Genomic DNA, 224638 nt, shown 5'->3' on the forward strand with positions numbered 1-224638 from the left:
GCCGACGCTGACGATCCACCCCGGCACGTCGAAGCGGTACGGGTCGAGCCGCGGCTCGAACGCGCCCGGGTCGTCCGCGCGGTCGTGTTCCACGAGCCGGACGAGGTTGTCGGCGACGGTCTTCGCCTCGCGGATGGCGGCCGACGCGCTGGCGGGCACGGGCTGGCCGTCGGCGTCTATCGCCCGTGCTGCGTCGCCGACGGCGAACGTCTCCCGGCTCACTCGGAGGTCGCTCCGCACGTCGAGTCGGTCCCCGTCGGTCGCGTCGGAGCCGCGGATGCCGCCGGTCCACACCAACTGGTCGTAGCCGAGGCGAGCGTCGCCGTCGTTCAGGACGACCTCGTCGTCGGTCGCCTCGGTGACGGCGGCGTCGGTCCGAATCTCGACGCCGCGCTCCTCCAGTTGGTCGCGGACGGCCTCCCGGAAGTTCGCCGGGAAGTTCGAGGCGATTTCGGGGAGCTGTTCGACGAGGGTGACGTCGACCGCGTCGCGGGCACCCTCCTCGACGGCGAGGGCGTGGAGCTCGCCGGCGACCTGCACGCCGGAGAGCCCGGCGCCGCCGACGACGGCGTGACCGCCGTCCTCGCACACGCCGAGAAAGTCCTCTCGGATGCGCTCGGCGTGGGGGACTCGCTTCAGGGGGGTGCCCCGCTCCTCCAGGCCGGGGATGTCGTAGAAGGCCGTCTCCGAGCCGAGACAGATCGCGGCGTAGTCGTAGTCGAGGGTGCCGTCGGCGAGTTCGACGCGCCTCGCGCCGGGGTCGACGTCCTCGACGCGGGTCGTCCGGACGGTCGCGCGGTCGAGCACCTCCTCGAGCGGGACGGTAATCGCCTCCAGCACGCTCGGCCGCCGGATGGCCCGGTGGAGTTCGTGTAGCAGGAGGTGCGCCGGGTCGTCGTCGACGACGACGACCTCGACGTCGTCGGGGAGGTCGTCTTCGAGCGTTCGGGCCAGCGTCAGTCCGGCGTATCCGGCACCGAGTACGGCGACGCGCATGGTCGGGAGGTAGGACCGGGCGGGCTTGAGGGTGTGGGCTTCGGAAGGAGTGACGGAACGGGGCGAGCAGGCGACACGGCGACGGTCGAGACGTCGCGAGGGGACGAATCTCGGCGACACGTCTCGCCAAGTGAGGAACCGCGGAGGGGTGTGTCGCGCAGTCGCGGACGCCTCCGAGGTCGCGGTCAGGTCAAGTCACGGACCGGAGTGGTCTCGCCCTCGTATAAGAGGGTTCGCGGCGCGGTGGCCGACGCTCAGAACAGATCTTCGGACTCGTCGAGCGTGCGGGCCGGGCCGCCGACCTTCCACACCTCGGTGTCGACGCCGCAGTCGGCGACGGCGGCCTCCACCTCGTCGACGTACTCGGCGCGGGTGTTGACGTAGACGCTGGCGCCGGTGTCGGTCGAGAAGTAGACGGGGACGCCCTCCTGGCGGAGTTCGCGGACCGTGTTGAAGATGGAAATCGTCTCGGGCTGCCAGTACACCCAGCCGGCGGGACCGGTCATCGTCGTCGCCGCGAGCGACAGCGAGTCGTGCTCGGCGCACTCGAACACGCGGTCGAAGTCGTCCGCGCGGAGCGCGTCGCGCATCTCGACGAGCTGGTCGTGGATGTGCGCGAGACGGGCCTCGAACATGTGGCTGTCCGCGGCCTCCTCGTGGGCCTGCTCGGTCTCCTTGTACGACGGGACGAGTCCGGCGACGATGCGCACGTCCTCGTGGAGCGAGTCGCCGGCGTCGAGCGCCTCGGAGCGACAGTCCTCGTCGTTGAGCCCCGTCGTGAGAACCGAGTACGCCCCCGTGACGGAGCGGGCCGCGGAGGAGGAACCCAGCCGGGCGATGGTGGACATCTCGGGACGGGTGAGTCCGAGGTCGGCGGCCGAACAGAGCGCGACGGCGGCGGCGGCGAACCCCGAGGAGGAGGAGCCGAAGCCGACGTTCGTCGGGAAGGAGTTCTCGCTCTCGAGCCGGACGCGGTGGTCGAAGTCGGCGACCTCCCGGACGCGGTCGACGACCGCTCGGATGCGCTCGGCACCGCGACCGTCGACCTCCTCGCCGTCGACGACGTACGCGTCCTCGCCCGCGTCGGGCCGGAACTCGACGGTCGTCGTCGTGTTCGACGGCGCGGTGCAGAGGCTGATGCTGTCGTGGTACGGGTAGCGGCGCTGCTCGTCGCGCATCCCGTGGTACTTCACGAGCCCCTGGATGGGGTGGGCCCGCGCGGTCGCCTTCATGGACTCGGTCATGCGTTACCCCGCGCGGTGGTGGGGGTTAAGCGTCCCGGAAGCGTGTACCGAAAGCGTTACCGGAAACAGGAGGTGCGTCTCGACGAGCGGTCGGTTCGCTTCGACCCGTGCCGAGCGTCTCTCACGCCGAAATCGGGCTGCCGAGCCGACGACGTGCGACCCGAAAGACGAGAACCCCACAGAGCAGAGCACCGAGGCCGAACCACGCCAGCAGAGCGAGGGGACCGGGCTCGAGATGGCCACCCATCAGGAGAACCGCCGGAAAGAGGTTCGACACGAGCACGACCACTATCCCGAAGTCGACCCACCCCGCTCTCGTCTCCGGAAGAAGCGACATTCGATGACCAGAAACCTGAATGTAGATACCACCAGCCCACAGCGCAGCCGACGCGGCGAGGAGAGCCGAGCCGAGACCGCGCAAGTCCAAGAACCCCACTGCCGAGAACAGGAGTCCGATGGAGAGGTAGAACGCGACACCGTAGAGGGTCCTCACCGTCTTCGCTCCGGTCGACTCGGAACCGCGTCTCCAGAGAGAGACGAGAAGAACGGCGTACAGTCCGCCCAATCCGAGCATTCCGTACCGCACGCTCAGGACGGCGACGTCCCGTGAAATCATCTCAGAAACCCCCCGTTCATGATATTCATAAGCCAACACATAGATGATAAATCTTCCCGGGTGGTGATTCTACGACTAGTACGGGTGTGTACCGAACGGAGACGAACGGTTTTGCGCCGAGCGTACCTACCGACCGAGCATGGAACCAGGAGACGTCCTCGGCCGCGTGGAGACGATTTTCACCGCGCCGGAGGACTCGGCGCCGATGGAGTCCCACGACCGCGTCCGCGCCGTCGACGGCGGCATCGATGGCGACCGCTACTGTACGGGTCGGGGGTACTACTCACCCTTCGACGTCTGTGAGGTGACGCTCGTCGAGGGTGAGGCCATCGACCACATCCGCGACGAGTACGACATCGACATCACCGACGGCCGCCACCGACGCAACGTCGTCACCCGCGGCGTCGACGTTCACGACCTGCTCGGGGCGACGTTCCGCGTCGGCGACGCGGTCCTGCGCGGGACGCGACCGCGACCCCCCTGCGCGCACGTCGAGCAGGTCGCCGGCGAGGACGGCGTCGCCCGGGCGCTGAAAGGTGGTCGCGGCGGCGTCTGTGCGGAGGTCGTCGACCCCGGCGAGATGGCCGTCGGCGACGACGTGGTGCTCGTCGAACCCGACAGCCGGTCGATGGGGAAGAAAATCGTGGACCGACTGCGCGGGTGACCAGGGGGGCCGCCCGCGTCTGGTGTCTCCCTACGGGAAGATACTCTCGGGCAGGTACGCCGACACCGTCCAGTTCGGCGCGTCGACGACCTCGCTTATCTTCAGGTCGACGGCGGCCGAACAGAGGATGTACGCCTCCCCGCGGGAGAGCCCCCGCTCCGATTCGAGGTGGTCTATCATGTGCAACACGGCGAGCTTCGTCGCCTCCATCAGGTCGTCGGCGATGCCGGTCGTCCCGTACATCGGCTCGTCGCGGCCCGTCGGCGTGAACGGGCCTTCCGTCTCGAACTGCGGCTGGTCGATGTCGGCGTCCTTTCGCACGTCGAAGCGCGCCGTGACGAACATGGGCGCCTCGATTCCCGTGACACACACCTCGCCGTCGCCCTGTGCCGCGTGGCAGTCACCGGTCGAGAACAGCGCCCCCTCGACCTCGACGGGGAGGTACACCGTCGAGCCGGCGGTCATGTGCTTCACGTCCATGTTGCCGCCGACGTTCCGGGGCGGCAGGGTGTCGTGCTCGCCCGGTTCGCCGGGTGCGACGCCGATGGTACCCGGGAACATCTCGATAGGGACCTCGATACCGTCGACGAACGTCGCGACGCCGTCCTCGAACTCCCAGGCGTGATAGCCGGCGTCCTCGAACTCCTCGGGGAGCAGGCCGAGCCCCATCTCGCCGGGCATGAACCCGGTGTACCCCCACCCTTTGTGCTCGAAGTCGAGCAGTTCGACGACGAGCGCGTCTCCCGGTTCCGCCCCTTCGACCGCCACCGGGCCGGTGAGCGGGTGGACCGGGTCGAAGCTCGCGTTCGCGAACTCCTCGACCGTGGAGTCGGGGCCGACCTGCCCGTTCAGCGCGTCGCGACACTCGAAGCGGACGACCTCGCCCGGTTCGACGGTCAGGACCGGGTCGAGCGAGTTGTCCCAGGCGTGGTGGACGTTCGCGTCGTCGTCGGTGAGTTCGTGGTCGTGGTTCGATGACATACGTTCGAGTAGTGTCACCACAGTTCGTGATAAATCCGGAGAAACCGGCGAAGGCGTGTCCCTCGGTCGCCACCGACGTGTCCCTGCCGGAGCCGGGCGTTCGAGGCGCACGGCCGCTTCGGGGTTATGTGGCGGGCGGCCCTCGCCCGTGATATGGACTACCGTGTCACGAGGCGGCGCGTCGTCGCGGGCGGTGCCGGGCTCGCGACTTCCCTCGCCGGGTGTCTCGGTCTCAGGTCCGGGGGCGGAGGCGGGTCGTCGGGGAACACCGAGGCGGCCACGACGGGCTCCGGGAGGGGACGAACGGCGACACCGACCACGGACGCCACTGCGACGTCTCCCCGAGCGAGTGGACCGCCGACCGCCGACCACGCCCTCCCCGTCTCCTACGAGTTCGCCCGACTCGGAGACGAGGTCCGCTCCGGCGGCCCCGGGAAGGACGGTATCCCCGCGGTCGACGACCCGCGCTTCGAGTCCCGGGAGGCGGCCGCGGACCGGCTGGCCGAGGGGGATGTCGTCTTCGGCGTCGTCCACGACGGCGTGGCGAAGGCGTACCCCCAGTACGTCCTCGTCTGGCACGAAATCGTCAACGACCGCCTCGGCGACCAGCCGGTGAGCGTCACCTACTGCCCCCTGACGGGGACCGCGATGGGGTTCGACCGCGGGGGAACCACCTTCGGCGTCTCCGGTCGCCTGCTCAACAGCAACCTCGTCATGTACGACCGGGCGACCGACTCCCGTTGGCCCCAGATGCTCGGGACGGCGATTTCGGGCGCCTACGAGGGCGAGTCGCTGAACGAGTTCCGTCTCGTCTGGACGACGTGGGGCGAGTGGTCGCGCGCTCACCCCGACACGCTCGTTCTCACCGAGGACACCGGGTTCGCGCGGCGGTACGGGTCGGACCCCTACGGCCAGTACAACCCGGTCCACGGGTACTACGCCCGCGAGTCGACGCTGTTCCCCCCGCTGTCGAGCGACGGCCGTCGCCATCCGAAGGACGTGGTGCTCGGGGTCCGAACCGCGAGCGGCGGTCCGGCGGCGTTCGCGAAGGAGGCGCTCCGCGAACGGAGCGTCCTCACCGCGACTCTGCCGAACCCGGTGCGGTCGACGCCGAGTGTGACACCGACCCGGTCGTCGCCACCGCGCCCGGCCGGGCGAACCTCGTCGGCGGGCACACGGACTACAACGAAGGGTTCGTCCTTTCGGTCGCTATCGACCGGCGGACGGCCGTCGACGGTCGGCGGCGCGACGAGGCGACCGGAATCGACCCGGACGTGTACGTGTGTGCGGTCGGTGACGGCGTGCGGGTCGAACCGTAGAAGGGAGGGAGAACGGAGACGGAAGCGACGACGGTCCCGATTCGACGGAGCTTACGCTTCGTCGAACACGTCGTCGATGGCGTGTTCCTGCACCGTGTCCATGTCGAGGGTCACACCGAGGCCGGGCTTCTCCGGAATCTCGATGTAGCCGTCCTCGATGACGTCCTCCTGGACCAGGTCCTCCCACCAGCCGAGCTGGTAGGAGTGGTACTCGACGGCCAGCGAGTTCGGAATTGCGGCGCCGACTTGGGCGCTCGCCATCGTCGCGACCGGCGAGGAGACGTTGTGCATCGCGACGGGGACGTAGTAGGTGTCCGCCATGTCGGCGATCTTCTGGGTCTCGCGCATCCCGCCGACCTTCGGCATGTCGGGCGCGATGATGTCGACGGACTGCTCCTCCAGCAGGCGGCGGTGGCCGTGCTTGCGGTAGACGTTCTCGCCGGCGGCGATGGGCGTGGTCGGGGCCGACTGCGTCACCTCGCGCTGGACGTCGTGGTTCTCCGGCGGAACGGGGTCCTCAAGCCACCACACGTCGTAGTCGGCGATTTCGGCGGCGAGGCGCTTCGCGCTCCCGGCGGTGAACGTCCAGTGACAGTCGAAGGAGACGTCGGCGCGGTCGCCGACGGCCTCGGTGACGGCCTCGACGATTTCGGCTTTGTGACGAATCTCCGAGTCACGCAGGTGGCGGTTCGCGCGGTCCTTCTCGTGACCCGAGGGCACGTCGAGGTCGAACTTCAGGGCGTCGTAGCCGAGCTCCTCGACCACACGCTCGGCCTCGTCGGCGCAGGCCTGCGGGTCGGCCTCGTCGGCGGTGTGACAGTCGCAGTAGACGCGCATCTCGTCGCGGTACTTCCCGCCGAGCAGCTGGTAGGCGGGGACCTCGAGAATCTTGCCGACGAGGTCGTGGAGCGCGATTTCGATGCCGGAGATGGCGGTGACGGTGACGCCGCCGATGGAGCCCTCGCCGGACATCTTCTGCACGAGGTGTTCGAACAGCCGGTCGATGTCGAGGGGGTTCTCGCCGACGACGAACGGCTTCATGCGCTCGATGAGTTCGGGGACGCCCGCGCCCCAGTACGCCTCGCCGGTGCCGACGACGCCGGCGTCGGTGTAGACGCGGACGAGGGTCCACGGGAAGTTGCCGTCAACCATCGTCGTCTGCACGTCGGTGATCTCGACGTCGCGGCCGCCGCCACGCTTGGCGTTCAGCCCCATCGTCTCCGAAGAGAGGTTCCGCATCGTGTACTCCGCGTTCGGGTCGTGGAGCTCCGCGTAGTTTCGTACCATATCCAGGAGTTACTCCCCTAGCGGTTAAAGTTTGAAAATCGGGCGAACCTCTCGGTCGGTCCGTGCGGCGCCGCCGCTCGCGTGACGGTGTCGTCTCAGCCCTCGTCGACCTCCGGCGGGGGCCCCTCGACGCCGAGCTCCCGGGTCCGGGTGACGTACGTGTGGACCGCCGCGGACGCGACGAGGAGGACGCCGGTGGTGAGCGCACCGACCGCGTCGGGAACGGCCCCGAACCCGAACACGTTCAGCAGCGTCGCCGTCGCGAACAGGGCGCCGAACGCCCCCAGCAGGAGGTAGTAGGTGCTCCACGGGATGTCGTTCCCGGGGACGACCTCGAGGTAGAGTCGCAAGTCGGCGAGGTCGCCCGTCGCGGAGACCAGTCCGCTCCGGGAGTCGTAGTCGACGAGGCCGTTCTCGTCCATCTTCGGGAGGTGGACCTGCTGGAGGGAGTTGTACACGCGTCGACGCTCCGCCGAACTGACCGCCTCGGGGTCCTTCTGGTACTCCCAGCCGGCGATGCGCCGGGCCATGTCCCCGATCTCCATCGACCCGTCCTGTTCCAGCGCGTGGACGACGAAGCGCCGACGCTGGTTGCTCAGTGTCTGGAACACCTCCTCCGTCTCGACCGCCCCCGAGGGACGGGCGGTCTGACTCTCAGCCATGTGGTCGGGAGTAGTTCGAACCCACGTATTAATCTGTCGACAGGTCATTCTACGTGAAACTCTGTGAATTAAACTAGTGGGGTAGCTCGGCGCCCCCTTCTGTGGCAGCCAGAGCCTCGCCGTGGCGGTGTCGTGGCAGCCCGTGCGGGTTTCAGACCGAGCCAGAGCGACTTCTGGGACGGACCTGCGCGGTTCTGTCGGCTCATGAAGAAGTACCCTCCACCACTCGGGTCGAGTACAGATGAAGCGACGTACCCTGCTCGGCACCCTCGCCGGAATCGGCACCGCAAGCGCAGTCGGCCTCGGCACGTTCACGCGGCGCGGCGCCGCGTCCGTGGAGACGAACTTCGCCGCCAACGCTGTCTCCCTGTCCAACGACACGGGCGACCTCTCGAAGCTGTTCATCACCCCGACGTTCCGCGTCGAGTGGTCCGGCTTCGACGAACCGGTCGGGAAGGTCCGCGTGCTCGTCGAGGCCCGAGCACCCGGCGCCGACGGCGACGCCGGCGAGTGGTCGCCCGTGCTCCGCGCCACGCCGTGGATCAACGGGAACACCGCGGGGACGGTGACCGAGTCAGCCGGACCCGCGACGACCGGGTTCTACGACACCGGGTCGGACGGCTGGGGCCCCATCACGCTGTTCAACGAGTTCGGCAAACCCGACTACTCGCAGGTCCCCTCCTCCGAGCAGTACCTGGCCGGCACGAGCCTGGGCCAGGTCGACGAGGACGGTGACGGTCAGATTGCGGACGACCTCCCGGGCGCCGTCAACGGATACTACGGCGCGACCGGCGAGTCGGCCGTGTTCGACAACCCGACCGACGGCACCGACCGCGTCACCGAGGTCGAGGTCCGATACACCGTGAGCCTCCACGAGATGTCGAACTACAGCCCGCTCGTCATGTACGAGGACGGCGACTTCGAGAGTCCGGCGAACGCCATCCCGTACGACGAACTGCAGGCGAACGCGAGCCACCCAGCGATTTCGGTCACGACGACGACGTTCGACGTGACGACCATCAACGAGGCGGCCGAGAGCGGCGTCACGGGGGAGACGAACGCCGGCGCGACCGGCGGCGGGAGCGCCGAAAACCTCCGGCTCGTCTGGTCGACCGGGAAGAGCAAGTGGCGCATCGACAACCTGAACGTCGACGGCTCCATCCAGTACACGCTCGTCAGCGCGGACGACCCGAGCGACCGGGTGACCGGCGTCGTCGAGGGCGGGCACTACGGCTACCCGCACTCGGAGGTCGAGAACGGGACGAACCCCAACCGCGGTCCGAACGGCGCCGGCGAGTACGTCGACCTCGATGCCAGCACGGCCAAGCTCCTGGTCGACGGCGAGCAAGTCGACGTCATGGCACGCGGCAACTGAGGCCGGGGATGTCCACGCTCGTACCACGACAGCCACGGGGCGCCAGTCGATGATTTCGGCGGCGTGGGTGACGAAACGGAACGCCGTCGTCTTCCTGGTCGTCGGCGTCGCCGTGCTCGGTGCCGGGTTCGGGCTGTTCGGCCCGGCTATCCCCGGAGCCGATGACTCGCTCGGCGGCCCGCCATCGACTCAAGAAGACGGGTCCGACCGCTCCGCCGATTCGGACGGCGGTGCGGACGCGGCCGCGGACGGGTCGGCCGGGGGGACCGACGCGCCCGACAGCGAATCCGACGCGCCCGGCGCCGATGACGAGGCGGGGACCGGTGACGGGAGCGCCGAGTCGAACGCGGCCGGCGGCAACGGCGCGGCCAGCGAAGGCGAGAACGCGGACGGCTCCGAAAGGGACGACTCGGCCGCCCGTGACGACCGCGGGAGCGACGACCGCGGGGGCAACGAACACCTCCGCGGCGACGGCGGTGTCGACGACGGCGCTGGTGACGACGACACGGAAGGCAGGTCCGACGGCGACGACAGAGCTGACGACGACGATAGAGCTGACGGCGACGAAGACGCGGACGGCGCCGCCTCCGGCGACGACGGCGAACTCGTCGTCACCGGCGAGACGAACGCCGGCGCGGAGTAGTCCGAACGCCTGCGTCCCTCGTTCTCGCTCTCGTCCCGCTCCTTCCTTCCCGACTCTCCGGCGAGTGCGTTCCACGGCCCACATCACCGGCAGCAGCCGACCGCGGCTCTCTACCCGAACAGGAGGCGGAGGTTGTACACCGTCGTGAACGCACCCGTCACCGCCAACCCGGCCGGCGGTCCGTAGTAGAGCAGACGGTCGCCGTCCTGTGCGGCGAGGAGGCTGACGACCAGGCAGAACAGAAACGCGGCGAGTTTCAGGCCGACGAGACCGGACTGTCCGAACGCGCCCACGGCGGCGGCGACGAGGGGGTTCCCTTCGGTGAGACGCGGGACGAACTCCATGAGCGCGATAGTCGTCACCATGTCGCCGACCCCGTAGGTCGCGAGCGCGAACGTCCAGAGGGTAGTGAACTCCCCCTCCTCGTAGGGCGTGTCACGGAGGGAGAGCCACGCGGGGAGGTTCATCTCCGAGTCCTGCGACCGGGTCGGTAAAGAGCCCCCGGTCCAAAATATCATAGATGATTACGAGAGCTTCGAGAGCGAGTTCAACACGTAGGCGGTGCGGAGCACGTCCGCGGCCTCCCCGCGGTCGTAGACGAGTTCGTCGGTGGAGACGACGTGGTCCAGCACGTCCTCGGAGGCGTGCTCGGGCGCGGCGGCGATTCCCCGGTTCCCCTCGGCGGCCCAGCGCATCACCCGGAGGTCCGACTTGCTGTCGCCCATGACGAGCACGAACGGGTCGTCGACGCCGAGCACGTCGAGGGCGGCCTCCACGCCGACGACCTTGTTCAGCTCCAGCGACCCGACCTCGGCGGCGTCGGCGTGGTAGTACGCCACGTCGATGCGGTCGAGCAGGGAGTCGAGTTCGGCGGGCACCTGCTCGACCGTCGCGTCCGGAACGGCGCCTTCGGACTCGAGGACCTCCCGCACCTCCGGGTCGGCGTCGGCGTAGTAGGCGCGGACGAGCGCCGTCGTGGACGGGTCGTCTTCCGCGACCGCGTCGCCGACGACACCCTCGACCGCCTCCGCGAGGAGGTCCATCAGATAGACGAGTCCGGCGTCGATAACCTCGGCCGCCCGCGGCGACCCCACGTCGAAGTTCGGCTTGAGCGTGACGTTGAACTCGTTGCCCTGCAGGTGGACGCTCCGGCGCAGGTCCTCCGGGGCATCCGGGAGGACGCGGGCACGAATCGCGTCGAACACGCCGCGCACGTCCTCGTCGAGGTCCTCGTACAGCAGTTGTTTCGTGTCGGCGCCGTGGCCGGGTGTGAACACGCCCGTCCCGGCCTCGTAGACGATGCTCAGACTTCCGGAGTGGACGAGTTCGGAGCCGAGTCCCTGGATAGCGAACCCCTTGACGTTCTCCAGCGTCTGGCCGGTGCAGACGACGATGGGGACGCCCGCCTCGTGGAACTCCGTCATCGCGTGGAGCGTGTCGCGGGGAATTTCGTTGTCCGTTCCACCTGCCGAGCGCAGGGTCTCGTCCACGTCGAGCACGAGCGCGTTCACGTCCCGGCCGTACTTCGCGTAGAGGTCCTGTGCGGTGAACGCCGCCTCGCGGTCGGCTCTCGCGGCGATGTCGGCGAAGGTGCCGCCGTAGGCGAACTCGGCGCGAATCTCGTCCTTTCGCGACTCGAGTTCGTCGCTCGCGTCCTGCCAGTGGTCGAGCGCGACGCGTGAGTCCACCGGCGGGAAGAGGTCGACGAAGTCCTGCAGTTCGCGCAGGGCCTTGGTGTCGAACTCGTCGTAGAGGCGATAGAGAAGGTCGTAGCGTTCCATGTCCAGTGGTCGGTGTGTGGGGTGATAACGGTGGGTGTCAGTGTCACGATTGTCCGCGGAGAGCCACCGAGGCTGCCGCGGGATTCAGTCCGGGCGGAAGCGGAGAATCCGGTCGTCGGCGTCGACGGGAGTGCCCCGTCCATCCCGGTTGCTCGTCGTGACACAGAGGTCACCCGCGTGGTCGACGAAGACCGTGCGAAGGCGCCCGAACTCGCCCTCGAACAGGCGCTCCTGTTCGACGACCTCGCCCTGCCGGATGCGGACGCGGTGGAGATGCTCCCCGACGAGCGTCCCGAAGAAGAAGTCCCCCCGCCACGCCTCGATGGCGCCGTCTTCGGGGTAGAAGGCCGCACTCGCCGGGGCGACGGTTGACGCGTAGGTGACGAGGGGGTCGGTGAAGCGGTCGCCGTCGGTGCGACCCGTCACCTCGGGCCACCCGTAGTTGTTCCCGGCTTCGAGCACGTTCACCTCGTCGTCGTCCTCGGGGCCGTGTTCGGTGCTGTAGAGGGTGCCGTCGTCGAACGCGAGTCCCTGTGGGTTCCGGTGGCCGTAGCTGAACACCTCGTTGTCGAACGGGTTGTCCGGGTGTGGCTCGCCACTCAGTGTCAGCCTGAGCACCGTGCCGGCGAGCGACGCCGTGTCCTGTGCCGACTCCTTCCGGTTCGCGTCACCGCAGGTGACGTACAGGGCGCCCTCGTCCTCGTTCACGAGCAACCGGCCGCCGTTGTGAATCGACGCGCCGGGAATCCCCTCCAGTATCGGCGTCGCCCGCCACTCGGCGTCGAGTTCGTGGCGGACGATTCGATTGGCGACACCCGACGGTCCCTCGTAGGTCTGGTAGCTGTAGGCCGTCGGGTCGGTCGGATGGAACGCGAGGCCGAGCAGGCCGCCCTCCGAGCCGAAGAGGTTCCCGATGAGGTCCCCGCTCCCGCTCCTGAGTTCGGTGATGTCTTCGACGACGACCTCCGCCGGACCCTCGCCGCCGGGAAGCCGAACGACCTGCCCCGGCCGCGCCGTCAGGTAGAGGTCGCCGTCGTACCATCCGACGCCCCACGGCACTTCGAGCCCGGTAGCCAGCGTCTCGACGTCGACGTTCCTGTCGGTCCCGGTTCGGTTCGTTCCCCCGTCGGACCCGCCGAACCGGTCCGCCGTCCGTACCAGACACCCGGTGAGACTCGCCACACCCGCACCGGCGAGGGCCAGATACCGTCGACGGCCGACCCGCCCACCGTCCGTCGTCGGCCTCGTCATCGTCGGTCCCTCCGTCGTTCTTTCCGTCGCCGGTCCCCGTCGTTTCCGCGTCTCAGACGGCGGCCGCCCGTCCCCTCACATTCGGGGCTGTCCGGCAGATGGCTCCCGTTCACGAATCCGACGAAGGGTTCCTCGGCAAAGAGGATACCCCGGGGTGACCGGAAGTTCGACGGGGTGGGAGTCATCTCCCAGTTAAAAACACGTGAGGACGACGCGGGACCTTCTCGCTGGGGGTTCACGGGAGCGCTCGCCCGGGAACCGTCTCCCGGTTGCCCCGACGAGCGGGTCGGCCGTTCAGACCAGCGCCTTCTCCAACAGCTGCATCGGGTGGTGAATCTCGTATCCCGTCCCGTGTTCCATCTGCATCGCACACGTCGGGCACTCGGTCATCCCGTCGGACCCCGACGCGTGCTCCATGTGCTCGAACATCTCCTCGCCGATCTTCATCGAGGTGTCGTACTTCTCCTCCTTCCAGCCGTAGGTGCCCGAGATGCCCGAACAGGACTCGCCGACGTCCTCGACCTCCACCCCATCGAGGTCGCGGAACAGTTCCACGGCCTGCCGGTCCAGCCCCTGATTGCGGGCGTGACACGGCGCGTGGTACGCGAGGTCGGGGTACTCCACGTCCGACTCCGCGACGGCGCCCTGCAGGTCCTCGTAGATGCGGAGGTACTCGACGGCCTCGTAGGTGCTCGCGGCGACTTCGGCGGTCCCCTCGAAGTCGAACAGTTCGGGGTACTCCTGTCGGAGCGCCATCGAACACGACGTACAGGTGCAGATGATGTCGTACCCGTCGTCGACCAGGTCGCTGAACGTCCGGACGTTGAACTTCGCCGCGCGGCGGGCGTCGTCGAGCATCCCGTTCGCGAACATCGGCGTGCCCGAACAGCGCTGCTCGGGGACGATTATCTCGTAGCCGAAGGACTCGAACACGCGGACCATCGCCTTCGCCACCTCGGGGGTGTTGAAGTTCGAGTAGTCGCCGTGGAAGTACGCGACTCGCTTCTCCTCGCTCTCCACTTTGGCGCCGCCGCGCTCGTCCCACCACGACCGGAAGGTCTGTTCCGCGAAGGCGGGGAACTCCCGCTCGCTCGTGATGCCGAGCACCTTCTCGTTGAATTTCTTGGTCACGCCGAGGCTCATCGCGAAGTTCGTCAGGCGCGGCACCTTCGACCCCAATCGAGCCAGCAGACCGTAGTTCGAGAGGATTCGATTGCGGATGTACTCCCGCGACAGTTTGTCCATCTGCTCGTCGACGTACTCCCCGCGTGCGGTGTTGTGCATCTGCGACAGGGGGACCGAGGAGGGACAGGCGTTGTCACAGCGCATGCAGTTCGAGCAGGACATGATGGAGTCGTCCACGCCCTCGTCCTCCTTGCGCTTCAGGCGCCACTGCTCGGGCCCCTGGAACTTCGGCCCGGGGAAGTCGTCGTCCACCTCCGCCACGGGACAGGAGGTGTCACAGGACGTGCACTTGTAACAGTTGTCGGCGCCGGGGCGGAGGTCCATCTCCTCGGCCTCGCCGAACACGTCCACCGGTTCGAACTCGTCGTCGGCCGGCGTCGAGGTCGACGCCGGGTCGTGTGCATCACTCATTGGGGTGCTGAATCTCGCTTCCTCATACGCTCTCGCCCGCGGTCCGGCCGGCGACGTGGCCCGTCGCGAGCGACACGCCGCTGCCCGATTTCTCCGCCGCGAAGTCGGCGCCGCCGAGGACACCCCCGGCCGCGCGCAGGTTCTCGAACTGTGCCTCGCCGTCCGCGGTCGTCGGTCGCAACTCCCCGTCCGGGACGACCCCGAACCGGGCGAACGGGTGGTCGCCGAAGGCGTCCGCGCGCGACCAGTCGTACCGGTCCTCGCTGTGGGGGACGTAACAGTCGAAGACGGGTTCCATCACCCGCTCGCGCGAGGAGGTGATACCCTTCCCGACCAGTCCGCCGGTCGCGAGCACGAACTGCTCGGCGTGGTACGGCACCCGGTTGTTCTTGTGGTCGACGAGCACCGCGTTGATGCGGACGCTCCCGGCGTCCTCGTCGGTCTCCTCGCCCTCGTAGTCGACGACCGGGTTGCCGGTCGTCATCCGCACGCCGGCCTCGTCGAGCGCCGCGTAGAGGCGGTCTTCGAGGCGCATCCCCGGGAGCGACGGCGGCCCCATCGGCACCTCGAACACGTCGACGCCGAGGCGGTCGGCGAGGTCCTCCCGCACGGTCGCGGGCTGCTCGTCGCCCAGGAGGGCGGGGAAGCCGACGCGTTCGGCGCCCGAGGACTCGACGTGGTCCTCGAGGCGGGAGACGAGTCGCCGTCGGGCGGCCTCCTCGTCTCGGTCCAGCGCCCGGGCGTAGCGCGTCACTTTCGCGTCCGCCCGGAACCGAATCGGGAACCTGACCTGGACGCCCTCCACGTCGAAGGGGACGCCGGCGGCGCGGAGGTGCTGGGCCGCGAGCGGCGCGTCGAAGTCGGTCAACCCCTCGAAGCCGACGAGGAGCATCGACCGGTCGTCGCTGGCGACGCCCGCTGCCGCAGAGACGGGGTAGCGGGCGGTCGGCTTCACCGTCCCGCCGTGGGTGGGAAGAAGCGCGTTGGCGTCGGTGTGGCTCCCCACGTACAGGTCGCCGGCGACCTCGTCGAACAGGTCGAACGCTTCGCGGACGGCGTCGTCGCCGACGACCGAGTACGGGTGGTCGTCGGGGAGGACCGAAAGCGCGTCGTAGGGGTTCGCGACCGGTCCCGAGGAGCGACCGCCGGTGTCCGACCCGGAGCCGTCGGTGCCGCCCTCGACGTCCCCGCTCGTGTCGCCGTCGGTGCGCTCTGGGACGTACCCGAGCAGGTCGACGAGCCCCGAAGCCTGCCGAAACGTCGGCTTCCTGTAGGAGACCAGTCGAACCGAGGCGCCGGTCCGCGCCGCCGACAGCGCCGCCGTCGCGCCGGCCATCCCGCCGCCGACGACGAGCACGTCCTCACGAATCGGCATCGTCGACCTCCTCTCCGGCCTCGTCCCGAATCGGCCGACCGCCGTCCGCGGTGGCGTCCGTCCGCCCCGTATCGCCACCCTCGCCGGCGTCGACGTCGACGGCGTCGGGACCGGCGTCGAAGGCGGCGTAGTCGACCGGGTCGTCCAGTCGCGCGGGGTCGCCGTCGGCGTTCATCGTCGTCGCGTGGAGCGCGTACTTCAGCATCGCCTGCGAGAGCTGTTCGCCCCACAGCGCGTGGCGTTCGCCCTTCCAGCGCTCGGCGTACAGCTCGTCGTACGCCTCGCGGACGACCGGCTCGTCGTAGTTCGGGTACAGTTCGGCGGCCATCCGCGAACAGCAGAACGCGCCCTGACAGTTGCCCATCGAGGCGCGGGTCCGGAGCCGAGCGGCGTTGAGGTCGGTGCCCGAGTCCGAGAGCGCGTCCGCGAACTCGGCGCGGGTGACGGCCTCGCAGTTGCAGACGACCGGGTTCGGCCCCTGCCAGTCGCCGAGCACGGACTCGGCCTTGGAGCCGAGGCGCTGGCTGCTGCGCCGACCGATGGGCGAGCGCAGACCGAAGGCGTCCATGTAGTCGTCGAGCACCGCCGCGTCTTCGCTTCCCGGCAGGGGTTCGTCGGCGGTTCGACAGTCGGCGTCGACGCCGAACAGTTCGCAGACGTGGTCGGATATCTTCTCGGCCATCAGGCGGTAGGTGGTGAACTTCCCGCCGACGATGCTGGTCATCCCGGGCAGGTCGTCGCGCTCCCCGTGGTCGAGCAGGAAGAAGTCCCGCGTGATGTCCGTCGGGTCCGTCGTGCCGGTCCCCGGCGGCTCGTACAGCGGTCGGACGCCCCAGAACGACCGGATGGTGCGAGCGTCCTTCAACATGGGCACGAGTTCGGAGAGGGTGTCTATCATCAGGTCGACCTCCCACCCCTCCTCGGGGTAGTCCTCGGGGTCCTCGACCTCCTCGTCGGTCGTGCCGAGGATGCAGGCCGTCTCGTGTGGGACGATGATGTCGGCGTCGCCCTTCGGTCGACAGCGGTTGACGACGGTATCGACCTGCCGGCTGTTCATCACGACCATCACGCCCTTCGAGGGGCGTACTTCGACGTCGACGCCCGCGAGGTCGCCGACCTGCCCGGCCCACGCCCCGGTCGCGTTGACGACGTGGTCGGCGTACAGCTCCTCGGTCTCGCCGGGTTTGCCGTGGACGCGCGGGCCGGAGCCGGACTTGTGTTCGACCTCGACGCCGACGACCTCGCCGTCCTCGACGAGCACGTCGGTCACTTCCGAGTGCGTCTCGACCCGCGCCCCGTGTTCCTCCGCGCTCGCGGCGTTAGCGACACAGAGCCGGAAGGGGTCGACGGCGCCGTCCGGGACGCGGATGGCGCGTTTCACGTCCTTGGCGAGGTACGGCTCCATCTCGCGGGCCTCGCGGCCCGAGAGCACCTCGGCCGGGATACCACAGTCGCGACAGCCCTGTAGCTTCTCTTCGAAGTACGCGTCGTCGTCCTCGGCCTTCTGGACGAACAGCCCGCCGGTCAGTTCGACGCAGTGACTGGCGATGCGCCGGAGGACGCGGTTCTCCTGGATACACTCCCGGGCGCTCGCCTTGTCGGAGACCGCGTATCGGCCGCCGCTGTGGAGCAGTCCGTGCATCCGCCCCGTCGTCCCGTGTGTCAGGTTTCCTTTCTCGACGAGCGTCACGTCGAACCCCCGCATCGCGAGGTCCCGGGCGACGCCACAGCCCGTCGAACCGCCCCCGAGCACGAGGACGGTCGGTGCGGTAGTCATCAGGTACGAGAGTCGAAGGGGGCTGGTCACTTCACTTTACCTCCCCACTGGGGGTCGGCAGTAAATAACTAGTCAGTGCGTGTGAATGTTTTGCACGTTCGGGGCGTTCGCGGTCGACTTCGTCGTCGAGACACGACAAATTTCGCCGGAGAACGGTCGGAAACCGTGAGTGACGAGTAAAGTTTATGATGGTTGTACATGCTCTTTACGCTAGCGGCGGGTCCATCGATAAAGAAGGGGCGCCGCCATCACGAGGTACACCAGACATGACAGAGCAATACGTCGGCGCGATCGACCAGGGAACGACGGGGACGCGGTTCATGGTGTTCGACCACGAGGGACAGGTCGTCGCCAACGCCTACGAGAAGCACGAGCAGGTCTACCCCGAGCCGGGGTGGGTCGAGCATCGCCCGATGGAGATCTGGGAGAACACGCAGTCGGTCATCGAGACCGCACTGGAAAACGCCGGACTCTCGGCCGACCAACTCGCCGCCATCGGCATCACCAACCAGCGCGAGACGACTCTCCTGTGGGACGCGGAGTCCGGCAAGCCCGTTCACAACGCCATCGTCTGGCAGGACCGGCGGACGACCGACCGCGTCGAGACGCTGGAGGCGGAGGACAAGGTCGAGTGGGTCCGCGAGAAGACCGGCCTCGAGGCGGACGCGTACTTCTCGGCGACGAAAGCCGAGTGGCTGCTCGACAACGCCGACCCGGTGAAGATGCAGCGCGCCCGGCCGGCGGACGTACGCGACCGGGCGGCCGAGGGTGAGGTGCTCTTTGGCACCATCGACACGTGGCTCATCTACAACCTCACCGGGAACCACATCACGGACGTGACGAACGCCTCGCGGACCATGCTGTTCAACATCCACGACATGGCGTGGGACGACGAACTCTGTGCGGAGTTCGACGTGCCGATGGAGATGCTCCCCGAGGTCCGCCCGTCCAGCGACGACGACTACTACGGCCACACCGACCCCGACGGATTCCTCGGCGCCGAGGTTCCCGTTGCTGGGGCTCTCGGCGACCAGCAGGCCGCGCTGTTCGGCCAGACCTGCTACGACGAGGGGGACGCGAAGAACACCTACGGCACCGGGTCGTTCTTCCTCATGAACACCGGCAACGAGGCCGTCACCAGCGAGCACGGGCTCCTCACGACCGTCGGCTTCCAGCGCACCGGCGAACCCGTACAGTACGCCCTCGAAGGCGCCATCTTCGTCACCGGCGCCGCTATCGAGTGGCTGGAGGACGTCGACCTCATCGAGAACGCCGCACAGACCGAGGAGCTCGCACGCTCCGTGGACTCCACCGACGGCGTCTACGTCGTCCCGGCGTTCACGGGCCTCGGCGCCCCCCACTGGGACCAGCGCGCCCGCGGCACCATCGTCGGAATGACCCGCGGCACGCGGAAGGAACACATCGTCCGCGCCACCCTCGAATCCATCGCGTTCCAGACGCGCGACGTGATGGAGGCGATGGAGGCCGATTCGGGTATCGAGATGAACGACCTCCGGGTCGACGGCGGTGCGGTGAAGAACAACTTCCTCTGTCAGCTCCAGGCGAACATCCTCGACACGACCATCGTCCGCCCGCAGGTCGACGAGACCACGGCGCTCGGGTCGGCGTACGCCGCCGGCCTCGCCGTCGGCTACTGGGAGACGATGGACGAGCTTCGGGACAACTGGCAGGTCGACCGCGAGTTCGAGTCCGACTCCGACGCCGAGGGCGTCGAGCGCCGCTACGGCCGCTGGAGCGAGGCCGTCGAGCGCTCGAAGGACTGGGCGCGCGACGACGACGGGGGTGAGTAGGGATGTCGACGGTCGGTACGGTCGCGACGGTTCCGGTGCAGGTCGACATCGGCGCCCTCCTCGACCCGACCATGCTCCTGGCCGCCCTCGCGGGCGGGGCGTTCGGCGCCGCACTCGGCGCGCTGCCGGCGTTCATCTTCACCGGGTTCATGGTCGTCTACGGGCAGACCGCCGAGTACCTCAACCCGGACTCCGCCGCCATCACCGGCGCAATCGCGTTCGGTCCGGTGTTCTCGCCGGCCATCAGCTTCGCCGGTGGGGCGGCAGCGGCAGCGTACGCCGCCGACCGCGGCTACATGGACTTCGGCTTCGACTATCACGAGGCGAAGAACATCGCCGCCGCGCTCGGGACGCGCCCGGACGTGCTCGCCGTCGGCGCCGTCTTCGGCGTCTTCGGCTACTGGGTCCAGACGCTCTCGGCCCAACTCGCCCTCCCGTGGGACGGCATCGCGCTGGGGGTCACGCTCTCCGCGCTCGTCCACCGGGTCGCCTTCGGCTACGACATCGTCGGGAAGGCCCGTGGCGACGGCGTCTTCGACATGTCGCCGTTCGCCCGCGAGGAGATGCGGGTGCTGAGCGAACCCGCGACACAGAGCGACACCGAGCGCGAGTCGGCGACCGACGGCGGAGCGGCCACCGCGAAGCAGCGCCTCGCGGTCGAGCCGTGGCTCCCCCACCAGTACGAGTGGAGCGGGGTCGCCGCCATCGGTCTGGTCGCCGGGACGCTCGGAGCGTTCATCTGGGCCTCGACCGGGATGCCGTTCCTCGCGTTCGGTATCAGCGCCGCGAGTCTGGTGTTCCTCAACTGTGGGGTGGAGAAGATTCCGGTGACCCACCACATCACCATCATGGGGAGCGCCGGCGCCTGGGCGTTCGTCGGCGGCGCGCCGCCGGAGACGGTCGGCGCGCTCGTCATCGTCGTCGGCGCGGTGTTCGGCCTCATCTCGGCGCTCGTCGGTGAGGCGTTCCAGCGGGTGTTCTACGCCCACGCCGACACCCACTGGGACCCGCCCGCCGCCGCCATCGTGATTACGTCGTTCCTCATCGCGGTGCTGCACATCGTCGGAGTGCTCGCGGGGTCGGCCTACATGCCGACGCTCGGCCTCTGAGGCGGCTCGCCACCCCGCGCTCGCCCTCCCCACTGCCCATCGAACCATGGACATCGACGAACGGATATCCAGGCGCCTGCGTACGGACACGGAGCCGCAGCTCGTCGTCGACTACGAGGCCCTGAGTCCCGTCTCTCATCCGGCGGAGCCGACCGGGCGCGGTCCGGCGCTCGAACGCGTACTCGACCACCTCGACCCCGCGTTCGACGACCGGCTTCCGTCGAACGCCTACGTGTACGGGCCGAAGGGGTCGGGGAAGTCGGCGATTCTGAGCGCCCTGTTCTCGCGGTTGGTCGGGTTAGGAGCACGCTCGCGACGAACGATTCCGACGACGACGCGGAGCGCCCCGCCCCCGTCCGGCGTGGAGTTCGCCTACGTCGACGCCCGACGGGCGAAGAGCGACTTCGCGCTCTCGCACGCGCTGCTCGACGCGCTCGTCGACGAGCGCGTCCCGGAGCAGGGACTCGGGGTCGAGCACCTCCGTGAACGCCTCCGCGAGCGACTCGGCGACGACCGACGCGTCGTCGTCGCGGTCGACCACTTGGGCGAACCCGAGACCCGGAGCGTCGCCGACGTCGCGGCGATGTTCGAACCCCTCTCGGCGTCGTGCTCGTGGGTCGGAGTCGGCCGTGCGGAGCCGAGCGCCGTCGACGCCGCGCCGACCGCCACGGTCGAACTGCCACCGTACCGGCCACACGGGCTCACCGACGTGCTCACCGCCCGCACGTCTCGGGGCCTCGCGCGCCACGGCATCTCCCACGAACGCATCCGTCGGGTCGCGGAGTGGGCCGACGGGGACGCCCACGACGCACTCGCGGCCGTGTTCGGTGCCGCCGACCGGGCGGCCACGGCCGGACGCGAGGCCGTCGACGACACCGACGTCGAGACCGGCATCGACGCCGTCCCGCGCCCCTGTGTCTCGCTCGGGCGCGTGTTCGCACTCCCGGCGAACCGCCGACAGGTGCTCGCCACGCTCGTCGAACTGAGCGACGAGCAGCGTCGGTCCGTGCGCGACGCCGCGGGCGCCATCGCGGCCGCCGAGGGCGTCGACCTCTCGGAGGCGACCGTGACGCGCATCCTCTACGAACTCGCGGAGGTCGGCGTCGCAGAACGCGTGACGCAGGAACGCACCGGACAGGGTCGGCCACCGAGCCGGCTCGAACCGCGGTTCCCGACGGCGGTGTTCCGGCGGCTGTTCGCGCTCGGCGTGGAGTGAGCGCCGGGCCCCACAGTCTGGCTGGGTCACACCCTATCGAACGCCTTTTGGTCCGCTCGGGAGTGGTCCCGAGTATGATCGTGCTTGGCCTCGACGGGGCGACGTTCTCGCTGATACGTCCCTGGGCCGACGCCGGCGAACTCCCCGCCTTCGCCCGGCTGTTCGAGGAGAGCGTCAGCGGCCCGCTCGAGAGCACCGTCCCCGAAGTCACCGTCCCCGCGTGGCCCGCCTTCGCCACCGGTCGCGAACCGTCGGTACTCGACATGTACGGGTTCACGCACTTCAACCGCGACACGAAGGAGCTGGACCTGAGCCACGACGAGTTCGTCCCCGGGAAGATGTGGGACGCGGTCTCCGACCAGGGCGGGCGCTGTGTCGTGTTCAACATCCCCGGCTCGTACCCGTGGCAGGCCATCGACGGGACCATCGTCGCCGCCGCTCCTGAGTACAAAGACTCTTACTCGCATCCGCCGGAGGCGTGGGACGAGCTACAGGACGTGGTCGGGGAGTACAAACTCCGCAACGACGAGCGCCCCGGCTCCCGCGAGTACGTCGACCTGTCGCTCTCGCTGGTGGACAAGCGCTTCGACGGGTTCGAACACTTCGTTCGAAAGGAGGAGCCGGAGCTCGCGGTCGGCCTGATTCGGGCGACCGACCGGGTCGCCCACCACTACTGGGGACCGGACGACACGCCGCCGGCGTCGACGGAGAACGCCATCTTCGAGGTGTACCAGCGCGTCGACGAGCGCCTCGGCGAGTTCCTCGACGCTCACGGGGACGAGGACGTACTCCTGATGAGCGACCACGGCTTCGAGAAGGTCCGCCGGAAGTTCGCGCCCAACCGCGCCCTGCAGGACGCCGGCCTCGTCTCGCTCTCCGACGGCGGCGGCGACAACACGAAGGCCTTGCTGGGGAAGGCTCGACTGGCCGCCCGAGAGGCGCTCTACCGAACCGGCCTGCTCACCGCGGTGCGCCAACTCGTCCCGGAGAGCGCGTTGACCGGGATTCCCGACGGCTCGGCGCTCGGGCTGGACAACGCCATCAACCTCGGGCGCGTCGACTGGGCGCGGACGCGAGCCGTCGCCGACATCGGCCAGAAGTCGACGCTCGTGTACACCTTCGCCGACGACCCCGACGAGATAGCCGCGGTCTGTGACGAGGCCGAGTCGGCCCTCCGCGAGGCGGCCGAGTCGGTCGGCCTCGACGTGCGCTTCGACCGGCTGCGTCGAGGGGGTCCACACACCCCCGACCTGACGATGGTCATCGAGACGCCGCGGGTACACGCCTCCTCGCGACTGGACGTGGACGACCTGCTGTTCGACGCCGACACGTCGGGCCACGCTCGCGACGGCATCCTCTTCGCCCGCGGCCCGTCGTTCCGCGACGGGACGGTCGAGGGCGCAAGCCTGACCGACCTCGCGCCGACCATCCTCCACGCGCTGGGGTACGAGATTCCGGCGAGCGCGGCCGGCCGCGTGCTCGACGTGTTCGACACGGGGAGCGACCCCGCCAACCGCGAGCCTGCGTACTACGACTTCGTCGGCGGCGACGCGGTAACGGGCGCAGAGGGCGGCGTCTCCGGCGACGAGGACCGCGAGGACGAGGTGAAAGACCGCCTGCGCGAACTCGGGTATCTGGAGTAACTCGTCGACGATGGCGGGCGTCTGGAGTGACTCGTCGATGGGGGGTCACGCGTGAAAGTCGGCGCCGAGGTGTCGAAGCGGTTCGTCACCAACGTCGGCGGCACCCTCGCCGGGTTCGTCGGGACGGCCGTCATCGGCTACACGCTCGGCGAGGAGGGGCTCGGGAGCTACGCCATCTTCCTCTCGCTACAGATGCTGCTCGCGGCCGCCGTCTCCTTCGGCCTCTACAACACGGTGACGAAGCTGGTGAGCGCAGGCGGGAACCGGGCGCGCCACTACACCAGTGGCGTCCTGTTCGTGCTCGGGGGGACGGCCGTCTCGGCGGTCGTCGCCGTCACGCTCCGCGGACGCATCGACCGCGTCATCGGCGTCGACGGAGCGCTGTTGCTCCCGCTCGGTGTGCTCACGTACGGCCTCTTCCGTCTCACCGGCGCCTTTCTCGAAGGGGAGGGTCGAGTCGCGCTCGCGGGGCTCGTCGAGAACAGTCGCTACCTCGTCATCGTCGCGATTCAGCTCGTCCTGCTGCTGGGACTGGAGTGGGGCGTCCGGGGTCTCATCTGGGGGCTCGTCGCCGGACAGTTCGTCACCTTCCTCGTCGCGTACGCCTACGCTCGGGTGGTGCCGGCCCGGCCCTCGCGGGCGCTGTTCTCCGAGTTCGTCGACTTCTCGAAGTTCGCGTACCTCCAGACGATGAGCAGCCAGCTGTTCAAACACGCCGACTACGTCCTGCTCGGCGCGTTCGTCGGCCCGGGTGCGGCGGGCATCTACAAGGTGTCGTTCACGGTGACGGAGGCGGCGATGCTGTTCTCGGCGGCGCTCTCCCGGGTGTCGTTCCCGGAGTTCTCCCGGCTCACCGCCGAGGAGCGCGCCGAGAAGGTCAGGAACCTGTTGGGGAAAGCCACGTCGTACGCCGGCCTGTTCGCGCTCCCCGCGCTGGCGGGCGGCGCCGTCGTCGGCAACGACCTGCTCGCGACGCTGTTCGGTGTCGACCCGGGAACGGTCGTCCTCCCCGTGCTCGGGACGGTCGGACAGGGGAACGTCCTCGTCGTCCTGCTCGCACTCGCGAACCTGGCGAACGGCTTTCGCTCGTCATTCGAGTCGTACTTCCTCGGCACCGACCGTCCGCAGGTGGCCGCCGCGAGCTCCGTCCTGCTCATCCTCGTCTACGGCGCCGTCTTCTACCCGCTGGTGCGAGCGTTCGACGCGGCGGGGCTGGCGGTGACGACGACGCTCGCCTTCGCTGTCAGCGTCGCGTACCTGGTTCACCGGCTCGACTACCCCATTCCCGGCGAGGCGCTCCGGGACATCGCCACGCAGGTCGCGGCGGCGCTCGTGATGGCGGTGGTCGTCGTGGTGGTGACAGGACTGCTGGGTGGGGCGGCCGGCCCGGTCCGGCTGGCGGCCGTGTTGACCGTCGGCGCGGCGACTTATTTCGCGTCGCTCGTCACGCTCAACGAACGCATCCGGAACGACGCCGTCTGGGTGTTACGGGACCTCGCGGCGGAGCGCGGCGGCGGGAGTTGAGGCCTCCGAATCACAAGGCTTATTCGCCGGATAACAGTTGTTCCGCCCAATGAGTCTGCGCACAGAGAGCGACGGGGAGGTCGGCTACGCCGACCGCACCCTGGACTATCTCGAACGCCGCCCCTACGTCCCCGTGGGGCTCGCCATGACGGCGATCATGGCCGTCATGCTCTGGATTCGGCTCCTGCCGTACGACCGGTTCGTCCGTGCCGACGGCGAGGTGCTGTTCTCCGGTAACGACGCCTGGTATCACCTCCGAGAAGTGAGCTACACCGTCCGGAACTGGCCGTCGACGATTCCGTTCGACCCGTGGACCTACTTCCCCTACGGGACGAGCACGGGCCAGTTCGGGACGCTGTACGACCAGCTCGTCGCGACGGCCGCCCTCGTCGTGGGTCTCGGGAGTCCGAACCCGGAGCTCGTCGCGAAGACCCTGCTCGTCGCACCCGCCGTCTTCGGCGCGCTCACCGCGATTCCGGTGTACTTCCTCGGGAAACGTCTGGGTGGCCGCGCGGCCGGGCTGTTCGGCGCCGCCATCCTGATGCTCCTTCCGGGTACGTTCCTCCAGCGCACCCTCGTGGGCGTCTCCGACCACAACGGGGTCGAGCCGTTCTTCCAGGCGCTGGCCGTGCTCGCACTCGTCGTCGCCTTCGCGGTGGCCGAGCGCGAGAAGCCGGTCTGGGAGCTCGTCCAGGCCCGGGAGGTCGACTCGCTCCGCCGGCCGCTCCTCTTCGCGGCGCTCGCCGGCGTCGCCGTCGCGATGTACATGTGGGTGTGGCCGCCGGGTCTCCTGCTCATCGTCATCACGGGCATCTTCCTCCTGCTGAAGATGACGAGCGACGTGGTCGGCGGCGACACGCCGGAGCCCGTCGGCATCGTCGGCGCCGTCGCGATGACCGTGACGGGGCTCCTCCTGCTCGTGCCGATCGAGACGCTGAACCCGTCGCCGACGCGGTTTTCGATTCTCCAGCCGTTGCTCGCCTTCGCCGTCGCCTTCGGGGCCGTCTTCCTCGCCGCGCTCGCCCGGTTCTTCGAGGGCCGCGACACCGAGACGACGTACTACCCCGCCGCGGTGTTCGGCATCCTGTTCGTCCTCGCCGGCCTGCTCGCGGTCGTCACGCCGGAGTTCTTCAGTCTGCTCCTGAACAACCTCCTGCGCATCGTCGGGTTCAGCGCCAACGCGGCGACCCGCACCATCGCCGAGGCCCGACCGTTCCTCGACCCCAACCGGCTCCAGCGCTTCGGCAACATCTCCCGGACGGAGATGATCTATCGCGAGTACGGGATGGCCTTCTTCACCGCCGCGCTGGCGGCCATCTGGCTCGTGATTCGGCCGCTGGTCCGCGACGGCGAGACCCGCGAGTACACGTACGTCGGCGCCGGGCTCGCGACCGTTCTCCTCATCTTCCTCGCGCCCGGCCTGCTCTCGGCGATCGCCGGCGTCGTCGGCGGCGACCCCCAGGTGCTCGGCCTCGCCATCGTGACGGCGCTGCTCGTCGGCGCGGTCGTGCTCGCGCGGTACGACGCCGAGGTCCTGTTCGTCGTCGTCTGGGCGGGCTTCATCACCGCCGCCGCGTTCACGCAGGTGCGGTTCAACTACTACCTCGCCGTCGTCGTCGCCGTGCTGAACGCGTTCCTGCTCGGCGAACTCCTCCGCGTGCTGGACCTGACGGGCTCGGTCGCCCGCGCCCGGGACAACGCCGACGCGCTGAAGGCGGTCGCCGTGGTCGTCGTCCTCGTCGTCGCGCTCGTCCCCGGCATGGCGGTGTCGCTCGCCGCGAGCGGCTCCGGCGGCGGGGGCCAGGGGATGCAGCTCACCACTCCGGCCCACCAGACGGCGAAGTTCCACGGCCCCGGCGCGGTCACGCAGTGGGACGGCTCGCTGGACTGGATGAGCAACAACACGCCCGCCGTCGGTGAGTACGGCGGCGCCGACAACGCCGGCGAGTTGGACTACTACGGCACCTACCAGGAGCCCGCCGACGGTAACTACGACTACCCGGACGGCGCCTACGGCGTGATGTCCTGGTGGGACTACGGCCATTGGATCACCGTCGAGGGCGACCGCATCCCGAACGCCAACCCGTTCCAGCAGGGCGCGGTGCAGGCCGCGAACTACCTGCTCGCCCCGAGCGAGTCCCAGGCCGAGGACGTGCTCCGGAGCTACGAGAACGACGCGGAGGGCGAGGGCAACCAGACGCGGCTGGTGATGGTCGACTGGCAGATGACGACCGTCGGCCAGAAGTTCGGCGCGCCCATCGTCTTCTACGACGCCGAGGAGAACGTCGGCGCCAACGACTTCTACTACCCCGTGCTGCGTCAGAACCAGCAGGGCGGCGCCTCCTTCGGCTTCTGGATGCACAAACAGCGCTACTACGACAGCCAGATGGTCCGGCTGTATCAGTACCACGGGAGCGCGATGGAGCCCCAGCCCATCGTCGTCGACTGGGAGACCCAGACGTTCCAGGGCCAGAGCTACCGCGTGCTCCCGGCCGGAAACGGGAGCCAGCCGGTGCGGACGTTCGACAACATGAGCGCGGCACGGGCCTACGTCGAGCAGGACGGCAGCGCGCAGGTCGGCGGCTTCGGGCCGTACCCCGAGGAGCGCGTCCCGGCGCTCGAACACTACCGGCTGGTGAAGTCGAGCGAGTCGACCGCGTACGACTCACGAGGATTCGTCAATAGCCTGGTCGGGGTGCAGCGGTCGCTCGGGCTTCCGTTCCAGCCCCAGCTGTTCACCCAGACGACGCCGAGTTGGGTGAAGACGTTCGAACGCGTCCCCGGCGCGACGGTCGAGGGGAGCGGCGCCCCGGCCAACGCGACGGTGACCGCGACGGTGCAGATGAACGTGCCGTCGTCGAACTCCACGTTCACCTACCGCCAGCAGACGCAGGCGGACGCACAGGGGAACTTCGAGTTCACGCTCCCGTACTCCACGACGGGCTACGACCAGTACGGTACGGAGGAGGGGTACACGAACACGAGCGTGCGGGCGACGGGCCCGTACTTCGTCGCCTCCGAGCCGACCGTCAACGAGAGCGGCTACGGCGTCCGCTACGCCTCGAACGCGAGCGTCCCCGAGGGCCAGGTCGTCGGAGCCGAGGACGGGCCGGTGACGGTCGAACTCGAACGTGACACCCGCCCGCCGGCGAACGCCGGCAACGGCTCCGCCGGGAACGCGAGCGCGGGTAACGCGACTGCGGGCGGCGCCGGGAACGCCTCGACCGGGAACGTCACCGAGGCGGCGACGAACGGCTCGAACGCGTCAAGCTTGGACGGAGGCGCGGTGACGACCGGCGAGTCGAGTTCCGCCGGAACGACTGGCTTCGTCTCCGTCCTCACCGCTGGACTGGCCGTGCTGAGCACGGTCTGGGTGGTCTGAGCCGATGGCCGTCGACCTCCGCTCGTGGCTCGTCGTGTACGCCAAGGGGTTCTGCATGGGCGCCGCCGACGCCGTCCCCGGCGTCTCCGGCGGCACCATCGCCCTCATCACGGGCATCTACGAGCGGCTGATCGACGCCATCACCGCGGTCGACGCCGACAACGTTCGGCGGTTCCTGGGCGGGCTCACCTCGGACCGAGACGAGGCGCTGGCCGCGCTCCGGGAGATGGACGTGCTCTTCCTCCTCGTGCTCGGTTCCGGGCTCGTCACGGCGGTCGTCGCCATCGCGAGCACCCTCGAGCACGCGGTGGAGACCGCGCCGGTCCCGACGTTCGGCTTCTTCTTCGGCCTCATCGCCGCGAGCGCCGCGGTGCTGGTCGGCGAGGTGTCGGTCGGGACCGCCCGCCGAAAGCTCGCCGCCGTAGTAGGGTTCCTACTGGCGTTCGTCGTCAGCGGGGCCGCGGAGACGCTCATCCCGGAAGGGAGCGTCGTCGTGGTGTTCTTCGCCGGGATGATAGCCATCAGCGCGATGATTCTCCCCGGTATCTCGGGGTCACTGCTGCTCCTGATTCTCGGGCAGTACACGTTCCTCACCGGGTCGCTCAGCGCGTTCAAGGACGGCGTGTTCGGTCTCCTGCTCGGAACGAACGGCCTCGACGCGCTGACCGAGAGCGGCGCCGTCGTGGTGTCGTTCCTCGTGGGAGCGGTCATCGGCCTGCTGACCATCTCCCGCGTCGTCGACTGGGCGCTGGAACACTACCGTGACGCGACGTTTACGTTCCTCATCTTCCTCATCGTCGGCGCGCTGCGGGCGCCGGTGGTCCAGACGAGCACCCGACTCGCCGAGCAGGGTCGCGTCTGGAGCCTCGACCTCGTCGGGGTGTTCGCCGGTGCGGCCGTCGTCGGCGCCGTCGCCATCGTCCTCGTCGACCGCTACGCCGGGGACATCGACCTCGGCGAGGACGAGTCGGACCCGGAGATGGACCCGGAGGACGTCGCGTCGGGCGACGACTGATTCGGTCGGGAAAGCGGACTCGAAAACAGTTCTATCGACGCGTCCCGCTCGACTCGTCTCTTCCCTCTCTATCCCGCTCTTCGGAACCGGTGGTTCTCGAACCTTCGTTTCCGACCCTTGTCTCCGGGCCTTCGCTCCCGGTCTTCGTTTCGGGCCTTCGCTCCCGGTCCTCGTTTCGGGCCTTCGCTTCCGACCCCTCGGTTTCGTGCCTCGCTCTCGAAGCGCTCCGTCCTCACTCGCGCGGGACCGCGATGTTCCGTACTTCGCCCCCACACGATTCGCACTCGGTGCGGGAGTCCACGCTCGTCTCTCGCTCGCCACAGTCGTAACACTCGTAGTACCCTCGCTTCGGACTGTACGGGTCTACCGTCGTGTTGTTGATTGCCACGGTAGCTTTCGGCGTGCTTTGGTGGTTAAGGGTTATCCTGAGAGTACCTATGTCTACACTAGGCCATAATACGCATAGATATTAACGTTCGTCCACTTTTGCGCCAATCGGCGGTTCTTCGTGCCTGCCAGGTGGTTCTCCGCGGCCGCCAAGTGGGTCCTCGTGCCCGTCGGGAACCTCACGACGTCCTCGCTCTGCCGTCCGTACGCTACTCCACGCGTCGAGCGACCGTGACGAACGTCTCTCGGCGGGATTCCGCGGCCTCGACGGCGAGCCCGGCGTCGGTCTGCATCGAGACGGCGTCGCCGAGGTCGTAGCGTTCCTCGCGGGGTGGACCGTCCTCGCCGTCGCCCGAGGCGCTCCAGTCGACGGTGACGAGTCGACCGCCCGGTCGGAGGATACCCCGGACGGTCGACAGCGACTCGGCGGTTGCGTACTCGTGGAACGTCATCGTCGAGAACGCGGAGTCGAGGCTCGCGTCGTCGAACGGGAGGTCTGCCACGTCGGCGGTGACCGTCTCGACGTTCTCCGGCAGGCCCTTCTCGCGGTACAGGTCGTGCATCTCCGCCTGGACGTCGACCGCGTAGCAGGTCGCGACGAACGGGGCCACGTCGTCGGTGTAGAACCCGGTTCCGGAGCCGAGGTCCGCGACGACGGCATCGGAGTGGACCGCGAGCAGCGAGAGCAGTTCCTCCCGGGAGCAGTACCGGTACCGAAAGGGGTCTTCCAGCGCGTCGGCGCGGTCGACGTCGAAGGTGTGAAATCCCATGACGGGTGGTGGACCCGGAGCGGGATATAGCTGTACGGGGCGGTTCGGTCCGGTCCGGTTCGGTCCGGTTCGGTTCGGCCCGATTCAGTTCGTCCGGTTCAGTCGAGTTGAGAACCCGGAGCAGGGGTCCGGAGTCCCGGAACAGAGGGCCGAAGTAGGAGCGCCTCGACCGACTCCGGGGAACAGCGTTATATCGGTGGCGAACGCTCCCACGCCCATGAGTGACCCCGACCCCGAACTCCGGCGCCCGACCGACCGGACGTGCGAGCGCTGTGGCCGCGAAGAGATGTGGCGCGACGGGAGCTGGCGCGTCGCCGAGGTCGACGGCGAACGCCGCGTGGGGAGCGTCTACTGCGTCCACGAGTGGGACATCAACGGGACGTTCGTCCCGTTCGACGACGGCTCCGGACGGCCGGCCGGGTCGGCCTGACGCCGAGAGACCCCTGGACCACGCGTGCCGACCGTCTACATCACCGCGCCGCCCGAGGCGGCCGACGACATCGCGCGAACGCTCGTCGAGGAGCGACTGGCAGCCTGCGTCAACCGGGTGGACTGTCGCTCCGTCTATCGCTGGGAGGGAAGCGTCCACGACGACGAGGAGGTAATCCTCCTCGCGAAGACGACCGCCGAGGGGTACGAGGCGCTCTCGGTGCGCGTCGTCGAACTCCATCCCTACGACGTCCCCTGTATCGAGCGGTTCGACGAGGACGACGTACTACCCGCGTACCGGGAGTGGCGTGACACGGCCGTCGAAGACGAATCCGGCGACGGCGTCGGCGACGGCCGGACCAGCGACGGCCGGACCAACGACGCCGACAGGACCGGCGACGACGGTGTTGGCGACGACGACGGTGTTGGCGACGACGACAGAGCCGGCGGCGTCTGACTCGGCTCCCGGCTCCGGTTAGCGCTCGGTGGATTCGACCCGGTCGAGCACCGCCTGGCCCCCCTCGAGGTCGGCGAGCGCCGCGAGCGTGCCGTCCATGTGAGCGTCGTCGAGCACCGTGTCGGCCGACTCCTTCGCGCGCTCGTCGGCGTTAGAGACGGCGTAGGAGGTCCCGACGACCTCGAACGTCGTCACGTCGTTCTCGCTGTCGCCGATGGCGACGAACTCCCGGACGTCCAGTCCGAGCACCTCGGCGGCGGTGGTGAGGCCGTCACCCTTCGAGACGCCGGGCGTCTTCACGTGGTAGGCGTAGCCGGTGTCGTACACCTCCAGCCCATGGTCGGCCGCGACCTCCCGGAGGAGGGTTTCGTCGCCGTCGACGTGGACCGCTACCTCCGTCTCGCGCCAGCGGTTCACCGTGTCGGCGGCGCCCCACCCGAGCGCCCCCCCGCGCGATTTGTACTCCTCGACCGCCGAGCGAGCGCGCTCGCGGTCGCCGGTGTAGGTGAGTTGGTCGTCGACGAGCACGACCCCGCCGTTCTCGGCGACGGCTCGCTCCGGAATGCCGAGGAAGTGACAAAGCGAGACGGGGTAAGGAAACGCCTTTCCCGTGGTGAGGACGACCGGGGCGTCCCATTCGGGCAGCACCTCGAACACCCGCGGGTCGACCCCGTCGCCGTGCGGTCGGGTGAGCGTACCGTCGATGTCGAGCGCGAGCGGAGGTGTCACACCGCTGCCTTGGGCGAGACGCGTGAAAAGTCCAGCCGCCGCCGAGCGGAGAGTCCGGGGTGGCCGCGGAGTCGTGTGGCCGTAGGGTCGCGTGCCCGCGGAGACGTGTGGCCGTAGGGTCGTGTGCCCGCGGAGACGTGTGATGTCCGGGCTGTCGGCCGCCGGATGACGTGCCGGTGGTCGTCAGCCGTCGTCAGTCGCTCCGTGAATCACTCCTCCTCGAAGACGCGCTCGACCTCGGCGAAGGAGTCGAGCACGTAGTCCGGTTCCACGTCGGCGGCGTCGAGCGCCGCCTCGAGTTCCGTCTCGCGGACGATTCCCGTCAGGACGAGCGCCGTCGTCATCCCGGCCCGGGCGCCGAGCGCGATGTCGGTGTCGAGTCGGTCACCGACGACGAGACACTCGTCGGCCGGAACGCCGAGACGGGAGAGGGCCATGTCACGGGCGTAGTCGGAGGGCTTCCCGAGGACGATGTCGGGCTCTCGTTCGGCGACACCGGCGACGGCCCGGACGATGGCGCCGGATCCGGGGACGGGTCGGTCCGCCCCGGGAATCGTCACGTCCGGGTCGGTGCCGACGAAGGCGACGTCGTCGGCTCCGGCGTCCCCCGTCGCTTCGGTGGCGGACGAGGCTGTCTCGTCACCGACCGACGGCACCTCGGCTCGGCCGCCCGAGAGCGCCCAGAGGGCGTCGGTGAGTCGGTCGTAGTCGAATCCCCGGTCGACGCTGACGACGACAGTCTCCGCGGCGTCGGGTTCGTCGACCACGCGGAGCCCGGCGTCTGCCAACTGCTCTCGGAGCCCCGACTCGCCGACGAGGAACACCGCCTCGTCGGGTCGGTGCTCGGCGAGGTACGAGACCGTCACCGTCCCGGAGGTGAGCACCTCGTCGGGGTCTACGTCGAACCCGGCGTTGGCGAAACGCTCGGCGTATGCGGTCGGCTTCTTCGTCGGGTTGTTCGAGCAGAACAGCCGCCGGACGCCCCTGTCCGCGAGCGCGGTTGACCCAACGTCGGCGCCGGGAATTGGGTCGCTACCCCGGAGAATCGTCCCGTCTACGTCGAGGATGGCACCGGTAATCGGCATACCCCGGGATAGGGTGGGGCCACGATTGAACGCTTTGTGTGTAGTGGTAACGTTAAACACACCAGGTGACGTAGAGACCACCATGGTCGAACCACCGTCTCCGGGGACCGGTGGAGGTCGGCGAGCCGACGGTAGCGGTTCCGATGCGACCGGTGGTGTCGGCACCGGTGAGGTCGGTGTCGGCGAAGTAGACGGCGTCGTCAGGCTCGATGGAGTCGGTACCGTCGGCCACTGTGCCTGTGGCGTCGTCGGGCTCGTACTGACGCTGCTCGCGCTGTTCGTCGGCTACGCTACCGTCGTCACCGTCTCCGAGGCTGTCCCGCTCCTGTCGACGACGTTCATCGTGTTCGCGACCGTGTTCGTCTGGGTCGCCCTCTGGCTGGCGCTGGACGCGGCGCTCGTCCGTGTCCGGCGACCGGGCCGACCGGTCGCGTAGCGGCGGTTTGCCCATCGAGACCGCCGGTCTGTCGGTATCGGCTGATTTCTCGACGTCGATAGGTCTCTCGACATCGGTCGACCGACGCCGGTTGGCCGCCGTCCGAACCGTTCGAGCGAGAGCGCTGTCCTGTCCGGTAGAGGCAGAGGAAGCGAGCGGGAGGCAGAGGAAGCGAGCGGGAGGCAGAGGGAGCGAGAGAGTGAAGTCGAATCTGAGGAGGAGTGGGACAAAAGTAAACGAAGTCGAGGAGGAGTGGGACAGAAGTGAACCGGAAGTCAGGAGCTGAAACCAACAGAACGATTACCTCACCCTCCTCAGTTCGACGTAGTGACCGCGACGCAGCTCACCCAGGTGCAGATCGACAACTACGGGCCGTGGACGGTGACGCCGGAGCCTCGTCGGGAGATGGACCTCCAGACGCTCCAGTCCCGGCTGTTCGCCGACGTGGCCCAGTTCGTCGGGAGCCGCGACGGCTACGTGTTCTTCACTCGCGCGGACAACATGGTGGCCGTGACCAACGGACTCGACCGCGAGGACCACGCGCTGCTCCAGGAGTCGGTGCGCAACCGCTACCCGGTGACGGTGAGCCTCGGAACCGGCGTCGACCCGGTACCGGCGACGGCGCTGGAGACGGCGAGCCGGGGCCTCCAGAACGCCGGAAGCGCACAGGACGGCGAGCGTACGGAAGTGCTCACCGGCGAGTTCCTGACGGAGTCCTCACCCGCCGACCTGCAGATTTCTCACTTCGACGTCAACGACGCGACCACGAAGTACACCGACCGCCTCAACGAGTTCGACACGTTTGTCGAGATCGAACAGGGGTACGCCTCGCTGATGCGTCACCTCCGGGAGGACCACGGCGGCCTCTCCTTCTTCGTCGGCGGCGACAACATCATCGCCGTGACGCCGAGCCTCGACGAAGCCGACTACCGTGCGGCCATCGACCACGTCGAGCGCGACGCCGGCGTCTCGTTGAAGGTCGGCGTCGGCGAGGCGGTCTCGGCCCACGAGGCTGGCATGGCGGCGAAGCACGCGCTCGAAACCTGTCGGTACGACGGAACCGCAGTCGAGTTCGCCTCGGACGCCCACACCGCGACGGAGTGAGTCGTCGCGCAGGTGGTCGTCGGTATCGTGGTTCGGACGGTGGTTGGCATCGCCGGTATCGTGGTTCGGACGGTCGTCGGCGCCGTCGGCATGGCGTTGGGACGGTCGTCAGCATGGTGGCTTGGACTGTCGTCAGCCCGGTCGACGAGAGTAACCGGGTCGACCCGCATCACGAAACGCCCAGTTTAACTGACGTGACCGTCGGGGAGTCCGACCCCAACGGGTGACCGGGTTTTTGCAACGGGTGCAACCGTCTGCAACGGCGATACGGCTTTATTCTCTCCGCGGGTGGACGCTCAATCTGTACCATGAGCATCATCGACCGAGCGAAATCGATCGTGAGCGGTAGTCAGGACGACACCTTCCGGTACCAATGCACCTCGTGCATGGAGATATTCGACTCCGAGGAGGCCCACATGGGCAAGGTCTCTTGCCCGCAGTGTGGTGATCGGAACGTTCGCGACTTCGCGTGAGCGCTCCGGCCCCACACAGCCTCCCTCGACTCTCGTCGACACCCCCGACGCCGCGTAGTCACTACGGCCTCCCACGGGCACTATCGCTCCCGAGGTCTCGGTCCGCGTTCAGCGCACCTCTTTCTGCCATCACTTGAGAGTCCGTGACACGTCGAGTGCCGCTCGCGGTTCTCCGATGCATCGAACCCCCACACCTGTCGAGACGCGAGTCGGTCGACCGACGAGGCGGTGGGAGTCGCTCACACCCCACGTTTCCGTCGTTACTGCGGCGGGTGAGCCGTCGGTCCGCCACGGCCGGTCGATGGTCAACCCCAGATTGTCGCTTCTCACTCACCGGGTACCTTTTGCTTCCCACTCACCGGGCACCTATTCTATCTACCTCGTCCATTCCTAACCCAATCGCTCCCCCTCACCCTACCTCACCCTCCTTGCTCCTGCTCTCCGTTTGCTTCCACCCTCGGTTTGCTTCCACTCGCCGATTGCTGTCCCGTATAACCACCCACCCCCCGTGTTTCCAACGTTCTCGCGTGGGAGGGGGAGGGGGTCGAACGCCGTGCAACTCGTTCGCCGAAACGAACGAAGAAGTTCTCGGATTACCCCCGATACTCCGGGTATAGGGCCGTTACTCCCCGTACAATCCATCTGTGCCTCGGTTGGGAACCGGACGCCGGAAACGACGGAAACACGGGGTGGGTGTGTTCGTTCTCTCTAGCCCCTCACTCGTATTCAGTTACGACGGAAACGCGGGGTGGGGGAGTCGAATAGGCTGTGAAGCGTGGAGTCGTTTCACCCAGTTTAGTTCGGACTCTCTCGTCGTCGACTCCGCTACGTCGCTCCAGCCTTCCGGAAGAAGACAAACGAGTGAGTGAGAGAATAGGGAGAACAGAGAGGTGGTAATGATGTCTGCGAGAGAGAGAGAGAAACGGAGAGAGAGTAAAATAGAGCAGCGATACGAAACCGAGGAGAGCTCGGTCGAACGGCGGAAGCTCGGCTATCCGCGTGCGAGTCCGAACAGACCTTATCGGACTTCTTTCGACGACTCGGGAGGAATTACGACGGAAAGACGGTGCGTGGATACCACCGGGCTTTTGTACCCTCTTCTCGGTACACTGAACAATGCATCCTCCGGAGGGGACGGGTTCACTCTCTCCGTCTCTTTACACCGACGGCGGACAGGATATCGCACGGGAGATATTCGAGCAGGAAGACCACATCTTCGCGGACAAGGACCTGCTCAACGTCGACCACGTCCCGAGCGCCGAGCGCATCGTCGGTCGCGACGACGAGATTCGAAAACTCGCCGAAGAGCTCCGGAGTGCAGTCGACGGCCACTCCCCGGAAAACGTCATCATCTACGGAAAGACCGGGACGGGAAAGTCACTCGTCGCGAAGCACGTCAGCACCAGCGCGCAGGGACTGGCGAAGGAGGGCGTGAGCATCGGGACGGCCTACATCGACTGCTCGACGGACAACACCGAGACACAGGCCATCTCCACGCTCGCCCGCGAGTTCAACGAACCCGAGCGGACGGACGTCGACGTGCCGGAGACCGGACTCGCCACCGCCGTCTACTACAAGCGACTCTGGGCAGTTCTCGATATCCTCTACGACGTGGTCATCGTCGTCCTCGACGAGGCCGACATGATGGCCAGCGACGACCTGCTGATGAAGCTCTCGCGGGCCGGCGAGACGGGCAACACCGACGCCCATATCGGGGTCATCGCCGTCTCGAACAAGGTCGAGTGGGCCGACGACCTCAACGAGCGCGTCAAGTCCAGCCTCCAACCCAAAGAGCTCGCCTTCCAGCCGTACGACGCCACTCAGCTCCGCGAAATCATGGAGAATCGCCGCGACGCCTTCGAGGACGGCGTGCTCTCGGAGGACGTCATCCCGCTCTGTGCCGCCTTCGCCGCACAGGACTTCGGGGACGCTCGGAAGGCTATCGACATCCTCCGGCACTCCGGGCAGCTCGCGTACCGGCAGAGCGACGAACAGGTCGTCGAGTCACACGTCCGGGAGGCCCGCACCGAGGCCGAGAAGGACCGCTTCAAGGAACTCATCGAAGGGCATCCTCAGCAGGCGAAGGCCATCCTCCTCGCGCTCTCGTTGCTCTCCGCGAACTCCGAGAAAGACGAGTTCCAGTCGCAACTCGTCTACCGCCAGTACACCAACATCGCGGAGAAGATCGACATGGACTCCCTCTCCGACAGACGGTTCCGTGACATCCTGAAGGAGCAGGCGTTCCTCGACATCATCGACGTGTGGAAGGAGAACCTCGGTCGCTCGGGCGGTATCAACCTCTACTGTCGGCTCATCGAGAACCCCGAAATCGTCGTGGAGATCATCAGCGGAGACCCACGGTTCGAAGGGCTGTCGCTGGTGAATGCGGCGACTCCGTCGGAGAACTGACGACCGCAATTTTCTCGTTCGGGCAGGAGAATTGTGAACCACGGTCGCTCCGCTCGCTTCACTCGGTCCTCCCCGATTCAACTTCTCCTCGGCATAAGGAACACATCGGACTCAAAGGGGACGAACACACGAGGTGCTCGTCGTTGAGGTCCGATGAGGAAGTGGGGTCGGAGGGATTTGAACCCCCGATCGACTGATATCTCCGGTACGCCTCGGAACTCCAGAGGGTCGTCAACACGACCGATGATCAGTCGGTCGCTCGGTATATCAGTCTGGAGTGTCGTCCCGGGCGTTGCCTCTGGAGTCAGTCGCCATGCCGGGCTTGGCCACGACCCCTCGCCTTTGCGTACGGCGATTCCCCCTAAAGGGATTTCGGTTCGGCTATCTGTCGTCTGCGGCCCAGTCGCAGTCCTGACACTTGTACCCCGTCACGAACTCGGTGACGCTCGGCATGTATCCCACCGAGATGACGTTCCCACCACACTCCGGACACTCCCGGTCGGCGTCCTCGATGGGTTCGGCGTCCATGACGTCCTCGCCCTCGATAAGTTCCGCCAGCCGTTTCGGCGTCACCATCCGCCCCTGCACGACGCGGTTCTCCATACCGGCCGGTCTCCCGGGAGCCACCTAAGCCCTCTGACCTCGACGTCGCCGAGCGAACGTACGGTGGGCTATGTCGAGTCGGCCACCGGCCGGCACCTCCAAGTGGGGGACGAGTACGGCCGCCACCCACAAGGCCTTCTCCGTCGTCGTCTCGGGTGTATGGTGGACGTACTCGGTCACCTCGGAATGGCGATGCTCTGGCTCGCACCGGCGTGGTTCATCCTCGACCGCGAGAAGACCGCCGCCCTGTTCGTCGGAGTCGGCCTCTGGTTCGGGATGTTACCCGACGTCGACCTCGTGTTGAGCAATATCGCCCCGTTGGGGGTGAAACACCACGGCGTCTTCCACACCGTCCTAGTCGTCACGATACTGGCCGCGGTCATCGGCCCGCTGGTCGGAATCGCCCTGAAGAAGGCGCTCGGTGACTCCGACTGGTTCTCCGACCAGGCCGCGAACAACGCCACCGGGTTCGGCTTCGTGATGGTGTGGGTCGCCGGCGTCGCTCACGTCTTCGCCGACATGCTGTCGGCACCCGACATCGCGGACTCCGTTGAGCCGCTCTGGCCGCTCTACCAGCAGTCGTTCGGCATCGACGTCGTCTGGTACAACAATCCGTGGGCCAACTGGGGGCTGTTCATCGGCGGCATCCTCCTCAACGTCGCGCTGTGGGCGTGGGTGCGCCGGTCGGACCGGACGAACGGTCGGGCGACGGCCTGAACGGCGGCAGAACCCGAAAGGGTCACCACGAACTTCCCCGACCGGCGAGCGTCCAGCCCGTATCGAGGAGCGACACGAGTCCCGGAAGACGGTGCAGGTTTCGGAGGACGGCGCGAGCTCGGAAGACGGCGTAGGTTTCGGAAGACGGGGGGCGGTCCCGAAAAGTGGCAGGGACTTCAGGGGTGACGGGGAGTCGGAAGACCGACCAGTGGTCGCTACGGCGTCGGCGGCTCTCTCAGAGCCACGGCGCCCGTGACCCGTCGGTGGAATCGTCGCGCTCCTCGGAGTCCGGCGCGTCGCCGCCGAGATAGCCGAGAGCAGTCTCTCCGCCCTCGGCATCGACGTTCTCGTCGGCATCGACGTCCTCGTCGGCATCGACGTCCTCGTCGACGTCGTCGCCGTCCGACGAACCGTCACTCGCCGCTCCCGCCACGGTCTCGGAGCTGGAGGACGACCCCTCGTCGGGCACGGAGTCGACGTCGACGCCCGCCGACCCCGGGTCGTAGGCGAACACCGCGGTGACGCCCAGCACCCCCAGCGCGATGGGGGCGTCCTTCGGGACGCCCGGGACCTGTAGCACGGAGAGCGCGAGCATGCCGAGCGCGACAGCGCTCCCGAAGCGGAACAGGTCGATGTCGACCGCACCGCGCAGGCGCGGGGCCGCGAGCGCGACCGCGAGCGCGAACAGGAGCCCGACGCCGACGGCGGCGACCGCGTTACGGACGTTGCGAATCGCCTCGGCGTCCAGCGTCGTCACGAGCTGCGCACCGCTCGGCTCGAAGCTGGCGACCAGACCGAACACGATGACGAGACCCGGGCTCGGGAGGTACTCCCCGACCTTCGCGCTCGCGGTTTTCGCGGCGATGGTCAGGATGACCAGCCCCGCGAAGCGCTGGAAGATATCGAAGCTGAGCACGCTCGCGAGCGTCTCCGCCAGCGCGGCCTCGACCGCCGCGACCGGGAGCAACACCGCTCCCAGCAGGAGCACGGCGGTCGCCTGCTCGCGAGGCGTCCCGTCCATCTCGGCGAGGATGACCGCCATCGTGGCCGAGCCGCCGAACACGAGCAGACCCGTCTCCAAGATGTCGACGGGGGAGCTCAGCGCGCCGGCGATGATGAGCGCCGGGAGAATGCCGTCGACGAGCGGGAGCCCCATCACCGTGGCCAGCAGGCGCGTGGCGCCGCCGACCTGCCGCTCCAGACGGAGCGCGACCGGATGTTGTGAGACGCTCATTCGGCCCGACGATAGCGGCCGTCACCGTCGGCCGAACGGCGATACGAGTACGACCCGTCCGACCCGGCGTGGGCTCCGATTCCGCTCTGCCGCGACCGGTTCGGTCGCGGACGGACGGACGGAGCGAGCCAGTCGGTCGCGCCGACGAAATCGCCAAACTCCGATTTGAATGTCCGCATCGCTGTAAAGAGGATGCCGTTGCCAGAGGCGGGGGTCGGCTGGCCGGCAGTACGCGATGCGATGGGACTGTCGGAGTCCATACCTCAACACAACGGCGTTCGGATATTAAACGTTGTGTGGGACGCGACCGCACGTGGCATCCAGTTCGACACCGAGAGTTTTATACTCAGCTTGGGACCGACGCGCGCTCGGGTTACCAGCCGAGGAATCGTCAGTTCGTGCGCCTCGTCGCGTGAATCTCCCGACAACGACCGTGATGGTTTCCGACGGTATCCCCGGGGACGTGCCCGATGCCCTGGCGGAGGCCGACACCGCGAGCACGCAGCTTTCGCCGACCGAGGACGACAGAATGCACGAACGCGCACAACTACTGCGTCCGGTATGCGACCCCTCGACACGTCCGTGCGTTCTCGCAAGGCTTTTTGCGACGCTACAGCGACGCACTACATGGCGAACGACGACACCACCGGTCCTTTCTCGGAGAAACTTCGCGTCCCGGAAGCGCTCACGTTCGACGACGTGCTCCTCCGTCCCAAAGAGAGCCGCGTCGAACCCGACGACGCCGACGTCTCCACGCGCGTCTCGAAGAACGTCTCGCTCACCATTCCCGTCCTCTCGGCGGCGATGGACACCGTCACGACGAGCGACATGGCCATCGGGATGGCCCGCGAGGGCGGCCTGGGCGTCCTCCACCGAAACATGGACGTTGAGACGATGGTCGAGGAACTCCGCCGCGTGAAACGCGCCGACGAACTCGTCATCCCCCGGGACGAGGTCGTCACCGCGTCGCCAGACCAGACCGTCCGCGACGTGGACGAACTGATGGAGGCCGCCGGCGTCTCCGGGGCGCCAGTCGTCGACGACGACGACGCCGTCCTCGGCATCATCTCCGGCACCGACATCCGTCCGTACCTCGAAGTCGGCGAATCCGACGAGGTCCGAGAGGCCATGACGGACAAGGTCATCACGGCCGGAGAGGACGTGACCGCCCGCGACGCCCTCGAACTGATGTACGAGCACAAGATAGAACGGGTCCCCATCGTCGACGCCGAGAGCCGACTCGTCGGGCTCGTGACGATGCAGGGCATCCTCCAGCGTCGCGAACACGAGAACGCCGCCCGCGACGAGGTGGGGCGACTTCGTGTCGGGGCCGCCGTCGGACCGTTCGAGGAGGAGCGGGCCGTCGCCGCCGACGAGGCCGGCGCGGACGTCCTGTTCATCGACTGCGCGCACGCCCACAACCTCAACGTCATGGACTCCGCGCGCGCCATCAAGGGGTCCGTCGAGTCGGACGTGGTCGTCGGCAACGTCGGCACGCGCGAGGCCGCCGAGGCCTGTGTCGACTTCGCCGACGGTATCAAGGTCGGCATCGGCCCCGGCTCCATCTGCACCACCCGCGTCGTCTCCGGGGCGGGGATGCCACAGATCACGGCGGTCGCACAGGTCGCCGACGTGGCCGCACGCGAGAACGTGCCCGTCATCGCCGACGGCGGCATCCGCTACTCCGGCGACGCCATCAAGGCCATCGCCGCCGGCGCCGACGCCGTCATGCTCGGCTCCTACTTCGCCGGCACCGACGAGGCGCCCGGCCGCGTCATCACGATGAACGGGAAGAAGTACAAACAGTACCGCGGGATGGGCTCCGTCGGCGCGATGCGCTCGGGCGGCGGCGACCGCTACCTGAAGGACGTCGACGAGGACGAAGACGAAGAGTTCGTCCCCGAGGGCGTCGAGGCCGCGACGCCGTACAAGGGGTCGCTCGCCTCCGAACTCCACCAGCTCGTCGGTGGGATGCGCTCCGGTATGGGGTACGTCGGCGCCGAATCCCTCCCCGACTTCAAGGAGCGCGCGGAGTTCGTCCGCATCTCGTCGGCGGGCCAGACGGAGGGCCACCCCCACGACGTGATGATTACCGACGAGGCGCCGAACTACAGTCCGCAGAACTGAACGCCGGTCGTGCCGGGTGTCGACTCACCGCCCCCGACGCAGCGACTCTGACCCACCCACCCCGCTCACGGACCTCGCCCTCGGACGACTCGGCCTTCGTCGGACACCCGTCTGACGGGACCCCCGACACCCGACCGGGAGCGGCCGTCGGGGTTCTTCACCAACGGTCAGCAAGAGGAATTTTCATATACCCCGAACGACCATTGCCTCCAGTGAGTGTTCCCCGAGCACCACCACACCACAGACAATGACTGACGATGCGCCGCTCGTTCTCGTCGTAGAAGACGAGCCAGACTTGGCGGATTTGTACGCCACGTGGCTCAGGAACGAGTACCGCGTCCGCACTGCCTACGGTGGTCGGGAGGCGCTCGAGAGCCTCGACGACGAGGTCAGTGTCGTGTTGCTTGACCGACGGATGCCGGACCTCTCCGGCGACGAGGTGCTGACGGCCATCCGCGAGCGCGGCATCGACTGTCGCGTCGCGATGGTGACCGCCGTCGAACCCGACTTCGACATCATCGCGATGGGGTTCGACGACTACCTCGTCAAGCCCGTCACGAAGGAGGCCCTCGGCGAGACGGTGTCGGCGCTGCTCACCCGTAGCGCCTACGACGAGGGCGTCCGCGAGATGTTCTCCCTCGCCTCCAAGAAGGCGGTGCTGGAGTCCGAGAAGGGTGGTGCGGAACTCCAGGGAAGCGAGGAGTACGGTGAACTCGACGCGCGGCTCGCAGAACTCGGCGGCGAACTGGACGAGACGGTCGGTCCGCTCGACGACCACGACTCGTTCGTCGACCTGATGCGCGACATCGAGCGCGACGAGGCGGACGACCCGTTCGACGACGTCGACGCCGACGCGGACGGTCCTGCCGGTGCCGACGCGAACAACGCCGACGCCATCGACAGCGACACGCTCGAAGCGGAAGAAGACGACGCCGAACGAGGCGACGCTCGGGACGACTGACTCCGACGTTCCCGACCGCACACCGCTCCCGGTTCCCGGCTCTCGCTTCGCTGTCCAAATCCACCGTTTCGAGCAGTAGCAGGCTCGACCCAGGTCGCCCCCACTCAGGCTCCCCCGTCCATCGGTCTCAGAGCCGACCGTCACGACCGGCGGCGCTCACCCGTGTCTCCGAAACCTATCGTCGACCGTACCCCCAGGACTCCAGCGTCTCGACCACGTCGTCCGCGTTCCGGAGTCCGACCGTGAGGAGGGCCTCCCGCACGTCGAGTGCCATCAGGTCGTCGCGGTCGAAGCGCTCGCTCAGCCGGCGTTCGAGCGTCTCGACTGCCGCGTCCGTCTCCGGGCGGACGTACACCGGGAGCGCGTCCCGGTCGGCCTTCACCGTCTGTCGTGCGAAGATGTACGGGAGCGCGTCCGCGTCGCGGCCGCCGTCGCCGTCCCGCTCGACACTGTCGCCGTCATCGGGGTCGTCGGTCACCGCCAGGTCCTCGAGCAGGTTTCCGGTTCCGTCCTCCTCCCCTCCCGCTCCGGCATCGCCCCGTCGGGCGTCGGTTCGTCCGTCCTCGGCGTTTCCGGCGTCGGTTCGTCCGTCCTCGTGCTGTCTGGCGTCGGGGTGCCCCGCGTCGTCGACCCCGTCGCTGGTGTCGACCACTCCTCCGTCGGTCCGTTCGTTCACCTGGTGTCGCCCCTCGGCCCGTCCCGACGGGGCCGCCCGGTCGTCGGCCCTCGTGGGGTGTCCATCGGCGCGTTCCGAGGTCCCCTCCGACTCCGGGTCGGCACCGGCGCGGTCCGTGTCACCTGGGTGCATCCCACGGTGGTTGCGTCCTCCCGGACATAAACCTCCGTCAGACGTCTGGCGTCGGCCGATGGACACGCTCCGATTCGCGCGAACAGTTACGCGCTCCGAACGGTTTATGACCCTACCACTCCAATCTCTGACACAGTAGTGCCTCGCCGACGTCGTCGGCGATTTCTCGGATGTCGAACCAAGAGACTGTCGAACCGGGTGGAGACGGACATCTCTCGATGGACGACCTGTTCGCCGTGCTGAAAAACGACCGCCGCCGCGAGACGGTGCGGTTCGTCGCCGGACGCGAGGGACCGACCCCGCTCGCCGACATCGCCACGCACGTCGCGGAGGGGTCGGCCTCGGAGAGCGCGAGCTATCGGAGCGCGTACGTGTCGCTCCAGCAGAGCCACCTCCCGTTGCTGGTCGAGTACGGGGTCGTCGAGTACGACCCCGAGGAGAAACTCGTCTCGCGAGGTCCGACGTTCGAATCGGTGGTCGACTACCTCGCCGAGTCGCCGACGGGCGACGACGGAGGGTGGCGCCTCGACCTCGGGGTCGCCGGGACCGGGCTGACGTTGCTGGTCGTCGACCAGTTCGGGGTGGTCGGGCTCGGGGAGACGGGTACCGTCGCCGTCGCGGTGTCGACACTCGCAGCTCTCTGTGCGCTCAACGTCGGTCGACTCCTCGGATGGGTCGACCGGTGACGGCCGAGTCCGACCGGTGGGGTAGCGGTCGAGTCCGACCGGTGGGCTGACGGTCGAATCCGAACGAGGGGATGACGGTCGAACTCGGCTCGTGGGGGTCACCGTCCGACCCGCGGGATGACCGCCCGGCTGAACCGACCGGTCAGTTCGGCGGATGACTCCGTGGACACCCTCCCGTCGCCGGAAGGCCGCCAGCCACCTCCGGGGAGTTACGTACCCTTTCCGAGGAGCTCACGCGCGACGATGTTCTTCTGGACTTCGGTCGTCCCCTCGTAAATCTGGGTAATCTTCGAGTCGCGGTAGAGCCGGCCGACGTCGAAGTCGTCGACGTAGCCGGCGCCGCCGTGAATCTGGACGGCCTCGTCGGCGCAGTCGGTGGCGACCCGCGAGGCGAACTCCTTGGCCATCGACGCCAGTGCGGTGAGGTCGTCCTCCGCGTGGTCGACGCTCCAGGCGGACTTGTACGTCAGTTGGCGGGCCGCCTCCGTCCGGGTGTGCATGTCCGCGAGCTTGTGCTGAATCGCCTGGAAGTCCGAGATGGAGCGGCCGAACTGTTCACGCTCCTCGGCGTAGGAGAGGGCGCGCTCGTTCGCGCCCTTCGCGATGCCGACCGCCTGCGCCGCCACCGACGTTCGGGTCTCGTCGAAGAACTGCATCAGTTGGAGGAAGCCCATCCCGCGCTGGCCGACGAGGTTCCCCTCCGGCACGCGCACGTCGTCGAACAGCAGTTCGGCGGTGTCGGAGGCGCGGATACCCAGCTTTCCGGTTATCTTCTCGGCGCTGAACCCGTCGCGGTCGGCCTCGACGACGATCTGCGAGAAGCCGGCGTAGCGGTCGTCCACCTCGGGGTCGGTCTCGCACATGACGACGAAGTAGTCGCCGACGCTCCCGTTGGTTATCCACATCTTGTTCCCGTTGAGCACCCACTCGTCGCCGTCCTTCTCGGCGGTCGTGTCGATGGAGGTCACGTCGGACCCGGCCTGGGGCTCGCTGATGGCGGCGCCCATCACCGACTCCCCGTCCGTGATGGGCGGGAGGAAGCGCTCCTTCTGCTCGTCGGTGCCGAACTCGAGCAGCGCCTCGGCGCCGAAGCCGGCGCTCGTGATACAGAGGCCGATGCCGGGGTCGACCGCGAACAGCTCCTCCGTGATGAGCGCCATCTCCAGTGTGGAGTAGCCGGCGCCGCCGTACTCGACGGGGAAGTGCGCCCCGGGCAGGCCCATCTCGGTCGCCTTCTCCATCACCTCGTAGGGGTACTTCTCCTCGCGGTCGTACTCGGCCGCGAGCGGGGCGATCTCGTTCTCGGCGAACCGGCGGACCTCCTCGACGACCGCGCGCTGCTCCTCGGAGAGTGCGTAGTCCATGCGCACACGTCACGAACTATCGTGATAACCGTTTTCACACTCGCGACAACGGGGACGCAGTGGTCGCGCAGCGACGAGCGCCGCCACCATCCCGTACGCTACCACACATCGCTCTGCTCACGCTCTCGGCACAGATTGCCGATTTCGGCCGCAAACCAATACTCTACCCCCGAAGCCCGATGATAAAATCCAGGGAATCAGAGAACGACGGCCAGTAAACCAGTACTTACACTTTTCGCCGACGGATGTGGCATTCAATGTCATCCGTAGAGGCGAGCAAGAACCGGTGGCTGATCGCACTGTCCGCCGTCGCGATCCACCTCTCCATCGGGAGCATTTACGCGTACAGTATCTACCAGATTCCGTTGAACGAGAGCCAGGGGTGGAGCACGTCGAGTGTCACCCTCGCGTTCTCCATCGCCGTCTTCGTCCTCGGTATCACGGCGGCGTTCCTCGGGAAGTACGTCGAGGAGTACGGTCCCCGGGTGGCCGGACTCGCCGCCGCGGTGCTGTACGGGCTCGGGATGGTCGGCTCCGGACTCAGCGTCCAACTCGGGAGCCTCCCCCTCTTTCTCGCCACCTTCGGCGTCGTCGGCGGGATGGGTATCGGTCTGGGATACATCTCCCCCATCGGCACCCTCGTCGAGTGGTTCCCCGACCGCCGCGGGATGGCGACGGGCCTCGCCGTCATGGGCTTCGGCGCCGGCGCACTGCTGACCGGTCCGCTCGGCAACTTCCTCATCCAGGGGTACGGCGTGGCGACGACGTTCTTCGCCCTCGGTGCCCTCTACTTCGTGCTGATGGCGGCCGGCGCGAGCTATCTCAAGAAACCCCCGGAGGGGTGGCTCCCGTCCGGGATGGAAGGCGAGGAGAACGCCCAGGAGAAGGCAAAGAGCGCGCTGTCGGGACTCAACAACCTCTCGGCCGTGGAGGCGCGCACCTCTCCGCGATTCTGGATGGTGTGGCTCATCATCTTCATCAACGTCTCCGCGGGCATCATGCTGCTCGCGTTCGCCTCGCCGATGCTCCAGCAGATCGCCGGCGCGAGCGCCACGACGGCCGCGTTCATCACCGGCTACATCGGTATCTTCAACGGCGGCGGTCGAATCGCCTGGTCGACGCTCTCGGACTACATCGGCCGGACGACCACCTATGCGGCGTTCATGGTCATCCAGATCGCAGCGTTCTTCGTGATGCCCGCGCTCACCGGCGTCTGGATTCTGGCCGGCGCCATCTTCCTCGTCATCACCTGTTACGGCGGCGGGTTCGCCTGCCTCCCGGCGTACCTCAGTGACCTCTTCGGCACCGAAGACGTGAGCGCGATTCACGGGTACGCTCTGACGGCGTGGAGCGTCGCCGGCGTCGCCGGTCCGCAGCTCGCGTCGTTCGTCCTCGAGTCGACGGGGAACTACACGACCGCGCTGTACGTGGTCAACGCCGCTCTCGTGGTCGGACTCGTGACGGTGCTCGTGCTCCGCTGGCGCATCGGGAAGCTTCAGGACGAGGGCGCCGCACGGGAAGCGGGCGCGGCGGCGAGCAACTGACGACTGCTGCCGACTTCGGCCCCGCTACTTCTCGGAGACCCCGGCGACTTCGCGTCGTCTCTGACGATGCCCCCAGGCGTGAGCCCGGGTGTCGACCCTGTGTCCCAGGTATCACCGGAGGAGAGACCGCTCGTTCGCCTACTCGACCGTCTCCTCGGCGCCAACATCCCCGGCGGCCGCCCTCCGAGTGCGTCCGTCGGGCGAGAGTCCGAGCCGTCGCTCGTGCTCGCGCATCGGCACCATCTTCGCGAACTTTCCGATTCCGATGGGCGGGACGTTTCGGAAAAACGTCTCGAAGGAGTCCCCGTCGACGACGTAGAGCTCCGCCCAGAACCCCAGCCCGCCGTCCGGGTCCGCCTCCTCGTTGTACCACTTCCACGCGGGAAGGTGCGACCCGTTCGGGTCGGTCGCGAACCGCTGGAGGTCCTCCAGCGACCGCCAGTACTGCATCGCGGCCCCCTTTCGGAGTCCGAGGAAAATCGGCGTGTACCCGAGGAAGCCGCTGTCCGGGTCCGCCTCCAACTCCCTGAACATCTTCGCGACCTTCCAGTTCGCCACGAGCCAGTGTGGGAGCGCCCGGAGTTTGTTGAGCCGCATCCCGTTGATGTAGATAACGAACCCGTCGTCCATCTCGGCGGCCATCCGTTCGCGGAAAATCTGAACCATCAGCCGTTCTATACGGCTCCGCGGAGCATAAGCCGGACAGTCGGGGTTGTCGCGAGGCGAGACCGACGAATCCGTATCGTCACCGACGGTTTACAGCCGTCCTGCCCACTCCTCGCGGTAGAACGTCTCGATGCGGTCCATCGCGGTCTTGAGCTGGCTCATCCCGGTCGCGTAGGAGATACGCAGGTGCCCCTCGCCGCCCTCGCCGAACACGCTCCCGGGGACGACCGCCACCTCCTGTGCCTCCAACAGTTCCTCGGCGAACTGCTCGTCGTCGCCGCCGCAGCGGGGGAACGCGTAGAACGCACCCCGTGCCTCGAAGCAGTCCATTCCCATCTCGCGGAAGCGGGAGATGACGAACCGCCTGCGGCGGTCGTACTCCCGGCGCATCGAGTCAACCTCGTCGTCACAGCTCCGGAGCGCCTCGACGGCGGCGTACTGGGCCGTCGTCGGCGCAGACAGCATGGCGTACTGGTGGATGCGGTTCATCGCGTCGGTGGCGTCGGCCGGCGCCAGCGTGTACCCCAGGCGGAGTCCCGTCATCGCGTACGCCTTCGAGAACCCGTTGATGACGACCGTCCGCTCGCGCATCCCCGGCAGGGTGGCGATGGACGTGTGCTCGCCCTCGTACGTGAGCGCGGCGTAAATCTCGTCCGAGATGACGGTGAGGTCGTGCTCCCGGGCGAAGGCGGCCACCTCCGCCAGCTCCGCCTCGCTCATCGTCGCGCCCGTCGGGTTGTTCGGGAAACAGAGGACGAGCGCGTCGGCGTCGGCGGCGCCCGCCGACTCGAGCCCCTCGCGCGTGAGCGCGAAGTCGTCCGCCTGGTGGGTCGGCACCGGAAGGGATTCGCCGCCGGCGAAGGTGATACCGGGGACGTAGGAGATGTACGCCGGTTGGGGGACGGCGACGACGTCGCCGGGGTCGACGAACGCCCGCATCGCCACGTCGACGGCCTCGCTCGCGCCGGTCGTGACGAGTATCTCGCTGTCGGGGTCGTACTCCAGGTCCCACTGCTCGACGTGGCGCGCGATGGCCTCGCGCAGTTCCGCCCGGCCCCGGTTGGAGGTGTAGGAAGTCTTCCCCCGCTCGAGCGAGTCGATGGCGGCGGTCCGTGCGGCCCACGGGGCGGAGAAGTCCGGCTCCCCCACGCCGAGCGAGACGACCTCCTCTTTCTCCTCGGCCAGTTCGAAGAACTTCCGGATGCCCGAGGGCGGCACCTGCTGGACGCGCTCGGCGGGCCTCATGGCGAGACGGAGAGGCGGTCGTCCTCGTCGCGGTCGCCGAACTCGATGCCGCCCTCTTTGTACGTATCCATCACGAAGTGAGTGATGGTCCGCGTCACCTCCGGGATGGGGGCGATCTGCTCGGCGACGAACGCCGACACGTCGTGCATCGAGTCGCCTTCGACGTCGACGGCGAAGTCGTAGTCCCCGCTCACGAGCCGAAGCGCCCGCACCTGGGGAAACTTCGCGATACGCCCCGCGATGTCCTCGTAGGAGGTCTCCCGGTCGAGGTCCACGTCGAGTTCGACTTCCGCCTGCACGTGGTGTTCGTCCACCCGACTCCAGTCGACGACCGCCTGGTACCCGCGGACCGCACCCTGGCGTTCGAGGTCGGCGATGACCTCCTCGACCGTCGCCTCGTCGGTCCCCAACTGACGGGCCAGGTCGGCCGTGTCCTCGCGGGCGTTCGTCAACAACGACTCCAACAGTTCCCGTCGTTCGTCCATACACTCCCGTGTCCACCGAGGCCGAATAGCGTTTCCCCCGCCGCAATAAACTACGGAGAGCGATACGCAATCGCCGAGTCCCAGCCCATCGATTCGGTCACCGGAGTCCCTCGGACCGTGAGTCCTTTCACTGGCGAGACCGATCGATAGACGAGTATGGGGACCGAACACGGACGGGAGCGGGGTCCAGACGCGACGCTCGCCGCCGTCCTCGAGGCGACCGGGGAGCCGACGGTGCTGTACGGCGCCGACGGACGTACCGTGTTCGTCAACGAGGCGCTGGTCGAGGCGTTCCGCGTCGAGCGCTCCCGGGTCGTCGGCCGCAGTCCGGAGGCGCTCCGGGACGCAGTCGAGCAGGAGTCCGTGACGGCCGAGCGTCCCGGTGACCGTCCGATGCTCGCGGTCGACTGCGACGGGGACCGACGGTGGTACGAACGGCGGAGTCGCCCCGTCAGGTCGGGTCGGTACGACGGTGGTACGCTGGAACGCTTCGTCGAGGTCACCGACAGTCGCCGTCGGGAGGTGGAGATTCGCGAGCTGTACGAGATTACCTCGAGTGCCGACCTCTCGTTCGACGAGAAGGTGAACCGGCTGCTCGACGTGGGTCGGGAGCGTCTCGGCCTCGACGTCGGCTTCCTCTCGCGCATCAGGGACGGACAGCTCCACGTCACCCACGCCCGAGGGTCACACGAACTGCTCCAGCCGGGGAGCGTCTCGGACCTCACCGAGACGTACTGTCGCCGGACGGTCGAGAGCGACAGCTCCCTCGTGGTGGACGACTGTCGCGACGCCGGCTGGGCGTCCGACCCGGCCTACGAGAAGTACGGCCTCGAGTGTTACGTGGGCGTGGAGCTCCAGGTGAACGGCGACCTGTACGGGACGTTCTGCTTCGCCGACCGCACCGCGAAGGACGCTACCTTCAGCGAGGCCGAGCGGACGTTCGTCGAGCTGATGGGTTCGTGGGTCGGCAACGCCCTCGAGCGGCGCCACCGCGAGCGGCAGTTGGGCGCGTTGGACGAGAACTCGCGAGCGATGCTCGAAGCGGCCGACCGGGAGGCCGTCTGTGACATCGCGGTCCGTGCGGCGGAGTCGGACCTCGACGTCCCGGTCGTCGCCGTGTCGCTACTCGACGACGACGGGGTCCTCTCCCCGGTGGCACAGACGGCCGCCGCCGCGGAGAGCCGCGAGGGGAGCCGGACGCTCCCGGGCGGCACAGACCACGAGTGGCAGGCGTTCGCCGAGAACCAGCTTCAGGTCGTCGACCTCCCCGCCGACGCCGACATCGCCAGCGGGCTCGTCGTCCCGCTCGGTCGACAGGGGGTGCTCGTCGTCGGCGCCGAGTCGCCGGACGCCTTCAGCGAGGTCGACGTCGACATCGCACGCGCGCTCGGCGCGAGCACGCAGGCGGCGCTCGACCGGACGAGTCGCGAGCGCGCCCTGCGCGAGCGAGAGGAGACCCTCGCCGAGCAGAACGAACAGCTCGAACGCCTCAACCGTGTGAACGACGTGATTCGGACCATCGACCGGTCGCTCGTCAGGGCATCGACCCGGGAGGCCGTCGAGCGCGCGGTCTGTGAGGAACTCGCCGACACCGGGCCGTACCGGGCCGCGTGGATATCCGAGTCCGGACCGCTCGACGAGGGAGCCACGCTCAGCCAGCGCACCGAGTCGGACGCGGGGTTCCTCGACGACCTCCGACACGCGAGCGACGAGCTGTCGGCGTCGTTCCCGCCGCTCGTGGCCGCCCGCAGCCGCGAGGTACAGGTCGTCGACGACGTACTGGAGGACCCGCCGCTGACGGCGTGGCGCCAACGGGCGATGCGGCGTGGCTACCGCTCGCTGGTGTCGCTCCCCCTCTCGTACGACGACACCCGATACGGCGTGTTGACGGTGTTCTCCGAGCGGCCGGGGGTGTTCGGCGACCTCGAACGGGAGGTGTTGGTCGAACTCGGTGACACCATCGCCTACGCCATCGACGCGGTCGAGCGCAAGCACGCGCTGGTCAGCGACGACGCCGTCGAGCTCGACCTGCGAGTCACCGACCCCGCGGTGCTCGGCGTTCGCCTCACTGCGGAGACCGACGCGACGCTCGCGCTGGAGAGCGTCACCGAGGGTGATGGCACCGACGGGTCGGTCGGGCTCCTCCTCTCGGTGACCGGGCCGTCGCCCGGCACCGTCGAACCGGCGCTGCGGTCGGCCCTGTTCGCCGACGACCTCTCCCTCCTGAGCGAATCCGACGGCCGACTCCTCTATCGCTGTCGGGGCGCCGACCGCTCCGTCGTCTCGACGCTCCGCGAGCACGGCGCCGTGTTGCGGTCGCTCGACGCCGTCGACGGGGTCGCGACGCTCTCGGTGGAGATTCCGTACGACGCCGACGTCCGCGCGTTCGTCGAGATGATGCGCGCGAAGTATCCGGCGACCGAGCTGGTCGCAAAGCGGCAGGTGACGCGACGGCCCCGGGCGGGCGCCGAACTCCGAACCGAGTTCGAGTCCCGGCTGACGAGCCGCCAACAGGAGGTACTCCGACTCGCGTTCTACGCCGGGGTGTTCGACGACCCGCGAACCTGCTCCATCACCGACCTCGCCGGGCGGCTGGAGGTCTCACAGCCCACCGTCAGCCGGCACCTGCGTAAGGGTCAGCGCGAACTGCTGTCGCTGGTGCTGGAGGAGTAGCGAGGGTCCGACGACGCGACGGATGGGCGGGCGCCCGTAACGAGGAGTGCGACCGCTCGGCGGATAGCTCAGTAGAGGCAGACCGTGATTCGGGGGGCTCCCCTCCTCTGTCGGCTGCCGGAATGCCGCGGTCGTCACCCAGTGGTTGTGTTGAAAGGGCTGGAACCGCGTCCGTTTCGAGGGCCGGACCGATGTTGTGGCTTGACGGTATCAGTATACGGGTACTCCGACGAAGGGTGCATCATGATGCACTCGCCGCAATCGGCCTCGGTCTTCACGTGCGCTCGTCGACACCAGTCCGTCCACGCTGGCCGACAGAGGTCGGTCGGACACACCGACGCGTGCTGTGGCGACGTGGCACGTGTCGTGCGGGCACGGGGTCGAAACGTATCGAATCGCTTTACCGGTCGGGCGCCGCCCACGGGATATGAACTACCTCCTCTGGTCGCTGGTGGCGGTGGCGGCCTACACGTTCGTCGCGCCGCTGATGAGCGTCGCTACGACCGGCGACGTGAAGATGCCGAGCGACGTGGGTGCCCTGCTCGCCAACACCATCCTCGTCGTCGCCACGGCGGGCGTCATCGTCTTCGGCAACGGGAACTTCGTGGGGTACGTCGGCGAGTACCTCACCCACCCGAAGGCACCGTACGTGTACGCCGCCGGGGTCTGTCTCGCCATCGGCATCCTCGCCTACTACCGGGCACTGGCGCTGGGACCGGTGAGCATCGTCGCTCCCGTCTTCGGGATGTTCCTCGTCACCAGCTCCGTCATCGGCATCCTCTTCCTCGACGAGGCGTTCACCGCCCGGAAGGCCCTCGGCATCGGCTTCGCGGTCGTCGCGGTGTACCTCGTCAGCGTCGAGTAGCGCGGGGGCCGCCGTCGACCTGCCGACCGCCACCGCCACCGACGAACGCTTTTGCCCGTCTCGTTCCTACGGGCGACCATGGTGCTCACCGAATCCGAGGACGACCTCGAACGCGGCGACGAGGCGCCCGACTTCGAACTCCCCGGCACCGACGGCGAGACGTACACGCTCGACTCCTTCGCCGACGACGAGGCCCTGCTGGTGGTGTTCACCTGCAACCACTGCCCGTACGCCAAGGCGAAGATGCCCCTGCTCAACGACCTCGCGGCCGAGTACGACGACGTGGCCGTCGTCGGTATCAACCCGAACGACGCCGTGGAGTACCCCGAGGACTCCTTCGAGGCCATGCAGGAGTGGGTCGGAGACGGCCGGGTCGCCTACGACGCTTACTTGCGCGACGAGTCCCAGTCCGTGGCCCAGGCGTACGGTGCGGTCTGCACGCCCGACCCGTTCCTCTTCCGGCGCGAGGACGAGGGAGCGGGCGACGGGGCCGGCGCGACCTGGACGCTCGCGTACCACGGTCGCCTCGACGACGCGCCGAACCCGGACGACGAGCCCGAGCGACTCGTGATTCGGGAGGCCATCGACGCGGTGCTCGCGGGTGAGGAGGTCACGGTCGAGGAGGTCCCCTCGCGGGGCTGTTCCATCAAGTGGACGTGACCTGCGGCCCGCCTCCGAGGCCGCGACACCTCACTCCGAGCCGTCGTACAGCGTGATGGACACCGCCCCGTACCCCTCGTAGAACGGGCGGAGGCTCCCGTCGTCGCTCCCGGTCGCGACCCGGCCGTCGGGGGTGTCGAACACCAGGCTGTTCTCGATGGGAAACTCGTTGGTCGGCTCGCCGACGAGGCTCTGTCGCACGTCGACGACCGGGACGCGCTCGTAGGTCGTCGTCTCCGACTCCTCGGCGCCGACCGCTCTGACGGTCACGTCGGCGAGGAGGTCGCGACCGGCGGCCCGGTGGAGCGCCGCGTCGGTGACGGCGGTCCGGACGTGGTCGTACGTCGCCGGCAGGGGCTCGGGGTCGGCGACGTGTCGGACCGTCCCCATCGGCCAGAAGTTGCTGACGGCGTTGCCGAAGAACGCCCCCGCGATGTCGCGCTGGGAGAACACGAGCGCGTAGGCGGTCCCGTGTCGCCCCGAGAGGATGCTGTGAGCGCCCATCACTCCGGTGTGCTCGTCGGCGACGACCGTGACGGGCGGCGTCGCGTCCCACGTCTTCACGACGGTCGCGTATCGGTCCCAGTCGGTCTCCTCGTCCCTCGCTACCGAAGACTCGACCGGCGCGACGAGTTGGAGGTAGACGGTCACCCCCCGTGCCGTCGCCTCGGCGAGCGCCTCCCGGACGTGCTCGAACTCGGTCGCCGGGAGCGTCAGCAGGACCTCCCGCCGCGCCCCCTCGACCGCCCGGACGACCCGCTTGCGGACGGTCGCGCGCGAGTGGACGACTTCGACGGTCGGCTCCCCGGCCGCCGACTCCCGAAACAGCTCCTCGACCGCCTCGCTCATCCGGTCGAGTCGCTCGTCGAACCCCGAGAGCGCCTCCTCCGGTGGCCGCGCCCGGAGCCGCGTCGGACTCGTCGTCTCGTCGACCGTGACGAGTCCCCGCGCCGCGAGTTCGGTCGCGACCTCGTACACGTACCCCTGTGACACCCCGGCGGCCCGCGACACCTCGCCCGTCGTCGCCTCGCCCGCCCGGAGGACGGCGAGGTACGTCTCGGCCTCCTTCTCGGAGAGGCCGAACGCGACGAGACCCTCGCGGAGCGCGTCTGCAGACATGGAAGAGGATTATACTACTATCTACAAAATATTTTTCCGACGGAGCGTCGTGGTCGGCGCATGGAGACGGTCACCGAGAACGAGTCGGTCCGCGAGTCCGACAGCCGCCGCTGGTGGACGCTCGCCATCTTCGGGTTCGTGGCGCTCGAAGGGGCGACGCTGCAGATTCAGGGCGCGGTGCTCCCGTCGCTCCGAGGGAGTTTCGGGGCGCCGGAGTGGCAGTTGGGGCTCGTCGCCCCCGCGATGACCGTCGGCTCGATGGTGTTCGTCGCGCTGGTCGGGGCGGTAGCCGGTCGGGTGAACACCCGTAAGCTCCTCCTGCTCGGCACCGTCGGTACCGGAATCGGCGTGTTCACCATGGGACTCGCGCCCTCTTTCGGCGTCTTCCTGGGCGTCTTGGTCCTCCGCGGCGCGTTCGCCGGCGTCGGGCGGGGGAGCGACCGACCGCTGTTGAGCCACCTCTACCCCAGCCGCCGCGGTCGGCTGTTCGGCTACTACGACATGATGTGGGCGGTCGGTGCGGCCGCCGGACCGCTCCTCGTCGCCGCCGCGCTCCGGGTCGGCGACTGGCGGCTGGCGTACTACGTGGCCGGCGCGGCCTTCCTCCCGGTCGCCCTCCTCGTCTGGTACCTCCCGGACCCGTCGGTCGGCGGCGGCGACGACCCGCTGACGCTGGGGGAACTGCGGCGCATCGGTCGGAGCCCCGCAGTGCTGGTGATGGCGGCCGGCATCCTGCTGTCGACCGGCGTCGAGGGGGGCCTGTTCACCTGGCTCACCACGTACGCGCAGGGCCGCCTCGCCGATGGGTTGGTGACGCTCTCGCTGAGCGTGCTGCTGGTCGCGTACGTCCCGGGTCGATTCCTCGCGGGCACCCTCTCGGAACGGTTCGGCTACGTGCCGCTGACGCTCGGGTTGGGGACGTGCTGTCTGCTCTCGGCCGGCTACACCTTCTTCCTCGCGTCGGGACTCGCGATTCTGCTGGGGGTGTTCTGTATCGGACTCTCGCTCTCGGGACTGTACCCGACGCTGCTGGCGTACGCGACGGAGAGCGCGCCCGAACACAGCGCCCCGGTCAACGCCCTCGGACTGGTCGTCTCCTCGGTCGGCATCGCGGGCACGCCGGCGCTCATGGGGTTCGTCGTCGACGGTTCGGGTGCCGCGGCGGCGATGCGTCTGCTTCTCCTCCCGCTCGTCGGCTTGGTCGTCGTCGCCGCAGTCGCGTGGGTCCGGGTCGGGACCGCCGACACGGCGTCGGCGACCGGATGACTCCGGTGTCCCGACTGGCTCCGAACCCCGCCCTTTTTGAGCGGGCCACCCCTCTCACCGGGCAATGAAGGAGTCGCTGATGGACATCATCGTCTGTCCCGTGGACAAACACGACCTCGAACTGGCGGTCGACGAGGAGGAGGCCGACGAGATAGTCTCCGGGACGCTGACCTGCACCGAGTGCGGCGAGACCTACCCCATCGAGGACGGCATCCCGAACCTCCTGCCCCCGGACATGCGCGACGAAGTCGAAGCCTGAACCGGTCGACACGCGTCCTGACGGCGGTCTGAGATGCTCACGACCGACGCCCTGCGGGGCTTGTATTCGGGCCCCGCCGGTCTGCGCCTTTCCTGAACCTTTTTCGTCCGGGGGAGAGAGCGGACAGGCGTGTCCGAACCGCTCTCCGTCGCGCTCAACCGCGACCGACTCCACGACATCGACGTGAGGGAGCGGTACGCAGCGGGCGGTCCGTTCGTCGTCGAACTCACGAACCACGGCGAGGCGATGCACGTCCACTTGCACCTCGACGACCGGCTCTCCGAGGTCGCCGAACTCGCCGCCAACAATCACTACGTCGAGGAGGGCGACACCGTCACCGTCGAGGTCGGCGCGAACCCCCGCTCGGAACCGCTCACCGGGAAGCTGAAGGTCGTCACCGGCTACGGCGCGCAGACGGCGTACGTCGACGTGACCGTCGAAGAGCACGCTCCGAGCAAGTCACCCATCGAGGTCGACGAGGACCTCGCCCGACCACAGCGCCGCACGCAGTCAACCAGGAACCGGAGCAGAAACAGGAACGGGAGCGGCCTCGACGGACTCCGCGAGGAGTACGCCGGCGGCACCCTCGCCGTCGCCGGGGTCGGCGTACTCCTCCTGCTCGCGCTCCTCGGCGTCGGACTGGTGGTCGACGGGGCGCTCGTCCTCGTCGCCGTCGGGATGGTCGTCGGTGCACTGCTCGTCGCCGCGGCCGTGATGTTGCGATAATCGGCTGTCGATTTCGGTGTCGGTCCGGCCGGCTCCGCCCTCGGTCTCCGACTATCGCTCGTGGAGTCGCATACGGAAGGGCCTCACTCCGCCGGTTGGTCCGTCGGTCGTCGCTACTCCACGCTCGGCGAGTCGCCGGAAGAACGGGAACGAGGCCTGCGAACCGCTACTCTCTCTCGGTCGCGACGCCCGCCAAGTTGCCGTCCTCGTCGAACAGCTTCTCGCGCAGGTATCTGGTCCGGTAGCGATTCGCGCCCTCGTACACGTCGGCCTCGCGGATTTCGTCGACTCGGTTGTCGGCGACGGCGTCGACGAGTTCCTCCAACTGCTCCTTCTCGCTCGGCGTGAGCTCGAACTCGTAGCTGTGGGACTCCTCGCGCTCGAGGGTGGTCCACTTGCGGGCGGCGGCGACGACAAGCGAACACGGCTCGCGGCACGGGAACAGGCCGTCCCCGCGAGGGACGTCTATCTCGTCGTCCTCGTCGTGGTCCCACTGCCGGCGCTTGAGACACTGGGAGTCGACACAGCAGGTGGCGGCGATGCGCTCGACCGCCTCCGCGTCGAGTTCGTCGATGACGTCGTAGATGCCGGTCTGGCGCTCCGCGGTCTCCTCCCAGTGGGTCACGTCGAGGGCCCCCTCGCGTTCGCGGTACCAGTTCGCGACGGTGGCGGGATAGAACGCGTCGACGCACTCGTAGAGGTCGCGACCGTCGAGGTCGGTGAAGGCCCAGCCGCGCTGGAGCGACGGGGCGGTCTTCAGCGGTCGGTAGCGTCCCTTCGGGTCGTACTTCGCGACCTCCCGGGCGTCGAGCGGGCTCTCGTGTACGTCGAGGTCGTCGAGTGGGGCTCCCTCGTCGTCGACGTGGCGCACCTCGTAGCGCCTGTGGCCGCGGTCGCCGACGGTCGTGCGAACCAGCAGTTGGCCCCACTCGCGGCTCGTGCCGGCGGCGAGGCGCTCGTATCGGTCCTCGACGCCGAGACCGGACTCGTCGCGCATGTCGCTCGGCGCGCCCTCGAGCCAGCGCAGGAACGCCCGCCGCGGGGTGCCGTGGCCCTCGACGACGCGCTCCCAGTAGTACCAGTTCGAGACGTACCGCGGGGCCGACTCGGCGGCCTCCCTGAACGCCTCCGCGTCGAGTTTGGTGTGCTCGCCGGCGGGCGAGCCGAACGCGTAGGCGTCGGGGTCGCGGTCGTAGTCCTCGCGGCCGTAGTGGGCGTAGAGGCCGTCGAACTGCACGCCCTCTTCCGCTGCCGATTTCAGCGCCGCGAACTGTTCGTCGTCCACCTCGGCCAGTTCGGCCATCTCAGTCACCCGCCGCCGAGGAGCCGCTCGCGGCCGCCTCCGTCTTCCGCGTCCGCTCGCGGACGACTTCGACCGCGTCTCCCACGTCGGCGCCGGCGTCGCGGGCGCGCTCGAGGATGACGTCGGCCATCAGGGGCTCCGTCCCGACCGCGCCGGCGTACCAGATGCGGTGGCCGTCGACCTCGGCGGGCACGTCGTACCCCTTCCGGTAGTCGTCGGTGAGGCCCATGTCCTCGGGGATGTCCTCCTGGGTGTGGTAGCCGTCGGCGACGAACAGCGGGACGACGACCACGTCCTCGCTCTCGAAGTAGTCGGCCACGTCGTCGACCTCGGGCTCCTCGTCCATGTACAGCGCCTGCACCTCGTCGAAGCGGCCTCGCTCGCGGACGCGCTCGGCGTGGTACTCGATGGCCTTCGCGCTGTTCTCGTTTCGCTCCGTGCCGTGGCCGACGACGGCGAGGCCGAACCCGTCGCCGACGTTGGGGTCGCCGGTGATGGACTCGGCGCGGCGGACGATGACGTCGGTCATGGAGTCGTGGGTGCCGACGGGGCCGCAGTAGTGGACCCGCTGGCCGGTGTCGGCGGCGGTGTAGACGGCGTGGTCCGCGCTCGTTCCGTCGGAGTCCCAGTCGGCTACGTCCCACCCGTCCAGACGGAGTTCGCGGGGGATGACCTCCTCGGTGAAGTACCCCTCGCTGACGAAGAAGGGAACGACGTACACGTCGTCGCTCTCGACCGTGCGGAGCACCTCCCGGAGGCTCGGCTCCTCCTTCCAGAACCCGGTCTTCACCTCGTCGAACGCGCCGACCGCGCGGACGGTGTCCGCGTGCTCGTAGGTCGGCGTCGAGGAGTCGGGGTTGAGATGCGACCCGTGCGCCACGATGACGAGCGCTTGCATGGTCGAATCCACGGACTCCGTCGGCTTAGTGACTTCGCAAGCGGCCGTCGACGGGCGGGTCGCTACGCCGCGACTCCGCCGCGCGACCCCTCGCTCGCCTGCGAGAAGAGTTTTCGGCGGGCCCCCCGACAACCGAGGCGATGCGACTCCTGCAGGTGCTCGTCCCGGGGGAGAAACGGGACGCCGTCGACACCGAACTCGCCGACCTCGGCGCCAACACGGTCGCGGTCGAAGAGGCCGACGGACGGGGTATCGTCCTCTACGTCCCTGTCCCCATGGAGGGGGTCGACGAGGTGCTCGACCGGCTGGGGAGCGCGGGGCTCGGCGACGACGACTACACCGTCATCACGGCCGTCGAGTCGGCGGCCGCCGGTGCGGGAATCGACGCGCTCCGGGAGGAGTTCGAAGAGGGGCCCCACGGGAAGTCCGGGCTCTCCCACGCGGAGATGGAGGCCCGAGCCGAGGACCTCACGCCCGCCCGGCCGACGTTCGTCGCGCTCAGCGCCCTGAGCGCGCTCGTCGCCGTCGCCGGACTGCTCATCGAGTCGGCAATCGTCATCGTCGGCGCGATGGTCATCGCGCCGTTCGCGGGGGCGACGCTGTCGGCGAGCGTCGGCGTCGTGGTCGGCGACCGGGAGACCGCCGTCGACAGCGTCGTCTCGCAGGCGCTCGGGCTGACCGTCGCGACGGTCGCGGCCGTCGGGACGACGCTCCTCCTCCGATGGCTCGGCTTCGTCCCGACGATGCTCGCGGTGTCGAGCAACTCGCAGGTCGGGTCGTTCATCACCCCGAACCTGCTCGCGGTGGTCATCGCGCTCTGTGCCGGCGCCGCCGGCGCGCTCGCCCTCGTCACCGACCTCCCCGTCTCCATCGCTGGCGTCGCCGTCGCGGCGGCGCTCGTCCCGTCCGCCGGGGCGCTCGGCATCGGCCTCGCGTTCGGCGCCCCCCACGTCGCCATCGGGGCGCTCGTCCTGCTGTTCGTCAACATCGTCGCCATCAACCTCACCACGTACGGGACGCTCGCGGCGCTCGGCTACCGGCCCTCGACGCTCGACTCCGGCGGCGGGTTCTCCCTCGCCTCCCTCTCCCCGTTCACCCTCCGCGGCGGCGCGACGGCGGCGCTCGTCGTCACCTTCCTCGTCGTGACCGTCCTCACCGGGTTCGCGACGTACCAGCACCTCGCGTTCGTCCGCGCGGCCAACGACGAGGTGGAGAACACCCTCGAAGGGTCACAGTACGAGGAGCTCGAACTCGTCGGCGTCACGGCCAGCTACAACGGTCAGGGGCTGTTCGACGAGCCCGAGGCGGTGACGGTGACGCTCGGCCGCACGACCGACAGCGACTACAGCGACCTCGCGACGACGCTCCAGCGGCGCATCACCGACCGGGCCGACCAGCCGGTCGTGGTACGGGTGCAGTTCGTCGACTACGAGGAGGCGGGGCCGACCGAACAGCGGTCGATGCGGACGGCGTCGCGAACCGGTGCACGGCCGACGGTCGTACTGGCAGGCGCTTGACCCCAGTCGACGGTCACACTGCCGGAGCCCGGGGTCGGGTCTCCGGCCGCATCCACGGTCGCCTAATTACGCCTCGACGCAGACGCCGACGCGGTCGAGACAGACCGTCCGGGTCCGCCCGGCCCGGCGCCGACCGTCCACGACCAGTACCGTCGCGGCGGCGGTGAGGGTCGCGGCGACGACGACGGCCGCGACGAGCAGGGGGTACGAGACCGCCAGCAGGACTGCGTTGACGGCGGCGAACAGCAGCGTCCACGCGAGAACGGTCTCTCGAAAGCTGTGCACGGTGCCGGTGGGCGTGTCGGGTCCTCGCATCCCGGGCAACTAGTGGGGTCGACACCGGATAATAGTAATCTGAATGATGTTTCTGTTCGGCGCGTTACTGAAATCCGGTTCAGTCAGCACCGATGGTGGTGGGCCACCGCCGACGGCACCGCGTCGACGCCATCTGCTGTCCCCGCCGACACCGCGTCACCGACCCTACTGCGCCCTCCGGCGCACTTTTGGTCGACGGCGGCGACCTCCCGGCCATGTCTCTGGCAAGCGAGACGCGACGGGCCGTTCGGGAGCGGCCGTTCCTGCTCGCGGGGCTCCGCGCCGGCGTGGTCAACTTCACCGCGGCCGCCGACTTCCTCGACCTCGACGGCGACCGCGAGGCGGTCGCGACGGCGCTCCGGCGGTACGCCGAGGAGCTCCCCGGCTACGACGACGAGTCGCGAGCGGCGCGCGTGACGATGCAGAGCGGGGTCGCGGTCGTCGCCGAGGGTGGCGACGGGCCGGGCGGGAGCAGGCGGAACGCGGCCCACGCCGACGGCGCGGCGGGCGACCCGCACGAGGCGGACCCGCTCCTCGCCGTCGGCGGCGCCGGACTCGTCTCCGACGGCGGGTCGGCGACGGCGGTCGTCGCGACTGGCTCACCCGAAGCCGTCGACGCCGCGGCCCTCGGAGCGGTGCTCTCGCGGCTCGAAACCGCGGGCGTCGGCGTCGACGCGGCGGCGGCGTGCGGCGGCACGCTCCTCGTCGTCGTCGACCGCCGGGAGGGCGCCACGGCGCTTCGGACGGTAGAGGCGGCCCTCGACGCAGTGCCGGCGCCCGTCGCCGACGCGTAGCCCGGCCTCGCCAGCGCCAACCAATAAGCCGCTCCGCGGCGAAGGACGGGTATGTCCGGTTCGACGGAGACGACCGCACGGGAGGCTGGAACCCGCCACTCGTCGGTCCCCGACTGGGTTCACCTCGGTGAGGGCGAGCGGGTGGTCTGGCACGGCCGACCGAGCATCCGGGCGGTGTTCCCGGCGTTTCTCCCCGGTACCGCCGTGTTTCTCGCCGGCATCGCGCTCATCCTCGTCCCGGATTTCGCGGCCGCCGCGCCGCCGTGGCTGGTCCCGCTCGGCGCGGTCGTCGTGCTCGCCGGCCTCGGCCTCGCGCTGCTCAGATACGTCCGCTGGCAGTACGTCCACTACGTCGTCACGACCAACGAGGTGTACAAGAAGCGCGGGCTGGTGAGCCGAGAGGTCGAGCAGCTCCGGCTCGTCCGCGTCGAGAACGTCTCCCACTCGCAGTCGGGCCTCCAGCGCGTGCTGGGGTACGGCGACGTGGTGATATCCACGGAGGGGAGTTCGAGCGAGTTCGTCCTCGACGACGTGCCGAACCCGACGGAGGTCCACAAGCGGCTGAGCGCCCAGTTCGACGGGATGAACCGAGGGTCGACGTAGCGAGGCGGCCCCCTCACTCCGCCCGCGTCCGCTGGTAGAGTGTCCATCCGACGGCGAGGGCGGCACAGCCGACGCCGATGGCGATTGGAATGGGGTCGTCGGTCGCGCCGAACTCCCAGCCGAGGACCGTCGTTCCGACGAGGGCGACGAGCGCGACCGCCGCCGCGAGGTACCGGAGGGACCGGGGAGACGAGGAGCGTCCGGGCACGGACAGCGGGACGGGGGCCGGGAGCAAAAAGATTCGTCCGGTCCGACCGTCCACGGGGCGTCGGTTTCGACTCGGCACGGACGACTCGTGTGCTAGCACGATTCTGTAAGGCCTTTAGGCGCCGGCCGTGAACCGGCGGTCGATGACGCTGTCCGTGACCAACACGCTGACGGGCGACCGCGAGCCGTTCGATGTCGACGACGAGGAGGTCCTCTTGTACGTCTGCGGCCTGACGGTCTCGGACGACGCCCACCTCGGTCACGCCCGGGTGTGGGTCCACGCGGACGTGATTCACCGCTGGCTCGACCACGAGGGGTACGACGTGCGCCACGTCGAGAACGTCACCGACGTGAACGAGAAGATCGCCGCCCGGGTCGGCGAGGGGGACCTCGGCGACGACGAGGCCGCGGTGGCGGAGCACTTCTCGGCCTCCGTGCTCGCCGACATGCGCGGGCTCAACCTCGAACGCGCCGAGGTGTACCCCCGGGTCTCCGAGCACGTCCCCGAGATTATCGACCTCGTCGAGACGCTAGTCGAGCAGGGGTACGCCTACGAGTCCAACGGGTCGGTGTACTTCGACGTGACCGAGTTCGAGGAGTACGGCAAACTGTCGAACCAGGACCTCGACGAACTCGAGTCGCAGGGCGACCCCGACGAGCGGAGCGAGAAGCGCAACCCCGCGGACTTCGCGCTGTGGAAGGCCGGCCCCGTCTCGACGGCCGACTTGGCCGAACATCGAACCCCCGACCTCGACCCCCTCGACGAACCTGCGGGCCAGACGTGGGAGTCGCCGTGGGGGGAGGGGCGCCCCGGCTGGCACATCGAGTGCTCGGCGATGTCGATGACGCATCTCGGAGAGACCATCGACATCCACATGGGCGGGCGCGACCTCGTCTTCCCGCACCACGAGAACGAGATCGCCCAGAGCGAGGCCGCGACGGGCCACCAGTTCGTGCGTTACTGGCTCCACAACGGCCTCCTCGAGACGAAGGGCGAGAAGATGAGCTCGAGCCTGGGCAACTTCTTCACCGTCTCGGACGCGCTGGAGGAGTACGGCGTGAACGTCGTCCGGACGTTCTACCTCGGGGCGGCGTACCGCTCGGACCAGCAACTCTCCGAAGGGACTATCGCCGAAGCCGAGGAGCGCTGGGAGCGACTGGAGCGCGCCTACGAGGCCGCCACGGCCGCCGTCGACTCCGTCGACGCGAGAACCAAGGTCGTCGACGACGACCTCCGCGAGACGGTCGACGTCACCGAACCCGCCTTCCGCGAGGCGATGAACGACGACTTCAACGTGCGCGAGGCGACGGCCGCCCTGCTCGAACTCGCGAGCGCGGTGAACCGCCACTTGGAGGGCCTCGAGGCGTACGACTACCGGGGGCTCCGCCGGGCGGTGGAGACGTTCGACGACCTCGCCGTCGGCGTGTTCGGGCTCGACCTCGGCGGCGACGGGGACGGCGGTGACGTGCGCCTCGCCGACGAACTGGTGGAACTCGTCCTCGACGTGCGCGAGGAGGCCCGCGACTCCGGCGAGTACGAGCGGGCGGACGCCCTCCGCGACGCGCTCGCGGACCTCGGCGTCGAGGTCGAAGACTCCGAGGACGGGCCGAGCTTCCGGTACTGAGTCGGAGGCTGACGCTGCCGGGGGTTGATTGGACGCAGCGGAAAAATCGTGGCCGAGTCGGGAGCCGAATCGCCGCGGGGGGTTACCGGGGTGCGGTGGAACCGACTACGACGATTCTTCGGACGACCCGTCTTTGGACTTCATCTCCGGCACGTAGTCGACGGCCGGGATGACCTGGAACGCCGGCGGGTCCTCGCCGTCCGATTCGTCCTCGTTGCCGGGCGTGAAGAAGCCGGCCGCGAAGGCAGAGTAGGCCTTCCCGCCCTCGACGGAGAGTTCGACGGTCGCGTAGTCGTACATGTCCTCGTCGTCGGCGGTCTGCACCTCGACGGTGTAGTCGCCGGCGGGTACGTCGACGTACTCGCTGGCAGTGCCGTACTCGAGGTCGTCCGCGAGCTTCACGCCCGCGGAGGGGACGGTCACGTCGACGTCCGGGGCGTCCGGCGAGGCGTGGACGATGCGGACCCGAGCCATGTCCTCCGGTACGGGTTCCATGTTGTCCGTGAGGACGAGCGGCTCGAACGCCTTGGCCTCCTCGGCGGCGCAGTCGGGTGTGAGCTCGCCGATGGCGGCGACGGTGTAGGGCTTCGCCTCCAGCGTGAGGTCGCCCTCGAAGGCGACCACGTCGGGCTGGCCCGCGGCCGTGACCTTCACGGTGTAGGTGTCGGGCGCCAGACCGGTGAGGTAGTCGCTGACGGCGCCGAAGGGCACGTCGGAGAGTACTTTCTCTCCGTTCACGTACACGTCGACGTTCGGGGCGTCCGGCGAGAGGTGTGCGACGCGGAGCGCCGCGTCGCCCGTGTGGTCGTCCGCGGCGGCGGCGCCGACACCGACGGTGAGGGCGGCTCCGGTCGCGGCTACTGTACCGAGGAACTGTCTCCGGCTGGGGTTCATGGGGTGGGTGCCTCCGACAGAGAGGGAGGTCGCAGATATATTAGAGGTGTTGGCCTACAGGTAGGGTATCGCTCGATTTCGTCGAGTAAAGGCGCTGTTGAGCCGCCACAAAGACACCGGACCGGCCGGGACGACCGGGGTTCGGCCGGTCGGGGCGGGCTCGCTCAGCGTACCCCCATCTCCTCGAAGACCTCTTCGACGGTGTCCCAGTGTCGGCGCACGCGACCGGTCGGGAGATAGACGGCGCCGTATTCGCCGCCGCTGGTCTCGACGATGTCGTGTTCGACGAGTACGTCGAGGTGGTGACGGACCGTCTTGTAGTCGAGCTCCAGGTCCTCGGCGAGCTGGTTCGCGTTTCGGGGACGCTCGTCGACGGCGTGGAGTAGCCGCGTCCGGTTCTCCCCGCCGCGAGCGCCGGTGAGGACGTACCAGAGGACCCCTTCCATCACTCACATCCAAGCGTCCGACCTCCGTAAGCCCGTCGCCGGCAGACAGCGACCTCCGGCGTATCTTCCAAAAAATTACCAGATTCTTTTGCCGGAAATTATCGGAACCTTTCGCCGAGTGCGTCAGATACACACCTCCCAGTTACATGCGGTACTGTACACCGATGGATGACAACGGGCAACACAGTACGAGGCGGCAGTTTCTGAAGACGGCCGCCGGCGCCGGCTCCGCGATGGCGATCGCGGGGTGTGCAGGCTCGAACGAGGGTGGCGGTTCGGGCAACGGGTCGACGAACGCGACGGGCGGGGAGACGACCGGGACGGACGCCGGAACCACCGAACAGGGGGACGGCGGCGGTGGAGGCGGGTCGGCGACGCTCGACCTCATCAACTCGACGATGAGCTCGCTCGACCCGGTCGGCGCGAGCGACACTGCTTCCGGTTGGGTGACGTCACAGGTGTTCGACGGGCTGATGACGTACCCCGACGGCGCGATTCCGGTCGAGCCGGTCATCGCGGAGGGGTACGAGACCTCCGACGACTACCGGACGTACACGTTCACGCTGAAGGAGGGCGTGACGTTCCACGACGGCTCCGAGGTGACGGCGCAGGACTTCGTCTACTCCTACGAGCGCCTCGCGGGCTCGGACAACTCACAGCAGAAGGCGGACATCCTCTCGGCCATCAACGTCGTCCACGAGACGACGGGGGAGGGGGCGTACGAGCCCGGGTCGCTGGCCGTCGAGGCCGTTGACGACTACACCTTCCAGATGGAGATTTCGGAGCCGTTCGCGCCGACCCTGCAGGTGCTGTCGAACAACCAGTTCGCCGCGGTGCCCGAGGGCATCGTCGGCGACATCGAGGGGTACGACGGGGAGATGTCCTACGAGGAGTTCGCGACGTCGAACCCCATCGGGGCCGGTCCCTTCCAGTTCGAGGTGTGGGAACAGGGGACCCAGGCGTCCGTGACCGCGTACGACGACTACCACGGCTCGGCGCCGGATATCGACGGGGTTCACTGGCAGATAATCGAGGACTCCAACGCGATGTACAACTACGCGATGAACGAGAACGCCGACGCCTTCGAGATTCCCACCTCGAAGTTCGACCCGTCGAAGCTCTCCGTCGAAGGGACCGACGACAAGGGTCGCAAGCGCGGGACGTACGGTCCGCTCCGGAACGGGAAGCAGGCCGACTACATCGGCGTGCCGACGCTGTCGGTGTACTACATGGGGTTCAACATGGAGGCCGTCGAGAAGCCCGTCCGGCAGGCGGTCGCCTACGCGCTGAACCAGCAGACGGTCGTCGAACAGGTGTTCAAGGACCGCGGCGTGCCGGCGTACCACTACACGACGCCGAGTATCTACCCCGGCGGCGCGGAGGCGTACACCCAGCACGCGGAGGAAAACTACCCGTACGGCTACAACGAGACCCAACTCGACGAGGCGCGCCGGGTGATGGAGGAGGCGGGGTACAGCCAGAGCGACCCGTACGAGCTCGAGTTCCTCATCTACGACTCGAAGACGTGGATGCAGACCGCCCAGCTCCTTCGCGACCAGCTTCAGAGCGCACACGTCGAGCTGAGCATCACGAGGTCGCCGTTCTCGGCGATGCTCTCGCGGGTCGAGAACATGGACATGGAGATGTACTCGCTCGCGTGGATCGTCCCGTGGGCCGCCCCGGACGCGTTCGTCAAGCATCTCAACCCGGCGAAGTCCGGTCCCGAGGCCGACACGTTCGAGGCGTACAACAACTGGCCGACCGACACCGAGACCGCCCAGCGAGCCATCGACGCGTGGAACCGCATTACGGAGAACCGCGACCCCTCCGACGAGTCCGAGAACGTCCGCGCCGAGGCGGCCGTGACGATGGAGGAGGCGAACTGGGAGGCCGTCGCGAACCTGCCGGTGTACCACGAAATCGAGGAGCGGTTCTCGTACCAGAACGTGGAGATTCCGCCGTACGGCAGCGGCGGCGCCTACAAACAGAAGCTGAACGACGCGACGATGAACTGAGCCGGACGACGCAACAACGAGCAGGGCCGTCGACGTGACGACAACCCGAGCAGGAGCGGCCCGGCGTCGGACGGCCGGCCGCTCGTCTGTTCGCCCCTCGACCGCTCACGTCGTGAACAGCTTTCCCTCCTCCCCGTCCGGAACCGCGAACAGCCCGAGGCGAACGCCCGCGTCCAGCCAGCCGTACCCGTACGAGAAGGAAGCGAGCGCGTTCACCGGGTCGCCGGCTTCGCGGAAGTGCCGACCGTCGGCGAGGTAGGAGTCGGCCATTTCGTAACACTCCGCGGCGGCCTCGCCCAGGGGCGTCCCCGGCGGGGCGGTCGGCTCGGCGGCCGCGAGGGCGTCTGCGAGCATCTCCCCGTAGCGGTCGGTCTTCTCCTCTAAGTCGGCGGCCATCCCTGTCGACGCGGACGCGCTGTCGGTCGGTAAGGGCTTCGTTCCGGCCTCGAACTCGCGTCCGGCCGGGCCGCGGTAGCGCTCTGCAGACGCCGGGAGAGAGACGTTGCGGACGCCGCGACGAGGCCGCCGAGATGGTGGCAAGCGCGAGGAACAGCGCAACCTACATACAAGCTCATCGCAAAGAGTCCGCCAATGAGTTCGGAGCCTACACAGGAGGGGGAGGTCGTCGAACATCGCACGCTCATCGTCGCCGGAACGGGCATTTCAGGCCTCACAGCGGCCATCTACGCCGCCCGGTCGAACAACGACCCGCTGGTGTTCGAGGGGGACGAACCCGGTGGCCAACTCACGCTCACCACCGAGGTCGACAACTACCCCGGGTTCCCCGAGGGCATCAGTGGGCCCGAACTGGTGAACAACATGAAGGAGCAGGCGAAGCGCTTCGGCGCCGAGGTGGACCACGGCATCGTCGTCGACGTGGACGACTCGGAGCGTCCGTTCCGCGTGACGATGAAGAACGGCGACGTGTACACCGCCGACGCCGTCATCGCCGCCTCGGGTGCCAGCGCCCGCACGCTCGGCGTCCCCGGCGAGGACGAACTGATGGGGTACGGACTGTCGACGTGTGCGACCTGTGACGGCGCGTTCTTCCGCGACGAGAAGATCGTCGTGGTCGGCGGCGGCGACGCCGCCTGCGAGGAGGCCGTCTTCCTCACGAAGTTCGCCTCGACGGTGTACATGGTCCACCGTCGCGACGAGTTCCGCGCCGAGGACTACTGGATCGAACGGGTGATGGAGAAGGTCGACGCGGGAGACATCGAAGTGAAGTGGAACACGGAGCTCACCGAAATCCACGGCTCGCCCGAGGCGGGCGTCGACCACGTCACCCTCGTGGAGAACGACGCGGGGTATCCGACGGACAAACTGGACGACCCCGACACCCGCGAGTACGACTTCGACGCCGGCGCCGTCTTCTACGCCATCGGCCACACGCCGAACACGAGCTACCTCGAAGACACCGGCGTCCGGATGGACCCCGAGGGGTATCTCAAGACCAAGGGCGGCGACGGCGGCGGCCAGACCGAGACGGACGTCCCGGGCATCTTCGGCGCCGGCGACGTGGTGGACTTCCACTACCAACAGGCCATCACCGCGGGCGGCATGGGCTGCAAGGCCGCCATCGACGCCGACGACTACCTCGAGAACCTGGAACGCGAGGAGTCCCACTCCGAGGCCGGCGAGCCGATGGCGCCGGAGTCGGACGACTGATCGGCGCACTGGACGTTCGACCTCCCTTCTTCACCCAACCGGTCGGTTCCGTAGTCGCCGCCGGTTACCGGAGTATATTGCCGGATAATGGGACTATCTGATGGCTGTAGAATATGTTATTATTATGTCTCAGCGCGTTATGTGTTGTCGTGAAGCAAACCTACGCCGAGAAGCGACTGCACCTGCGCGTTCCCGTTGGCGCGACCCCCGTTCCCCGGTACGCCACCTGGGACGAACACCGAGCGGCCATCAGCCGTGACGCCGCCGAGTCGAGGGCTCGTCACGGCGTCGGCCCGCGTCAGGCGTCGTAGGGGTCGCCGTCGCACGGAGGGCTCCCGTCGCGCCGAAACGACCGTTTTTAAGACCGCCGAGCAGGAACGACCGACCATGCTGGACCGAACCTACACGGCAGACGCCGAACCCGGCGACCACGTGACCGTCGCCGGCTGGGTCCACGAGATTCGTGACCTCGGCGGCATCGCCTTCGTCATCCTGCGGGACAAGACCGGCCAGATTCAGGTCAAGTTCGAGAAAGACGAGATGGACGAGGAACTCGTCGAGACCGGGCTGGGCGTCCACCGTGAGAGCGTCGTCGCCGTCACCGGCGAAGTGGAGGAGGAGCCCCGCGCGCCGACCGGCGTCGAAGTGACGCCCGAGTCGGTCGACGTGCTCGCCGAGGCCGACCCCGAACTCCCGCTCGACCCCTCCGGGAAGGTCGATGCCGAACTCCCGACCCGTCTGAACAACCGTACCCTCGACCTCCGAAAGCCCGAGGTGAAGGCCGTCTTCGAGATTCGCGCGGAGATTCTGCGCTCGGCCCGCGAGGCGTTCCGCGACCTCGGCTGCACCGAGATCAACACGCCGAAGATCGTCGCCACCGGGACGGAGGGCGGCACGGAGCTGTTCCCCATCACGTACTTCGGCGAGGAGGCGTTCATGAACCAGTCGCCCCAGCTGTTCAAGCAGCTGATGGTCGGCTCCGGCCTCGAACGGGTGTTCGAAATCGGCCCCATCTTCCGCGCCGAGGAGCACAACACGCCGCGACACCTGAACGAGGCGACCTCCATCGACTTCGAGAGCGCGTTCTTCGACCACACCGACGCGATGGACGCCTGCGAGCACGTCGTGAAGGCCGCCTACGAGGGTGTCGCCGAGAACTGCCAGCAGCAACTCGAAGCGCTCGACCTCGCCGACGAGTTCGAAGTCCCGGAGGGCGAGTTCCCCCGACTCTCCTACGAGGAGGCCATCGAGCGAATCAACGCGACGGGCGAACTCGACACCCAGCTGGTGTGGGGCGACGACCTGCCGACCGAGGGCGAGAAGGCCCTCGGCGACGACGTGGGCGGGCACTACTTCGTCACCGACTGGCCCAGCGAGATCAAGCCGTTCTACATCAAGGACCACGACGACGACGAGCAGCTGTCGACCGGCTTCGACCTGATGCACCCGCGCATGGAACTCGTCTCCGGCGGCCAGCGTGAACATCGCTTCGACCGGCTCGTCGAAGGGTTCGAGCAGCAGGGCCTCGACCCGGACTCCTTCGACTACTACACGAAGATGTTCCGCTACGGGATGCCCCCGCACGCAGGCTGGGGGCTCGGCGGCGAGCGCCTCGTCATGACGATGCTCGGCCTCCAGAACATTCGGGAGGCGGTGCTGTTCCCACGCGACAGGCAGCGTCTGTCGCCGTAGGCGACGACGCAACAGTCGCGTGGGTGCAGGGAGCAGCTTCGCCGCGACCGTGTTCCCGCGGGACCGCCAGCGCCTGAGCCCGTAAGGGCGAAGACCTGGGAGCCAGCGAGGCTCGCAGGACCGTCCCACCTTCGGGGTTCATTATCTCGGCCGACGTATCGGTTCCATGCAACCACTCCAGCAGTCACCACTCGGCTTCGGGGGAGAGGACGACGAGGACCACCCGCTCGTCGCCGTCGCGGTCGGCGCCGTCGTGATGACGGTTCTCGCCGTCGCGTTCGGTCTGATGGCGCTCGGCTTCGACTACTGGTGGGTCGCCTTCCCGGTCGGCTTCGGCGGGTTGATGCCGGCCGCCGTCGGCCTCGCGGAGTGGTACACGAGACAGCACACCGAGGAGGCGGCCGCCGAGACGGCGAGCGAGACGGAGTCGGCGACCGAACGCGACCCCCGCGAGGACGCGCTCGCGACCCTGCGTGACCGGTACGCCCGCGGCGCCATCGACGAGGAGGAGTTCGAACGCCGCCTCGGCGCGATTCTGGAGACCGAAGACCTCGACGGGGCACGTCGCTACGCCTCCCGCACCCGCCGCGACGACCCGCCCGAGCCCGTCCACCGGGAGGGTGTCGACCCCGAATTCGAACTCGAACTCGAACTCGACCGCGACCGGCGCCGTCACGCCTGAAGCTCCACTGTTTTCCCCGCCGACAACTCCCGCTCCGTTGTTCCGAGTGGACGAACCCTTATCCCCGGTCGCGCCGCCGTCTCTGACATGTCACCGTCCCCCATACGAGTCGCCGTCGCGGTCGGCTGTGCGGCGGCGATTCTCGCGGCCGCCGTCTTCGGTGGCCACTACCTCGGGTTGGCGGCGCCGGCCTCCGGCAGCCTCTACGACACCGCCGACCGCGACGCCGAGCGAATCGAGAACCCCTATGGCGAGGCGTCGGTGTGGTACGACGACTACGGCGTCCCGCACGTCGAAGCCGAGAACGAGCGGGCGCTGTACTTCGCCGTCGGCTACCTGCAGGCCCGGGACCGGCTGTTCCAGATGGACCTCCAGCGCCGACTCATCGGCGGCGAACTGTCGGAGGCGTTCGGCGAACGCGCCGTCTCGACGGACCGGTTCTACCGCTCGATGGACTTCCAGAGCGCCGCCGAGGCGTCGTGGGCCGAGATTCGGGAGACCGAGGCCGGCCCGGGCGTCGAGGCCTACTCCGACGGCGTGAACCACTACATGACGACCCAGCCGCTCCCGCCGGAGTTCGGCCTCCTCGAGTACGAACCGGACCCGTGGACCCCGGTCGACACGCTCATCGTCGGCAAGCAGATAGCCTGGTCGCTGTCGGGCAACTTCGCGGACTTGGAGCGCGCGACGGTGCGGGAGCGACTCGGCGAGGAGGCCGCACGTGAACTGTATCCCGACCGGCTCCCGCACGACACGCCCGTCATCAGGGACGAAGCCGACTACGAGCCGTTCGACCCGGCGGTCGCGGCGGGCGTAGCTGAGCCGAGCGGTGGGGCCGATACGGCCGAATCAGCCTCACTCGGCGGCGACCCGACCAGTCTCGCGAACTGGGTCGGGCGCTACGACCACCAGCCGGGCATCGGCTCGAACAACTGGGTCGTCTCCGGGGAGCACACCGCCTCGGGGAAGCCCATCCTCGCCAACGACCCGCACCTCCAGCTCACCGTGCCGGGCGTCTGGTACGAGATGCATTTGAAGACGCCGAACATGGAGACACGGGGCGTCTCGTTCCCGGGCGTCCCGTTCGTCGTCATCGGCCGCACCGCGGACGTGGCCTGGGGAGTGACGAACGTCGGCGGCGACTTCACCGACCTCTACCGCTACGAGACCAGAAATCGCTCGGGGACCGAACAGTACCGGTACCGTGGCGAGTGGCGCGACGTGGCGACCGAAGAGGAGACCATCCGCGTCGCCGACGGCGAGGACGTGACGGTGACCGTGCGCAAGACGGTCCACGGGGCCTTGATTCGCCGCGACGGAGCCCGGGTCGGCGTCGCCTGGCCGGGCTTCTCGGCGACGAACGAGTCCCTCGGCGTCTACCAGTTGAACCACGCGGAGGACGTGGACGACGCCCGCGACGCGCTCCGGACGTGGGACGTGCCGGCCCAGAACTTCGTCGTCGCGACGCGCGACGGCGAGACGTTGTACTATCCGGCGGGACGCTACCCCCTCCGAGTCGCCGACGGCGAGGTGGTCCGCGGCGACCGAATCTTCGACGGCTCCGCCGGCGAAGGCGAGTGGCGCGGCTACACCCCCTACGGCACGTCGAACTGGTCCGGCTTCGTCCCGTTCGAGTCGATTCCGCACGTCGAGGACCCCGACCTGCTCGCCACCGCGAACCAGCGGACGATGGACGACCCGCCCTACTACGTCGGCAACGGGATGACCTACGCCGACCCCTATCGAGGGGAGCGGATTTACGACGTGCTGGAGCGGGACGCCGAGAGCGGCGACGGAGCCGACGGAGGTGGCATCACCGCCGCGTCGACGAAAACCCTCCAGCGCGACGTCCGTTCGCTCGCGGCCGCCGAGTTCGTCCCGTACGCCCGCGCCGGTCGCGCCGGTGCCAACGACAGCGGTCGTGCCCTCGTGACCGAACTCGACGGGTGGGACGGCGAGATGCGCGCCGACTCGCGGGCCGCGCTCGTCTACGCGCTCTGGCTTGAGGAGTTCCGCACCGCGACGTTCGAAGACGAGTTCGCGGCCGCGAACCTCTCCGCCGACGCCTACCCGAAACACGTCGTCCTCGCGGACCTCCCGGCCGACAGCCGGTGGTTCGACAGGGCGGGAACCGCTCGCACCGAGACGCGGGCCGACGTGGCCGCGCTCGCGCTGAACCGGACCGCCGCCCGTCTCGGTCGGACGGACTACGAGACGTACGGCGACTACAACCGGCTCCGACTCACCCACCCGTTCGACCAGGCGTTCCTCAACTACGACACCCGGCCGATGAACGGCTCCGCGTTCACGGTGTTCAACTTCCGCGCCCAGCGGGCGACGCAGGCCGGCAGTAGCTGGCGGATGGTCGTCGACTTCGGGAACGAGTCGAACTCGGCCGGCGTGATTCCGGGCGGCCAGTCGGGGCTGTTCTGGTCCGAACACTACGACGACCAACTCCCGCTCTGGGCCGACGGCGAGTACAAGTCGCTGACGATGGACCGCCCCGACGGCGAACCGGACCTCGTGTTCGTCGACGGCGGGGGTGACTCCGAGGCACGCCGTGGCGGGACCGCCGGCGACGACCCCGGGAACGGGAGTTCGCGCGTCGTCGCCCCGGTCGGCGTGATTGTCGGCATCCGCGGAGGTGTCGGGGCGTGAGCGCGGACGCCGTCGACCGGCCTGGCGTCGCGGGGCGACTCGACCGCTTCCGCGAGAGCCACTACGCGGCCGTGGCGCTCGTCGCCGTCACGCTCCTCGGATTCGTCGCCGTCGCCGTCCACTGGGCCGGATTCCTCGCCGTCGGCGCCCTGCTCGGCCTGCTCTCCGCGACCCTCTCCCGGGCCGCCGTCCACGGGCTGACGTTCGGCGGACTCGTCCTGCTCGGGTTCGGCGGCTGGCTCGCGCTCTCGGGCGCGCTGGCGACGTGGACGTCGCTTGGACTCCTGTTCGGGCTCTCGGCGGGCGCCGCACTGGGACTGCCGACGCTCGCGGCGGTCGGCGTGCGGGCGTTACGCTGACGCCGACGGCTACGTTCCCTCCTCCGAACCGCTGCGCTCCTCGAACCCGCCCCGACTCAGCGACCAGTCCCAGCCCAGATACCGGAGCGTCGGCGACGCGTCGACCGGAATCGCGTCGTACTCGCGGAGGAAGTCGATGACGCCCGACCGCCCGCCGAAGTCGCCGCGGTACCAGAGGAGGAGCCGGGGAACGCGCGCCACGTCGGCCTCGTCGTCGTACTCCACGGTCGCGTCGAGGTAGCCGCCGGCGGCGAGGTCGAGTTGGTTGTCGACCGCGTCGGCGTCGTAGCTCGCGACGGGCGGACAGCTCGCGGCGCCGCAGTTGAGCGCGAAGTGGATTCGCGGGTCGCGCTCGTCGACGCGGGCGCGGCGTTCGAACTCGCTCGGACGGAGCCGAGGCAGGTAGCCGAGTCCGAGCGAACTCATCGACCGCCGGAGAACCCCGTGTTCGATATCGTCGAGGCTCAGCGACCGGCCGGCGACGGGGACGAGCGACCGCCGGAAGAACAGCCACCGCCGGTCCCAGCGGCCGGGGTCGGCGTCGAGGAGGTGTTGGGCGTACCCGTTGTAGACGTTGCACCAGAACGCCAGCCGGCGGGCGTCGGTGTCGAGCGCGGCGAGGAGCGCGTCGGTGTCGAGGGCGGCCAGCCGGCGCCGCGAGTCGGCGGTGTCCGCCCCTCGCTTGACGCCTTCGAGGAGGGTTCGCGAGAGCGAGAGCGGGTCCGGAGACGGGGTCACGGGCGACGGTTCGGAGCCGCGGGGGATAAACGACGGGTAGCGGTGCGTCCGGGGCGCATCGTCCGTCGAACGGTCCCGTTTCGGGAGACACAGAGCGGAAGTTTCCTACCCCTCCTCCGGGTAGGGTGTCGCGATGAGCATCGCGGCGGAGCGTATCGACCGACTGCACACTCTCGCCCGGGCGGCCGCGGCGGCCGGCGAAGAGGAGCGCGCCCGCGAGTACGTCCGGCTGGCGCGGCGCATCGCGGAGCGCAACCGCCTCCGCCTCCCGGACGAGTTCAAACGCTTCACCTGCGCCCGGTGTGACGCCTACCTCCGGCCGGGGGTCAACGCCCGCGTCCGGACGCGCGACGGCCACGTGGCCATCAGCTGTGACTGCGGCGAGATTGCGCGTTACCCCTACGACTGACTCTCGTCGACGGCCGAACCGGAGAGCCGCCGCGACGCCCGCGAGAAACAACGTTCAAACGGGGGCGTCCCAAAGTCGACCGCATGACTGACAAGGACGTTCGACGGCAGATTCACGACCTCGACGTGACCGTCTGGGTCGGTAAGTCCGGCCTCGACGCGGTGGTCGACGAACTCTCGGACCAACTCGGCGACCGGAAGCTGGTGAAGGTGAAGTTCCTGCGGGCGGCCCGCGGGGGAACGACGAGCGAGGAACTGGCCGAAGAGCTCGCCGGGCGAGCGAACGCAGAACTCGTGCAGACCCGCGGCAACACCGCGGTGTACCGGTGAGGGAAGGCGAATGTCGCTTCTTCTCGTCTTCCTCCAGGCGGGCACCGACCCGGTGACTGGGCTCCTCCAACAGCTCGGCGTCGGCGACGGGCTCGCGCGGGTGCTCGGCCCCGCCATCACGTTCGTCGTCGCCTTCCTCCTCGTCTACCTCGTCGGCCGACTGGTCGTCATCCCGGTCGTCGACCGACTGCTCGCGACCCGGGGCCTCAGCGAGCACGGCAAGAAGCCGCTCCGGAAGATTCTGGGGGTCGTGCTCGTGTTCGTCGCCGTCGCCGCGGCGTTCGGGGCGGCTGGGTACGGCAACTTCCTCACCGCCTTCGCGACCATCGGGGCGGCGGCGACGCTCGCGGTCGGCTTCGCGATGCAGGACGTCATCGCCAACTTCGTCGCCGGCGTGTTCATCTTCGCCGACCGCCCGTTCCGCATCGGCGACTGGATTCAGTGGCAGGACCACGAGGGCGTCGTCGAGGACATCTCTTTCCGCGTCACGCGGGTGCGGACGTTCGACAACGAACTCCTGACGGTCCCGAACTCCCAACTCACCGACAACGTCATCAAGAACCCCGTGGCGAAGGACACGCTCCGGATGAAGTTCCTCTTCGGCATCGGCTACGACGACGACATCGGGCGAGCAACGGAGGTCATCGTCGAGGAGGCAGAGCGCAACGCCGACATCCTCGACGAGCCCGCGCCGTCGGTCCGGGTGACCGAACTCGGCGACTCCTACGTCGGCCTCCAGTCGCGCTTCTGGATTCGGAACCCGAACCGGTCGGACTTCATCAAGACCCGCGGCGACTACGTGACGGCCGTGAAGGAGCGCTTCGACGCCGAGGGCATCGAGATTCCGTTCCCCCAGCGCGACCTCTCCGGGCAGGTCGAGATGGTGTCGCCCGACTCGGTACGGGCAGACTGAGTCGAACGTCGGTTTCGACACACCCATTCCTGCGCGGGCCGAACCGCAACCAGCACCAGATGACACGCTCCAGACGGCACTTTCTCCGGGCGGTCGGCGCGGCCGGCGGCGTCGGCGCGATGACGAGCCTCACCGGCTGTGGCGCCGACTCGGGACAGTCGACCGACGGCGCGAGCCGGACGAACGGGACCGCTCCGGAGACGTCGACCGGCGAGTCCACGACGACCGAGACGACCACGGCGACCCCCGCCCCCGAGCAGGCGGTCGACCGCCGACTTCTCATGGAGGGGACGGACGACGAGACGCCGCTCGTGCGAATCGACGCCCCTGAGGCGGGGCCGACGGTCGTGCTCGTCGGCGGGCTTCACGGCGACGAGGTGGGCGGCTGGAGGGCGGCGACGGCGGCGACCGAGTGGACCATCGACGCCGGCTCACTGGTCGTGATTCCGAAGGCGGCGATTCGAGCCGTCGAGGCGCGTCAGCGGATGCACCCCGAATGGGGCAACGCGAACCGGATGTTCCCGCTCGACGCGGAGCCGCGCTCGCCGCTCGGGACGGCGCTGTGGGAGGCCGTCGAGGCGTCCGACCCCGACTACGTCGTCGACCTCCACAGCTCCAAGGGCATCTACTCCGAGTCCGCCTACTACGGCCAGCACGTGTTCCGGACCGAGGGGCTGGCAGCGGCGACGACCGAGACCATCGAGTACCTCAACGCCGAGGTCGTCCCGGACTCCCGCCCGGCCTACGAGTTCACACAGGCGCCTATCGACGTGGACTACGAGATGCTCGTCCGGAAGGCCAATCACGAGTTGGGCGCGGAGACGGCGTTGTTCGAGGTGACGGAGAAGAACCTCGACACCGAGACGCAGGTGGCGTGGACGACGGCGTACGTGGAGAAGCTGCTGGACGTGCTGGGCGTACGAGCGATGGACCGCAGCGAGGAGTGACGACCCCGCCGCGCCACCGCCTCAGTCGAGTAGCTGGTTCGCGATGGTGTTGCGGAGAATCTCGCTGGTGCCCTCGTAGATTTCGTTGAGCTTCGCGTCCCGGTAGTAGCGCTCCGCCGCGAAGTCCGTGGTGTAGCCGTAGCCGCCGTGAATCTGGATGCCTTCGTTGGCGACCTCGCGGGAGATTTCGGAGGCGTACAGCTTCGCCTGCGCGGCCTCCTTGATGAACTTCTCGCCGCGAATCTTCTTGTCGGCCGCGCGGTGCATCAGCATCTTCGCGGCCTGCAGCTTCGTGTCCATGTCCGCCAGTTTGTGCTGGATGGCCTGGAAGTCGGAGATGGGCTGGTCGAACTGCTCGCGGTCCTGCGAGTAGGCGAGCGCGTCGTCGAGCGCGGCCTGTGCGATGCCGACGCCGCGGGCGGCGATGGTGATGCGTCCGCCGTTGAGCGTCTTCAGCGCGTGGACGAACCCGTCGCCCTCCTCGCCGAGCAGGCGGTCTTCGGGGATACGCATGTCGTCGAAGCGGAGTTCGGCGGTCGGACACCCCTTGTCGCCGAGTTTGTGCTCCGTCCCCTCGACGACGAACCCGTCGTCCTCCTCGGGTCGGACGACGAACGAGGAGATGCCCTTGTTGTCCGCCTCGGGGTCGGTCTTCGCAAAGAGGGTGACCGTGTCGGCGACGGAACCGTTGGAAATCCACAGTTTGCCGCCGTTGACGACGTACTCGTCGCCCTCCTTCTCGGCGGTGGTCGTCATCGCGGGCACGTCGCTACCGGCACCGGCCTCCGACAGCGCGAAGGCGCCGATGTCCTCGCCGGTGTTGACGGGCGTGAGGTACTCCTCCTTCTGGGCCTCGTTCCCGAACTCGTACAGCATGTTCCCCGCCAGGGAGGTGTGGGCCGCGACGATGGTGCCGAGACCTCCCGACCCGCGCGAGATTTCTGCGAGACCGATGGCGTAGGAGTGGTAGTCGAGGCCGGCGCCGCCGTACTCCTCCGGGAAGGGCATCCCCATGAGGCCGAGTTCGCCCATCTCGGCGACGAGGTCGGCGGGGAACTCGTCTTCCTCGTCGATCTCCATCGCGCGAGGCTTCACTTCCTCGTCGACGAACTCCGCGACCATGTCGCGAATCTGCTTCTGCTCCGCGGAGAGGCTGAAGTCCATACCGGGGGCTTGGGTCGGTGGGGCTAAATGGTTTCTACATGGTCTTTACTGAGCCGTTGGTGCGACTGTCGTGAGCCGTACCGTAGCGATGGTGCTATCGGTCGGTTCCGTGGTGTCTTCCCTGCCGTTCGGAAGCCCCCGCACGCTCGCCGCCGCTCGGCTTACTGCGCTTCTCGGTCGTTCGCGAGTCGAGAGTGATTTTCACTGGCTACGACACTCCGTCAGGAGTCACAACGACAGCCACGGACTCGCCGCAGGCGAAAGAGGAGTTCTCGAAGCGAATACAAGCCCTCATACGAAGCGCCGAGTCGAACGGCGTCGACATCGAGAGAGGATACGTCTTTCAGTCCGAGAGCGGCGACCACGACCAGGACCCAGGAATCTCCCCTGTCGTGAGAGAGTCGAAAGGACAGTAGAATCGCTTAGAACCCTACTGTAGGCCGTCATCGAAGAGGTTCTCACGGAGGTACTCGTCGAGTGCCCGATTCAGTTCTCGTTTCGCTTCTCTGTCAGTCATCCCGAGTCGTTCGCTCAGTTCGGTTAACGAAACCTCACGTGGAACCGCAAAGTACCCTGCCTCGACGGCCTCTCGAATGAGTTCTTTCTGCGTTCGTCGTCGAGGGTCCTCGTCACTCATCGGGTAACACAACTCATAGATGTTGAATTATTTAGCTCTTCTCCCGAATGATGCTGAAGTTCCAGAACCGCGAAGCAGAGACGCTCTCTCTTCGGGAAAGCAATCGAGTTGGATAGTACGCTCCCTCGACTGTCTACCCGTCGGGGGTATCCGACACAACTGCCGTCATTTATAATTTGACCGGGTAAGTAGAATGGAACCGCAATTCAATCGTCCCGGTGAAGGGACCGGATGGATTGGATTGCAAAATGGCATTCCGGCAATCCCGACGCCCCTCGAGGCGGGGCGTCTTTCCGGTACAGGTTCTTACTACTCACGTTGTATAAGTCAGGTGCATGTATATACCGGCCCTCATTCGAGTGTGACCGATGTGTGCTCTGCCTCCGGAAGCTGAGTCTCCGACCGGCGTTAGAGGAGACGACCGTTCTTCCGACCGGACTCGACGTGAGTCAGCTTCCAGGGTTGTACCGTGAGTCTCGCAACCCATCGAAAAGCTTTATTGAACGCTATTTTGACACGGAATATGACGGAGGCACCTCAGCAAGTCGCTGGGATACAGCTAACGCTCGTCGGAATCGTCGTCATATTGGCTTCCGGCGGCACCGACCAAATTCTCGCGGGAGGCGTGCTGATTAGCGCAATCGGGACGCTCTTGACTTTCGGAGCGCTCCTTCACTCAGAGTAGACGGACCAGCAGAGACGCTCTGTCACCAGAAGCTGACTCGCCACGAATCAGAAACAAAGTCGAGTCCGGCCCGACCCCGTTCGTCCCGAGAACCGACCAGGAACCACGCTCCGGTCCCGACTCACTCCACCTTGAAAACCGCCTCCTCGATGCCCTCGTTCCGACAGTCCGGACAGCGCGAGGGGTAGTTCACGGGGTCGTCGAACGCCGAGAACCCACAGTTCTTGCACTCGGGCGGGGCGACGAGGAACTGCTCGTCTGTCCCATCCAACGACCGCGCGACGTGCTGGAGGTGACCGTAGACGCTGGAGCGCGGGATGCCGATTTCCCGCGAGAGGTCGCTGGCGGTCGCCGGCCCCTCGCGGAGGGCGTCGGCGATGCGCTGACGAGTCGTCGCCGCGGTGTTCGAATCCGACCCGGAAGAATCGTCGCTCATTGCTCTACCGTCGCCAGCGAGGCGGAGGACAAAACGCTTGTGTCCGACGCCGTAGATGGGGCAGCACGGCCCGCAGTACTCTCGTCGGGGGAAAGAACCATACCCTCCCGTGTGGACGTTCATGATATGAAAGCCGTAGTCCTGGCAGGTGGTTACGCGACCCGTCTCTGGCCGATCACGCGCAACCGACCGAAGATGCTGTTGCCGGTGGGCGAGATGACCGTCATCGACATCATCTTCGACGACCTGGAGGCGGACGACCGGATAGACGAGGTGTTCGTCAGCACCAACGAGGCGTTCGCCGAGGACTTCGAGGAGTACCTCGAGGAGAGCGAGTACGAGAAGCCGACGCTCTCGGTCGAGGAGACGGTCGAGGAGGACGAGAAGTTCGGGGTCGTGGGCGCGCTGGCCCAGCTCGTCGACCGTGAGGGCGTCGAGGACGACCTGCTCGTCGTCGCCGGCGACAACCTCCTCTCGTTCGACATGAGCGAGTTCGTCGACTACTTTTACGAGAAGGAGACGACCTCGCTTGCCGCCTACGACGTCGGCTCGAAGGAGAAGGCCAAGTCCTACGGGCTGGTCGAACTCGACGGCGAACGCGTCGTCGACTTCCAGGAGAAACCGGAGGACCCCAAGTCGACGCTCGTCTCCATCGCCTGCTACGCCTTCCCGGCGGAGACGCTCCCGAAGATCGACGAGTACCTCGCGAGCGACAACAACCCCGACGAGCCGGGCTGGCTCATCCAGTGGCTCCAGAGCCGCGAACCGGTCAACGCGTTCACCTTCGACGGCGCGTGGTACGACATCGGCACGCCCGCGAGCTACCTCGAAGCCGTCGCCTGGAAACTCGACGGGGAGAACTACATCAACGAGAGCGCGACCATCGAGGACTCCGACCTCGGCGACAACGTCCACCTGATGGAGGACGTTTCGGTTCGGAACTCCAGTCTCGACAACGTCATCGTCTTCCCGGAGGCCGAAATCGAGGACTCCGACATCCGTCGCTCTATCATCGACCGCGAGACCCGCATTCAGGGGCTCGACCTCTCGGGTGCGCTCATCGGCGCCCACTCGAGGCTCGTCGACGAGGACGACGGGCTCTGAGAGCCGACGACGCGTCCTATCCGACTGGTGGCCCGTCCGACCCGCTCGGCGGGTTCACCCGCGCTCGTGTCGGTCTGTGTCGGTCGGCGTCGGCGGGCCGCTCCGCTCGACCGGCTCGGCGGCGCGGACCGCGGCGTTCAGCGCACTCTCGAAGCGTCGGCCGACCCCCTCCAGCCGTTTGACGCCGGCGCAGTCGTGGTTTTCGGGGAGTTGATGCTCCGCACAGTAGTGGTGTGCACAGTAGGAACACTCCCGGGCCACGGGGAGTTCCGTCTCGCACGTCCTGCAGGTGGCGATACGCCCGGGCGGGGCACCCCACGCCTCGATCGCGTCGACGACCGACCGGAGCGACTCCCCGTGGCCGGTCACCGAGTACTGGACTCGGAACGGCCGGTCGTCGACGACACGCCGGGAGACCAGACCCTTCTCCTGCAGGTCCGTCAGCGACTCCGAGAGGACCTTGTTCGACACCCCGTCGACTTCGCGAGCTAGCTCGCTGAACCCGAGTGGTCCCTCCTCCAGAAGCGTCCGGACGATGTCGAGGTTCCACTTTCGCCCGAGTAGGTTCCCGAAGAGGTCTACGTTCGACCGCTCCCCCTCCGGAGCGGACACGGATAGTTCGTCACGACCCATGCGAGAGTCTTTCTCTCACGCACCGGTATGCTGTGCCTTCACAGTCGACGGGGAACGACACCCCCCAATCGATATCGGTCCAGTCGGGCGTCGGTTCGATGCAGTCGCGGGTCCCTTCCGCACGCACTTTCCGGCTCGGTCGCAGGGCCCCCGTTCAGGGAACGCTGCATCAACCCACCGCCTGATTTCCCGTCACTCCAGTCGCGCGTCGGTCACCTCGACGTAGCCGCGGGTCCCCTCCCACACCGTGTCGTACGCTACGTCGAGGCGTCGGCTCATGTGGGGTCCGTCGACGACGAGCGTCTCGAACTCCCCGCCTTCACCGAGGACGTGGACACCGTACTCCTCGTGGAGCGCCGTCAGTTCGTCGAGCGCCTCGCGGTCGAGCGTGCGCCCCAACCAGGACTCGTCGAGGCCGGCGGCGGCGACCTGCACGACCAGAATCTCGAACCCGTCGTCGAGCATCTCCTCGCCCAACTCACGGGGGTCGCGCTGCCACAGCGGCGCGAACAGGTCGATGTCGAGCCGCTCGCACATCCCCTCGATGCGCGAGGTCTGGAACTCGCTCTCGACGGCGCCGGCGGTGACGCCCGCGAGGTCGATATCGGGCTCTTCCTGCAGGTCGCGGAGGGCGGCCTCCAGCGGCTCGAGTTCCGCGTCGCCCTGGGCACTCGAGTCGACGGTCGACTCGGCCTCGAAGTCGTTCGGTTCGACTTCGACCAGCTCGATGCCGACGCTCTCGGCGACGAGACGCGCGAGGCGGGTGTGTGGGACGTGGTACATGTACGAGTCGCCGTCCGGGTGGACGGTCAGGAGTCGAGAGACGTTCAAGTCGGACTCCAGAGCGCGATACAGTGCCCACGAGGAGTCTTTGCCGCCCGAGAAGAGGCTGACCCAGTCGCGGCCGGCCCCGCTGGCGTCGTCGGCCGGGGCGTCCGTGTCGCTCATGGTCGTCTCGGCGCCGACGTCGCCGTCCGTGTTCGCGGTCATGACGCCGAGTAGGCGACGATTCGGTAATAGGGGCTGTGGTTCGACGGCCGCCGGCGACGCGGCCTCGACGTAACGGCCCGGTCGGTTTTGCCCGGCCCGCCCGACGGTCGGCTATGGACGCAGACCGACACCGCATCCCACCGAAGAGCGGAGCGGCCTTCGCGCTCGCCGCCGGCGACGAGGTGGCGGTCGTCACCCCCGAACCGCGGCAGGTGGCCGACCTCGTCGCCTTCGACCGCGCCGACCCGGCCGTCCGGTTCGAACAGTCCTACACCCGCGACGTGAACGGGAAACTCAGGCTCTCGACGGGCGACCCGCTCTACGCGACCGACGGCGACCCACTTCTGACCATCGTCGCCGACGACTGCGGCGTCCACGACGTCATGTTCGGCCCCTGTACCGCGTGGATGCTCACCGACCGCCCCACCGGCGAGGGGGTCCAGAACGAGCCGGGCGGCTGCCGGGAGAACCTCTCGCTCGCTCTCGACGCGTACGGATTGGACGTCCGGGTGCCCGACACCATGAACCTATTCCAGAAATCGACCGTCACCGACCAGACCTACTTCGACGTCCGGGAGAGCCCGGCCGAGGCGGGGGACGCCGTCACGTTCCGGGCCGACCGCGACGCCGTCGTCGCGGTCTCGGCGTGCTCCGCCGCGGGCGTCGCGAGCGGACATACGCTCACCCCCATCGACCTCCGTGTCCCGGCGGAAACCGACGTGGCACTCGCGTCGGTTCAGGAGGGCCGTCCGGAGGCGGACTAGCACGCCCGTCACCGGGACGCCTGTATCCACAGCCCGCGCGCTTTTCCACGTCGGTCCCTGCGTTCCGACGAATGAGTACGCCGCTGACGAGAGCCGAACTCGACTCGGCTATCGCCGACGACGCCCTCCCCGACTGGCAGGCGACGCGCTACGGGTCGTTCCACCGGACGATGACCGACGGCGACGTTCCCTTTCCCTGTTACTTCGCGGTCGACGCCCACCGCCGCGGCGACCTCCGGTACCTCTTCGCACACGACGCGTCGACGGAGGCGGGCCGGTCGACGGTCGCGGAGGGGCTGGAGGCCTACCTCGACGAGGCTCCCGCCATCGCCGACGTGACAGCACTGGCGGTCTTCTTCGAGCCGACGGCGGGGGCGTCGACGGTCGAAGGCGTCCGGGACCGAGTGTGGGGGCTCCTCGACTACCTCCACCGCCACGACCCGGCGCCGTGGCCCGAGACGGTGCCCGAGGACCCTGCCGACCCCGAGTGGGAGTTCTGTTTCGCGGGCGAGCCGCTGTTCGTCGTCGCTCGGGCACCCTGTTACGAGCGGCGCCACAGTAGACACACCCCTCACGGGCTGGAGCTGACCGTCCAGCCGCGCTGGGTGTTCGACGGGCTCACCGGCGACACCGAGGCCGGACGGGAGGCGCGCCGAGTGATTCGCGAGCGACTGGCCGACTACGACGACGCCCCGCTCCACCCGGACGTAGGCGACTACGGCGACCCGACGAGTCGGGAGTGGGAACAGTACGTCCTCCCGGACGACGACGAGACGCAGTCGGGGGAGTTCCCGATAGAAGCGTGGGCGGTCTGAGCGCGGCGCCGGCGGGTTGGGGGTGACGTCGACCTACGTCACATGTAGCCGAGGTCGCGCAGTCGCTCCATCACGCCCTCCTTGTCCTGAGCGCGGCCCGCGCGCTCGGTCGACCCCTCCAAATCCTGCATCCAGGCGGGCCGGTCCGACGCCTCGCCGGACCCGGACTCGGTGCCCAGCGACCGGAACCCTTCGAAGTACTTGGGCGAGACGGGGAGGTCCTCGGGGGTGACGCCCTCGGGGAGGTCCCCCACCGTCTCGGGGACGTATCCCTCGGGGTACCCCTCGACGGCGTCGGGGACGACGAAGTGCCAGAAGGCGTCCCAGACCGCGCGCTCGTCGAACTGGAGGATGGGGTGGACGCGGTCGTGGGGCGGGTACTTCTCGGAGTCGTGGCGCGGCGAGAAGAACGTCTCCGTCGCGCGGGCCTCCTGTTCGTCCCAGCGCACGCCGGAGAACACGCCGTCGAACCCCGCCTCGGTGAGGAGTTCGTTGAGCGCGACCGTCTTCAGCAGGTGGTTCCCCTCGAAAGTGTCGGCGTCGAGGACGAGCGTGTCACCCTCGTACTCGAGGCGGTCGAGTTCGCGGCGGTTGACCTCGTCCAGGTCGGCGACGGGTATCTCGTCGCCGGGCTGGGCGCCCATCTCGACGAAGTCGGCGTTGCGCGCGTACCGCAGGTCGAGGTCCCAGCGGTCGGCCCAGCGTTCGACGAAGTCGACCGTCTCGTCGAAGTGCTCGAAGTGGTCGATGAACACGACCGGCGGCACCGCGACGCCCTGCTCGCGGGCGACCTCGCGGACGACGTAGAGGACGAGCGTGGAGTCCTTCCCGCCGGTCCACATGACCGCGGGCCGCTCGTACTGTTCGAGGGCGACGGCGACGACCTGTGCGGCCTTCTCCATCTTGTCCGCGAGGCTCGGGTAGTCGCTCGCGGAGCCACCCTGACCGTCTTCGTAGTCGACCGTGACGTACTCGGGGAACACGGTGCTCATGGGGCAGTCATCGACGGGCGAGGACATATCCCTTTCCGCTGACAGGGCGTGTCAGTGACACGGCTCGCGCACGGACCGGGTGGTGTCGAGTCGAAGAAACGAGGTGCCGAGTGAGACGGGGGTCGCCCGCCGTTCCCTACATGTAGCCGAGGTCGCGCAGGCGCTCCATCAGGTCCTCCTTGTCCTGGGCGCGGCCCGCGCGCTCGGTCGTGTTGTCGAGGTCCTGCAGCCAGGCGGGCGTGGACTCCGTCTTGTCGGTGGAGACCTCGCTACCCAGCGAGCGGAACCCTTCGAAGTACTTCGGCGAGACGGGGATGTCCTCGTGGGTCAGCCCGTTCGGCAGGTCGTCGTAGCTCTGCGGGACGTACCCCTCGTCGGGGTACTCCTCGACGGACTCGGGCACGACGAAGTGCCAGAACGTCTCCCAGACGTCGGCCTCGTCGAACTGCAGAATCGGCTGGATGCGGTCGTGAGGCGGGTAGATTTCGGGGTCGTGACGCGGCGAGAAGAACGTCTCGTCGGCGCGGGCCTCCTGTTCGTCCCAGCGGATGCCCGAGATGATGCCGTCGATGTCGTGCTCCTCCAGCGCGTCGTTGAGCGCGACGGTCTTCAGCAGGTGGTTGCCGACGTAGGTGTCGAGCAGGAACGGGAACGTGTCCTCCTCGTACTCGAGGATGTTCCGGATGTGGTGCTGGTTGTGCTCCGAGAGCTCCGACACCGGGATGTCGTCGCCGGGCGTCAGGTCGTTCTCCTCGACGTACTCGCCCACGTTGGTGTTGCGGGCGTACTCGACGTCGAGGTCCCACTCGTCGGCCCAGCGCTCGACGAAGTCGAACAGCTCGTCGAAGTGCTGGTAGTGGTCGATGAAGACGGTCGTCGGCTTCTCGAGGTCGAAGCGGTCGGCGACCTCGTTCACGAAGTAGAGCGTCAGCGTGGAGTCCTTCCCCCCGGTCCACATGACGGCCGGGTTCTCGTACTGTTCGAGCCCCGTCTTGGTGACCTCGATGGCCTTCTCGATCTTGTGCTCGATGCTCGGGTAATCCTCGGCGCTCTCGCCCTCGCCGTCGGTGTAGTCGACGTCGAGGTAGTCGGGGAAGTTCTCTGGCATGAGCTGTAATTACATCTGATTAGGAGAGGGTTGAAATGCCTTGCGGCTATCGCGTGTCGCGTGTGACCGACTCTCGTGGCGCGAGACCGTCGAAAACGTCGGATTCGCCGGCCCGGAGAGTCGTGCCGATTAGCTGATGAACTTGTTGTTCCGCCAGTCGACGCCGCCGTTCTCGCCGCCGTTCTTCGAGGGGCTCTCGACGACCTCGACGCTCGCCGGACGCGGCTCGCCCTCGACGATGCGTGTGGCGGTGAGCTCCCCGTCAAGTTCGGTGATGGCCGTCAGCGTCCCCTTCTCGGACTGTCGGGCGATCTCCTGGAGGACGAGGAACATCGGGTACTGGAGGGCGGTGTTCTGGAGGACGGTCTCGCGGTCGCCCTTGAAGCAGGCGAACTCCACGAGCTCCGAGGGAATCTCCTCCTCCTCCTCACCCCACTGGGGGCCACCGGCGCGCGGCGGCTCCTCCTCGTACACCCGCGTCTCGGTGACGCTCGCTTTCAGCTGGGCGGTCGGGGTGTACTTCGAGAGGCTGTCGTCGGCGGCGATGGCCTTGATGATGAGGGTGTTGTTCCGCCGGGTGAGGTCGATGTCGTCGATCTCCGGCGGGAGGTCGGGGTCGTTCTCGAGGAACGCTTCGAGGTCTTCAAGGGGCAGTTCCAGAGTCGAGTGAAGTCGATATACGCGGCCTGACATGGTGTGTGCGTTGAGGTGACTGCGACGCCCGCTGTTGTACGGTCCGCTGCTGCGCGGTTCCCTGACCGGGTCTGCGGTACGGTACGGCGCGTAGCCTTATGGGGCTTTCGAGGCGGTGACGCCTGCCGCTTTCTCCCCGGCTCTCGGGGTCGGTGCGACGCGCCGGTTCAGTTTCCGGAGAGGGTCGCCCCGAGTTCGCCGCGCTCGTCGAGTTCGGCGAGGATGTCGCTCCCGCCGACGAACTCGCCGTTCACGTACGTCTGCGGCGTCGTCTCCCAACCGCTGTGTTCGTTGAGGGCGACGCGGAACTGGTCCAGCGCCGGGAGCACGTCCACCGTCTCGAACTCCTCGCGGTACTTCGAGACGAGTTCGAGGGCGCGCTGAGAGTAGCCACACTGGGGCATGAGCCGGTTCCCCTTCATGAACAGCACCACCTCGTTCTCCGCGATGGCCTCGTCGACGCGCTGCTGGACGTCCTCCTGGGTCATGTCGCTCTCGGGCTGGAACGTCATGGCGTCGGATAGGTGGCCGGCACTCAAAGGGGTTGCGTCGTGGGGTCGAATCCCGAAAGCGACCGGCAAGAGCGACTGCGAGCCGCGGTGACGCGCGGACACTCGTCGCGCTCGGTGGCGCCGGGTCGTTCGTCGAACCCCGTGCCGCCGGGTTACTCGTCGGACTCGGCGCCGACGCGCACGACGTTGATGAGCGAGTCGACGGGGACGCCGTCCACCTCGTCGACGCCCTGCTTGTCCACGAGCACGACGCAGGCGACCGGGTTGCCGCCGGCCTCGCGCACCGCTTCGATGGTCTCGCGCATCGTCGTCCCGCTCGTGATGGTGTCGTCGACGATGTAGCAGTCCCGCCCGCGCACCTGCGCGAAGTTCCGCGAGAAGCTGCCGCCGAGGTCCTCGATGTCCCCCTCCTCCCACTGGTGTTTGCGGGGGGCGTAGGCCGCGAGGTCGGTGTCGAGTTCGTTCGCGACGACGGTGGCGAGCGGGACGCCCGCCTTCTCGATGCCGACGGTGAGGTCGACGCTCCGGTCGTCGCCGGCCATCAAGTCCGCGAGCGTCCGCCCGACCGAGGTGAGGCGCTTCGAGTCCCGGCCGATGGCGCTCCAGTCGACGTGGATGTCGTCGGGGCCGCCGCTCCCGGTGGTCACCGGTTCCTCGCCCGAACTCGGCTCGCTCGTCGCACCCGACCGCTCGACCAGCCAGCTCGCCGTCTCCCGCGAGACGTTCAACTCGTCGGCTATTTCGCCCTTCGAGAGTCCGCGCTCGGCCAACTCCGCCGCGCTGGCGATCAGGTCGTCAACGTTCTTCATACGTGCCGAATTCGACGGCCGTTTTGATAACGGTGTCCCCATCGTCGAACGCCCGCTCGAACTCGCTCACGTCGTACACTCCGGTGACGAGGTCGTCGAGGAAGCGGCGCGGGAGTTCGAGCAGCGACCGCGAGGCGGCCTCGAAGTGCCGCCGACCCGAGTTGACGCTCCCGACCATCGCCTTGTTGTGCAGCACCATCTCGCTGTGGAACGCGCCGGCGTCGACCTCGAACTCACCCGGGCCGGGAACGCCCAGTAGGGCGGCCACGCCGTTGGGCGCGAGCGCCTGTACCGACTGGAACGGATGACGCGCGTACCCCGTCGCCTCGTAGACGAAGTCGACGTGCTCGTACACCTCGGGCATCCGGTCGACAGGCGTCTTTCGGGAGTCGACGTACGTCGCCCCGAGGTCCTCCATGATGTCGATGGTCGGGTCCGGGCGGTCGCGGCGTCCCAGACAGTAGAGGCGCTCGTAGCGGTCGTCGCGGTCGAGCATCGCGAGCGTCAACAGGCCCAGACTCCCGTTGCCGAGCACGAGCGCGGACTCGGGTTCCCAGGTGAACGACGAACGCGACGTCTCGGCGAGTTCGAACGCCTTCTCCGAGATGGAGATGGGCTCGATGAGGAAGCCGAGGTCGGCCTGCGACGCCGGAATCCTGACCAGGTCTTCGGCCGGGCTGGTGAAGTACTCCGCCATGAACCCGTGAGCGCCGACGATGCCGCGCTCGTGGTAGCTCCCCTCCGGCGCCATGTCGGCCTCGCCGTGCTCGAAGTACTCGTTGCCGCCGTTGGGCGGTCGTCGGACGGTCGGAACGACCACGTCGCCCTCGGAGAGGGCGGTTCCGTTGGAGTCGACGACCTGTCCGACGGCCTCGTGGCCGAGCACGAGGTGGTCGTCGCCCGCGGGCGTCCCGCCGTGGCCGCCAGCGATGACCTCGTGGTCGGTCCCGTCGACACCGACGCGCAGGGTCCGGACGAGCGCCTCCCCGTCGCTCGGGTCGGGCCGCGGCTTCTCGATGAGGGTGGGCTCGCGTTCCCCCTCTCGAACTCCGATGGTTCTCATACTCCGTGCTACGGGGCCACCCCTCTAAAGATTTATTCTGTGCTGAGTAAAGAACTTGTGTCGTCGTTGTCGAGTCCCGGAACGGCTTCAGATGGGTCTCTCCGTCGCTGTAGCTCCCGGACGGGAGATGCGAGGACGGGAGAACCGGATGACGCCTCTGGCGTGTCGGGGGCCGTCAGTCGAGGTCGACGTCCACGTCGGCGTCGAGGCGTTCGAACACCGCTTGGAGGTCGAGGTCGGTCTCGATCTCCCGCTTCACCCGTTCGCGTTCGCGGACGGCCGAGGAGTCGGCGTCGTACGCCCTGACGTACTCCGCGCGCGTGTGCTCGTTGAACGCGTGTCGAATCGCGAAGTACCCCTCCGGGACGACGGTGCCACACACCTTACACTGGTGGCGGTCGTGCTCGTTCGTCTGGTGGACGATGGCGGCCTCGACGTCCTCGAAGCGACCCTGACAGCCGTCGACGCCACAGACCCAGCGGCTCATGTTCCCCCACTCGTCAGGCGGGTCGTATAACCGTTTTCCTCGGGTCCCCGACTCTCTCGACGGTCGAGTACCCCACTTCGGCGAACCGTTCGCCGTTCCGAACAGTAACCCCTAAGCGACCGCCTGTCGCAGTGCGGAGCGTGACGAGGTCCACGACGAGCCGCGTCGACGTGCACGTGAAGCTCCTCGACGAGCGCGTCGTCTCGCGTGCGAAGGCCCGCGGTCTCGACGTGCTCGTCTACGCGCCGCACTTCGTCCGACTGCCCGACATCCGGGAGGCGGCCGCCCGCTTCACCGACGACGACCTCCTCGTGGTGCCCGCCCGCGAGGTGTTCACCGGCTCGTGGCGCGACCGCAAGCACGTCCTCGCCGTCGGCCTCGACGACCCGGTGCCGGACTTCATCGAACTGGACGCCGCGCTGGCGGAGTTCGAGCGGCAGGGCGCCGCGACGCTGGTCCCCCACCCGGAGTTCCTAAACGTGAGCCTCTCGCGCGCGGACGTGGCGGCCCACGCGGACGTCATCGACGCCGTCGAGGTGTACAACGCCAAGTGCCAGTTCCGGGCGAACCGCCGCGCGCTGTCGGTCGCCCGCGACGTGGGGCTCCCCGGCTTCGGCTCCTCGTACGCCCACCTCCGCTCGACCGTCGGCGAGGCGTGGACCGAGTTCGACCGCGCCATCGACACCGTGGCCGACCTCGTCTCGGCGCTCCGCGAGGGTGCCGACCGTCGCGTCGTCAGGCGCTCGGGCGCGAGCCACCGTCTCCGGAGTCTCCTCGAGTTCGCCCACCTCGGCTACGAGAACTCGTGGGGGAAGCTCGACCGCCTCTTTCTCTCCGGGATGGAGCCGACCCACCCGCGCCACGTCGCCTACGAGAACCGCTTCGACGACGTGGCGAGCTACTGACTACCCACTCACTACACGCCGACCGCACCGACCGCCGCGAGCGCCTGCTGGGTCGCGTCGAGGGGAAGGACGTAGTAGTGGACGAACGCGAAGGCGAGGACCTCGACGACCGTCACGGCGAACGTCACCGCGTCGGCCCAGTTGCTGCTCACCGGCACCCCGAACGGGAGGCTGTACTCCTTCTCCAGCGGGTAGAACAGGGCGATACCGCGTCTGCTCCCGAGCAGGTCGAGCACGTAGTGGGTGAGCACGCCGACCCAGACGTACTGGAGGTTGCCGAAGACGACCGGGTACGCGAGGAAGATTCCCAGCACGAGCAGGTTGTGGAGCGTCTTCCGGTGCTTGCCGAACGCCGTGTCCACGTCCGGGAACAACGCACCGAGGACGATGGGCACCGAAATCTCGGCGATTGTCACGAACGTCGGCGTGTCGCCGCTCGGCTCCAGCACGTAGCCGATGCCGACCGCCAGGAGCACCGCGTTCAGCACGTGACCGCGCTTGTTCATCTTCTCGGGACTCTCGGGGGAGGTGGTACAAACGTTTCGAGTCGCCGTCCCGCGTTCAGGACCGTTTTTCGACCCTCTCCAGCAGGGTCTCGAGCGCCCCGCGCGCTATCCGCTCTTTCACCTCGACCCGCGAGCCGTCGTGCTCGTGGCGTTCGACGCGCGAGAACGACTCGCCGGACCCCCACGGCGCGGCGTAGGCGACGCCGACGAAGACGGTGCCGACGGGCTTCTCGCCGCTTCCTCCGTCGGGGCCGGCGATGCCGGTCGTCGCCAACCCCCAGGTCGTATCGGCCACGTCGCGCACGCCGCGCGCCATCGCCCCGGCGACCGGTTCGCTGACGGCGCCGTGGGCGTCGAGGGCCTCCCGCGGGACCGCGAGTTGCGCGCGCTTGGCGTCGTAGGAGTAGGTGACCAGCGAGCGGTCGAAGTAGTCGCTGGAGCCGGGGACGTCGGTGAGCAGGGAGCCGACGAGGCCGCCGGTGCAGGACTCGGCGACCGCGACGGTGGCGTTCGATTCTCGTAACGCGTCGCCGACTCGCTCCTCTATCGGGGGGTCGTCCGCGAACTCTCTCATGGGTCGTGGTTCGGGTGAGTGGTGTATGAAGGTGCGGCGTGAATCGTGCGAATCCGAGTCGTCGTGGCGGGGGTCCACGGTCACAGTGACCTTCGGAAGCCCCCGACGTCTCGGCTCCGCTGACTCGCTGCGCGCCTCGCCTCGTTCGCTACGCTCACTCGGCTGTGGTGCTTGCGTCGTCGGAGTCGCCGAGACGCCGGCCCCTTCCGGAGTCCCACCCACCGGCTGGTCGGCTCGCGTCGTTCGGTGAAAAGCAGACCCGTCGAGGCGGCGGCGGACCCCGAAGGCTCAGAGACCCGGAATCGTCTCCAACTCGCCCGCCTGCACCCCCCAGAGGTCGGCGTAGAGGCCGTCCTCCGCCAGCAGTTCGTCGTGGCTCCCGCGCTCGACGACGCGGCCGTCCTCGACGACGAGGATGGTGTCCGCGTCCTTGACCGTGGAGAGGCGGTGGGCGATGGCGAGCGTCGTGCGGTTCTCGGTGAGACGGTCCAAACTCTCCTGGATGCGCATCTCCGTCTCGGTGTCCACGTCGCTCGTGGCCTCGTCCAGAATCAGGAGTTCCGGGTCCTGCAGGAGGATGCGCGCGATGCCGACGCGCTGGCGCTGGCCGCCGGAGAGTTTGACGCCGCGCTCGCCGACCTCGGTGTCGTAGCCGTCGTCGAGGTCGGTGATGAACTCGTGAGCCTGTGCGGCCTTCGCGGCTCGGACGACCTCGTCCTCCGTGGCGTCGAAAGAGCCGTACCGCAGGTTCTCGGCCACCGTGCCGGCGAAGAGGAACGTCTCCTGGCTCACGTAGCCGACGTGTCGACGGAGGCTCCCGAGGTTCACCTCGGCGATGTCCTGGCCGTCGACGCGAATGCTCCCGTCGTCAACATCGTAGAACCGGAGCAGGAGCTTCAGGAGCGTGGACTTCCCGGCGCCGGTCGGCCCGACGAGCGCCAGGGTGTCGCCGCCGGGGAGGTCGAAGGACACGTCGTCGACGACGGGGTCCTCGACCTCGGCGGCGTCGCCCTCGTAGGTGAAGCGCACGCCGTCGTACTCCACGCGGCCCTCGTCGACGACGAGGTCGGGAGCGTCCTCGTCCTGCGCGAGGTTCCCGGGCTCGTCCATCAGCCCGAAGATTCGCTCCGAGGAGGCCACGGCCTGCTGGTACATGTTCACCAGTTCGCCGAACTGCGCCAGCGGCCAGATGAACCGCTGGGAGAGGAAGACGAACGCGACGAACTCCCCGGCCGAGAGGTCCCCGGAGAAGAACAGCGGCGGGCCGCTGAACACCCAGAGACCCCCCAGGGCGTAGGTGAGGACGAACCCGATACCGGCCGTCAGCCGCAGGCCGGGGAAGAAGGTGATACGGGTCTTGATGGCCTTCCAGTTCGTGTCGTAGTACTCCCCGGAGGAGTCCTCGACGCGGTCGAACTCGTATCCCTCGGCGTTCGACGCCTTGATGACCTCGATGCCGCCGAGGTTGTTCTCCAGCCTGGAGTTGAGCCGACCGACCGTCGAGCGGACCTCGGCGTACATCGGCTGGATGCGCTGGACGAACTTGTGGGTGAAGACGCCGACGACCGGCACCGTCACCATCGTGACGACGGCCAACTGCGGATTCAGGTAGAACAGGAACCCGACGACGCCGACGACGGTCGTGGCAATCATCGACGCGACGAACAGCCCGCCGTTGAGGAACTGCTCCAGTCGGTTGACGTCGTTGTTCAGGATACTCATCAGCTCGCCGGTCTGCTTGTCGGCGAAGAAGCCGAGGTCGAGGCGCTGCATCGCGCCGTAGGTGTCGACGCGCACCTGGTGCTGGATGGACTGGGCGAACTCGTTCAGGCCCCAGCCCTTCACCCACGTAAAAATCGCACTGCCGGCGAAGGTCACCGCGATGACGGCCGCGGAGAACCAGAACTGGCCGACGGGGCTCGCCGGGACCAGCCAGTCCGGCACCAGCGGGAGCGAGAACGGCTGCGGCGGGCCGGTGAAGAACGCGTCGACGGCCGCGCCGAGCACGAACGGCGGCACGAGCGCGAGCACGTGGGCGCCGACGCTGGCGAGCAGCCCCACCGTGAGCGGGAGCCAATTCTCCCGGCCGTACTCGTCGAACAGCCGGCGCATGGGTTGGTCGACGCGGGCGCGTTGGTCTTCGAACGTGTCGTCGTCGTCGTCGGGCGTGTGGTGTGACATCCGTGTCTGTGGTCTGCGTGTCGTGGGCGGTCTGTGGGCGGTCCGCGGTCGTGCCCCCGACGGCTCGGGAGGGACCGCGGCGGAGCGGCGGCGAGGGTCGGTCGATACGTTCCGACGGGTGCGACCGCGGGCGTCGGCGCTGGTCGGTCGGTGGCGGTCGACGCCCCGGCGCCGCCGCTCCGGCGGGGGAGACGGCCGACTCGGCCGCGGAGCGGTGCGGGTGACGGCGACAGAAATCAGGCGAGTCGAGTCATCGGTCGTCCTCTCCCGACTCGTATCACGGGTAGAACATAACGGTTCCGACGGTGTGACACGGACCCCCGTGGGGAAAGGCACAGGTAGTCGGCGCCAGCAGTCACCACATGGAGTACGACGAGCCCCTGTTCTTTCGCGTGATGCAGTACGCGGCCCGGGCCGACCGCGACGTCGTCGACATGGTCAGCGGCAACCCCGACTGGGACGCCCCGCCAGCCCTCCGCGACGGTCTCCACGAGTACGCCGACGCACCGACCGAGGCGTTTCAGTACCCGCCGAGCGAGGGGCTCCGTGGCCTGCGCGAGGAGATCGCCGAGCGCCGCAACGTCGACGCGGCGCAGGTCGTCGTCACCGTCGGCACCGCCGAGGCGAACTACCTCGCGATGGCTCGCGCGCTCGAACGCGACGCCGGCGACGAGGTGATTCTGACCGACCCCGTCTACCCCTACTACCCCGGCAAGACCTCGATGCTCGGCGGCCGCGCGACGTTCGTCCCCGTCGACGACCGCGGTCGACTCGACGCCGCCGACGTGCGCGAGGTCGCCAGCGAGGACACCGCCTGCATCGTCGTCAACACCCCCAACAACCCGACGGGCGCGGTGTACGGTCCCGACACGATGCGCGAACTCGCGGACGTCGCAGAGGAGTATGACGCCCTGCTCGTCGCCGACGAGGTGTACGACCACTTCGATTACTCCGGCCGGTTCGAGTCCGCCCTCTCCGTCGACTCCGACCACCGAGTCGTCACCAGTGGCTTCTCGAAGTCGATGGCGATTACGGGCTTCCGCGTCGGGTACGCTGTCTTCCCCCACGACCTCGTCGAGGCAGCCAAGACCCGGCACATGCTGGTCAACATCTCGGCCAGCCGCCCGGCTCAGCAGGCCGTGCTCGACGCCCTCCAGGGGACGCCCGCCGAGTACTACGAGGAGACCCGCGACATGCTCCGCGAGCGCATCGACGCCTTCACCGACGCGCTCGACGCCGCCGGCGCCGAGTACACCACGCCGGACGGTGCGTTCTACGTCATGGCCCGCTTCGACGGGTTCCCCGGCACGATGGAGAACGTACAGCGCCTCATCGACGAGGCGGGCGTCGCCGGCATGCCCGGCGAGGCGTTCGGCGAATCGCGCTCGGACTGGCTCCGCTTCGCGCTGGTCACCCCCCGCGCCGACGAGGCCGCCGAACGGTTGGCGGACTACTTCTGAACGGCGGACGAATCGGCGCGACCCCCGGATTTCCGCCGAACGACGCTCGGTTCGACAGACAACGGGGTGGGACTCCGGAAGGGGCCGGACGCGCCGGGAAGCACGACGTTCACGAGAGCGTTGCTCTCGTGAGCCAACCAGAACGCGGAGCGTTCTGGTGACGACGCAAGCACCGCAGGCGCGAACGAAGTGAGCGACGAGGAGCACAGCGAGGCGCGCGACTGGCGCGTCCGGGGGCTTCCGAAGGTGGTCGTAGCTACACAAATGCTGGACGAGGCCGTCCACACCACCGTTCCGGAAAAGTCGGTACGCTCAAGCACCGAATACACGACCCACAAACAGAACGCGATGCGCGTCCTGAACTACCTCGAACTCGCCTCGCAGTTGGAGCGAAGCGGCATCGGCACCTCCACCGACCAGCAGCGCGCGGCGCTCGCGTCGGTCGAGGGCGTCGAGGTCGTCACCTCGCCGTGGCGCGGCGGCGACCCGGTTCGGGGCGCCGCGACGGGGCTCTTCGGCGGGGGCGGAGCGGTCGTCGACTACGACGTGGCCCACTGCAACCTCATCGGCCCCGGCTCCCTCACCGTGGCCCGGCACGCCGCCCTCCACGACCGGCCGCTGGTGCTCCACGCACACGTGACGCGCGAAGACTTCGCCGAGAGTTTCCGCGGGTCGACCCAGGTCGCCCCGGCGCTCGGGAAGTACCTGAAGTGGTTCTACTCGCAGGCCGACCTCGTGCTCTGTCCGAGCGAGTACACGAAGCGCAACCTCGAAGCGTACCCCGTCGACGCCCCCATCCGCCCGATGAGCAACGGCGTCGACCTCTCGCGGCTGGAGGGGTTCGAGTCCCTCCGCGAGGAGACTCGCGAGCGCTTCGACCTCGACGGGACGGTCGTGTTCGCCGTGGGGAGCGTCTTCGAGCGCAAGGGCCTCACACAGTTCTGTGAACTCGCACAGGACGCCGACCACGACTTCGTCTGGTTCGGCCACGTCGACGACGGGCCACACGCCTCTGCGACCGTCGAGCGCTGGACGGAAAACCCGCCCGAGAACGTCACCTTCTCCGGGTGGATGGACGACCCGCGGGCCGCCTTCGGCGCCGGCGACGTGTTCCTGTTTCCGACGAAGGACGAGAACCAAGGCCTCGTCGTGCTCGAAGCGATGGCCTGCGGGAAGCCGGTCGTGCTCAGCGACATCCCCGTCTTCCGGGAGTACTTTACCGACGGCGAGGACTGCATCCTCTGTTCGACCCACGAGGAGTACCTCGACGCCCTCGACCGCCTCTCCGGCGACCCCGACCTGCGCCGGCGAATCGGCGAGAACGCCCGAGAGACGGCCGCGGAACACTCCCTAGAGCGAGTGGGCGAGCGACTGGTCGAAGCCTACGAGGACGTGCTAGACGGCCGGACGTGACCCGGCACGGTGACCGTCGCCTCCCGACTCACCCGACCTTCACGAACTCCGCCGCGCCGTCCTGCCCGACCGTCACCCGGTATCCCCGGTAGGTGAACACGACTTCCATCTGGGCCTCGGCCTCGGGTGGGTCGGAGAACACGTCGCCGAGAACGCCGTCGATGCGGCTGTATATCGGCGGGAGCGTCCCGGCGTCGACACCCTCCAGGTCGGCGACGACCTCTGCAATCGCCGCTCCAGGACTCTTCTCCTCGGTCGAGAGGCGCCGGCGGACGATTTCGTCGCTGTGTTCCCCCATCGTGCACCGATACGATAGTGACACACAATAGCGTATCTTCAATCAGCCGACAAGACGGAAGCCGGCGTCTCACTCGACCGGCGAGTCCTCGGCCGTGAGGAGCCGGGAGAGTTCGACGAGCAGCAACGCCGACGTCGCCCCGGCGACGAGGCTCAGAGCCGGGACGACCGGGGGTTCGAGTGCGAACAAGGCGGTCCAGACTGCGACCGCGACCACCGCGATGACGGCCACGCGGCCGACGACGCCGATTCGCTCGAACCCCGACTGGAGGTAGCGACCGAGCGTCGACCGCGCGAGGACCGTCCCCGAGACGAGGGTTACGGCGGCGCCGACCGCGACGAAGAGCCAGTCGACGCGGCCCACGCCGTAGAGATACACTCCCGCCGAGAGAAGCGTCAGCGGTCCCGAGAGGGCCGCCGACAGGCGCTGCGGTCTCCACCGTGACCGGTCCGAAGTCGGAGTCACGTTCGTCGAGTCACTCGGGGAACCTGCTGAGGACACGCCGGGCAGTCGTCGGACCGCGGGGAAAGCCGTTCCGCCGCCGACCGACCCCCGGAAGCCGGGGACGAACGACAGCGCCCCCGGCCCCGCCCGCGAGACGGAAGCCATTAAGTCGTTCTCCCAGAACGTAGCGACGATGGACGCGGTCGCGGCATTCACGGACACGTACCTCCCGACGGTCAACGGCGTGTCCTACACGGTACAGACCTGGCGCGACCGGTGGCGGGCCCGCGGCGGTCGGATGGACGTGGTGTACCCCGACGCCGACGGCCACGAGCCGGTCGACGGCGAGTACCCCGTGCGGAGCCTCCCCTTCCCCTTCTACGAGGGGTTTCGGTTCGGCGTCCCCTCGGTCCCCCGTGAGGTCGCGGACGTGGACCTCGTCCACGCCCACACGCCGTTCGCGCTGGGGATGGCGGGGCTCCGGCTCGCCCACCGGGAGGACGTGCCCGTCGTCGCCAACTACCACACGCCGACGGCAGAGTACGCGACGTACCTGACCAGTCGCGACCGCTTCGAGCAGCGAATCGAGGGGTTGAGCGAGCGCTACGAGCGCTGGTTCTTCGACCGGGCCGACGCCGTCCTCGCGCCGAGTAGCTCGACCAAGCGCCACCTACGGGAGGTGGTGGGCGTCGACACGCCGGTCACGGTCGTCTCGAACGGCGTGGACACCGACCGGTTCCGCCCCGTGGAGTCGAGCGAGTTCCGCGCCCGCCACGAGCTCGGATACGGCCCGCTGGTCGGGTACACCGGCCGTCACGGCTACGAGAAGTGTCTCGGCGACGTGGTCGACGCGGTCGCCGAGGCCGACATCGACGCCACGCTCGTCTTCGGCGGCGACGGACCCGCGCGCGCCGGTCTCGAAGCCCGCGCCGAGAAGCGCGGCGTCGACGCCCGCTTCCTCGGCTTCCTCGACCGGGAGGAACTCCCGGCGTTCTACGCCGCCCTCGACGCCTTCCTCTTTCCCAGCCCGGTCGAGACCCAGGGCCTCGTCGCGCTGGAGGCGAACGCCTGCGGGACCCCCGTCGTCGGCGTCGACAGCGGCGCCCTCGCCGACACGGTCGTCGACGGCGTCACCGGCTACCACTACGACCAGGGGGACGTGGCGGGGTTCGCGGACGCCATCGAGCGCACCCTCGGCGAACGCGAGGCGCTCCGGGAGTCCTGTCTCGCCCGCCGCGAGGAACTCAGCGTCGACCGTGCCGTGGACGACCTCGCGGCGGTGTACGAGTCGGTTCGGTGAGGGTCACGGCGGGTCCCCGGTTCGCCGAGGGTCACCGCGGAGTCCTCGGTTCGTCGAGGCCACGGCGGGCCTGCCGGTTCGTTGTCGAGCCGCCGTCCCGCACGCGACGCAGACGACACAGACGACGCAGACGGCTCAGACGACCCACTCCCGTAGCGAGACCCGACGTCGGTCGCCGTCGACGGCGACGTACCACGACCGACCGCCGGAGCGCGGCAGCGCCTTCGACGCCGGGAGCGACTTCCGGAGCGCCGTCGTCTCCGACTCGGGTTCGTCGCAGTCGCGGTACCCGTCCTCGGCCACGGCGCGCTCGACGGCTCGGCGGGCCGGCGGCGACAGCGCCGATTCGGCGAAGAGATACTGTTCCGCCGCCCACGACCGGAACGCGCCGGCGTCGGGGGCGACTTCCCTGGTCGTGAATCGGTAAGTCCGCCGGGTCATCGAGTCCTCGCGACCCACCTCGACCTCGTACTCGCGACCCTTCCACCGGACCCAGCCACCGCCCTCGGCGACGAGGGTCGAGTCCTCGACGTTCGGGAACGGCGCGGGCGAGTCGGTCGCCGACAGCCCCTCCCGCGGGTGGCCGCCGGGTCGGCTCCCGACGGGGCCGAACACGAGGTAGTCGAGCGCGACCCGGTCCGGTTCGGGTAACTCGTCGTACTCGAACACCGTCGCGTTCGCGGGCGCGGTCCGCTCGCGCGACCAGGAGAGGTCGACCCGACGGGCCGGCACCGTCTCGCTGTCCGTAATCGACCCCGACCCGCGGTAGAACGCGCCGTCGTGTTCGAACAGCGTCCCGTCCTCGACCGGCTGGCGGCCGTAACTCGACACGTCGTGTCCGCCCGTCTCGACCGCCGCGACGAGGATTCGGCGTCGCTCGTCGGTCAGCGGCGTCGGCAGGTCCTCGACCGGGGCGAACGGAGCGATTTCGACGTCGACGCCGCGGGTGCAGTCGTCGGTCGACCTGCGAGCGGGTTCGTCTTCGGTGGTCTCGGTCCCAGTCGGGTCGGTCTCCGACTCTCGGTCGGTCGGGTCGGCGTTCGTCGCGCCGAGACAGCCGACGGAGAGGGCCGACGCGCCGGCGGCGAGGAGGGCTCGTCTGGAGGACGGCATGGCTCGCCGTCGTGACGGACCCGACATATGTCTTGTGCGGAACGGCGTGGTCGTGTATCGTCACGGAGGACGGCGGTGTCGGGACCGAATCGGTGAATCGGAAGTCCCACTCAACTACGGTCAGTGGGCGGTCGCTCTCACGTCCCAGCCCGGTGAGACGTCTAACTACACACCACCAACGGCGTGCTGGCGGCTGGACAGAGGTGGAAGCAACAGAAGTCGGGGGTCGGCGACCCCAGGCGTCGTCAGTCGCGGTCTTCGAGCGCGTCGGCGATGCGCTTCAGCGCGCGGGTCTGGTCGCGCATCTCGTCGCGCATCTGTCGGACCTCGCGGACGAGTTCCTCGTTGCTCGCGCTCTCGCTCTCGCCGCGACCGCCGGCCGCACCGGGCGGGCCGCCGGGGCCGGCGCCCGGACCGCCGCCGCCCATCATCCCGCTCATCATCTGTGCGAAGGGGTTGCCGCCGCCGCCCCCGCCGCCCATGCCGCCGGGCGGGCCGCCGCCCATCCCACCCGGGCCCGGCGGGGCGCCGCCCTCGCCCTCCTCGCGTTCCTGCTCGCGTCGCTCACGGATTTCCTCCACGCGCTCGCGGAAGGACTTCTCCTCGCCCTCGCTCTCGTCGCCGTTCTCGGCGTCCGCCCCCTCGTCGGGGGTCGGAATCGAGTCGTCGTTCTCGTCTGCGTCTTCCGGCATGGGTCCCGTTTCGCGGGCCTCGCCGAAAAGGGTTGTTCATCGGAGGGCGAATTCACCTCTCGTCCCGCTGCAGCTCTCGGGTCGGGGGCCGGTGTACCTTTGAGCACCCCGCTCGTCATCTCCGGCCGGATGTTCTTCTTGCTCTCGAAGGTCGCGGTGTGGCTGGTGTTCTGGACGCTCCGGTACGTCCCCATCGTCGGCGTCCGGTTCTCCGACGCCTACGGCGAGCGGGTGTTCAGCCCCGTCGCCGACGACATCGAGGTCCTGTCGGTCGAGGCGGTCGACCCCGAGGGGCACGAAGGGACCGAACTCCGCTTCACCATCGAGAACGACTCGTGGGTCGACATCGACGTGGACGGTCTCGACGTGCGGGTCGGGCGCTCGGAGGACGGCGCGACGATTCGGAACATCTCGTGGGCGCCCGCCTTCGAGAAGCCGCCGAAGAACGTCGACCCGGCGCGCGTCCCGGCCGACGGCGAGGGGGTCGTGACGGTCGAGTTCTTCGACTCCGAGGTCGACCGCGCCGCGGCGGACGGGACGGAGCTCTGTGTCGACGGCTCCTTCGTCTTCGAGTACTCCTTCGAGGTCCGGGGTCACCGCCTCTCCTTCGGCGACCGGAGCCACGACCTGCCGGCGACGACGGTGACGCGGTGAGCGTGTGACTGTCGAGTCGACTACCCGAACGCGCCGAGGCTGGACTGGAGGTCGCGCTCGCTCGGCCCCGCCTCGACCTCGTAGCCCACGAGGTCCCGCACGTCGACGGCGTAGGTGGTCCCGCCGCGGTCGAGTACGAGCAGTCGGCCCTTCGTCCCCCGGACGGTGCCGCTGGCGATGGTCTCCGCGACCGGGCGGTCCGCGAGGTCGAGACCGTAGTCGAACGTGAACGTCTCGATGGGGTCGAACCCGTCGAGCAGTGACTCCCACGCCGCGTCGTCGACGGTCGAGCCGAGCCCGTCGCGCTTGGTCGGGACGCGGACGGCGTCCGAAATCGACTCGGCGATGCCGGCCTCGATTTCGCGAGCGATACGGCCGTTGGCGACGGTTCTGACGTGCGCCCCGCGGTCGGCCCCCTGCTCACGGAGGCGGGTCTCGAGGCGCCACAGCTTCGTCACGCCCACCTTGAACCGGTCGGGCGCGAAAGCGGCGAGGTACACCGCGTGGTCGTCGTAGCAGTCCATCGTGTCCTTCAGACACGTTCCCGTGCAGCGGGCACACACCCACGTGCTCCGGTGGTCGCGGCAGTACGGCGCGTCCGTCGCGTCGCAGGCGACGTGGCCGGCGTCGGTGAACGTCCCGGCACAGCGGCGCGTCCCGAGGGAGTAGGCGAGTTCGGCGCCGGGGTCGAGCGGGACGTAGGCCACGTCGTCGACGCCGGCGGTCCAGTGGTCGGCGGGGGTGTCGCCTCCCTCGTCACTCCCCCCGTCGGCGACGCCGCTCAGCAACAGTCCGGCGTCCGCCCCGCTGTCGTACCCGACGATTTGCACGAAGTTCGGTAGTAGGGCGAGCGCGAAAAGGGTGTCCTTCGCGGCGTAGTGAGGCTCCTGAGGAAGCCAAAGATATTAAAAATAATTTAATTTGGAAAGATTTAAACACGACGTGCCTGATTATCGCACGTCATGGGAGACAAAACCAATGACACGAGTCGGCGTAACGTACTTCGAGTCGTCGGTGGCGCCGTCGGGACCGCGGGCGTCTCCGGGTTGGCGTCGGCGAAGCCCTCGGACGAACTCGAGGTGAACGTCGGGTTCTCCACACCGGCCGGGCGTCGGGCCGCGGAGCAGGCTGCCACCGACGTGAAGCGAACGTTCGCCTTCGACGCGCTGACCATGACGGCCCCCGCAGAGGCGCTGAAGGGACTCCGCAAGAACCCGAACGTCAGATACGTCGAGGAGAACGGAACGATGGAAGCGCTCGCGCAGTCGACGCCGTGGGGAGTCGACCGCGTCGACGCCGAGGTCGCCCACGCCAGCGGCGAGCAGGGGACCGGCGCCGACGTGGCGATTCTCGACAGCGGTATCGACTCCGACCATCCCGACCTCCAATCGAACCTCGGCGCCGGGAAGGCGTTCGTCGACTGTGGCACCGGCGGGTTCACCGGGTCGTGTGCGTTCTACGGCAACGGCAACGCCTGTAACGAGCCGTGGGACGACGACAACGACCACGGCACCCACTGTGCCGGCATCGCGAGCGCCGCCGACAACTCGCAGGGCGTGGTCGGCGTCTCCACCGACAACACGCTCCACGCCGTCAAAGTGCTCGACTGCGCCGGCTCCGGGTCGTTCTCCGACATCGCCGCCGGCGTCGAGTACACTGCGGACCAGGGGTGGGACGTTGGGAGCATGAGCCTCGGCGGGAGTTCGAGTTCGCAGGTGCTGAAGGACGCCTGCCAGTACGCCGTCGACAACGGCGTGTTCCTCGTCGCCGCCGCCGGCAACTCCGGGCCCTGTACGGACTGCGTCGGCTACCCCGCCGCTTACGACACCGTCATGGCCGTCAGCTCCACGAACAGCAGCGACGGCCTCTCGGAGTTCTCCTCGCAGGGGCCGGAAATCGAAATCGCCGCGCCGGGGTCGAACATCAACTCCACGGTCCCGGGCGGCTACGCCGAGAAGTCCGGCACCTCGATGGCGTGCCCGCACGTCGCCGGCGCGGCCGGTCAGCTCGCCGCCGACGGGTACACCAACACGGAGATTCGTTCCCGGCTGAAGAACACGGCCGAGGACATCGGCCTCGCCGAGAACGAGTCCGGTGCGGGCCTCCTGGACGCGGCCGCCGCGCTCGGCCTCGACTCCAGCGACAGCACGTAACCCGGCCGACCGTCACCTTTCGTCCTCGGGACGCCCCACCGTCGTCCGGTCTCCTCGACCATCTCGGTCAGTTCTCCGAACTACAGACGTGGAATCTACTGTCTCCCGTAGAGCAACGAATAGCGAACGGGTTTAATCTAAGAACTAATTGGGAAGATTTAACTATTCGTGGCAAATCTTCACGTGCGTCATGGTGCACAACACCACGGGACCATCACGGCGTGACGTACTTCGGGCAACTGGTGGCGCGGTCGCGGCGACCGGGCTGATGGGTGTCGCGACCGCGAAGGAGGGTGAGACGGTCGAACTCAACGTCGGCTTCTCCGGGTCGGCCGGGCGGAGCGCGGCGCGCTCGGCCGCGGACTCCGTGATTCGGGAGTTCGCCTTCGACGCCATTACCATCCGGGCGAGCCCGAAGGCGGCGAAGGGCCTCGAGAACAACCCGAACGTGCGGTACGTCGAGGAGAACGGGACGATGTTCGCGCTGGCGCAGTCGACACCGTGGGGGGTCGACCGCGTCGACGCCGAGGTCGCCCACAGCAACGGGTACACGGGCGCCGGTGCCGACGTCGCCATCATCGACACGGGCATCGACTCCGACCACCCCGACCTCCAGGCGAACCTCGGTTCGGGGAAGTCCTTCGTCCAGTGTAGTACGAAGGGCGGCTGTCGCTACGGGGCGAAGCCGGCCGACAACACCTGCTACCAGTCGTGGGACGACGACAACGACCACGGCACCCACTGCGCCGGCATCGCGAGCGGCGACGACAACTCACAGGGCGTGGTCGGCGTCTCCACCGAAAACACGCTCCACGCCGTCAAGGTGCTGGACAAGTGCGGGTCGGGGTCGTTCTCCGACATCGCCGCCGGCGTCGAGTACACTGCGGACCAGGGGTGGGACGTCGGAAGCCTGAGCCTCGGCGGCAGTTCCGGTTCGCAGACGTTGCGAGACGCGTGTCAGTACGCCGTGAACAACGGCGTGTTCCTCGTGGCCGCCGCCGGCAACTCCGGACCGTGTACGGACTGCGTCGGCTACCCCGCCGCCTACGACACCGTGATGGCCGTCAGCTCCACGAACAGTAGCGACGGTCTCTCGAACTTCTCCTCGCAGGGGCCGGAAATCGAAATCGCCGCGCCGGGGACGGACATCTACTCGACGGTCCCGGGCGGCTACGCCACATTCTCGGGTACGTCGATGGCGTGCCCGCACGTCGCCGGCGCGGCCGGTCAGCTGGCGGCACAGGGGTACACCAACACGGAGATTCGCTCCCGGCTGAAGAACACGGCCGAGGACATCGGTCTCGCCGCCAACGAGTCCGGCGCGGGCCTGCTCGACGACGCCGCGGCGCTCGGTCTCGACTCCAGCGACAGCACGTAGACCGCGTTCCGACCCGACCCGCTCCGACGCTTTCGACCCACGGCCGGACGGAGACGCGCCCGTTCGCCGACGCGGTCGCTCTCGGGGAGCCACACACGTCGAGGAGCGTCGAGCGGGTAGGACGCGACCGGGCGTCGTAGGGGAGACTCCGCGGACCGCCGAGACCCCTATCGGTCCCCGGCGTCCTTGACGTTTCGCGACCCGCAGTCGGGACAGCGGGCCGCAGTCATCTGTGACTTCGGGAGTTCGAACCGCTCGCCACAGGAGACACAGCGGTACGCGAAGGTCTCCTCCGCGGCGGAGGGCGAACGGTCGCCCGATACAGCCTCCGTGACGGTTCCCAGGAGTCCCATCTGTCACGCCTCCGCAGAGCGCTTGCGTGTCCACCCATTTCAACCTTGTTCAGCGCCCCAGAAAATTAAGTCCGTCCGACCCGTCGCCTCGCGTATGCTCACGGGCAGTCTCTCCGCCGAACCGGTCGACGACGCGGTCCGCTTCACACTCGCCGTCGAGAACGACGGCGAGGAGGCGGTGACGCTCTCGTTCAGGGACAGCATGCGTGCCGACTTCGCCGTTCGAGCGGGCGACGACGACGGGGGGACCGAGGTATGGCGCTGGAGCGAGGGACGGATGTTCGCCCAGATGCTCGGTACCGAGACGGTCGGCGCCGGCGAGACGGTGACCTTCGAGGGGACGTGGGACGACCCCGAACCGGGCGAGTACGTCGCCGTCGCCGACCTCGCCGCGAACGACGCCGACGTGTCGGCGGAGGCCGAGTTCTCGGTCTGACGACCCTTCCGCCTACACGAGTTCGTCGACGAGGTCGCGCGCCCCGCGGCGAACGGCCTCGTCGCTGGAGGTCGGCGGCTCCCACCCCAGCGCGGAGAGCTTCTCGACGGAGAGGCGCATCTTCGGTACGTCGCCGGTCCAGCCGCGGTCGCCGCCGGTGTACTCGTACTCCGGACTGAGCCCCATCTCCTCGGCGACGATGTCGGCGATGCGCGTGACGGAAGTGGTCGTTCTGGTGCCGAGATTGAACGTGTTCATCGGCGCGTCGGCGTGGGAAACGACGTGACACATCGCGTCGACGCAGTCCTCGACGTGGAGGTAGGACTTCTCCTGGCGGCCGTCGCCCAGAATCTCCAGCGTCTCGGGGTCCTCCTGCAGCTTCTGGATGAAGTCGGGGACGACGTTACCGCGCTGGTACGGGCCGACGATGTTGGCGAAGCGGTACATCCAGACGGTGAAGTCGTGGGAGTGGGCGTACACCGACACGAGCCCCTCGTCCGCGAGTTTCGAGGCGCCGTAGACGGAGATGGGTTCGAGCGGCGCGTAGTCCTCGGGCGTCGGCATCGGCGCCTCGCCGTACACCGTCGAGGAGGAGGTGAACGCGACGTTGTCGACGCCGACCGCCTTCATCCGTTCGAGGACGTTGTACGTCATCTCCGTGTTCTCCTCGAACAGCCGGCGGGGGTTCGCGTAGTTCGTGTCGGTGTACGCCGCGAAGTGGAAGACTGCGTCGAGGTCTGCCGTGACGACCTCGGCCACGTCGTCGGCGTCGGTCATGTCCGCCTGCACGAACTCGACGCCGTCGGGGACGCGCTCGCGGTCCCCCTTCGAGAGGTCGTCGGCGACGACCACGTCGTTGTCGGCGGCGAGGCGGCCGGCGAGATGCGAGCCGACGAGGCCCGCGCCACCGGTGACGAGGAGCCGCTTGTCGGTGAGTTCCATGCGACCTACTGTTTCGGGCACCGGCAAGTGCGTTCTGGTCCCCTCCACCGGCCGGACGGCCGTCGATGCCGACCCAAACACCCGTCCGACGAACGCTTTACTCCCTGTGTGTCGTACTGTCACTCACGTCACGGACGGTGCGTATCATGCCCTTCACCGAACTCATCGCCGACGTGGAATCCCGTCGGAAGAAACTCAGCGTCTTCACCCACCGACCCGAGGTCGACCTCGGCGAACATCTCGGCTCCCGCCACGTCGAGGTCGAGTTCGAATCGCTCCCCGGCCCCGAGTACGGCGAGTTCGTCGTCGTCAGCGAGGACGGGGAGTACGTCGGGAGCGTCGACCTCGCCGCGCTCGACCGCCTCGTCGACCCCGAAATTCACGACCCCGGCAGCCGCGAACTCGTCGAGGCGGACTTCCGCTACCTCCTCGACATCCTCGACGACACCGTCTTCTCCGCGCTCGACCGCCGGCGCCTGCTCGCGGCCTCCCGGGAGATAGAGGACCGCGCCCTCCGGGTCGGGACGGGGACGCTCGTCGCCGGCTTCCAGCGACTCTCCGTCTTCGAGTCGCAGATGGAGGTGTACCTCAACCTCGCCTCGGCGACGGACCTCGACGTCCACGTCTTCGGCGACGCCGACTGGGAGCCGCCGGAACTGCCGGGAATCACGGTCCACGCGTCCGACGACCCCGACGTGACCGAGACGTGGTTCGTCGCCTTCGACGGCGGCGGCGACCCCTGGTACGAGTGTGCGCTCGTCGCCCGGGAGGTCGGCGACGGCCGCTACGAGGGGTTCTGGACGTACGACCCCTCGCTCGTCGACCGCGTGTTCGAGGAGGCGGGGTTCACCAAGGCGACGCGGGGGCGCTCCGCCGACAGCACCCCCGACGACGCCCACGACTGCTGAGCCCCCTCCTTCCCCCGCTGGTACCGAAGCGAAACCGTCTACCCGGCGCGGGGACGACCGACGCCCATGCAGGACGAACCCGAGGTCGTCGTCCTCCGACTCGGTCACCGGCCGGGCCGGGACGACCGGATGACGACCCACATCGGACTCACGGCGCGTGCCCTCGGCGCGGACCGGGCGGTACTCGTCGGCGACACCACGCAGGCCGCGACGACCGTCCGCGACATCACCGACCGGTTCGGCGGCCCCTTCGAGGTGGAGGTGACCGACTCCTGGCGGCCGCTCCTCCGCGAGTGGACGGGGTCTGTGGTCCACCTGACGATGTACGGCGAGCGCGTCCAGGACGTGGAGGCCGAGGTCCGGGAGGCCCACGCCGACCGCGAGGAGCCGCTGCTCGTCGTCGTCGGCTCCCAGAAGGTCCCCTTCGACGTGTACGAGGCCGCCGACTGGAACGTCGGCGTGACGGGCCAACCTCACTCGGAAGTCGCCGCCCTCGCCGTCTTCCTCGACCGCCTGTTCGAAGGGCGCGAACTGGAGCGGGAGTGGGCGGACGCCGACAGACGGGTAATTCCGAAGGAGACCGGGAAGCAGGTCGAGCGACTGGACGAGGACGGGGGCTCGGAGTCGAGCGACGATTCCTGAAGGCACCACTCGGCGCGCGCCGGCGGCACCTCCGTGTGCCGCCGGTCGTGTGAGGGACCGCGACCGACCTCCGTGTTCTCGTGAGCCGAAGGTGAACGGGAGCCGGCGAGACGAACGGAGCGAGTCCCGCGTTGTCGGCCGGACGGAGGGTGGGGAGGGACGAAGCTGTACGGTGTGGGGCGGGGGCTCTCCGGGGGTCACGTCGGAGAGAACGATACCGACCGCTCTCGTACCGAAATCGTCGAAAAGAGCCGATACGCCCGGACCGACAGCGACTCGGACCGACTACTCGACGCCCAGTTCGTCCAGGAGCGTCGTAGCCGCGGCCTCGGAGGATTCTGGGCCACGAGCCGTGATGAGGTCGCCGTCGACCGTCACGCTCTCGTCCGCGTCGAGTTCGGCGTCCCAGTTCCCGCCGGCGCCGACGACCTCGTCTTCGACCCAGTAGGGGAGCTTCCGCCCGTCGGGCATCCGGTCATACTCGTCGACGATGTCCTCCTCCCACTCGTTCGGGAAGCCGGTAACGTCGCGACCGTTGACGAGGTAGCCGCCCTCGTCGCGGTGGGTGAACCCGAGGATGCCGACCGCGTGACAGACGACCAGCGCCGTCCCCTCGTCGCCGTCGACGGCGTCGGCGAGCAGCTGCCGGGCGTGCGTGTCCTGGTTGATGTCCCACTCGGTGCCGTGACCGCCGGGGAACACGACCGCGTCGTAGTCGTCGGCCGAGACGGTGGCGACCGGGACGGGGTCGTTGAGGTGTTCGTTCGACTCGTGAATCTCTTTCACGCGCTCTGCGGTGTCTTCGCCGACCTCGTCGGGGTCGACCGACCGGTCGTCGATGACCGGCTCGCTCCCGGACGGCGTCGCGACCGTGAGGTCGAAGTCGGCGTCCTCGAGCGCCGTGAGCGGCGTCGTACACTCCTCTCCCCAGTACCCCTCCTCGCTGACGACGAACAGTGCTGATGGCATCGTGGGCGACGATTGGGGCTCGTCGCTCAAGAGGCGTACGGCCCCGGAACCGCTCAGTCCGCCCGCCCTTCGTCCGGGGCCGCCCCGGGCTCCGTCGGCTCCCCGTGGAGGTGACAGGCGGCCTCGTGGCCCGCCGGCGTCGCATCGAGCGGCGGGTCCACCGTCTCACACACCGTCCCGAACGACTCGGCGAGGCGCTCCCTCGCGGTCTCGACCTCCCCGTCTACGAGCGCCGACATCGCGTCCGAGAGCACGCGCTCGGCGTCGTCGTCGCCCAACTCGGCGGGGAGGTCGAACTCCTCGCGGACGGCCGCCGCGACCCGTTCGGGACTCAGCTCCGCGGCCGGGACCCCGTCCGCCTCCGCGGCGGTCTCGCGGACGACCGCGTCGTCGAAGCGTCCGGAGCGGAGTCGGACTCGGAGGTCCATCACACCCCGCCAGACCGACTGCTCGAACTCGTAACCGTCGGGCTGAATTACCTCGGGACAGCGAGTGTGGAACCGACAGCCTGCGGGCGGGTCCGAGGGGTCGGGGACGTCCCCCGTGAGTTCGACCGCCGACCCCCGGCGGTGAGGGTCCGGCCGCGGGATGGAGCCCAGCAGGGCCCGTGTGTAGGGGTGCTGGGGGTCCTCGAACAGCTCGTCGGTCGGAGCGGTCTCGACGATTTCGCCGAGGTACATCACGGCGACGCGGTCACACACCTCGCGGACGACCGCGAGGTCGTGGCTGATGAGGAGGACGCCCAGCCCGAACGCCTCCTGCACGTCGTCGAGCAGGGAGAGAATCTCGGCCTGAATCGACACGTCGAGCGCCGAGACGGGTTCGTCGGCGACGACGAGGCTCGGGTCGACCACCAGTCCACGGGCGAGGCCGACGCGCTGTTTCTGGCCGCCCGACAGCTCGTGGGGGTAGCGGTCGGCGTCGTCCGCCGAGAGGCCGACGCGTTCGAGCACGCCACGGACGATGCGCTCGCGGCGCTCCCCGTCGGTCATCCCGTGGACGACGAGCGGCTCGGCGACCGACTCGCCGATGGTCATCCGGGGGTCGAAGCTGGAGGTCGGGTCCTGGAACACCATCTGGGCGCGCCGACGGAACCGTTTCAGCTCGGCCGCGTCGTACTCGGTGACCTCCTCGCCCTCGAATCGGACCTCGCCGGCCGTCGGCTCTTCGAGCCGCAACAGCGAGGTCGCGGCCGTGGACTTCCCACAGCCGGACTCGCCGACCAGGCCGACCGTCTCGCCGCGACGCACCTCGAAGTCGATTCCGTCGACGGCGCGGACCCGGCCCACCTCCCGGGCCAGCAGCCCTTCCGTGATGGGGTAATGCTTCGTCAGGTTCCGGACCCGGAGGAGCGGGTCGACCGGGCCGGCGGGGTCGGCGAAGTCGGTGGAGTCGGTGTCGGTGGAGTCGGTGGCGCTGGCGGAGTCGGCGGAGTCGACAGCGTCGTGACCGGCACCGCCCGTGTTCGAGGGCTTCCCCCCACCCACGTCGTCAGCCATCGACGACCTCCGACCCGTCGTTCTCCGGGCCGCGACCGTTCGTCACGACCGACTCGTCGTAACCGGGCTGATAGTACACACAGGAGACGGTGTGGTCGGCGTCGCCGGCGGGCACCATCGGCGGCTGGTCGCCGGTCCGGCAGGCCTCGACGGCGTGGGGACAGCGGGCGTGGAACCGACAGCCGTCCGGCGGGTCCGTGGGGTCCGGCAGTCTCCCCCCGATGGCCCGCGCTCCCTCGCCACGGCCGGGGAGACAGTCGAGCAGGGCGCGGGTGTAGGGATGGGAGGGCGAGTCGAACAGTTCGTACACGTCGGCCTCCTCCATGACCTTCCCGGCGTACATCACGACGACGCGGTCCGCGACCTCGGCGACGACCCCGAGGTCGTGGGTGATGAGCAACAGCGCGGTGTCGAACTCCGCTTGGACGTCCCGGAGGAGCCGCAGAATCTGCATCTGGATGGTCACGTCGAGCGCCGTCGTCGGCTCGTCGGCGACGAGCAGGTCGGGTTCGGCGGCGAGCGCCATCGCGATGACGACGCGCTGTTTCATCCCGCCGGAGAACTCGTGGGGGTAGTCGTCGACCCGGACGCTCGCGTCGGGGATGCCGACGCGGTCGAGGAGGTCGACCGCCCGCGCCCTGGCTTCGGACGTCGACACGTCCCGGTGGAGGGTGACGGCCTCGCGAATCTGCCAGCCGACGGAGTAGACGGGGTCGAGCGCGTCCTGCGGGTTCTGGAACACGTGTGCGATGCGGTTCCCCCGGACCGACTCGAGTTCCGACTCGGAGAGCCGCCGCAGGTCCCGCCCGTCGAAACGAATCGTACCGCCGACGACCTCACCAGGTGGCGAGGGGACGAGGCGGGTGAGCGACTCACCGGTGACGGTCTTTCCCGACCCGGACTCGCCGACGACGCAGACGGTCTCCCCGCGGTCGACGCTGAAGCTCACGCCGTCGACGGCGCGGACCGTGCCGCGGTCGGTACGAAAGCGGGTCTCCAGGTCCTCGACGACGAGCAGCGGGTCGCTCATCGGGCGCCACCCCCTCCGCGTGCGAACGGGTGGCGACGCGTGAACGGGTCGCTCACCGGGCGCACACCCGCGTCCCCGTTCGATTGGTGTGGTCGGCGGCGGTCGACTCCCTTCGCGCCGGCGGCCGCGACGGGGTCGACGCCACGACGTTCGTGTACATCCAGCACACGACAGTCGACTGACCGTTCGGACTAAGCGGTTTCGATGACTGAAACGCGCACTTCAGACACACGTAGGGCCGGGTCGCGAGGTGGTCCGGTCGGGACGGTCGCCGACCCGACCGGGGTCGCGGTCGCGGTCGCAGTTATCCGTCGCCGTGCTCGTCGACGATGACGACTTCGCCGTCCTCGACTTTCACGTTGATGAGCGTCTTCACGTCGTAGTCGGTGTCGTCGAGTTCGTTGGGGCCGGCCTTCTTGATGACGGCGACCACGTCGACGAGGTCGGCGCCGATGTGTTCGAGCGCGCCGAGGACGGCCTTCATCGTGCCGCCGGTCGAGAGCACGTCGTCGAGGACGAGCACGCGGTCGCCCTCGTCCACGTCGTTGATGTACATCTCGTTCTCGGAGTAACCCGTCTCCTGGGAGAGCGGCATCTCGCCGTCGAGACCGTACTGACGCTTGCGGATGACGACGAGCGGGATGTCCGTCATCAGCGAGACGGCCGTCGAGATGTGGATACCCATCGCGGCGGGCGTGACGATCTTGTCGACCTCCTCCAACTCGGCCTTGCGGATGATTTTGATGACGATTTCGCGCAGGAGGCCCGGTTCGAGCATGGGGACGCCGTCGCTGATGGGATGGACGAAGTACTGGTACTCGCCTTTCTCGATGATCGGCGCCTCGAGGAGCGACTGCCGCAACTGGTCCATGGCGAGAGTTCCTTCGGACGGGGATAAATGATGGTGGTTCCGGGAGCGTTCGTGGGCGAGTGACACGCCCCGCGCCGGGTGCGGGCCCCGCGGGCGGGGCGGGTCATCGACCCCCGCTCGCTACGTGAGGAGGAACACGCCGACACCGACGGTGACCACCGCCGTCAGCAGGAGGACGCTCGTGCCGATGTCCGCCCGGAGCGACGTCGGGTTCGCACCGTCGCCCCCCGCCGCTCCGTACCGTCCGGTCGCTCGCTCCGCCACGTCGGCGGGGTTCTGGACGGCCCACATCACACCGCCGGTGGCGGCGACGGCCGCGCGGTCGACGGCCGCGTACGTCTCGGTGACCGCGCGGACGACGCCCCGGGTGCCGTAGAAGGCGAGCGGGTTGTAGATAGCGTCGATGTCCGGCACGCGGCCGAGACGGTCGAGCGGCCGCTTGAGAACGGCGAACGCCACGACGCCGAGGACGAACAGGACGAGTCCCTCCACGACGTGACCGACCGTGTACGTCGTGTAGTCGAAGCCGCCCTCGTTGCCGGGGAGGATGGCGAACAGCGCGTTCGGGAACAGCCCGTAGACGACACAGAGGGCGGCGACGCCGACCATCGCGACCGTCTGGAGGCCGTTCGCGTCGCGAACCGGGCCGTCGTAGCTCCCCTCGTAGAAGGCGTACCAGCCCAGTTTGATGAACGAGAGGAACGTCCCGACGCCCCCGGCCAAGAGGAGATACCAGATGACGTCGAGGTGTTTGTAGTGCGCCTCCGCGAGCACCATCCCCTTGCTGACGAAGCCGTTGAACCCGGGGAAGCCGCCGATGGAGAGCGCCGCGACGACGAACGCGACGAACGTGACGGGCATCTTCCGCCAGAGGCCGCCGACGTACTTCAGGCTCTCCTCGCCGGTGCGGTAGATGATGACGCCGACGGTCATGAACAGCAGGCTCTTGTAGAGGATGTGGTTGAACACGTGACCGAACGCGCCCGCCGTCGCCACCGTCGTCCCGATGCCGACGCCCGCGATCATGTAGCCGACCTGCGACTGGATGTGATAGGAGAGGAGTCGTCGCATGTCCTTCTGGAGCACCGCCATCGTCGCCCCGAAGACGGCCATCGCCGCGCCCATGTAGGCTATCCAGAGGTGGCCCTCCGGGAACGCGCGATACATCGCGTAGACGCCGGTCTTCGTCGTGTAGACACAGAGGAAGACGCTGGCCGCGACGTGCGGCCGCGGGTAGGTGTCGGGCAGCCACGCGTGCAGGCCGACGAAGCCGACGTTGACGCCGATGCCGACCGCGGCGAGCGCCAGAATCGCCGGCGCCCCGGGGGCGATGCCCGTCGCGGCGCCGAAGAGGAACGACCCGACTTCGGCGTAGTGCCAGACGATGGCCGCGAGGACGAGACTGCCGCCGATGCCGTGCAGCACGGCGTAGCGGAACCCGGCCCGGACGGCCTTCCCGCCGTAGTCCCAGACCAGCAGCGTGCTCGTGACGGCCATCAGCTCCCAGAAGAACACGAGCGTGAGCCAGTCGCCGGCGAACACCGCGCCGACGCTGGTTCCGGCGTAGGACAGCGCGTAGGCGGTCTGCTTGTTCGACGCGTCGCTCGCGTACGAGTACAGGACCGCGACGGCGCCGATGAAGCCGAAGATGATGCCCATCAGCCGGGAGAAGTCGTCGACGTTGAACAGCGCGACCTCGAAGCCGAACAACTGCGTCACCCAGAAGGTCCCTTCGGGCGCGAGGAACGCGACCGGGACGACGGCGGCCGTCGCCGCGACGCCGAGTGCGTGGCCGGCTCGTCGCGGAACGACCGGCAGCAGTAACGCGGCGACGAGCACGTAGACGAACGGGGGAACCGTCGTCAGCGCGTCGACCGCCATCAGAACACCACCCCCGTCGTCGCGACAGCAGTGGCGGCCGTCGCCGCCCGCACGACCTCCTCGACGATACGGAGGAACACCGCCCGACCGGGGACGACACCGATGGCGATAGAGCCGACGGCGGCGGTCAGAATCGGGCCGAGCATGAACCAGGTGCTCTCCTGCCCGAGCCAGCCGCGACGCTCCCAGCCACCGGCCGGGGCGCCGCCCTCGTGGTGGTGGTGGGCGTCGTGTTCGTGGTCCGCGTCGTTCTCGACCATCTCCTCGGCGCCGTCACCGAGTTCGCCGCCCTGGTCGGTGTGGTCGCTCGGGTTGCGGTCGACCGCGTACTCGCTCTCGGGGTCTGCGGGGCGCTGTGGGCCGCGAGCCTGGACCCCGTCGCCGCTCGCGTGGTCGTCACCGGCGCCGCGGCCGCCGGAGCCGTCGGCGGCGACGTCGGTACGGCCCCCGAGGGGGTACTCGACCAGCGGCTTCCGGTCGTGGCCGTCCGGCGTCTCGTCCTCGAAGAACGCCTGGTAGACCACCGGCCAGAAGTAGGCGATGTTGAGCACGCCGGAGACGAGCAGCGCGACGGTGAAAGCCACCTCGCCGCCCGACGCGGTGCCGATGAGTAGGTAGAACTTGCTGACGAAGCCGGCGACGAGCGGGATTCCGGCCATCCCGGCCGCCGCGACGCCGAAGGCGACCATGGTCAGGGGCATCCGCTTGCCGATGCCGGCCATCTCACTGATGTCGTCGGTGTGGGTCTCGACGTGGATGATGCCCGCACAGAAGAACAGGGTGAGCTTCATGAACGCGTGTGCGGGGATGTGCAACAGCCCGCCGACGAGCGCGTAGCGCGCCGCGTCACCGCCCAGCGAGGCCCCGATGCCGAGGCCGAGGACGATGTACGACAGCTGACTCACCGTCGAGTACGCGAGGCGGCGCTTGAGGTTGTCCTGTCTGAGCGCGATGACGCTCGCCATCAGCAGCGTGAACGCCGCGACGGCCGCCAGCGGGACGCCGACGCCGAGGTTCGAGACGGTCTCGGGGCCGAACACGTCGAGGACGACGCGCGCGATGCCGAAGACGCCGGACTTGACGACGGCCACCGCGTGCAGGAGACCGGAGACGGGCGTCGGGGCGACCATCGCGTCCGGGAGCCAGGAGTGGACGGGCATCAGCGCCGCCTTGACGCCGAAGCCGAGCGCGAGCAGCGCGAACGCTGCGCGGCCGAGCGTCGGGTCCGCGCCGGCCAGTCCCTCGATGCCGCCGGCGGCGAACGACACGTTGCCCGCGAGCACGTAGACCAGGACGGTTCCGGTGAGCACCGCGACGCCGCCGCCGAAGGTGTACGCGAGGTACTTTCGGCCGGCGGCGCGGGCCTCGGCCGTCTCGTCGTGGGTGACGAGCGGGTACGTCGCCACCGTCAGTAGCTCGTAGAAGACGAACAGCACGAGCAGGTTCGAGGCGAACGCGACGCCGACGGCGCTGCTCACGCTGGCGGCGAACGCGGCGAAGTAGCGCGTCTGCGCGTGCTCGTCGAGTCCGCGCATGTACCCGATACTGTAGAAGCTCGTGACGACCCAGAGGAGGCTCGCGAGCAGACCGAACAGCATGCCGAGCGCGTCCGCCCGGAGCGTGAACTCGACGACGTCGCCGCCGAGCGGGACGAACGCTCCCAGCGTGGTGACGTAGGCGTCACCCGCGAGCGTGCGCGGCACCATGCTTGCTACGAGAACGAACGTCGACGCGGCGGCGAGAAGCGTCGCCGCCTCGCGGACGTTCGGTCGCCGGTTCGACGCGTAGATGAACGCGATGGCGACCGCCGGAACGGCGACTGCCGCGAGCGGCCGGAGTGATTGGATATCAGCCATTGTCAGAGCAGGGTTTCGAGGGTGGGTTCAAGCAGCGGTTCGAACGCCGAGACGAGCGGGCCGAGCACGACTGCCAGCAGCGCCGCGACGACGACCACCGCGACCATCCCGACGGAGGGACGACCGAAGCGCTCGTCGTCGGCGGCGAAGGCGTCGTCGTCGTCGCGTCCGAGCGTCGGGGTGTCGTCGCGTCCGAGCGTCGGGTCCTCGTCGTCACCGCCGTCGGCGACGGTGGCCGTGCCCGTCCCGGTCGGCGAGTCGGCGCCGGCGGCCGCACCCGTCCCCGAGCGGAAGTACATCCGCTCGACCAGCCGCAGGAAGTACGCGAGCGTCAGCAGCGTACTCAGGAGGATGACGGCGGCGATGGGCCACAACTGTGACTGAATCGCGCCGAGGGCGATGTACCACTTGCCGACGAAGCCGACCGCCGGCGGCACCCCGACCATCGACAGCGACAGGACGGCGAACGCGGCGCCCAGCAGCGGCGTCCGGGAGCCGAGCCCGTCGAACTCGCCGACGGTCCGCGCCCCGGTGCGCATCGCGATGGCGCCCGCGGCGAGGAAGAGGCCGCCCTTCATCACGGCGTGGCCGACGAGGTGGACGACGCCGCCGGTGACGGCCGCCTCGTTGGCGATGGCGAAGGCGGCGACGACGAGGCCGAACTGCGACACCGAGGAGTACGCGAGCATCCGTTTTATGTCGGTCTGCATCACCGCGAGGAGACTTCCGGCCACGATGCTCACGCCGGCCAGCACGAGCACGAACTCCCGGGCGTAGGCCACCGACGAGAGGAACTCGACGGTGTACACGCTGTAGATGACCCGCGCGAGCGCGTAGGCGGACACCGTCGAGACGAGCGCCGAGATGAGGCCGCTGACGCTGTCGGGGGCGCTCGCGTACGCGTCCGGCTGCCAGGTGTGCAGCGGGTACAGTGCGGTCTTCACGCCCAGACCGACCACGACGAGGGCGAACGACGTCCGCACGAGCGTGGAGCCGTACCCCACCTCGCCGAGTTTCGTGGCGAGGTCGGCCATGTTGAGCGTCCCCGTCGCCACGAACGCGTATCCGATGCCGGCGAGGAACAACGACGCCCCCACGGTGCCGACGAGGAGGTACTTCAGCGCACCGACGGCCGACCGCCCGTCGTCGCCGGTCGCGACCAGGGCGTAGGCGGCGAGACCGGTAATCTCGAGGAACACGTAGAGGTTGAACATGTCCCCCGTGATGCTCATGCCCGAGAGGCCGGCGACGAGCAGCAGGTACCCCGTGTAGAACGCGACCGAGTGAGGGCCGGCGCGGCGCGCGTAGACGAGGACGCCCACGGCCACGACCGCGACGAGGCCGACGACGGCCGCGTTGAACCCGTCGACGACGAGTTCGATGCCGAACGGCGGCCGGAACCCGCCGACGGTGTACCGAAGCGGGTCGGGGGTCGCGTACGCCCGGACGACCAGGTACCCCGTCAGGGCGACGTGGAGGAGGGAGGACGCGAACGCGAGCGGCCACCCCAGCCGGTCGGCGGCGTAGCCGACGACGAGCGTGAGCAGCGCGCCGGCGATGGGCACCGCGACCAGCAGCGGGAGGAGGCTACTCATCGGCGTACGCCTCCCGAAGGCGGCGCTCGTCGAGCGTCCCGTACTGCGCGTAGATGCGGACGATGAGCGCCAGCGCCACCGCCGTGAGGCTCACCCCGACGACGATGGCCGTCAGGATGAGGACGTGCGGTAGCGGGCTGACGTAGGTCACACCGGCCCCGCCGTCGCCGACCAGCGGGGGTGACGCCCCTTCGCGGTAGGCGGCGGTGATGAAGAACAGGAAGATGCCCGTCTGGAAGACGTTCATACCGATGACCTTCTTCACGAGGTTGCGGTTCTCTATCATCATGTACGCACCGACGGGCAGCAGCAGCGCGACGACGACGTAGTTGTAGCGTGTGAGTAGGATGTCGAGTATCATGGTTCGTCCTCCAGGGGCTCTCCGGGGTCGAAACCGACGGCGACGAGGAAGAACAGGCCGACGATGACGCCGGCCACCAGCGCGCCGATGCCGAGTTCGACCAGTTCGATGCCGTACTTGCTCGCGTGCGGAACGGGGTAGGCGGTGTACTGGAGGAACTCCCCGCTCAACGGGAGCGAGCCGACGGCGACCAGGAGGAAGGTGCCGACCCCCGCCGCGACCAGTCCGAGGACGGCGGCCGGGTTCAGCCAGTCGCGGACGGCCCGGATGCCGAACGCGAACGCGAGCAGCAACACGACCGTCCCGGCGATGGCGCCGCCCTGAAACCCGCCCCCCGCGGAGTCGGCGCCGTGGAACATCACGAACAGGCCGAGCGTGAGGATGAACGGCGCCACGGTGCGGACGGTGGTCATGATGATGGTGCTCTCGACGTACGGCGTGCGGTCCTCGGTGTGGACCAGCCCGTCGTTCGGTTCGTCGGCGCTCACGCCATCACCTCCCGGCGCAGCACCATCAGCACCGCGACCACGGCGGAGAACACCACGACGGCCTCCCCGAGGGTGTCGAACCCACGGTACGCTGCCAGCACGGCCGTCACGGCGTTGCCGACCTCGGTCTCCTCGTACGCGTTCTCGAGGTAGTACGAGGTCACCTCGCCGGTCGTGACGGGCGTCTCGGCGCCGATGGCCGGGAGCGCCGGCACCGTCGCCAGCAGGACGGCGGCGAAGGCGACGACGACTACCAGCGACCGAGGGCGGACGTCCTCGAAGGAGGCGTCGCTCTCGGGGCGAACCGTCTTCGCGATGGTCAACAGCAACAGGAGGGTCATCACGCCCGCCCCGACGGCCGCCTCGGTGAGCGCGACGTCGGGCGCCTGGAGAATTACCCAGATGACCGCGATGCCGAGGCTGTACGCCGCGAAAGCGATGATGGCCGAGAGCACGTCGCGCAGCAGCGCCGCGGCCAGCGCACAGCCGATGACGAAGACGAGCACGACCGCCTCGAGGGGGGTCATCGCTCACCCCCCGTGTCGGTTCCCGTCTCGCGGGCGGATTCGGTCCCCGACTCGCGGCCGGAGCCGCCGTCGGTCGCGACCGCACCCGATTCGTCGCCGTCGTCCGCGCCGAAGTCGGAGGGAGACCCCGATTCGCGCTCGGTGTCCTCGACGGTCCACGGCTCGATGCCCTGGTCGAAGGCGGCCCGCGTGATGGCGTGTGCCGCGGTCGGGTTCGTCACGAACATGAACACGAGCAGGAAGACGACCTTCGCCGTCGCGAAGTCCGCGCCGAACACGAGCGCCACGGCGGCGAAGCTGAGCACCGCGCCGAGCGTGTCGCTCTTGGACGCGGCGTGGGCCCGGGTGTAGAGGTCCGGAAGCCTGAGGAGGCCGACGACCGCGACCAACCCGAAGAACACGCCGCCGACGAGCAGGGCGACCACTCCGAGTTCGAGCGGCGTCATATGACGTCACCCCGGTCGACGGTGAACTTCGAGATGGCGATGCTCATCAGGAAGTTCAGGAGGGCGTAGACGAGCGCCACGTCGAGGAAGCCGGACTCGCCGAACGCGGCGGCCAGCAGCGCGAGGATGACGACCGTGTTCGACCCGACGACGTTGACCGCGATGACGCGGTCCTGCATCGTCGGCCCCTTCACCACGCGGTAGAGCACGACGACGGCGAACACGACGAACGCCGCGGCGGCGCCGACGAGCGCGTCGGAGAGGAACGGCGTGACCTCGGTCATTCCTCCGCCTCCTCCGCGCTCGACGTGCTGCCGGCGCGGGCTTCCTGCTCCGAGCGGACCTCCTCGGCGCCGGCCGTCGCGTCGCGCTCCTTCGGGCTGGGGATGCTCGCCGCCTCCCGGCCGTAGAAGACGAAGCGGACGGCGCGTTCGAGCGCGCCGTCGAACAGGTCGTCGCGCGAGGAGTCGGTGAGCGCGTGGATGTAGAACTCCCGCTGGCTCACCTCGACGGTGAGCGTTCCCGGCGTGAGGGTGATGCTGTTGGCGAGCGTCGTCGCCGGCAGGTCACCCCACACCGCGGCCTCGAACTGCACCATCTTCGGGTCGATGGGGAGCCGCGGGTGGAGGATGACGTACGCGAGCGAGACGTTCGCCTTCGCGATCTCCCAGAGGAGGTACGGCGTGTACACGGCCAGCCGGGCCAGTTCGCCCGGGAGCCGGCGGAAGTCCGGCTCCCCCTTCAGCACGACCGTCCCCAACACCGCCGTGACGACGCCGGCGCTTATCGCCCCGGTCACGACGTCGAACAGCCCGCTGAACCCGCCGAGGGCGAGGTAGAACAGGTACGAGGTGCCGAAGACGAGCAGGTACTTCGGCAGGCTCTCGCGTCCGACGAGCGCCCCTCGACGGGTTGCCCGCTCGACGGGCGCCTCCTCGACCGCCAGGTCGGACTTCGTCAGTTCGTACTCCAGTGGCCGCAGCATCGGCGCGTTCCCGCCGGGCTGGTACTCCGGGTCGACGACGACGCGCTCGAGGTCGTGTTCGCGCGCGTAACCGAGGAGAACCCGGGCGAAGTCCGCCGGACTGAACAGGTACTCGTCCGCACCGACGACCGCCGTCTCGACCGAGACGGCCGACGTCGCCGGCTCCTCGTCCTCTTCGTCGACGCCGAGGTCCTCGGCGGCCCACCGCTCGACGCGGCCGAGCAGCTCCTCGGCCTGTTCGAACTTTTCGACTCGCGTCGGCTCTACCGCCCGCCACAGCGCCGGATAGACGAAGTGGACGACTGCGTGCTCGCCCGACTCCTCGGCGCTCTCGCGGGCCGACCGAACGGCGTAGGCGACCGTCTTCCGGAGCGTCGACGACTCGCCGACCGGAACGAGGACGCGCACGCCCGCGTCAGTTCCCACGGTCCTTCCACCCCGTTCGACGACGGGAGGCAGGCCAACAGTCGCTCGTGCGTGTTCGACCCCTCATGCTAGCAATCGTCTGAAGCGAGTAGCTGTTGACGCAAAACTATTCTTATCTCGTTCGTCCCCGACGTGTCCGGTTCCGACGCCGGATAGTCGCCGAAAACGGCCGTCAGAGTCCGTTTCGGTTCGACCCCGGCAAATACTGTCGGCGGGTTCGCGTCGCTCGTCACAGAGTTCGTCTCACGCGTCGCCGAGTTCGTCGCCGGTGGCGACCGACCCGGTCAGTTCGAGGTAGTCCGGCGACAGCGACACCTCCTCGCGGTCGACGCGCGCCTTCACGGCCTCGCTGTAGTCCGAGTACACGTCGAGGTACTTCGGGCGGGTCGGCGAGTCGAGCCAGAACCGCGAGGTGAGCGTCACCCCCGCCGCGGTCACCTCGTCGACCGTGACGGTCGGCGACGGCTCCCGGAGGATGCGGTCGTCGGTTCGCGTCGCGTCGAGCAGGGCCTCGCGCATCGCGTCCACGTCTCCGGCGAGGTCGACGCTGTAGGGCACGTCGATGCGCAGGCGGTCCTTGACCGCGTGGTTCGTCACGACGGTGTTGGCGAGCGTCGAGTTCGGCACCGTGATGAGTTCGTTGCGGAAGGTCCGGACCCTCGTCGCCCGGAAGGAGATGTCCTCGATGATTCCCTCCTTCGACCCCCAGGCTATCCAGTCGCCGATGTTGAACTTCGGGTCGGTGATGATGAACAGCCCGCCGACGAGGTTGCCCACTACGTCCCGGGAGGCGAACCCGACCGCGAGCGTCAGCGCCGCGGCCAGCCCGCCGGTCACCGAGAGCAGCGTCTCCAGTCGCGCGAAGAACATCGCGGCGAAGAACGCGACGAAGACGACCGCGACGCGTACGGCCTTCGACGCCGGATTGCGAACCGTCGGCGTCACCCGCCGCGCCCTGAGCGCCCGGTCGGCGACCGGGACCGCGACGAGCCGTCCGACCAGATAGACGAACGTGAAGGCGACCACGAACACCGCGAGTTTCGTGAGGAAGGCGCCGTAGTCGACGCGAACGAGGAGCTCTTCGGCCGTCGGGACGCCGGAGCCGGTCTGCATCAGGCGCCGTCACCTCGTCGTGTCGGAGTCGGCGGGCGGTGGTGGTGGTCGCACATGCGACCGACTGCGACCGGTCGGGAGGTATCGGTGTCGGCCGCCGCGGACCACCCCTCGACGTCCGGGGCGTGCCCTCACTCCTCCGCGACCGCCATCAGTCGGTCGGCGGTCGGGAAGCGCCGACGAAACCCGCGTAGACCGCACACCGGGACCGAATCGGGGTCTCAACCCAGTTCGACCGCCAGCTCCTCGGCCACCCGCCCACCGAGCGCCGCTTTCGACCCCTCGAACTCGCTCGTCGCTCCCGAGCGGACGACCAGCGCCCGGGTGCCGTCGTCGCCCATCACGGAGGCGTCGTTGGCGACGACGAACGCGAGTCCCACGCGGGACAGCAGTTCACGAGCTTTTCCGACCATCGCTTCGTCGTCGCCGCCGCTCTCGGCTTTGAAGCCGACGATGGGGAGGTCGGGGCGGGCCTCCCGAATCGTGTCGACGAGCTTCGGGACGCGTTCGAGTTCGAGGGTGAGTCGGTCCTGTCCGGAGCGAATCTTCTCCGGGGCGGCCTCGACGGTGTAGTCGGAGATAGCCGCCGCCGAGACGAGCGCGTCGGCGCCGGCACAGGTCTCCTCGCAGGCGGCGAGCATCTCGGCGGCGCTCTCGACTCGGCGGGTGTCCGCGTAGTGGACCGCCGGCCCGTCGTGGACCAGCACGACCTCGGCGCCGCGGACGTGACAGGCACGGGCGACGGCTCGGCCCGTCTTCCCCGACGCGCGGTTCGAGAGCGTGCGGATGGGGTCGATTCGCTCGCTCGTCGCGCCGCTGGTGACGACGACGCGCCTGCCCGCGAGGGACTGCTCGGTCGTCGCGCGGGCGACGCCGGTGACGATGGCCGCCTCGGTCGCGATTTTGGCCTTCCCCTCCTCGATGCGCGGGTCGACGAAGTCGACCCCCCAGGACTCCACCGTCGCGATGGCCTCCGCGACGCCCGGGTGGTCGTACATCGGCTCGTGCATCGCCGGCGCGACGACGACTGGAATCCCGGCGCCGAGGGCGGTGGTGGCGCAGGTCGTGACGGGCGTGTCGTCGACTGCGGCGGCGACCTTCCCGACGGTGTTGGCCGTGGCGGGGGCGAGCAGGAGCACGTCCGCCCACCCCTCCCGACCGCAGAGTTCGACGTGTTCGACGCGACCCGTTATCTCGGTGACCACGTCGTTCTCGGTGGCGAACTCGAGCGACCAGGGGTGGACGATGCCCCGCGCGCTCCCGGTCATCACCGCGCGGACCGACGCCCCCTGCCGGCGGAGTTCGTGGGCCAGTTCGACGGTCTTCACCGCCGCGATGGAGCCGGAGACGCCGAGCGCGACGTTGACACCTTCGAGCATTGGTCTCTACCCGGGGTTGGGTTCGGTGTGGGTTAAAAGGGTACGTGTGTCGCACGGGGCGGTCGCTCCGTCGCCGACGACTTCGTCCCGCGCTACGCCCGTCGCTGTCGGGTCGTCTCGACCACGTCGACGTTCTCGTCGAAGACGAACGCCAGTTCGTCGCCGTCCTCGTGACGAAGCGTGGTCCGCACCCGGAGCGGGTCGGTCGAGACGACCGCGTGGTCGTAGTCCATTGACTCCTCGAGTTCCACGAGCCGTTCGAGCGGTACCTCGTCGGCTCCGAAGCCGCGCTCCAGACCGTGTTCGAGGGCGAAGGACTGGCCCGTCGGATGTGACGCGGCCGCGACGGTCGCGGGCCCTTGCATCTCGTTCTTACAGACGGAGCACTCGAACCGCACCAGCACCCGACTCACGCGGCCACAGTTCGGACAGGCCCGGTCGCCGTCGCGGTGGTCGTCACACACCTCGAACCGGGAGTCGACGACGCCGGAACACTCCGGACAGACGCCGGCGAGTCGCATGGCGTTTTTCTGGACCTCCTGCGTGCCGTTCGCGCGAACCACTTCCGCCGCCGTCCGTCCCGCGACTCCGGCCGGGTCGAAGTCCGTCTCCATCAGCGTTAGCTCCTCGCCGTCGGGGCCGCAGTCGGGACAGACCGCCCACAGCTTCCGGTCCTCGTAGTCGACGACCTCCGGGGAGCCACAGTGAGGACAGGGAATCTCCACGCCCTCGGTGTCGAGTTCGGGGTCGTCGACGCCGACGCCGGCGACGACGGCGCGGACGACCTTGTGGCCGGCGCCGTGGAGGGCGTACCCGGTGTCGGTCTCCTCGACGAACTCGCCCGTGACCTGTTCGAGGTGGTAGTTGAACCGCCCGCTGTCGGTGACGCCGACCCGCTCGCGCAGTTCGGTGAACGTGAGCCCGTCGTCGTCCGTGAACGGCTCGTACGCCTCCCACAGCGTCAACAGAATCGTCAGCCGAATCTCGTTGCCCAGCTTCGCGAACGCGTCCGCCGCTCGCCCGCCGACGGTCTCGGTCGCCCGCTCCGGAGCCGACGTGGTCCCCTCTCTCTGCATACTTCGGCAATCGTGAGACCCGAACAAAGTTGGACGGGGTCGACGGCGACCGACAGGGCCGACCGGTCGGCCGTCGGCCTACTCAGGCGAACACGGCGTACATGAACAGGAACCCGAAGTACAGCAGGACGAGCGCCCCGAGCGCGAGCAATCGGAACCGACGAATCTCGGCGCCTTCGCTCTCGTAGGCCTCGGCGAACGCCTCGCGCTCGGCCTCGTCGAGTCGGCCGTAGTGCTCGAGCCCTCGGTGTAGGACCAGATGCCGCTCCTCGGGGAACGGCTGGCCGCAGTGTTCACAGACGTGCGGGGTCGCGTCCGATGGTACGTCGACGGTCGGTTCGTCGCCGTCGGCGTCGTGGGGGCTCCAGGCGTCGTCCCGTCTCACCGACTCGCTCCGACTCATACGCCGTACAACCCCCCGAGGAACGGCGGTTCCGCGTACGGCTGTGAGACGATCCAGAGGCTCGTCATCGTGTACAGCACCATCACGAGCGTCACGCCGTACTGGCTCCGGACGGCCTGCATCCGCGAGGGGAAGACGTCGAACGCGGTGGCGTGGGCGACCCAGACGGCGACGAGGTGGCCGACGAGGACGGCCGTGAGTTCGAGCCCGCCGAACCACGCCGGCAACCCGGCCAGGAGCGGCGGGTTCTGCGGCGGCGACAGCGGCGCGGCGGCGACCGAGAGTACGGTCGGCGACAGCGTCAGCACGGTGGCGAGGTTGTGTGCGAGTTGGTACCCGGCGGCGATGGCCAGCAGCGAGGGGGCGAACCGTCTGGCGAGGTAGTCGCGGGTGAGGTAGGTGTCGCCGAAGCGCCGTGCGAGTTCGGCGGCACCGAAGTAGGCGACGAGGAAGCCCGCGTAGCCGACGAGGAAGACGAGGAGGTAGAGCAGGACCGCCGGGACGCCGGCACCGACGAGGACGCCCGCGATACCGGGGTTCCCGTCGGCACCGGCCCACAGCGGCGTCCCGACGAAGCCGTCGTAGGTCGTCACCCACAGGAGCGCGACGACGAAGGCGACTTCGGAGCGGTCGGTGACGAGGCGCGTCTCCGAGAGCGCCATGCCGGGGAGCCGGAACTCGACGCCGTCGTCGGTCCGACGGAAGGGGGCGACTCGGCCGTAGTACCGGAAGACGCGGGCGATGGGGTCGACCCGCTCGAACCAGGTGTCGACGCCGAAGACGGTCGTCCCGGCGAGCGTGGCGACCGTGTACCCCACGATGACCGCGGCAAGCAGGGACGGGGCGTCGGCGACTGGCGCCGTCACCTCTACCCAGATGAGCAGGAGCAGGGCGGCGACGCTCGGCCACGCGCCCCAACCGTCGGGGTAGTCGCGGTCGAGCGAGGGGAGGGGTTCGGCGAGCGTCCGCCAGGGGTTCAGCGTCGGCCACGTGTTCGCGACGAGGTACGTCGAGGCGACGTAGCCGCCCCACCAGAGGACCCAGACGACGAGGACCGCGAGGTTGCGGTAGGCGGTGTCCGGGCCGACGAAGCCGACGGCGACGGTGACCGCGAGGACGACCACCGAAAGGAGGCGGGCGACGAGCCGGACGGCCCGACCGGGGTCCGGGAGCAGGCCGCCCCAGTCGTGGACCGCGCGGACGAACCCGCGGTCGGTGACGAAGCTGGCGAGCAGGAAGGAGGCGCCGACGACGCCGCCGCCGGTCGAGAGAAAGAGCCAGGTCGGGACCGCGAGGCTGTCGCGGCTGGCGCCGCGGAGCGCCCCGCCGTGGGCGAGCGCCGGGCGGGCGAGCGCGAGGAGCGCGCTCGTGAGGAGGAGCGCGAGACCCACCCGACGGAGTCCGCGGCCGAGTCGGCGTCGGGAGGGCCGGTCCGAGTCGGCGGTCGGAGGGCGACGACGGTGTCGACCGGTCATTATCGCGCGTAGGTGGCTCCGACGGGAGTAGCTTCCGAAATGGACCGAGGGGGCGACGGGGACGACCCCGGAACGGTCCGCCGCCCCTCGGTTCCGCCGCTGTCCCGCTTAGGTGGTTTTTTGGTAGTCGGACCGCAATCGCAGGATATGAGTACGGAAGAATCTCACGACGACCACGGCCACCACCTCCCGGCCGTGGAGGACTGGCCCCGCGGGTTCGGCGAGGCCAGCTGGTGGCCCATCGTCACCGCCCTCGGTGCCACGGGCATCTACGTGGGCGCCGCGCTGTTCATCATCGGCCGTGGCGAGAACCCCATCGTCCCCTCAATTGCCGGTCCGGCGGTCGCCGTCGGCTCGGTGGGACTGTTCCTCGTCGGCCTCTACGGCTGGCTCTACCACGCCTTCGTCAAGGCGTTCTGGTCCGGCGACGCCCCCGGCCACGGCAACGGGCTCAAGTGGGGGATGGTCGCCTTCCTCGGCTCGGAGATGGGTACCTTCGGCGCCGGCTTCGGGTACTACTTCTACATCCGGGCGGGCGCGTGGCCGCCGAGCGAACTGCCGGGCCTGCTGAGTTCGCTCGTGCTCGTCAACACCGCCCTGCTGATAGCCTCCTCGTTCACGCTCCACTGGGCGCACATGAAGCTCCGCGAGGGCGACCGCGACAGCTTCGTCAAGGGGCTGTTCGCCACGCTCGTGCTCGGCACCGTGTTCATCGGCGGGCAGGTGCTCGAGTACTGGGAGTTCATCGAGGGCGAAGGGTTCACCCTCACCTCCGGCGTGTTCGCGTCGGCGTTCTACGGGCTGACGGGTCTGCACGGCCTCCACGTCTCGCTGGGCGCCGTGCTCCTGCTCATCGTGTTCGTCCGCGCACTGATGGGGCAGTACTCCGCGGACCGCGACGTCTCCGTCGAGACCGTCTCGATGTACTGGCACTTCGTCGACGCCGTCTGGATTTTCCTCGTCGTCGTGCTGTACGTCGGCGCGGTCGTCGGCGCGGCGCCGGCGTAAGCGGGCCGACCCCGGACTACTCCTTCGACTCCTCCGACCCGTTCGGTCCCTCCGACTCCTTCGGCTCCTTCGACTCCGACCCCTCCGCCTCGACGTACTCGATGGACGCCACCTCCCGACGCTCCCCGTCGACGTACTTGTACAGCCGACCCTCGGTCTCACCTTCGGTGGCGCGGTGGCTCCCGTCACAGAACGGCCGGTCGTCGCTCAGACCACAGCGACAGACCGCGATATCCCCCTTCTCGGGGTCGATGTCGCTCTCGTCCAGCCGAAGGGGGCCGTCCGCGGTGTGGGTGACCTCTCGCGTCATGATCGACCCCACGGTCTCCGGGCGGGTATAGTGTCGGCGTCCCTCTCGAAGCGGTGCCACCGGAGTCGAGCGGGCGAGACCGGTCGGCAGCCTCCCTATCGCTCCGCCGTTCCGACCGGGGGCGCGCCGAGGAAGCTCACCGCGAGCAGGACGAAGTAGGTGCACAGCCCGGCGAGCACCGCCGTCACTACCCACGTTCCGGCGGCAACGAGGAGCGCCACCCCGCCGACGAGCGCCAGCGCCGCCGCGCCGACCTGGACGACAGGTCGGTACCAGAGGCGGTGGGCGCGCTCGGGGAAGAGCAAGAAGGGGAGTTCGAGGGCGAGCGCGCCGGCGACGCCGACCGCGGCGGCGACCGGGTCGAGGAGTTCGGTGGGCTCGACGCCGAGGGCGAGGGCGGCGGCGAGGAGGCCGGCCGCGACGGTCGCCGCGAGGGCGGCGTCGCGGAGTCGGCGGTCCATGCCGGCCGTTACACCGCGGTCGGGTAGTCGTTTCCGGGAGCGTCTTCGGCCCCGCGCCGGACCCGGTGGGTACGACACCTTTACCGCACGCCCCTCCCAGGTCCGGACGTAAATGTCGGACACGACGCGGCGCGCCGGGCTGTACGTCGCGCTCGCGCTCGGGGTGATGCTCGCGTACGCGTTCGTCTACCAGTGGGCGCTGGCGACGTTCGCCGGCGAGAGCATCTCGTACATCATGGCGCTGCACTTGGTCGTGGAGACGTTCACGACGACGGGGTACGGCGAGCAGACCCAGTTCTGGGACCACCCGGCCCTGTTCCTCCTCAACATCGTGATGATGCTCACGGGAGTCGTGCTCATCTTCCTCACCCTGCCGCTGTTCATCGTCCCGCTCGTCGAGGAGACGCTGGCGACCGACCCGCCGGAGGCGGTCGACATGGCGGACCACGTCATCGTCTGTACCTTCACCCCGCGCGGGAGCGCGCTCGTCGCCGAACTCGACGCGATGGACCGGTCGTACGTCGTCGTCGAGAAGGACCGCGAACGCGCCCGAGAGCTGTACGAGGACGGGTACAGCGTCGTCCACGGCGACCCCGAGACTATCGAGACGCTCGAAAACGCGTCCGTGGGGGACGCCGTTGCGCTCGTCGCCGACGACACCGACGAGCGAAACGCGTCCATCGTGCTAGCCGCGAAAGAGTGTGCGAGTGACCTCCACGTGGTGAGTCTCATCGAGGACGCCGACGTGGCGGACTACCACACGTACGCCGGCGCCGACAAGGTCGTCTCCCCCCGTCGCCTGCTCGGCGAGCGTCTCGCGGGCAAGGCGACCACGGCCGTCGCCTCCTCGCTCGGCGACGCCGTGGAGATCGGCGACGACTTCGAAATCGCCGAGATGCTCGTCCACCGCGGGAGTCCGCTCATCGGCACCACCATCGCCGACAGCGGTATCGCGGAGATGGTCGGCGCCAACGTCATCGGCGCGTGGTTCCGCGGGGAGTTCGTCTCTCCACCTGACCCAGGTGACACCATCGACGAACACACCATCCTGCTCGTATCCGGTCGGGAGGCCCAACTCGACCGTCTGAAAGAGCTCACGCTCTCCGAGACCCGTCGCCGCCGGCGCGGCCGAGTCGTCGTCGCCGGCTACGGCGAGGTGGGCGAGACCGCCGCCGACGCGCTGTCGACCGCGGACGTTCCGGTCGTGGGCGTCGACTGGCAGGAGAAGGCCGGCGTCGACGTGGTCGGCGACGTGACCGACCGCGAGACGCTGGAAGAGGCCGGCGTCGACCGCGCACGCAGTATCATCGTCGCCCTCGCCGACGACACGACGACCATCTTCACGACGCTCGTCGTCAAGCAGTTGGCTCCGGACGTGGAGGTCATCGCCCGCGCCAACGAACCGGAGAGCGTCGCGAAGCTCTACCGCGCCGGCGCCGAGTACGTCCTCGCGCTGGCCACCGTCTCGGGTCGGATGCTCGCCTCCAGCCTGCTCGACGAGGAGGTCATCACCCCCGACGCGCAGGTGGAGGTGGTCCGCACCGAGGCGCCGAACCTCGTCGGGCGGAGCCTCGCGGAGGCCGACGTACGCGCGCGGACGAACTGCACCGTCATCGCCGTCGAGCGGGACGACGAGCTACTCACCGAGGTCGGGCCGGACTTCGTCGTCCGCGAGGGCGACTCGCTCATCGTCGCCGGCACGGACGGGGATATGAACCGGTTCAACGAGTTGGCGGGGTAGTGTCGAAATGGTGTTCGTGCTGCCTGTGTTCTCCGAGAGGTGTGTCCAGAAGACGGAGATTTCGTGTCCTACGGAAGCCCCCGGCCGCTCGCTGAGCGAGGCGACGCAAGGACCGCAGGGAGCGGAGCGACTGAGGACCGCAGCGAGCCGCAGCCAGCGAGCGGCCGGCCCCTTCCGAATTCCCACCCGATGTCGGTTGCCTGCTCGGTCGCCACGGCGTGGACGACAGGTGTGTCTCCCAGCCGCCATTACTCGGCGGTCGTCGCCGCCGTCTCCCGCTCCTTCCGCCCCCACAGCGCGATGGGACTCAGTAGCAGCACCCAGACGCCGAACAGCGCGGCGCCGACGATTTCGGGCACGGCGAGGCCGCCGGGGACGTAGCCGAGAATCCAACCGACCCAGACGACGACGTGGACGCCGGCCTGTCGGAGCGCGACGCTCCCCGTCGTCGTGTCCCGTCTCGCCAGTCCGTCGAGGACCATCGTCACGGTGAGGAGGAGGAAGAACGCGACGGCCACCGGGACGTGGAGCGGCTGGTCCGAGGGGAAGACGCCGACCAGACCCATGGCGACGGCGGCGAGCGCCAAGGAGGCGGCGGCGGCGCGTGAGAGCGGTTCGGGGTCGGCGTCCCACAGGACGGCGGTGTAGGGGAGCGCGAGCAGGCCGCCGACGACGAGGCCGCCGTTGAACAGGAGCGCCGTCGCGGGCGCCACCCCGAGGTCCGAGAGGGCGCTCGACCCCCACGCGAACGTCGGGGAGACGAGGGTGGCGGCGAGGATGGCCGACAGCGTGACCAGCGGGGCGGCGAAGCCGGAGAGCAGGGCGGCGGCGTGTCGATGCACGGCCGAACCTCACGGGGCGTCGACACGTATCTTTCGTCTGACCCCCCTCCGCGTCGAAACGTATTTGACTCGGTTGTCGACAAGTACGGTCAAATGAGAGACCAGACAGAACAGGCGGTCACCGGGTGGGGCGGGGAGCCGTTCTCGGGGGGGTACGCCGGGCTCCACGAGCTCGCCGACCGCGAGTTCACCGGCGCCGTCTCCGCGGGAGCGACGTGGGCGTTCCTACTCAACGGGAAGGTCGTCAAGGTCGTCGACGGCACCATCGAGGCGTTCGAGGGCGCGAGCGGCACCGCCTACGCGGCGCCGGACCCGGCGCTCCCGCTCCTGTACGCGATGCAGGAGGAGGGCGGCGACGTGCGCGCACAGTACTACACGAACGACACGCCGCTGTCGGAGGTCGACGGGACGCTCTCCTCGGGCGGGTTCACCGGCTACATCGAGCTGTCCGAGAACGTCCTCTCGGGCGACTACTACGTCGTCTACTACGGCGGCAAGTCGATGAGCGTGGCCTACGTCGGCAACAGCCGGAACCTCGTCGCCGGCGACGAGGCGTTCGAACGCGCCGACGACGAGGTCGGCATCTACGAGGTCCGCGAGGTGCCCATCAGCATCGTCGACGTCCCCGAACCCGAGGCTGACGCCGCAGGGGCCGCGGGGGCCGGGAGGACCGACCCGGCCGACGCGAGTGACCCGACAGACCCGACAGACACGACCGACGACGACTCGCCGACCGGTGCCGCCGGTACCGCGGGTGCGGCGGGGGCGGCGGGCGGAGCCGGCGCCGGCGTCTCCTTCGACGGGGAGGAGGCGGGCGAGACCGACCCCGGAGAGGCCGACGCAGTCGGGGCGGGCGAGACGGCGGGCACGACCGACGCGGCCGACGCGGGCGGCCGTGACCCCCTCGCGAGCGAGGGAACCCCGTCCGACGGAGAGGACCCAGGGACGGGCGCCGAGAGCGACACCGCGACGGCGAGGTCCGGGGACGTCGAGTCGAGTCCCGGAGCGCCGGGCGAGACGCCGGCCGAACCGTCCGAGGCCGCCGACGCCGACTCGGCCGACGACACCACCCCCGCTGGCACGGGTGGGACCACCGGGACCGCGGGCGCGGCCGGTACGAGCGGGCCGGCCGATACGGCCGAGAGGAGCGCTTCGAGCGATGCGGCCGGCGGCCCCGGCGGCGCCGGTTCCGCCGGTCGAAACGGCGTCCGGACGCCGCCGGACGAGAACCCCTTCGCGGAGGAGGCGGAGTGGCGCGAGGCGACCTCCATCCCGGCGCTCGACCCGAAGGAGAGCGCGCCGCCGACGGACGCGTCGGAGTCGAGTGGTCGGAGCGGCGGAGCGGCCGCGAAGTCCCGCGACCCGCGCGGTGCATCCGACGCGCCGTCCGACGGCTCGTCGGGAGGGTCGTCCGCTACGCCCCCGTCCCCCGAGCGACGCGCCGCCGGTCGGGCGAGTCGGTCGCGCGCCGGGGCGGACGAGTCGACGGACGGCGAGGCGGCCGAACTCCGCGAACGCCTCGAGTCGGTCCGCGCCGAGCGCGACGAGGCCGAGCGCCTGCGAGAGGAGACCGCCGACGAGCGCGACCGCTACCGCGAGGAGGCGACGCGATTGGGCCAGCGCGTCGAGGAACTGGAGGCCGAGGTCGACCGCCTCGAGGCCGAACTCGCCGACGCGCGGGCGGCGGGCGGAGCGGGCGGGGCGGCGGCTGGTGCGGCGGGCGGCGCCGCCGGCGGGGAGCCGATTCCGGCCGAGCGCGCGCTCCGCGAGACCAACCTCTTCATCCGGTACGACACGAAGAGCGGCGGGACCCTGGAGAAGGCGCACGCGGGCGACGCGACGCGCGAAGAGGTGAACGGGAACCTGCGCATCGAACACCACACCCGGTTCGACGCCGAGACGGCGACCGTCGACGGCCGACCGTTCGAGGCGTTCCTCCACGATACCATCGAGTTCGGATTCGTCGACTGGGTCGTCGGTGACCTGCTGTACGAAATCGGCGAGACCGGCAACCAGAACGCGCTGGGTGACCTCTTCGACGCCATCCCGAAGGTCGACCGCGCGGAACTCGACGGCGAGGTCACCCTCAGCTACGAGGAGGAGGGCGAGGAACAGCGCGAGCGGGAGACGTTCGACGTGGTGTTCCGCGACCGGATGGGGAACCCGCTCCTCGTCGCCGACGTGAACGACTCGCGGGACCCGGCGACGGAGGAGATGATGGTGTCGCTCCTCGAACGCGCGAACCGTCTCAAGGAGTCGAGCGACACGCTCGGCGGCGCGTTCTCGGTGACGGCGAGCTACTTCGACCCGGGCGCTCTGGAGACGGCGACGGACGCCACGGGCGGCGGCCTGTTCAGCCGCGGGAAACAGCGGAGCTTCGTGCGACTGTCGCGAAAGCGCGGCTACCACCTCGGGCTCGTAGAGACCCGCGAGGGGAACTTCCACCTCAACGTGCCCGAACTCTGAGCGGGGCGGTCGCGACCGGTCGCCGCTGCTCGCCGACCCCGGTAGGCGGCTTCCGGGCTACCGACGTAACTGGCTACTGGCTCTCCGGACGGCGACCGCATCGGCTCGGGGCGGAAACGAGGGCGAAAACGACTACTTCGGTCGAACGGGGTTAGGACTCGATTTCCGCCGCGTCGTCGATCCGCATCGAGGAGAGTTTCTCGTTGATGTCGTCGAGTTTTCCGTCGAGCTCCTCGACGAACTCGCTCGTGCGCTCGGTCGTAATAGCGCCCTGACTGGACGGCTCGATGAGGTTCTCCTCTTCGAGCACGCGCAGGGAGTAGCGCACCTTGTGGTGCGGGTAGCCAGTCTCGTTCGACATCTTCACGATACCGATGGGTTCGTTCTCGATGACCATCTTCAGCACCTGCAAGTGGCGTTCGAGCATATCCACTTCCTTCTCGAGTCGGTCAATCATGCCATTTGTTACCTTGTGTCCGGAGTTTTTAAAGGTTGCTGTCCGCCGAGGAGAGGTGACCGCCCGCTATCGATTCGCCACTTCGTCGTGAGGGTAGTTATCAATTCGGGTTTCGGACCGTCGTCCCGACCGGGGAACGTCGTCCGGGCTGATGCACGGAACTGGGTACCCTCGTCGATTCGATATATCACATGGGCACGCCCGTGTACATCTCGTCGGCCGCGACCGTAACCGGTTTCACCCGGCGCTCGGAACGACCCCCCGGACATGACCGTAACAATCGTCGGGTCCCAACTCGGCGACGAGGGCAAGGGTGCCCTCGTCGACCTGTGGGGTGGGGACGCCGACGTCGTCGTCCGGTACCAGGGCGGCGACAACGCAGGCCACACCGTGGTCGAGGGTGGCGAGGAGTACAAGCTGTCGCTGGTGCCGAGCGGCGCCGTCCGCGACAAGGTGGGCGTGCTCGGTAACGGCTGCGTCGTCAACCCGCGGACACTGTTCGACGAACTGGAGGCGCTCCGCGAGCGCGGCCTCGACCCCGACGTGCGCGTCGCGAAGCGCGCCCACGTCATCCTCCCGTACCACCGCCGCCTCGACGGTATCGAGGAGGAGGCGAAGGCCGACTCGGGTGTGAAGGTCGGCACCACCGGGCGCGGCATCGGCCCGACCTACGAGGACAAGGCTGGGCGCCGCGGCGTGCGCGTCGGCGACCTCCTCGACGAGGACGTGCTCAGAGAGCGCCTCGAGTACGCCGTCTCCCAGAAGCGAGCCATCATCGAGGACGTGTACGGGCTGGAGGCCGGCGAGGAGTGCGACGTGGACGCCCTCCACGAGGAGTTCGCCGAAATCGGCCGCCGGCTCGAAGAGGAGGGGATGGTCGTCGACTGCGGGGACTTCCTCCACCGCCGTCGCGAGGCGGGCGACTCGCTCATGTTCGAGGGCGCACAGGGGACGCTCATCGACGTCGACCACGGCAACTACCCCTACGTCACCTCCTCGAACCCGACCGCCGGCGCCGCCGCGGTCGGCTCGGGCGTCGGTCCGACGGTCGTCGGGAGGGGCGAGGTCGTCGGTATCGTGAAGGCGTACCTCTCCCGTGTCGGCGAGGGACCGCTCCCCACGGAACTCGACGGCGACGACCGCGAGGAGGAGCTCGCCGACTTCATCCGCGAGAAGGGTGGCGAGTTCGGTACCGTCACCGGTCGCCCGCGTCGCATCGGCTGGCTCGACGCCCCGATGCTGCGCCACGCCGCCCGCACGAGCGGGTTCACCGGCGTCGCCGTCAACCACCTCGACGTACTCGCCGACCTGGAGGAGCTGTTCGTCGCCGACACCTACGAGCTCGACGGCGAGGAGGTCGAGACCATCCCCGCCACCACCGAGGAGTGGGCGCGCTGTGAGCCCGTCCTTCGCGAGTTCGACACGTGGTCCGAGGTCGACTGGAGCGAGGTCGCCGAGTCGGGGTACGACGCGCTCCCCGAGGCCGCCAAAGAGTATCTCGACTACGTCAGCGACGTGGTCGACGCCCCCGTCTACGCCGTCGGCGTCGGCCCCGACCGCGAGCAGACGGTCCACGTCGAGAACCCGTTCGACCGGTCCTGAACCGGCCCCCGAACGACACCCTTTTTTCTCCCCGTCCGGCGCGTTCACCCGATGGAGCCGTTGCTCGCCCTCCTCGGCGTGAACCTCGTCGTCCTCGGCGCCTACGTGAGCGCCTACTCGGAGTCGATACTGGAGCGACGGTACGCGCGGCATCCGAGCGGCGCGGGGCCGACGCCGACTGCCATCCGCGGGACCCGCGCGGCGGGGGTGGGACTGCTGGTCGTCGGTGCGGCGCTCGTCGTCGTCGGACTGTGGTGAGTTCGGTGCCGACAGCCGTCCGAACCGGCGCCGTCGCTCTCCACTCCGTCTGCAAGTTCGGACGAAAGCGGCGGCCCTCGGAGGACGCGGAGTCGGTTCAGACCAGCGAGCGGCCGTCGAAGTCCGTCCGCGCGTAGTCGACCTCCATCAGGTCGAGGATGGTGGGCGCGATGTCGAGGAGGTCGGCGTCGCCGATGGTCGCCCCCGGGTCGTCGATGAACAGCGAGGCGTTGTCGAAGCTGTGCATCCCGTTGCGCGGGCCGACGGAGAACACGTCGCCGTGTTCCTTGAAGCCGGCTTTGAGGTCGAACCCGTGGGCGGGGATGGCGACGAGGTCCGGCGCGATGTCGTCGTGGTCGCCGCGGAACGCCTCCTCCTTCTCGACGACGCGGTCGATGACCTGCTCGCCGTCCGGACCCTCGAGCGCGAGGATGTCCTCTTTGAGTTCGTCACGCACCCGTTCGTACTCGTCCTGCGGGACGCTCCCGCGGGGTTCGCGCCCCTCGAGGTTGACGTAGAATCGTCCGGGGATGAGCGAGTACGCGCGGGCGTCGTCGTCGATGTCTTCGAGGCTCTCGTGGTCGTCGGTGCGGTAGGAGAGCCACCCCTCCTGCTCGAGCCACGCGTTGAGGTGGACCTCGTAGTCCTCGGAGGTGAACCCGTGGTCGGAGGCGACGACTAGCGTCACGTCCTCGGGCAGGGCGTCCCGAATCTTCCCGACGTACTCGTCGACCTTCCGGTAGAACTCCATGAACAGCTCCTTGTTCGCCTCGTCGCGCTCGTAGTCCCGGAAGAGGAAGTGGTTCACCCGGTCGGTCGTCATGAAGACGCCGAAGAAGAGGTCCCAGTCGTCCTGCTCGATGTAGTGGCTGAACGCCTCGTAGCGCTTGTCGAGCGTCTCGTGGGCGTCCTCCATAAACTCGGACTTGTCCTCCTGGTGGCCGAGTTTCGCGTTGGTGTCGATGCGGTAGTCGATGGACTCGAGGTAGTCGCGCAGTTCGTCGGGGTAGGCGGCCTTGTCGACGCCGGGCGAGAGGAACCCGCTGACCATGCGCTGGACGTTGCGCTGGGGCGGGAACGTGACGGGGACGTTCATCACCGTCGCGTCCATCCCGTTCTCGCCGACGCGGTCCCAGACGCGTGTGGCCTGTACGTCCCGACCCATCGGCACGTAGGTGTCGTAGGAGCCGACCTCGCGGTCCTGGAAGCCGTAGACGCCGGTCTCACCGGGGTTGACGCCGGTGGTGAGCGACGGCCAGCAGGCGGAGGACTCCGGCGGCACGATGCTGTCGATGGGGCCGGCGGTCCCCTCGTCGGCGAGGGCGGCGAAGTTCGGGAACTCCTCCCGGTTGTCCTTGAGCAGCGTGAACGGAACCCCGTCGATTCCGATGAAGGCGACCCGGGGGTTGTCGTCGCCCCGGAGTCGGTCGAACAGTCCCATACCCCCGCCTACCGCCGGTTCGCATAAAGGATTGTCCATAGCCGCAGTCGCCTGCCCTCGGTTCTCGGTGGTTCCCGTCGACCGGGACGGCTCGCGGGGCTACCGTGGTCCGCTGGACTGCGGTCCCGGTGGGGTTCGGTTCCGAGCGGTGTGGTCCCGGCGGAGTCGGAGGCCGCACGGGACGGTCCGGGACACACAGAACTGGATGGCGGCGGAGCTCGGATGGTGTCGAATCGGCGGGACAGGTCGACGCGAGGGAGTCGGCGTCCCGTCGGTGCCGACGAGCGCCGGAGGGATTTCCGCGGATACCAAACTGTTTGGGAACTGCCTATACCATCTACCCGCGGCTACCGATAGATGCGGCTCGCTCCCATTTGCGGAGGCGAGTCGCGTCGACAACTGGCATTCCGGCGAACGCCCGCGCCCTCCAGCGCGGGCGGTTCCGCCAGGTCAGTGTCGTTCCCTCCCGATGTGTCGCAGTTCGCGTGCCATGTGTACTGCGACGTCGCTGCCATGCCCATACCGTTTCTCGAGGCCGGTCACGGGAACCCCCTCCCGTGCCGTGCCCGCCTTCGTCCGTCGAGCGTGCCGTATCCGTTCTGAGACCGCGACTGCGGGATGCCGTCGTCAGTAGCGACGAACCGACGAGTGACCCGTCTCGAGCGGGGTCCTCCGAGGCCGGCGACCGCGGAGTCCGGCGTGTCGCCGGCCCGGGTCGGGGTCGGTCGTGGGGTCGTCGCGGTGAGTCGGCCGTAGTCGAGTGCCAGCGTGTGTCCGTGTCGTCGAACACGGACGGATTCACCTACCAGTTCGGATACTATAACCGCCACCGGAAGTTGCGGCCGTTTCGGACCGTTTCGAGCGTTGTAGAACTGTTTTCCCGGACCGAACACACCGACTACTGTCAGAAGTGACGAGATTAATCGCCCCCGACCGCCACGAGTCATACACGTTAAATGGGTCCTCGCCGTCACTCCGGACGGTGAAGGCAACCCATGGGTGACCTGCCGGACGACTTCGACTGTACCATCACCAACTGGGACTACATCTACGACCTCTGCCGCGGCGTCAGCAACCAGGTGAAGGGGTCGGAGTTCGAACCGGACGTGGTCGTCGCGCTCGCGCGCGGGGGCTGGTTCGCCGGTCGGTGTCTCTGTGACTTCCTCGGGCTGGACGACCTCACGAGCCTGAAGATGGAACACTACGTCGGGACGGCCCAGAAGTCCGACGAGCCGGAGGTCCGCTATCCGATGCCGGAGGGGAGCGTCAAGGGCAAGGACGTGCTCATCATCGACGACATCGCCGACACCGGCGGCTCCATCAAGCGCGCCGACGAGTACGTGCGCGAGCGCGACGCCGGCGAGGTCCGGACGGCCACCCTCCAGCTCCTCCAGACTAGCGAGTTTGAACCCGACTACGTCGGCGAGCGCCTCGAGGAGTGGACCTGGATGGTGTACCCCTGGAACTTCATCGAGGACATGCTCGACCTCATCTCCAGCGCGATGGAGCGTGCGGAGACGGACCGGTTCACGAAGGAGGAGGTGCGCCACTACCTGTCGACGTTCCACAACGTGGACCGCATCGAGATGGAGATCGCCCAACCCAACCGGCTGGGGGAGGTGCTCGGCGAGATGGAACGCCGGGGGGTCGTCGAACGCGTCGACGGCGACGCGTGGCGCCTCGTCGAGGACCGGCCGGACGCGTAAGCGCCCTCCGTCTCCGAGTTCACGATTCGAGTGTCCGACCTGTTCTCGGTCTTCGCGACCGCCATCCTCCCCATCGTCGCCATCGCCGGCGTCGGCTACCTGCTGGGCCGCCGCGCCGACGTCGACCCCGGGCCGCTGAACACCGTCACCGTCTACGTCCTCGCGCCCGCGCTCGTCCTCCACAGCCTCGCGACCACCGACCTGGCTGGCGGCGCGCTCGCCCGCATCGGCGGGGGCGTCGTCGCCTACTCGGTTCTGATGCTCGGACTCGCCGAAGCCGTGGGCCGGTTGCGTGGCGAGACCGCGCCCCTGCTCGGCGCGTTCACGCTGTCGAGTACGTTCCCCAACGCCGGCAACTTCGGCATCCCCGTCTCGGCGTTCGCCTTCGGCGCCGTCGGGCGGTCGACGGCGGTGGTCTACATCGCCGTCGAGGCCATGGTGATGTACACGGTCGGCGTCGTCGTCGCCTCCCGCGGCCGTGGCAGCCGGTTCGACGGCGTCGGGCAGGCGCTGCGGGTACCGCTCGTCTACGCGGTCGCCGCGGCGCTGCTCGCCCGATATCTGGGCGTCGTCCCCCCGGTGGATTCGGCGGCGATGTCGACCCTCAAACTCGTCGGCGACGCCTCCATCCCCGTGATGCTCCTCATCCTCGGACTCCAACTCGCCCGCCGTGAGTCGGGCACCACGCTTCGGAGCGCCGTCCCCGCGAGCGTCCTCAAACTCGGCGTCGCCCCCGTCGTCGCGGTCGGCATCGCGCTCGCGCTCGGCTTCGAGAACGCCGACGTGGCGCGGGTGTTCGTCCTCGAGTGTGCGATGCCGGCGGCGGTCACGCCGCTCGTGCTGGTCGCCGAGTTCTCCCCCGACGGGACCGACGGTCGGGTCGCCGAATACGTCAGCACGGTGGTGCTCGTCACGACGCTCGCGAGCGTCCCGCTACTGACGGGGCTCATCGTGTTCCTGCAGGCCGGAGTCGTGTTCTGAGGACGTTCCCCTCGCCGGTCGCCGGCCCCGGTTCGGGGTCGGCGACGGGGCCGTGGGACGACTCGACGCCGTGACGTAGCCTCCTGGGAGTCGCCACACTACCGCGTCAGCGAGTCGGCCGCGCACGAATGCGCGCTCGTCGTTGCGCTCAGTCCCGGTGGTCGTCTACATCACCGCGTCAGCGAGTGCCGAGCAGACGGGACTGCTCGGCGTCGTTGCGCTCAGTCGTCGTCGGTCACCGCCGCACCTTCCGACCCGGACCCTGCCTCCGGCCCGGACGACTCCGAGGGTGCCGCCTCCGACCCGCCGGGGCCGCCCGGGCCGTCGTCGACGACGGCCTCCTTCCACGTGCCGCGGGTGAACCAGGCGAGCGCCGCCAGCGCGGCGACCACGTCCGCGGCGGCGACGCCGACCCAGATACCGGTCGCGCCCATGTCGAGGAGGAACGCGAACGCGTAGGTCAGCGGCACCCGCAGACCGGCGAACGTCAGCAGCGAGAACGCCAGCGCGGTACGGGTGTTACCGGCCCCGCGGAACGCGCCGAGCACGACGTGTCGGGTCCCCATGAACGCGAACATCACCGTCGAGATGCGGAGGTAACTCCGAGCGTAGCCGAGAGTGGCCTCCGCGGCCGGCGTGTCCGGGGGGAGAAACACCGTGACGATGGGGTCGGGAAACAGCGCGACCACGACGGCGACGACGACCATCACCCCGACGACGAGTTTCACCGCGAGGTACGTCGCGCGCTCGGCGCGGTCCGGCCGGTCGGCGCCGAGGTTCTGGCCGACGACGGTGTCGACGGCCTGGCCCAGCCCGATGGCGGGGAGGAAGACGAGCGAGATGAGCCGGTTGCCGAGGCCGTAGGCGGCGACGACCGCCGGCGGGAACGACGCGACGAGTACCGTCATCACAACCAGCGCGAGCGACGTGGTCGACTGCTCGATGGCCGTCGGGACGCCGAGGTCGACGATGTCCTTGACCTGCTCGTAGCGCGGGCGCAGATGCTCCCGCCGGATGTCGGGGCCGACGCCCGTCCCGAACAGGACGTAGAACCCGAGAACCGTGGCGACGAAGCGCGCGAAGATGGTGGCGTACGCGGCGCCGACTATCTCCAGGCGCGGGAACGGGCCGACACCGAAGATGAGCAGCGGGTCGAGGACGACGTTCACCGCGACGGACACCATCATGATGCGCATCGGCGTCCGCGTGTTGCCGTACCCGCGCATGAGCGAGACGAACACGAAGAACCCGAAGAGCGCGGGCGTCCCGAGCATGAACACCTCCATATAGTCGGTCGCCATCGGGACGAGCACCGCACCCGTCTCCGCGTCGGTCGGCAGCAGGGAGAGCAAGGGGTCGGTCAGAAAGTACCCGAGGAGCGCGAGCCCTATCGACACCAGGCCCACGAAGGAGATGGTCTGCCCGGCCACGAGGCCTGCGGCCGTGTCGCCGCCGGCCCCGCGGTGCTGGGCGACGAGGATGGCCCCCGCCGCGGTGAACCCGCCGCCGACCGAGATGAGAAAGAAGATGAGCGGAAAGGCGAGCGAGATGGCGCCGACCGCGGTCGCGGAGAGCCGACCCAGCCAGAACGTGTCGGCCAGGTTGTAGGCGACCTGCAGCAGCTGGATGACCACCATCGGCCACGCCAGCCGGACCATGGGTCCGACCAGGTCACCTTCCGTCAACTCGTTGTCGGCGACGCTCGAAGACACTCTCGAATCGACGGACTCCCCCTATTTCAAGGCTCCCGACCCGTGTTATCGGGGTGCGTGGGGCCGGCGCGGATTGGGTCGGAGGCCGACCGCCAACGGTCCTACCTCGCGTCCTCCGGTACGGTCACGTACTCGCCACAGCCCGGACAGGCCACCTTCGGGCCGTCGGGGTCGTTCAGCGTGAAGGACTCCCCGCAGGTGTCACAGGTGAGTTCGGCGTCCGTCATCGACGGAGGGGTTCGGGGCTCGTGCGGGTAACGCTGTGGGCCGTCCCCCGCTGTTGCGCGTCCACCGCCCCGCCTCGAACGACCACCCTTTACGTGGGTGGTCCGCGCACACCCCACCATGACAGTCGGCTTCATCGGCGGGAGCGGCATCTACGAGGCGCTCCCCCTGAACGACACGCGCGAGGAGACCGTCGAGACCCCCTACGGCGAGCCGTCGGCGCCGGTCACCGTCGGCGAGTTCGGCGACACCGGCGTCAAGGTCGCCTTCCTCCCCCGTCACGGGCCGAAACACGAGAAGTCGCCGACGCACCTCCCCTACCGCGCGAACATCTACGCGCTGAAAGAACTCGGCGTCGAGCGCATCCTCGCCTCGAACGCGGTCGGGAGTCTCCGCGAGGACCTCCCGCCGCAGACGCTCGTCGTCCCGGACGGGATATTCGACCGGACCAAGCATCGACAGTCGACGTTCTTCGGCGACGGCGTCGTCGTCCACATGCCCATCACGGAGCCGTACTGCCCGCACATGGTCGAGCACCTCCACGAGTCGGCCGGGGAGGCCACCGACGCCGAGACCGAGAAGGGCGGCACCTACGTCTGCATCGAGGGGCCGCAGTACTCGACGCGCGCCGAAAGCGAGTTCTATCGCGCGCAGGGGTGGGACGTGGTCGGCATGACCGCGGTTCCGGAGGCCAAACTCGCCCGCGAGGCGGAGATGTGCTACGCCACCGTCGCCGGCGTCACCGACTACGACGTGTGGAAGGAGGACAGTGAAGTGACCCTCGCCGAAGTGCTCGAGAACGCCGCCGAGAACGAGACCGCCATCAAGGAGACCGTCGAGCACGCGATTCGGACCCTCCCGGACGAACGCGACTGCGACTGCGGGCACGCTCTCGAAGGAACGGTCAACACCCCCGCCGAAGCCATCGACGCCGAGGTCCGCGAGCGCGTCGACCCGCTCGTCGGTCAGTACCTCGACGGCTGACCGGTCGCCGACCGTCGGGACTCGGCTCCGGAAAAGCCGAACCGTCACCTTCCGAGCGCTCGAAACCTGGTCGATGTGTCCGGCCGGAACTATCCGCTAGTTGAACTGTGCGATTCCGAAACATTATATACGTCTACGGAGAACACTCCCCCGATGGAAGGAGACGTTCGGACGCTGGAGCGCCGCCTCCACGCCCTGAAGCGCAGGGGCGCCAACGTGCTCCTCGTCGGTGTGCCGGAGGTCGACGCGGCCTGCGGCCGACTCTTGGGGAGCGACGACGAGGACCGTCGCCGCCTGTTCGTCCTCGGAGACGGAGCGACGACGACGCCCGCATCGCGCGCCGACCAGTGGGGCCGCGACCCGATGTCCGTCGGCGTCGTCGAGGTCCCCTCCGAGGGGACGCGCTCGGCGGCCGCGAGCCGACCAATCGGCGACGGCGGCCCCGCACCCGACGGACCCGACGAGGGGGTCGACGACGCGCCCGACCGGAGCGACGCCGCCGGCTCCGACGCCGCTCCCGACGCTCCTCGCGGGCCGGTCGAGCCGGTCGGGCCCGCCACCGGACCGGCGAACGCGTCGGTCCCTTGGGCCCGCGAGAGCGAGACGCCGTGGTACAGTCGGACCGAACCGGGCGACCTCACGGCCGCCGCCCGCCACGTCCACGTCCACCTCTCGCGCTTCGAGGTGGCGGACCCCGAGCCGAGCGAGGTCAGAGTCTGTCTCGACCCGCTCGACGGACTCGCGGCCGGAGCCGACCCCGCGGCGGTCCGTCGATTTCTGCAGGTCGTCACCGACCGCGTACGGATGTCCCGCGGGATGGCCCACTACCACCTCCCCGCGGCCGCCGACGGCTTCCGCGAGGACGTCACATCGCTGTTCGACGCCACGGTCGAGACGCAGTCGATCGACGGCGACCCCTACCAGCGGTGGACGCTCCACTCGGAGGAGCTGAAGACCGACTGGCTCCCGCTGTAGACCGCCACGCCCGACCGACGGCCGTCTCCAGGTAGCTCTATTCCTGACCCACGACCGTCTCCGGGACGGCGAAACCCGAACCGAAGAGCTCCGGCACCGTCACGCCGGCTCGACCCCGGCGTCAGTCGGCGACCGCTTCCTCGCCGGCCGTCGGCGCCGAGGGGTTCCGAATCCAGAGGTCGCCGAACACCTCGTCCTGCCTGAGTTCGACGTAGCCGCGGTGGGCGAGAAAGAGCAACGCGAGAAACGTCTGGAAGGTGTGGCCGCCGGCGTCGCGAACCTCGGCGAACAGTACCTCCTCGCGGCCGGCGTCGTACTGCTCGTTCAGGACGCGGTTCACCTCCTCGATGGTCGTCTCGATGTGCTCGTCGTGGGTCGTCCCCGTCACGTCCGCCTCGGAGGGCTCCTCGTCCCGTCGCAGGTCGTCCGCCGAGTGGTAGTCCAGCGTCTGCGTGCCGCGGCTGTAGCCGCGGGGGGAGCCGCTCGTGTCGTACTCGCGGGACTCCTTCCACCACGTGTCGCGCTCCGCGTCGCGGAGTTCGCGGACGAGTTCGTCCAGCGTCTCCGGCGAGCCGCGGGCGCGCTTGCGTTCGAGTCGGCGGTCCATCTCGGCCTCGAGGGCGTCGACGGGGTCGAACCCCGAGGGACCGTCGTCCGGCGGCGCCTCGCCACCCTCCATCGCCATCTCCCACGGCTCCATCTCGGCTTCTTCGGGCTCCTCCGGCGCGAGCAGTTCGTCGCTCTTCATCCGGAGCAGGACGCTCGCGTAGAACAGCGCCCGCCCCGACGTTCTGAGGTCCGTCGCGTCGAGCCGTTCGAGGAAGGCGTCGGTGACGGCGACGATGTCGATGTCCCACGGTTCGATGCGGCCCTCCTTCGCCAGCCCGACGAGCAGCTCGACGGGTTCGACCTCGTCGTCGCCGGCGTCCTCGGGCACGTCCTCCGGCATGCCGGCGAGGTCCAGCCCGGCGGCTTCGGCCTCGCTGAACGCTTCGGGACCGGCGTCACCGGCCGTATTGGGGCGGGCGTCGTCGTTCGCCCCGGAGTCGCTCGTCTCGGTCTTCGTCACGGCGTCTCCCCCGCCGTCGCCGCCGGAGGGGAATGCCGCCCCCTCGTCCGACTCGGCGTCCCCGGCTCCGTCCCCCTCGCGGTCGCTGACGAGGTTCAGCGAGGGTTCCCACTCGTCGTCGGCGTCGGCGTTCTCACCGACACCCTCGTCACCGTCCTCAGTCATCCGCGCTCACCTCGGGCTCCTCCGCGCCCTCCGGGTCGTCGCCCAGACGAATCCCGGTCACGGCGGAGACGTTGTCGCCCTGCATCGTCACGCCGATGGCGCGCTCGGAGCGCTCGAGTAGCGCCGAGCGGTGGGAGACGACGACGAACTGCGCCCGCCCGGCGAGGTCGTCGACCATCTCGCCGACGCGCTCCGCGTTCGCGGCGTCGAGGAAGGCGTCCACCTCGTCCAGCGCGTAGAACGGCGCCGGGTTGTGCCGCTGGATGGCGAACACGAACGCCAGCGCGGTGAGGGACTTCTCCCCGCCGCTCATCGCGTCGAGGCGCTGGACCGGCTTGTCGCCGGGCTGGGCCTTCATCGTCAGCCCGCCCTCGAAGGGGTCGTCCTCGTCTTCGAGGACGAGTTCACCCGACCCGTTCGACAGGCGCTCGAAGATGTCGACGAAGTGGTCGTTGATGGCTTCGTAGGAGTCCATGAACGTCCGCTTCTTCTGGGACTCGTACTGGTCGATGCGCTCCGTGATGCCGTCGCGCTCTTCGACCAGTACGTCGCGGCGCTCCTGCAGGTCCGCGAGGTCCGCGCTCACGTCGTCGTACTCGTCGATGGCGAGCATGTTGACCGGCTCGAGCGCCTCCATCTCCTCGGTGAGTCGCTCGACCGTGCGCTCGACTTCGTCGTGGGAGGGGACGTCCTCGGGGTCGTAGTCGCCGACCTCGGCCTCGAGTTCGTCTATCTCCCACTCCAGGCGCTCGACGGAGTTTCGCAGCCCGGAGAGGGCGTTCTCCACGCGCGAGACGGCGTCCTTCTTCTCGTCGCGCTCCTCCTTGGCCTCGCGCAGGCGACCCTGGAGTTCCTCGCGCTCGGCCTTGAGGTCCTCGAGTTCTTCTTCGAGTTCGGCGACGGCCGCGTGTTTCTCCTCGAGGGTCGCCTCCTTCTCCTCGATGCGCGCCTCGAACTCGGCGATGTCCTCCTCGGCCTCCGCCTTGCGGTTCTGGGCGGTCTCGACCGTGTCGTGGAGGTCGTCGACGTTGTCCTCGGCGTACTGCTTCTCCAGTTGGAGCTCGTTGAGCCGGCCGTCGAGCTCGTCCATCCGGTCCTCCAGTTCGTCGATGTCGCCGCGAATCTCGTCGGCTTCGCTGGTGAGTTCGGGAATCTTCGAGTCCGCGAGTTCCCCCTCGAGGTCGTCGATGTCGGCCTCCACGTCGACTATCTTGGACTCCTTCTCGGCGATGGCCTCGTCGAGCCCCGTCATCTCCGCGTCGACGGACTCCCGTTCGTTCTGGAGCTCCTCGATGCGCGCTTCGAGCTCCGCGATTTCGTCCTCCGCCTCGTCACGCTTCTCCTGGGCGCGCTCGATGTCGGTCTCGATGCCGCGCACCTTCTCGGTCGCGTCGGACTGCCGGTCGCGCACGTCGTCTATCTTCGACTCCACCTCGTCGACCTGTGACTGGAGGGTCTGGCGGCGGTCCTCCAGTTCCGAGAGCTCCTCGGCGATTCGCTCCAGCCGACCCTTCCCGGACTTCGAGAAGGAGTACCGGGAGCCGCCGCCGGAGCCGCCGGTCATGGCGCCGGACTTCTCGACGAGGTCGCCGTCGAGGGTGACCATCCGGTAGCTCCCCATCAGGCTCCGCGCCGTCTCCATGTCCTCGACCACCAGTGTCGAGCCGAGCACGTACGAGAAGATGGACTCGTACTGCGCATCGTAGTCGACGAGGTTGCGCGCGAAGTCGACGACGCCGGGCTTGTTCGGCTTCCGGGGGAGGCTCCGGTCGTCCATCTTCGTGATGGGGAGGAACGTCGCTCGACCGGCGTTGCGTGACTTGAGGTAGTCGATACACCGGGAGCCGACGCTGTCGTCGTCGACGACGACGTTCGCCAGCCGACCGCCCGCGGCGGTCTCACACGCCTCGGCGTACTCGGGGACGACCCCGCCGAGTTGCCCGACGGCGCCGTGAACGCCGTCGAGCCCGCCGTTCAGGACCGTCGTCACCGCACGCGGCCACGAGTTGTCGCCGCGCTTGCCCGCCGCCGATTCGAGTTCGGCGTACTGGGACTGTTTCCGGCGAATCTGCTCGTCGACCTCCTTCAGTTCGGACTTGTACTCCCGGCGCTCGTCGCGCAGGTCGTTGATGGCCGATTGGACCTTCGACTTGTTCTTCTCGGCCTTGTCGAGTTCGCTGTGGAGGTCCGAGACGCGCTTCTCCAGTTCGGGGATGCGCTCTTTCGCCTCGGCGATGGCGTCGCGCGTCTCGCTGATCTCGTTCGACCGGCGGCGGGCGTCGTCGAGCAGGCGGTCCTTCTCGCGCTGGAGGTCGTTCTTCTCGGTCTTGAGCGCCTCCAGTTCTTCTTTCTTCTCGGCGAGGTCGGCTTTCAGCTCGTCGAACTCGGTGTCGACGCTGTCGATTTCGGCCTCGACCTCCTTCAGGTCGGTCTCCTTCGAGGCGATGTCGCTCTTGACCGAGGCCTTCTCGACCTTCACCGAGCGAATCTCGCCTTCGTACTCCTCGATCTGCTCGTCCTTGCGGTCGATCTCGACGAACGCCTGTCGGCGCTCGTTCTCGGCGTCGTCGATGCGCTCGCGGGCGGTCTCGATTTTCCCTTCGAGCCGGGAGACGTCGCCCTTGACGGACTCTATCTCGCTCTTGATTCTGAGCTGTTCGTCCTCGCCCTTGCGCTCGATGTCGCGGTTGAGCGCCTCGAGTTCGTCGTCGAGGCGGGTGACGCGACCCTGCTTCTCGTCGAGTTCGGACTGCAGTTCTTCGAGGTCTGCCTCCCGGGACGCGACCTTCTCCCGGGTGCGTTCGAGGTCCTCGCGCTTGTCCTCGAGTTCGGCGGCCTTGAGGTACCCCTCGTACTCCTCTCGCTCCTCGCGGAGGGACTTGTACTCGAGTGCCGTCTCGCGCTCGTCCTCGAGTTGGCCGAGGCGCTCCTCTTTCTCCTCGATGCGGAGGTCGGCCTCGTCGATGCGCTCTTCGACCGTCTCCAACTCTTCGAAGGCGGCCTCCTTCTTCGCGTCGAACTCGGCGACGCCGGCGATTTCGTCGATGATACCCCGGCGCTCGTAGGGGGTCATCTGGATGATTTCGGTCACGTCGCCCTGCATGACGACGTTGTACCCCTCCGGCGTCACCCCGGCCTGTGCGAGCAGGTCCTGGATGTCGGAGAGGTTCACCGAACGTTCGTTGAGGTAGTAGTAGGAGTAGTAGTTGTCCTCGGTTTCCTTCACCCGGCGCGTGATGGTGATTTCGTCCACGTCGCCGACGTTCTCGGTGCCGGCGGCGTTGACCACCTGCGTCCGGTCCAAGGTGGCGTCGGCGTTGTCGAGGACGACCGTCACCTCGGCCTCGCGGGTGTCGGGCGCGGACGCGCCGTCCTCGTGGCCGGGGTTGTAGATGAGGTCGGTCAGTTTCTCCGCGCGGATGCCCCGGGTGCGGGCGAGGCCGAGTGCGAACAGCACGCCGTCGATGATGTTGCTCTTCCCCGACCCGTTGGGCCCGGTGACGACCGTGAAATCCTCGTAGAACGGGATTCGGGTCTTTCGCCCGAAGCTCTTGAAGTTGTCGAGAACTAGCTCTTTGATGTGCATTGGTTGTCTCAGTCGGCCTCCTGCCGGAGGCCTCGATGAACGCAGTTCATCTGTGCTCGCGGTGAGAGGAGTCGCGAGCTTACGCGACGATGATGTCGCTGCCGTCGGACTCGGACTCGGACTCCGTCTCGTCGTTCGACCCCTCGCTCTCCTCGGCTTTAGACCCGTCGCTCGCGGGTTCGCCGTCGACGACCTCGCTCCCCACGTCGGGGGTGGTCTCGTCCTCGGCCGACCGGTTCGCACCAGGGCTCGACGGGGCCGTCTCGACGTCGACCTCGACCTGCGATTCGAGTTGGCGGACGCGTTCTTTGGTCTCGACCAGCTCCTCGGTGAGCCCGTCGACCGCCGCTTGTAGCTCCGACACTTTGGCTTCGAGTTCCTCCACCCTGTTGCTCATGGCACTAACCCCCGTCTGTGAGTTCATAAAGGTACGTCAGACGTTAAGTGTGCGACGGCGACTGAAACGGCGTTCGGGCGGGCCGCGCGAGACGGCGCTGGCTCGCGGGTTCGAGTCCGCCGTCCGCCGACCCCGCTATTCGGTGGGGACGTCGTCCTGGTCGCGCGGGTTCGTCCCCACGTCCTCGGCCAGGTCGACCCCCTGTGTCAGCGGCCGCCCGTGGACCAGTTCCGGGAGGACGATGCGGACCGCCTCCAGCATCACGATGAAGACGATGGGCAGGAGGAAGAACCCGTACCAGCCGAGCAGGATGGGTCCGAGGATGTAGCCGAACATCAGGAGAAGCATGTCGAGCTGTCGGCCCGTGACGTACGGCTGGATGAGCGCCTGCGGGGCGAGGTCGAGGAGGACGACGTAGGCGACGAGCGCGCCGGCGACGAAGAGGAGCCCCCCGCTCCCGCCGCCGCTCCCCAGCGTCTGGTAGGCGAGGGAGGCGACGACCGGGAGGTACACCACCTTGCCGACCACGACCGGGATGAGGCTCGCGACGCCCGTCAGGAAGGCGAGGACGAACAGCATCGGGACGGCCACCCCCTCCGGCGCGAGGAGGTTCGTCGCCCCGTAGGCGACCGCCGCGATGACCGTCATCACGAGGACGAACAGGAGGTTGCCGAAGAAGACGGACTCGAGGTCCTGGTCGACGGCGACCGCGTAGGCGTACGCCGTGCTGTCGCGCCCCCCGAACAGTTCGACCAGCGCGTCGGAGAGGCCCGACTCGCGGACGAGCAGCGCGTACGAGATGACGACCGAGAGCGCCAGCAACAGCAGCGTGCCGAACACCGCCGACGCCGCAGCGCCCCCCGTCTGAAGTAGCGAGCGCGCCGACTGACCCGGCTGACTGACGAGGCCCCTCGGGTTCTGGAGGAGGGTCAGCAGCCGCTCGCGCTGCCCGCTGGGAAGCGACCCGAAGCCGAAGTACTGCTGGAGAAGTTTGACCAGCCCGGTGGACTCGAGCAACAGCCCCTGTGCCTGCTGGACCAGTTGGAACCCCGCGTACAACGACAGGCCGACGATGGGGACGACGACGAGCGAGACGGTCACCCCGGCGGCGATGCGGTCCGAGTCGACGACCTCACCGAGTCGACGGAAGACGGGGCGAGTCGCGTAGTAGCCGAAGACGCCGAGGACGAGCATCCCGACGAAGGAGTAGGCGATGTAGGCGGCTGCCGCCCCGAGGACGGCGACGAACAGCCACCAGGCGAGTCGACCCCGGTTCTCGAAGGGGTCGATGTCGGCGTCTGAGAACATTCTTACTCGAGGGGTACGCCCGTCCCCCGCGAAACGGTTGTGGCCTCCCGCGCCGGACGGGCGTCCGCCGGTCGACCGTCACAGCGGCAGGTCGGCGTCGGGGTCGACGACGCGGTCGACCTCCGCGGGCATCCGCCAGTCGGTCGTCAACTCGAGCAGTTGGACGAGCATCCGGGCCGTCGCCCCCCAGACGGTGTAGCCGTCGACGTGGAAGAAGTGGAGGCGGACCTCCCCGTAGTGGGGATGGTCCCGATGCTCGGACTCGTAGTTCTCGCGGTCGACGAGGTCGGCGACCGCGAGCACGGCGATTTCGGCGACCTCCCGCTCGTCGGGAGTGTACTCGCGGTCCGGAATCCGCGCGACGAACGGGCGGACGGAGTAGTCGGTGACGGTCGCGATATCGTCGAGGCGGCCGACCACGTCGGCCTCCGTCGGGAGGAGGCCGATCTCCTCTTCGGCCTCGCGCAGGGCGGTCGCCAGGAGGTCGTCGTCGCTTGGCTCCCGGCCGCCCCCTGGAAACGCCATCTGGCCGGGGTGCTGGCCCAGGTGGTCCGCGCGCTTGGTAAAGAGGACGTGCGGCTCGTCGTCCCGGTCGAGCACCGGCGCGACGACCGCCGCCTGTCGCTCGGCGTCGTCGACCGAGGCCGGCCGGTGTGCTCGCACGCCCGCTAAGTCCATACTCACTCCAGTTCCCCCTCGCTCTTAGCTTCGAGGGCTTCGAGGGCTTCGTCCAGAGTCTCCCGGGCCGCAGTCGCCTCCACCGGCGCCCACGCCTCGACGTCGTAGGCCACGTCGAGCAGGCGCTCGAGCCGGCGACCGTCGGCCTCGTCGTCGCTCACCGCCGCCTCTGCGTCGCGCACCAACCTGTCGGCCGCCCGCTCCCCGACGACCGCTCGGTCGACCGTCCGCTCGGGCACGTCGAGAATGAGCGGGAGGTCCTCGGCGTTCTCGGGGAGGACGGGGAACGCGACCGGGCCGACGGCCAGGAGTGTGGCGCCGTCCGGCGCGCCGGCGACCCCGTCTTCGGGCTCGAACTCCACGAGGTAGTACCGCTCCACGGCGTCGTCGACGGCTGCCGCGAGCGCTTCGGTGTCGGCGTCCGCCCCCTGTTTGAACGCAAGTTCGTCGAGCGCGCGTTCGAGTTCCGCGCGGGTGAGCGCCCCGAAGAGGTCGACGACGCCGGCGAGTTCGTCGTACGTCTCCTCGGGTACGTCGGTATCTCTCTCGGCTCTGTCCCCCATCAGCACACCTCCGCGAGGTCGTCGGTCGCGGCCGCGACCACCGCCTCGGCGTCGAACGGTGCGTCGGTCCACGCCGGCAGGCGCGTATCCTCGCCGGGCGGGGAGATCGCCTCGGCGTACTGTTCGACCTGTTCGCGCTCGCCGGCGCGGTCGTAGTCGAGGGCGTTGAACGCCGCGTCGGCCGCGTACGAGTCGACGAGCCCCCGGGCAGTCGTCAGGTACCGGTCGCCCAGCGTGTCGTAGTCGGGGGCGACGCCGGCGCCCTCAACGGTCCGGAGGAGCGCCTCGCCGACGGCCTCGCTCATGTCCGAGAGCCCCGTCGGCCCCCCGACGGCGCGGTGGTCGTGCTCGTAGCGCCCGAGGTCGACCTGCGCCGACCCCTCGACGCCGGCGACCCGGAAGGCGTCGGCGAGGGTGCCCACCTCCAGCCCCCACGAGCGCTCGATGCGCAGTTCGGCGGCGAGGTCCGCGGTGGCGGCGAACTCCCCTGCCAGCGCGTACCTGAACGAGTCGAGGTAGTCGACCACTGGCGCGTGGTGGGCGTCGGCGAGCGCCCGGACGAGCGGGACGTAGAACAGCCGGAAGAGCCGGCCGTACAGCCGGCCGTTCTCGACGCGGGCGTAGTACCCCTTCGAGAACTCGTGGCCGCGGGAGAGCGGGAAGAGGAGGCGGGGGACGTAGTCGGCGCGGTACGACCGGGTGTCGGCATCGTGACACACCACGTATCTCTGGTCGCCCGCGAGGGCGTGCCCCAGTGCGAGCCACACGTCCCGACCTTTTCCTCGTGCGCCGCCGAGACCGTGGTCTGCGAGCAGCGCCGCCACGTGCGGGCCGTCACACCACAGCACGTCGAGGTCGAGGTCGAACTCGGCGAGCCAGTCGCGAAACGGGCCGGCTCGCTCGGCCGGCGCCCGGAGCGGGACGACGACCCGCGCGGGGTCGACGCGTTCGAGTTCGGCGAGCACGCGCTCGGCGGCGAGACCGGCGTACTCCCGCTCGGTCATAGGGACGACGACGACCGTGTCGTCGGTGGGGGCGTCGAGTCCTCCGGGCTCCCGGACGAGCCCGAGGTCGTGGAGCGTGGTGATTCGCTCCTGCACGTACTCCATTAGCCGGGGTTCGGGAGTGGTGGGGTAAAGACGTGACGGAGACGGGTGTGTTCGGGAGTTCGCGGTCGGGACGGGTGACCGGCTCTCCAGTGGCTCTCGAAGCCGGTTCGTCGGAGACTCTCGAAGTCGGTTCGTCGGTGGCACTCGGACCCGACGCGTCGCAGACTCTCGAAAACCACCGAGCGCTCGGGGTGCTCGTCGGCGTCGACAACTCGAGGGAGAGTCCTTCCGGAGGGGGCCGTGAGCAGCTACCGACGGTGGGTCACGAGGGTAGGCGACCGAGCCGATACAGCCCGCCGAGCACGACGACCACCGCCACCAGCCCGAGCGCGAACACGAAGAAGAGCGCGTCGTACGCGACCCCGGACTCCGCCAGCGCCCCGACGGCCGACGACCCGGTCGACTGGAGTACCATCATCCCGAAGCTGTACACCGAGTAGGCGCTCCCGCGGTGGTGGTCCGGGAGCGTATCGAGCAGATAGGTGTCCATCGCCGGGAAGAGGCTGTGGATGACGTACCCCACGGCGGCGGTGACGACGAGCACGGCGGCGACCCCCTCGACGTACGTCAGGGCGAGGAGACAGGCGGCGAAGGAGCCGACGACGCCGAGGATATACGGCACGAGCGGGAAGCGGTCGGCGAGTCGGCCCGAGAGGAAGAACGCGGGGACGCCGGCGGCGAACACGACCGTGATTGCGGTGCCGGCCGCCGAGGGGGAGAGCCCCTTCGCCCGCATGTATAGTTCGTAGAAGTTGAACAGCCCCTGCCAGACGAACCCCGTCAGCCCGAGGATGACGATGCCGGTGAGCACGACCCGCCACTGCGCCCGGGCGGCGGCGAGGAGGTCGCGGTCGGCGCTTCCGGCCGCCGGGAGGTCGGCCCCCCGGGCGGTCAGGGTGAGCGCGACGGTGACGACCGCGCCGGCGACGCCGACGGCGACGAACGCGAGTCGCCAGTCGTACACCACGGCCAGCGCGACGAACGGGGCGGCGACGACCGCGGCGACCTGGCTCGCGGTGCCGTGAATTCCCATCGCCCGGCCGACCCGCTCGGGGTACAACTCGCTGATGAGCGGGTTGGCGGCGACGAAGTACGCCCCGGAGGCGAGTCCCATACACAGCGCGCCGGCGCCGAGGACGACCACCGACTCCGCGGTGGCGGTGAACAGCGAGGCGGCGGTGAGCACGACGCCGGTGGCGAGGACGACCCGGTGTCGGGGGACGCGCGTGAGGAGCCAGCCGGTCGGCACCCGGGGGAGCGCGCTGCCGACCCAGACCAGCGTGACGAGCAGGCCGGCGGTGGCCTCGCCGACGCCGAACACGCCGATGAACTCGTCGAGGAGGGGAGCGAACATCACCCGGGCGAGGTTCACCAGCAGCACCAGCGAACAGAGCGTCCCGAACAGCCGGCCACGTGACACGGCTCTCGGTTCCCGGTCGGCCGGCACAAGCCTTCCGACCCGGCGCCGGGGTGTGGACCGGTGTCACCCCACCCATCCCATTGTTTATAACCCCTCCTGCCAAAGCCGCCGCGTATGAAATCGACGCGCAAGGGGCTCCGGAAGGGGGAGTTGGAGAAGGACACCTACGAGCGGCTCAACTGCGCCGACTGTGGGAAGCCCTTGAAGACGACCGACGACCCGGACGAGGTGTTCACCGTGCGCACCTGCCCGGACTGTGGCGCCGAGTGGAAGGAGCTTCGCTGAAGGCGGCGTCGAGCCGCGCCGAGCCGTCGACGGAAAGCGGCAACTCGGGCACCGAAACGGCCACGCCGCTTATTCTCGCGTACCCGTAACCCTCGAACGTGACGACCCTCAACGAGCACGTGCTGAACGAGGCGGGCGAGCGCCAGGACCGACTCACTATCGGCCAACTCGTGACGCTCATCGAGCGCCACGACGGCGAAGGCGGGCCGGGCGTGACCCGTGACCGAATCATGGCCTACGCGGAGGAGCTGAGCGGCCGCGGCGGGCCGGTGAACCCGGACAAGGTCGAGACCGCCATCGACGAACGACTCGCCGAGGACGACTCCCTCTCGGGACCCGTCGGCTGGACGGGGTCGGCCAGTCTCTTCGGCGTCGACGACGGCCGCGTGAGCACCTTCCCCCCGAGTTGGCACGAAGCGTTCTCCGACCACAGCCCGAGCGTCCGAGACATCGTCGAGTTCGCGCTCCGAGACCCCGACTCGGACGGCAACGACAACGGCGGCGCCGGCTCCGACGAGGCGGCGGGCGGTCCGGCAGGCGTCCCCCGGCAGGTCGTGCTCAACGCGGCGACCCTCTTCGGCGGGATGGAGTGGTCGACGGCGCAGGGCGAACTCGAGGAGCTCCGCGGCGAGGGCGTCGTCGTCGAGGACCTCGACCAGCATCCCAACCCGAACGTCCGCCTCGCAGAGGACGACGGGGCGTCGAACCACGCACAGGAGTAGGGCGGCCGTCCGGTCGGAGCCGGCGATTCGACGACCCTCCGACGCCGACCCGAGATAACAACCGTTAATCACCCCTGCCGTCTCCATCCGACGATGACCGAGGCGGCGACCGCGTTCGTACCGGGACACGTGACCGGTTTCTTCAGCGCCCACCCAGACGAGGACCCGACAGTCGCCGGCTCCCGCGGCGCCGGCCTCACCCTCACCGACGGCGTGACCGTCACGGTGCGGCGGGCCGACGGGGACGCCGACGCTCCCGTCGTCCGACTCGGCGGGTCGGCGGCCGACATCGACCCCGTCGACCGCGTCCTCGACACCCTCCGGGCGCCGGCCCGCGTCGAGGCCGAGACCGACCTCCCGCTGGGCGCCGGCTTCGGCGTCTCCGGGGCCGCGGCGCTCGGCACGGCGTTCGCCGCCAACGCCGTCTTCGACCGCGGGCTCTCCGAGAACGAACTCGTCACGGTCGCCCACGGCGCCGAGGTCCTCTCGGGGACCGGTCTCGGCGACGTGGTCGCGCAGGCGCGGGGGGGCATCCCCATCCGGCTCGAACCCGGCGCACCCGAACACGGGAAGCTGGACGGCATCCCGGCCCGCGCCCGGGTGGAGTACGTCACGTTCGGCGAACTCTCGACGGCGGACGTCCTCGCCGGCGACACCGAGACCCTGTCGACGGCGGGCAGAGAGGCGCTCTCGACGCTCGTCGGGGACCCCACGCTTCCGACGTTTATGCGGGCTTCACGAACGTTCGCCCGCGAGGCGGACCTCCTCACCGAGCAGGTGACGGAGGCGATTCGCGACGTGAGCGACGCCGGCGGCGAGGCGTCGATGGGGATGCTCGGCGAGACGGTGTTCGCAGTCGGGACGGGACTCACCGACGCGGGATACGACCCGACGGTGTGTGCGACACACCCGGCCGGAGCGACGCTCCGGTAACACGGTGAGGGGGACCCGGACCACGGGGGTCGCGCGGGCGTTCCGCATCGGGGACGGCGACGGCGGTGGCTCCGGACAGGGAAGCGTCGTCCTCCGGTACTACTGTTACATGGCGACCTCGACGCTGGGGTTTCTCATCCCGGTCTGGGTCGTCCTGCTCGACGAGGCCCGCGGCTTCTCCTACACCCAGATTCAGCTCCTCGACGGCGCCTTCTTCGCCACCCTCCTGCTGGCCGAACTCCCGACGGGGTACGTCGGCGACCGTCTCGGCCGGCGGAACGCCCTCGTCCTCAGCTCGGTCGGCGTGGGTCTCGCCGCGGCGGTCTTCGGCCTCGTCGAGTCGTTCCCGGCCTTTTTCGCCGTCTACGTCCTCTGGGGGGTCGCCCAGACGTTCAGAACGGGAAACGACAGCGCGTGGCTCTACGACACGCTCGCCGGCTACGGCGAGGTCGGGACGTTCACCCGCGTCCGGGGCCGGGGGCTCGCGGTCCTCCTCGGTACCAACGCGGCCACCGCCGTCGCCGGCGGCTACCTCTACGGGCTCGACCCGCGCTACCCCTTTCTCGCTACGGGGCTGGTGAACCTCGCCGGCGTCCCCGTCCTCCTCTCGCTCCCCGAGTCCCCCGTCGCCGACGGCGACCGGTTCACGCTGGGCGACGCACGACGGGCGCTCTCGGGACTGCTGGCTCCGGGACTTCGGTGGTTCGTCGCCTACGCCGCGCTGTTCTACTCGCTGGGGTGGGCCGCCGACGTGTTCATCCAGCCCATCGGGTTGGCCGCCGGCCTCGACGCGGTCGACCTCGGCTACCTGTACGCCCTGCTCATCGGCGCCTCGGCGGTCGCGAGCACGTACGCCGACGCCGTCGCGAGGCGGGTCGGCGTCGGCCGACTCCTCCGCCTCTCGCCGCTGCTGCTCGGCGCCGCCCTGCTCGCGCTCCCGCTGCTCCCGGTCGCGGCCGTCGGCGTCTTCCTCCTCCAGCGGGTCGTGCTCAACGCCACCGCGCCGGTCGCGGAGACGTACCTCAACGACCGGGTCGCCTCGCTGGGGCGCGCGACGGTCGTCTCCGGCTTCTCGATGGCGCTCTCGGCGGTGTCCATCCCGGTGAAGCTCGCGAGCGGCCCGCTCGCCGACGCCACCTCGCCGACTCTCACCGTCGCCGCCTTCGGCGGGGCGCTGCTCGTCGGCTGTGCGCTCCTCGTCGTCGTCGTCCGGCCGATGGCCGACGCGGACAGCCCGACGCCGGCGGACTGAGGAGGTCGCCGAGCGGAACGCACGGAGAACCGTCGCGCTTTTGGCCCGAGGCGGCCGTCTTCGGGCCATGAGCGACCACGTCGACGTCCCCGAGGACCACCCGCGGCACGACTCGTTGCTGACGCGCCACCGCATCGAGGACGGAGTGGACCGGGGTATCACCAGCCGACAGGGGCTCATCGCGCAGGGTCGAGGGGAGGCGTACGACTACCTGCTCGGCGAGCGCACTATCCCCTCCGCCGACGAAGCCGAGCGCGCCGCCGCCGCACAGCTCCTGCTGGCCGACCACCCCGTGCTCTCGGTGAACGGCAACGTCGCCGCGCTCGTCCCCGAGGAGATGGTCGAACTCGCCGAGGTCGTGGGTGCGGAGCTCGAAGTGAACCTCTTCAACCGCACCGAAGAACGGGTGGCCGCAATCGCGGAGTACCTCCACGAACACGGCGCGGGCGAGGTGAAGGGCCTCCGGGCGGACGGACGGATTCCGGGACTCTCCCACGAGCGTGCGAAGGTCGATTCGGACGGTATCGGCGACGCCGACGTAGTGCTCGTCCCGCTGGAGGACGGCGACCGCGCCGAGGCGCTCGCGGCGACCGGCAAAGTCGAAATCGTCATCGACCTCAACCCGCTGTCGCGCTCGGCGCAGTCCGCGGCCATCCCGGTCGTCGACAACATCGTCCGCGCCGTACCGAACATCACCCGCCACGCCCGCGAGTTGGCCGACGCGCCGCGGGACGAGTTGGAGGCCATCGTCGCCGACTTCGACAGAGAGGCGGCGCTCGCCGCGGCGGAGCGGGCGATTCGGACGGGCGGGGACGGCGAGGAGTAGAGGCGGAGTCGAACTCGGACCTCCGACGTCTCAGGCCTCGGCGGGGTCGACCGCGACGGTCGCCCCCGAGACGACGCGGGTGAGTCGGTTCCGCGCGTCGTCGCCGATGATTTCGAGCTCAGGGCTGTCGACGACGGAGAGCGTGGCCGCCGGGTCGACGGCTGTCACCACGACACCCGCCTCGTCCTCGCGAACGGCGACGGCACACGCCAGCAGCGCGCCGAGGTCGGGGTCGACGGCCAGCGCCTCGGCGACCGTCTCCGGCATACACGCGCCGATGACGGTGTAGCGTCCGAGCCCGTCGTCGCCGACCGTCCCGCGGACCGCCGCCTGGAGGTCGGTCTCGAACAGCAGTTCGAACCCCTGGGCGTCGAGGGCGTCCCTGACGAGGCCGAGGGTCTCCTCGAAGCCGAACGGCGAGCGTTCCGAGATGGTGTAGGTGACGGGGTGTTCCACGGGGAGTGGAACGCGCGCTCGGAGCATCAATGCGCGCCTCGGACTCAGTCGAACCCCGAAATCAGCGTGACGAGCCACTGCGCCGGGTCGCGTCGCTCGCGGAGTTCGACGCGGTCGACCCACTTCACCCACTGGAAGCCGCGTCGACCGGGGGCGACGAGCCGGAGCGGGGCGCCGTGGCCGTGGCTCAGGTCGTCGCCGGCGACGCCCGTCGCGAGCAGGAACTCCCGCGCCTCGGAGACCGGGAAGCTCCAGCGGTACCCCGTCACCGAGACGACCCGAACGTAGCGCGCGTCGTCGCCGACGCCGGCGGCGTCGAGCAGGTCGCCCAGTCGGACGCCGCGCCAGTCCTGCACCGTGTACCAGCCGGAGGTGCAGTCGAGGAGGGCGCGCAGTTCTGTTTCGCCGTCGTCGCCGGTGGCGTCGGTCGCGTCGTCGCTGGTGGCGTCGGTCGCGTCGCCGTCGCCGGTGGCGTCACCATCCTCGGGAGCGACGCCCGTGAGCGCCGCGTACGACAGGTCGAGCGACTCGTCGACCAGCCCGTCCACCCGGAGCCGCCACGCGTCGCGGTCCACCGGGTCGGGGTCGTCGGCGACCCAACTGGTCACGGGGAACTCGCCGTCGGTGCGGCCGTCGGCGCCGTCGACCCCCTCCGAATCGAGGTCGACCGGCTTCGACCCGGTGAACCGGCGGGTCGTCCCGGCCGTGTCGAGCAGGTCGTTGACGACCGACTGCGAGCGCCACAGGACGGCGCCGCCGACGAGGACGCCGGCGTAGCGCAGCGCGTCGCGTCGCCCCTGCACGTCCGAGCGGCGAGGGCGGCGCATCCCCGGGAGCGACCGCCGGGAGAGGAGGTGGAGGGCGAGCAGGGGGACGAGCAGGAGGCCGAAGAGGACGTGGACGTTCATGAGCCCCCAGTACGCGAGGTCCACGTCGGCGCCGAGCACCCACGCGACGCCGGTCGCCAGCGCGGCGACGGCGACGACCGCCAGCGCGACCGAGAGCCCCGTCGCGCGGGTCCACAGCCGCGAGTCGGTCACGCGGCGGCGGACCCGATACAGCTTCAGCGCGAGGAAGAAGACGAGCGCGAACCCCGCCACGCCGTGGGCCCAGAAGACGACCGCGCCGGAGGGTCGCCCGACGGTGAAGGAGAGGAGGCCGGAGCCGACCTGGAACGCGACGAGTACGAGGAGCGTCCAGTCGACGAGCCGGGCCGACGGCTCGGCGCGGCGCAGGCCACGGCGGAGGGCGCGACGGAGTTCGGACCCGTTGCTCACGGGGACCCGTAGCGACCGGAGCCGCATCAACCCGTCGCGGGAGGGGCGGCGCCCCTCGGGCGTTCAGAACGCCGAGAGCGCCCGTTCGAGGCGGTCGAACCCCACCTCCAGCCGGTCCAGCCCGTTGGCGAAGCTCAGGCGGTGCCAGCCGGCGCCGGCCTCGCCGAAGGCGCTCCCGGGCGCGAGGACGACGCCGTGCTCGCGCAGGAGCCGTTCCGCCACCGCCACGTCGTCGCCGGGGAGGTCGAGTTCGAGGAAGGCGTAGAACGCCCCGTCGGGCCTGGGACACCGGACGCCGTCGACCCCGGCCGCCCGCTCGACCACGTAGTCGCGCCGCTCCTCGAATCGGTCGCGCATCTCCCGGACCGGCTCCTGGGGCCCCGTCAGCGCCGCGAGCGCGGCGTACTGAGACGGGGTCGCCGTACAGGAGGTGACGGCCTCGCGCACCTTCGTCACCGCGTCCGCGAGCCACCGTGGGCCGGCGAGCCAGCCGACGCGCCAGCCGGTCATGGCGTACGTCTTCGAGCAGGAGCCGACGGTGACGACGTGCTCCGGGTGGTCGGTCAGCGCCGCGGTGCCGACGAACTCGCGGTCGTAGACCAGGCCGCCGTACACCTCGTCGGCGACGACGACGGCGTCGTGGTCGGCGGCGGCCTCCACCACGGCCCGAACCGCGTCGGGGTCGTGGACCCGGCCCGTCGGATTCGAGGGCGAACAGAGCATCACCGCGGCCGTGTCGGGACCCATCGCTTCGACGACCCGGTCGGCGTCGAGTTCGAACCCCGTCGACGCCGGCATCGGCACCTCGACGGCTCGGCCCGCCACGAGGTCGGTCTGCTGGAAGTAGTTGGTGTAGGTCGGCGTCGGCAGCAGGTACTCCTCGTCGGTGCCGACCGTCGCGAGCGCGACGAGGTACGTCGCCTCCATCGCGCCGTTGGTGACGACGACGCCCTCGGGCGGAACCTCGGTGCCGGACTCCCGCGCCGTCGCCTCGCTGACGGCCTCGCGCAGGGGGCGGATGCCGGCGTTCGGCGTGTAGTGGGTTCTCCCCGACCGTGCGGCCTCGTGTGCCGCCTCGACGACGTGCTCGGGCGTGTCGAAGTCCGGTTCGCCCACTTCGAGTCGAACCAGGTCTCGGCCCTCGGCCGCGGCCGCCTCGGCGAGGTCGAACATCGACCGGATGGGCGAAGGCTCGACGGCCCGAACCCGGTCCGTGAGGAGGTGTCGCATACCCGGTGCTCGGCGCGTCGGTACAAAAACGGTCGCCCCGCGTGCACGTCTTCGTCCGGTTTCGACGGCGCCCTCGGGTTCCGTGGCCCTCGTCGCTGGCGCACTTATGTCCGTGGAGGCCGTATGTGATGTGTTATGTCTGCACACGAACGAGCGGAGGTGGTCGTCGACGACGACGTGCTCCACGAACTACGGGAGCACGAACGCTGGCACGGGCCGCGGATGATTCGCACCATCGAGCGCCACCACCCCGAACACCGACCGGGCATCCCCGTCGCGCTGTTCGACGCCTACGCCGAGCGGCTGGGCTACGACGTCGAGGCGTCCGAGGCCGACGTGCTCGCGAAGGCCGTCGACGAGACCGAATGGGTCGGCGAGGACGTGTACTACCGCGTCGGCGACGACAGCGAGAACCTGAGCGCCTACCCGCCGAGTTGGCACGCCCGGTACGCCGAGCGGAACTCCATCGCGGACCTCGTCCGCGAGATGGGAACCCAACTCGGACGCGCGTGGGTCGGCCGGCGGGAGCTCACGCTGGCGCTCGAATCGGTCGCCGGCGTCGACCCCCGGACGGCCACCGCGATGGTACTCGACGCCGGACAGCGAGGGGAAATCGCCGTCCAGCCGAGGCAGAACCCCGAGAGCCTGGTCTTCCTCAAGGGGTGAGTCCGCGCGGGACTAGTTCCCGTCGTCGGTCTCCGCACCGCCGGCCTCGTCCTCCTCGGCTTCTTCGTCGGCTCCGGCTTCAGTTTCCGACTCCTCGGGGTCGTCCGACCCGGACTCGTCGTCCGCGCCCGCGCTCGCGTCCGAGCCGTCGGCGACTTCTTCGACGACCTCGGCCTCGGCGACGATTTCGCCCGGCTCGGCCTCCTCGCCGGACACGTCGTCGACGGTCTCGACCTCCTCCTCGACGTCGGTGTCGACAGCGTCGCCTTCGGACTCCGCATCCGTGTCGTCGTCCGTCGCCGACTCGCCGCCGCTCCCGTCCTCGTCCGGCGTCGCCGAGTCCTCGCGTGCCTCGGTCGTCACGGTCGGGGTGTCGGCGTCCACGTCGGCGACGGCCGACCCGTCCTCGTCGTCGGCTCCGCCCGCGTAGCTCGGGTTGTCCTCCTCGAGGAGCGGGTCGTCGAGTGACTCCCGGTCCGACCGAGCGCGGGTCACGAGCACGTAGCCGACGGCGGCGACCGCGGCGACGAGCGCGACCCGTGGGAGGGTCAGGAGGCCCGAACCCGACGTGGCGTCGTCGTCGGTCACGTCGGTGTCGGCGGCCGAGTCCACGTCGCCGTCGAGGACGTCGAAGTGGGACTCCGAGTCGGCGTCGTCACCGTCGTCGGCACCGGAATCGGCGTCACCGTCACCGTTCGAACCGTCGGCGTCACCGAACACCGAGAACGCCCCGTCACCGGCGGCGTTCGCGGCGTCGGTGCTCGCCTCTCCGTCGCTCGTGTCACGTCGGTCGAGCAGGTAGAGCGCGGCGAACGTCGCGGCGGAGCGCAGGTGCCGTTCGAGCGCCTCGCGGTCGTTTCGGCGGTAGGCGTCGACCGCGCCGACGACGTCCTGTCCGGCGTCGGCGAGGCCGTCGGGGCCGCCGGTCTCGGTGCCCTTCGGTCCGACGCGTTCGATGGTCTCTTTGAGGAACTCCTCTCTCATCGTGGTGCCGACTTCGGCCGCCGGCACGCCAAGCGTTGGGGCCGAACCGGCGGTCCGAGTGGAGGTCGAGACGGGCAGCCGCCCGCTACTCGAACAGCGCCTCGGGCGGCCCGCCCGGGAGCCGGTCGCGGTCGTGGTCCTCGGCGAAGTCGATGTCGGGACCGACCGGCACCAGTCGCTTCGGGTTCACGTCTCCGTGGCTCTCGTAGTAGTGGTGGACGATGTGGTCGACGTTGACGGTCTTGGCGATTCCGGGGAGCTGGTACAGCTCCTTCGTGTAGTTCCAGAGGTTCGGGTACTCGTGGATGGCCCGTCGGTTACACTTGAAGTGGGTGTGGTACACGTGGTCGAAGCGGACGAGCGTGGCGAACATCGCGAGGTCGGCCTCGGTGAGGACGTCGCCGGCGAGGTATCGCTGGTCGCCGAGGACGGACTCCCAGTGGTCGAGCGCGTCGAACAGTTCCGAGACGGCCTCGTCGTACGCCTCCTGTGTTCCGGCGAACCCGGCGCGGTAGACGCCGTTGTTGATGGGGTCGTAGATGTCGTCGATGATGCGGTCGACCTCGTCCTCGTACCCCTCGGGGTAGAGGTCCACGTCGTGCTCGGCGAGGTCGCCGAACTCGGTGTCGAGCATCCGCATTATCTCCTCGCTCTCGTTGTTGACGACGGTCTCCGCCTCGCGGTCCCAGAGGACGGGGACCGTCACGCGCCCGGTGAACTCCGGGTCGGCCTTCGTGTAGATGTCGCGGAGGAACTCCTTCCCGTACAGCGGGTCCGGGTACGACTCCGAGAACTCCCAGCCGTCGTCGATGCGCACGGGCTCGACGATGGAGAGCGAAATCGCGTCCTCCAACCCTTTCAGCGCCCGCGTCATCGCCGCGCGGTGGGCCCACGGACACGCCCGCGAGATGTAGAGGTGGTACCGGCCCGCCTCGGGCGGGAACTCGGCGCCGTCCTCGTCGCGAATCCGGTCGCGGAAGGCGGTCTCCTGCCGGTCGAACTCGCCGTCGTCGTCGGTCGACTCGTAGGCGTCGGTTCGCCACTCGCCGTCGACGAGCATGTTCATCGGGCCACCTCGGCGGTCGCCGGCGGGAGGAACGAATCGGTTACTGTCACGCCCGCGGATACGGGCGAGACGGGCAAAAGGGTTCGTCGCCCGGCCGTCCCTGCCGCCAGTCCGCGGGGCGGTCGGACCCGACTGTGGCGTCACGGTCGACACGCCCCGACGAGACCGATGTTGCAAGACTTAACACCGGTCACCCGCTTACTCCAGCCATGACCAGCGAGCACGCCGGGGATTCCGGCTCCGGGTCGGATTCTCGACCCGTCGTCTACGACCTCGCGCCCGACTGTACCGTCGCGGACGTCGAGGTCGGTCAGCTGTATCACGCCGTCGTGAACGGCGTCGTGAACTACGGCGTCTTCGTCGACATCTCCGACTCCGTCTCCGGGCTCGTTCACGAGTCCAACCTCGACAACGACTACTCGGTCGGCGACAAGTTCGTCGTTGAACTGGAGGAGGTCCGCGAGGACGGCGACCTCGCCTTCGCCGAGGCGACCCCCGAGAACTACCGCACCGAGACCGTCGACCACGTCCCCGACCTCACCGAGGTCCAGTCGCTCCGGACGGGCGACTCGGTCACCGTCGAAGGGTCGGTCTCGCAGATAAAACAGACCGGCGGCCCGACCATCTTCCACATCAGCGACGAGACCGGCATCGTCGCCGCCGCTTCCTTCGCCGAGGCCGGCGTCCGCGCCCACCCCCGCGTCGAGGTCGGCGACATCGTCCGCGTGAAGGGGAGCGTCGAGAAGCACAACGGCGCCCTCCAGCTCGAAGTGGAGGACATGCGGCTCCTCGAGGACGACGTCGCCGCCGAGGCCCGCGAGCGCATCGAGGCCGCCCGCGACGAGCGCGCCGAGCCCCACGACCCCGAACCGCTCGTCGAGTGGGAGGCCTTCGAGAAGCTCCGGGGCGACCTCCGCGAACTCGCCCGCCTGCTCCGTCGCACGGTGCTCGACGGCCGCCCCATCCGGGTCCGACACCACGCCGACGGCGACGGGATGTGCGCCTCGATTCCGGTCCAGCACGCCCTGGAGAACTTCATCCGCGAGGTCCACACCGACGCCGACGCGCCGCGACACCTGTTCAAGCGCCTGCCGAGTAAGGCGCCCTTCTACGAGATGGAGGACGTGACCCGCGACCTCAACTTCGCGCTGGAGGGTCGCGCCCGCCACGGCCAGAAGCTCCCCTTCCTGCTGATGCTCGACAACGGGTCCACCGAGGAGGACGTGCCGGCCTACCGGAACCTCGCCCACTACGACATCCCAATCGCGGTCGTCGACCACCACCACCCCGACCCCGAGGCCGTCGAGGACCTGCTCGACGCCCACGTCAACCCGTACCTCTACGACGAGGATTACCGCATCACGACCGGGATGATGTGCGTCGAACTGGCGCGGATGATCGACCCCTCCATCACCGACGAGGTGCGCCACGTCCCGGCCGTCGCCGGCCTCTCCGACCGCTCGAAGGCCGAGGTGATGGACGACTACGTCGCCCTCGCCGAGGCCGAAGGGTACGACCAGGACCACCTGGGGGACGTGGGCGAGGCGCTCGACTACGCCGCCCACTGGCTGCGCTTCTCCAGCGGCGAGACGGTCGTCGACGACGTGCTCGACGTCGGGACCGACGAGGACCGCCACGAGGAACTCGTCCAGTTCATGGCCGACCGCGCCGAGCGCGACGTGGAGAAGCAGCTAGACGCCGTCGAACCCCACGTCGAACACGAGCGGCTCTCCTCGGACGCCCACCTCTACACCATCGACGTCGACCAGTTCGCCCACCGCTTCACCTACCCCGCGCCGGGGAAGACGACCGGTCAGCTCCACGACCGGAAGGTCCAGGAGACGGGCGACCCGGTCATCACCATCGGCTACGGGCCGGACTTCGCCGTCCTCCGTTCCGACGGCGTCCGCCTCGACATCCCGCAGATGGTCGCCGAACTCGACGAGGAGGTCGTCGGCGGCGGCGTCTCCGGCGGCGGCCACCTCGTCGTCGGCTCCATCAAGTTCGTGAAGGGGATGCGCGAGGAGGTCATCGACTCCCTCGTCGAGAAGATGGCCGACGCCGACATCGACGAGGACCTGTCGAGCGCGGCGCCGCTGGACGACTGAGCGCAACGACGGGCGCCGTTTCATCGGCGCCCACCTCGCTGACGCGGAGGTGTTGGACGACTGAGCGCCACGACGCGGGCGGCTTGTCCGCCCGCGACTCGCTGACGCGGTGGTGTGACGACTAAGCGACGACGCCGAGCCGTCTTATCGGCTCGGCAATCGCTGACGCGGTGGTGTGACGATTGAGCGCAACGACGGCCGGAGTCTATCTCCGGCCGACTCGCTGACGCGGTGGTGTTGGACGACTGAGCGCCACGACGGGGCGCCGTTTTCTCGGCGCCCAACTCGCCGACGCGCCGATGTGGACGACTACGACGGGCCGAACTCAGTTCTCGCCATCTCCGTCGTCGTCCTCGACACCGTCGCGGAAGTCGAACCCGCCGCCTTCGCCGACACCCCCGGAGTCACCATCGACCTCGGCGTCGACGACCCCCGCACCCTCGACGCCGTCCGCCGCGCCGACGAACGACACGCGCCGCCGGGCGACGACAATCGCGCCGCCCGCGGCGACGACGAGCGCGACGAGTGTCCCGACGGGAACGCCTCCGTCCTCGCCACCCTGCCAATCACCCTCGAACACGGAGCGGTAGTACTCGGCCGCGGCCTCGCTCCGCAGTGCGACGGCCACCTCGCGGTTCTCGGTCGCGGAGTTTTCGTTCCAGTTGAGCGAGCCGACGACGACCGTGTCGTCGGCGACGACACCCTTCGCGTGAATCTTCTCGAATCGGTCGGTCGGCTCTGCGACGCGGACTTCGAGAGGGATGCCCTCGCGCTCCGCCCGGCCGTTCAGTCGGTCGGCGAGCCGGCGGTTGTCGTCGACGACGTACCACGCTCGCGAGAGGAGGATTCGTACGTCGACACCGCGCCGGGCGGCCCGCACGCAGGCCCGGAGCATCGCCTGTTCGGGACCGCCGACGGTGGGCTGAACCACCACCACGCGGTCGTCGGCCCGCTCGACGACGTCGACGACGGCCGATTCGGCGTTCCCCGGGGCGGTCAGGAGCCGGGCCGCTTCGACCCGAACCCTCCGTGGCTCGGCCCGCCCCGAGAACGAGCCGTTCGCCGGCGTCGACGCCTCGAACGCTCGGCCCTCGCGATAGCGCTCCCACGCGACCGCGCCCGTCCCGTTCGCGTCGGCACGGAACAACGCCGCCAGTTCGGTCGCCGCTCGCTCGCCGTCGAGACGGACGCCCCAACCGCGGCTGCTTCGACCCCCGGTGCCGGCGGGCTTCCAGTTCTCGGTGAGGACGAGCGCCCGGTCGTCGACGACGGCGTACTTCGGATGGTGGAAGGCGAACCGTTCGGGGGCGCGTCCGAGCACACGGACCTCGACACCGGCGGCGGCGAGGCGGTCGAGCAGGTGGGCCTCCCGTCGCGGGAGTCCGCCGACCGGGTCGGCTTCGAGGAGCACCCTGACTCGGACGCCGCGTTCGGCGGCGGCGACGAGCGCCTCGCTCACCCGGGAGGAGGCGAGGGTGTACCCGCCGAGCAGGAGTCGCTCGTCCGCGCTCCGCAGTGTCGAAATCGCGACTTCGGGGGAGTCGGGGAGGACGAACGCCGTCGCGTTCGGAGCGCCGAGGTCGACCGGCTCGCGAGGGGTGTAGCCGACCGGGCGCCACGGCGGCGTCGCGTTTCGGTGCCAGCGCTCGCCCTCGGGCGCCGCCTCGTAGACGACGCTGTCGACGGGTCGGCTCCCGCGCCGGAGTTCGAGCCGCTCGCCGCCGTTTGCGAGGCCGAAGCCCGCCGGCGCCGTGTGGACGCGTCCAGCCGCAGTCCGGTTTCGGAGGACGTCCGGGTCGGTTCCGACGACCACCCGCCCCGAGCGGTTCGCGAGTCGGACGACCGTCTCGCCGTCGCTGACCGACCAGTTTCCGGCGCCCGGGAGGACGAGCGTCACCGACTCGCCGCGGTCGCCGTCGGCGACGGGGTTCGGGTACACGGCCACGATTCGTGCCGTCCCGTTCGGGGTCGTCCCGTTCGCAGTCGACCCCTCCACAGTCGTCCCGTCGGTCGCGGTCCCGTCGGTCGTTGCCCCACCGGCTGCGACCCCGTCGGCGACGGGAACCGCGGCGACGACGAGGAGCGCGGCCAGGATGGCGACGAGGGCGGGACGGATGGTCGACACAGGAACGGCTGGTCCCGTCCCCGCACTTCAACCCTCGGCCGGGTGCGTGTCGCTACCGAGGGTGTCGACGGTCTGAGAAACACGAGAACGTGTGTGAAGGCGGAACGCCGCGGGTGCCGCTCAGTCGGCCGTGCCCGAGCGCGTCGTCCCGAGGGCGTCGTTCGCCCGGCTGGCCTCGTCCTGTACGAGGAACGACCGGTCGTCGCTGTGTTCCGCGGCCGCTTCGAGTGCGTCCTCGGTGCCGATCTGGCGGAGCGCCCACGCGGCGCTGGCGCGTGCGGAGTCGTCCCCGTCGTTCTCCAGCACGTCCACCAACGGTTTCACGGCGCGGGTGTCGCCCAGCAGGCCGAGCGCGCGGGCGGCGTGGGGCCGGACGATGTGGTTGTCCATCTCCAGTTTGTCCGCGAGCGGCTGGGTCGCTCGCTCGTCGCCGATCTCGCCGAGCGCGCGGAAGGTGACCTTCTGGAGACCGGGGTCCTTATCGGAGTCGACGTACTCGACGAGCGTCTCGACGGCATCTTCGGCGCCCGAACCCATCTTCCCGAGCGCCTTGATGGCGGGTTTGTCGCGCTTCTGGGCGCGCTGGTGCATGGCGTCGAAGGCGCGGGCGTCACCCATCCGGATGAGCGCCTCCATGCAGTGTTCCTCCATGAACTCGGAGCCGAGGGTGTCGAGGGCGAGCAGCACCATCTCGACGTTGCCGCGCTGTTCGTGCTCTTTCAGCGCCGACCACTCGACCGGGTAGTCCTTGTAGTGACCGAGCACGTCGTAGAACCCCTCGTAGGCGAGCTGTTCGCGAATCTCGAGGTCGTCGAACGCCTGAGCGTCGTCGACACCGGTCGAGAGTTCGTCGGTCGCTTCGAGCAGGGTTGCGATGGTCTCTTCGTCCTCGTCGGCATCGAGGGCGGCGTTCTCGACCGCATCGGCGCTCTCGTCCAGCGCGGCGGCCGCGGCGTCGCTCGACTCCCCGTCGACCGACACGCTCGAACCGAACGCCTCGTTCAGCGTCCCGACGAACGACTCGACCGCCTCGACGACCTCGCGCTCGCCCTGTTCGGTCCAGCGCGTCTCCTCGACGGTGCTCTTGGCGTCCTCGATTTCGCTCACGACGTCCTCCGCGTAGGGGCCGCGCTGGTCCTCGAGTTCGTCGCGGAGCGCCGAGAGCTGGGTCTCCAGCTCCTCCTGCGGGTCGTCGGCGTCCTCGTCGTCCTCGTCCGGCTCGGGGAGGTCAGCCTCCTCGATGTCCGCCTCGATGGCGTCGAGACTCGCCTCCACCTCGTCGAGGTCGGACTCGGTGTCGGCGGCGTCGAGCTGGTCCTCGGCGGCTTCGAGGCGCGCCTGCAGGCTCTCCTGGGTGAGGTCGCCCGTCTCGCTCGGGTCGACCGATGGCTCCGAGGCCTCCTCGGGCGACTCGTCGGCGTCCGTCGTCGGCTCCTCGTCGGAGCCGTCGTCCCCGTCAGTCATATGCCTGAACTCCGGCCGACGGTGAAAAGAGCGTTTCCCTTCTCCCCTCGGCGGTCCCCAGGTGGCGACCCGGGTCTCCGATTCGGTGACCCCGCTCCGTTCCCGGCCGCACGGCCGTCGCTCGGAGACGTTCTGTGCCGCGAATAACGGGTGACCGCGCCTTCACGGACGGGGCCCATGACTTCCCCGCCTTACACGCCACGTCGACGGCCGAGGGCCTCGCGGCGTCTCTCCGAGCCGCGACCGTGTCGCCGAGTGCGGTCCCCACACGCCGACTGTTTGGTGTATGCCAACAGTCAGCACGACATGTACGCTCTTCGACTACTTGCATCTATCGCCGACCGGCAGACGACACCGCTCGAACGACCCGGTTAGACGTCCGAACGCGCGTGGACTCGCTCAGAGCGCCAGCCACTCGCTCTCGACGTCGGGCCGTCGGAGCGTCCAGCGGTGCTCCGGCTCGCCGTCCGGCCCCCGTCTGAGCTCGATTACCGCGTCGAAGGCGGGTTCGAGCCGGCGACACACCGGGTCGGAGCGGTCCGCCGAGAGGTGGCAGTGAGCCATTCCGGAGACGGCACGAACGCGGTTGCCGACGACGGACACGAACCGCTTGACCGCTCCCGGGGTGTGGCCGGCGAACAGGGCGTCGAGCGAGTCGACGCAGAGACGAAGCTCTCCGGACTCGAGCCCGCCTGCCCGGCGTTCGATACTCTCGACCTCCCCACCGAGAACCCCCGCGACCGCACCGAGGCGCTCGCCCGAGACGGACCGGCGCGACCCGCCGGTCGACGCTTCGGCGTCGTCGGCGGTGTCGTTGGCGTCGTAGACGTCGGTATCGGGGTCCGTCACCCCCGGCTCCGTCGGCCCCGCCGACGCGGGCCTCCCCGAGTCCGGCGACAGCGGCGACGCTGTCGTCCCCGAGCACGTCGAGCTCACCTCCCGCGTCGCGGCCGACGGCGAGACGACCCGGACCGTCGAGGCGGTCGTCGGCCCCCGCCCCAGCGTCGGGTCGACCGCCGCGCCGTCGGTGAGGACGAACACCCGACGCCGAGGCTCGACGGTCCCGTCGCCGAGTAGTCGACGGCTGGCGGCACGGCGGAGCGAAGGCGACGGGGGGCCGAGGAGGAGCATGTTACTCCCCCGCCGCTTGAGCCGGGTGAGGGCTCGGGCGAACGACCTCTCGGCCGCATCGGGAGACGGCATTGTTTTCGCGTTCTTCGACGTAGCACTCAATAAGTGTTGTGGGCCTGACTCGATACTTCCGCCGGGTCGAAGCGTTAAGCGGCGGCGGGCCGAACGTGGGGACATGAGCCCCCCCGACGACCGCGACCGAGACCGCGACCGCCGACGCGGTCGACGCCGCGACGACCGCGACGACCTCGACGAACGCCTCTCACAGTTGGAGTCGACGCTCCGCGACCTCCAGTCGAGCCTCGACCGGCCGTCTCGCCGGTTCCGGCCGCCGACGCCGCGCGAGGTGCTCCGCTTCACCGAGGAGTACACCATCCCGACGGTCATCGCCATCCTGGAGGCGAACATCCGCGCGCTCGAACTCCTCCAGCGGGTCCTGCGCCTCGCAGAGCCCGCCCGCGCCGCCGGCGCCGAGTCGAGTGCGGCGCGCGAGCGGGCCGACGCCGTCCGGCGCGAGGCGTCCGAAGGGTTGAGCGACGCGCTCTCGGAGCTCCGAACGGCCCTCTCGGAGGCCGACCTCCCCGAGGACCCCGAGTCGCGCTCCATCGTCGAGGACGCCCGCGAGCTGAGCGCCGAAATCGAACGCCGTATCGACGAGAGCCGCGGCGGCCGGTCCCGCCAGTCCCGACGGACTCGGCGCGCTTCGGACGCCGACTGGAGCCGTTCGGGTTCGGCTCGGGACCGCGGTGGACGCGACCGGCGAGACGGACGTGACGGACGGGGCGGGCGCGACGGACGAGGTGGACGCGACGACGGTCCGGTCACCATCGAAGTGACCGACGAGGGCGACGGCTCGGCTCGCGACCGCGAGCACGAGACCGGGCGGGACGCGGACGTACCGGCGTCGGAACGAGGCGACCGGGACGACGGAGCCGACGACGCCGACCGCCCGGCCGACGAGAGCGAACTGGGCGACGCGGGCGTCGACGTGGAGTCCGAACTCCAGTCAATCAAAGAGGAGCTGGCCGACGAGCGCGGACGGTCCGAGCAGGCCGACGGCGGCACGGAGTCGGCGGACGGCGCCGACGACGCGGCCGGAGACGGTCGAGACTCGGCGGACGACCGTTCCTGACGAGGGAGCCGCCGAGGGGGTTCAGCAGCAGCCGACCCCGAGACAGCACGAACAGCACGGACGACACTGGACGAGTTCGTTCGACTCCACGAGGCTCGCGCGACGGTCACAGCAGTTCGTCTTCTCGGACATGCGAGTCGGGCTACGGCCCGCAGTGCCGTAACTCGGTCAGTGGACGAGTGTATCGGTGGTTTCGGACAGGAAATCACCCGCCCGGATTTAGGATGCTCGCCGGCTACTGGAGGGTATGGACCACAAGTGCGGGCGAGAAGCGCCCGACGGAGCGCCCGACGACGCGACCGACTGGCACCGGGTCTGGGACGGTCTCGGCGACGCGCTCGGGGGGAAGTGGGCATTCCACGTCCTGCGGGCGCTCGACGAGGGGGACGCCGGGTTCAACGAACTCCGCCGTCGCGTTGGGGGAATCACGGCGAAGACGCTCTCCGCTCGCCTGCGCGAGCTCCGCTGTCGGGGGTTCGTGACGCGGTCGGTCGAGGCGACGGCGCCACCGTCGACGAGCTACGCGCTCACCGACCCGGGTCGGGAGTTCGTCGGCGCCCTGCGCGGGCTGGAACGGGCCGCGGCGTCCGTCAACTGCGACTGTGACTGCTGTGCCGACGAGTCGGCGTGCCGGGTCGTGACCGTCGACGCCGGTCGCCCCGCGGCGATGTGGGACTGTTGAGCGCGCGCCGCACTCTCGGCGACTACTCGACCGACCGGAACCGGTAGCCGTCCCACTCCTGGCTCTCGGGTTCGCGGATGCCGGCGCCGGGGTCGCGTAGCTCTTCGGCGTACACCGGCTCGACGGTGTCGCCGATGGCGACGTCGTCGGTCGTCAGTTGCCCGATGGCGCGCACCGGCTCGCCGTCTACGTCGAACTCGACGATGGCCAGCGAGTTGGGCTGGCGGACGCCCGGCGGCGTCGCCGTCGACGTGGTCCACGTGACGACCTCGGCCTCGTACTCGCTCAGGTCGACCGTCTCGACCGGCTCCTCCCCGCCGGGGCCGATGGGGTGGGCCGGGTAGGTGATGCTCCCGTCGGGGTAGCGTGCGGCGTCCATGGATGGCTCTCGGTCGTTCGCGTCCGTACTCTCGCTCATGCGGTCTCACGCTCCAGAATCGTCGTCGTCACGCAGTTGCCGAACCCGCCGACGTTGCAGGCGAGACCCACGTCGGCATCGACCTGTCGTTTCCCGGCGCCTCCGAGCACCTGCTGGTAGATTTCGTACGCCTGCGCGACCCCGCTGGCGCCGAGAGGGTGGCCCTTCGACTTCAGGCCGCCCGAGGTGTTGATGGGGAGTTCGCCGTCGCGGTCGGTCTTTCCGGCGTCGACGGCCTTCCACCCCTCGCCCTTCTCGAAGAAGCCGAGGTCCTCGCTCTGGAGGAACTCGAGGATGGTGAACATGTCGTGGAGTTCGGCCACGTCGACGTCCTCGGGGCCGAGGCCGGCCATCTCGTAGGCGATGTCGCTGGACTCGACGACGCCGCGCATCGTCGTCGGGTCGGCGCGTTCGTGGACGACGTGGGTGTCGGTCGCTCCGCCGATGCCGGAGACGACGGCGTACTCGTCGGTGTACTCCTTCGCGACCGACTCGGGACAGAACATCAGCGCGGCGCTCCCGTCGGTGATGGGACAGAAGTCGTACAGGCGGAGCGGGTCGGCGACGATGGGTGACTCCATCACGGTGTCGAGGTCGACCTCCTTGCGGAACTGTGCGTGCGGATTGTCGACGCCGTTCTGGTGGTTCTTCACGGCGACGCGGGCCAGCGACTCACGCGGCGCGTCGTACGTCGAAAGGTAGAGGCGCGCGGTGAGACCGGCGAAGGAGGGGAGAGTGACGCCGTGTTTGTACTCCACCGGGTGGGTGAGCGAAGCGATGACGTCGGTCGCCTCCGCGGTCGAGCGGTGGGTCATCTTCTCCCCGCCGACGAGCATCGTCATGTCGCTGGCCCCGCTCGCGACGGACTGCCACGCGGCGTAGATGCCGGCGCCGCCCGACGAACTGGTCTGGTCGATGCGGGCGGTGTACGCCGGCATGCAGGCGAGGTCGTGCGCGAGCGCGTTGGGGACGCCCGTCTGCCCCTCGAACTCGCCGCTCGCCATGTTCGAGACGTAGAGGTGCTCGACCGCGTCCGGGTGGACGCCGGCGTCGTCGAGACAGGCCTCGCCGGCCTCGGCGAGGAGGTCACGAACCCACTCGCCCTCGCGTTGCCCGAACTGCGTCATCGACGCGCCGATACAGGCTACTCGTTCCATGTCTGTCCCGAGACGCGCGCGCCACCCGCTTACCGTTTTTCCCTCCCGCAGGTGGTGTCGGCCACGCTCGGGGGGATTCTGGACCCCTGGACAATCTCGGACTATTTAACCCGTCGGGCTCCCGACACCCGAATATGAACGCAGAAGACGTCGCACCCTACGCCGGTGTCGGCGCCTGTCTCGCCCTGCTGGCCGCGTTCGCGGCCCCGTACCTGCTGGTGACCAGCCCGGAGGCACCGCTCACCGCCTACTACGGCGCGGGACCCATCGGCGCGAACGCGGTCGCCTTCTTCTCGCTCGTCGCCGTCGTCGTCTTTCTCGCGGGTCGGCGCGGCCGGACGGAGCCGGACCTCGCCGCCGGCATCGCCCTCGTGCTCGGGGTGGCGACCCTACTGGTCGCGCTCGTGTGGGCCCTGTCGGTCGACGAGACCGTCCTGTTCAGCTTCCCCGCGTCGGCGTCGTGGATCGAGTTCCACCCGTGGGTCGTCGTCGGCGTCTCGGCGCTCGTCCCCGCCGCGGCCGGAGTGTACGCCCGAGCGGTGCTGAACTGACCGCCGGGGGAGCGGCACCCCCGGCGAACCGACAACGAACCGACGGACGGCGGCGCGGCGGTCGGCGGCGACACCGCCGCCGAGTCGAAAAGCCCTTAAGTCGAACGCTAGTAGGTTGTGGTGGACTAGGTCGGGCAGTTAGGCCCTGCTCCTCGCCCCCAATAGAGTCTTCAGGGGGGGCCGAAACCCGGGTTCGTCCGGTCAGACCGGCACGGGCCCCGGGAGCCAACGTAGAAACCTCGTCCTGCGGGGACAGCGGCTCGGGCGTGATCGTCCGCAGGGACGTCCCACGTCCGTTAATCGGGCGGTACTCCGTCAGGCGCGGAAGCGAGCAGCGGACCGTCGGACGCCCGTCGCTCGCAGGATCGCGGGGTGGAGGAGGCAACCGGGAACACCCGTGCCGGAACGCCTGGCAACCCCGGCCCGTCCGTCATTCATACCGCATTCACCCCTTCCCCGCCGAGCGGCGCATCACCCCGCTCGACGGCGAACGCTGGACCAAAATGCCGGCAACTCCGCCCTCGCCGTCGACAACTCGAGCTTCGCGTCGGTCGTCTCACTCGCCAGGGAGGAGCTACGTTCGACTGAACAGCCGAGGTAGGGTGGGCTCCGGGAGAAGCCGGGGATTTCCGGAGGCTACTAGTTTATCGTTCGGTTCCGGGTCCACACCGTCCGTTCTAGGCCCACCAGAGTGCGAACCAGCGAACACTCACGACCGCCAGTACGACGGCGTCAGCAACACGAGGACGGGGATAATCTCGATGCGTCCGACCCACATCAGAAACGTCATCAGGAGCTTCGTCGACGCCGGGAACGGCTCGTAACTGGCGAAGGGACCGGCGATGCCGAAGGCGGGGCCGACGTTGAAGAACGTCGACGCGGCGGCGCTCATGGCCTCGAACTCGGTCACCGGCACGCCCGCCCGGGAGCCGTTGACGACGACGACCACCGTCGCGAGGATGAAGATGACGAGGCTCACGAGCGTGTACGCGTAGATGTCACGAACGGTCCCCTCGTCGACCGCCCGGCCGCTCAGTCGTACCGGCCGGACGGCGCTGGGGTTCGCTGCGGTGAAGAGGTCGCGCCGGAACGCCTTCAGTACGACCAGCCAGCGCAACGTCTTGATAGAGCAGGTGGTGCTGCCGGCCATCCCGCCGATGAACATGCAGACGAACAGCAGGTGTTTCGCGCCGGACGACCAGAGGTCGAAGTCCGTGCTCGCGTAGCCGGTCGTCGTGACGATGGAGACCACCTGGAACAGCGCGTGGCGCACCGTCTCCTCGATGCCGGAGTGCGGGCCGCCGTCGAGGAACAGGACGGTCGCGACGGCCGCAGTGAAGAAGCCCAGCGCGCCGAGGTAGAACCGGAACTCGCCGCTCTCGCGCAGGCGGTCGAACTCCCCGAGCGAGACGAAGTAGATGAGGATGAAACTCGTCGCGCCGATTACCATGAACGGGATGACGGCCCACTGGACCGCCGGCGAGAACGCCGCGAGACTCTCGGGGCGGGGGGAGTAGCCCGCCGTCGAGATGGTCGTGAACGCGTGCGCGACGGCGTCGTAGAGCGTCATCTCGGGGGCGAGCCCAACGAGGTGGAGGCCGTAGAGGGTGCCGACCTGCAGCAGCGTCAGGGCGATGTAGATGCGCCAGAGGAGCCCCGCCGTCTCCGAGATTTTCGGCGTGAGCTTCCGCACGTCGCGGGTCTGGCTCTCGGTCTCCATCAACTGGGCGCCACCGACGGAGAGCTGTGTGAGCACCGCCGTCGCGAGCACGAGGATGCCGAGGCCGCCGAGCCACTGGAGGGTCGCCCGCCACAGCAACACGGCCCGCGAGTGGATTCCGAAGTCGAGCACGACGGTCGCGCCGGTGGTCGTGACGCCGCTCATGCTCTCGAAGAGGGCGTTCACCGGGTCCGCGAGCGCCCCTTCGCCGGCGACGACGAACGGCACCGCGCCCACGACCGCGATGCTCAGCCAGGTCGTGGCGACCATGAGGAACGCCTCGCGGGTCTGCAGGTCGCGCCGGTCGGTCAGCGCCTCCAGTCCGAGTCCGACGAGCACGGTTGCCGCCATCGGCACGAGAAACGGCGAGACGGGCGTCCCGTCGACGAGAGCCACGACGAGCGGAAGCACGAGCGGGAGCCACAGCCATCTGAGGATGGTCCCGAGAAGCGCGAGACTCACTCGCCAGTCGACGCGAACTCTCATGTGGTCGCCGCACTGTCGGCGTCGGGGTCGGCGACGGACCGGACTCCGGCTCGCTCGCTCGGCTCCCCCTTCGAATCGGTCATCATCGCTACACCACGGTGGGTGCCTACAAAAACGACGGCCCCTCCGGTCCGCCCTCGTCTATTCTTCACTCGCGCTCCCTGCTCCCGGCTCGCTGGCGCTCGCCGGAACCACGGTCACCGACGCCCTCTGGTCTCGGCTCACGTTCGTTCGCCGGGACCTCCGTCGTTGCCACTCCCTGCTCCCGGCTCGCTGACGCTCGCCGGGACCGACAGGCACGACACCCTCCGGTCCTAACCCCGCCTATGAGCGAGGCCAGCGCCGGCGACGTCACCGCCCGCTACCACGAGACCGACGAGGAGCGCGTCCTCGAGTTCGAACGCGACGGCCGGACCGCCGCGGTCGCCCAGAACGTCGAGGGGTACGCGATGCTGAAAGTCCGTCCGACGGCCGACGGGGACGAACTCGAACGCTACTACGGGTTCGACATGGCGCTCGACCACGCCGCGGAGCTACTCGGCGTCTCCCCGCGCGACCTCCCGGTGCCGGACGAGGCGGCGGACATGGGAATGTAGGCGGACTGCGCCGTCGACACTCCCGGACACGAGCGCGGTCCGACGCATCCCCGTTTTCGCCGTACCGTCCGCTCCTCACTCCTCGTCCGCCGGCGGCTCCAACAGCCCGTCCACGAGCCGCGTGAACCGGTCGACGAACCGTTCGGGGAGCGAGGGCGAGACGGCCGCCAGTAGGTCGAGCGTCGCCTCGGGTCGGGCGAGCACGAGCGTCACCCGGCCGCGGTCGTCGCGCTCCTTCTCGACCACGTCGCACTCGACGAGGTGGCCGAGGTGCCACTCCAGCGTGCTCCGGGCGATTCCGAGCTCCTCTGCGACGGCCGCCGGGGCGGAGGGACCGTGCTCGAGCAGATATCTGAGGACGTCTCGGCTCGTCTCCCGGCGGACGAGCGCGAGGGCGCCGCGCTCCCACTCGTCGAACGTCGGCGGGTAGTAGTGGGTCCGGCCGTACCGCTCCTCGGCGAGGAGCGATGCGCCCTCACCGTGACTACCGACGCTCGCCGTCGACGCGGAAGGGCCGTCGAGAAGCCGGTAGAGGTGGTGCTGGACCTGCCCGGGCGCGAGGTCGAGCGCCCGAACGAGTTCGTTGAAATGGACGCCCGGGTTCCGACGGACGTGCTCCTCGATGCGCCCGCGTACCTCGCTCACGGGCGCACCTCGCTTACCTGGGCCTCGTCGCGAGCGCGGATCACCGCGGCGCCTCCCGGCCGCGCTCGACCTGTCGAGCGTAGTAGACGGCCGCGATGACCAGCGCCGCCATCACCACGTCGAGTCCGTGTTCGAGGGTGTGGTGGGACTCCCAGGGAATCACCCCGCCGAGGGTGAGCGCGGCGACGCCGCTCCGGGCGAGCAGGGTCGACAGCGCGAGCGCGACGAGCAGGTACGAGCGCGACCCGCGCTGGAGCCACGCGGCGACGCCGAGACCGGCGACGACGACGGCGCCGACGCCGCCGAGGGTGAGCGCGGCGAGCAGCGGGAGGTTCGCCGTCGCCGCGGCGTGACAGGGAATCAGCACTCCGGGCATGGGTCGAGGTACGGGCGACCGGCCCAAAGCCTCCTCGATTCTTGCCGGGCCGTCTGCGGTCGGATTACGACCGGTAGTCGAGCGCGACGACCCGCCCGTCGCTGTACATGACGAACACCTCCCGGTCGCCGTCGCCGTCCACGTCCGCGAACACCGGGTGCGTGTAGACGGGCTGGTCCCGCGAGTACGTCGTCCGCACCGTGCCGTCCGGGTCGAGCACGGTCACCGTCCCGTCGTTGCTCGCGACGACGAGTTCCGGCCCGGGGTCACCGCCACCTACTCCACCGTCCACGTCGCCGAGCACGGGCGGCGGCATCATCTGCAGGCCCTCGGCGACGGGCGTCGCCCACTCCGTCTCCCCCGTCGTCGCGTCGAGCGCACGGACCGTCCCGTCTCGGGTCCCGACGTACAGTTCGACCGCCCCGTCACCGTCGCCGTCGCCGGCGTCGTGTACGGCCGGGAACCGACCAACCTCGCGTCTCCACTCCGTCTCGCCGGACGCGCCGTCGACGGCGACGACCTCGCCGCGGGTGAACGCCGCGAACACCTCGACCGCGGGGTCCCCGTCGGCGTCGGCGGTCGTGACCCACGCCGCGAGGCGGTCGTCGGTCGGATGCTCCCACTCGACCTCGCCGTCGGGTCCGAGGAGGACGAGCGCACGGTCGCCGGCGACGAGGGTCTCTCGTGTGCCGTCCGCGTCGAAGTCCGCGACAGTCGGCGCCGTCTCGACGTGTTGGTCCGTGTCGACGCGCCAGCGCTCCGTCCCGTCGGGTCCGAGGACGAACGTCACGCCCGCCACGTCGGTGACGACGATTTCCTCCCCCCCACCGGGTGTCACGTCGGCGACGACGGGCGCCGAGTAACCGTACCGGGAGAGGGGAAAGGAGAACTCCCGGTCGCCGGTCTCTGGGTCGTAGGCGACGAGTTCCTCGGTGGTCGAGGCGGCGAGCACCTCGTGTACGCCGTCGTCGTCGTAGTCGGCGACGGTCGGGTCCGCGACGGCGTGGATGGTGCAGTTCGCGTCCGGGACCGGCGCCCGCCACCGTTCGGTACCGTCGTCCGCGCCGTAGGCGACCAGCGCACACTCGGTCTGTCCGCGGCTCCCGCTCACCGGCGCGAAGACGGTGCCGTTCGCGACCGCCGGTTCGTGGTGGTTGCCGCCGGCCTCGGTACCGGGGTCGCTCACCCACCGCTCGACGAGCCGTCCCTCGTCGCCGATACCGCCCACGCCGCCGAGCCCGCCGACGGCGAGGGCACCGACCCCGACGAGGACGGTGACGATGGCGACGACGGCGACGGCGGTGGCCGCTCGCATGGTCGAGGTCGGGTGCGCCGACGCAAAAACGGTGCGTTCCGCCCGTGACCGAACGCGGACCGGGCGAGACAGCCTCATCCCCACTCGCGGTAACTAGTGGCATGGGTCTGGGGTCGACACCGGGTGGCGGAGCGGCGAGGAGCGTGTCGGTCCGTGGTTGAAGCGTCGGGAGCCGCTCCGGCGTCGGAGCGGCCGCGGCCGCCGGCGACGACCGTCGCCGCGGTGACCGACCGATTCGTCCACGCGGTCGAACTCGCGGCCGCGGCGCTGTTCGCCCTGTTGTTCGCGGTCGGCGTCCTCGACCTCGCGCTCGCCATCGTGGGGTCGGTCCGGCGGGGCACCATCACCGACCCGCTCGTCGTCATCGGGTTCATCGACACCGGCCTGCTGTTGCTCATCATCGTCGAGGTGTACCAGACGGTCGTCGCCTACACGCAAGAGCGCGACACCCGTCAAATCGTCCGACTCGTCATCTACACCGGCGTCATCGCGATGGTCCGGAAAGCGATAATCTTCCGGACCGGCGAGTACGCCACCCCGGGCGACGCGCTGTTGGCGGCGGTCGCCTACGCCGTCATCATCGCTGGATTGGTCGCCCTGTTGTTCGTCGAGCGCGTGTCCGACTCGACGCCGGCGGACTGAGTCGTCGGTGGACCGAGTCGCCCGCGTCACGCCGCGACCGGTCGCGAGACTATCCACAGCGAGAGCACGGTGTACCCGACCATCAGCACGACGAGCGGGGCGTGTGCGACGAGCGCCCGTCGGTCGGCCCCCACCCGACGCTCGACGGCTTCGTGGGCGGCGACGACGGCGACGACGTGACCGGCCACGACGAGTGCGACCTGCGAGGCCCAGAACGCGGGCAGCGAGAGGAAAAAGAGCGGGTCGACCGTCCCGAGGCCGAGCGCTCGCGGAAGCTGTCCCAGGTAGGTCAGCACGTAGCTGTAGGTGTGTGCCACCTCGTACGCGGCGGCGATGGGGACCACCGACGCCGCGAGCGTCGTCGCCGGGTGGTCGAACCCGCCCGCACGGCCCGCGAGGCGGGCGACGGCGACGAACGTGAGCAGGAAGCCCCCCAGCCCGAGCGCGAACAGGGCGACGCTGACGCTCGGGCCGACGCCGAGCGCCCGCCGGGTCGCGAAGAACAGCGACTGGTACGCCGTCGACTCGGCGAACCCGTCGAAGCTGACGGTGTACACCGCGGCGACGACGAACGCGGCCGTCGCGGGGGTCACCCGGTCGAGACAGCCCTGCCAGGGGACACGAGCGTCGACCGTCCACCCGCCGTCGTCGGTCCGGGAGATGGTAATCGGGGCGACGCGTCCGAGCAGGCGGTACAACACGGCCAGCGGGTCGGCGCGCTCGAACCACTCGCGGCCGAACGCGACCCCGCCGAGCAGGGTGACGAGGACGTAGCCCACGACCACGGCGGCGGTGAGCCGCGGGCGCGCCGGGACGACGGTGAGGTTCTCCACGACGCCGACGAGGACGACGAAGCCGACGACGGCGGGCCACTCGGCGAGGCGCTCGGGGTACGGGGTGAAGCGGAGTTCCTCGCCCTCCAGCCACGCCAGTCCCTCGTACAGCGTCCGGGCCGGCGAGAGCGTCCGCCAGGGGCTGCCGACGAGCACCGAAACCAGTCCGAGACCCTTCAGCCAGAGCGGCCAGACGACCAACGTCGCGGCGTTCGCCAGCGGCGCGCGCGGCCCGAAGACGCCGTCGAGGACCGCGGCGCCGACGACGAGCAGGAACCAGACGCGAGCGACGAGACGAAGCGGGCGGGCGACGTCGGCCGGGACGGACAGCAGTCGTCGGCGCCAGGTCGGGGCGTCGCCGACGCGCCCGAGCAGGAGCGCCGTCGTCGCCACCGTCGCCCCGGCACCGGCGAAGAGGAGGGAGAGCGGGAGCGGCGCGTCGAAGCGCGTCCCCACCTGGTGGGCCGCGGCCGACCCGGCGAGCGCGGCGAGGAGGACCGACGCGAAGAGGGCCGTCAGGAGACGGGCCGACGCGAGGTGTCGACCCACCCGCCGACGGAGGCTGTCCATACCCGCTCTTGCCGGTTCCGGGTGAAAACGCGGTCGGTTCGGGCTCGCGGTGACATCGTGGGCTCTCCTCTCGTCACCGCGTCACGACTCGTAGTCGAGCGCGACGACCCGGCCGTCGCCGTAGCGCACCAGCACCTCGTCGCCCCCGTCGCCGTCGAGGTCGGCGAGCGTCGGGTGGGTCCACACCAGCGAGTCGCGTTCGTAGGTCGCGAGCGTCGAGCCGTCGGCCGGGTCCAGGACGTGGACCGACCCGCCGTTCGTGGGGGCGACGAGTTCCGGCTCCCCGTCCCCGTCGAGGTCGCCCAGCGCCGGTGGCGGGGCGGCGCTCGTCGTCTCCGTCGAGACGGTCGCCTCCCACTCGCGCTCGCCGGTCGCGGCGTCGTAGGCGACGACGCGGCCGTCGTTGAACGCGACGTAGAGTTCGTTCGCCCCGTCGTCGTCACCGTCGCGGACCGCGCCGACGGCCGGATTGGCCTCGGGCTCGCGCTCCCACCGCACCGACCCGTCCGCGGCGTCGACTGCGGCGAGGTGGCGAACGCCGGCGGCGAACGCGACCGTCCCGGACTCCGTCTCCGCGACGGTCATCGTTGCGGCCGGAGCCGACGTCGACCACTCGACGTAGCCCGCCGAGTCGAGCAGGGCGACGCGCTTCCCGGTGCCGACGAGCACCTCCGGCTCCCCGTCGCCGTCGGTGTCCCCGACGTGCGGGGCCGCGTACGCCGACTCGTCCAGACCGCTCCGCCACAGCACCGTCTCCCCGTTCGCGGCCGTGACGGCTCCGCCGATGTCGAGCGCGACGAGTTCCGGGCCGGCCTCGGGAGTCAGGTTCGCGACCGTCGGGGGGGCGTACCCGTACGAGGCGAGGGGGACGCGGTACGCCTCCGAACCGTCGGTGTCGTAGACGACGACGGCGTCCTGGGTGGTGCCGACGGCGACCTCCGACTCGCCGTCGCCGTCGGCGTCCGCGACCGTCGGCGCGGTGAGCGCGTGGCTGAAGCAGTGTTCCGGCGGGACCGACGCGCGCCAGTCGACCGCGCCGCTCGCGGGGTCGAGCCGGACGAGCGAGCAGGCGTCTGCGGCGGGGAGTCCCGACCCGGGCTTCGGAATCGCGACGGGGGCGACGACGACGCGGCCCTCGGGGCCGACGCCGACGGCGTGGTGGTTCGTCTGCGTGTCGCGGGCGGTGTCGCTCACCCAGCGTTCGGTGAGCGTCCCGCCGGCGTCGAGTCCGGGAATCCCGCCGACCCCGCCGACCCACCCGACACCCCCCGCGAGCGCGACGGCGCCGACACCGGCGAGCGCGACGACCAGGAGGGCGACCGCGACCGACGTTCGCGTCCGCACTCAGACACCCCCCGTCGCCGGGAGCGCCACGACCCCGAGAAAACGCAGTGCGATGACGACCTGCCAGAGGCCGGCCAGCGCCATCACCCCGCCGGCGAGGCGCTGGACCGACCCCACGTGGCCGCTCAGGTCGCGGAGGACGTCGCTCCCGCTGGCGGCGAGGAGCGTCACGCCGAGCAGGGGCGCCGCCGCGCTGACCGCATAGACCGCGAGCGTCGCGACCCCGGCGGCGGCCGGGAGGACGGCGGCCCGCGAGAGGACGCCGAGCACGAGCGGGACGACACAGCCGGCGGCGGCGGCGGCGTACACGCCGCCGAACAGCGCGAAACCGGCGACGCTCCGCCGCCGGGCCGGGAGCCGGAGGTGGAGCGTCGGCGCCCGGCCGAGGAGGACGGCGACGCCGACGGCGAAGAGGAGGAGGCCGACGACCGGTTCGAACAGGGCGAGTCGTTCGGCCAGCGGGCGACCGGCCACGAGCACCGCCCCGCCGACGGCGCCGAGGACGACGAGCGCGCCGACGGTCGCCGCCACCCCCCGGAGGAGCGCGCCCCGGAGGGTCGCCTCCTCCTGTGTGAGGTAGTAGCCGACGTAGCCGGGGAGGAGCGGGTACGCACAGGGGGCGAAGAAGGTCGCGAGTCCCGTCGCGACCGCGAGCGAGAGCGTGCCGGCGGGGGGAAGCTGGGAGAGCTGGAGCATCGGGCGCTACCCGTCGAGGGCGCCCTCGAGCGCCCGGCGAATCGAGGCCTCGCTCGCGAGGCCGCCGTGGCGCCACGTGATTCGGCCGTCGGCGTCGGCAACGACGAGGTACGGGATGCCGCCGGCGCCGAGCGCCTCCTGCAGTCTCGACTCGGGGTCGGCGCCGAGCGTCCAGTTCCCCTCGTGGCCGACCCACCACTCGCGGAGGTCGTCGCGGGTGAACCCGTTGCCGAATCGCTCGTTGGTGACGGAGACGAACCGCACCCGGTCGCCGAACGCCTCGTGGATCGAGACGAGCGAGTTCATCTGGGCCTCGCAGGGGGCACACCACGTCGCGAACAGGTCGACCAGCGTGACCTCGCCGGGGACGGGGACGGCCTGCTCGCCCGCGGTCGACCCCCGGGCGTCGACGGTCTCGACGGTCGTCGTCGGAGTGGCGCCCGGGAGGCCGTTCGTCGCGACCCACGCGCCGCCGCCGACGACGCCGGCGCCGGCGACCCCCGCGAGGAACGTGCGTCTATCGGTCACGTGTCGGACACCCTCACTTCCGCAGTTTCGCGAGGTCCTCGACGAACGTCGTCGGGTTCGGACTCGGACCGGTGTACGCCCGCTCGACGTACCCCTCGCCGTTGACGAGGAGGACGAGCGCGAGGTGGTTGTACATGTAGTTCCCGTCCTCCGCCGGCTGTTTCTCGAAGCCGATGCCGAAGTTCCCGTTTATCTTCTCCTCCGCCGCGGCGACGCTCTCGGGGCGGAGGAACCGCCAGTCGCCGGCGTCGAGGGAGACGTTCATCTTCTCGGCGTACGCGCGGAACCGCTCGCCGTCGTCGCGCTCGGGGTCGAAGGTGACGGGGAGGAAGCGCACCGCGTCGGCGTACCCCTCGTTGACGGCGTCGGTCTGGACGTTCCGGAGGGCGCCGATGAGGCCCGGACAGACCGTCATGCAGTTCGTGAAGAAGAACGTCACGAACGTCGGTCGGCCGGTGTCCGCGAGGCTCACCGCCTCGCCCGCGAGCGGGTTCTGGAAGCGCACGTCCGGCATCTCCTCACCCCACGTCGGGTACGGGTAGTCGCCGTCGGCGCCGGGACCCGAGGGTTTCCCGAGCGTCGTGTTCGGGTTCCCGCCGAAGGTGCCGACACAGCCCGCGAGGCCGGCGAGGCCGCCCGCCGCGCCCGTCGCGCCGACCGACCGGAGGAAGCGTCGTCGTCTCATTGGCGGTACTTGGCAGTCGTCGGTGAAAGGGGGATTGGTTCGGTTCCCGAACGACGGGGGCCGGTCGTCGCCGGGGGAGCGGGACGCATCGCTGGAGCCGTCGGCTGCGACGGAGAAAACTTCCCCGCGGTCGTGCGGTCGGGACGCCTGCTCGGCGCTGTCGGGGAGTCCGCCCGGCTACAGTGCGTTCTCGATGGCCTCTTCGATGGGCGGGTAGAACGACTGCGCGCCGGAGAAGTCCACCTGTTCGCCGTCGACGAAGATGGCGGGGGTCCCCTGCACGCCGCGGTTCACGCCGCGCTGGCGGTCCTGCTCCAGCACCGGCCGGTAGGTGTCGTACTGGGCGTCGCCGACGATGGCACAGCGGTCGGCGCCGACCTGCTCTGCGAGGTCGCCGACAAGTTTCATCGTGTACTTGTCCTGATTCTCGAACAGCAGCGTGGACATCTCGAAGAACGCCTCGTCGTCCATCGAATCCTGCACTCCGCGGGCGGCGCTGGCGGCCCCCCACGACCACTTCTCGCTCACCGGGATGGGGAAGTCGTGGTGCTCGTAGGTCACGTCGCCGGAGGCGACGTAGTTCTCCTCGATTTTCGGGAGCGCCTCGACCGTGAACGTCCGACAGTGCGGACAGGCGTAGTCGGACCACACCTTCACCATCACGTCGCCGTCGCCCATCGCCGGGACGGGCAACGAGTTCACCGGGGGCTCTTCCTGCGGGTCGCAGTTCCCGGCACCGCCGCCGCCGAGAGAACCGAGACAGCCCGCGAGACCGATGGTGGAGGCACCGCCGACCGTCGCGAGGAGACTCCGTCGGGTCGTGTCCATGTCAGGTGGGTAGGCGCGACCGTATTTAGGTCCACGGAACGGAGTGTGAACTATGCCAACAGTGACCTTCCGGGGCCGAGACGTAGCGTGTCCCGACGGCGCAGTCCTGCGCGACGCCCTCCTCGACGCCGGCCTCTCGCCACACAACGGCCGCGCCGCCGCCCTGAACTGCCGGGGGCACGGCACCTGTGGCACCTGTGCCGTCGCGCTCTCGACCCCCGACGGAGACGACCCCGTCGACGCCGGTGCGGTTGACGACCCGAGCGCTCGGGAGCGCGCCCGACTCTCCTTCCCGCCGCACTCGCCCGAGTCCGGACTCCGCCTCTCCTGTCAGGTACGGGTCCGCGGCGACCTCGTCGTCCGGAAGTACGGCGGGTTCTGGGGCCAGGACGTGCCCGAGGGTGGGGCCGACCGCGGCGCGTCCGAGGACGGAGCGAGGAGCGACGCCGACGGGGACTGAGCGCACCGCGAACCACCGGCCTTTTATCCGGAGAGAGCGGAGCGGGAGCCATGAGCTTCGAGAAAGACGACAAGGTCGTCCTCTCCGACAAGCACAGCGAGTACGACGGCGAGACGGGCACCATCACGCAGGTGATGGAGACGATGTTCGGCGACCCCACGTACACGGTGAGTTTCGAGGACGGCCAGGAGACGGGCATCCCCGAGGACCAACTCGAGGCCGCCGAGGGCGACGCCGACGCGGACGAGAGCGACGAGGAGTAGCTCCGCCGGCACAACGCAGGGATTTTTCGCCCCCGCGTCGTAGCGCCGAACATGGCGAGCGTCCCGTTTCACTACATCGACCTGCGGACCTTCTGTTACGCGACCGAGGACGAGAAGCGCGTCGAGGAGGCCATCCGAGCGTTCCTCCCCGAGGAGTTCGAGGTGGAGCGCTCCACGACCGAGGGGTATCACGGCGACCGCATCGTCGTCCTCTCGGCGCGCGTCGAGAAGGCCGACGACGTGCGACACGTGCTCGCGCGCCTCTCCGAACTCGACGACATCGACCGGGTGATGGACGAACTCGACGACCGCGTCGACGACAACTGCTCCTTTTTCCTTCGCCTCGACAAACAGGCCGCCTTCCGGGGGGAGGTGCGCCGCGGCGAGGGGCTCACCCTCCGCGCGAAGGTCGAAGCCTACCCCGCGAAGCGTGAAGCCGCGGTCGAGAACGCCCGCGGCGCACTGGAGGACGTCCGAGCGGCCGAACACGGGTCGGACGAGGGCGAGGCCGGCGCCTGAGTACGACGCCGGCGTGACCCGACGGTCGGTCCGTTCGACGGCCGGTCCGTTCGACGGCCGAACCAGAGCCCTTAGGCGCCCCACGCGACTAGCCCGAGTGATGAACCGACGGGACCTCCTCCGCGCCGCCGGCGCGGCCGGCGCCGTCTCCCTCGCCGGCTGTGCGGGGCTGTTCGGAACGACCACGACGAACAGCCGCGAGCCGCCGCTGGTCGAGAACCGCCCGGACGCCGTCTACGTCCCCACCCACCGCGAGGGGATGAAGCCTATCGGGATGGCCAGGGCGGGCGACCTGATGGTCGCGACCTCCTACAGCTACGCCCACCGGTTCTGGCCGGTCGAGAACGAGGGCGGCGAGTACGTCGCGAAGCGCCAGGACGTCGAGCGCGACGACGCCGTCCACCTGATGACGCGGGTCTGGGAGCCGGAGACGGGCGTCGTGATTCCGGACGCGGGCGTCACTGTCGCCCTCGCGAGGGACGGCGAGTCCGTCTTCGAGGAGGTCGTCTATCCGATGCTCTCCCAGCGGATGGGCGTCCACTACGGCGACAACGCCCCCGTCGGCGGCGACGGGACCCACCAGCTGTCGGTCACCGTCGGCGGCCTCGACGACCTCGCGCGCTTCGGCGCGTTCGAGGGGACGTTCGGCTCCGCCGCGACCGCGAACTTCGAGTGGACGTACAGCGAGGCCGAGCGCAACAAGATTCCCTTCGAGCTTCTCGAGGAGAAACAGGGCACCCGCGGCGCCCTCGACACCATGGAGATGTCGATGGGCGACGGGATGTCGATGCCGATGGGGTCGGCCCCGACTCCGGACTCCCTCCCGGGTGCGGCCCTCGGCGAGGCGACGGCCGGCGACCTCCGGTTCGTCGGGCGGGTCGCCGAGGCCGACCGCTTCGGCGACGACCCGTACCTCCTCGTCTCCCCGCGGACGCGCTACCACGCCTACGTGCTCGGCGCGATGGGACTCTCCGCGACCGTCTCGGACGGGAAGTTCGACGGGACCCTCCAGCCGGGGCTCGACCCGGAGGCCGGCTACCACTACGGGGCGTCGGTCCCGGGCCTCGCCGCGGACGACACGGTGGAACTCGGCGTCGACACCCCGCCCGTGGTCGCCCGCCACGAGGGGTACGAGACGGCGTTCTTCGACGTGGGGCCGGTGACGCTGAGCGGCTGACCGCGGCGCCGACCGCGGACAGACTTTTATCAGCTCGAGCGAACGTACGGCTGATGAGCGACTTCGACGAACTGCGGCTGGTACGGGTGCGCGGCGGACGGACGAGTGGTCGGGGTGGACGCTGGGGGCCCACTCTCGACTGGGCCGACGAGAGCGGGGAGAACTACAACGAGGTGGCGTGGTCGTCGGTCGAAGACGCGGACGAGGCGCTCGTCGACCTGTTGTAACGTCCGGCGCCACGGGACCGGCGCGCCGCCCAGTCAGCGGCGCCCGAGGAGGCGAGCGAGCCGCGACCCCCCCGACGAGGTCGTCTCGGGCAGCGTCGTCGCCGTCGGCCGGCCGTCGACCTCGTAGACGGTGTAGGATTCACCCTCGTACTCGTACGAGACCGTCGTCACCGGGACGGCGTACCTCTCCGTCTCGCGTTTGAGTTCGTCGTCCGCGGGCTCGCGAGGGACGACTTCGACACGCTGGCCCGTCGCACCGTGGAAGATGCGAGTGGGTTTCCCGCCGCTGTCGAGGGACTGAGCGGTCTTCCCGGTGAACCGCCGCCGGACGAGCCCGAGCGTGAAGCTCTCCCCGTCACCGCCGCAGGTTCGACAGGTCCTGTTTCCCGACCCCTCACAGCGACTGCAGACCGCTCCTCTGGTGAGTCGCTTCCCGTTGCAGCCCGGGCACGTGGTGACCTGTCGACCGTGACACGCACCGCAGGTCGACAGACGGACCTCGTCGGTCCGGAGAAACGTCGCGAACCCGCCGGCATACCCCTCCGGAATGAAGCGGTCACGCTCGGCCGCCGCGAACGGCATGAGCTCCCGCCCGACGTTCAACCGCGCCACCTTCTCGCGCGACAGTTCCCGTTCGTGGAGCGTGTCGCTGACGGTCAGCCGACGGTCGACGACGCGCTCGACCGTCTCGGTCTCGACGGCCGTGACGACGCTCTCGTCGGTCAACCGGTCGGGAGCGGCGTCGGCGGCGTCGGCGAGCGCCGCGAGGACGCACTCCCCGAGCCTCGTGTCGTCGGTCGCCCCGGGCGACTCGCCGATCGCCCTCGTGTCTCTCGGTGGAGCGACGTACATCCTCACCGACTCGAGGAGGACCCCACAAGATTATTTCCACCGAGATATCGGTTTTGATAATCTCTCGGCGCGACTCCCTTCGCAACCTGTATTTCCCGCCGGAGCCAACCGCCCGTGTGAACCGGACCCGCCGCGACCGAGCCACGCTCGCCGCCATCGTCTGGGCGGTGCTCGTCTCGCAGGTCCTCCTCTACCCCGGCGTCGAGGACCTCGTCGCCGTCCTCGGCGCCGGCGCGGACGCCGGCATCGACGCCGGGATGTGGTTCCTCGTCGCCGAGTTCGCGGCGTTCGTCGTCTGTGCCGGCCTCTGGGGCGCCGCCAGCGACGCGCTCGGCCGGCGCGTCCCGCTCGTCGTCGCCGGCGCACTCGGCGGCGCGGTCGGCTACCTCGCGCTCGTCGGGGTCGCGCTCGCCGACCTCCCGTTCTGGGTCGCGCTTCTCGTCCGCGTCCTCGGCGGCGCCATGACCATCGGCGCGTTCTCGCTCGGCATCACGATGCTGATGGACCTCACCGGCGGCCACGGACGGAACATGGGCGCCGCGGGGCTGGCCATCGGCCTCGGTGCCGCACTGGGTTCCGTCGTCGGCGGCCGACTGACGACGCTCGACCCGCTCGCGCCGGTCGTCGGTGCCGCCGTGCTCCTGTTCGTCGTCGCGCTCGCGGCCGCGACTGTGCGGGAGGGAGCGGTCGAGTCCGCCGCGTCCGACCCTGCGGACGACCCCGTGTCCGAGTCCGTCGACGGCTCCGTCGGCGACGACGCCGCCGAACCCGGGATGGGCGACGTGCTCTCGGGGCTGGGCGACCGACCCGAACTGCTCGTCCCCTACGCGTTCGGCTTCATCGACCGCCTGACGGCCGGCTTCTTCGCGCTCGTCGGCGTCTACTACTTCCGGGACGTCTTCGGACTGAGCGCGGCGGGCGCGGGCGGCGTCCTGGCGCTCTTCTTCGTCCCCTTCGCGGTGCTCCAGTACCCGTTCGGGACGCTCTCGGACCGCGTGGGCCGGTTCGCGCCGGTCGTCGTCGGCTCGGTCCTCTACGGGTTCGCCATCGTCGGCGTCGGAATCGCGCCCTCGCTCGTCCCCGCCGCGGCGATGATGGTCGTCGTCGGCGTGTTCGGCGCGCTCGTCGCCCCGGCGACGATGGCGCTCGTCACCGACGTGGCCGCACCCGAGGAGCGCGGCGCCGCGATGGGCGGGTTCAACGTCTTCGGCAGTCTGGGCTTCCTGACGGGCTTTCTCGTCGGCGGCACCGCCGCGAGCACGCTCGGGTACCTCGAGGCGTTCCTCGTCGTCGGCGCGATGGAAGTCGGCATCGCCCTCCTCGCGCTCAGAGCCGTCCGTCGGCTCGCCCCCGGCGGAATCGCACGTACCTCGGAGACCGCGGCGGAACCGACGGAGGGCTCCTGACGGGGCGGCGTCACCCGATGCCGCCCGACGCCGCTCGGCCCCGGCCGACCCGCTCGAACGTGTCGTGCGCCGGTCACTCCTGTGGTCGTGGCCGTGCCAACCCGCGACACGGATTTATATACTCGACGCTTACCCGAGGTTAGTGCGGTCGTCCCGGTGGGGCCACCGGTCGGCCGCCCACATCGCATGAGATCAGACATCGACTACGAACGCCTGTACGAGGACGTCATCCCCTCGGTCGTCTCGCTGTACGTCGGCCGCGAGGCGCCGGGGACGGGGTCCGGGTCGGGGTTCGTCTACGACGACGGACACGTCGTCACCAACGCACACGTCGTCGGGCGCTCGCTCGACGTAGAACTCCGGTTCAGCGACGGCTCGTGGCGCACCGGCGAGGTCGTCGGCACCGACCACTACACCGACCTCGCGGTCGTCGCGGTCGAAGACCTCCCCAACTTCGCGAAGCCGCTCCCGGTCGCCGAGTCCAACCCGCACCCGGGCCGCCCGGTCGCCGCGCTCGGCAACCCCCTCGGACTCGACGGCTCCATCACCGCCGGCATCGTCAGCGGCGCGAACCGGTCGATGGGGACGCCGGGCGGCTTCGCCATCCCGGACGTCGTCCAGACGGACGCGCCCATCAACCCCGGCAACAGCGGCGGGCCGCTCGTGGCGGTCGTGAACGGCGCCGACAGCGGGGGCCACGCCCCCGACCACCCCCGCTACGAGGTCGTCGGCGTCAACCGCGCCAAGCAAGGGGACAACATCGGCTTCGCGGTGTCGCCCGAAATCGTCAACCGAGTGGTTCCCGACCTGCTCGACGGCGGCCGGTTCCGACACTCCTACCTCCGCACGCGCACGCTCGACGTGACCCCCTCGGTCGCCGAGGCCAACGAACTCGACGAGCCGCGGGGGGTGCTCGTCGTCGACGTGAACGTCGGCCCGACGACGGGCGACTCGCTCCGGGGTTCCGACTACACCCGGACGGTCGGCGGTCGGGAGATTCCCGTCGGCGGCGACGTCATCGTCGGGATGAACGGTACCGAACTCCGCTCCCACGAGGAACTGATGCGCTACCTCATCACCCGCACTCGGCCGGGTGAGCCGGTCGAACTCGACGTCGTCCGCGACGGCGCCGAGGTCCGACTCTCCATCGTCCTCGACGAGCGGCCGGACCCGGAGAGTCGGTTCCGCGGCCGGAGCGGTCGCGGTGGTCGGCAACGTCGGGGGCCTGGCCGCGGCGGACGAGGTCGGGGAGACGACGACACCGGTCCCGATGGGGACGACGGCGGGAGTCGCATCCCCATCCGCTGACGGCCGACCTTCCTTCCGTTCTCCCGACCGCCCGACACGAGCCTTTTTGACCGAAGACGGGACCACCGGAGCTATGCTCACCAGCGCACTCGGTTCGGTCTCCGTCTCGATGCTCGTTCCACTCGCCGCGTTCGTCCTCGTCGCCGCTCTCACGCGGGCCTGTGACCGTGTGCGATTCGTTCGGGACTCACCCTCCAGTGGCGGCACCACCGACGTCGACGGCGCTGACGACACCGACAGCGGCGTTAGCGTCCTCGTCAGGCGTGCCCGGAATCGGCTCCGATTCGGGTGACCGACGAGAACGTGGGAGGAGCGACGTTTCGGACTCCCTCGAGTTCAGTCCGTCCGTGGGACCAGCGCCGCTCCGACCGCGAAGAGAACCGCGGAGAGCACGGCGAGCACGAGCAGGTAGCCGACCGCCGGTGCGACCCCGAGGTCGACCGGGAGGGGCGTTGTCTCGCCGTAGGTGATGGCCCGGACGCCGCGCGCGAAGTAGGTGAGCGGCGAGGCGAGCACGAGCGGCCGGAACCACTCGGGCAGCAGGTCGAGCGTGACGAACGTGTCCGAGAGGAAGAGCAGGGGGAGCGCCACCGCGTTGCTGGCGGCGATGACGCCGTCCTGTGAGTCCGCGAGGCTCCCGATGACGGCTCCCAGGCCACAGAACAGGGCGACGCCGAGGGCGACGTACGGGACGAGCAGCAGCGTCTCGGCCGCGAGAGGAATCCCGGCGCCGGTCACCAGAATCGAGAGCCCGAGGATGAGCAGTCCCGCGAGGCCGATGACCGCGACGTTCACCAGCGTCCCGCCGAGGAGCCACTCCCACCGCTTCAAGGGCGTCGTCGCCAGCTTCTCGAAGCGGTTGCCGTCGCGGTGGCGGGCTATCTCGCTCCCGACTCGGGAGAGCGGGGTGAAGAGGACGACGACGGCGAGGTACCCCGGCAGGTAGTAGCCCGCCGGCTCGGAGAACAGCCCGCCGCCGGTGGGCTGGGTCTGGACCAGCGCGCCGAAGATGACGACGAGCAGGACGGGGAAGAAGAACGTGAAGAACACGGCCGTCCGCCGGCGGAGGAAGGAGCGCCACGCGGCGCGGAACTCGCTGCCGACGCGTTTCGTCGCGCTCATCGGGAGTCACCTCCGGCGTCGCCAGCGGTTCCCTCGCCGCCGGTCGCGCTCGCGGCGGCCGGAACCGACTCGCCGGTGCCGCCGAGTCCGTCTCCCTTCCCGCCCGGCCGGTCGTAGCGTTCACCGGCGAGGGTGAGGTACACCTCCTCCAGCGACGGCTGTTTCCAGGCGAGTGCGCCGTAGTCGACGCCGGCAGCGTCGAGCGCGGCGACGACCTGGCCGATGTCGACGGGGTCGACGCCGTGGAAGACGAGTGTCTCGGCGGTCGCCTCCACCGGGTAGCCCACGTCGCCCACCTCGTTGCTCCCGGCGGCGGTGTCGACGACCAGTCGGGGCGCGCCGCCGTGTTCGGCAATCAGGTCCGCGGGCGCGCCGGTCGCGACGAGCCGACCCCCGTTCAGCAGCCCGACGCGGTCGGCGAGGCGTTCGACCTCGTCCATCGCGTGGCTCGTCAGGAAGACGGTAGTGCCGCCCGCGGCCAACCCCTCGATGAGCTCCCAGAGCGCCCGCCGCCCGGCCGGGTCGATGCCGGTCGTCGGCTCGTCCAAGAAGAGCACGTCGGGGTCGTTGACGAGCGCGGTGGCGACACAGACTCGGCGTTGCTGACCGCCGGAGAGCTTCTCGTACCACGTGTCGCTCGCGTCGGCGAGACCGACGTCGTCGAGCACCGCGTCGGGGTCGCGCGCCTCGTCGTACAGCCCGGCGTAGTAGGCGACGAGTTCGCGGGCGGTGAGCCGCTCGGGCGGCGAGAACGACTGCGGGAGCAGGCCGATTCGCTGGGGGTCCACGTCGGTCGGGGGGCTCCCGAGCACCTGCACCTCACCCGTCGCCTTCGTCGTCCCCGTCAACGCGCGGACGAGGGTGGTCTTGCCGGCGCCGTTCGGGCCGATGAGGCCGAACACCTCCCCCCGGCTGACCGAGAGCGAGACGCCGTCGAGCGCGACCGTGTCGCCGTACGACCGGTGCACGTCGGCGGCGGCGATAGCGGGAGGCCCGCTGTCGGCGGCGAGCTCGGAGCCCCCGCTCCCGGCGCTCGCGTCCGTTGGTCCGTCCATAGCCGAACTCGGGCCGACCCGGCCGTAAGGGTTCCCTTTCGCCGGTGCGCCGACGACGGGGGCGCCTCCGGGAACGGGCTCCGCTACCGGTCCAGCAGCCGCGCCACGTCGACGGTTCGGCCCGTCTCCGCAGCCTCGTAGGCCGCCTCGGTCAGCGCCGTCACCTTCAGCGCGTCGGTGGCGGGGATGTCGAGGTCGGCCTCGTCGCGGATCGCCTCGACGAAGTTCCGCAGTTTGCGCTCCGTCACCTCCTCGAAGCTCGGCTCCTGGGGACTGGCCTCGTAGGTGACGCCGTTCTCGACGACCTCGACGGTCTCGCCGTCGAAGGTGATGGCGCCCTCGGTGCCGAGCAGGCGAAGCGACTCGCCCGGCGCCGGGGTGCTGGTGCCGTCGCCCGAGACGCCGATGGAGGCGGTGATGGTGCTCTCGCCGCGGTCGAGGACGGCGGCGAGCGCGCTGTTGACGTCCACGTCCTCCCCCCGGTCGTCGACGGCGGCGGCGACGCTGACGGGCGTGCTCCGGGTCGTCCAGAGGAGCGCGTCGAGCAGATGTGATCCCGAGTCGTACAGCTGGCCGCCGCCGGAGAGGTCCGGATTCCCGCGCCACTGGTGGCGGGTCCACTTTATCCACACCTGCTCGAGGTGGCAGTGGGCGGCGTGTAGCTCGCCGATGCGGCCCTCGTCGACCAGCCGTCGAATCTCGCGGAAACGCGGGTCGACGTGACGCTGGTAGCCGACGGCGAGGGTGAGTCCGCGCTCCTCGGCGGCGTCGACGAGGTCGTGGGCGTGAGCCACGTCAGTGACCATCGGCTTCTCGAGGTGGACGTGCACGTCCCGTTCGAGGCAGTCGAGCGCCTGTTCGTAGTGGAGCGTGTGCGGCGAGACGATGACCGCGGCGTCCGGGTCCGTCTCGTCGAGCATCTCGACGTGGTCCGCAAAGGCGGGCGCGTCGTGTTCGTGGGCGAACGCCTCGCGGGCGTCGGGGTTCGGGTCGGCACCGGCCACCACGTCCACGTCGTCGACGGCGGCGACGAGGTCGAGTTCCAGTCGACCCAGGTCGCCAACGCCGATTCCTGCGACGGTGAGCATCGTGCTGTCCGGTGGTGTGACGAGTGATAAGCGTGGCGTATCGGGCACCGGACGGCCGATTCCGTGACCGACCCGCCCGAGGTTCGTCGGACGTGGTGCTTATCCTTCGAGGGCCGTAGGTACACTCGAATGTCGACAGCCGACGGCCGGAGCCCCTGGCGACCGACGAGCCCCGAAATCGCCGTGTTCGTCTCGGGCGTGGCGAGCATGGGCCTCGAGATTCTCGCGGGGCGGCTCGTCGCGCCGCAGTTCGGGAGCAGTATCTACACGTGGGGGAGCATCATCGGCGTCTTCCTGGCCGCGCTGAGTCTCGGCTACCACCAGGGCGGGAAGCGGGCGGCGACGCGGGCCTCCGAACGGCGACTGAGCCTCATCCTCATCGCGACGGCGGCGTACGTCGCGCTGCTGGTGCTCGCGGGCGACCTCCTGCTTCGGTCCGCAGCCGGGATTCCCCTCCCCAGTCGCTTCGCGTCGCTACCGGCGGTGACGCTCCTCTTCGGGCCGCCGACGTACCTGCTCGGGTTCATCAGCCCGTACGCCGCCGAACTCTCGGCCTCCGAAGAGGTCGGTAGGGCGTCGGGACACGTCTACATGGTCGGCACCGTCGGGAGCATCGTCGGCGCGTTCGGGACGACGTTCCTGCTCGTCCCGACGCTCTCGGTCGACGCCATCAGCCTCGTCTTCGGGGCGCTCCTCGTCGGCACGGTCGTCGCCATCTCCTTCCCCGAGCGGCCCCAGGACACCGGCGTCGTCGTCCTCGTCTCGCTCCTCCTCGTCGGCGCGTTCGCCGCGGGGTCGCTCGGCTACTCGGTCGAGGGACAGGTGGTGTACGAGACACAGACCGCCTACCAGGAGCTCCGGGTGGTCGACAGCGGCGACACGCGCACCCTGTACCTCGACGGCCAGCGCCACAGCGCGATGGACCTCGACGACCCGAACCGCCACGTGTTCGAGTACACGCGCTACTTCCACATCCCCTACCTGTTGGCCGACGACCCCGACGAGATAGATCGGGTGCTGTTCGTCGGCGGCGGCGGGTTCACTGGGCCGAAGCGCTTCGTTCACGAGTACGACGCCACCGTGGACGTGGTGGAGATAGACCCGGAAGTCGTCGACGTGGCGAAGGAGCACTTCCGCGTCGAGGAGTCGGACCGGCTCCGAATCCACACCGCGGACGGCCGGGAGTTCCTTCGGGAGACGGACCACACGTACGACCTCATCGTGCTCGACGCCTACAAGAAGGACAAGGTCCCCTTCCAGCTGACGACGGTGGAGTTCATGGAGCTCGCGAAGAGCCGCCTCAGCGCCGACGGGATGCTCTTTGCGAACATCATCTCGGCGCCCGAGGGGCCGGGTTCGGAGTTCTACCGGGCGGAGTACGCGACCATCGACCGGGCGTTCCCGACGGTGTACAGCTTCCGCACCTCGGCGTCGAACGCCGTCCAGAACGTCGAAATCGTCGCCACCCGCGACGACCGGCGGCTCACCGAGGCCGAGTTGCTGGCGCGGAACGAGCGCCGCGACGTGGGAATCGGCCTCGCGAACGAGGTGCGGAGCCTCATGGAACCGCCGCGAACCGACGACGTGCCGGTGCTCAGAGACGACCGGGCGCCCGTCGACAGCCTGCTGGACTCGATGGCCGGCCAACGGTACGTCGTGGAGGAGTCGGCCGACGAGAACAGCAGTAACACGTCCGGGTCGTCGACGACCGCGGACCCGGCGACCGGGTCCGCCTCGACCGAGGTTCGTGCTCGGGTAGTCGGGTAATCGACCGCTCGGACGACCGCCCTCTCTCGATACTCCCCGTCGTCGGTGGGTCGGCGCGCGCCGAGCGGCCTCCGGGCCGCGAGGGTCGTGCGAGGGACCGTGGCCGCCCCTGTGGCGGCCATACGGAGGCTGGGGAGGGCTGAGGTCGGTGCTGTGCGGTGCTGACCTGGCGGACTTGTGAAGGGCGAGAGCGCGATGGTTTCACCGGACAACCGGCACGAAAACCGCGCTGGAATACCGATTTGGGAACAGCCGATTTCCGCGACTCCCACCTTTTTCCGCGCCCGCCGCGACTCCCGAACCGTTACCATGCCCCTCGACACCGACGCCGAGATGGACTACCGACGACTCGGCTCCACCGGCACGAAAGTCTCCGAACTCTGCTTCGGCACCTGGCGCTTCGGTCGCGAGACCGACGGCACACCCGAGACGACCCGCGACGAGGCCCACGACCTGCTCGACGCCTTCGCCGAGCGCGGCGGGAACTTCATCGACACTGCGAACGTCTACGGCGACCCCAACGGCACCAGCGAGGAGTGGATCGGCGACTGGCTCGCCGGCGAGGACCGCTCGGACTACGTCGTCGCCTCGAAGGTGTACTTCGGCTTCGACGACGAGAACCCGAACGGCTCGGGGCTCTCGCGGACGCACATCCGCCGACAGGTCGAGGGGACCCTCGAACGCCTCGGCACCGACTACCTCGACCTCTACTACATCCACCGCTGGGACGACGAGACCCCCATCGAGGAGACCCTCCGCACCCTGAACGGGCTGGTCGAGAAGGGGAAGGTGAACTACCTCGGCGCCTCCACCATGGCCGCCTGGCAGCTGACGAAGGCGCTCTGGGAGTCCGACCGCCACGACTGGTCGCGCTTCGACGTGACCCAGCCGCTGCACCACGCCGCCTACTACGAGGACGTGGCGGAGTACCTCGACGTGTGTGCCGACCAGGACATCGCCGTCTGTCCGTACTCGCCGCTCGCCGGCGGGTTCCTGACCGGGAAGTACGAGCGCGCTGACGAGGACGACCCGCAGGCCGTCGAAGCGCCCGACGGCTCCCGGGGCTCCTTCGACGGGATGTTCGGCGACTACTACGTCTCCGAGCGCGGCTGGGCCGTCCTCGACGCGGTTCGTGAGGTGGCCGACGAGGTCGACGCCACACCCGCGCAGGTCGCCCTGCGCTGGCTGATGGACCACGATGCCTTCACCTGCGTCCCCATCGTCGGCGCGCGGACCGTCGACCAGCTCGACGAGAACGTCGGGGCCTGCTCGGTCTCCCTCTCCGACGACCAGTGGGACCGCATCTTCGACGCGCGCTACGACGAGGACGGCGGGCTCGTCGGGCACTGAGCCGGCCGGCCGGTCTCGCGTCGTCTACGGCTCACGAACGCGTCCCGCCGCCGTGAGATTGAAACGCGCCGACCGACTATGGTACACGATGTCACACTCGACCCCCAACGACGAGGCCTGCCCCGTCTGCGGCGAGCCGTTCGAGCGCCGGTTGCTCGTCGAACGCGGCGACGACTGGGGCGACCTCTACCCGGGTTCGCCGCTCGAGTTCTTCCGGAAGTTCGACCGACGCTGCTCCGCGGACTCCGACGTGGCGGGTGAGTACGAGGTGGGGAGCGACGCGCTCGTCCTGTACTTCCACGGGAGTCGGACGCGTCTCAGCCTGTTCTGACCGATGGCTCGGCCGTCGGCATCGGCGCTCGGAGCGTTCGGGGCCCCGAGTCGCGGCCCCGGCAGTCGGCCCGTGAGTGGGACACACGTCCGAGTGTCGGCCGTCTGCAATCCGTAGTTGGGGGCGGCCGTCCCGGTCGACGCGGGTCGATGCGGTCGCGTTCGCGGTAGCGACAAGCGGAAACTCGACGTTTCGGGGGAGTCGTCGTCCTCCCGGTCGTCTTCGTCGCCTTCGTCCTCGTCCCCCTCCCTGCGCCGAGTCAGCGACTCCGACGAGGGCCGACGACCGAGCGCACGAGGAGGAGCGCGACCAGCGCCCCCAGCGCGGCCGTCGGTCCGAAACCGGGCGCCGAGTTCGAGGTGGGCGTACCACGCTCCGTCGAGTCGGTGGTGGTCGTCCCCGTCTTCGGGTCAGGGGTCGCGGTCCCCTCTCGTTCGTCGGTGACGGTCGCCGCGTCCCCGGACGAGGCAGTCGTCGTCCCGTCCGTCGTTCGGTCGGTCGTCACGGAGCTAGTCGTCGCGAGCGGCGTCCCGGTCGCGGATGCAGGGGCGCCTCGGGCGTCCCGCACGGGACGCCCGTCGACGCGGTAGGGAACGTCCGCGTCGGTGAGGTTGCCGCTCGCGTCGACGTCGTGGTAGAGGACGGCGACGAGCGTGGCGTTTTCGCCGACGGGCTCGGCCAGGTCGACGAACCCGCTCGCGTTCCCGGCGGGTACCCGGAGCTGACCCAAAAGCGGGCCGCGCGAGTTGTTCGACCTGCGGTATAGCCCGACGACGGCGTCGTGGGCGGCGCTCGCCCGAACCCGGGCGGTCCCGGGGTCGAGGGTCCCGTTCGCGAGTTCGACGCTCCCGGCGCGCGGCCGGACACGGACCACGGTGCCGGCGGTGGTGGGGGAGACTCGCTCGGTCGGCGCGTCCGGCCGGGCGAACGCGACCTCGAAGTCCGTCCGGCGCTCGACCCCGGAGAGGTCGAACGTCGCGACGAACGAGGAGCCGTTCCCGGCGGCGGCGACGGCGGTCCGGTCGCGGTACGCCGTTCCGTCGGGGCCGGTGAGGAACACGTCGAGTGCCGTCCCCGGCGCGAGCGTCGTGCGTCCCCGGAGCTGTACCCCGGCCTCGGGGACGAGTTCGACCGTTCGGTCGCCCGCCCCGGCGACGGTCGCCCGCGCGTCGACGACGGCGACGCGCTCGAACGCGAGCCGCGGGTTCCCGGCGGCCGCGCCGGGATCGGCGCTCTCGGCGCCGTCGACGCCGAGAGAGACCCCGACGAGGAGATCGGTACGACCGCCCTCGTCCCGGTCACCCCGCTCCCCGCCGCTCCCGAGGGCGGTCGTGTCGAGGACGAGGTAGTAGACGCCGCGCTCCGGGGCGGCCACAACCGACTCGGCGGCTCCGACGAGGTCGGAGACGACGGGGTCGCTCGCGTTGTCGGAGGCGGCGTCGGCCGACCGGACGGTCACCCGCCCGTTCGCGGCGTCGAGGGCGTCTCCGAGCCGCCCCCGGCTCGTCTCCGCCCGGCTCAGTTCGTACGCTCCGCCGAGCCCGGCCGCGTCGACTTCCACGACGACCGTCTCCCCGGGGACGACCTGCTCTGCCGGCGTCAACGCCCCGTCGTCGACCGCGTCGCGTATCGTCCGGTCGGAGTTTAGGTCGGTCGCGACGGTCGACCCGCCGCGCCACAGTCGGACGCCGCCGACCCGAGGGCCGGTGAGCGTGAGGTTCGCCTCGCCGGTCGACCGGCGTGCGCTCGCGTCGACGGGTCCGTCCCCGTCGACGGCGGCAGCGGTGTAGGCGCCGGGTTCGAACGGCCCGCTCGCGTTGACCGTGTCGGCGGCGCCCTCGACGTGGTACGCCCGGCGGCCGTGCAGATGCGTGTTCACGCGGACGACCGCCCGGCCGTCGGCGTCGACGTCGTCCAGTCTGAGCACGGCGTCGTGGCCGGCGCCGGAGAGCGAGAGCGTCGCGTCCCGCGTGTCGCCGAAGCGGACGACCAACTCGACCACGTCGCCGACGGCGGCGCTCGGTTCTCGCACCGTCACCGTCGCGCCGTCGCTCCGGTGCTCGCCGGCTCCATCGCTCCCGACCGCCACGGGGGCGACGAGCCCGGAGCAGAGGAGCGCCACGAGTCCGAGGGCGACGAGCCGAGCTGGAGTCACGATATATTCGAATGCGTGAGTTTCCGACAAAAGTGTACTGTTCGCTCGGGTGGCACAGGGGTCGTGGAATCGCGTGGAACGTCGGGACGCCGGCGGACCCGGCGCCGGTCAGGACCGGCCGAACGACGGGCGGTAGGAGAGCAGCGCGACCGTCACGAGAAACACGGCCGTCGAGAGGTCGTAGGAGAGCGCCATCGTCGCCGAGGCGAGCGCGCCCGAACTCCCGAACAGCGTCGTCGCGACTCCGGCGAGCACCGGCCACGAACAGGAGACACAGGAGAGCAGTCCGACGACGCCCGAGACGGCCGCGCCGGCGGCGTCGACGACGGTGGCGTACACGAGGTACGCGAGCGCGAGGTAGCCGACGACGCGGGCGGGCATCAGGACGAGGTTGACGACGTCGGTCGTGAAGACGGGCGCCGGCCCCCACCCCGGCGGGAGAATCGCGACGCGGAACCCCGGAACCGACCCCGGACCCGGGAGCACCACCAGTCCGCCCGCGACCGCGAGCACGGCGAAGTAGCCGACGGCGACGGCGGCCGCCCGACGTTTCGTCCGCGTCGAGGCGTCGGGTACCTCCACCCGCGAGACGGCCCAGACGCTCGCCCCGAGCCACAGCAGGCCGTAGAGGCTGAATCGGTACGGTTCGAGGACGCCCACGCCGACGAGCGCGGCGTAGCCGAGCGCGAAGATGAGCAGGCTGTTGACGAGCAGGCCGGCGACGAGGAGGGTGTCGCGCTCGACGCGCCGGCCGGCGAGTTTCAGGGTCGATGCGTCGGATGAGTCGGTGTCGGTAGCCATGGTCGGGGAGTGGGAGCGTCCGTGTCGCCTTCAGACCGCCAGGGCGTCGACGACGATGGCGAGCAGGAGCGCGCCGAGGTACGCGTTCGAGGCGTGGAACGAACGGAAGGCCGCCGACTCGCTCTTCTCGTAGTGCAGGCGGACGACCGCCCAGAGGAAGGCGGCGCCGAGGGCGACGCCCGTGAGCACGTACAGCGTGCCGAGTTTGTCCGCCGTGGCGAGCGCCCCCGCCGCGAGCAGCGTCGCGCCGAGGTAGTAGAGGATGTGTCGCCGGGTGGCGGTCTCGCCGCGGACGACGGGCATCATCGGGAAGCCGCCGCGCTCGTAGTCGTCCTTGTACGCGAGCGCGAGGTTGTAGAAGTGCGCCGGCGTCCAGAGGAAGATGACGCCGGCGAGCGCGAGGCCGACGAGGCCGATTTCGCCGGTCACGGCGACCCACCCGATGAGCGCCGGGAGCGCGCCGGCGGCGCCGCCGAGGACCGTGTTCTGGACGGTGTTCGGCTTCAACAGGAGGGTGTAGACGACGCTGTAGAAGAGGATGGCCGCGAGTCCGAGCGCGGCCGCGAGGAGGTTCACCGAGGCGAACAGCGCGAGCGAGGCCGCGGCGAGGACGACCCCGAACGCGACCGCGTTGCGGACGGGGACGAGGTCGAGCGCGAGCGGGCGGTCGCTGGTGCGGTTCATCTTCCGGTCGACGTCGCGTTCGAGCACGTGGTTGAACGTGCCGGAGGCGCCGATGGAGAGGGCGCCGCCGCCGAGGGTCGCCGCGACGGTTTCGAGGGTCAGCCCGGGACCGCCGGCGAGCGCCATCGCCGCGCCGGCGACGAGACAGAGCAGCCACATCAGGCGGGGCTTCGTCAGCCGGAAGTACGCCCACGCGGTCGCCTTGACCCGGGCGAGCCCGGTCGGGACGGCGGGTCGCTCCGCCGGCGACGACGGCTCCGTGAGGTCTTCGTTCGTCGAATCGGCAGACGCCCGGGTGGGTTCGCTCGTCGGCGCGTCGTCGGGGTCGCCGGTCTCGGATTCGAGGTTCCACGCCAGCGCGAGCACGAGGCCGCCGAAGATGGCCATCGCGACCGCGAGGTGGACGGTGGAGAGCGTCGGGTCGGCGCCGGAGGTGGCGACGAAGGCGCCCAGGCCGGCCTGAACCGGGTAGAGCGCTAGCGAGGCGAGGAGGGCGAGACGGACCCGACGGTCGGCACCGGCACCCGTACGCCAGCCGACGACGGTCGTCGTGAGGAGGAGGAGTCCGACGACGACGGCGACGAGGCGGTGGCCGACCGCGACCCAGCCGTCGAGGACCGACGGGAGGGTCCAGCCGCCGCCACAGAGGGGCCACGCCCCACACGCGGCTGTCGCCTCGGTGAGCGCCGTCGTCGCGCCGACGGCGAGCAGGAGGTAGACGCCCATGGCGGTCGCGGCGAGGAGCGCGGAGAACCGTGAGGACTCGGTCGTTACCACGTGTAGGTCACTTATCGGGAGTTGGGAGCGGCGGTACTTAGTCGCCGCGTTTCGGAGCGCCGATCCGACAGGTTGGTTCTCGACCGGTACTCGGCTCGAGGGGGGTCCGACGCCGAGCGTGAGCGTCCCGCGAACGGGTGACTCGGGCGGGCGAGCCGGCCGCTCTCGGAGAAGCCTCTTTCACCCCGTCGCGACGCCGAAATCACCGGACTCCGGCGCTCTCCTCGCGGAGTCCGAGTCAGTAGGTATTTACGCCGTCTCTCCTAAGCCCACTCCAATGAGAGGCAAGCGCAGCGCACTGCTCGCGGGGGTCGCGGCTGCGGCTCTGGCGCTGGCCGTCGAGCCGGTCGCCGCCCAGTCCACGACCGCGAACCTCATCAACGAGCTGAACGCGAAACTGCTGTACGTCGCGATTCCGATCACGCTCGTCACCGAGGTCGTCCTGTTCTACACGGTCTACAAGTACCGCAAGAGCGACGCGCCGAAGCCCACCAAGGAGAACCGCCGCCTCGAGATTACCTGGACGGTCGCCACCGCCATCATCCTGCTGTTCGTCGGCGTCGCCTCCTACGGCGTGCTCGCCGACCCGGCGGTCACTTACACGCCGGACATGGGTGACCCGATGGACGACGAGGACGCCGTCGTCGTCGACGTCGAGGCGTACCAGTGGGGCTGGACCTTCGGATACCCCCAGGCCGAGGGTAACGTGACCACCTCCACCGAAATCGCCGTCCCGAAGGACCGAGTGGTGTACTTCCGCATCACGTCCTCGGACGTGTTACACGCCTTCGCAGTCCCCGAACTCGGCCTGAAGCAGGACGCCATCCCGGGCCAGACCAACACTATCCGGACGACACCCCTCGAGAACGGTCAGTACCAGGGGTACTGCACGGAGTACTGTGGGGTCGCCCACTCCCAGATGTACTTCAACGTCACCGTGATGGACCAGGGCGACTACGAGACGTGGCTGCAGGAGCAGCAGTCGAGCGGCTCGTCGGGCGGTAACCAGTCGAGCGGCAACGCCTCCGCCGGAAACGCCTCTGCCGGCAACGCCTCGGCGGGTAACGCGAGCGCCCTCCTCGCCGCACAGTCCGCGTAGCGCCGTCTCCCGGTAGCTTCGTTCCGTCGGCACATCGCTTTTCAGCCGCTTCGTCGTCTCGTCGCTCAGTCGCTCAGCCGTTTCGCGACCGCTCCAGCTCCGCTCTCTCCGTCCCCTCAACTCTCCGGAAAGCGACCTACGAAGAAACGCTTGCCGAGAGCGGCAGCGGTGGTGGTCGAGCGACTCATCGGGTGAAAGCTGATGACGACCGGCCAACAGGCGCTCCCGGGAGGGGCTTCCGTACTCGACGACTTCAGCCCCGGACCGCCGATTTCTGCCTCACTAATACACCGAGAGCGACTCCCGGAGCTACTCGTCGGCCGCGTCCGACTCCCACCCCTCGGTGTAGACGTGGTCCTCGTCGGCGCCCGCCTCGACGAGGAGTTCCTCGGTCTCGACGACCATCTCGGGGACCCCACAGACGTAGCAGTCCGTCTCCGCGAGGTCGACGCCGTCGAGCGCCTCGGGGAGGTGGTCCTGGACGTGGCCGGTCTTTCCGTCCCACTCGCGGTCCCCGTCGGCGTCCGAGAGGACGTAGTCGACCTCGACGTTCGCGTTCTCGGCGCGGAGCTGGTCCAGGCTCTCGCGGAAGATGAGGTGCTCCTGGTCGCGCTCCCCGAAGACGAGGTGGGTCGTTCCCTCGCCCTCGCGGGCGTACTGCTTCAGCATGGGGTACAGCGGCGTGATGCCCGTCCCCGTGGCGAGGAAGACGGCGTCGCGGTCGAGGTCGCGGACGCGGAGGTTGCCGTCGACCTCCTCGATTTCGATTTCGTCGCCCGGCGTGCGCTCGTGCATCCACACGGAGGCGTTTCCGTCGTCGTAGCGCTTGATGGCGAGGAGTATCTGGTCAGTGCCGTCGGGTCCGGGGAGGTTGGCGGCCGTGTACGGCCGGGCCTCCTCCTCGCCGTCGTTCTCGAAGTGGACCATCGTGTGCTGGCCCGGGTCGTACTGGAAGCTGTGGTCGTCGGCGACGAGTCGGAACTGCTTCACGTCGGGGGTCATCCGGTGGACGTCGGCGACGGTGACTGGGATGGTCATGCGGACTCGGCTTAGGACAGGTGTCCAATAGGCGTGTGGGCCGGCCTGTTCGGTGTGCTCGGGTGATTGCTTTCGCGGAATCCGTGTGGTGTCGGTGACCTCCGGAAGCCCCACTCATCGGCGGCCGTTCGACCGAACGCCGTCCTCCCCCGCTCGGTGAGTCGCTCCGCAGGACGACCCGGCGGCAACGACTATCCTGCCGTCGTCCTAACCCCACGTATGACCCTCTGGCTGCTCGGGGACCAACTGAACCCCGACATCGCGCACCTCGCCGACGCCGACCGCGTGCTCCTCGTCGAGGCCCACGCCTTCGCCGACCGCCACCCGTACCATCCGGCGAAGCTCACGCTGCTGTTCTCGGCGATGCGCCACGTCCGCGACGAACTTCGCGACGACGGCCACGAGGTCCACTACGTCGAATCCGAGACGTTCGGGGAGGGGCTGGACGAGCACTTCGAGGAGTACCCCGAGGACGAGCTCACGCTGATGCGCTCGGCGAGTCGGGGGTCCGCGGAGCGCTTCGAGGAACTGGTGACGGAACGCGACGGGAGCCTCGACGTCGTCGACAACGACCTCTGGCACTGCTCGAGCGACGAGTTCGACGCGTGGGCCGACGAGCGGTCGGGTCGGAGTCGGGCAGGCGCCGAGGAGGGGGGCGAGGGGGATGCCGAGAAACCCCGCGCCTACCAGCACGAGAACTTCTACCGGCATCGACGCCGAGAGACGGGCGTCCTGATGGACGGCGACGACCCCGAGGGTGGCGAGTGGAACTACGACGACGAGAACCAGGAGTTCCCGCCCGAGGACTGGGAGCCGCCGGAGGTACCGAGGTTCGACCCCGACGAGGCGACTCGGGAGGTCCACGAGTGGGTCACGGAGCGCTTCGACACGTGGGGGAACCCCGACCTCGACGCTGTCGTCTGGCCGGTCACTCGCGACGAGGCGCTCGCGGCCCTCGACGACTTCGTCGAGAACAGGCTGGGGGAGTTCGGCCCGTATCAGGACGCGATGCTCGACGACGAGTGGGCGCTGTGTCACTCGCTGCTCTCCACCTCGCTCAACCTCGGCCTGCTCCGCGCGGCGGAAGTCGTCGACCGCGCGGTCGGCGCCTACGAAGCCGGCGACGCACCGCTCAACAGCGTCGAAGGGTTCGTCCGCCAACTCGTCGGGTGGCGGGAGTTCGTGCGTCACGTCTACCGCCGCGAGCCACAGGCGTTCGAGGGTGACCTGCTCGACCGCGACCGCGACCTCCCGGCGGCGTACTACGACGGCGACACCGAGATGCGCTGTCTCCGAAAGGCCGTCGAGAACGTGTGGGAGCGCGGCTACGCCCACCACATCGAGCGGCTGATGGTCCTCTCGAACTTCGCGACGGTGTACGGCGCCGACCCCCACGAACTCGACCACTGGTTCCACTTCGGGTTCGTCGACGCCTTCAGTTGGGTGACGACGCCGAACGTCGTCGGGATGGGGACGTGGGCGACGGACGTGCTCTCCTCGAAGCCGTACGTCTCCTCGGCGAACTACGTGAATCGGATGAGCGACCACTGCGCCAACTGTCGGTACGACCCCGACGAGACGACGGGCGAGGACGCCTGTCCGTTCAACGCCCTGTACTGGTCGTTTCTTCGGGAGAACGAGGAGACCCTTCGCGGGACGGGCCGGATGGGGCTGGTCTATCACCACGTCGACAACAAGGACGACGACGAGTGGGACGCCATCGGGGAGCGGGTCGAGCACCTCTACGAGCGGTTCGGGGACGACCGCGACTTCGACTCGCCGGCGGACGTGTCGTTCTCGGCGTAACCGACCCGACAGCGAGTGTCGGACGAGGTAGCCACTCGGCGGTCGGCGTCGACGAGAGAACCGCGGTGTCCTCGCCGGCTTACAGCCGCTGGAGGTTCTTCGCGCGGGGGCCTTTGTCGGCCTGTTCGATGTCGAACTCCACTTCCTGTCCCTCTTCGAGGTCCGGACCGCCGACGTCCTCCATGTGGAAGAACACGTCCTCGTCCGCGTCGTCGCTCTCGATGAAACCGTAACCGCCCGTGTCGTTGAAGAAGGCGACCTTACCTTTCGCCATACCTCCGCTCACGGCGGAGGGGGATTTAACGGTTGTGGGCCGCGGCGGCGGATGGACCGACTACCGGCGCAGTCGCCCGAGCAGGCGGTAACGCTCCTCGGGGTCGTAGCGCCGGAAGAGGACGCTGTTCGTCAGCACGCTCACGCTGGAGAACGCCATCGCGGCGGCGGCGAACGCCGGCTGGAGCAGGCCGAGCGAGGCGAGCGGAATCATGGCCGCGTTGTAGCCGAGCGCCCAGAAGAGGTTCTGTCGAATCTTCGCGAGCGTCCCCTGGGAGACGTTCATCGCGCGGACCACGTCGAGCGGGTCGTCCCGCAGAAGCGTCACGTCGGCGGCCTCGATGGCCACGTCGGTGCCGGAGCCGATGGCGACGCCGACGAACGCGGCCGCGAGCGCCGGGGCGTCGTTGACGCCGTCGCCGACCATCATCGCCCGCCGACCGTCCTGCTGAATGGCCTCCACGGCGTCGGACTTCTCCTCCGGGAGGACGCCGGCGCGGACGTGCTCGGGGTCGATGCCGACCCCTTCGGCGACGGCGCGGGCGGTGCGCTCGTTGTCGCCGGTGAGGAGGTGAACCGCGACGCCCCGGTCGCGGAGCGCCGAGACGGCCTCCTTCGCCGTGGGTTTCACCTCGTCGGCGACGGCGAGGACGCCCAGCAGGCGGTCGTCGAGCGCCACACACATCGCCGTCTTCCCCTCGCGTTCGAGGTCGGCCATGACGTCCTCGGCGGGCGACGGGTCCACGTCGTACTCGGCGAGCAGTTCGGGCTTGCCGACGACCACGTCGCCGCGGTCGGTCCGGGCGCGGACGCCCTTCCCGGAGACGCTCTGGAGGGCGGCCGGGTCGGTCACGTCGATACCGCGCTCACGCGCGCCGGCGACGACCGCCTCGGCGATGGGGTGTTCGCTCCCGGCCTCGGCCGTGGCCGCGACCGAGAGGAGGAGTTCCTCGGTGACGTCTTCGGGGCTCTCCGCCGACTCCAACTCCGCCCCGTCTGCCATCGGCGACACCACCCGTACGTCGGTCAGCGTCATCTCGCCCTTCGTCAGCGTCCCCGTCTTGTCGAAGACGACGGCGTCCACGTCGCGGACGCGTTCGAGCACGTCGCCGCCCTCGAAGAGGACGCCGTGGTTCGCACCGATGGCGGTGCCGACCATCGTCGCCGCCGGCGTCGCGAGTCCCAGCGCGCAGGGGCAGGCGATGAGGACGGCGCTGGCGAAGACGACGACGGCGAACTCGAAGGCGCCCACAGCCGCGGGACCGCCCCCGACCAGCCCCCAGACGGGGAGACCGGTCACGACCCCGGCGAGCGTCTCGGGAAAGAGAACCCAGAGGGCGCCCCAGAACAGGGCGTTGGCGACGACCGCGGGGACGAAGTACGCCGAGATGCGGTCGGCGAGGCGCTGGATGTCGGGCTGGCGGGACTGGGCCTCGCGGACGGTCTCGACGATGCGCTGGAGGGCCGTCTCCTCGCCGACCTTCGTCGCCCGGACGTAGAGCAGGCCGTTCTCGTTGACCGTGCCGCCGACGACCTCGTCGCCCGGCTCTTTCTCCACCGGGACGGACTCGCCGGTGACCATCGACTCGTCGACCGCGGACTCCCCCTCGACGACGACCGCGTCGGTCGGCACCGTCTCCCCGGGTCGGACCTTCAGCACGTCGCCGACTTCAACCTCGCGGAGGTCGACCTCGCGTTCGTCGCGGAACTCCGTCCCCTCGTCTCCGGAACCGTCGACCTCGTCGACGACGGTGGCGGTGTCCGCTTCGAGTTCGAGCAGTTCCCGAATCGCCGCGCCGGCGCGGCCCTTCGAGCGGGCTTCGAGGTAGTTGCCGAGCGTGATGAACGTCAGGATGAGCGCGGCGCTCTCGAAGTACAGCCCGCCGGGGAAGCCGAGGAGGACGGCGACCGAGTAGACGAACGCCGTCGTCGACCCGAGCGCGATGAGCACGTCCATGTTCGCCGTCCGGTTCTTCACGAGGGCTTTGTAGGAGTTCTCGTAGAACTCCCGTCCGAGGAGGACCTGCACGGGCGTCGCGAGCGCCAGCGCGAGCCACCCTTTCGGCACGCCGAAGAGGGAGTCGGGCGTCGGGAGCCCGACGAGGCCGCCCATCAGCAGCAGCGAGAGGGGGACGGAGAGGGCGGCACCGAACAGGACGAGCCGGAGTTGGCGGCGCTCCTCCCCTCGGCGAGCGGCCTCGCGGCGGTCGGCGGCGGAGTCGTCGCTATCGTCTTCGCCCGACCCCTCCCGGACCGGCGAGTAGCCGGCGCCCTCGATGGCGTCGTAGACGGCGTCGAGGTCGGTCGCCTCGGGGTTGTACCGGACGCGCGCCTCGTCGGTGGCGTAGTTGGCGTCGACGTGCACGACGCCCGGGAGGCCGCCGACGGCCTCCTCGACCGTCGCCGAGCAGTTCGCGCAGGTCATGTCGGTGATGGCGACGGTGACCGTCTCCGACACCGGGTCGTAGCCGGCGTCCTCGATGGCCTCGTAGACGGCCGCGAGCGACACCTGTTCGGGGTCGTACTCGACCGTCCCCTCGTCGGTGGCGTAGTTGACGTTCACTTCGCCGACGCCGTCGAGGTCGGTCAGTGCGTCGGTCACCGTGGACGAGCAGTTCGTGCAGCTCATCCCCCGGATGCCGACGCGGATGCGGTGCGTGGTCACTTACGGAACCCTACGGTCGCCTACTTGATGCCCGTTTTCCCTTCGCGATGGGTGTTCGAGCGGACGAGTTCTTCGGTAACGAAAGTGGTTGCCCGTCGGGCCTTCGATTATGCGCCCTCCGACAGCCGCTCGTACCGCTCCTCGAACGAGGCCAGACAGTTCTCACAGCAGAAGTGATACAGCGTCCCGTCGAAGCGGGCGGACTCCCCTTCGCCGGTGACGGTGTTCTCACACTCCACGCAGTCGAGGGCGAGGCCCACGTCCCCCACCGTCGGGGACCAGTCGCTTCCGGCGAGTAGGTGGACCGAGAGCTCGCGGACCTCGTCGAGGTCGACGGCCGAAGCGAGGAGCCCGCGCACGTCGCCGTCGGGAACGACGGCCTGCAGGAGCACCTGTCCGTCGGCCGTCTCGAAGGTGTGCTCGACGGCGTCGAGCTCCGAGACGGCCTCCCGGACCACGCTCGCCCGGGTCGGTGAGAGGTCGAGCGTGACGAGGACGGGGAGGCCGCCTCGAAGCGTCGAGCGGTCGAGGTCGAGGGTGAACCCCCGAATCACGCCGAGTTCCTCCAGTCGGTCGACGCGGTCGGAGACCGCCGGCGCGGAGAGTCCGACGTGCTCTGCGATGTCGCTGAACGGTCTGCGGGCGTCCGCGAGCAGCAGCCGGAGGATGTCGCGGTCGGTGTCGTCGAGGTCGCGCATGGTCCTCCTAGAGCGTGGTTCGAAAAGTGCGTTGCGTTTCTGCTTTGGATTCGAAGGTGAATGAGCGGTTTCGACCGCCGGTCGCGAGAGGAAACGGGCAAAGGTGGGGCGCCCGTACGTCGAGTGTGAGTACGACACTGACTGTCGACGAGATGCACTGCGAGAACTGTGAGGCGGCCGTGACGGAGGCACTCGAAGGGGTCGAGGGTGTCGAGTCGGCGAGCGCCGACCACGAGGCGGGTGAGGCGACTGTCGAGGGCGACGCCGACGAGTTAGACCTCGTCGTCGCGGTGCAGGACGCCGGGTACGAGGCCGAGGGGTAGCTCGGACCCGGGTCCGGTTTCTCGGCGCTTTTTCTACTCGGCGGTGTCGTCGGATTCACTGGTGTCGTCGGGTTCGCTGGTATCGACCGACCGACGACTCCTGCCGTTCTCTCAGTGCGTCGAGCGACACACGAGCCGCAGGTACGCCACACCCTCCCCAGCCGATTCACTCGGTCGCTGGCTCGCGGCTCCACCGCTCGCCTTTCCGAGGCGTTCCCTTCGGTCACGCCTCGCTCCGCTCCCTCGTTCGTCCCTCGCACGACGCACTCGCCGACGAAACGGCTCGTGGCGCGCGCCGCCGCGTCCCCTGTGTCGTTCCCGTGAGCGGAGCGAGCGGGAGCCAACGAGAGCTTCGCTCTCGCGGCGTGGCGCATCGTGCGAGGGATGACTGAGCGACCGAACGAAGTGAGGGAGCGAAGGAATCGGTCGGGGAGGCCGTGGCGTCTCGTCGTGGCTCGGCTCTCGCGTTCTTCCCGACTGCTGGCTCTCGGTATCCTCCGGTACGCCTCGACGAGCGACGAACCGAACGCCCGAACTACCGCCCCATCGTGTGGAACTCGTCGTTCGGCCGCCAGTCCGCGAACGTCGCCATCCGGTTGGAGAGGTTGAAGAAGGCCACGACGCTCCCGATGTCCCACACCTGCTCCTCCGTGTAGCCCGCGTCGTACAGCCGGTCGAGGTCCGCGCCGGTCACCGTGTCCGGCGCCTCGGTGAGCTTCACCGCCACGTCGAGCATCGCCATCCGCTTCTCGCTCACGTCGGCCTGTCGGTAGTTCGCCACCAGTTGGTCCGCGAGATGGGGGTCCTTCCCGTAGATTCGCAAGAGGGCGCCGTGAGCGACGTTGCAGTAGTAACAGTGGTTGCGTCCGGACACCGCGACGACGAGCATCTCGACCTCCGCGCGGTCGAGGGCGGTGTCGTCGACGAGCGCGTCGTGGTAGTCGACGAACGCCCGGAAGTGCGAGGGTTTGTACGCGAGCGCGGCGAACACGTTCGGGGTGAAGCCGGCGCGCTCCGCCTCCTCGGCGATGCGCTCGCGCAGGTCCTCGGGAAGCGCCTCGAAGTCGGGGACCGGGAAGCGCCGCTGGGCGTCGTCGTCGAGTTCGGGCTCGGTCGCCGCGTCCGGTGAGTCGTCGGCCATGCCCGCGATAGCGCCGGGGTCGGCTTAAGCGTGGGTGCGCCGCAGAAGCGACGGGCCCGGGAGCGTCGGGTTACACGCCGACGCCGACGACCGACACGGCGACGACGGCGCTCACGGCGAACACGCCGACGACGAACAGGCCGTAGTTCCAGACGACGTTGTCGGCGCGGGCGAGGTCCAGCGAGTAGCGCCGACCCGAGAGGGGCCAGAGAAGCGGCGCACCGGCGGGGGTGATGACGTCCGCGAGGAGGTGGGCCACGACGGCGACGGCACCGACGATGAAGCCGAAGGCACCGAGGCCGATGCCGGCGACGGTTTCGAAGCCCATCGCCGAGCCGAGGAGGAGGCCGACGCCGGCGAAGGCGCCGCCCACGAGCCCCGCGAAGCCGAGCGAGTGCGTCGGGCCGCGGTGGGAGACGAGCGGGAGGCGGTGGTCCACGTCGGGCAACATCGCGAGCCACAGCATCCCGCCGCCGGCGACCACCGCCAGCGCCGGCTCCCCGATGGACAGCAGGAGGTACGCGACGGGCGCGAACGCGAGGAGCGCGGCGCCGTAGTGGCCGGTGCGGTACACGGGCGGTCTTTGCGCGACCCCCACCATAAACCTGCGGAGTCGTGAACTTCAGTCGAGCCTGGCTGTCGAGTCACACGACTGGTGCGCTCCGTCCGCGTCCGCGGCGAGAGGGTTTACGCGCCGGCCGCCCCTAGGTCGACTCGTGACCGGACCCATCCCGCTCCAGGGCGGCCCCCTAGAGGCCATCCTCTCGACGTTCGGACCGTTCGCTATCGCGGCGGCCATCTTCGTCCTCGGCGCCGTCGGCTACTTCTCGCTGCTCGCGCTCCGACGGCTCTGGGAGTGAGCGACGCCGACCAAGAACCTGCTGTCGTGACCGGCCGCCGAAGCGGCGGACTCGGGAGGTGGCTTTATGCCGGCGAGCGTGTGAACTGGGAGCCATGACGGTGACAACGGGGTCCGACGGGCTCGACGACCTCTTGGGTGGGGGTCTCCCCGACGGCCGGACGGTGCTCGTCACCGGCGGCCCGGGGACGGGGAAGAGCACGCTGGCGATGGGGTTCCTGCAGGCCGGACTCGACGCCGGCGAGCGGTGTCTGCTCGTCAGCACCGAGCAGACCGCGGCGGAGCTCCGGGACTCCTTCGCCGGGTTCGACTTCGACCTCGACCACGAACGCCTCGACCTGGTCACGCTCCAGGCGGTCCCGGGAGACCCGGTGACACACGACGAGTCGATGCTCGTCTTCGAGCCGGACGACGACCCCGACGACCACCCGCTCGACTTCACCGACGGGTCGTCGCTCTCGTACCTGCGGGGGGAACTCGAACCGTACGCGCCGGTCGACCGGGTGGTCGTCGACAGCGTCTCCGCGCTGTCCGGGTTCGCCGTCGACCGGGACCGGTTTCGGCGCGACGTACTCGAACTCGTCCGCTTCGTCGCGAACCGCTTCGACGCCACGAGCCTGTTCACCAGCGAACGCGGGACGGTACGGGCCGCCCACTCCGAAGGCGGTGGTCCACTCGACGCGCTCAAGTACATCACACACGGCGTCGTCGACCTGCAACGGGTGGACGTCGAGGGGAGCGCCCGCCGGCGACTCCGCGTCGAGAAGCTCCGCGGCCGCGAACACGACTCGCGGCCCCACGAGTACGAACTCACGCCCGAGGGGGTTCGGGTTCTCGGACGCCGGCCCGTCCGCCGAACCACCGACGAGACCGCGGTTCCGACCCGCGTCGACGGTCTCGACGAACTCCTCGGTGGCGGCGTCGTTCGGGGCGGGACCGGGCTGTTGGAACACGACGGTCGGGCGAACCTGACCGAACTCGTCGCGCGAGTCGTGGAGGCGGCCATCGAGGAGGGGTTCGTCGTCCCGTTCGTCCCCTCGGTGAACATGACGCCCGAGGGGCTCGAGCGCTACCTCTCGCCGGCGGTCGGCACCGTCGACGAACTGCTCGCGACCGACCGGCTGTTCGTGTTCGACGCCGCCGGCGTCCGCGACGCCGACGAACGCAACGTGTTCCACGTCGCCGACGGCCCCGAGGACGTTCAGCGCGCCGCCGAGCGCATCGACGAGCGCCGCGGTGACGACCCGCTGTACTACGTCGCCAACACCGAGGCGTTCCTCCACGCGGTGACGCCCGACGAACTCCGCGAGCTCCGGTACTGGGCGCGACTCGCCTACCTCACCCCCGAGGACACGGCGCTGTTCATGCACTACCCCGAGATGATCGACGACGAGCTGGCGGAGTTCTTCGTCGACGACGCGAACCAGGTGCTCCGGACGTGGCTCGACGACTCGGGACTGCAGTACGTCAAACTGGAGAAGTCGCCGACGGGACACGTCGGCAGCAGCGGGTACGTCGAGTTCGAGGCCGAGTACCCCTACGTCGACGTGCGACTGCCGCGCTGAACGCGCCGACGCCCGCCTCAGGCGCCGAACTGCTGTTCCTCGCGCTTCCGAAGCTCGATGCGACGAATCTTCCCGCTGGAGGTTTTGGGCAGTTCGTCGACGAACTCCACCCGCCGCGGGTACTTGTACGGCGCCGTCTCCTCCTTCATGAACTGCTGAATCTCCTCGACGAGCTCGTCGCTCGGCTCGTACCCCTCCGCGAGGATGACGTACGCCTTCACCACGTCGCCGCGCTCGTCGTGCGGTGAGGCGACGGCGGCGGCCTCCGTCACGGCCTCGTGGCTGACGAGCGCGTCCTCGACCTCGAACGGCCCGATGCGGTAGCCCGCGGAGATGATGATGTCGTCGGCGCGACCCTCGAAGAAGAAGTAGCCGTCCTCGTCGCGGGAGGCGAGGTCGCCCGTGCGGTAGTACTCCCCGCCGAAGGTCCGCTCGTCCAACTCGGGCTTCTCGTAGTAGCCGTCGAAGATGCCGGGGTTGCCGACGGGGACGGCGATTTCGCCGATGTCACCGTCGTCGACCTCGTTCTCGTCGTCGTCGACGATGGTCGTGTTCAGCCCCGGCGTCGGCTTGCCCATACTGCCGGGCTTCACGTCGATGCCGGGGTAGTTGGTGACGAGCGCGACCGTCTCGGTCTGGCCGTAGCCGTCGCGCGGGGTGACGCCGAAGGCGTCCTCGATGCGCTCGATGGGCTCCCGGTTGAGGGGTTCGCCTGCCGAGAGGGCGGCGCGGAGATTCACGTCGTACTGCGAGAGGTCCGTCTGGAGGAACATCCGGTACTGCGTCGGGACGGCACAGAGTCGGGTGACGCCCTCCTCACCCATGATTTCGAGGAACGTGTCGGGGTCGAAGTCGCCGTCGTACAGCAGTTGAGTCGCCCCCGTCGTCAGGCCGACGCCGACGGGGCTCCAGAACCACTTCGCCCAACCGGTTCCCGTGGTGGCCCACAGGAGTTCGTCGCTCAAATCGTCCTCCGCCGTCACGCCCCACCAGTACGGCGCGTTCACCAGTTCGAACGCGCGCATCCAGCGGTGCTTGTGCCGGACGGGTTTGGGCTGGCCGGTGGTGCCGGAGGTGTAGTTGATGGACATCCCGTCCTCGGCGGCGACCTCGGGGCCGTCGTGTTCGGCGGCCTGCCCCTCCAAGAGCGAGTCGAAGTCCTCCCAGCCGTCGGGCGTCTCGTCGCCCCCGTCGAGGCAGACCAGCGTCGACAGCGGCGTGTCGTCCGCGACCGGGTCGACCATGTCGGTGAGGTCCGCGTGGGCGACGATGGTGGTCGCCTCGCAGTCGTTCGAGCGGAAGGCGATGTCCTTCGGTTTGAGCATCGCCGAGCAGGGGACGAGGAGGGCGCCGCGTTTCAGCGCCCCGAGCTGGATGGCGAACGTGTCGGGGTGTCGGGGGACGAGGTGCATCACTCGGTCGCCCTTCCCGACACCGTTCGACTCGAGGGCGTTCGCGAAGCGGTTCATGTCCCGCCGGAGGTCCTCGTAGGTGCGCCGGTCCTCCTCGCCCGCGTCGCTCCGGAAGTGGAGTGCGACCCGGTCGCCGAACTCGTCCGCGTGGGACTCGATGGTCGCCGGGAGGTTGTACTCGGCCGGGATGTCCCACTCGAACGCCGCCGTCGCGTCCTCGTACGTTGCCATGCACGACCCGTCGCAACTGTCCGGGATAATCATTTGGGTGGCGACGGGTCGCCGTCGTGTGCGGGTTCCGACGTTCGACGCATCCCGGCCGGCCACGCGTCGATGACTGCGAACCGTTATGTCACCGGGACGTGAATTTCGACCGAATGGGTGACCTGTCGCTGCGGCTGTTCGGGGCGATACACATCGACCGGGTCGGGAAGGTCGAAACCGAGTTGGCCGAACTCGCCGCCGGCGACGACGCGGGGTCGGATACCGTCGGCGCGCTCGCTGCGGACGACGCCGCACCCGACGACGCTCCTGACGACCCCAACGACGCCCCAACCGCACCCGACGACGCTCCTGTCGACCCCAACGACGCCCCAGCCGCACCCGACGATGCTCCTGCCGACTCCGACGACACCGGCCCGGTCGACGCGGTGTTCGTCGAGTATCCGAACGGCGAGTTCGACCTCCGCGGGTACCTCCGGTTCGTCCTGCGAGTCCCGGCCGTCGCGGTCGGCTGGGGTGTCGTCACCGTGGTCCACGTGGCGTTCTACCTCCTCTTCCAGCGGGACGTGGTGCCCGCCGAGGTCGTCGCGGCGACGCGCTACGCCAGAGAACACGACCGGCCGCTCCACGCCGTCGACGACCACCCGGTCCACACGCTCGCGGCGGCGGGGCCGGCGTGGGTCGTCGCCAGTTGGCTCGCACTCGCCGGACTCCTGTGGGTCACCCGGCTCGACGGCGCCGTCACCGCCGCGGCGCTCGCCGCCGCGCCGGCACCCCTGTTCGCCGTCCGCGACCGGGGCCGGACGGCTCGCGTCGGTGCCGGTCTGACGGTCGTGCTCGGCGCCGCGGCCGCCGCCGTCCTCCTCGGTCTCTCGACCGTCGTCGCCGCCGCCGGCGTGCTCGCCGTCCTCGCGATGTTGCTGCTCACGCTCGGCCCGCGGAACCGGACGATGCTGGAGCGCTGTCGGGACATCGCCGCCCGCGAGGGGTACGAGCGGGCGGTGCTCACGACCGGGAAGGCCCACGTGAACGGGATGCTCGCGGTCGCAGACGAAGTCGGCGTGCGAATCGACGCGGTCCACCGCTCGAAGTGGCTCCGTCACCGCTCCGAAGTCGGCGCCGACCCGACCGTCCACCGCCGCGAGCGGGCGGCCGGTGGCGGGACCGGACGCGGGACGGGCGGGGCGGACGAACCCGACGGGACGGCAGAGAGCCCCGACCTCGGAGTCGGCACGGAGACCGACGTCACCGGCGCGCGGGTCGCGGCCGCGGTCGTCGACGCGCTCGTCCTCGTCGTGTTCTCGCCCGCGTTCGGGGTCGGACTGGGCGTCCTGACGCTCGGGGTCGGAGGTGGGAACCTCGCGGTCGGCGTCGTCGCCGTCGTCGGGACGCTCCTGGGCCCCGTGGTGTACGGGACGCTGCTGGAACTCCGCTATGGGAAGACGGTCGGCAAGAAGCTGTTCGGGCTGGCGGTCGTCGACGAGGACGGGACGGCGCTCGGCCGGCGGGGCGTCCTCGCCCGCAACGTCGGTCGACTCGCGGACGGAATCGGTTTCTACCTCGTCGGCCTGGCCGTGATGCTGCTGACGAATCGGCGCCAGCGGCTGGGCGACCTGCTGGGTAGCTCCGTCGTCGTCCGGTCGGAGTTCTGAACCCACTGGGTCGAAAAACCGAAATCTCCTCGGCTCAGGCCGCCGGCCGGCCGAACGACTCCTCGCCGGCGCCGGCCGAGCGGTCGCCGTGCTCCCGGCGCTCGTCGCGGAGGGCGAGCACGAGCGCGCCGAGGCCGAGCAGGGAGACGACCGCGGTCGTCACCCCGCCGACGTAGGGGAGCGCCCCGACGAGGGCGACCAGCACGACGCCGACGGCGAGGGCGAGCCAGCGGCCGCGACGCCCGGCCCGGTCGACGAGCCACGTCCCCACGGCCAACGCGCCGTACACGTTCCCGACCCAGAGGGCCAGCAGGAAGACCACGAGGCCGGCGAGCGACAGCGGGATGCCGACGACCGTGAACACCAGCGCGAGCAGGGCGACCGGGACGGCGACGACCGTCAGGAGGCCGAATCCGCCGCTCCTGAGCGCCTGGCCGGTGCCGAGGTCGACGACGTGCCGGCTGAAGCCGGGCACCGCGAGGAGCAGGACGGCGCCGAGCAGGAGGTTGACGACGAGGCCGTACACGGTGCCGACCCACGCGGGAAGCAGGGTGTCGTCGACGCCGACCCAGGGGCCGGTGGTGAACGCGAGGTCGTCGGTCTGCGTCACGGCTCCGCCGACGGTCGCGGCGGGGTCGCGCACGAACGTCTCGGCGTCGTACTCGACGCTCCCGCCGACGACGGCGCTCGGGCCGAGGGTGACCTCCTCGGCGCCGATTCGGGCGTCGCCGTCGACGGCGCCGTGGAGTTCGACCGCGCCGGCCGCGGCTTCGAGGTCGCCGCCGACGCGGGCGCCCTCGCGGACGACGACGCTCCCGCCGAACGCGCCCGCGTCGCCCTCGACGGTCCCTTCGAGGGTGACCGCGCCGCCGACGGCTTCGAGACTGCCGGTGACGACCCCGGTGGGGGCGACGACGACCGTGCCGCCGACCGCGCTCAGGTCGCCGTCGACCGTGCCGGCGACGAGGACGGTTCCGCCGACGAGGTCGAGGTTACCCTCGTGGGTTTCACCCCCGGCGACGGTGACGACGCCGCCGGTCCGGGCGTCGCCGTCGGTGCCGGCATCGCCGGACTGGGCCAGTGCGAGCCCCGGACCGGTTCCGAGGAGGACGGCGAACACGACCAGGACGGTCGCGAGCCGCGTGATTGAACTGCTGAATGACATGGTTGCCTCCGCGAGAGCGGCGCTCTCGCTCGGGTGAAGGGACGTCGGCGAGGGAGATAAGCCGGCGTCGCGGTTCTCACCGGGTGGGAAGCGGTCGGCGACTGGCCGCCGGGCGTCGGTCGCTTCTCACGGACGACCTCGAACGGTCTGGGGCATCGACCCGCCGAACCGGGCGGTACCACTATTGTCGCTCCGTCGGTCGTACCGACCGAAAATGGTCCAGGGAGGCCCGGCGGTTCAGGTGGGAGTCATCGTGCTGACCGTCCTCGGCCTGTGGGTCGGGGCGCGATTTCTCGTCGATGCGGTCGTGCGGCTGGCTCGACGGTTCGGTCTCTCCGACCTCACCATCGGGCTGACCATCGTGGCGATGGGCACCTCGACGCCGGAGCTCTCCGTCTCGGTCGACGCCGCGCTCAAGGGGCTGGGCGATATCGCGGCCGCCAACGTTCTCGGGTCGAACATCTACAACTTGGCGTTCATCCTCGGGGTCATCTCGCTGCTCCGGGTGATTCCGGTCTCGGAGTCACTGATCAGGCGGGACGGGGTCGTCCTCCTCGCGAGCACGGCGGCCGGCGTCCTCGTTCTGCTCGACCTCGCCGTGAGCCGGCTCGAAGGCGCCGCGTTGGTGGGCCTGTTCGTCCTCTACACCGCCTATCTCCTCCGGAGCGAACAGGGACCGTCGGACGGGGAGTCTCCTAGAGGGGCGGAAACTACGACGGTCACGGCGGAGAAACCGACCTTCCGCGGCCGGGATGTCGGGCTCCTGGTCGGCGGGTTGGCGCTCGTCCTCGTGAGCGGCGACTACATGGTGCTCGCCGCCTCGGAACTGGCCCGCGGGGTAGGTATCTCCGAGTGGGTCATCGGCGGGACCATCGTCGCGGCCGGCACGTCGACGCCCGAGTTCGCCGTCTCGCTCGTGGCCATCCGCCGGGGGAGCCTCGGCGTCTCCGTCGGCAACGTCGTCGGGAGCAACATCTACAACGTCATGGGTATTCTGGGCCTCGCGGCGCTCATCGGACCGCTCACGGTGAGCGCGGCGGCCCTGGAGACGCTCGCGTGGCTGGTTGGCGTCACGGTCCTCATGGTCGCGGCTCTCTGGACGGGGCGCGAACTGACCCGTCCGGAAGGGGCGTTGTTCGCGGGCTCGGAAGCCGTCCGCTGGGTGCTCGGCGTCCTCGGTCTGTTGGGCTGAATCGCCCGCGCGGAGCCGGCAGCGGAGTCGTTTCTCGGAGGCTCGCCGCCGACCCGAACGGACCCCCTCTTCGAACGCACCTACCTCACCGTCACGCCCACTCTTTTGGCCCCCGGCCACGAGGCACGCGCATGGAGTACACGACACTCGGCGACACCGGGATGGAGGTCTCCCGAATCTGCCTCGGCTGCATGAGTTTCGGGACGAGCGACTGGCGCGACTGGGTGCTCGACGAGGAGGAGGGGAAGGCGCTGGTCGACCGCGCCATCGACCTCGGAATCAACTTCTTCGACACCGCGAACATGTACTCGAACGGCGAGTCGGAGCGCGTGCTCGGGGAGGCGCTGGAGGGCCGGCGCGAGGAGCAGGTCGTCGCGACGAAGGTGTACCACCCGATGGACGAGGACGACCCCAACTCCGGCGGGCTCTCGCGGAAGACGGTCGAGCAGGAACTGGAGAACTCCCTCGACCGGCTCGGGATGGACACCGTCGACCTCTACCAGATTCACCGCTGGGACGACGACACCCCCATCGAGACGACGATGGCCGCCCTCGACGACGCCGTCCGGCGCGGAAAGGTGCGCTACCTCGGCGCGTCCTCGATGTGGGCCCACCAGTTCGCCGACGCGCTCGCGACCTCCGACCTGCTCGGTCTCGACCGGTTCGTCACGATGCAGAACCACTACAACCTCCTCTACCGGGAGGAGGAGCGCGAGATGCTTCCCCTGTGCCGCAAGGAGGGGGTCGGCGTCATCCCGTGGTCGCCGTTGGCCCGAGGGTGGCTCGCCCGGCCACACGAGGAGGCCCGTTCGACCGCCCGCGGGGCGTCCGACGAGCACGCCCACGGCCATCCCTATCTGGAGGGCGGCGGCCGCGAGGTGAACGAGCGTGTCCAGGAGCTCGCGGCGGAGAAGGGCGTGAAGATGGCGCAAATCGGCCTCGCGTGGCTGCTGGACAAAGACGGCGTCGACGCCCCCATCGTCGGGACGACGAGCATCGAACACCTCGAAGACGCGGTGGAGGCGCTGGACGTGAAGCTCTCCGCGAGCGACGTGGAGTACCTCGAGGAGCCGTACGAGCCGGTTCGGGTATCCGGACACGAGTAGGAACCTCGGGACTGCGACCCCGTTCTGTGGCTCCGTCAGGCAGTAGTTATTTCCGCCGACCGGGCGACGTGTCGGTACGTCGACTCCTGCGGAAACCACCACCGTCGGCGAGCGACGCCGCTGTGACGGCCGAGTCGGCGACCAACTACTGTATGTCGGACACGATATTCGGCACGAGAGAACAGCTCCGGGACACGGCGAGCGGCTTCTTCCAGCAATACGGACTCGCGTTCGTGATGGTGGCGAGCGTGGTCGGAGCCGGCTCGATATTCGTCGCCAGCTCCGTCGGGATTCAGTACGGCTACACCCTCATCTGGGGATTCGTCGCCGCGGCGCTCATCGGCGTCATGGCCCAAGATATGAGCGCCCGGCTGGGCATCTTCGGCGAGCCGCTCGGGACGTTCATGCGCCGGAAGTTCGGCGAGCGCGTCTCGCTCGCGCTCGGGGCAGTGCTGTCGGTGGGGGCCATCCTCTGGACCATCGAACTGACCGCCGCGACGGCGAAAGGCGTCTCCGTGTTGCTCGGCGGCGCGGTCGGCTGGCAGCCGCTGGCTGTCGCCGTCACCGTCCTCGCCGTGCTGACGGGCGTGCTGAACTACGAGGGACTGGAGCGGGTGATGACTGCCATGCTGTTCGTTCTACTGGCGGCGTACCTGCTCGTCGCCGGGACGAGTTCACCGTCGGCCCTCGGCATCGCGGGCGGGTTCGTCCCGTCGCTCCCCGGCGGGTCGCTGACGCTCGTGGCCTCCGTCGTCGGCTCGACCGCTATCTGGTCGAACTTCTTCCTCGAGTCGAACCTCGTCGCGGAGAAGGGGTGGACGAGCGCCGAGGACGTGCCGACGATGCGCAAGGACCTCGCCATGGGGTACGGCATCGCGGTCGTGCTCATCCTCTCCGTGCTCGTCGTCTCGGCGGCCGTCCTCCGACCGGCCGGCTACGAGGAACTCAGGAGTTTCATCACCCCAGGACGGGCCCTCGGGAGCACGATGGGGCAGTGGGCGACGGTGCTGTTCCTGTTCGGAGCGTCCGCGGCCGCGTTCAACAGCATCATGCCGGTGATGTGGGCGGTCGTCTACCTGTTCCAGAACGCGCGCGGCGTCGCGGTCGACAGCGCGAACCGCTCGTTCAAGCTCATCTACGCCGTCGGGACGGCCTCGGGACTCCTCGCGCCGCTCGTCAACGTCGTCTTCGGACTGAGCGTCGTCGAGATGGTCGTGCTGTTCGCCGCCTACAGCGGCATCGTCAGTCTCCCGATCACCGCGGTGTTGCTGTTCTGGGCGGTGAACGACGAGGAGGTGATGGGCGACCGGACGAACGGTCTGGGGCTGAACGCGCTCAACGCGGTGCTCGTGGTGCTGGCGTTCGTGCTCGCGGCCATCTCGCTGCCGGGGTTCCTGCAGTCCTTCGGCGAGATTCTGCTCTGATTGGCCAGCCCGGACCGGCGTCAGGTCGTCCACCCGGACGCAATCCCCAATTCTGATGCCGACGCCGCCCGGTCGGCTTTTCCCCCTGCCGCGTGTCGGTCGAAATATGCCAGACGCCGGTGCCCCCCTCGGGTTCGACGTGGCGACGACGCTCGTCGGCTCCGGGCTGACGCTCCTCCTGACCGCGGGTGTGATTCGATACGGTGACCAGGTGACGACGCTCCCCCGGGAGGTCATCTACGCCGGCGGCGGCGGCGCGTTGCTCGTCCTCGG

At 69.3% G+C, this 224638-nt stretch carries 220 protein-coding genes, 1 tRNA gene, 1 other RNA gene and 4 pseudogenes (1 of these 226 running past the window's edge); 102 read left to right on the plus strand and 124 right to left on the minus strand.

The annotated features are described in order from the left end of the window. The 3 genes from N5095_RS20320 to N5095_RS20330 all read right to left on the minus strand — a co-directional run. Positions 1–996: NAD(P)/FAD-dependent oxidoreductase (locus N5095_RS20320; protein ID WP_267625007.1), on the minus strand; the 996-nt coding region annotated here is incomplete at its 3' end. 254 nt (positions 997–1250) lie between these two features. After that, on the minus strand, positions 1251–2228 hold the full coding sequence (mvaD, locus tag N5095_RS20325) for a phosphomevalonate decarboxylase MvaD (protein WP_267625363.1): 978 nt from the start codon (positions 2226–2228) through the stop codon (positions 1251–1253). A 133-nt stretch (positions 2229–2361) separates the two neighbouring features. Then, a complete protein-coding gene (locus tag N5095_RS20330; protein ID WP_267625008.1) occupies positions 2362–2856 on the minus strand; it encodes a hypothetical protein in 495 nt (164 codons plus the stop codon). A 139-nt stretch (positions 2857–2995) separates the two neighbouring features. Here N5095_RS20330 and N5095_RS20335 point away from each other — a divergent pair, with 139 nt between their 5' ends. Continuing rightward, entirely contained in the window at positions 2996–3520 is a 525-nt protein-coding gene (locus N5095_RS20335; protein ID WP_267625009.1) for an MOSC domain-containing protein, read from the plus strand. Positions 3521–3550: 30 nt separating this feature from the next. Here the strand turns inward: N5095_RS20335 and N5095_RS20340 are convergent, their stop codons facing one another. After that, positions 3551–4501: an acetamidase/formamidase family protein gene (locus N5095_RS20340; RefSeq protein WP_267625010.1), complete on the minus strand. Its 951-nt coding sequence runs from the start codon at positions 4499–4501 to the stop codon at positions 3551–3553. Positions 4502–4654: 153 nt separating this feature from the next. Here N5095_RS20340 and N5095_RS20345 point away from each other — a divergent pair. Together N5095_RS20345 and N5095_RS22605 are read left to right on the plus strand one after the other, a co-directional pair. Continuing rightward, positions 4655–5578: pseudogene (locus N5095_RS20345) on the plus strand (DUF3179 domain-containing protein); the annotation flags it as partial. Positions 5579–5673: 95 nt separating this feature from the next. After that, positions 5674–5820: pseudogene (locus tag N5095_RS22605) on the plus strand (galactokinase family protein); the annotation flags it as partial. A 51-nt stretch (positions 5821–5871) separates the two neighbouring features. Here the strand turns inward: N5095_RS22605 and N5095_RS20355 are convergent. Both N5095_RS20355 and N5095_RS20360 read right to left on the minus strand, forming a co-directional pair. Beyond that, the gene (locus tag N5095_RS20355; protein WP_267625011.1) at positions 5872–7107 is read right to left on the minus strand and encodes a mandelate racemase/muconate lactonizing enzyme family protein; all 1236 of its coding nucleotides are present in this window, start codon (positions 7105–7107) and stop codon (positions 5872–5874) included. A 95-nt stretch (positions 7108–7202) separates the two neighbouring features. Continuing rightward, positions 7203–7769 (minus strand): DUF7344 domain-containing protein, encoded by a 567-nt coding sequence (locus N5095_RS20360; RefSeq protein ID WP_267625012.1) that lies wholly within the window; start codon positions 7767–7769, stop codon positions 7203–7205. Positions 7770–8010: 241 nt separating this feature from the next. Between N5095_RS20360 and N5095_RS20365 the strand changes: the two genes are divergently transcribed. Continuing rightward, entirely contained in the window at positions 8011–9144 is a 1134-nt protein-coding gene (locus N5095_RS20365) for a hypothetical protein (protein WP_267625013.1), read from the plus strand. A 49-nt stretch (positions 9145–9193) separates the two neighbouring features. Then, complete coding sequence (locus N5095_RS20370; protein WP_267625014.1) at positions 9194–9787, plus strand: hypothetical protein; 594 nt, start codon at positions 9194–9196, stop codon at positions 9785–9787. A 110-nt stretch (positions 9788–9897) separates the two neighbouring features. Here N5095_RS20370 and N5095_RS20375 read toward each other — a convergent pair whose 3' ends face one another. From N5095_RS20375 to glpA, 6 genes are all read right to left on the minus strand, one after another. Continuing rightward, positions 9898–10254 carry a DUF5658 family protein gene (locus tag N5095_RS20375; protein ID WP_267625016.1) on the minus strand — a complete coding sequence of 119 codons (357 nt, stop codon included), beginning with the start codon at positions 10252–10254 and terminating at the stop codon, positions 9898–9900. A 57-nt stretch (positions 10255–10311) separates the two neighbouring features. Beyond that, on the minus strand, positions 10312–11568 hold the full coding sequence (locus tag N5095_RS20380) for an HAD family hydrolase (RefSeq protein ID WP_267625017.1): 1257 nt from the start codon (positions 11566–11568) through the stop codon (positions 10312–10314). A gap of 84 nt (positions 11569–11652) precedes the next feature. Next, positions 11653–12819: a PQQ-dependent sugar dehydrogenase gene (locus N5095_RS20385; RefSeq protein WP_267625018.1), complete on the minus strand. Its 1167-nt coding sequence runs from the start codon at positions 12817–12819 to the stop codon at positions 11653–11655. 294 nt (positions 12820–13113) lie between these two features. Continuing rightward, positions 13114–14415, minus strand: a complete 1302-nt coding sequence (locus N5095_RS20390) for an anaerobic glycerol-3-phosphate dehydrogenase subunit C (RefSeq protein ID WP_267625019.1) — start codon at positions 14413–14415, stop codon at positions 13114–13116. A 22-nt stretch (positions 14416–14437) separates the two neighbouring features. Continuing rightward, a complete protein-coding gene (gene glpB / locus N5095_RS20395; RefSeq protein WP_267625020.1) occupies positions 14438–15790 on the minus strand; it encodes a glycerol-3-phosphate dehydrogenase subunit GlpB in 1353 nt (450 codons plus the stop codon). After that, on the minus strand, positions 15777–17567 hold the full coding sequence (gene glpA, locus N5095_RS20400; protein ID WP_267625021.1) for an anaerobic glycerol-3-phosphate dehydrogenase subunit GlpA: 1791 nt from the start codon (positions 17565–17567) through the stop codon (positions 15777–15779). The genes glpB and glpA overlap by 14 nt, the downstream gene beginning before the upstream one ends. Before the next feature lie 266 nt (positions 17568–17833). Here glpA and glpK point away from each other — a divergent pair, with 266 nt between their 5' ends. The 7 genes from glpK to N5095_RS20435 all read left to right on the plus strand — a co-directional run bounded on the left by glpK (position 17834) and on the right by N5095_RS20435 (position 29267). Continuing rightward, on the plus strand, positions 17834–19378 hold the full coding sequence (gene glpK / locus N5095_RS20405) for a glycerol kinase GlpK (protein WP_267625022.1): 1545 nt from the start codon (positions 17834–17836) through the stop codon (positions 19376–19378). 2 nt (positions 19379–19380) lie between these two features. Continuing rightward, complete coding sequence (locus tag N5095_RS20410; RefSeq protein WP_465260824.1) at positions 19381–20487, plus strand: DUF7973 family transport facilitator; 1107 nt, start codon at positions 19381–19383, stop codon at positions 20485–20487. 46 nt (positions 20488–20533) lie between these two features. Further along, positions 20534–21703 (plus strand): Cdc6/Cdc18 family protein, encoded by a 1170-nt coding sequence (locus N5095_RS20415; protein WP_267625023.1) that lies wholly within the window; start codon positions 20534–20536, stop codon positions 21701–21703. Between the two features lie 74 nt (positions 21704–21777). Further along, the gene (locus tag N5095_RS20420; RefSeq protein ID WP_267625024.1) at positions 21778–23346 is read left to right on the plus strand and encodes an alkaline phosphatase family protein; all 1569 of its coding nucleotides are present in this window, start codon (positions 21778–21780) and stop codon (positions 23344–23346) included. Positions 23347–23397: 51 nt separating this feature from the next. Next, a complete protein-coding gene (locus N5095_RS20425) occupies positions 23398–24870 on the plus strand; it encodes a lipopolysaccharide biosynthesis protein (protein WP_267625025.1) in 1473 nt (490 codons plus the stop codon). Positions 24871–24919: 49 nt separating this feature from the next. Then, entirely contained in the window at positions 24920–28252 is a 3333-nt protein-coding gene (locus N5095_RS20430; protein WP_267625026.1) for an oligosaccharyl transferase, archaeosortase A system-associated, read from the plus strand. Positions 28253–28256: 4 nt separating this feature from the next. Then, the gene (locus N5095_RS20435; RefSeq protein WP_267625027.1) at positions 28257–29267 is read left to right on the plus strand and encodes a DUF368 domain-containing protein; all 1011 of its coding nucleotides are present in this window, start codon (positions 28257–28259) and stop codon (positions 29265–29267) included. Positions 29268–29499: 232 nt separating this feature from the next. Here the strand turns inward: N5095_RS20435 and N5095_RS22420 are convergent, their stop codons facing one another. Both N5095_RS22420 and N5095_RS20445 read right to left on the minus strand, forming a co-directional pair. Next, a complete protein-coding gene (locus N5095_RS22420; protein WP_267625028.1) occupies positions 29500–29655 on the minus strand; it encodes a rubrerythrin-like domain-containing protein in 156 nt (51 codons plus the stop codon). 208 nt (positions 29656–29863) lie between these two features. After that, complete coding sequence (locus N5095_RS20445) at positions 29864–30424, minus strand: class I SAM-dependent methyltransferase (protein WP_267625029.1); 561 nt, start codon at positions 30422–30424, stop codon at positions 29864–29866. A 217-nt stretch (positions 30425–30641) separates the two neighbouring features. Here N5095_RS20445 and N5095_RS20450 point away from each other — a divergent pair, with 217 nt between their 5' ends. Then, entirely contained in the window at positions 30642–30854 is a 213-nt protein-coding gene (locus tag N5095_RS20450) for an HEWD family protein (RefSeq protein WP_267625030.1), read from the plus strand. 24 nt (positions 30855–30878) lie between these two features. Then, positions 30879–31178 (plus strand): annotated as a pseudogene (gene cutA, locus N5095_RS20455) (divalent-cation tolerance protein CutA); the annotation flags it as partial. A 150-nt stretch (positions 31179–31328) separates the two neighbouring features. Here the strand turns inward: cutA and N5095_RS20460 are convergent. Next, positions 31329–32039, minus strand: coding sequence for a phosphoglycolate phosphatase (locus N5095_RS20460; protein ID WP_267625032.1), 711 nt, complete (start codon positions 32037–32039; stop codon positions 31329–31331). Between the two features lie 209 nt (positions 32040–32248). Continuing rightward, a complete protein-coding gene (locus tag N5095_RS20465; protein ID WP_267625034.1) occupies positions 32249–33124 on the minus strand; it encodes an HAD-IIA family hydrolase in 876 nt (291 codons plus the stop codon). A gap of 82 nt (positions 33125–33206) precedes the next feature. Here N5095_RS20465 and N5095_RS20470 point away from each other — a divergent pair, with 82 nt between their 5' ends. The 5 genes from N5095_RS20470 (at position 33207) to N5095_RS20490 (ending at position 37546) form a co-directional block, all read left to right on the plus strand. Beyond that, positions 33207–33560, plus strand: coding sequence for a hypothetical protein (locus N5095_RS20470; RefSeq protein WP_267625035.1), 354 nt, complete (start codon positions 33207–33209; stop codon positions 33558–33560). A gap of 7 nt (positions 33561–33567) precedes the next feature. Continuing rightward, the gene (locus N5095_RS20475) at positions 33568–33846 is read left to right on the plus strand and encodes a hypothetical protein (RefSeq protein ID WP_267625036.1); all 279 of its coding nucleotides are present in this window, start codon (positions 33568–33570) and stop codon (positions 33844–33846) included. Positions 33847–33887: 41 nt separating this feature from the next. Continuing rightward, positions 33888–34664, plus strand: a complete 777-nt coding sequence (locus tag N5095_RS20480) for a GTP cyclohydrolase IIa (protein WP_267625037.1) — start codon at positions 33888–33890, stop codon at positions 34662–34664. 308 nt (positions 34665–34972) lie between these two features. Continuing rightward, on the plus strand, positions 34973–35137 hold the full coding sequence (locus N5095_RS20485; RefSeq protein ID WP_267625038.1) for a hypothetical protein: 165 nt from the start codon (positions 34973–34975) through the stop codon (positions 35135–35137). Positions 35138–36253: 1116 nt separating this feature from the next. Continuing rightward, a complete protein-coding gene (locus N5095_RS20490; protein ID WP_267625039.1) occupies positions 36254–37546 on the plus strand; it encodes a Cdc6/Cdc18 family protein in 1293 nt (430 codons plus the stop codon). 162 nt (positions 37547–37708) lie between these two features. On the opposite strand, the gene N5095_RS20495 is transcribed toward N5095_RS20490, so the two are convergent. Further along, positions 37709–37882 (minus strand) — tRNA-Trp (locus N5095_RS20495). A 45-nt stretch (positions 37883–37927) separates the two neighbouring features. Beyond that, on the minus strand, positions 37928–38149 hold the full coding sequence (locus N5095_RS20500) for a DUF5795 family protein (protein ID WP_267625040.1): 222 nt from the start codon (positions 38147–38149) through the stop codon (positions 37928–37930). Between the two features lie 159 nt (positions 38150–38308). Between N5095_RS20500 and N5095_RS20505 the strand changes: the two genes are divergently transcribed. Continuing rightward, positions 38309–38866, plus strand: a complete 558-nt coding sequence (locus N5095_RS20505; protein ID WP_267625041.1) for a metal-dependent hydrolase — start codon at positions 38309–38311, stop codon at positions 38864–38866. Between the two features lie 235 nt (positions 38867–39101). On the opposite strand, the gene N5095_RS20510 is transcribed toward N5095_RS20505, so the two are convergent. Both N5095_RS20510 and N5095_RS22655 read right to left on the minus strand, forming a co-directional pair. Then, the gene (locus N5095_RS20510; RefSeq protein WP_267625042.1) at positions 39102–40100 is read right to left on the minus strand and encodes a DUF5794 domain-containing protein; all 999 of its coding nucleotides are present in this window, start codon (positions 40098–40100) and stop codon (positions 39102–39104) included. Next, the gene (locus N5095_RS22655) at positions 40097–40360 is read right to left on the minus strand and encodes a DUF8099 family protein (protein ID WP_464369007.1); all 264 of its coding nucleotides are present in this window, start codon (positions 40358–40360) and stop codon (positions 40097–40099) included. The genes N5095_RS20510 and N5095_RS22655 overlap by 4 nt, the downstream gene beginning before the upstream one ends. Before the next feature lie 367 nt (positions 40361–40727). On the opposite strand from N5095_RS22655, the gene guaB reads away from it, so the two are divergent. Together guaB and N5095_RS20520 are read left to right on the plus strand one after the other, a co-directional pair. Continuing rightward, positions 40728–42227 carry an IMP dehydrogenase gene (gene guaB, locus N5095_RS20515; protein ID WP_267625043.1) on the plus strand — a complete coding sequence of 500 codons (1500 nt, stop codon included), beginning with the start codon at positions 40728–40730 and terminating at the stop codon, positions 42225–42227. 247 nt (positions 42228–42474) lie between these two features. Next, on the plus strand, positions 42475–43188 hold the full coding sequence (locus N5095_RS20520) for a HalX domain-containing protein (RefSeq protein ID WP_267625044.1): 714 nt from the start codon (positions 42475–42477) through the stop codon (positions 43186–43188). Positions 43189–43363: 175 nt separating this feature from the next. Here N5095_RS20520 and N5095_RS20525 read toward each other — a convergent pair whose 3' ends face one another. Further along, complete coding sequence (locus N5095_RS20525; protein ID WP_267625045.1) at positions 43364–43996, minus strand: DUF7970 domain-containing protein; 633 nt, start codon at positions 43994–43996, stop codon at positions 43364–43366. Positions 43997–44214: 218 nt separating this feature from the next. On the opposite strand from N5095_RS20525, the gene N5095_RS20530 reads away from it, so the two are divergent. Beyond that, on the plus strand, positions 44215–44682 hold the full coding sequence (locus N5095_RS20530) for a DUF7344 domain-containing protein (protein WP_267625046.1): 468 nt from the start codon (positions 44215–44217) through the stop codon (positions 44680–44682). A gap of 209 nt (positions 44683–44891) precedes the next feature. Here the strand turns inward: N5095_RS20530 and N5095_RS20535 are convergent, their stop codons facing one another. Next, positions 44892–46046: an acyl-CoA dehydrogenase family protein gene (locus N5095_RS20535; RefSeq protein ID WP_267625047.1), complete on the minus strand. Its 1155-nt coding sequence runs from the start codon at positions 46044–46046 to the stop codon at positions 44892–44894. Positions 46047–46303: 257 nt separating this feature from the next. Here N5095_RS20535 and N5095_RS20540 point away from each other — a divergent pair, with 257 nt between their 5' ends. Next, the gene (locus N5095_RS20540) at positions 46304–47590 is read left to right on the plus strand and encodes an L-lactate MFS transporter (protein ID WP_267625048.1); all 1287 of its coding nucleotides are present in this window, start codon (positions 46304–46306) and stop codon (positions 47588–47590) included. A 138-nt stretch (positions 47591–47728) separates the two neighbouring features. On the opposite strand, the gene N5095_RS20545 is transcribed toward N5095_RS20540, so the two are convergent. From N5095_RS20545 to N5095_RS20555, 3 genes are all read right to left on the minus strand, one after another. Next, positions 47729–48256 carry a monooxygenase family protein gene (locus N5095_RS20545; RefSeq protein ID WP_267625049.1) on the minus strand — a complete coding sequence of 176 codons (528 nt, stop codon included), beginning with the start codon at positions 48254–48256 and terminating at the stop codon, positions 47729–47731. A gap of 90 nt (positions 48257–48346) precedes the next feature. Next, positions 48347–49501, minus strand: coding sequence for an aminotransferase class I/II-fold pyridoxal phosphate-dependent enzyme (locus N5095_RS20550; protein WP_267625050.1), 1155 nt, complete (start codon positions 49499–49501; stop codon positions 48347–48349). Further along, complete coding sequence (locus N5095_RS20555) at positions 49498–49986, minus strand: Lrp/AsnC family transcriptional regulator (RefSeq protein ID WP_267625051.1); 489 nt, start codon at positions 49984–49986, stop codon at positions 49498–49500. Before N5095_RS20555 ends, N5095_RS20550 begins: the two co-directional genes overlap by 4 nt. A 156-nt stretch (positions 49987–50142) precedes the next feature. Here N5095_RS20555 and N5095_RS20560 point away from each other — a divergent pair, with 156 nt between their 5' ends. The 3 genes from N5095_RS20560 (at position 50143) to N5095_RS20570 (ending at position 54184) form a co-directional block, all read left to right on the plus strand. After that, a complete protein-coding gene (locus N5095_RS20560; RefSeq protein WP_267625052.1) occupies positions 50143–52659 on the plus strand; it encodes a bacterio-opsin activator domain-containing protein in 2517 nt (838 codons plus the stop codon). A 427-nt stretch (positions 52660–53086) separates the two neighbouring features. Continuing rightward, positions 53087–53524 (plus strand): EamA family transporter, encoded by a 438-nt coding sequence (locus tag N5095_RS20565; protein WP_267625053.1) that lies wholly within the window; start codon positions 53087–53089, stop codon positions 53522–53524. A 78-nt stretch (positions 53525–53602) separates the two neighbouring features. Next, the gene (locus N5095_RS20570) at positions 53603–54184 is read left to right on the plus strand and encodes a thioredoxin family protein (protein ID WP_267625054.1); all 582 of its coding nucleotides are present in this window, start codon (positions 53603–53605) and stop codon (positions 54182–54184) included. Between the two features lie 30 nt (positions 54185–54214). On the opposite strand, the gene N5095_RS20575 is transcribed toward N5095_RS20570, so the two are convergent. Beyond that, positions 54215–55303 (minus strand): TrmB family transcriptional regulator, encoded by a 1089-nt coding sequence (locus N5095_RS20575; RefSeq protein ID WP_267625055.1) that lies wholly within the window; start codon positions 55301–55303, stop codon positions 54215–54217. Positions 55304–55363: 60 nt separating this feature from the next. Here N5095_RS20575 and N5095_RS20580 point away from each other — a divergent pair, with 60 nt between their 5' ends. From N5095_RS20580 to N5095_RS20590, 3 genes are all read left to right on the plus strand, one after another. Further along, positions 55364–56569, plus strand: coding sequence for an MFS transporter (locus tag N5095_RS20580; RefSeq protein ID WP_267625056.1), 1206 nt, complete (start codon positions 55364–55366; stop codon positions 56567–56569). Positions 56570–56633: 64 nt separating this feature from the next. Continuing rightward, complete coding sequence (locus tag N5095_RS20585; RefSeq protein ID WP_267625057.1) at positions 56634–56828, plus strand: methytransferase partner Trm112; 195 nt, start codon at positions 56634–56636, stop codon at positions 56826–56828. 129 nt (positions 56829–56957) lie between these two features. Beyond that, complete coding sequence (locus N5095_RS20590; RefSeq protein ID WP_267625058.1) at positions 56958–57554, plus strand: DUF7524 family protein; 597 nt, start codon at positions 56958–56960, stop codon at positions 57552–57554. Positions 57555–57720: 166 nt separating this feature from the next. Here the strand turns inward: N5095_RS20590 and N5095_RS20595 are convergent, their stop codons facing one another. Next, on the minus strand, positions 57721–58857 hold the full coding sequence (locus N5095_RS20595) for a DR2241 family protein (RefSeq protein WP_267625059.1): 1137 nt from the start codon (positions 58855–58857) through the stop codon (positions 57721–57723). Between the two features lies 1 nt (position 58858). Beyond that, on the minus strand, positions 58859–59755 hold the full coding sequence (locus N5095_RS20600) for a CbiX/SirB N-terminal domain-containing protein (protein ID WP_267625060.1): 897 nt from the start codon (positions 59753–59755) through the stop codon (positions 58859–58861). A gap of 140 nt (positions 59756–59895) precedes the next feature. On the opposite strand from N5095_RS20600, the gene N5095_RS20605 reads away from it, so the two are divergent. Continuing rightward, the gene (locus N5095_RS20605; RefSeq protein WP_267625061.1) at positions 59896–61272 is read left to right on the plus strand and encodes a DUF389 domain-containing protein; all 1377 of its coding nucleotides are present in this window, start codon (positions 59896–59898) and stop codon (positions 61270–61272) included. A gap of 66 nt (positions 61273–61338) precedes the next feature. Here N5095_RS20605 and N5095_RS20610 read toward each other — a convergent pair whose 3' ends face one another. Continuing rightward, positions 61339–61587 (minus strand): hypothetical protein, encoded by a 249-nt coding sequence (locus N5095_RS20610; RefSeq protein ID WP_267625062.1) that lies wholly within the window; start codon positions 61585–61587, stop codon positions 61339–61341. A 215-nt stretch (positions 61588–61802) separates the two neighbouring features. Between N5095_RS20610 and N5095_RS20615 the strand changes: the two genes are divergently transcribed. Continuing rightward, a complete protein-coding gene (locus tag N5095_RS20615; RefSeq protein WP_267625063.1) occupies positions 61803–62381 on the plus strand; it encodes a DUF7523 family protein in 579 nt (192 codons plus the stop codon). Between the two features lie 51 nt (positions 62382–62432). Beyond that, on the plus strand, positions 62433–62984 hold the full coding sequence (locus tag N5095_RS20620) for a PH domain-containing protein (RefSeq protein WP_267625064.1): 552 nt from the start codon (positions 62433–62435) through the stop codon (positions 62982–62984). Between the two features lie 13 nt (positions 62985–62997). On the opposite strand, the gene N5095_RS20625 is transcribed toward N5095_RS20620, so the two are convergent. Continuing rightward, positions 62998–63192, minus strand: coding sequence for a hypothetical protein (locus N5095_RS20625; protein WP_267625065.1), 195 nt, complete (start codon positions 63190–63192; stop codon positions 62998–63000). Positions 63193–63334: 142 nt separating this feature from the next. Here N5095_RS20625 and cysS point away from each other — a divergent pair, with 142 nt between their 5' ends. Further along, complete coding sequence (gene cysS, locus N5095_RS20630; RefSeq protein WP_267625066.1) at positions 63335–64816, plus strand: cysteine--tRNA ligase; 1482 nt, start codon at positions 63335–63337, stop codon at positions 64814–64816. 105 nt (positions 64817–64921) lie between these two features. Here the strand turns inward: cysS and N5095_RS20635 are convergent, their stop codons facing one another. Then, positions 64922–65710 (minus strand): DUF4397 domain-containing protein, encoded by a 789-nt coding sequence (locus tag N5095_RS20635; protein WP_267625067.1) that lies wholly within the window; start codon positions 65708–65710, stop codon positions 64922–64924. A 164-nt stretch (positions 65711–65874) separates the two neighbouring features. Next, positions 65875–66156, minus strand: a complete 282-nt coding sequence (locus tag N5095_RS20640; protein ID WP_267625068.1) for an ArsR/SmtB family transcription factor — start codon at positions 66154–66156, stop codon at positions 65875–65877. A gap of 164 nt (positions 66157–66320) precedes the next feature. Here N5095_RS20640 and N5095_RS20645 point away from each other — a divergent pair, with 164 nt between their 5' ends. Further along, positions 66321–68171: an ABC transporter substrate-binding protein gene (locus tag N5095_RS20645; RefSeq protein WP_267625070.1), complete on the plus strand. Its 1851-nt coding sequence runs from the start codon at positions 66321–66323 to the stop codon at positions 68169–68171. 105 nt (positions 68172–68276) lie between these two features. Here N5095_RS20645 and N5095_RS20650 read toward each other — a convergent pair whose 3' ends face one another. Next, positions 68277–68567, minus strand: coding sequence for a DUF357 domain-containing protein (locus N5095_RS20650; RefSeq protein WP_267625071.1), 291 nt, complete (start codon positions 68565–68567; stop codon positions 68277–68279). Between the two features lie 195 nt (positions 68568–68762). Here N5095_RS20650 and N5095_RS20655 point away from each other — a divergent pair, with 195 nt between their 5' ends. The 5 genes from N5095_RS20655 to N5095_RS20675 all read left to right on the plus strand — a co-directional run bounded on the left by N5095_RS20655 (position 68763) and on the right by N5095_RS20675 (position 75230). Next, a complete protein-coding gene (locus N5095_RS20655; RefSeq protein WP_267625072.1) occupies positions 68763–69839 on the plus strand; it encodes an NAD(P)/FAD-dependent oxidoreductase in 1077 nt (358 codons plus the stop codon). A 387-nt stretch (positions 69840–70226) separates the two neighbouring features. Further along, the gene (gene aspS / locus N5095_RS20660; RefSeq protein WP_267625073.1) at positions 70227–71531 is read left to right on the plus strand and encodes an aspartate--tRNA(Asn) ligase; all 1305 of its coding nucleotides are present in this window, start codon (positions 70227–70229) and stop codon (positions 71529–71531) included. A gap of 166 nt (positions 71532–71697) precedes the next feature. After that, positions 71698–72213 (plus strand): SHOCT domain-containing protein, encoded by a 516-nt coding sequence (locus tag N5095_RS20665; RefSeq protein WP_267625074.1) that lies wholly within the window; start codon positions 71698–71700, stop codon positions 72211–72213. Positions 72214–72300: 87 nt separating this feature from the next. Further along, the gene (locus tag N5095_RS20670) at positions 72301–74871 is read left to right on the plus strand and encodes a penicillin acylase family protein (protein WP_267625075.1); all 2571 of its coding nucleotides are present in this window, start codon (positions 72301–72303) and stop codon (positions 74869–74871) included. Beyond that, positions 74868–75230 (plus strand): hypothetical protein, encoded by a 363-nt coding sequence (locus tag N5095_RS20675; RefSeq protein ID WP_267625076.1) that lies wholly within the window; start codon positions 74868–74870, stop codon positions 75228–75230. The genes N5095_RS20670 and N5095_RS20675 overlap by 4 nt, the downstream gene beginning before the upstream one ends. 9 nt (positions 75231–75239) lie before the next feature. Here the strand turns inward: N5095_RS20675 and N5095_RS20680 are convergent, their stop codons facing one another. After that, positions 75240–75968: a DUF547 domain-containing protein gene (locus N5095_RS20680; RefSeq protein ID WP_267625077.1), complete on the minus strand. Its 729-nt coding sequence runs from the start codon at positions 75966–75968 to the stop codon at positions 75240–75242. A 133-nt stretch (positions 75969–76101) separates the two neighbouring features. Between N5095_RS20680 and N5095_RS20685 the strand changes: the two genes are divergently transcribed. The 4 genes from N5095_RS20685 (at position 76102) to N5095_RS20700 (ending at position 78566) form a co-directional block, all read left to right on the plus strand. Further along, a complete protein-coding gene (locus tag N5095_RS20685; protein WP_267625078.1) occupies positions 76102–76377 on the plus strand; it encodes a ribonuclease P protein component 4 in 276 nt (91 codons plus the stop codon). 83 nt (positions 76378–76460) lie between these two features. Continuing rightward, positions 76461–76706 carry a YhbY family RNA-binding protein gene (locus N5095_RS20690; protein WP_267625079.1) on the plus strand — a complete coding sequence of 82 codons (246 nt, stop codon included), beginning with the start codon at positions 76461–76463 and terminating at the stop codon, positions 76704–76706. A gap of 10 nt (positions 76707–76716) precedes the next feature. Next, positions 76717–77619 carry a mechanosensitive ion channel family protein gene (locus N5095_RS20695; RefSeq protein WP_267625080.1) on the plus strand — a complete coding sequence of 301 codons (903 nt, stop codon included), beginning with the start codon at positions 76717–76719 and terminating at the stop codon, positions 77617–77619. A 59-nt stretch (positions 77620–77678) separates the two neighbouring features. Continuing rightward, positions 77679–78566, plus strand: coding sequence for a M14 family metallopeptidase (locus N5095_RS20700; RefSeq protein ID WP_267625081.1), 888 nt, complete (start codon positions 77679–77681; stop codon positions 78564–78566). A gap of 21 nt (positions 78567–78587) precedes the next feature. On the opposite strand, the gene N5095_RS20705 is transcribed toward N5095_RS20700, so the two are convergent. Further along, entirely contained in the window at positions 78588–79730 is a 1143-nt protein-coding gene (locus N5095_RS20705) for an acyl-CoA dehydrogenase family protein (RefSeq protein ID WP_267625082.1), read from the minus strand. Between the two features lie 194 nt (positions 79731–79924). Here N5095_RS20705 and N5095_RS20710 point away from each other — a divergent pair, with 194 nt between their 5' ends. Continuing rightward, positions 79925–80146, plus strand: a complete 222-nt coding sequence (locus N5095_RS20710; protein WP_267625083.1) for a hypothetical protein — start codon at positions 79925–79927, stop codon at positions 80144–80146. 14 nt (positions 80147–80160) lie between these two features. Here N5095_RS20710 and N5095_RS20715 read toward each other — a convergent pair whose 3' ends face one another. Further along, a complete protein-coding gene (locus N5095_RS20715; RefSeq protein ID WP_267625084.1) occupies positions 80161–80367 on the minus strand; it encodes a helix-turn-helix domain-containing protein in 207 nt (68 codons plus the stop codon). Positions 80368–81173: 806 nt separating this feature from the next. Next, positions 81174–81488 carry a transcriptional regulator gene (locus tag N5095_RS20720; RefSeq protein WP_267625086.1) on the minus strand — a complete coding sequence of 105 codons (315 nt, stop codon included), beginning with the start codon at positions 81486–81488 and terminating at the stop codon, positions 81174–81176. A gap of 126 nt (positions 81489–81614) precedes the next feature. Here N5095_RS20720 and N5095_RS20725 point away from each other — a divergent pair, with 126 nt between their 5' ends. After that, the gene (locus tag N5095_RS20725) at positions 81615–82592 is read left to right on the plus strand and encodes a nucleotidyltransferase family protein (RefSeq protein WP_267625087.1); all 978 of its coding nucleotides are present in this window, start codon (positions 81615–81617) and stop codon (positions 82590–82592) included. A 54-nt stretch (positions 82593–82646) separates the two neighbouring features. Here N5095_RS20725 and N5095_RS20730 read toward each other — a convergent pair whose 3' ends face one another. Next, entirely contained in the window at positions 82647–83204 is a 558-nt protein-coding gene (locus N5095_RS20730; RefSeq protein ID WP_267625089.1) for a winged helix-turn-helix transcriptional regulator, read from the minus strand. 213 nt (positions 83205–83417) lie between these two features. Beyond that, positions 83418–84173, minus strand: coding sequence for a diphthine--ammonia ligase (locus tag N5095_RS20735; RefSeq protein WP_267625365.1), 756 nt, complete (start codon positions 84171–84173; stop codon positions 83418–83420). A gap of 155 nt (positions 84174–84328) precedes the next feature. On the opposite strand from N5095_RS20735, the gene N5095_RS20740 reads away from it, so the two are divergent. After that, positions 84329–84979: an urea carboxylase-associated family protein gene (locus N5095_RS20740; RefSeq protein ID WP_267625090.1), complete on the plus strand. Its 651-nt coding sequence runs from the start codon at positions 84329–84331 to the stop codon at positions 84977–84979. Between the two features lie 71 nt (positions 84980–85050). Continuing rightward, complete coding sequence (locus N5095_RS20745) at positions 85051–85794, plus strand: YqcI/YcgG family protein (RefSeq protein ID WP_267625091.1); 744 nt, start codon at positions 85051–85053, stop codon at positions 85792–85794. 38 nt (positions 85795–85832) lie between these two features. Here N5095_RS20745 and N5095_RS20750 read toward each other — a convergent pair whose 3' ends face one another. The 7 genes from N5095_RS20750 to N5095_RS20780 form a co-directional block, all read right to left on the minus strand. Continuing rightward, positions 85833–86786: a phosphoadenosine phosphosulfate reductase family protein gene (locus tag N5095_RS20750; protein ID WP_267625093.1), complete on the minus strand. Its 954-nt coding sequence runs from the start codon at positions 86784–86786 to the stop codon at positions 85833–85835. Positions 86787–86922: 136 nt separating this feature from the next. Beyond that, entirely contained in the window at positions 86923–87894 is a 972-nt protein-coding gene (locus N5095_RS20755; protein WP_267625094.1) for a phosphoadenosine phosphosulfate reductase family protein, read from the minus strand. A 129-nt stretch (positions 87895–88023) separates the two neighbouring features. Next, positions 88024–88587 (minus strand): DUF7110 family protein, encoded by a 564-nt coding sequence (locus N5095_RS20760; protein ID WP_267625095.1) that lies wholly within the window; start codon positions 88585–88587, stop codon positions 88024–88026. A 167-nt stretch (positions 88588–88754) separates the two neighbouring features. Then, entirely contained in the window at positions 88755–89099 is a 345-nt protein-coding gene (locus N5095_RS20765; RefSeq protein WP_267625096.1) for a glutaredoxin family protein, read from the minus strand. 152 nt (positions 89100–89251) lie between these two features. After that, positions 89252–89908: a transcriptional regulator GfcR gene (gene gfcR / locus N5095_RS20770; protein ID WP_267625097.1), complete on the minus strand. Its 657-nt coding sequence runs from the start codon at positions 89906–89908 to the stop codon at positions 89252–89254. Further along, positions 89895–90971, minus strand: a complete 1077-nt coding sequence (locus N5095_RS20775) for a glucose 1-dehydrogenase (protein ID WP_267625098.1) — start codon at positions 90969–90971, stop codon at positions 89895–89897. The genes gfcR and N5095_RS20775 overlap by 14 nt, the downstream gene beginning before the upstream one ends. Positions 90972–91146: 175 nt before the next feature. Next, positions 91147–91458, minus strand: coding sequence for a DUF7565 family protein (locus N5095_RS20780; protein ID WP_267625099.1), 312 nt, complete (start codon positions 91456–91458; stop codon positions 91147–91149). 170 nt (positions 91459–91628) lie between these two features. On the opposite strand from N5095_RS20780, the gene N5095_RS20785 reads away from it, so the two are divergent. Then, positions 91629–92363 (plus strand): PHP-associated domain-containing protein, encoded by a 735-nt coding sequence (locus N5095_RS20785; RefSeq protein ID WP_390203727.1) that lies wholly within the window; start codon positions 91629–91631, stop codon positions 92361–92363. An 11-nt stretch (positions 92364–92374) separates the two neighbouring features. Here N5095_RS20785 and N5095_RS20790 read toward each other — a convergent pair whose 3' ends face one another. The 3 genes from N5095_RS20790 to N5095_RS20800 all read right to left on the minus strand — a co-directional run bounded on the left by N5095_RS20790 (position 92375) and on the right by N5095_RS20800 (position 95624). Next, positions 92375–92869 carry a metal-dependent hydrolase gene (locus N5095_RS20790; protein ID WP_267625101.1) on the minus strand — a complete coding sequence of 165 codons (495 nt, stop codon included), beginning with the start codon at positions 92867–92869 and terminating at the stop codon, positions 92375–92377. Between the two features lie 55 nt (positions 92870–92924). Then, complete coding sequence (locus tag N5095_RS20795; protein WP_267625102.1) at positions 92925–93443, minus strand: CinA family protein; 519 nt, start codon at positions 93441–93443, stop codon at positions 92925–92927. A gap of 288 nt (positions 93444–93731) precedes the next feature. Continuing rightward, complete coding sequence (locus tag N5095_RS20800) at positions 93732–95624, minus strand: ABC transporter ATP-binding protein (RefSeq protein ID WP_267625103.1); 1893 nt, start codon at positions 95622–95624, stop codon at positions 93732–93734. A gap of 362 nt (positions 95625–95986) precedes the next feature. On the opposite strand from N5095_RS20800, the gene N5095_RS20805 reads away from it, so the two are divergent. Both N5095_RS20805 and N5095_RS20810 read left to right on the plus strand, forming a co-directional pair. Further along, the gene (locus tag N5095_RS20805; protein WP_267625104.1) at positions 95987–97084 is read left to right on the plus strand and encodes a pyridoxal phosphate-dependent aminotransferase; all 1098 of its coding nucleotides are present in this window, start codon (positions 95987–95989) and stop codon (positions 97082–97084) included. 348 nt (positions 97085–97432) lie between these two features. Next, positions 97433–98497, plus strand: coding sequence for a glycosyltransferase family 4 protein (locus tag N5095_RS20810; RefSeq protein WP_267625366.1), 1065 nt, complete (start codon positions 97433–97435; stop codon positions 98495–98497). A gap of 28 nt (positions 98498–98525) precedes the next feature. On the opposite strand, the gene N5095_RS20815 is transcribed toward N5095_RS20810, so the two are convergent. Next, entirely contained in the window at positions 98526–98795 is a 270-nt protein-coding gene (locus N5095_RS20815) for a HalOD1 output domain-containing protein (protein WP_267625105.1), read from the minus strand. A gap of 69 nt (positions 98796–98864) precedes the next feature. Next, a complete protein-coding gene (locus N5095_RS20820; protein WP_267625106.1) occupies positions 98865–99260 on the minus strand; it encodes a hypothetical protein in 396 nt (131 codons plus the stop codon). Positions 99261–99432: 172 nt separating this feature from the next. Here N5095_RS20820 and N5095_RS20825 point away from each other — a divergent pair, with 172 nt between their 5' ends. Next, positions 99433–100539 (plus strand): glycosyltransferase, encoded by a 1107-nt coding sequence (locus N5095_RS20825; RefSeq protein WP_267625107.1) that lies wholly within the window; start codon positions 99433–99435, stop codon positions 100537–100539. A 135-nt stretch (positions 100540–100674) separates the two neighbouring features. Here the strand turns inward: N5095_RS20825 and N5095_RS20830 are convergent, their stop codons facing one another. Together N5095_RS20830 and N5095_RS20835 are read right to left on the minus strand one after the other, a co-directional pair. Next, complete coding sequence (locus N5095_RS20830) at positions 100675–101652, minus strand: hypothetical protein (protein WP_267625108.1); 978 nt, start codon at positions 101650–101652, stop codon at positions 100675–100677. A 245-nt stretch (positions 101653–101897) separates the two neighbouring features. Then, a complete protein-coding gene (locus N5095_RS20835; protein WP_267625109.1) occupies positions 101898–102344 on the minus strand; it encodes a hypothetical protein in 447 nt (148 codons plus the stop codon). Between the two features lie 99 nt (positions 102345–102443). On the opposite strand from N5095_RS20835, the gene N5095_RS20840 reads away from it, so the two are divergent. After that, positions 102444–102998, plus strand: a complete 555-nt coding sequence (locus tag N5095_RS20840) for a hypothetical protein (protein WP_267625110.1) — start codon at positions 102444–102446, stop codon at positions 102996–102998. Positions 102999–103018: 20 nt separating this feature from the next. Here N5095_RS20840 and N5095_RS20845 read toward each other — a convergent pair whose 3' ends face one another. Further along, complete coding sequence (locus tag N5095_RS20845) at positions 103019–103828, minus strand: DUF2797 domain-containing protein (RefSeq protein ID WP_267625111.1); 810 nt, start codon at positions 103826–103828, stop codon at positions 103019–103021. Positions 103829–103960: 132 nt separating this feature from the next. Between N5095_RS20845 and N5095_RS20850 the strand changes: the two genes are divergently transcribed. Next, positions 103961–105151, plus strand: coding sequence for a S8 family peptidase (locus N5095_RS20850; protein ID WP_308203547.1), 1191 nt, complete (start codon positions 103961–103963; stop codon positions 105149–105151). A 190-nt stretch (positions 105152–105341) separates the two neighbouring features. After that, a complete protein-coding gene (locus N5095_RS20855; RefSeq protein ID WP_267625112.1) occupies positions 105342–106529 on the plus strand; it encodes a S8 family serine peptidase in 1188 nt (395 codons plus the stop codon). Between the two features lie 167 nt (positions 106530–106696). On the opposite strand, the gene N5095_RS20860 is transcribed toward N5095_RS20855, so the two are convergent. Next, positions 106697–106882: an FmdB family zinc ribbon protein gene (locus N5095_RS20860; RefSeq protein WP_267625113.1), complete on the minus strand. Its 186-nt coding sequence runs from the start codon at positions 106880–106882 to the stop codon at positions 106697–106699. A 94-nt stretch (positions 106883–106976) separates the two neighbouring features. Here N5095_RS20860 and N5095_RS20865 point away from each other — a divergent pair, with 94 nt between their 5' ends. Further along, entirely contained in the window at positions 106977–107318 is a 342-nt protein-coding gene (locus N5095_RS20865) for a BsuPI-related putative proteinase inhibitor (RefSeq protein WP_267625114.1), read from the plus strand. 12 nt (positions 107319–107330) lie between these two features. Here N5095_RS20865 and N5095_RS20870 read toward each other — a convergent pair whose 3' ends face one another. Beyond that, entirely contained in the window at positions 107331–108260 is a 930-nt protein-coding gene (locus N5095_RS20870; RefSeq protein ID WP_267625116.1) for an NAD-dependent epimerase/dehydratase family protein, read from the minus strand. Between the two features lie 146 nt (positions 108261–108406). Here N5095_RS20870 and N5095_RS20875 point away from each other — a divergent pair, with 146 nt between their 5' ends. Both N5095_RS20875 and N5095_RS20880 read left to right on the plus strand, forming a co-directional pair. Beyond that, the gene (locus N5095_RS20875) at positions 108407–109168 is read left to right on the plus strand and encodes a DICT sensory domain-containing protein (protein ID WP_267625117.1); all 762 of its coding nucleotides are present in this window, start codon (positions 108407–108409) and stop codon (positions 109166–109168) included. A 66-nt stretch (positions 109169–109234) separates the two neighbouring features. Then, positions 109235–109810 carry a tRNA (cytidine(56)-2'-O)-methyltransferase gene (locus tag N5095_RS20880; RefSeq protein ID WP_267625118.1) on the plus strand — a complete coding sequence of 192 codons (576 nt, stop codon included), beginning with the start codon at positions 109235–109237 and terminating at the stop codon, positions 109808–109810. A 285-nt stretch (positions 109811–110095) separates the two neighbouring features. Here N5095_RS20880 and N5095_RS20885 read toward each other — a convergent pair whose 3' ends face one another. The 3 genes from N5095_RS20885 to N5095_RS20895 are packed head-to-tail and all read right to left on the minus strand — an operon-like array spanning position 110096 to position 113308. Further along, the gene (locus N5095_RS20885; protein ID WP_267625119.1) at positions 110096–110779 is read right to left on the minus strand and encodes a type 1 glutamine amidotransferase domain-containing protein; all 684 of its coding nucleotides are present in this window, start codon (positions 110777–110779) and stop codon (positions 110096–110098) included. A gap of 53 nt (positions 110780–110832) precedes the next feature. Further along, positions 110833–112278 (minus strand): ABC transporter ATP-binding protein, encoded by a 1446-nt coding sequence (locus tag N5095_RS20890; RefSeq protein WP_267625120.1) that lies wholly within the window; start codon positions 112276–112278, stop codon positions 110833–110835. Further along, complete coding sequence (locus N5095_RS20895) at positions 112271–113308, minus strand: ABC transporter ATP-binding protein (protein ID WP_267625121.1); 1038 nt, start codon at positions 113306–113308, stop codon at positions 112271–112273. Before N5095_RS20895 ends, N5095_RS20890 begins: the two co-directional genes overlap by 8 nt. A 29-nt stretch (positions 113309–113337) precedes the next feature. Between N5095_RS20895 and N5095_RS20900 the strand changes: the two genes are divergently transcribed. Further along, positions 113338–113490 carry a hypothetical protein gene (locus tag N5095_RS20900; RefSeq protein WP_267625122.1) on the plus strand — a complete coding sequence of 51 codons (153 nt, stop codon included), beginning with the start codon at positions 113338–113340 and terminating at the stop codon, positions 113488–113490. A 122-nt stretch (positions 113491–113612) separates the two neighbouring features. On the opposite strand, the gene hpt is transcribed toward N5095_RS20900, so the two are convergent. The 15 genes and pseudogenes from hpt to N5095_RS20975 all read right to left on the minus strand — a co-directional run bounded on the left by hpt (position 113613) and on the right by N5095_RS20975 (position 128190). After that, complete coding sequence (hpt, locus tag N5095_RS20905; protein WP_267625123.1) at positions 113613–114179, minus strand: hypoxanthine/guanine phosphoribosyltransferase; 567 nt, start codon at positions 114177–114179, stop codon at positions 113613–113615. 120 nt (positions 114180–114299) lie between these two features. Then, on the minus strand, positions 114300–116060 hold the full coding sequence (locus N5095_RS20910; protein WP_267625124.1) for a Na(+)/H(+) antiporter subunit D: 1761 nt from the start codon (positions 116058–116060) through the stop codon (positions 114300–114302). After that, positions 116060–117916 (minus strand): cation:proton antiporter, encoded by a 1857-nt coding sequence (locus N5095_RS20915; protein ID WP_267625125.1) that lies wholly within the window; start codon positions 117914–117916, stop codon positions 116060–116062. The genes N5095_RS20910 and N5095_RS20915 overlap by 1 nt, the downstream gene beginning before the upstream one ends. Positions 117917–117918: 2 nt before the next feature. Further along, positions 117919–119511 carry a monovalent cation/H+ antiporter subunit D family protein gene (locus N5095_RS20920; RefSeq protein ID WP_267625126.1) on the minus strand — a complete coding sequence of 531 codons (1593 nt, stop codon included), beginning with the start codon at positions 119509–119511 and terminating at the stop codon, positions 117919–117921. After that, entirely contained in the window at positions 119504–119869 is a 366-nt protein-coding gene (locus N5095_RS20925; RefSeq protein WP_390203731.1) for a cation:proton antiporter subunit C, read from the minus strand. Before N5095_RS20925 ends, N5095_RS20920 begins: the two co-directional genes overlap by 8 nt. Beyond that, positions 119869–120360, minus strand: coding sequence for an MnhB domain-containing protein (locus N5095_RS20930; RefSeq protein ID WP_267625128.1), 492 nt, complete (start codon positions 120358–120360; stop codon positions 119869–119871). The genes N5095_RS20925 and N5095_RS20930 overlap by 1 nt, the downstream gene beginning before the upstream one ends. Next, a complete protein-coding gene (locus N5095_RS20935; RefSeq protein ID WP_267625129.1) occupies positions 120357–120887 on the minus strand; it encodes a DUF4040 domain-containing protein in 531 nt (176 codons plus the stop codon). The genes N5095_RS20930 and N5095_RS20935 overlap by 4 nt, the downstream gene beginning before the upstream one ends. A gap of 137 nt (positions 120888–121024) precedes the next feature. Then, a pseudogene (gene mnhG, locus N5095_RS20940) lies at positions 121025–121333 on the minus strand (monovalent cation/H(+) antiporter subunit G); the annotation flags it as partial. Next, entirely contained in the window at positions 121330–121617 is a 288-nt protein-coding gene (locus N5095_RS20945; RefSeq protein ID WP_267625130.1) for a cation:proton antiporter, read from the minus strand. The gene N5095_RS20945 and the pseudogene mnhG, both read right to left, overlap by 4 nt. Continuing rightward, entirely contained in the window at positions 121614–122744 is a 1131-nt protein-coding gene (locus N5095_RS20950; protein WP_267625131.1) for a monovalent cation/H+ antiporter subunit E, read from the minus strand. Before N5095_RS20950 ends, N5095_RS20945 begins: the two co-directional genes overlap by 4 nt. 243 nt (positions 122745–122987) lie before the next feature. Beyond that, on the minus strand, positions 122988–123857 hold the full coding sequence (locus N5095_RS20955; protein ID WP_267625132.1) for a mechanosensitive ion channel family protein: 870 nt from the start codon (positions 123855–123857) through the stop codon (positions 122988–122990). A 221-nt stretch (positions 123858–124078) separates the two neighbouring features. Then, positions 124079–125236 carry a bifunctional phosphopantothenoylcysteine decarboxylase/phosphopantothenate--cysteine ligase CoaBC gene (coaBC, locus tag N5095_RS20960; RefSeq protein WP_267625133.1) on the minus strand — a complete coding sequence of 386 codons (1158 nt, stop codon included), beginning with the start codon at positions 125234–125236 and terminating at the stop codon, positions 124079–124081. 92 nt (positions 125237–125328) lie between these two features. Then, positions 125329–126312 (minus strand): DUF7351 domain-containing protein, encoded by a 984-nt coding sequence (locus tag N5095_RS20965; protein WP_267625134.1) that lies wholly within the window; start codon positions 126310–126312, stop codon positions 125329–125331. A gap of 82 nt (positions 126313–126394) precedes the next feature. Then, positions 126395–126715, minus strand: a complete 321-nt coding sequence (locus N5095_RS20970) for a DNA-binding protein (RefSeq protein ID WP_267625135.1) — start codon at positions 126713–126715, stop codon at positions 126395–126397. After that, on the minus strand, positions 126712–128190 hold the full coding sequence (locus tag N5095_RS20975) for a hypothetical protein (RefSeq protein ID WP_267625136.1): 1479 nt from the start codon (positions 128188–128190) through the stop codon (positions 126712–126714). Before N5095_RS20975 ends, N5095_RS20970 begins: the two co-directional genes overlap by 4 nt. A gap of 147 nt (positions 128191–128337) precedes the next feature. Here N5095_RS20975 and N5095_RS20980 point away from each other — a divergent pair, with 147 nt between their 5' ends. Beyond that, entirely contained in the window at positions 128338–129198 is an 861-nt protein-coding gene (locus N5095_RS20980; RefSeq protein WP_267625137.1) for a cytochrome c oxidase subunit 3, read from the plus strand. 16 nt (positions 129199–129214) lie between these two features. Here N5095_RS20980 and N5095_RS20985 read toward each other — a convergent pair whose 3' ends face one another. Next, the gene (locus tag N5095_RS20985; RefSeq protein ID WP_267625138.1) at positions 129215–129508 is read right to left on the minus strand and encodes a CDGSH iron-sulfur domain-containing protein; all 294 of its coding nucleotides are present in this window, start codon (positions 129506–129508) and stop codon (positions 129215–129217) included. Positions 129509–129603: 95 nt separating this feature from the next. Continuing rightward, entirely contained in the window at positions 129604–129969 is a 366-nt protein-coding gene (locus N5095_RS20990; protein WP_267625139.1) for a hypothetical protein, read from the minus strand. Between the two features lie 112 nt (positions 129970–130081). Between N5095_RS20990 and N5095_RS20995 the strand changes: the two genes are divergently transcribed. Then, positions 130082–131710: a potassium channel family protein gene (locus N5095_RS20995; protein WP_267625140.1), complete on the plus strand. Its 1629-nt coding sequence runs from the start codon at positions 130082–130084 to the stop codon at positions 131708–131710. A gap of 248 nt (positions 131711–131958) precedes the next feature. Here the strand turns inward: N5095_RS20995 and N5095_RS21000 are convergent, their stop codons facing one another. Beyond that, positions 131959–132552: a DUF998 domain-containing protein gene (locus N5095_RS21000; protein WP_267625141.1), complete on the minus strand. Its 594-nt coding sequence runs from the start codon at positions 132550–132552 to the stop codon at positions 131959–131961. Between the two features lie 93 nt (positions 132553–132645). On the opposite strand from N5095_RS21000, the gene N5095_RS21005 reads away from it, so the two are divergent. Beyond that, positions 132646–135018, plus strand: coding sequence for a DUF7527 domain-containing protein (locus N5095_RS21005; RefSeq protein ID WP_267625142.1), 2373 nt, complete (start codon positions 132646–132648; stop codon positions 135016–135018). Positions 135019–135169: 151 nt separating this feature from the next. On the opposite strand, the gene N5095_RS21010 is transcribed toward N5095_RS21005, so the two are convergent. Next, a complete protein-coding gene (locus tag N5095_RS21010; RefSeq protein ID WP_267625143.1) occupies positions 135170–135475 on the minus strand; it encodes a hypothetical protein in 306 nt (101 codons plus the stop codon). 267 nt (positions 135476–135742) lie between these two features. Between N5095_RS21010 and N5095_RS21015 the strand changes: the two genes are divergently transcribed. Continuing rightward, entirely contained in the window at positions 135743–137077 is a 1335-nt protein-coding gene (locus N5095_RS21015; protein WP_267625144.1) for an adenylosuccinate synthase, read from the plus strand. 51 nt (positions 137078–137128) lie between these two features. Beyond that, positions 137129–137335 carry a hypothetical protein gene (locus N5095_RS21020; RefSeq protein WP_267625145.1) on the plus strand — a complete coding sequence of 69 codons (207 nt, stop codon included), beginning with the start codon at positions 137129–137131 and terminating at the stop codon, positions 137333–137335. Between the two features lie 97 nt (positions 137336–137432). Here N5095_RS21020 and N5095_RS21025 read toward each other — a convergent pair whose 3' ends face one another. Then, positions 137433–138776 (minus strand): alkaline phosphatase family protein, encoded by a 1344-nt coding sequence (locus N5095_RS21025; RefSeq protein ID WP_267625146.1) that lies wholly within the window; start codon positions 138774–138776, stop codon positions 137433–137435. Between the two features lie 995 nt (positions 138777–139771). On the opposite strand from N5095_RS21025, the gene N5095_RS21030 reads away from it, so the two are divergent. Both N5095_RS21030 and N5095_RS21035 read left to right on the plus strand, forming a co-directional pair. Continuing rightward, entirely contained in the window at positions 139772–140482 is a 711-nt protein-coding gene (locus N5095_RS21030) for a phosphoribosyltransferase (protein WP_267625147.1), read from the plus strand. Positions 140483–140512: 30 nt separating this feature from the next. After that, a complete protein-coding gene (locus N5095_RS21035; protein ID WP_267625148.1) occupies positions 140513–141463 on the plus strand; it encodes an AEC family transporter in 951 nt (316 codons plus the stop codon). A 221-nt stretch (positions 141464–141684) separates the two neighbouring features. On the opposite strand, the gene N5095_RS21040 is transcribed toward N5095_RS21035, so the two are convergent. Next, entirely contained in the window at positions 141685–143175 is a 1491-nt protein-coding gene (locus N5095_RS21040; RefSeq protein ID WP_308203548.1) for an MATE family efflux transporter, read from the minus strand. A gap of 101 nt (positions 143176–143276) precedes the next feature. Then, positions 143277–143402 (minus strand): hypothetical protein, encoded by a 126-nt coding sequence (locus N5095_RS21045; protein ID WP_267625149.1) that lies wholly within the window; start codon positions 143400–143402, stop codon positions 143277–143279. Between the two features lie 118 nt (positions 143403–143520). Here N5095_RS21045 and mtnP point away from each other — a divergent pair, with 118 nt between their 5' ends. Then, positions 143521–144384 carry an S-methyl-5'-thioadenosine phosphorylase gene (mtnP, locus tag N5095_RS21050; protein ID WP_267625151.1) on the plus strand — a complete coding sequence of 288 codons (864 nt, stop codon included), beginning with the start codon at positions 143521–143523 and terminating at the stop codon, positions 144382–144384. A 153-nt stretch (positions 144385–144537) separates the two neighbouring features. After that, complete coding sequence (locus N5095_RS21055) at positions 144538–145359, plus strand: DUF7504 family protein (RefSeq protein WP_267625152.1); 822 nt, start codon at positions 144538–144540, stop codon at positions 145357–145359. Positions 145360–145480: 121 nt separating this feature from the next. Here the strand turns inward: N5095_RS21055 and N5095_RS21060 are convergent, their stop codons facing one another. The 8 genes from N5095_RS21060 to N5095_RS21095 form a co-directional block, all read right to left on the minus strand. Beyond that, entirely contained in the window at positions 145481–146593 is a 1113-nt protein-coding gene (locus tag N5095_RS21060) for a segregation/condensation protein A (RefSeq protein ID WP_390203663.1), read from the minus strand. Then, on the minus strand, positions 146586–150179 hold the full coding sequence (gene smc / locus N5095_RS21065) for a chromosome segregation protein SMC (RefSeq protein WP_390203665.1): 3594 nt from the start codon (positions 150177–150179) through the stop codon (positions 146586–146588). Before smc ends, N5095_RS21060 begins: the two co-directional genes overlap by 8 nt. A 79-nt stretch (positions 150180–150258) precedes the next feature. Further along, positions 150259–150576, minus strand: a complete 318-nt coding sequence (locus N5095_RS21070) for a DUF7518 family protein (RefSeq protein ID WP_267625153.1) — start codon at positions 150574–150576, stop codon at positions 150259–150261. Between the two features lie 135 nt (positions 150577–150711). After that, positions 150712–151884, minus strand: a complete 1173-nt coding sequence (locus tag N5095_RS21075; RefSeq protein ID WP_267625154.1) for an AI-2E family transporter — start codon at positions 151882–151884, stop codon at positions 150712–150714. 78 nt (positions 151885–151962) lie between these two features. Further along, the gene (locus tag N5095_RS21080; protein WP_267625155.1) at positions 151963–152562 is read right to left on the minus strand and encodes an NUDIX hydrolase; all 600 of its coding nucleotides are present in this window, start codon (positions 152560–152562) and stop codon (positions 151963–151965) included. A 2-nt stretch (positions 152563–152564) separates the two neighbouring features. Then, entirely contained in the window at positions 152565–153125 is a 561-nt protein-coding gene (locus tag N5095_RS21085; RefSeq protein ID WP_267625156.1) for a DUF7109 family protein, read from the minus strand. Next, complete coding sequence (locus N5095_RS21090) at positions 153125–154234, minus strand: glycosyltransferase family protein (protein ID WP_267625157.1); 1110 nt, start codon at positions 154232–154234, stop codon at positions 153125–153127. The genes N5095_RS21085 and N5095_RS21090 overlap by 1 nt, the downstream gene beginning before the upstream one ends. Positions 154235–154496: 262 nt before the next feature. Further along, on the minus strand, positions 154497–155618 hold the full coding sequence (locus N5095_RS21095; protein WP_267625369.1) for an MFS transporter: 1122 nt from the start codon (positions 155616–155618) through the stop codon (positions 154497–154499). A gap of 150 nt (positions 155619–155768) precedes the next feature. Here N5095_RS21095 and N5095_RS21100 point away from each other — a divergent pair, with 150 nt between their 5' ends. From N5095_RS21100 to N5095_RS21120, 5 genes are all read left to right on the plus strand, one after another. After that, positions 155769–155939 (plus strand): HVO_0758 family zinc finger protein, encoded by a 171-nt coding sequence (locus tag N5095_RS21100; protein ID WP_267625158.1) that lies wholly within the window; start codon positions 155769–155771, stop codon positions 155937–155939. Between the two features lie 98 nt (positions 155940–156037). Next, positions 156038–156661: a hypothetical protein gene (locus tag N5095_RS21105; RefSeq protein ID WP_267625159.1), complete on the plus strand. Its 624-nt coding sequence runs from the start codon at positions 156038–156040 to the stop codon at positions 156659–156661. 93 nt (positions 156662–156754) lie between these two features. Continuing rightward, a complete protein-coding gene (locus N5095_RS21110; protein WP_267625160.1) occupies positions 156755–157594 on the plus strand; it encodes a pantoate kinase in 840 nt (279 codons plus the stop codon). Positions 157595–157598: 4 nt separating this feature from the next. Then, positions 157599–158846 carry an MFS transporter gene (locus tag N5095_RS21115; protein ID WP_267625161.1) on the plus strand — a complete coding sequence of 416 codons (1248 nt, stop codon included), beginning with the start codon at positions 157599–157601 and terminating at the stop codon, positions 158844–158846. A gap of 67 nt (positions 158847–158913) precedes the next feature. Then, positions 158914–159672: a 4-phosphopantoate--beta-alanine ligase gene (locus tag N5095_RS21120; protein WP_267625162.1), complete on the plus strand. Its 759-nt coding sequence runs from the start codon at positions 158914–158916 to the stop codon at positions 159670–159672. A 30-nt stretch (positions 159673–159702) separates the two neighbouring features. Here the strand turns inward: N5095_RS21120 and N5095_RS21125 are convergent, their stop codons facing one another. The 3 genes from N5095_RS21125 to N5095_RS21135 all read right to left on the minus strand — a co-directional run bounded on the left by N5095_RS21125 (position 159703) and on the right by N5095_RS21135 (position 162635). Further along, positions 159703–160128, minus strand: coding sequence for a DUF302 domain-containing protein (locus tag N5095_RS21125; protein WP_267625163.1), 426 nt, complete (start codon positions 160126–160128; stop codon positions 159703–159705). Between the two features lie 44 nt (positions 160129–160172). Then, the gene (locus N5095_RS21130; RefSeq protein WP_267625164.1) at positions 160173–161405 is read right to left on the minus strand and encodes a molybdopterin-dependent oxidoreductase; all 1233 of its coding nucleotides are present in this window, start codon (positions 161403–161405) and stop codon (positions 160173–160175) included. 63 nt (positions 161406–161468) lie between these two features. After that, positions 161469–162635 carry a pyridoxal phosphate-dependent aminotransferase gene (locus N5095_RS21135; RefSeq protein ID WP_267625165.1) on the minus strand — a complete coding sequence of 389 codons (1167 nt, stop codon included), beginning with the start codon at positions 162633–162635 and terminating at the stop codon, positions 161469–161471. A gap of 135 nt (positions 162636–162770) precedes the next feature. Here N5095_RS21135 and N5095_RS21140 point away from each other — a divergent pair, with 135 nt between their 5' ends. Continuing rightward, complete coding sequence (locus tag N5095_RS21140) at positions 162771–163301, plus strand: hypothetical protein (protein WP_267625166.1); 531 nt, start codon at positions 162771–162773, stop codon at positions 163299–163301. Positions 163302–163313: 12 nt separating this feature from the next. Here the strand turns inward: N5095_RS21140 and N5095_RS21145 are convergent, their stop codons facing one another. Together N5095_RS21145 and N5095_RS21150 are read right to left on the minus strand one after the other, a co-directional pair. After that, complete coding sequence (locus tag N5095_RS21145; protein WP_267625167.1) at positions 163314–164285, minus strand: hypothetical protein; 972 nt, start codon at positions 164283–164285, stop codon at positions 163314–163316. An 85-nt stretch (positions 164286–164370) separates the two neighbouring features. Further along, positions 164371–165351: a glutathione S-transferase family protein gene (locus N5095_RS21150; protein WP_267625168.1), complete on the minus strand. Its 981-nt coding sequence runs from the start codon at positions 165349–165351 to the stop codon at positions 164371–164373. A 209-nt stretch (positions 165352–165560) separates the two neighbouring features. On the opposite strand from N5095_RS21150, the gene han reads away from it, so the two are divergent. Next, complete coding sequence (gene han, locus N5095_RS21155) at positions 165561–167459, plus strand: Hef-associated nuclease (protein ID WP_267625169.1); 1899 nt, start codon at positions 165561–165563, stop codon at positions 167457–167459. A gap of 325 nt (positions 167460–167784) precedes the next feature. Here han and N5095_RS21160 read toward each other — a convergent pair whose 3' ends face one another. The 3 genes from N5095_RS21160 to N5095_RS21170 form a co-directional block, all read right to left on the minus strand. Then, complete coding sequence (locus tag N5095_RS21160; protein ID WP_267625170.1) at positions 167785–169584, minus strand: phospholipase D-like domain-containing protein; 1800 nt, start codon at positions 169582–169584, stop codon at positions 167785–167787. A gap of 120 nt (positions 169585–169704) precedes the next feature. After that, a complete protein-coding gene (locus N5095_RS21165; protein ID WP_267625171.1) occupies positions 169705–171048 on the minus strand; it encodes a HEAT repeat domain-containing protein in 1344 nt (447 codons plus the stop codon). 399 nt (positions 171049–171447) lie between these two features. Further along, positions 171448–172251 (minus strand): DUF7504 family protein, encoded by an 804-nt coding sequence (locus tag N5095_RS21170; RefSeq protein ID WP_267625172.1) that lies wholly within the window; start codon positions 172249–172251, stop codon positions 171448–171450. Between the two features lie 103 nt (positions 172252–172354). On the opposite strand from N5095_RS21170, the gene N5095_RS21175 reads away from it, so the two are divergent. Both N5095_RS21175 and N5095_RS21180 read left to right on the plus strand, forming a co-directional pair. Further along, entirely contained in the window at positions 172355–173311 is a 957-nt protein-coding gene (locus N5095_RS21175; RefSeq protein WP_267625173.1) for a DUF7547 family protein, read from the plus strand. A gap of 247 nt (positions 173312–173558) precedes the next feature. Then, complete coding sequence (locus N5095_RS21180; RefSeq protein WP_267625174.1) at positions 173559–173993, plus strand: winged helix-turn-helix transcriptional regulator; 435 nt, start codon at positions 173559–173561, stop codon at positions 173991–173993. A 22-nt stretch (positions 173994–174015) separates the two neighbouring features. Here N5095_RS21180 and N5095_RS21185 read toward each other — a convergent pair whose 3' ends face one another. Both N5095_RS21185 and N5095_RS21190 read right to left on the minus strand, forming a co-directional pair. Next, positions 174016–174411, minus strand: a complete 396-nt coding sequence (locus tag N5095_RS21185) for an OB-fold domain-containing protein (protein WP_267625175.1) — start codon at positions 174409–174411, stop codon at positions 174016–174018. Further along, positions 174408–175568, minus strand: a complete 1161-nt coding sequence (locus N5095_RS21190) for a thiolase family protein (protein ID WP_267625176.1) — start codon at positions 175566–175568, stop codon at positions 174408–174410. Before N5095_RS21190 ends, N5095_RS21185 begins: the two co-directional genes overlap by 4 nt. Positions 175569–175702: 134 nt before the next feature. Here N5095_RS21190 and N5095_RS21195 point away from each other — a divergent pair, with 134 nt between their 5' ends. Together N5095_RS21195 and ffs are read left to right on the plus strand one after the other, a co-directional pair. Beyond that, a complete protein-coding gene (locus N5095_RS21195) occupies positions 175703–176119 on the plus strand; it encodes a DUF7548 family protein (protein WP_267625177.1) in 417 nt (138 codons plus the stop codon). Between the two features lie 118 nt (positions 176120–176237). Further along, positions 176238–176552: signal recognition particle sRNA (ffs, locus tag N5095_RS21200), an RNA gene on the plus strand. A gap of 276 nt (positions 176553–176828) precedes the next feature. On the opposite strand, the gene N5095_RS21205 is transcribed toward ffs, so the two are convergent. Then, a complete protein-coding gene (locus N5095_RS21205) occupies positions 176829–178325 on the minus strand; it encodes a TrkH family potassium uptake protein (RefSeq protein WP_267625178.1) in 1497 nt (498 codons plus the stop codon). 326 nt (positions 178326–178651) lie between these two features. On the opposite strand from N5095_RS21205, the gene N5095_RS21210 reads away from it, so the two are divergent. Continuing rightward, the gene (locus tag N5095_RS21210; RefSeq protein WP_267625179.1) at positions 178652–178921 is read left to right on the plus strand and encodes a DUF7111 family protein; all 270 of its coding nucleotides are present in this window, start codon (positions 178652–178654) and stop codon (positions 178919–178921) included. 75 nt (positions 178922–178996) lie between these two features. Here the strand turns inward: N5095_RS21210 and N5095_RS21215 are convergent, their stop codons facing one another. The 3 genes from N5095_RS21215 to N5095_RS21225 form a co-directional block, all read right to left on the minus strand. After that, on the minus strand, positions 178997–179566 hold the full coding sequence (locus tag N5095_RS21215) for a winged helix-turn-helix transcriptional regulator (RefSeq protein WP_267625180.1): 570 nt from the start codon (positions 179564–179566) through the stop codon (positions 178997–178999). Positions 179567–179606: 40 nt separating this feature from the next. Then, complete coding sequence (locus tag N5095_RS21220; RefSeq protein WP_267625181.1) at positions 179607–179942, minus strand: DUF7471 family protein; 336 nt, start codon at positions 179940–179942, stop codon at positions 179607–179609. 64 nt (positions 179943–180006) lie between these two features. Beyond that, positions 180007–181257, minus strand: coding sequence for an outer membrane protein assembly factor BamB family protein (locus tag N5095_RS21225; protein ID WP_267625182.1), 1251 nt, complete (start codon positions 181255–181257; stop codon positions 180007–180009). A 153-nt stretch (positions 181258–181410) separates the two neighbouring features. On the opposite strand from N5095_RS21225, the gene N5095_RS21230 reads away from it, so the two are divergent. After that, a complete protein-coding gene (locus N5095_RS21230; RefSeq protein WP_267625183.1) occupies positions 181411–181899 on the plus strand; it encodes a phosphate-starvation-inducible PsiE family protein in 489 nt (162 codons plus the stop codon). Positions 181900–181925: 26 nt separating this feature from the next. On the opposite strand, the gene N5095_RS21235 is transcribed toward N5095_RS21230, so the two are convergent. The 6 genes from N5095_RS21235 to N5095_RS21260 form a co-directional block, all read right to left on the minus strand. Further along, entirely contained in the window at positions 181926–183302 is a 1377-nt protein-coding gene (locus N5095_RS21235) for a hypothetical protein (RefSeq protein ID WP_267625184.1), read from the minus strand. Between the two features lie 81 nt (positions 183303–183383). Next, positions 183384–184646: an outer membrane protein assembly factor BamB family protein gene (locus N5095_RS22425; RefSeq protein WP_267625185.1), complete on the minus strand. Its 1263-nt coding sequence runs from the start codon at positions 184644–184646 to the stop codon at positions 183384–183386. After that, on the minus strand, positions 184647–185342 hold the full coding sequence (locus tag N5095_RS21245; RefSeq protein ID WP_267625186.1) for a cytochrome c biogenesis CcdA family protein: 696 nt from the start codon (positions 185340–185342) through the stop codon (positions 184647–184649). It abuts the gene before it with no gap. A 6-nt stretch (positions 185343–185348) separates the two neighbouring features. After that, a complete protein-coding gene (locus tag N5095_RS21250) occupies positions 185349–185870 on the minus strand; it encodes a TlpA family protein disulfide reductase (protein ID WP_267625187.1) in 522 nt (173 codons plus the stop codon). A 13-nt stretch (positions 185871–185883) separates the two neighbouring features. Continuing rightward, positions 185884–186555, minus strand: a complete 672-nt coding sequence (locus N5095_RS21255) for an SCO family protein (protein WP_267625188.1) — start codon at positions 186553–186555, stop codon at positions 185884–185886. A 177-nt stretch (positions 186556–186732) separates the two neighbouring features. Continuing rightward, the gene (locus N5095_RS21260) at positions 186733–187383 is read right to left on the minus strand and encodes a DsbA family protein (protein ID WP_267625189.1); all 651 of its coding nucleotides are present in this window, start codon (positions 187381–187383) and stop codon (positions 186733–186735) included. 52 nt (positions 187384–187435) lie between these two features. Here N5095_RS21260 and N5095_RS21265 point away from each other — a divergent pair, with 52 nt between their 5' ends. The 5 genes from N5095_RS21265 (at position 187436) to N5095_RS21285 (ending at position 190029) form a co-directional block, all read left to right on the plus strand. Next, positions 187436–187843: a 2Fe-2S iron-sulfur cluster-binding protein gene (locus tag N5095_RS21265; RefSeq protein WP_267625190.1), complete on the plus strand. Its 408-nt coding sequence runs from the start codon at positions 187436–187438 to the stop codon at positions 187841–187843. Positions 187844–187893: 50 nt separating this feature from the next. After that, the gene (locus N5095_RS21270) at positions 187894–188106 is read left to right on the plus strand and encodes a DUF1918 domain-containing protein (protein ID WP_267625191.1); all 213 of its coding nucleotides are present in this window, start codon (positions 187894–187896) and stop codon (positions 188104–188106) included. A 51-nt stretch (positions 188107–188157) separates the two neighbouring features. After that, positions 188158–188625, plus strand: coding sequence for an RNA-binding protein (locus tag N5095_RS21275; protein ID WP_267625193.1), 468 nt, complete (start codon positions 188158–188160; stop codon positions 188623–188625). Positions 188626–188722: 97 nt separating this feature from the next. Then, entirely contained in the window at positions 188723–189802 is a 1080-nt protein-coding gene (locus N5095_RS21280) for a DUF7350 domain-containing protein (protein WP_390203680.1), read from the plus strand. A gap of 53 nt (positions 189803–189855) precedes the next feature. After that, complete coding sequence (locus N5095_RS21285; protein WP_267625196.1) at positions 189856–190029, plus strand: hypothetical protein; 174 nt, start codon at positions 189856–189858, stop codon at positions 190027–190029. Positions 190030–190062: 33 nt separating this feature from the next. Here the strand turns inward: N5095_RS21285 and N5095_RS21290 are convergent, their stop codons facing one another. Continuing rightward, the gene (locus tag N5095_RS21290) at positions 190063–190881 is read right to left on the minus strand and encodes a hypothetical protein (protein ID WP_267625198.1); all 819 of its coding nucleotides are present in this window, start codon (positions 190879–190881) and stop codon (positions 190063–190065) included. Positions 190882–190997: 116 nt separating this feature from the next. Here N5095_RS21290 and N5095_RS21295 point away from each other — a divergent pair, with 116 nt between their 5' ends. The 3 genes from N5095_RS21295 (at position 190998) to N5095_RS21305 (ending at position 193887) form a co-directional block, all read left to right on the plus strand. Then, positions 190998–192287 carry an MFS transporter gene (locus tag N5095_RS21295; protein ID WP_267625199.1) on the plus strand — a complete coding sequence of 430 codons (1290 nt, stop codon included), beginning with the start codon at positions 190998–191000 and terminating at the stop codon, positions 192285–192287. 186 nt (positions 192288–192473) lie between these two features. Continuing rightward, positions 192474–193595, plus strand: a complete 1122-nt coding sequence (locus N5095_RS21300; RefSeq protein WP_267625200.1) for a S1C family serine protease — start codon at positions 192474–192476, stop codon at positions 193593–193595. 73 nt (positions 193596–193668) lie between these two features. Beyond that, positions 193669–193887, plus strand: a complete 219-nt coding sequence (locus N5095_RS21305) for a hypothetical protein (protein WP_267625201.1) — start codon at positions 193669–193671, stop codon at positions 193885–193887. Positions 193888–193931: 44 nt separating this feature from the next. Here N5095_RS21305 and N5095_RS21310 read toward each other — a convergent pair whose 3' ends face one another. The 3 genes from N5095_RS21310 to N5095_RS21320 all read right to left on the minus strand — a co-directional run bounded on the left by N5095_RS21310 (position 193932) and on the right by N5095_RS21320 (position 196860). Beyond that, complete coding sequence (locus tag N5095_RS21310; RefSeq protein WP_267625202.1) at positions 193932–194717, minus strand: ABC transporter permease; 786 nt, start codon at positions 194715–194717, stop codon at positions 193932–193934. Continuing rightward, a complete protein-coding gene (locus tag N5095_RS21315) occupies positions 194714–195772 on the minus strand; it encodes an ABC transporter ATP-binding protein (RefSeq protein ID WP_267625204.1) in 1059 nt (352 codons plus the stop codon). The genes N5095_RS21310 and N5095_RS21315 overlap by 4 nt, the downstream gene beginning before the upstream one ends. A gap of 83 nt (positions 195773–195855) precedes the next feature. Further along, positions 195856–196860 carry a Gfo/Idh/MocA family protein gene (locus N5095_RS21320; protein WP_267625205.1) on the minus strand — a complete coding sequence of 335 codons (1005 nt, stop codon included), beginning with the start codon at positions 196858–196860 and terminating at the stop codon, positions 195856–195858. 129 nt (positions 196861–196989) lie between these two features. On the opposite strand from N5095_RS21320, the gene N5095_RS21325 reads away from it, so the two are divergent. The 3 genes from N5095_RS21325 to N5095_RS21335 all read left to right on the plus strand — a co-directional run bounded on the left by N5095_RS21325 (position 196990) and on the right by N5095_RS21335 (position 200308). Next, positions 196990–198627: a spermidine synthase gene (locus N5095_RS21325; protein WP_267625206.1), complete on the plus strand. Its 1638-nt coding sequence runs from the start codon at positions 196990–196992 to the stop codon at positions 198625–198627. Positions 198628–198960: 333 nt separating this feature from the next. Next, positions 198961–199977 carry an aldo/keto reductase gene (locus N5095_RS21330; RefSeq protein WP_267625370.1) on the plus strand — a complete coding sequence of 339 codons (1017 nt, stop codon included), beginning with the start codon at positions 198961–198963 and terminating at the stop codon, positions 199975–199977. Positions 199978–200065: 88 nt separating this feature from the next. After that, complete coding sequence (locus tag N5095_RS21335) at positions 200066–200308, plus strand: hypothetical protein (RefSeq protein ID WP_267625207.1); 243 nt, start codon at positions 200066–200068, stop codon at positions 200306–200308. 259 nt (positions 200309–200567) lie between these two features. Here the strand turns inward: N5095_RS21335 and N5095_RS21340 are convergent, their stop codons facing one another. From N5095_RS21340 to N5095_RS21350, 3 genes are all read right to left on the minus strand, one after another. Continuing rightward, complete coding sequence (locus N5095_RS21340) at positions 200568–202463, minus strand: hypothetical protein (RefSeq protein WP_267625208.1); 1896 nt, start codon at positions 202461–202463, stop codon at positions 200568–200570. A gap of 108 nt (positions 202464–202571) precedes the next feature. Next, positions 202572–203264, minus strand: coding sequence for a DUF7546 family protein (locus N5095_RS21345; RefSeq protein WP_267625209.1), 693 nt, complete (start codon positions 203262–203264; stop codon positions 202572–202574). A gap of 30 nt (positions 203265–203294) precedes the next feature. Beyond that, entirely contained in the window at positions 203295–204674 is a 1380-nt protein-coding gene (locus tag N5095_RS21350; protein WP_267625371.1) for a heme o synthase, read from the minus strand. Positions 204675–205002: 328 nt separating this feature from the next. Here N5095_RS21350 and coxB point away from each other — a divergent pair, with 328 nt between their 5' ends. Further along, a complete protein-coding gene (coxB, locus tag N5095_RS21355) occupies positions 205003–205824 on the plus strand; it encodes a cytochrome c oxidase subunit II (protein WP_267625210.1) in 822 nt (273 codons plus the stop codon). 309 nt (positions 205825–206133) lie between these two features. Here coxB and N5095_RS21360 read toward each other — a convergent pair whose 3' ends face one another. Further along, positions 206134–206862, minus strand: coding sequence for a ferredoxin--NADP reductase (locus N5095_RS21360; RefSeq protein ID WP_267625211.1), 729 nt, complete (start codon positions 206860–206862; stop codon positions 206134–206136). Positions 206863–207081: 219 nt separating this feature from the next. Between N5095_RS21360 and N5095_RS21365 the strand changes: the two genes are divergently transcribed. Further along, positions 207082–208668 carry a cryptochrome/photolyase family protein gene (locus N5095_RS21365; protein ID WP_267625212.1) on the plus strand — a complete coding sequence of 529 codons (1587 nt, stop codon included), beginning with the start codon at positions 207082–207084 and terminating at the stop codon, positions 208666–208668. A gap of 79 nt (positions 208669–208747) precedes the next feature. Here the strand turns inward: N5095_RS21365 and N5095_RS21370 are convergent, their stop codons facing one another. The 3 genes from N5095_RS21370 to N5095_RS21380 all read right to left on the minus strand — a co-directional run bounded on the left by N5095_RS21370 (position 208748) and on the right by N5095_RS21380 (position 212304). Beyond that, positions 208748–208942, minus strand: coding sequence for a cold-shock protein (locus tag N5095_RS21370; RefSeq protein ID WP_267625213.1), 195 nt, complete (start codon positions 208940–208942; stop codon positions 208748–208750). 60 nt (positions 208943–209002) lie between these two features. After that, on the minus strand, positions 209003–211606 hold the full coding sequence (locus tag N5095_RS21375; protein ID WP_267625214.1) for a heavy metal translocating P-type ATPase: 2604 nt from the start codon (positions 211604–211606) through the stop codon (positions 209003–209005). Positions 211607–211713: 107 nt separating this feature from the next. Continuing rightward, positions 211714–212304: an AsnC family transcriptional regulator gene (locus N5095_RS21380; protein ID WP_267625215.1), complete on the minus strand. Its 591-nt coding sequence runs from the start codon at positions 212302–212304 to the stop codon at positions 211714–211716. Between the two features lie 125 nt (positions 212305–212429). Between N5095_RS21380 and N5095_RS21385 the strand changes: the two genes are divergently transcribed. Next, entirely contained in the window at positions 212430–212627 is a 198-nt protein-coding gene (locus N5095_RS21385) for a heavy-metal-associated domain-containing protein (RefSeq protein WP_267625216.1), read from the plus strand. Positions 212628–213162: 535 nt separating this feature from the next. On the opposite strand, the gene N5095_RS21390 is transcribed toward N5095_RS21385, so the two are convergent. Together N5095_RS21390 and N5095_RS21395 are read right to left on the minus strand one after the other, a co-directional pair. Beyond that, positions 213163–213768, minus strand: coding sequence for a peroxidase-related enzyme (locus N5095_RS21390; RefSeq protein ID WP_267625217.1), 606 nt, complete (start codon positions 213766–213768; stop codon positions 213163–213165). A gap of 70 nt (positions 213769–213838) precedes the next feature. Continuing rightward, the gene (locus N5095_RS21395) at positions 213839–214342 is read right to left on the minus strand and encodes a metal-dependent hydrolase (protein WP_267625218.1); all 504 of its coding nucleotides are present in this window, start codon (positions 214340–214342) and stop codon (positions 213839–213841) included. Positions 214343–214484: 142 nt separating this feature from the next. Here N5095_RS21395 and N5095_RS21400 point away from each other — a divergent pair, with 142 nt between their 5' ends. Then, entirely contained in the window at positions 214485–214628 is a 144-nt protein-coding gene (locus N5095_RS21400) for a hypothetical protein (RefSeq protein ID WP_267625219.1), read from the plus strand. A 94-nt stretch (positions 214629–214722) separates the two neighbouring features. After that, on the plus strand, positions 214723–216192 hold the full coding sequence (locus N5095_RS21405) for an RAD55 family ATPase (protein WP_267625220.1): 1470 nt from the start codon (positions 214723–214725) through the stop codon (positions 216190–216192). Between the two features lie 17 nt (positions 216193–216209). Here the strand turns inward: N5095_RS21405 and N5095_RS21410 are convergent, their stop codons facing one another. Beyond that, positions 216210–217835 carry an acetate--CoA ligase gene (locus tag N5095_RS21410; protein WP_267625221.1) on the minus strand — a complete coding sequence of 542 codons (1626 nt, stop codon included), beginning with the start codon at positions 217833–217835 and terminating at the stop codon, positions 216210–216212. A 146-nt stretch (positions 217836–217981) separates the two neighbouring features. Between N5095_RS21410 and N5095_RS21415 the strand changes: the two genes are divergently transcribed. Beyond that, positions 217982–219478, plus strand: coding sequence for an RDD family protein (locus tag N5095_RS21415; protein WP_267625222.1), 1497 nt, complete (start codon positions 217982–217984; stop codon positions 219476–219478). A gap of 34 nt (positions 219479–219512) precedes the next feature. On the opposite strand, the gene N5095_RS21420 is transcribed toward N5095_RS21415, so the two are convergent. Further along, on the minus strand, positions 219513–220643 hold the full coding sequence (locus N5095_RS21420; RefSeq protein ID WP_267625223.1) for a bactofilin family protein: 1131 nt from the start codon (positions 220641–220643) through the stop codon (positions 219513–219515). Positions 220644–220857: 214 nt separating this feature from the next. Between N5095_RS21420 and N5095_RS21425 the strand changes: the two genes are divergently transcribed. From N5095_RS21425 to N5095_RS21440, 4 genes are all read left to right on the plus strand, one after another. Beyond that, a complete protein-coding gene (locus N5095_RS21425; RefSeq protein ID WP_267625224.1) occupies positions 220858–221835 on the plus strand; it encodes a calcium/sodium antiporter in 978 nt (325 codons plus the stop codon). A gap of 131 nt (positions 221836–221966) precedes the next feature. After that, positions 221967–222941, plus strand: coding sequence for an aldo/keto reductase (locus tag N5095_RS21430; RefSeq protein ID WP_267625225.1), 975 nt, complete (start codon positions 221967–221969; stop codon positions 222939–222941). A 152-nt stretch (positions 222942–223093) separates the two neighbouring features. Further along, positions 223094–224365 (plus strand): Nramp family divalent metal transporter, encoded by a 1272-nt coding sequence (locus tag N5095_RS21435; protein WP_267625226.1) that lies wholly within the window; start codon positions 223094–223096, stop codon positions 224363–224365. A 106-nt stretch (positions 224366–224471) separates the two neighbouring features. Then, positions 224472–224638: the 5' portion of a hypothetical protein gene (locus N5095_RS21440; RefSeq protein ID WP_267625227.1), read on the plus strand. 43 nt of this gene lie beyond the right edge of the window; only the first 167 of its 210 coding nucleotides appear in the window; its start codon is at positions 224472–224474; the stop codon falls past the right edge of the window.

This window comes from Halobium salinum (genome assembly GCF_026586625.1).
Taxonomy (GTDB): Archaea; Halobacteriota; Halobacteria; order Halobacteriales; family Haloferacaceae; genus Halobium; species Halobium salinum.

Coding starts and splice junctions, on each gene's coding strand:
- glpA (WP_267625021.1), bottom strand. CDS start 17,567: ATGACTACCGCACCGACCGTCCTCGTGCTCGGGGGCGGTTCGACGGGC.
- N5095_RS21315 (WP_267625204.1), bottom strand. CDS start 195,772: ATGGACGGACCAACGGACGCGAGCGCCGGGAGCGGGGGCTCCGAGCTC.
- N5095_RS21025 (WP_267625146.1), bottom strand. CDS start 138,776: ATGGGACTGTTCGACCGACTCCGGGGCGACGACAACCCCCGGGTCGCC.
- N5095_RS20850 (WP_308203547.1), top strand. CDS start 103,961: ATGGGAGACAAAACCAATGACACGAGTCGGCGTAACGTACTTCGAGTC.
- N5095_RS20835 (WP_267625109.1), bottom strand. CDS start 102,344: ATGCCGGAAGACGCAGACGAGAACGACGACTCGATTCCGACCCCCGAC.
- N5095_RS20810 (WP_267625366.1), top strand. CDS start 97,433: ATGCGCGTCCTGAACTACCTCGAACTCGCCTCGCAGTTGGAGCGAAGC.
- N5095_RS20825 (WP_267625107.1), top strand. CDS start 99,433: ATGGACGCGGTCGCGGCATTCACGGACACGTACCTCCCGACGGTCAAC.
- N5095_RS21185 (WP_267625175.1), bottom strand. CDS start 174,411: ATGAGCGAGAGTACGGACGCGAACGACCGAGAGCCATCCATGGACGCC.
- N5095_RS20780 (WP_267625099.1), bottom strand. CDS start 91,458: ATGAGCCGCTGGGTCTGTGGCGTCGACGGCTGTCAGGGTCGCTTCGAG.
- N5095_RS21320 (WP_267625205.1), bottom strand. CDS start 196,860: ATGCTCACCGTCGCAGGAATCGGCGTTGGCGACCTGGGTCGACTGGAA.
- N5095_RS20895 (WP_267625121.1), bottom strand. CDS start 113,308: ATGAGCGACCCGCTGCTCGTCGTCGAGGACCTGGAGACCCGCTTTCGT.
- N5095_RS20555 (WP_267625051.1), bottom strand. CDS start 49,986: ATGGACGAACGACGGGAACTGTTGGAGTCGTTGTTGACGAACGCCCGC.
- N5095_RS21430 (WP_267625225.1), top strand. CDS start 221,967: ATGGAGTACACGACACTCGGCGACACCGGGATGGAGGTCTCCCGAATC.
- N5095_RS22655 (WP_464369007.1), bottom strand. CDS start 40,360: ATGGACTCCGACAGTCCCATCGCATCGCGTACTGCCGGCCAGCCGACC.
- N5095_RS20335 (WP_267625009.1), top strand. CDS start 2,996: ATGGAACCAGGAGACGTCCTCGGCCGCGTGGAGACGATTTTCACCGCG.
- N5095_RS20615 (WP_267625063.1), top strand. CDS start 61,803: ATGTCTCTGGCAAGCGAGACGCGACGGGCCGTTCGGGAGCGGCCGTTC.
- gfcR (WP_267625097.1), bottom strand. CDS start 89,908: ATGAAGAACGTTGACGACCTGATCGCCAGCGCGGCGGAGTTGGCCGAG.
- N5095_RS20595 (WP_267625059.1), bottom strand. CDS start 58,857: ATGGCCGAACTGGCCGAGGTGGACGACGAACAGTTCGCGGCGCTGAAA.
- N5095_RS20610 (WP_267625062.1), bottom strand. CDS start 61,587: ATGCGAGGACCCGACACGCCCACCGGCACCGTGCACAGCTTTCGAGAG.
- N5095_RS21365 (WP_267625212.1), top strand. CDS start 207,082: ATGACCCTCTGGCTGCTCGGGGACCAACTGAACCCCGACATCGCGCAC.
- N5095_RS20760 (WP_267625095.1), bottom strand. CDS start 88,587: ATGTCAGGCCGCGTATATCGACTTCACTCGACTCTGGAACTGCCCCTT.
- N5095_RS20530 (WP_267625046.1), top strand. CDS start 44,215: ATGGACGACCTGTTCGCCGTGCTGAAAAACGACCGCCGCCGCGAGACG.
- N5095_RS20550 (WP_267625050.1), bottom strand. CDS start 49,501: ATGAGGCCCGCCGAGCGCGTCCAGCAGGTGCCGCCCTCGGGCATCCGG.
- N5095_RS21435 (WP_267625226.1), top strand. CDS start 223,094: ATGTCGGACACGATATTCGGCACGAGAGAACAGCTCCGGGACACGGCG.
- N5095_RS21190 (WP_267625176.1), bottom strand. CDS start 175,568: ATGGAACGAGTAGCCTGTATCGGCGCGTCGATGACGCAGTTCGGGCAA.
- N5095_RS20485 (WP_267625038.1), top strand. CDS start 34,973: ATGAGCATCATCGACCGAGCGAAATCGATCGTGAGCGGTAGTCAGGAC.
- N5095_RS21165 (WP_267625171.1), bottom strand. CDS start 171,048: ATGACTGACGGGGACGACGGCTCCGACGAGGAGCCGACGACGGACGCC.
- smc (WP_390203665.1), bottom strand. CDS start 150,179: ATGCACATCAAAGAGCTAGTTCTCGACAACTTCAAGAGCTTCGGGCGA.
- N5095_RS21180 (WP_267625174.1), top strand. CDS start 173,559: ATGGACCACAAGTGCGGGCGAGAAGCGCCCGACGGAGCGCCCGACGAC.
- N5095_RS20560 (WP_267625052.1), top strand. CDS start 50,143: ATGGGGACCGAACACGGACGGGAGCGGGGTCCAGACGCGACGCTCGCC.
- N5095_RS21380 (WP_267625215.1), bottom strand. CDS start 212,304: ATGCGCGACCTCGACGACACCGACCGCGACATCCTCCGGCTGCTGCTC.
- N5095_RS20695 (WP_267625080.1), top strand. CDS start 76,717: ATGTCGCTTCTTCTCGTCTTCCTCCAGGCGGGCACCGACCCGGTGACT.
- N5095_RS20975 (WP_267625136.1), bottom strand. CDS start 128,190: ATGACCGGTCGACACCGTCGTCGCCCTCCGACCGCCGACTCGGACCGG.
- N5095_RS20755 (WP_267625094.1), bottom strand. CDS start 87,894: ATGCCAGAGAACTTCCCCGACTACCTCGACGTCGACTACACCGACGGC.
- N5095_RS20340 (WP_267625010.1), bottom strand. CDS start 4,501: ATGTCATCGAACCACGACCACGAACTCACCGACGACGACGCGAACGTC.
- N5095_RS20370 (WP_267625014.1), top strand. CDS start 9,194: ATGATTTCGGCGGCGTGGGTGACGAAACGGAACGCCGTCGTCTTCCTG.
- N5095_RS20600 (WP_267625060.1), bottom strand. CDS start 59,755: ATGCAAGCGCTCGTCATCGTGGCGCACGGGTCGCATCTCAACCCCGAC.
- N5095_RS20935 (WP_267625129.1), bottom strand. CDS start 120,887: ATGACCCCCCTCGAGGCGGTCGTGCTCGTCTTCGTCATCGGCTGTGCG.
- N5095_RS21045 (WP_267625149.1), bottom strand. CDS start 143,402: ATGACGGACGCCGAACTCACCTGTGACACCTGCGGGGAGTCCTTCACG.
- N5095_RS20870 (WP_267625116.1), bottom strand. CDS start 108,260: ATGGAACTCACCGACAAGCGGCTCCTCGTCACCGGTGGCGCGGGCCTC.
- N5095_RS20445 (WP_267625029.1), bottom strand. CDS start 30,424: ATGGGATTTCACACCTTCGACGTCGACCGCGCCGACGCGCTGGAAGAC.
- N5095_RS20665 (WP_267625074.1), top strand. CDS start 71,698: ATGCAACCACTCCAGCAGTCACCACTCGGCTTCGGGGGAGAGGACGAC.
- N5095_RS20705 (WP_267625082.1), bottom strand. CDS start 79,730: ATGGACTTCAGCCTCTCCGCGGAGCAGAAGCAGATTCGCGACATGGTC.
- N5095_RS21330 (WP_267625370.1), top strand. CDS start 198,961: ATGGACTACCGACGACTCGGCTCCACCGGCACGAAAGTCTCCGAACTC.
- N5095_RS20500 (WP_267625040.1), bottom strand. CDS start 38,149: ATGGAGAACCGCGTCGTGCAGGGGCGGATGGTGACGCCGAAACGGCTG.
- N5095_RS21015 (WP_267625144.1), top strand. CDS start 135,743: ATGACCGTAACAATCGTCGGGTCCCAACTCGGCGACGAGGGCAAGGGT.
- N5095_RS20990 (WP_267625139.1), bottom strand. CDS start 129,969: ATGGACCGCCGACTCCGCGACGCCGCCCTCGCGGCGACCGTCGCGGCC.
- N5095_RS20645 (WP_267625070.1), top strand. CDS start 66,321: ATGGATGACAACGGGCAACACAGTACGAGGCGGCAGTTTCTGAAGACG.
- N5095_RS21205 (WP_267625178.1), bottom strand. CDS start 178,325: ATGAGAGTTCGCGTCGACTGGCGAGTGAGTCTCGCGCTTCTCGGGACC.
- N5095_RS21305 (WP_267625201.1), top strand. CDS start 193,669: ATGCTCACCAGCGCACTCGGTTCGGTCTCCGTCTCGATGCTCGTTCCA.
- N5095_RS20920 (WP_267625126.1), bottom strand. CDS start 119,511: ATGAGTAGCCTCCTCCCGCTGCTGGTCGCGGTGCCCATCGCCGGCGCG.
- N5095_RS21335 (WP_267625207.1), top strand. CDS start 200,066: ATGTCACACTCGACCCCCAACGACGAGGCCTGCCCCGTCTGCGGCGAG.
- N5095_RS21270 (WP_267625191.1), top strand. CDS start 187,894: ATGAGCTTCGAGAAAGACGACAAGGTCGTCCTCTCCGACAAGCACAGC.
- N5095_RS20700 (WP_267625081.1), top strand. CDS start 77,679: ATGACACGCTCCAGACGGCACTTTCTCCGGGCGGTCGGCGCGGCCGGC.
- N5095_RS21405 (WP_267625220.1), top strand. CDS start 214,723: ATGACGGTGACAACGGGGTCCGACGGGCTCGACGACCTCTTGGGTGGG.
- N5095_RS20685 (WP_267625078.1), top strand. CDS start 76,102: ATGAGCATCGCGGCGGAGCGTATCGACCGACTGCACACTCTCGCCCGG.
- N5095_RS20855 (WP_267625112.1), top strand. CDS start 105,342: ATGGTGCACAACACCACGGGACCATCACGGCGTGACGTACTTCGGGCA.
- N5095_RS20355 (WP_267625011.1), bottom strand. CDS start 7,107: ATGGTACGAAACTACGCGGAGCTCCACGACCCGAACGCGGAGTACACG.
- N5095_RS20565 (WP_267625053.1), top strand. CDS start 53,087: ATGAACTACCTCCTCTGGTCGCTGGTGGCGGTGGCGGCCTACACGTTC.
- N5095_RS21410 (WP_267625221.1), bottom strand. CDS start 217,835: ATGGCAACGTACGAGGACGCGACGGCGGCGTTCGAGTGGGACATCCCG.
- N5095_RS20580 (WP_267625056.1), top strand. CDS start 55,364: ATGGAGACGGTCACCGAGAACGAGTCGGTCCGCGAGTCCGACAGCCGC.
- N5095_RS20965 (WP_267625134.1), bottom strand. CDS start 126,312: ATGCAGAGAGAGGGGACCACGTCGGCTCCGGAGCGGGCGACCGAGACC.
- N5095_RS20410 (WP_465260824.1), top strand. CDS start 19,381: ATGTCGACGGTCGGTACGGTCGCGACGGTTCCGGTGCAGGTCGACATC.
- N5095_RS20880 (WP_267625118.1), top strand. CDS start 109,235: ATGCAGGACGAACCCGAGGTCGTCGTCCTCCGACTCGGTCACCGGCCG.
- N5095_RS20330 (WP_267625008.1), bottom strand. CDS start 2,856: ATGATTTCACGGGACGTCGCCGTCCTGAGCGTGCGGTACGGAATGCTC.
- N5095_RS20420 (WP_267625024.1), top strand. CDS start 21,778: ATGATCGTGCTTGGCCTCGACGGGGCGACGTTCTCGCTGATACGTCCC.
- N5095_RS20745 (WP_267625091.1), top strand. CDS start 85,051: ATGAGTACGCCGCTGACGAGAGCCGAACTCGACTCGGCTATCGCCGAC.
- hpt (WP_267625123.1), bottom strand. CDS start 114,179: ATGGACCAGTTGCGGCAGTCGCTCCTCGAGGCGCCGATCATCGAGAAA.
- N5095_RS21020 (WP_267625145.1), top strand. CDS start 137,129: ATGGAGCCGTTGCTCGCCCTCCTCGGCGTGAACCTCGTCGTCCTCGGC.
- N5095_RS21010 (WP_267625143.1), bottom strand. CDS start 135,475: ATGATTGACCGACTCGAGAAGGAAGTGGATATGCTCGAACGCCACTTG.
- N5095_RS21345 (WP_267625209.1), bottom strand. CDS start 203,264: ATGGCTACCGACACCGACTCATCCGACGCATCGACCCTGAAACTCGCC.
- N5095_RS20865 (WP_267625114.1), top strand. CDS start 106,977: ATGCTCACGGGCAGTCTCTCCGCCGAACCGGTCGACGACGCGGTCCGC.
- N5095_RS21100 (WP_267625158.1), top strand. CDS start 155,769: ATGAAATCGACGCGCAAGGGGCTCCGGAAGGGGGAGTTGGAGAAGGAC.
- N5095_RS20585 (WP_267625057.1), top strand. CDS start 56,634: ATGAAGGAGTCGCTGATGGACATCATCGTCTGTCCCGTGGACAAACAC.
- N5095_RS20955 (WP_267625132.1), bottom strand. CDS start 123,857: ATGCAGACCGGCTCCGGCGTCCCGACGGCCGAAGAGCTCCTCGTTCGC.
- N5095_RS21140 (WP_267625166.1), top strand. CDS start 162,771: ATGTCTGCACACGAACGAGCGGAGGTGGTCGTCGACGACGACGTGCTC.
- N5095_RS20375 (WP_267625016.1), bottom strand. CDS start 10,254: ATGAACCTCCCCGCGTGGCTCTCCCTCCGTGACACGCCCTACGAGGAG.
- N5095_RS20365 (WP_267625013.1), top strand. CDS start 8,011: ATGAAGCGACGTACCCTGCTCGGCACCCTCGCCGGAATCGGCACCGCA.
- N5095_RS21370 (WP_267625213.1), bottom strand. CDS start 208,942: ATGGCGAAAGGTAAGGTCGCCTTCTTCAACGACACGGGCGGTTACGGT.
- N5095_RS21075 (WP_267625154.1), bottom strand. CDS start 151,884: ATGTTCTCAGACGCCGACATCGACCCCTTCGAGAACCGGGGTCGACTC.
- N5095_RS20435 (WP_267625027.1), top strand. CDS start 28,257: ATGGCCGTCGACCTCCGCTCGTGGCTCGTCGTGTACGCCAAGGGGTTC.
- N5095_RS20860 (WP_267625113.1), bottom strand. CDS start 106,882: ATGGGACTCCTGGGAACCGTCACGGAGGCTGTATCGGGCGACCGTTCG.
- N5095_RS21300 (WP_267625200.1), top strand. CDS start 192,474: ATGAGATCAGACATCGACTACGAACGCCTGTACGAGGACGTCATCCCC.
- N5095_RS20815 (WP_267625105.1), bottom strand. CDS start 98,795: ATGGGGGAACACAGCGACGAAATCGTCCGCCGGCGCCTCTCGACCGAG.
- N5095_RS21210 (WP_267625179.1), top strand. CDS start 178,652: ATGAGCGAGGCCAGCGCCGGCGACGTCACCGCCCGCTACCACGAGACC.
- N5095_RS21085 (WP_267625156.1), bottom strand. CDS start 153,125: ATGGGGGACAGAGCCGAGAGAGATACCGACGTACCCGAGGAGACGTAC.
- N5095_RS20670 (WP_267625075.1), top strand. CDS start 72,301: ATGTCACCGTCCCCCATACGAGTCGCCGTCGCGGTCGGCTGTGCGGCG.
- mvaD (WP_267625363.1), bottom strand. CDS start 2,228: ATGAAGGCGACCGCGCGGGCCCACCCCATCCAGGGGCTCGTGAAGTAC.
- N5095_RS21390 (WP_267625217.1), bottom strand. CDS start 213,768: ATGGCCGACGACTCACCGGACGCGGCGACCGAGCCCGAACTCGACGAC.
- guaB (WP_267625043.1), top strand. CDS start 40,728: ATGGCGAACGACGACACCACCGGTCCTTTCTCGGAGAAACTTCGCGTC.
- N5095_RS20945 (WP_267625130.1), bottom strand. CDS start 121,617: ATGACCGAGGTCACGCCGTTCCTCTCCGACGCGCTCGTCGGCGCCGCC.
- N5095_RS20890 (WP_267625120.1), bottom strand. CDS start 112,278: ATGGCTGACGACGTGGGTGGGGGGAAGCCCTCGAACACGGGCGGTGCC.
- N5095_RS21245 (WP_267625186.1), bottom strand. CDS start 185,342: ATGCTCCAGCTCTCCCAGCTTCCCCCCGCCGGCACGCTCTCGCTCGCG.
- N5095_RS20885 (WP_267625119.1), bottom strand. CDS start 110,779: ATGCCATCAGCACTGTTCGTCGTCAGCGAGGAGGGGTACTGGGGAGAG.
- N5095_RS21325 (WP_267625206.1), top strand. CDS start 196,990: ATGTCGACAGCCGACGGCCGGAGCCCCTGGCGACCGACGAGCCCCGAA.
- N5095_RS21170 (WP_267625172.1), bottom strand. CDS start 172,251: ATGCCGTCTCCCGATGCGGCCGAGAGGTCGTTCGCCCGAGCCCTCACC.
- N5095_RS20390 (WP_267625019.1), bottom strand. CDS start 14,415: ATGAGTGATGCACACGACCCGGCGTCGACCTCGACGCCGGCCGACGAC.
- N5095_RS21080 (WP_267625155.1), bottom strand. CDS start 152,562: ATGGACTTAGCGGGCGTGCGAGCACACCGGCCGGCCTCGGTCGACGAC.
- N5095_RS20830 (WP_267625108.1), bottom strand. CDS start 101,652: ATGCCGTCCTCCAGACGAGCCCTCCTCGCCGCCGGCGCGTCGGCCCTC.
- N5095_RS20750 (WP_267625093.1), bottom strand. CDS start 86,786: ATGAGCACCGTGTTCCCCGAGTACGTCACGGTCGACTACGAAGACGGT.
- N5095_RS20790 (WP_267625101.1), bottom strand. CDS start 92,869: ATGAACAAGCGCGGTCACGTGCTGAACGCGGTGCTCCTGGCGGTCGGC.
- mtnP (WP_267625151.1), top strand. CDS start 143,521: ATGACAGTCGGCTTCATCGGCGGGAGCGGCATCTACGAGGCGCTCCCC.
- N5095_RS20775 (WP_267625098.1), bottom strand. CDS start 90,971: ATGAGAACCATCGGAGTTCGAGAGGGGGAACGCGAGCCCACCCTCATC.
- N5095_RS21225 (WP_267625182.1), bottom strand. CDS start 181,257: ATGCGAGCGGCCACCGCCGTCGCCGTCGTCGCCATCGTCACCGTCCTC.
- N5095_RS20805 (WP_267625104.1), top strand. CDS start 95,987: ATGGAGTACGACGAGCCCCTGTTCTTTCGCGTGATGCAGTACGCGGCC.
- N5095_RS20995 (WP_267625140.1), top strand. CDS start 130,082: ATGTCGGACACGACGCGGCGCGCCGGGCTGTACGTCGCGCTCGCGCTC.
- N5095_RS20725 (WP_267625087.1), top strand. CDS start 81,615: ATGAAAGCCGTAGTCCTGGCAGGTGGTTACGCGACCCGTCTCTGGCCG.
- N5095_RS21145 (WP_267625167.1), bottom strand. CDS start 164,285: ATGAGAGAGGAGTTCCTCAAAGAGACCATCGAACGCGTCGGACCGAAG.
- N5095_RS20970 (WP_267625135.1), bottom strand. CDS start 126,715: ATGAGTCGGAGCGAGTCGGTGAGACGGGACGACGCCTGGAGCCCCCAC.
- N5095_RS20640 (WP_267625068.1), bottom strand. CDS start 66,156: ATGGAAGGGGTCCTCTGGTACGTCCTCACCGGCGCTCGCGGCGGGGAG.
- N5095_RS21420 (WP_267625223.1), bottom strand. CDS start 220,643: ATGTCATTCAGCAGTTCAATCACGCGGCTCGCGACCGTCCTGGTCGTG.
- han (WP_267625169.1), top strand. CDS start 165,561: ATGACCAGCGAGCACGCCGGGGATTCCGGCTCCGGGTCGGATTCTCGA.
- N5095_RS20715 (WP_267625084.1), bottom strand. CDS start 80,367: ATGAGTGACGAGGACCCTCGACGACGAACGCAGAAAGAACTCATTCGA.
- N5095_RS20740 (WP_267625090.1), top strand. CDS start 84,329: ATGGACGCAGACCGACACCGCATCCCACCGAAGAGCGGAGCGGCCTTC.
- N5095_RS21350 (WP_267625371.1), bottom strand. CDS start 204,674: ATGGGCGTCTACCTCCTGCTCGCCGTCGGCGCGACGACGGCGCTCACC.
- N5095_RS21135 (WP_267625165.1), bottom strand. CDS start 162,635: ATGCGACACCTCCTCACGGACCGGGTTCGGGCCGTCGAGCCTTCGCCC.
- N5095_RS20510 (WP_267625042.1), bottom strand. CDS start 40,100: ATGAGCGTCTCACAACATCCGGTCGCGCTCCGTCTGGAGCGGCAGGTC.
- N5095_RS21150 (WP_267625168.1), bottom strand. CDS start 165,351: ATGAACATGCTCGTCGACGGCGAGTGGCGAACCGACGCCTACGAGTCG.
- N5095_RS20540 (WP_267625048.1), top strand. CDS start 46,304: ATGTCATCCGTAGAGGCGAGCAAGAACCGGTGGCTGATCGCACTGTCC.
- N5095_RS21175 (WP_267625173.1), top strand. CDS start 172,355: ATGAGCCCCCCCGACGACCGCGACCGAGACCGCGACCGCCGACGCGGT.
- N5095_RS21030 (WP_267625147.1), top strand. CDS start 139,772: ATGGGTGACCTGCCGGACGACTTCGACTGTACCATCACCAACTGGGAC.
- N5095_RS21055 (WP_267625152.1), top strand. CDS start 144,538: ATGGAAGGAGACGTTCGGACGCTGGAGCGCCGCCTCCACGCCCTGAAG.
- N5095_RS20470 (WP_267625035.1), top strand. CDS start 33,207: ATGGTCGAACCACCGTCTCCGGGGACCGGTGGAGGTCGGCGAGCCGAC.
- N5095_RS20620 (WP_267625064.1), top strand. CDS start 62,433: ATGTCCGGTTCGACGGAGACGACCGCACGGGAGGCTGGAACCCGCCAC.
- N5095_RS21360 (WP_267625211.1), bottom strand. CDS start 206,862: ATGACCATCCCAGTCACCGTCGCCGACGTCCACCGGATGACCCCCGAC.
- N5095_RS21285 (WP_267625196.1), top strand. CDS start 189,856: ATGAGCGACTTCGACGAACTGCGGCTGGTACGGGTGCGCGGCGGACGG.
- N5095_RS21120 (WP_267625162.1), top strand. CDS start 158,914: ATGAGCGACCACGTCGACGTCCCCGAGGACCACCCGCGGCACGACTCG.
- N5095_RS20655 (WP_267625072.1), top strand. CDS start 68,763: ATGAGTTCGGAGCCTACACAGGAGGGGGAGGTCGTCGAACATCGCACG.
- N5095_RS20985 (WP_267625138.1), bottom strand. CDS start 129,508: ATGACGCGAGAGGTCACCCACACCGCGGACGGCCCCCTTCGGCTGGAC.
- N5095_RS21220 (WP_267625181.1), bottom strand. CDS start 179,942: ATGCCCGGAGTGCTGATTCCCTGTCACGCCGCGGCGACGGCGAACCTC.
- N5095_RS21255 (WP_267625188.1), bottom strand. CDS start 186,555: ATGAGACGACGACGCTTCCTCCGGTCGGTCGGCGCGACGGGCGCGGCG.
- N5095_RS20915 (WP_267625125.1), bottom strand. CDS start 117,916: ATGGCTGATATCCAATCACTCCGGCCGCTCGCGGCAGTCGCCGTTCCG.
- glpK (WP_267625022.1), top strand. CDS start 17,834: ATGACAGAGCAATACGTCGGCGCGATCGACCAGGGAACGACGGGGACG.
- N5095_RS21310 (WP_267625202.1), bottom strand. CDS start 194,717: ATGAGCGCGACGAAACGCGTCGGCAGCGAGTTCCGCGCCGCGTGGCGC.
- N5095_RS21005 (WP_267625142.1), top strand. CDS start 132,646: ATGAGAGACCAGACAGAACAGGCGGTCACCGGGTGGGGCGGGGAGCCG.
- N5095_RS21090 (WP_267625157.1), bottom strand. CDS start 154,234: ATGGAGTACGTGCAGGAGCGAATCACCACGCTCCACGACCTCGGGCTC.
- N5095_RS20570 (WP_267625054.1), top strand. CDS start 53,603: ATGGTGCTCACCGAATCCGAGGACGACCTCGAACGCGGCGACGAGGCG.
- N5095_RS21290 (WP_267625198.1), bottom strand. CDS start 190,881: ATGTACGTCGCTCCACCGAGAGACACGAGGGCGATCGGCGAGTCGCCC.
- N5095_RS21265 (WP_267625190.1), top strand. CDS start 187,436: ATGCCAACAGTGACCTTCCGGGGCCGAGACGTAGCGTGTCCCGACGGC.
- N5095_RS21425 (WP_267625224.1), top strand. CDS start 220,858: ATGGTCCAGGGAGGCCCGGCGGTTCAGGTGGGAGTCATCGTGCTGACC.
- N5095_RS21195 (WP_267625177.1), top strand. CDS start 175,703: ATGAACGCAGAAGACGTCGCACCCTACGCCGGTGTCGGCGCCTGTCTC.
- N5095_RS20875 (WP_267625117.1), top strand. CDS start 108,407: ATGCCCTTCACCGAACTCATCGCCGACGTGGAATCCCGTCGGAAGAAA.
- N5095_RS20635 (WP_267625067.1), bottom strand. CDS start 65,710: ATGAACCCCAGCCGGAGACAGTTCCTCGGTACAGTAGCCGCGACCGGA.
- N5095_RS20545 (WP_267625049.1), bottom strand. CDS start 48,256: ATGGTTCAGATTTTCCGCGAACGGATGGCCGCCGAGATGGACGACGGG.
- N5095_RS20575 (WP_267625055.1), bottom strand. CDS start 55,303: ATGTCTGCAGACGCGCTCCGCGAGGGTCTCGTCGCGTTCGGCCTCTCC.
- N5095_RS20430 (WP_267625026.1), top strand. CDS start 24,920: ATGAGTCTGCGCACAGAGAGCGACGGGGAGGTCGGCTACGCCGACCGC.
- N5095_RS21275 (WP_267625193.1), top strand. CDS start 188,158: ATGGCGAGCGTCCCGTTTCACTACATCGACCTGCGGACCTTCTGTTAC.
- N5095_RS20735 (WP_267625365.1), bottom strand. CDS start 84,173: ATGAGCGACACGGACGCCCCGGCCGACGACGCCAGCGGGGCCGGCCGC.
- N5095_RS20765 (WP_267625096.1), bottom strand. CDS start 89,099: ATGACGTTCCAGCCCGAGAGCGACATGACCCAGGAGGACGTCCAGCAG.
- N5095_RS21060 (WP_390203663.1), bottom strand. CDS start 146,593: ATGACTGAGGACGGTGACGAGGGTGTCGGTGAGAACGCCGACGCCGAC.
- N5095_RS20465 (WP_267625034.1), bottom strand. CDS start 33,124: ATGCCGATTACCGGTGCCATCCTCGACGTAGACGGGACGATTCTCCGG.
- N5095_RS21070 (WP_267625153.1), bottom strand. CDS start 150,576: ATGAGCAACAGGGTGGAGGAACTCGAAGCCAAAGTGTCGGAGCTACAA.
- glpB (WP_267625020.1), bottom strand. CDS start 15,790: ATGCCGATTCGTGAGGACGTGCTCGTCGTCGGCGGCGGGATGGCCGGC.
- N5095_RS20690 (WP_267625079.1), top strand. CDS start 76,461: ATGACTGACAAGGACGTTCGACGGCAGATTCACGACCTCGACGTGACC.
- N5095_RS21235 (WP_267625184.1), bottom strand. CDS start 183,302: ATGGACAGCCTCCGTCGGCGGGTGGGTCGACACCTCGCGTCGGCCCGT.
- N5095_RS20795 (WP_267625102.1), bottom strand. CDS start 93,443: ATGAGAGAGTTCGCGGACGACCCCCCGATAGAGGAGCGAGTCGGCGAC.
- coaBC (WP_267625133.1), bottom strand. CDS start 125,236: ATGCTCGAAGGTGTCAACGTCGCGCTCGGCGTCTCCGGCTCCATCGCG.
- N5095_RS20360 (WP_267625012.1), bottom strand. CDS start 7,769: ATGGCTGAGAGTCAGACCGCCCGTCCCTCGGGGGCGGTCGAGACGGAG.
- N5095_RS21110 (WP_267625160.1), top strand. CDS start 156,755: ATGACCGAGGCGGCGACCGCGTTCGTACCGGGACACGTGACCGGTTTC.
- N5095_RS20380 (WP_267625017.1), bottom strand. CDS start 11,568: ATGGAACGCTACGACCTTCTCTATCGCCTCTACGACGAGTTCGACACC.
- N5095_RS21415 (WP_267625222.1), top strand. CDS start 217,982: ATGGGTGACCTGTCGCTGCGGCTGTTCGGGGCGATACACATCGACCGG.
- N5095_RS20720 (WP_267625086.1), bottom strand. CDS start 81,488: ATGAGCGACGATTCTTCCGGGTCGGATTCGAACACCGCGGCGACGACT.
- N5095_RS20525 (WP_267625045.1), bottom strand. CDS start 43,996: ATGCACCCAGGTGACACGGACCGCGCCGGTGCCGACCCGGAGTCGGAG.
- N5095_RS20650 (WP_267625071.1), bottom strand. CDS start 68,567: ATGGCCGCCGACTTAGAGGAGAAGACCGACCGCTACGGGGAGATGCTC.
- coxB (WP_267625210.1), top strand. CDS start 205,003: ATGAGAGGCAAGCGCAGCGCACTGCTCGCGGGGGTCGCGGCTGCGGCT.
- N5095_RS20605 (WP_267625061.1), top strand. CDS start 59,896: ATGCGACTCCTGCAGGTGCTCGTCCCGGGGGAGAAACGGGACGCCGTC.
- N5095_RS20910 (WP_267625124.1), bottom strand. CDS start 116,060: ATGGCGGTCGACGCGCTGACGACGGTTCCCCCGTTCGTCTACGTGCTC.
- N5095_RS20520 (WP_267625044.1), top strand. CDS start 42,475: ATGACTGACGATGCGCCGCTCGTTCTCGTCGTAGAAGACGAGCCAGAC.
- N5095_RS20450 (WP_267625030.1), top strand. CDS start 30,642: ATGAGTGACCCCGACCCCGAACTCCGGCGCCCGACCGACCGGACGTGC.
- cysS (WP_267625066.1), top strand. CDS start 63,335: ATGACGCTGTCCGTGACCAACACGCTGACGGGCGACCGCGAGCCGTTC.
- N5095_RS20505 (WP_267625041.1), top strand. CDS start 38,309: ATGGTGGACGTACTCGGTCACCTCGGAATGGCGATGCTCTGGCTCGCA.
- N5095_RS20980 (WP_267625137.1), top strand. CDS start 128,338: ATGAGTACGGAAGAATCTCACGACGACCACGGCCACCACCTCCCGGCC.
- N5095_RS20415 (WP_267625023.1), top strand. CDS start 20,534: ATGGACATCGACGAACGGATATCCAGGCGCCTGCGTACGGACACGGAG.
- N5095_RS20490 (WP_267625039.1), top strand. CDS start 36,254: ATGCATCCTCCGGAGGGGACGGGTTCACTCTCTCCGTCTCTTTACACC.
- aspS (WP_267625073.1), top strand. CDS start 70,227: ATGCTGGACCGAACCTACACGGCAGACGCCGAACCCGGCGACCACGTG.
- N5095_RS20535 (WP_267625047.1), bottom strand. CDS start 46,046: ATGGACTACGCACTCTCCGAGGAGCAGCGCGCGGTCGTCGAGGAGGTC.
- N5095_RS20800 (WP_267625103.1), bottom strand. CDS start 95,624: ATGTCACACCACACGCCCGACGACGACGACGACACGTTCGAAGACCAA.
- N5095_RS21260 (WP_267625189.1), bottom strand. CDS start 187,383: ATGGACACGACCCGACGGAGTCTCCTCGCGACGGTCGGCGGTGCCTCC.
- N5095_RS20385 (WP_267625018.1), bottom strand. CDS start 12,819: ATGACGAGGCCGACGACGGACGGTGGGCGGGTCGGCCGTCGACGGTAT.